This window comes from Spiroplasma endosymbiont of Lasioglossum villosulum (assembly GCF_964020195.1).
Classification (GTDB): Bacteria; Bacillota_I; Bacilli_A; order Mycoplasmatales; family VBWQ01; genus Spiroplasma_E; species Spiroplasma_E ixodetis_A.
This window is the reverse complement of record NZ_OZ026539.1, coordinates 1,211,099-1,441,784: the sequence shown is the minus strand read 5'-3', so window position 1 is coordinate 1,441,784 and position 230,686 is coordinate 1,211,099. Positions and strand designations below refer to the sequence as shown.

293 protein-coding genes, 13 tRNA genes, 1 other RNA gene, 3 pseudogenes and 1 riboswitch (2 of these 311 cut by a window edge) are annotated in these 230,686 nt (G+C 23.9%); of the genes and pseudogenes, 220 read left to right on the top strand and 90 right to left on the bottom strand.

The genetic code is table 4. The features are described 5' to 3' along the window. The 7 genes from AACK81_RS08415 to AACK81_RS08385 all read left to right on the top strand — a co-directional run. Window positions 1-1,957: the 3' portion of a hypothetical protein gene (locus AACK81_RS08415; protein WP_338961384.1), read on the top strand. 14 nt of this gene lie to the left of the window's left edge; the window shows 1,957 of its 1,971 coding nt (coding positions 15-1,971); its start codon lies beyond the left edge, outside the window; its stop codon occupies window positions 1,955-1,957. 14 nt (window positions 1,958-1,971) lie between these two features. Then, on the top strand, window positions 1,972-2,997 hold the full coding sequence (locus AACK81_RS08410) for a bifunctional oligoribonuclease/PAP phosphatase NrnA (RefSeq protein WP_338961382.1): 1,026 nt from the start codon (window positions 1,972-1,974) through the stop codon (window positions 2,995-2,997). A gap of 24 nt (window positions 2,998-3,021) precedes the next feature. Continuing rightward, on the top strand, window positions 3,022-3,612 hold the full coding sequence (locus tag AACK81_RS08405; protein ID WP_338961380.1) for a thymidine kinase: 591 nt from the start codon (window positions 3,022-3,024) through the stop codon (window positions 3,610-3,612). Between the two features lie 15 nt (window positions 3,613-3,627). Further along, window positions 3,628-4,725, top strand: coding sequence for a peptide chain release factor 1 (prfA, locus tag AACK81_RS08400; RefSeq protein WP_338961378.1), 1,098 nt, complete (start codon window positions 3,628-3,630; stop codon window positions 4,723-4,725). Window positions 4,726-4,742: 17 nt separating this feature from the next. Further along, entirely contained in the window at window positions 4,743-5,144 is a 402-nt protein-coding gene (locus tag AACK81_RS08395; RefSeq protein ID WP_252320576.1) for a hypothetical protein, read from the top strand. 26 nt (window positions 5,145-5,170) lie between these two features. Then, the gene (gene prmC, locus AACK81_RS08390) at window positions 5,171-6,010 is read left to right on the top strand and encodes a peptide chain release factor N(5)-glutamine methyltransferase (RefSeq protein ID WP_281749192.1); all 840 of its coding nucleotides are present in this window, start codon (window positions 5,171-5,173) and stop codon (window positions 6,008-6,010) included. Between the two features lie 178 nt (window positions 6,011-6,188). Beyond that, a complete protein-coding gene (locus AACK81_RS08385; protein ID WP_338961376.1) occupies window positions 6,189-7,886 on the top strand; it encodes a hypothetical protein in 1,698 nt (565 codons plus the stop codon). A 303-nt stretch (window positions 7,887-8,189) separates the two neighbouring features. Here AACK81_RS08385 and AACK81_RS08380 read toward each other — a convergent pair whose 3' ends face one another. Next, the gene (locus AACK81_RS08380; RefSeq protein ID WP_338961374.1) at window positions 8,190-8,480 is read right to left on the bottom strand and encodes a hypothetical protein; all 291 of its coding nucleotides are present in this window, start codon (window positions 8,478-8,480) and stop codon (window positions 8,190-8,192) included. A 240-nt stretch (window positions 8,481-8,720) separates the two neighbouring features. On the opposite strand from AACK81_RS08380, the gene AACK81_RS08375 reads away from it, so the two are divergent. From AACK81_RS08375 to AACK81_RS08355, 5 genes are all read left to right on the top strand, one after another. Next, a complete protein-coding gene (locus AACK81_RS08375; RefSeq protein ID WP_338961373.1) occupies window positions 8,721-9,266 on the top strand; it encodes an L-threonylcarbamoyladenylate synthase in 546 nt (181 codons plus the stop codon). Between the two features lie 263 nt (window positions 9,267-9,529). Continuing rightward, entirely contained in the window at window positions 9,530-9,910 is a 381-nt protein-coding gene (locus AACK81_RS08370; RefSeq protein ID WP_338961371.1) for a hypothetical protein, read from the top strand. 83 nt (window positions 9,911-9,993) lie between these two features. Further along, on the top strand, window positions 9,994-10,242 hold the full coding sequence (locus tag AACK81_RS08365) for a hypothetical protein (RefSeq protein ID WP_338961369.1): 249 nt from the start codon (window positions 9,994-9,996) through the stop codon (window positions 10,240-10,242). Window positions 10,243-10,302: 60 nt separating this feature from the next. After that, complete coding sequence (locus AACK81_RS08360; protein ID WP_338961367.1) at window positions 10,303-11,001, top strand: hypothetical protein; 699 nt, start codon at window positions 10,303-10,305, stop codon at window positions 10,999-11,001. Window positions 11,002-11,083: 82 nt separating this feature from the next. Further along, window positions 11,084-11,680, top strand: coding sequence for a hypothetical protein (locus tag AACK81_RS08355; RefSeq protein WP_338961365.1), 597 nt, complete (start codon window positions 11,084-11,086; stop codon window positions 11,678-11,680). 69 nt (window positions 11,681-11,749) lie between these two features. Here the strand turns inward: AACK81_RS08355 and AACK81_RS08350 are convergent, their stop codons facing one another. Continuing rightward, window positions 11,750-12,157, bottom strand: coding sequence for a hypothetical protein (locus AACK81_RS08350; RefSeq protein WP_338961363.1), 408 nt, complete (start codon window positions 12,155-12,157; stop codon window positions 11,750-11,752). A gap of 945 nt (window positions 12,158-13,102) precedes the next feature. Between AACK81_RS08350 and AACK81_RS08345 the strand changes: the two genes are divergently transcribed. The 22 genes from AACK81_RS08345 (at window position 13,103) to AACK81_RS08240 (ending at window position 26,384) form a co-directional block, all read left to right on the top strand. Beyond that, entirely contained in the window at window positions 13,103-13,525 is a 423-nt protein-coding gene (locus AACK81_RS08345) for a hypothetical protein (protein WP_338961362.1), read from the top strand. Next, window positions 13,497-13,667, top strand: coding sequence for a hypothetical protein (locus tag AACK81_RS08340; protein WP_338961360.1), 171 nt, complete (start codon window positions 13,497-13,499; stop codon window positions 13,665-13,667). Before AACK81_RS08345 ends, AACK81_RS08340 begins: the two co-directional genes overlap by 29 nt. Continuing rightward, complete coding sequence (locus AACK81_RS08335; RefSeq protein WP_338961358.1) at window positions 13,660-13,863, top strand: hypothetical protein; 204 nt, start codon at window positions 13,660-13,662, stop codon at window positions 13,861-13,863. Before AACK81_RS08340 ends, AACK81_RS08335 begins: the two co-directional genes overlap by 8 nt. 8 nt (window positions 13,864-13,871) lie before the next feature. Continuing rightward, the gene (locus tag AACK81_RS08330; RefSeq protein ID WP_338961355.1) at window positions 13,872-14,300 is read left to right on the top strand and encodes a hypothetical protein; all 429 of its coding nucleotides are present in this window, start codon (window positions 13,872-13,874) and stop codon (window positions 14,298-14,300) included. A 70-nt stretch (window positions 14,301-14,370) separates the two neighbouring features. Then, a complete protein-coding gene (locus AACK81_RS08325) occupies window positions 14,371-14,565 on the top strand; it encodes a hypothetical protein (RefSeq protein ID WP_338961352.1) in 195 nt (64 codons plus the stop codon). Between the two features lie 114 nt (window positions 14,566-14,679). Beyond that, a complete protein-coding gene (locus tag AACK81_RS08320) occupies window positions 14,680-14,973 on the top strand; it encodes a hypothetical protein (RefSeq protein ID WP_338961351.1) in 294 nt (97 codons plus the stop codon). Between the two features lie 3 nt (window positions 14,974-14,976). Next, window positions 14,977-15,108: a hypothetical protein gene (locus AACK81_RS08315; RefSeq protein WP_338961348.1), complete on the top strand. Its 132-nt coding sequence runs from the start codon at window positions 14,977-14,979 to the stop codon at window positions 15,106-15,108. A gap of 126 nt (window positions 15,109-15,234) precedes the next feature. After that, window positions 15,235-15,390 carry a hypothetical protein gene (locus tag AACK81_RS08310; protein ID WP_338961346.1) on the top strand — a complete coding sequence of 52 codons (156 nt, stop codon included), beginning with the start codon at window positions 15,235-15,237 and terminating at the stop codon, window positions 15,388-15,390. A gap of 102 nt (window positions 15,391-15,492) precedes the next feature. Further along, the gene (locus AACK81_RS08305) at window positions 15,493-15,738 is read left to right on the top strand and encodes a hypothetical protein (RefSeq protein WP_338961344.1); all 246 of its coding nucleotides are present in this window, start codon (window positions 15,493-15,495) and stop codon (window positions 15,736-15,738) included. 2 nt (window positions 15,739-15,740) lie between these two features. Further along, a complete protein-coding gene (locus tag AACK81_RS08300; RefSeq protein ID WP_338961342.1) occupies window positions 15,741-15,938 on the top strand; it encodes a hypothetical protein in 198 nt (65 codons plus the stop codon). 306 nt (window positions 15,939-16,244) lie between these two features. Next, complete coding sequence (locus tag AACK81_RS08295) at window positions 16,245-17,069, top strand: hypothetical protein (protein WP_338961340.1); 825 nt, start codon at window positions 16,245-16,247, stop codon at window positions 17,067-17,069. A 16-nt stretch (window positions 17,070-17,085) separates the two neighbouring features. Continuing rightward, window positions 17,086-17,244, top strand: a complete 159-nt coding sequence (locus AACK81_RS08290) for a hypothetical protein (RefSeq protein ID WP_338961337.1) — start codon at window positions 17,086-17,088, stop codon at window positions 17,242-17,244. Then, window positions 17,237-17,458 carry a hypothetical protein gene (locus AACK81_RS08285; RefSeq protein WP_338961334.1) on the top strand — a complete coding sequence of 74 codons (222 nt, stop codon included), beginning with the start codon at window positions 17,237-17,239 and terminating at the stop codon, window positions 17,456-17,458. The genes AACK81_RS08290 and AACK81_RS08285 overlap by 8 nt, the downstream gene beginning before the upstream one ends. A gap of 23 nt (window positions 17,459-17,481) precedes the next feature. Continuing rightward, window positions 17,482-17,670: a hypothetical protein gene (locus AACK81_RS08280; RefSeq protein WP_338961331.1), complete on the top strand. Its 189-nt coding sequence runs from the start codon at window positions 17,482-17,484 to the stop codon at window positions 17,668-17,670. Between the two features lie 16 nt (window positions 17,671-17,686). After that, window positions 17,687-18,064, top strand: a complete 378-nt coding sequence (locus AACK81_RS08275; protein WP_338961328.1) for a hypothetical protein — start codon at window positions 17,687-17,689, stop codon at window positions 18,062-18,064. An 18-nt stretch (window positions 18,065-18,082) separates the two neighbouring features. Further along, a complete protein-coding gene (locus tag AACK81_RS08270; protein ID WP_338961325.1) occupies window positions 18,083-19,255 on the top strand; it encodes a hypothetical protein in 1,173 nt (390 codons plus the stop codon). A 14-nt stretch (window positions 19,256-19,269) separates the two neighbouring features. After that, the gene (locus AACK81_RS08265) at window positions 19,270-20,613 is read left to right on the top strand and encodes a hypothetical protein (RefSeq protein ID WP_338961321.1); all 1,344 of its coding nucleotides are present in this window, start codon (window positions 19,270-19,272) and stop codon (window positions 20,611-20,613) included. A 36-nt stretch (window positions 20,614-20,649) separates the two neighbouring features. After that, complete coding sequence (locus AACK81_RS08260; protein ID WP_338961319.1) at window positions 20,650-20,886, top strand: hypothetical protein; 237 nt, start codon at window positions 20,650-20,652, stop codon at window positions 20,884-20,886. Between the two features lie 84 nt (window positions 20,887-20,970). After that, entirely contained in the window at window positions 20,971-23,013 is a 2,043-nt protein-coding gene (locus tag AACK81_RS08255) for a hypothetical protein (protein WP_338961316.1), read from the top strand. Between the two features lie 4 nt (window positions 23,014-23,017). Beyond that, window positions 23,018-23,140 (top strand): hypothetical protein, encoded by a 123-nt coding sequence (locus AACK81_RS08250; protein ID WP_338961314.1) that lies wholly within the window; start codon window positions 23,018-23,020, stop codon window positions 23,138-23,140. 18 nt (window positions 23,141-23,158) lie between these two features. After that, complete coding sequence (locus tag AACK81_RS08245) at window positions 23,159-24,178, top strand: hypothetical protein (protein WP_338961311.1); 1,020 nt, start codon at window positions 23,159-23,161, stop codon at window positions 24,176-24,178. A 163-nt stretch (window positions 24,179-24,341) separates the two neighbouring features. Beyond that, entirely contained in the window at window positions 24,342-26,384 is a 2,043-nt protein-coding gene (locus AACK81_RS08240) for a hypothetical protein (protein WP_338961310.1), read from the top strand. Here the strand turns inward: AACK81_RS08240 and AACK81_RS08235 are convergent, their stop codons facing one another. Beyond that, a complete protein-coding gene (locus tag AACK81_RS08235; protein ID WP_338961307.1) occupies window positions 26,385-26,540 on the bottom strand; it encodes a hypothetical protein in 156 nt (51 codons plus the stop codon). Window positions 26,541-27,021: 481 nt separating this feature from the next. On the opposite strand from AACK81_RS08235, the gene AACK81_RS08230 reads away from it, so the two are divergent. Both AACK81_RS08230 and AACK81_RS08225 read left to right on the top strand, forming a co-directional pair. Then, on the top strand, window positions 27,022-27,774 hold the full coding sequence (locus tag AACK81_RS08230; protein WP_338961304.1) for a UPF0236 family transposase-like protein: 753 nt from the start codon (window positions 27,022-27,024) through the stop codon (window positions 27,772-27,774). A gap of 56 nt (window positions 27,775-27,830) precedes the next feature. Next, window positions 27,831-28,142, top strand: coding sequence for a hypothetical protein (locus AACK81_RS08225; RefSeq protein WP_338961302.1), 312 nt, complete (start codon window positions 27,831-27,833; stop codon window positions 28,140-28,142). Between the two features lies 1 nt (window position 28,143). Here the strand turns inward: AACK81_RS08225 and AACK81_RS08220 are convergent, their stop codons facing one another. After that, on the bottom strand, window positions 28,144-28,605 hold the full coding sequence (locus AACK81_RS08220) for a hypothetical protein (RefSeq protein ID WP_338961300.1): 462 nt from the start codon (window positions 28,603-28,605) through the stop codon (window positions 28,144-28,146). A 456-nt stretch (window positions 28,606-29,061) separates the two neighbouring features. On the opposite strand from AACK81_RS08220, the gene upp reads away from it, so the two are divergent. The 16 genes from upp to AACK81_RS08140 all read left to right on the top strand — a co-directional run bounded on the left by upp (window position 29,062) and on the right by AACK81_RS08140 (window position 43,712). Beyond that, on the top strand, window positions 29,062-29,706 hold the full coding sequence (gene upp, locus AACK81_RS08215) for a uracil phosphoribosyltransferase (protein WP_308699596.1): 645 nt from the start codon (window positions 29,062-29,064) through the stop codon (window positions 29,704-29,706). 53 nt (window positions 29,707-29,759) lie between these two features. Further along, complete coding sequence (locus AACK81_RS08210) at window positions 29,760-30,116, top strand: hypothetical protein (protein WP_338961298.1); 357 nt, start codon at window positions 29,760-29,762, stop codon at window positions 30,114-30,116. Beyond that, window positions 30,117-30,923 (top strand): F0F1 ATP synthase subunit A, encoded by an 807-nt coding sequence (locus tag AACK81_RS08205; RefSeq protein WP_338961297.1) that lies wholly within the window; start codon window positions 30,117-30,119, stop codon window positions 30,921-30,923. It abuts the gene before it with no gap. Window positions 30,924-30,949: 26 nt separating this feature from the next. Beyond that, window positions 30,950-31,249 (top strand): ATP synthase F0 subunit C, encoded by a 300-nt coding sequence (gene atpE, locus AACK81_RS08200; protein WP_338961295.1) that lies wholly within the window; start codon window positions 30,950-30,952, stop codon window positions 31,247-31,249. A gap of 15 nt (window positions 31,250-31,264) precedes the next feature. Next, window positions 31,265-31,792, top strand: a complete 528-nt coding sequence (gene atpF, locus AACK81_RS08195; protein ID WP_281749184.1) for a F0F1 ATP synthase subunit B — start codon at window positions 31,265-31,267, stop codon at window positions 31,790-31,792. Window positions 31,793-31,804: 12 nt separating this feature from the next. After that, window positions 31,805-32,347: a F0F1 ATP synthase subunit delta gene (locus AACK81_RS08190; protein WP_281749183.1), complete on the top strand. Its 543-nt coding sequence runs from the start codon at window positions 31,805-31,807 to the stop codon at window positions 32,345-32,347. 11 nt (window positions 32,348-32,358) lie between these two features. Beyond that, on the top strand, window positions 32,359-33,942 hold the full coding sequence (atpA, locus tag AACK81_RS08185) for a F0F1 ATP synthase subunit alpha (protein WP_338961293.1): 1,584 nt from the start codon (window positions 32,359-32,361) through the stop codon (window positions 33,940-33,942). Between the two features lie 28 nt (window positions 33,943-33,970). Then, the gene (atpG, locus tag AACK81_RS08180; protein ID WP_338961291.1) at window positions 33,971-34,822 is read left to right on the top strand and encodes an ATP synthase F1 subunit gamma; all 852 of its coding nucleotides are present in this window, start codon (window positions 33,971-33,973) and stop codon (window positions 34,820-34,822) included. 17 nt (window positions 34,823-34,839) lie between these two features. Beyond that, window positions 34,840-36,402 carry a F0F1 ATP synthase subunit beta gene (gene atpD / locus AACK81_RS08175; protein ID WP_338961290.1) on the top strand — a complete coding sequence of 521 codons (1,563 nt, stop codon included), beginning with the start codon at window positions 34,840-34,842 and terminating at the stop codon, window positions 36,400-36,402. A gap of 14 nt (window positions 36,403-36,416) precedes the next feature. Continuing rightward, window positions 36,417-36,734, top strand: coding sequence for a F0F1 ATP synthase subunit epsilon (locus AACK81_RS08170; protein WP_174480958.1), 318 nt, complete (start codon window positions 36,417-36,419; stop codon window positions 36,732-36,734). 5 nt (window positions 36,735-36,739) lie between these two features. Beyond that, entirely contained in the window at window positions 36,740-36,970 is a 231-nt protein-coding gene (locus AACK81_RS08165; protein ID WP_338961288.1) for a hypothetical protein, read from the top strand. Window positions 36,971-37,235: 265 nt separating this feature from the next. After that, the gene (locus tag AACK81_RS08160) at window positions 37,236-39,296 is read left to right on the top strand and encodes a PTS transporter subunit EIIC (protein ID WP_338961286.1); all 2,061 of its coding nucleotides are present in this window, start codon (window positions 37,236-37,238) and stop codon (window positions 39,294-39,296) included. Between the two features lie 103 nt (window positions 39,297-39,399). Then, window positions 39,400-40,116 (top strand): hypothetical protein, encoded by a 717-nt coding sequence (locus tag AACK81_RS08155; protein ID WP_338961284.1) that lies wholly within the window; start codon window positions 39,400-39,402, stop codon window positions 40,114-40,116. 28 nt (window positions 40,117-40,144) lie between these two features. Next, complete coding sequence (locus AACK81_RS08150) at window positions 40,145-40,825, top strand: DNA alkylation repair protein (RefSeq protein WP_338961282.1); 681 nt, start codon at window positions 40,145-40,147, stop codon at window positions 40,823-40,825. Window positions 40,826-41,013: 188 nt separating this feature from the next. Then, window positions 41,014-43,134 (top strand): hypothetical protein, encoded by a 2,121-nt coding sequence (locus AACK81_RS08145; RefSeq protein WP_338961280.1) that lies wholly within the window; start codon window positions 41,014-41,016, stop codon window positions 43,132-43,134. Window positions 43,135-43,292: 158 nt separating this feature from the next. Next, entirely contained in the window at window positions 43,293-43,712 is a 420-nt protein-coding gene (locus AACK81_RS08140; protein ID WP_338960498.1) for a hypothetical protein, read from the top strand. A gap of 152 nt (window positions 43,713-43,864) precedes the next feature. On the opposite strand, the pseudogene AACK81_RS08135 reads toward AACK81_RS08140, so the two are convergent. Next, a pseudogene (locus AACK81_RS08135) lies at window positions 43,865-45,110 on the bottom strand (ISNCY family transposase). Window positions 45,111-45,211: 101 nt separating this feature from the next. Between AACK81_RS08135 and AACK81_RS08130 the strand changes: the two are divergent. Both AACK81_RS08130 and secA read left to right on the top strand, forming a co-directional pair. Further along, on the top strand, window positions 45,212-46,471 hold the full coding sequence (locus tag AACK81_RS08130) for a hypothetical protein (RefSeq protein ID WP_338961278.1): 1,260 nt from the start codon (window positions 45,212-45,214) through the stop codon (window positions 46,469-46,471). Between the two features lie 445 nt (window positions 46,472-46,916). Continuing rightward, window positions 46,917-49,301 (top strand): preprotein translocase subunit SecA, encoded by a 2,385-nt coding sequence (secA, locus tag AACK81_RS08125; protein WP_338961276.1) that lies wholly within the window; start codon window positions 46,917-46,919, stop codon window positions 49,299-49,301. A gap of 200 nt (window positions 49,302-49,501) precedes the next feature. Here the strand turns inward: secA and AACK81_RS08120 are convergent, their stop codons facing one another. The 4 genes from AACK81_RS08120 to AACK81_RS08105 form a co-directional block, all read right to left on the bottom strand. Continuing rightward, window positions 49,502-50,017 carry a hypothetical protein gene (locus AACK81_RS08120; protein ID WP_338961275.1) on the bottom strand — a complete coding sequence of 172 codons (516 nt, stop codon included), beginning with the start codon at window positions 50,015-50,017 and terminating at the stop codon, window positions 49,502-49,504. 31 nt (window positions 50,018-50,048) lie between these two features. Continuing rightward, the gene (locus AACK81_RS08115; protein ID WP_338961274.1) at window positions 50,049-50,354 is read right to left on the bottom strand and encodes a hypothetical protein; all 306 of its coding nucleotides are present in this window, start codon (window positions 50,352-50,354) and stop codon (window positions 50,049-50,051) included. Window positions 50,355-50,436: 82 nt separating this feature from the next. After that, window positions 50,437-50,586: a hypothetical protein gene (locus AACK81_RS08110; protein ID WP_281748502.1), complete on the bottom strand. Its 150-nt coding sequence runs from the start codon at window positions 50,584-50,586 to the stop codon at window positions 50,437-50,439. 355 nt (window positions 50,587-50,941) lie between these two features. Continuing rightward, the gene (locus AACK81_RS08105; protein ID WP_338960236.1) at window positions 50,942-51,892 is read right to left on the bottom strand and encodes an IS30 family transposase; all 951 of its coding nucleotides are present in this window, start codon (window positions 51,890-51,892) and stop codon (window positions 50,942-50,944) included. Between the two features lie 325 nt (window positions 51,893-52,217). Here AACK81_RS08105 and AACK81_RS08100 point away from each other — a divergent pair, with 325 nt between their 5' ends. The 3 genes from AACK81_RS08100 (at window position 52,218) to AACK81_RS08090 (ending at window position 54,377) form a co-directional block, all read left to right on the top strand. Next, window positions 52,218-53,186 (top strand): BspA family leucine-rich repeat surface protein, encoded by a 969-nt coding sequence (locus AACK81_RS08100; protein WP_338961273.1) that lies wholly within the window; start codon window positions 52,218-52,220, stop codon window positions 53,184-53,186. Between the two features lie 159 nt (window positions 53,187-53,345). After that, window positions 53,346-53,966 carry a ribonuclease H family protein gene (locus AACK81_RS08095; protein ID WP_338961272.1) on the top strand — a complete coding sequence of 207 codons (621 nt, stop codon included), beginning with the start codon at window positions 53,346-53,348 and terminating at the stop codon, window positions 53,964-53,966. Window positions 53,967-54,050: 84 nt separating this feature from the next. Further along, window positions 54,051-54,377 (top strand): hypothetical protein, encoded by a 327-nt coding sequence (locus AACK81_RS08090; protein WP_338961270.1) that lies wholly within the window; start codon window positions 54,051-54,053, stop codon window positions 54,375-54,377. A 12-nt stretch (window positions 54,378-54,389) separates the two neighbouring features. On the opposite strand, the gene AACK81_RS08085 is transcribed toward AACK81_RS08090, so the two are convergent. After that, window positions 54,390-56,024 (bottom strand): DEAD/DEAH box helicase, encoded by a 1,635-nt coding sequence (locus tag AACK81_RS08085; protein WP_338961268.1) that lies wholly within the window; start codon window positions 56,022-56,024, stop codon window positions 54,390-54,392. Between the two features lie 290 nt (window positions 56,025-56,314). On the opposite strand from AACK81_RS08085, the gene AACK81_RS08080 reads away from it, so the two are divergent. After that, window positions 56,315-57,556: a hypothetical protein gene (locus tag AACK81_RS08080; protein ID WP_338961267.1), complete on the top strand. Its 1,242-nt coding sequence runs from the start codon at window positions 56,315-56,317 to the stop codon at window positions 57,554-57,556. 92 nt (window positions 57,557-57,648) lie between these two features. Here AACK81_RS08080 and AACK81_RS08075 read toward each other — a convergent pair whose 3' ends face one another. The 5 genes from AACK81_RS08075 to pepF all read right to left on the bottom strand — a co-directional run bounded on the left by AACK81_RS08075 (window position 57,649) and on the right by pepF (window position 64,145). Next, the gene (locus tag AACK81_RS08075) at window positions 57,649-59,043 is read right to left on the bottom strand and encodes a hypothetical protein (RefSeq protein ID WP_338961265.1); all 1,395 of its coding nucleotides are present in this window, start codon (window positions 59,041-59,043) and stop codon (window positions 57,649-57,651) included. A gap of 843 nt (window positions 59,044-59,886) precedes the next feature. Beyond that, entirely contained in the window at window positions 59,887-60,657 is a 771-nt protein-coding gene (locus tag AACK81_RS08070) for a hypothetical protein (protein WP_338961264.1), read from the bottom strand. Window positions 60,658-60,708: 51 nt separating this feature from the next. Continuing rightward, on the bottom strand, window positions 60,709-60,945 hold the full coding sequence (locus AACK81_RS08065; RefSeq protein WP_338961263.1) for a hypothetical protein: 237 nt from the start codon (window positions 60,943-60,945) through the stop codon (window positions 60,709-60,711). Window positions 60,946-61,187: 242 nt separating this feature from the next. Then, window positions 61,188-62,177, bottom strand: a complete 990-nt coding sequence (locus AACK81_RS08060) for a GMP reductase (protein WP_338961262.1) — start codon at window positions 62,175-62,177, stop codon at window positions 61,188-61,190. 129 nt (window positions 62,178-62,306) lie between these two features. After that, window positions 62,307-64,145, bottom strand: a complete 1,839-nt coding sequence (pepF, locus tag AACK81_RS08055; RefSeq protein ID WP_338961260.1) for an oligoendopeptidase F — start codon at window positions 64,143-64,145, stop codon at window positions 62,307-62,309. A 145-nt stretch (window positions 64,146-64,290) separates the two neighbouring features. Between pepF and AACK81_RS08050 the strand changes: the two genes are divergently transcribed. Further along, entirely contained in the window at window positions 64,291-65,685 is a 1,395-nt protein-coding gene (locus AACK81_RS08050) for a peptidase M17 (RefSeq protein ID WP_338961258.1), read from the top strand. Window positions 65,686-65,755: 70 nt separating this feature from the next. On the opposite strand, the gene AACK81_RS08045 is transcribed toward AACK81_RS08050, so the two are convergent. Next, window positions 65,756-66,508 (bottom strand): hypothetical protein, encoded by a 753-nt coding sequence (locus AACK81_RS08045; protein ID WP_338961256.1) that lies wholly within the window; start codon window positions 66,506-66,508, stop codon window positions 65,756-65,758. A gap of 248 nt (window positions 66,509-66,756) precedes the next feature. Here AACK81_RS08045 and AACK81_RS08040 point away from each other — a divergent pair, with 248 nt between their 5' ends. Beyond that, window positions 66,757-67,707: an IS30 family transposase gene (locus AACK81_RS08040; RefSeq protein ID WP_338960236.1), complete on the top strand. Its 951-nt coding sequence runs from the start codon at window positions 66,757-66,759 to the stop codon at window positions 67,705-67,707. A gap of 12 nt (window positions 67,708-67,719) precedes the next feature. Here AACK81_RS08040 and AACK81_RS08035 read toward each other — a convergent pair whose 3' ends face one another. The 16 genes from AACK81_RS08035 to AACK81_RS07960 all read right to left on the bottom strand — a co-directional run bounded on the left by AACK81_RS08035 (window position 67,720) and on the right by AACK81_RS07960 (window position 73,597). Next, the gene (locus AACK81_RS08035) at window positions 67,720-67,881 is read right to left on the bottom strand and encodes a hypothetical protein (RefSeq protein ID WP_338961254.1); all 162 of its coding nucleotides are present in this window, start codon (window positions 67,879-67,881) and stop codon (window positions 67,720-67,722) included. A gap of 18 nt (window positions 67,882-67,899) precedes the next feature. After that, complete coding sequence (locus AACK81_RS08030) at window positions 67,900-68,274, bottom strand: hypothetical protein (RefSeq protein WP_338961252.1); 375 nt, start codon at window positions 68,272-68,274, stop codon at window positions 67,900-67,902. 15 nt (window positions 68,275-68,289) lie between these two features. After that, window positions 68,290-68,478 (bottom strand): hypothetical protein, encoded by a 189-nt coding sequence (locus AACK81_RS08025; protein ID WP_174480113.1) that lies wholly within the window; start codon window positions 68,476-68,478, stop codon window positions 68,290-68,292. 33 nt (window positions 68,479-68,511) lie between these two features. Next, complete coding sequence (locus tag AACK81_RS08020; protein WP_338961250.1) at window positions 68,512-68,670, bottom strand: hypothetical protein; 159 nt, start codon at window positions 68,668-68,670, stop codon at window positions 68,512-68,514. Between the two features lie 16 nt (window positions 68,671-68,686). Beyond that, window positions 68,687-69,511: a hypothetical protein gene (locus AACK81_RS08015; RefSeq protein WP_338961249.1), complete on the bottom strand. Its 825-nt coding sequence runs from the start codon at window positions 69,509-69,511 to the stop codon at window positions 68,687-68,689. Then, on the bottom strand, window positions 69,511-69,696 hold the full coding sequence (locus AACK81_RS08010) for a hypothetical protein (protein ID WP_338961247.1): 186 nt from the start codon (window positions 69,694-69,696) through the stop codon (window positions 69,511-69,513). Before AACK81_RS08010 ends, AACK81_RS08015 begins: the two co-directional genes overlap by 1 nt. 131 nt (window positions 69,697-69,827) lie before the next feature. Beyond that, window positions 69,828-70,064 (bottom strand): hypothetical protein, encoded by a 237-nt coding sequence (locus AACK81_RS08005; RefSeq protein ID WP_338961245.1) that lies wholly within the window; start codon window positions 70,062-70,064, stop codon window positions 69,828-69,830. Continuing rightward, window positions 70,064-70,201, bottom strand: a complete 138-nt coding sequence (locus AACK81_RS08000; RefSeq protein ID WP_281747958.1) for a hypothetical protein — start codon at window positions 70,199-70,201, stop codon at window positions 70,064-70,066. Before AACK81_RS08000 ends, AACK81_RS08005 begins: the two co-directional genes overlap by 1 nt. After that, the gene (locus AACK81_RS07995; RefSeq protein WP_338961243.1) at window positions 70,194-70,337 is read right to left on the bottom strand and encodes a hypothetical protein; all 144 of its coding nucleotides are present in this window, start codon (window positions 70,335-70,337) and stop codon (window positions 70,194-70,196) included. The genes AACK81_RS08000 and AACK81_RS07995 overlap by 8 nt, the downstream gene beginning before the upstream one ends. Window position 70,338: 1 nt before the next feature. Next, entirely contained in the window at window positions 70,339-70,497 is a 159-nt protein-coding gene (locus AACK81_RS07990; protein WP_338961242.1) for a hypothetical protein, read from the bottom strand. Between the two features lie 3 nt (window positions 70,498-70,500). Continuing rightward, window positions 70,501-70,794: a hypothetical protein gene (locus AACK81_RS07985; RefSeq protein ID WP_338961240.1), complete on the bottom strand. Its 294-nt coding sequence runs from the start codon at window positions 70,792-70,794 to the stop codon at window positions 70,501-70,503. Further along, window positions 70,784-71,221: a hypothetical protein gene (locus AACK81_RS07980; RefSeq protein ID WP_338961238.1), complete on the bottom strand. Its 438-nt coding sequence runs from the start codon at window positions 71,219-71,221 to the stop codon at window positions 70,784-70,786. Before AACK81_RS07980 ends, AACK81_RS07985 begins: the two co-directional genes overlap by 11 nt. Window positions 71,222-71,223: 2 nt before the next feature. Further along, window positions 71,224-71,379, bottom strand: coding sequence for a hypothetical protein (locus tag AACK81_RS07975; RefSeq protein WP_338957292.1), 156 nt, complete (start codon window positions 71,377-71,379; stop codon window positions 71,224-71,226). Further along, entirely contained in the window at window positions 71,372-71,542 is a 171-nt protein-coding gene (locus AACK81_RS07970; RefSeq protein ID WP_338961236.1) for a hypothetical protein, read from the bottom strand. Before AACK81_RS07970 ends, AACK81_RS07975 begins: the two co-directional genes overlap by 8 nt. Next, window positions 71,514-72,032, bottom strand: a complete 519-nt coding sequence (locus AACK81_RS07965; RefSeq protein WP_338961234.1) for a hypothetical protein — start codon at window positions 72,030-72,032, stop codon at window positions 71,514-71,516. The genes AACK81_RS07970 and AACK81_RS07965 overlap by 29 nt, the downstream gene beginning before the upstream one ends. Before the next feature lie 671 nt (window positions 72,033-72,703). Then, on the bottom strand, window positions 72,704-73,597 hold the full coding sequence (locus tag AACK81_RS07960) for a hypothetical protein (protein WP_338961232.1): 894 nt from the start codon (window positions 73,595-73,597) through the stop codon (window positions 72,704-72,706). 349 nt (window positions 73,598-73,946) lie between these two features. On the opposite strand from AACK81_RS07960, the gene AACK81_RS07955 reads away from it, so the two are divergent. Both AACK81_RS07955 and AACK81_RS07950 read left to right on the top strand, forming a co-directional pair. Further along, window positions 73,947-74,528 (top strand): ETX/MTX2 family pore-forming toxin, encoded by a 582-nt coding sequence (locus AACK81_RS07955; RefSeq protein WP_338961230.1) that lies wholly within the window; start codon window positions 73,947-73,949, stop codon window positions 74,526-74,528. Further along, a complete protein-coding gene (locus AACK81_RS07950; RefSeq protein ID WP_338961229.1) occupies window positions 74,509-74,892 on the top strand; it encodes a hypothetical protein in 384 nt (127 codons plus the stop codon). The genes AACK81_RS07955 and AACK81_RS07950 overlap by 20 nt, the downstream gene beginning before the upstream one ends. A gap of 55 nt (window positions 74,893-74,947) precedes the next feature. Here AACK81_RS07950 and trmB read toward each other — a convergent pair whose 3' ends face one another. After that, window positions 74,948-75,616, bottom strand: a complete 669-nt coding sequence (gene trmB / locus AACK81_RS07945) for a tRNA (guanosine(46)-N7)-methyltransferase TrmB (RefSeq protein ID WP_338961228.1) — start codon at window positions 75,614-75,616, stop codon at window positions 74,948-74,950. A 472-nt stretch (window positions 75,617-76,088) separates the two neighbouring features. Here trmB and rpsJ point away from each other — a divergent pair. From rpsJ to rplQ, 29 genes and pseudogenes are all read left to right on the top strand, one after another. Beyond that, window positions 76,089-76,391 (top strand): annotated as a pseudogene (gene rpsJ, locus AACK81_RS07940) (30S ribosomal protein S10); the annotation flags it as partial. Between the two features lie 121 nt (window positions 76,392-76,512). Then, entirely contained in the window at window positions 76,513-77,205 is a 693-nt protein-coding gene (rplC, locus tag AACK81_RS07935) for a 50S ribosomal protein L3 (protein WP_174480934.1), read from the top strand. A 23-nt stretch (window positions 77,206-77,228) separates the two neighbouring features. Continuing rightward, the gene (gene rplD, locus AACK81_RS07930; RefSeq protein WP_281748516.1) at window positions 77,229-77,858 is read left to right on the top strand and encodes a 50S ribosomal protein L4; all 630 of its coding nucleotides are present in this window, start codon (window positions 77,229-77,231) and stop codon (window positions 77,856-77,858) included. A gap of 1 nt (window position 77,859) precedes the next feature. Then, window positions 77,860-78,153 (top strand): 50S ribosomal protein L23, encoded by a 294-nt coding sequence (gene rplW / locus AACK81_RS07925; RefSeq protein WP_338961227.1) that lies wholly within the window; start codon window positions 77,860-77,862, stop codon window positions 78,151-78,153. A 24-nt stretch (window positions 78,154-78,177) separates the two neighbouring features. Further along, on the top strand, window positions 78,178-79,041 hold the full coding sequence (gene rplB, locus AACK81_RS07920) for a 50S ribosomal protein L2 (RefSeq protein ID WP_252319248.1): 864 nt from the start codon (window positions 78,178-78,180) through the stop codon (window positions 79,039-79,041). A 14-nt stretch (window positions 79,042-79,055) separates the two neighbouring features. Further along, window positions 79,056-79,328, top strand: a complete 273-nt coding sequence (gene rpsS / locus AACK81_RS07915; protein WP_174480930.1) for a 30S ribosomal protein S19 — start codon at window positions 79,056-79,058, stop codon at window positions 79,326-79,328. A 12-nt stretch (window positions 79,329-79,340) separates the two neighbouring features. Further along, window positions 79,341-79,673: a 50S ribosomal protein L22 gene (gene rplV / locus AACK81_RS07910; protein WP_281748518.1), complete on the top strand. Its 333-nt coding sequence runs from the start codon at window positions 79,341-79,343 to the stop codon at window positions 79,671-79,673. 16 nt (window positions 79,674-79,689) lie between these two features. Further along, on the top strand, window positions 79,690-80,433 hold the full coding sequence (gene rpsC / locus AACK81_RS07905; RefSeq protein WP_338961225.1) for a 30S ribosomal protein S3: 744 nt from the start codon (window positions 79,690-79,692) through the stop codon (window positions 80,431-80,433). Between the two features lies 1 nt (window position 80,434). Beyond that, window positions 80,435-80,920 (top strand): 50S ribosomal protein L16, encoded by a 486-nt coding sequence (rplP, locus tag AACK81_RS07900; RefSeq protein ID WP_338961223.1) that lies wholly within the window; start codon window positions 80,435-80,437, stop codon window positions 80,918-80,920. Beyond that, window positions 80,901-81,395, top strand: coding sequence for a 50S ribosomal protein L29 (rpmC, locus tag AACK81_RS07895; protein WP_281748521.1), 495 nt, complete (start codon window positions 80,901-80,903; stop codon window positions 81,393-81,395). The genes rplP and rpmC overlap by 20 nt, the downstream gene beginning before the upstream one ends. Further along, complete coding sequence (gene rpsQ, locus AACK81_RS07890) at window positions 81,395-81,673, top strand: 30S ribosomal protein S17 (protein WP_252319243.1); 279 nt, start codon at window positions 81,395-81,397, stop codon at window positions 81,671-81,673. Before rpmC ends, rpsQ begins: the two co-directional genes overlap by 1 nt. Window positions 81,674-81,694: 21 nt before the next feature. Then, complete coding sequence (gene rplN / locus AACK81_RS07885; RefSeq protein ID WP_338961221.1) at window positions 81,695-82,063, top strand: 50S ribosomal protein L14; 369 nt, start codon at window positions 81,695-81,697, stop codon at window positions 82,061-82,063. Between the two features lie 13 nt (window positions 82,064-82,076). Beyond that, a complete protein-coding gene (gene rplX, locus AACK81_RS07880; protein ID WP_338961220.1) occupies window positions 82,077-82,424 on the top strand; it encodes a 50S ribosomal protein L24 in 348 nt (115 codons plus the stop codon). A gap of 21 nt (window positions 82,425-82,445) precedes the next feature. After that, on the top strand, window positions 82,446-83,003 hold the full coding sequence (rplE, locus tag AACK81_RS07875) for a 50S ribosomal protein L5 (RefSeq protein WP_338961218.1): 558 nt from the start codon (window positions 82,446-82,448) through the stop codon (window positions 83,001-83,003). 1 nt (window position 83,004) lies between these two features. Next, window positions 83,005-83,190 carry a type Z 30S ribosomal protein S14 gene (locus AACK81_RS07870; protein WP_174480921.1) on the top strand — a complete coding sequence of 62 codons (186 nt, stop codon included), beginning with the start codon at window positions 83,005-83,007 and terminating at the stop codon, window positions 83,188-83,190. 13 nt (window positions 83,191-83,203) lie between these two features. Beyond that, complete coding sequence (gene rpsH, locus AACK81_RS07865) at window positions 83,204-83,608, top strand: 30S ribosomal protein S8 (protein ID WP_422397351.1); 405 nt, start codon at window positions 83,204-83,206, stop codon at window positions 83,606-83,608. Between the two features lie 14 nt (window positions 83,609-83,622). After that, window positions 83,623-84,177, top strand: a complete 555-nt coding sequence (gene rplF / locus AACK81_RS07860; RefSeq protein WP_252319239.1) for a 50S ribosomal protein L6 — start codon at window positions 83,623-83,625, stop codon at window positions 84,175-84,177. A gap of 30 nt (window positions 84,178-84,207) precedes the next feature. Continuing rightward, the gene (gene rplR / locus AACK81_RS07855; protein WP_174480918.1) at window positions 84,208-84,558 is read left to right on the top strand and encodes a 50S ribosomal protein L18; all 351 of its coding nucleotides are present in this window, start codon (window positions 84,208-84,210) and stop codon (window positions 84,556-84,558) included. A gap of 18 nt (window positions 84,559-84,576) precedes the next feature. Further along, on the top strand, window positions 84,577-85,281 hold the full coding sequence (gene rpsE, locus AACK81_RS07850) for a 30S ribosomal protein S5 (protein ID WP_338961216.1): 705 nt from the start codon (window positions 84,577-84,579) through the stop codon (window positions 85,279-85,281). Between the two features lie 9 nt (window positions 85,282-85,290). Then, on the top strand, window positions 85,291-85,734 hold the full coding sequence (gene rplO / locus AACK81_RS07845; protein WP_338961212.1) for a 50S ribosomal protein L15: 444 nt from the start codon (window positions 85,291-85,293) through the stop codon (window positions 85,732-85,734). After that, window positions 85,735-87,093, top strand: coding sequence for a preprotein translocase subunit SecY (secY, locus tag AACK81_RS07840; RefSeq protein ID WP_338961210.1), 1,359 nt, complete (start codon window positions 85,735-85,737; stop codon window positions 87,091-87,093). It abuts the gene before it with no gap. A gap of 9 nt (window positions 87,094-87,102) precedes the next feature. Next, window positions 87,103-87,768 carry an adenylate kinase gene (locus AACK81_RS07835; protein ID WP_281748525.1) on the top strand — a complete coding sequence of 222 codons (666 nt, stop codon included), beginning with the start codon at window positions 87,103-87,105 and terminating at the stop codon, window positions 87,766-87,768. Further along, complete coding sequence (gene map / locus AACK81_RS07830; protein ID WP_338961208.1) at window positions 87,761-88,543, top strand: type I methionyl aminopeptidase; 783 nt, start codon at window positions 87,761-87,763, stop codon at window positions 88,541-88,543. The genes AACK81_RS07835 and map overlap by 8 nt, the downstream gene beginning before the upstream one ends. Beyond that, window positions 88,543-88,863, top strand: coding sequence for a translation initiation factor IF-1 (infA, locus tag AACK81_RS08885; RefSeq protein ID WP_422397550.1), 321 nt, complete (start codon window positions 88,543-88,545; stop codon window positions 88,861-88,863). Before map ends, infA begins: the two co-directional genes overlap by 1 nt. Window positions 88,864-88,884: 21 nt before the next feature. Further along, window positions 88,885-88,998 (top strand): 50S ribosomal protein L36, encoded by a 114-nt coding sequence (gene rpmJ, locus AACK81_RS07820; protein WP_174480911.1) that lies wholly within the window; start codon window positions 88,885-88,887, stop codon window positions 88,996-88,998. A gap of 24 nt (window positions 88,999-89,022) precedes the next feature. Beyond that, window positions 89,023-89,421, top strand: a complete 399-nt coding sequence (gene rpsM / locus AACK81_RS07815; protein WP_174480910.1) for a 30S ribosomal protein S13 — start codon at window positions 89,023-89,025, stop codon at window positions 89,419-89,421. 17 nt (window positions 89,422-89,438) lie between these two features. Then, on the top strand, window positions 89,439-89,831 hold the full coding sequence (rpsK, locus tag AACK81_RS07810) for a 30S ribosomal protein S11 (protein WP_338961206.1): 393 nt from the start codon (window positions 89,439-89,441) through the stop codon (window positions 89,829-89,831). 18 nt (window positions 89,832-89,849) lie between these two features. After that, window positions 89,850-90,818: a DNA-directed RNA polymerase subunit alpha gene (locus AACK81_RS07805; RefSeq protein ID WP_338961205.1), complete on the top strand. Its 969-nt coding sequence runs from the start codon at window positions 89,850-89,852 to the stop codon at window positions 90,816-90,818. An 18-nt stretch (window positions 90,819-90,836) separates the two neighbouring features. Then, complete coding sequence (gene rplQ, locus AACK81_RS07800) at window positions 90,837-91,202, top strand: 50S ribosomal protein L17 (protein WP_252319218.1); 366 nt, start codon at window positions 90,837-90,839, stop codon at window positions 91,200-91,202. 412 nt (window positions 91,203-91,614) lie between these two features. Here the strand turns inward: rplQ and AACK81_RS07795 are convergent, their stop codons facing one another. Then, window positions 91,615-91,761, bottom strand: coding sequence for a hypothetical protein (locus tag AACK81_RS07795; RefSeq protein ID WP_338961204.1), 147 nt, complete (start codon window positions 91,759-91,761; stop codon window positions 91,615-91,617). Between AACK81_RS07795 and AACK81_RS08880 the strand changes: the two are divergent. From AACK81_RS08880 to AACK81_RS07750, 10 genes and pseudogenes are all read left to right on the top strand, one after another. After that, window positions 91,694-91,855: pseudogene (locus AACK81_RS08880) on the top strand (hypothetical protein); the annotation flags it as partial. The gene AACK81_RS07795 and the pseudogene AACK81_RS08880 sit on opposite strands and share 68 nt — an antisense overlap. 18 nt (window positions 91,856-91,873) lie before the next feature. Continuing rightward, window positions 91,874-92,209, top strand: a complete 336-nt coding sequence (locus AACK81_RS07790; protein WP_338961202.1) for a hypothetical protein — start codon at window positions 91,874-91,876, stop codon at window positions 92,207-92,209. Then, window positions 92,199-92,459, top strand: a complete 261-nt coding sequence (locus AACK81_RS07785; RefSeq protein ID WP_338961201.1) for a hypothetical protein — start codon at window positions 92,199-92,201, stop codon at window positions 92,457-92,459. Before AACK81_RS07790 ends, AACK81_RS07785 begins: the two co-directional genes overlap by 11 nt. A 203-nt stretch (window positions 92,460-92,662) precedes the next feature. Then, entirely contained in the window at window positions 92,663-92,938 is a 276-nt protein-coding gene (locus AACK81_RS07780; protein WP_338961199.1) for a M60 family metallopeptidase, read from the top strand. Then, the gene (locus tag AACK81_RS07775; protein ID WP_338961198.1) at window positions 92,931-93,611 is read left to right on the top strand and encodes a putative mucin/carbohydrate-binding domain-containing protein; all 681 of its coding nucleotides are present in this window, start codon (window positions 92,931-92,933) and stop codon (window positions 93,609-93,611) included. The genes AACK81_RS07780 and AACK81_RS07775 overlap by 8 nt, the downstream gene beginning before the upstream one ends. A 266-nt stretch (window positions 93,612-93,877) precedes the next feature. Further along, window positions 93,878-95,512 carry an ankyrin repeat domain-containing protein gene (locus tag AACK81_RS07770; protein ID WP_338961197.1) on the top strand — a complete coding sequence of 545 codons (1,635 nt, stop codon included), beginning with the start codon at window positions 93,878-93,880 and terminating at the stop codon, window positions 95,510-95,512. A gap of 189 nt (window positions 95,513-95,701) precedes the next feature. Next, window positions 95,702-97,126 carry a hypothetical protein gene (locus AACK81_RS07765; RefSeq protein WP_338961196.1) on the top strand — a complete coding sequence of 475 codons (1,425 nt, stop codon included), beginning with the start codon at window positions 95,702-95,704 and terminating at the stop codon, window positions 97,124-97,126. Window positions 97,127-97,326: 200 nt separating this feature from the next. Then, window positions 97,327-98,169, top strand: coding sequence for an energy-coupling factor transporter ATPase (locus tag AACK81_RS07760; protein ID WP_252320168.1), 843 nt, complete (start codon window positions 97,327-97,329; stop codon window positions 98,167-98,169). Continuing rightward, the gene (locus AACK81_RS07755) at window positions 98,145-99,023 is read left to right on the top strand and encodes an energy-coupling factor transporter ATPase (protein ID WP_281748539.1); all 879 of its coding nucleotides are present in this window, start codon (window positions 98,145-98,147) and stop codon (window positions 99,021-99,023) included. Before AACK81_RS07760 ends, AACK81_RS07755 begins: the two co-directional genes overlap by 25 nt. Window positions 99,024-99,036: 13 nt before the next feature. After that, window positions 99,037-99,885 carry an energy-coupling factor transporter transmembrane component T gene (locus tag AACK81_RS07750; RefSeq protein ID WP_338961195.1) on the top strand — a complete coding sequence of 283 codons (849 nt, stop codon included), beginning with the start codon at window positions 99,037-99,039 and terminating at the stop codon, window positions 99,883-99,885. Window positions 99,886-100,052: 167 nt separating this feature from the next. Here AACK81_RS07750 and AACK81_RS07745 read toward each other — a convergent pair whose 3' ends face one another. From AACK81_RS07745 to AACK81_RS07670, 16 genes are all read right to left on the bottom strand, one after another. Continuing rightward, a complete protein-coding gene (locus AACK81_RS07745; protein WP_338961193.1) occupies window positions 100,053-100,745 on the bottom strand; it encodes a hypothetical protein in 693 nt (230 codons plus the stop codon). Between the two features lie 258 nt (window positions 100,746-101,003). After that, a complete protein-coding gene (locus AACK81_RS07740; RefSeq protein ID WP_338961191.1) occupies window positions 101,004-101,927 on the bottom strand; it encodes a hypothetical protein in 924 nt (307 codons plus the stop codon). A gap of 11 nt (window positions 101,928-101,938) precedes the next feature. Further along, complete coding sequence (locus tag AACK81_RS07735) at window positions 101,939-102,997, bottom strand: hypothetical protein (RefSeq protein WP_338961189.1); 1,059 nt, start codon at window positions 102,995-102,997, stop codon at window positions 101,939-101,941. Between the two features lie 2 nt (window positions 102,998-102,999). Further along, window positions 103,000-103,191 carry a hypothetical protein gene (locus tag AACK81_RS07730; RefSeq protein ID WP_338961188.1) on the bottom strand — a complete coding sequence of 64 codons (192 nt, stop codon included), beginning with the start codon at window positions 103,189-103,191 and terminating at the stop codon, window positions 103,000-103,002. A 9-nt stretch (window positions 103,192-103,200) separates the two neighbouring features. Next, window positions 103,201-103,398 (bottom strand): hypothetical protein, encoded by a 198-nt coding sequence (locus tag AACK81_RS07725; protein ID WP_338960392.1) that lies wholly within the window; start codon window positions 103,396-103,398, stop codon window positions 103,201-103,203. Between the two features lie 2 nt (window positions 103,399-103,400). Next, on the bottom strand, window positions 103,401-103,775 hold the full coding sequence (locus AACK81_RS07720; protein WP_338961186.1) for a hypothetical protein: 375 nt from the start codon (window positions 103,773-103,775) through the stop codon (window positions 103,401-103,403). Window positions 103,776-103,786: 11 nt separating this feature from the next. Next, window positions 103,787-104,041 carry a hypothetical protein gene (locus AACK81_RS07715; RefSeq protein WP_174480864.1) on the bottom strand — a complete coding sequence of 85 codons (255 nt, stop codon included), beginning with the start codon at window positions 104,039-104,041 and terminating at the stop codon, window positions 103,787-103,789. 22 nt (window positions 104,042-104,063) lie between these two features. Beyond that, window positions 104,064-104,270 carry a hypothetical protein gene (locus tag AACK81_RS07710; RefSeq protein ID WP_338961185.1) on the bottom strand — a complete coding sequence of 69 codons (207 nt, stop codon included), beginning with the start codon at window positions 104,268-104,270 and terminating at the stop codon, window positions 104,064-104,066. Window position 104,271: 1 nt separating this feature from the next. Beyond that, window positions 104,272-104,505 carry a hypothetical protein gene (locus tag AACK81_RS07705; RefSeq protein ID WP_286640898.1) on the bottom strand — a complete coding sequence of 78 codons (234 nt, stop codon included), beginning with the start codon at window positions 104,503-104,505 and terminating at the stop codon, window positions 104,272-104,274. A 3-nt stretch (window positions 104,506-104,508) separates the two neighbouring features. Beyond that, window positions 104,509-104,754 (bottom strand): hypothetical protein, encoded by a 246-nt coding sequence (locus AACK81_RS07700; RefSeq protein ID WP_338961183.1) that lies wholly within the window; start codon window positions 104,752-104,754, stop codon window positions 104,509-104,511. A gap of 145 nt (window positions 104,755-104,899) precedes the next feature. Further along, the gene (locus tag AACK81_RS07695; protein WP_338961182.1) at window positions 104,900-105,286 is read right to left on the bottom strand and encodes a hypothetical protein; all 387 of its coding nucleotides are present in this window, start codon (window positions 105,284-105,286) and stop codon (window positions 104,900-104,902) included. A 34-nt stretch (window positions 105,287-105,320) separates the two neighbouring features. Next, window positions 105,321-106,184, bottom strand: a complete 864-nt coding sequence (locus AACK81_RS07690) for a hypothetical protein (protein WP_338961181.1) — start codon at window positions 106,182-106,184, stop codon at window positions 105,321-105,323. A gap of 247 nt (window positions 106,185-106,431) precedes the next feature. Beyond that, window positions 106,432-106,605 (bottom strand): hypothetical protein, encoded by a 174-nt coding sequence (locus AACK81_RS07685; RefSeq protein ID WP_338961180.1) that lies wholly within the window; start codon window positions 106,603-106,605, stop codon window positions 106,432-106,434. 60 nt (window positions 106,606-106,665) lie between these two features. Then, window positions 106,666-106,941, bottom strand: coding sequence for a hypothetical protein (locus AACK81_RS07680; RefSeq protein WP_174480871.1), 276 nt, complete (start codon window positions 106,939-106,941; stop codon window positions 106,666-106,668). A 227-nt stretch (window positions 106,942-107,168) separates the two neighbouring features. Next, window positions 107,169-107,504, bottom strand: a complete 336-nt coding sequence (locus AACK81_RS07675) for a hypothetical protein (protein WP_338961178.1) — start codon at window positions 107,502-107,504, stop codon at window positions 107,169-107,171. Then, on the bottom strand, window positions 107,480-108,115 hold the full coding sequence (locus AACK81_RS07670) for a rolling circle replication-associated protein (protein WP_338961176.1): 636 nt from the start codon (window positions 108,113-108,115) through the stop codon (window positions 107,480-107,482). The genes AACK81_RS07675 and AACK81_RS07670 overlap by 25 nt, the downstream gene beginning before the upstream one ends. Before the next feature lie 577 nt (window positions 108,116-108,692). Here AACK81_RS07670 and AACK81_RS07665 point away from each other — a divergent pair. Together AACK81_RS07665 and AACK81_RS07660 are read left to right on the top strand one after the other, a co-directional pair. Further along, window positions 108,693-108,769: transfer RNA gene (locus AACK81_RS07665), tRNA-His, on the top strand. Between the two features lie 156 nt (window positions 108,770-108,925). Beyond that, complete coding sequence (locus tag AACK81_RS07660) at window positions 108,926-109,462, top strand: DUF402 domain-containing protein (RefSeq protein WP_338961175.1); 537 nt, start codon at window positions 108,926-108,928, stop codon at window positions 109,460-109,462. A 435-nt stretch (window positions 109,463-109,897) separates the two neighbouring features. Here the strand turns inward: AACK81_RS07660 and AACK81_RS07655 are convergent, their stop codons facing one another. The 3 genes from AACK81_RS07655 to AACK81_RS07645 all read right to left on the bottom strand — a co-directional run bounded on the left by AACK81_RS07655 (window position 109,898) and on the right by AACK81_RS07645 (window position 114,047). Next, on the bottom strand, window positions 109,898-110,848 hold the full coding sequence (locus AACK81_RS07655) for an IS30 family transposase (RefSeq protein WP_338960236.1): 951 nt from the start codon (window positions 110,846-110,848) through the stop codon (window positions 109,898-109,900). 149 nt (window positions 110,849-110,997) lie between these two features. After that, the gene (locus AACK81_RS07650; RefSeq protein ID WP_338961173.1) at window positions 110,998-112,251 is read right to left on the bottom strand and encodes an HAD family acid phosphatase; all 1,254 of its coding nucleotides are present in this window, start codon (window positions 112,249-112,251) and stop codon (window positions 110,998-111,000) included. Between the two features lie 635 nt (window positions 112,252-112,886). Continuing rightward, complete coding sequence (locus AACK81_RS07645) at window positions 112,887-114,047, bottom strand: Mbov_0401 family ICE element transposase-like protein (protein WP_338961171.1); 1,161 nt, start codon at window positions 114,045-114,047, stop codon at window positions 112,887-112,889. 73 nt (window positions 114,048-114,120) lie between these two features. On the opposite strand from AACK81_RS07645, the gene AACK81_RS07640 reads away from it, so the two are divergent. The 3 genes from AACK81_RS07640 to AACK81_RS07630 all read left to right on the top strand — a co-directional run bounded on the left by AACK81_RS07640 (window position 114,121) and on the right by AACK81_RS07630 (window position 116,273). After that, on the top strand, window positions 114,121-115,827 hold the full coding sequence (locus AACK81_RS07640) for a hypothetical protein (protein ID WP_338961169.1): 1,707 nt from the start codon (window positions 114,121-114,123) through the stop codon (window positions 115,825-115,827). Between the two features lie 151 nt (window positions 115,828-115,978). Beyond that, window positions 115,979-116,146 (top strand): hypothetical protein, encoded by a 168-nt coding sequence (locus AACK81_RS07635; protein WP_338961167.1) that lies wholly within the window; start codon window positions 115,979-115,981, stop codon window positions 116,144-116,146. Beyond that, the gene (locus tag AACK81_RS07630) at window positions 116,118-116,273 is read left to right on the top strand and encodes a hypothetical protein (protein WP_338961165.1); all 156 of its coding nucleotides are present in this window, start codon (window positions 116,118-116,120) and stop codon (window positions 116,271-116,273) included. The genes AACK81_RS07635 and AACK81_RS07630 overlap by 29 nt, the downstream gene beginning before the upstream one ends. Here the strand turns inward: AACK81_RS07630 and AACK81_RS07625 are convergent. The 22 genes from AACK81_RS07625 to AACK81_RS07520 form a co-directional block, all read right to left on the bottom strand. After that, entirely contained in the window at window positions 116,270-118,306 is a 2,037-nt protein-coding gene (locus tag AACK81_RS07625; protein ID WP_338961163.1) for a hypothetical protein, read from the bottom strand. The genes AACK81_RS07630 and AACK81_RS07625 overlap by 4 nt on opposite strands. Continuing rightward, a complete protein-coding gene (locus AACK81_RS07620) occupies window positions 118,251-119,498 on the bottom strand; it encodes a hypothetical protein (protein WP_338961161.1) in 1,248 nt (415 codons plus the stop codon). Before AACK81_RS07620 ends, AACK81_RS07625 begins: the two co-directional genes overlap by 56 nt. An 18-nt stretch (window positions 119,499-119,516) precedes the next feature. Further along, the gene (locus tag AACK81_RS07615; RefSeq protein ID WP_255495889.1) at window positions 119,517-119,639 is read right to left on the bottom strand and encodes a hypothetical protein; all 123 of its coding nucleotides are present in this window, start codon (window positions 119,637-119,639) and stop codon (window positions 119,517-119,519) included. A 4-nt stretch (window positions 119,640-119,643) separates the two neighbouring features. After that, window positions 119,644-121,338 (bottom strand): hypothetical protein, encoded by a 1,695-nt coding sequence (locus AACK81_RS07610; protein ID WP_338961159.1) that lies wholly within the window; start codon window positions 121,336-121,338, stop codon window positions 119,644-119,646. Between the two features lie 3 nt (window positions 121,339-121,341). Continuing rightward, window positions 121,342-123,039 carry a hypothetical protein gene (locus AACK81_RS07605; RefSeq protein WP_338961157.1) on the bottom strand — a complete coding sequence of 566 codons (1,698 nt, stop codon included), beginning with the start codon at window positions 123,037-123,039 and terminating at the stop codon, window positions 121,342-121,344. Window positions 123,040-123,053: 14 nt separating this feature from the next. Continuing rightward, complete coding sequence (locus AACK81_RS07600) at window positions 123,054-124,235, bottom strand: hypothetical protein (protein WP_338961155.1); 1,182 nt, start codon at window positions 124,233-124,235, stop codon at window positions 123,054-123,056. 18 nt (window positions 124,236-124,253) lie between these two features. After that, window positions 124,254-124,628 (bottom strand): hypothetical protein, encoded by a 375-nt coding sequence (locus tag AACK81_RS07595; RefSeq protein ID WP_338961154.1) that lies wholly within the window; start codon window positions 124,626-124,628, stop codon window positions 124,254-124,256. A 17-nt stretch (window positions 124,629-124,645) separates the two neighbouring features. Further along, window positions 124,646-124,834 (bottom strand): hypothetical protein, encoded by a 189-nt coding sequence (locus AACK81_RS07590; protein WP_338961152.1) that lies wholly within the window; start codon window positions 124,832-124,834, stop codon window positions 124,646-124,648. A 1-nt stretch (window position 124,835) separates the two neighbouring features. Further along, window positions 124,836-125,024, bottom strand: coding sequence for a hypothetical protein (locus tag AACK81_RS07585; protein WP_174481134.1), 189 nt, complete (start codon window positions 125,022-125,024; stop codon window positions 124,836-124,838). Window positions 125,025-125,058: 34 nt separating this feature from the next. Then, window positions 125,059-125,217 carry a hypothetical protein gene (locus AACK81_RS07580; RefSeq protein WP_338961151.1) on the bottom strand — a complete coding sequence of 53 codons (159 nt, stop codon included), beginning with the start codon at window positions 125,215-125,217 and terminating at the stop codon, window positions 125,059-125,061. Window positions 125,218-125,233: 16 nt separating this feature from the next. Beyond that, window positions 125,234-125,665, bottom strand: coding sequence for a hypothetical protein (locus AACK81_RS07575; RefSeq protein WP_338961150.1), 432 nt, complete (start codon window positions 125,663-125,665; stop codon window positions 125,234-125,236). Between the two features lie 152 nt (window positions 125,666-125,817). Next, complete coding sequence (locus AACK81_RS07570) at window positions 125,818-126,057, bottom strand: hypothetical protein (RefSeq protein WP_338961149.1); 240 nt, start codon at window positions 126,055-126,057, stop codon at window positions 125,818-125,820. Window positions 126,058-126,176: 119 nt separating this feature from the next. Further along, window positions 126,177-126,374, bottom strand: a complete 198-nt coding sequence (locus tag AACK81_RS07565; protein ID WP_338961148.1) for a hypothetical protein — start codon at window positions 126,372-126,374, stop codon at window positions 126,177-126,179. A 12-nt stretch (window positions 126,375-126,386) separates the two neighbouring features. Next, window positions 126,387-126,623: a hypothetical protein gene (locus tag AACK81_RS07560; protein WP_338960588.1), complete on the bottom strand. Its 237-nt coding sequence runs from the start codon at window positions 126,621-126,623 to the stop codon at window positions 126,387-126,389. A gap of 404 nt (window positions 126,624-127,027) precedes the next feature. Beyond that, window positions 127,028-127,315 (bottom strand): hypothetical protein, encoded by a 288-nt coding sequence (locus tag AACK81_RS07555; protein WP_338961146.1) that lies wholly within the window; start codon window positions 127,313-127,315, stop codon window positions 127,028-127,030. Further along, window positions 127,308-127,478: a hypothetical protein gene (locus tag AACK81_RS07550; RefSeq protein WP_338961144.1), complete on the bottom strand. Its 171-nt coding sequence runs from the start codon at window positions 127,476-127,478 to the stop codon at window positions 127,308-127,310. Before AACK81_RS07550 ends, AACK81_RS07555 begins: the two co-directional genes overlap by 8 nt. A 3-nt stretch (window positions 127,479-127,481) precedes the next feature. After that, a complete protein-coding gene (locus AACK81_RS07545; protein WP_338961142.1) occupies window positions 127,482-127,775 on the bottom strand; it encodes a hypothetical protein in 294 nt (97 codons plus the stop codon). After that, a complete protein-coding gene (locus AACK81_RS07540; RefSeq protein ID WP_338961141.1) occupies window positions 127,765-127,944 on the bottom strand; it encodes a hypothetical protein in 180 nt (59 codons plus the stop codon). Before AACK81_RS07540 ends, AACK81_RS07545 begins: the two co-directional genes overlap by 11 nt. A 30-nt stretch (window positions 127,945-127,974) precedes the next feature. Then, the gene (locus tag AACK81_RS07535) at window positions 127,975-128,199 is read right to left on the bottom strand and encodes a hypothetical protein (protein ID WP_338961140.1); all 225 of its coding nucleotides are present in this window, start codon (window positions 128,197-128,199) and stop codon (window positions 127,975-127,977) included. A 2-nt stretch (window positions 128,200-128,201) separates the two neighbouring features. Further along, window positions 128,202-128,504 carry a hypothetical protein gene (locus tag AACK81_RS07530; protein ID WP_338961139.1) on the bottom strand — a complete coding sequence of 101 codons (303 nt, stop codon included), beginning with the start codon at window positions 128,502-128,504 and terminating at the stop codon, window positions 128,202-128,204. Then, window positions 128,497-128,667 (bottom strand): hypothetical protein, encoded by a 171-nt coding sequence (locus AACK81_RS07525; protein ID WP_338961137.1) that lies wholly within the window; start codon window positions 128,665-128,667, stop codon window positions 128,497-128,499. The genes AACK81_RS07530 and AACK81_RS07525 overlap by 8 nt, the downstream gene beginning before the upstream one ends. Then, the gene (locus tag AACK81_RS07520) at window positions 128,639-129,157 is read right to left on the bottom strand and encodes a hypothetical protein (RefSeq protein WP_338961135.1); all 519 of its coding nucleotides are present in this window, start codon (window positions 129,155-129,157) and stop codon (window positions 128,639-128,641) included. Before AACK81_RS07520 ends, AACK81_RS07525 begins: the two co-directional genes overlap by 29 nt. A gap of 762 nt (window positions 129,158-129,919) precedes the next feature. Here AACK81_RS07520 and AACK81_RS07515 point away from each other — a divergent pair. Continuing rightward, window positions 129,920-130,375, top strand: a complete 456-nt coding sequence (locus AACK81_RS07515) for a hypothetical protein (RefSeq protein ID WP_338961133.1) — start codon at window positions 129,920-129,922, stop codon at window positions 130,373-130,375. Between the two features lie 7 nt (window positions 130,376-130,382). On the opposite strand, the gene AACK81_RS07510 is transcribed toward AACK81_RS07515, so the two are convergent. Further along, entirely contained in the window at window positions 130,383-130,898 is a 516-nt protein-coding gene (locus tag AACK81_RS07510) for a hypothetical protein (protein ID WP_338961131.1), read from the bottom strand. Between the two features lie 119 nt (window positions 130,899-131,017). On the opposite strand from AACK81_RS07510, the gene AACK81_RS07505 reads away from it, so the two are divergent. The 14 genes from AACK81_RS07505 to AACK81_RS07440 all read left to right on the top strand — a co-directional run bounded on the left by AACK81_RS07505 (window position 131,018) and on the right by AACK81_RS07440 (window position 144,510). Next, a complete protein-coding gene (locus AACK81_RS07505; protein ID WP_338961129.1) occupies window positions 131,018-131,389 on the top strand; it encodes a helix-turn-helix transcriptional regulator in 372 nt (123 codons plus the stop codon). Between the two features lie 64 nt (window positions 131,390-131,453). Then, window positions 131,454-132,812, top strand: a complete 1,359-nt coding sequence (locus AACK81_RS07500; RefSeq protein WP_338961127.1) for a BMP family ABC transporter substrate-binding protein — start codon at window positions 131,454-131,456, stop codon at window positions 132,810-132,812. Window positions 132,813-133,144: 332 nt separating this feature from the next. Further along, a complete protein-coding gene (locus tag AACK81_RS07495) occupies window positions 133,145-134,452 on the top strand; it encodes a BMP family ABC transporter substrate-binding protein (protein WP_338961125.1) in 1,308 nt (435 codons plus the stop codon). A gap of 17 nt (window positions 134,453-134,469) precedes the next feature. Next, window positions 134,470-136,050 (top strand): ABC transporter ATP-binding protein, encoded by a 1,581-nt coding sequence (locus AACK81_RS07490; protein ID WP_338961123.1) that lies wholly within the window; start codon window positions 134,470-134,472, stop codon window positions 136,048-136,050. Next, the gene (locus AACK81_RS07485) at window positions 136,043-138,337 is read left to right on the top strand and encodes an ABC transporter permease subunit (protein ID WP_338961122.1); all 2,295 of its coding nucleotides are present in this window, start codon (window positions 136,043-136,045) and stop codon (window positions 138,335-138,337) included. Before AACK81_RS07490 ends, AACK81_RS07485 begins: the two co-directional genes overlap by 8 nt. Then, the gene (locus tag AACK81_RS07480) at window positions 138,337-139,257 is read left to right on the top strand and encodes an ABC transporter permease (protein ID WP_338961120.1); all 921 of its coding nucleotides are present in this window, start codon (window positions 138,337-138,339) and stop codon (window positions 139,255-139,257) included. Before AACK81_RS07485 ends, AACK81_RS07480 begins: the two co-directional genes overlap by 1 nt. Before the next feature lie 277 nt (window positions 139,258-139,534). Beyond that, entirely contained in the window at window positions 139,535-139,717 is a 183-nt protein-coding gene (locus tag AACK81_RS07475) for a hypothetical protein (protein ID WP_338961118.1), read from the top strand. After that, the gene (locus AACK81_RS07470) at window positions 139,644-140,279 is read left to right on the top strand and encodes a hypothetical protein (protein WP_338961116.1); all 636 of its coding nucleotides are present in this window, start codon (window positions 139,644-139,646) and stop codon (window positions 140,277-140,279) included. The genes AACK81_RS07475 and AACK81_RS07470 overlap by 74 nt, the downstream gene beginning before the upstream one ends. A gap of 152 nt (window positions 140,280-140,431) precedes the next feature. Further along, window positions 140,432-141,160 carry a glycerophosphodiester phosphodiesterase family protein gene (locus AACK81_RS07465; RefSeq protein WP_281748966.1) on the top strand — a complete coding sequence of 243 codons (729 nt, stop codon included), beginning with the start codon at window positions 140,432-140,434 and terminating at the stop codon, window positions 141,158-141,160. Continuing rightward, window positions 141,160-142,608, top strand: a complete 1,449-nt coding sequence (locus AACK81_RS07460; RefSeq protein WP_338961115.1) for an MFS transporter — start codon at window positions 141,160-141,162, stop codon at window positions 142,606-142,608. The genes AACK81_RS07465 and AACK81_RS07460 overlap by 1 nt, the downstream gene beginning before the upstream one ends. A gap of 150 nt (window positions 142,609-142,758) precedes the next feature. Continuing rightward, the gene (locus AACK81_RS07455) at window positions 142,759-143,058 is read left to right on the top strand and encodes an ATP-binding cassette domain-containing protein (protein ID WP_338961113.1); all 300 of its coding nucleotides are present in this window, start codon (window positions 142,759-142,761) and stop codon (window positions 143,056-143,058) included. Then, a complete protein-coding gene (locus AACK81_RS07450) occupies window positions 143,027-143,653 on the top strand; it encodes an AAA family ATPase (protein ID WP_338963056.1) in 627 nt (208 codons plus the stop codon). Before AACK81_RS07455 ends, AACK81_RS07450 begins: the two co-directional genes overlap by 32 nt. Beyond that, window positions 143,646-143,885 (top strand): hypothetical protein, encoded by a 240-nt coding sequence (locus tag AACK81_RS07445; RefSeq protein ID WP_338961111.1) that lies wholly within the window; start codon window positions 143,646-143,648, stop codon window positions 143,883-143,885. Before AACK81_RS07450 ends, AACK81_RS07445 begins: the two co-directional genes overlap by 8 nt. Further along, the gene (locus AACK81_RS07440; RefSeq protein ID WP_338961110.1) at window positions 143,818-144,510 is read left to right on the top strand and encodes an ABC transporter permease subunit; all 693 of its coding nucleotides are present in this window, start codon (window positions 143,818-143,820) and stop codon (window positions 144,508-144,510) included. The genes AACK81_RS07445 and AACK81_RS07440 overlap by 68 nt, the downstream gene beginning before the upstream one ends. 112 nt (window positions 144,511-144,622) lie before the next feature. On the opposite strand, the gene AACK81_RS07435 is transcribed toward AACK81_RS07440, so the two are convergent. Continuing rightward, complete coding sequence (locus tag AACK81_RS07435; RefSeq protein WP_338961108.1) at window positions 144,623-145,072, bottom strand: BspA family leucine-rich repeat surface protein; 450 nt, start codon at window positions 145,070-145,072, stop codon at window positions 144,623-144,625. A 729-nt stretch (window positions 145,073-145,801) separates the two neighbouring features. Between AACK81_RS07435 and AACK81_RS07430 the strand changes: the two genes are divergently transcribed. The 20 genes from AACK81_RS07430 to AACK81_RS07335 all read left to right on the top strand — a co-directional run bounded on the left by AACK81_RS07430 (window position 145,802) and on the right by AACK81_RS07335 (window position 159,001). Continuing rightward, entirely contained in the window at window positions 145,802-146,320 is a 519-nt protein-coding gene (locus tag AACK81_RS07430) for a hypothetical protein (RefSeq protein ID WP_281748867.1), read from the top strand. After that, window positions 146,292-146,462: a hypothetical protein gene (locus tag AACK81_RS07425; protein WP_338961106.1), complete on the top strand. Its 171-nt coding sequence runs from the start codon at window positions 146,292-146,294 to the stop codon at window positions 146,460-146,462. The genes AACK81_RS07430 and AACK81_RS07425 overlap by 29 nt, the downstream gene beginning before the upstream one ends. After that, the gene (locus AACK81_RS07420) at window positions 146,455-146,658 is read left to right on the top strand and encodes a hypothetical protein (protein WP_281748866.1); all 204 of its coding nucleotides are present in this window, start codon (window positions 146,455-146,457) and stop codon (window positions 146,656-146,658) included. Before AACK81_RS07425 ends, AACK81_RS07420 begins: the two co-directional genes overlap by 8 nt. Before the next feature lie 8 nt (window positions 146,659-146,666). Then, on the top strand, window positions 146,667-147,131 hold the full coding sequence (locus tag AACK81_RS07415) for a hypothetical protein (RefSeq protein ID WP_281748671.1): 465 nt from the start codon (window positions 146,667-146,669) through the stop codon (window positions 147,129-147,131). A gap of 2 nt (window positions 147,132-147,133) precedes the next feature. After that, the gene (locus AACK81_RS07410; protein WP_281748863.1) at window positions 147,134-147,427 is read left to right on the top strand and encodes a hypothetical protein; all 294 of its coding nucleotides are present in this window, start codon (window positions 147,134-147,136) and stop codon (window positions 147,425-147,427) included. A 4-nt stretch (window positions 147,428-147,431) separates the two neighbouring features. After that, complete coding sequence (locus AACK81_RS07405) at window positions 147,432-147,593, top strand: hypothetical protein (RefSeq protein ID WP_174480223.1); 162 nt, start codon at window positions 147,432-147,434, stop codon at window positions 147,591-147,593. After that, on the top strand, window positions 147,593-147,829 hold the full coding sequence (locus AACK81_RS07400) for a hypothetical protein (RefSeq protein ID WP_338961103.1): 237 nt from the start codon (window positions 147,593-147,595) through the stop codon (window positions 147,827-147,829). Before AACK81_RS07405 ends, AACK81_RS07400 begins: the two co-directional genes overlap by 1 nt. Before the next feature lie 105 nt (window positions 147,830-147,934). Then, window positions 147,935-148,165: a hypothetical protein gene (locus tag AACK81_RS07395; RefSeq protein ID WP_338961101.1), complete on the top strand. Its 231-nt coding sequence runs from the start codon at window positions 147,935-147,937 to the stop codon at window positions 148,163-148,165. A 72-nt stretch (window positions 148,166-148,237) separates the two neighbouring features. Next, the gene (locus AACK81_RS07390; RefSeq protein WP_338960236.1) at window positions 148,238-149,188 is read left to right on the top strand and encodes an IS30 family transposase; all 951 of its coding nucleotides are present in this window, start codon (window positions 148,238-148,240) and stop codon (window positions 149,186-149,188) included. Continuing rightward, a complete protein-coding gene (locus AACK81_RS07385) occupies window positions 149,189-149,476 on the top strand; it encodes a hypothetical protein (protein ID WP_338961099.1) in 288 nt (95 codons plus the stop codon). It begins immediately after the preceding gene. 31 nt (window positions 149,477-149,507) lie between these two features. Then, the gene (locus AACK81_RS07380) at window positions 149,508-149,828 is read left to right on the top strand and encodes a hypothetical protein (protein WP_338961097.1); all 321 of its coding nucleotides are present in this window, start codon (window positions 149,508-149,510) and stop codon (window positions 149,826-149,828) included. A 16-nt stretch (window positions 149,829-149,844) separates the two neighbouring features. Next, on the top strand, window positions 149,845-150,003 hold the full coding sequence (locus tag AACK81_RS07375; protein ID WP_281749444.1) for a hypothetical protein: 159 nt from the start codon (window positions 149,845-149,847) through the stop codon (window positions 150,001-150,003). Window positions 150,004-150,036: 33 nt separating this feature from the next. Beyond that, window positions 150,037-150,225, top strand: a complete 189-nt coding sequence (locus AACK81_RS07370) for a hypothetical protein (RefSeq protein ID WP_174480113.1) — start codon at window positions 150,037-150,039, stop codon at window positions 150,223-150,225. A 15-nt stretch (window positions 150,226-150,240) separates the two neighbouring features. Continuing rightward, on the top strand, window positions 150,241-150,615 hold the full coding sequence (locus AACK81_RS07365; RefSeq protein ID WP_338961095.1) for a hypothetical protein: 375 nt from the start codon (window positions 150,241-150,243) through the stop codon (window positions 150,613-150,615). Window positions 150,616-150,633: 18 nt separating this feature from the next. After that, window positions 150,634-151,815 (top strand): hypothetical protein, encoded by a 1,182-nt coding sequence (locus AACK81_RS07360; protein WP_338961093.1) that lies wholly within the window; start codon window positions 150,634-150,636, stop codon window positions 151,813-151,815. A gap of 14 nt (window positions 151,816-151,829) precedes the next feature. Continuing rightward, window positions 151,830-153,548 (top strand): hypothetical protein, encoded by a 1,719-nt coding sequence (locus AACK81_RS07355; RefSeq protein WP_338961092.1) that lies wholly within the window; start codon window positions 151,830-151,832, stop codon window positions 153,546-153,548. A 3-nt stretch (window positions 153,549-153,551) separates the two neighbouring features. Then, window positions 153,552-155,636 carry a hypothetical protein gene (locus AACK81_RS07350; RefSeq protein WP_338961090.1) on the top strand — a complete coding sequence of 695 codons (2,085 nt, stop codon included), beginning with the start codon at window positions 153,552-153,554 and terminating at the stop codon, window positions 155,634-155,636. 4 nt (window positions 155,637-155,640) lie between these two features. Beyond that, window positions 155,641-155,763 carry a hypothetical protein gene (locus AACK81_RS07345; RefSeq protein WP_255495924.1) on the top strand — a complete coding sequence of 41 codons (123 nt, stop codon included), beginning with the start codon at window positions 155,641-155,643 and terminating at the stop codon, window positions 155,761-155,763. Window positions 155,764-155,781: 18 nt separating this feature from the next. Continuing rightward, the gene (locus AACK81_RS07340) at window positions 155,782-157,023 is read left to right on the top strand and encodes a hypothetical protein (protein WP_338961089.1); all 1,242 of its coding nucleotides are present in this window, start codon (window positions 155,782-155,784) and stop codon (window positions 157,021-157,023) included. Beyond that, on the top strand, window positions 156,974-159,001 hold the full coding sequence (locus AACK81_RS07335) for a hypothetical protein (RefSeq protein ID WP_338961087.1): 2,028 nt from the start codon (window positions 156,974-156,976) through the stop codon (window positions 158,999-159,001). Before AACK81_RS07340 ends, AACK81_RS07335 begins: the two co-directional genes overlap by 50 nt. On the opposite strand, the gene AACK81_RS07330 is transcribed toward AACK81_RS07335, so the two are convergent. From AACK81_RS07330 to AACK81_RS07320, 3 genes are all read right to left on the bottom strand, one after another. Continuing rightward, window positions 158,998-159,144 carry a hypothetical protein gene (locus tag AACK81_RS07330; protein WP_338961086.1) on the bottom strand — a complete coding sequence of 49 codons (147 nt, stop codon included), beginning with the start codon at window positions 159,142-159,144 and terminating at the stop codon, window positions 158,998-159,000. The two genes, AACK81_RS07335 and AACK81_RS07330, sit on opposite strands and share 4 nt — an antisense overlap. Continuing rightward, window positions 159,104-159,292 (bottom strand): hypothetical protein, encoded by a 189-nt coding sequence (locus AACK81_RS07325; RefSeq protein WP_338961085.1) that lies wholly within the window; start codon window positions 159,290-159,292, stop codon window positions 159,104-159,106. The genes AACK81_RS07330 and AACK81_RS07325 overlap by 41 nt, the downstream gene beginning before the upstream one ends. Before the next feature lie 150 nt (window positions 159,293-159,442). Continuing rightward, window positions 159,443-161,149, bottom strand: a complete 1,707-nt coding sequence (locus AACK81_RS07320) for a hypothetical protein (protein ID WP_338961083.1) — start codon at window positions 161,147-161,149, stop codon at window positions 159,443-159,445. Window positions 161,150-161,222: 73 nt separating this feature from the next. Here AACK81_RS07320 and AACK81_RS07315 point away from each other — a divergent pair, with 73 nt between their 5' ends. From AACK81_RS07315 to AACK81_RS07215, 21 genes are all read left to right on the top strand, one after another. Next, window positions 161,223-162,383, top strand: coding sequence for an Mbov_0401 family ICE element transposase-like protein (locus AACK81_RS07315; protein WP_338961082.1), 1,161 nt, complete (start codon window positions 161,223-161,225; stop codon window positions 162,381-162,383). Window positions 162,384-163,386: 1,003 nt separating this feature from the next. Continuing rightward, window positions 163,387-163,905 (top strand): hypothetical protein, encoded by a 519-nt coding sequence (locus tag AACK81_RS07310; protein ID WP_281748867.1) that lies wholly within the window; start codon window positions 163,387-163,389, stop codon window positions 163,903-163,905. Next, window positions 163,877-164,047 carry a hypothetical protein gene (locus AACK81_RS07305; RefSeq protein WP_338961106.1) on the top strand — a complete coding sequence of 57 codons (171 nt, stop codon included), beginning with the start codon at window positions 163,877-163,879 and terminating at the stop codon, window positions 164,045-164,047. Before AACK81_RS07310 ends, AACK81_RS07305 begins: the two co-directional genes overlap by 29 nt. Beyond that, on the top strand, window positions 164,040-164,243 hold the full coding sequence (locus AACK81_RS07300; RefSeq protein ID WP_281748866.1) for a hypothetical protein: 204 nt from the start codon (window positions 164,040-164,042) through the stop codon (window positions 164,241-164,243). Before AACK81_RS07305 ends, AACK81_RS07300 begins: the two co-directional genes overlap by 8 nt. 8 nt (window positions 164,244-164,251) lie before the next feature. Then, a complete protein-coding gene (locus AACK81_RS07295) occupies window positions 164,252-164,716 on the top strand; it encodes a hypothetical protein (protein ID WP_281748671.1) in 465 nt (154 codons plus the stop codon). 2 nt (window positions 164,717-164,718) lie between these two features. Next, complete coding sequence (locus tag AACK81_RS07290) at window positions 164,719-165,012, top strand: hypothetical protein (RefSeq protein WP_281748863.1); 294 nt, start codon at window positions 164,719-164,721, stop codon at window positions 165,010-165,012. Between the two features lie 4 nt (window positions 165,013-165,016). Next, window positions 165,017-165,178: a hypothetical protein gene (locus AACK81_RS07285; protein ID WP_174480223.1), complete on the top strand. Its 162-nt coding sequence runs from the start codon at window positions 165,017-165,019 to the stop codon at window positions 165,176-165,178. Continuing rightward, a complete protein-coding gene (locus AACK81_RS07280) occupies window positions 165,178-165,414 on the top strand; it encodes a hypothetical protein (protein WP_338961103.1) in 237 nt (78 codons plus the stop codon). Before AACK81_RS07285 ends, AACK81_RS07280 begins: the two co-directional genes overlap by 1 nt. 105 nt (window positions 165,415-165,519) lie before the next feature. After that, a complete protein-coding gene (locus AACK81_RS07275; RefSeq protein ID WP_338961101.1) occupies window positions 165,520-165,750 on the top strand; it encodes a hypothetical protein in 231 nt (76 codons plus the stop codon). 72 nt (window positions 165,751-165,822) lie between these two features. Next, on the top strand, window positions 165,823-166,773 hold the full coding sequence (locus AACK81_RS07270) for an IS30 family transposase (protein WP_338960236.1): 951 nt from the start codon (window positions 165,823-165,825) through the stop codon (window positions 166,771-166,773). Continuing rightward, window positions 166,774-167,061, top strand: coding sequence for a hypothetical protein (locus AACK81_RS07265; protein ID WP_338961099.1), 288 nt, complete (start codon window positions 166,774-166,776; stop codon window positions 167,059-167,061). A 31-nt stretch (window positions 167,062-167,092) separates the two neighbouring features. Further along, window positions 167,093-167,413, top strand: a complete 321-nt coding sequence (locus tag AACK81_RS07260; RefSeq protein WP_338961097.1) for a hypothetical protein — start codon at window positions 167,093-167,095, stop codon at window positions 167,411-167,413. Window positions 167,414-167,429: 16 nt separating this feature from the next. Beyond that, the gene (locus AACK81_RS07255) at window positions 167,430-167,588 is read left to right on the top strand and encodes a hypothetical protein (protein WP_281749444.1); all 159 of its coding nucleotides are present in this window, start codon (window positions 167,430-167,432) and stop codon (window positions 167,586-167,588) included. A 33-nt stretch (window positions 167,589-167,621) separates the two neighbouring features. Continuing rightward, window positions 167,622-167,810 (top strand): hypothetical protein, encoded by a 189-nt coding sequence (locus AACK81_RS07250; RefSeq protein ID WP_174480113.1) that lies wholly within the window; start codon window positions 167,622-167,624, stop codon window positions 167,808-167,810. 15 nt (window positions 167,811-167,825) lie between these two features. Beyond that, the gene (locus AACK81_RS07245) at window positions 167,826-168,200 is read left to right on the top strand and encodes a hypothetical protein (protein WP_338961095.1); all 375 of its coding nucleotides are present in this window, start codon (window positions 167,826-167,828) and stop codon (window positions 168,198-168,200) included. Between the two features lie 18 nt (window positions 168,201-168,218). Continuing rightward, window positions 168,219-169,400: a hypothetical protein gene (locus tag AACK81_RS07240; RefSeq protein WP_338961093.1), complete on the top strand. Its 1,182-nt coding sequence runs from the start codon at window positions 168,219-168,221 to the stop codon at window positions 169,398-169,400. A gap of 14 nt (window positions 169,401-169,414) precedes the next feature. Further along, a complete protein-coding gene (locus AACK81_RS07235) occupies window positions 169,415-171,133 on the top strand; it encodes a hypothetical protein (RefSeq protein WP_338961092.1) in 1,719 nt (572 codons plus the stop codon). Window positions 171,134-171,136: 3 nt separating this feature from the next. Further along, window positions 171,137-173,221, top strand: coding sequence for a hypothetical protein (locus tag AACK81_RS07230; protein ID WP_338961090.1), 2,085 nt, complete (start codon window positions 171,137-171,139; stop codon window positions 173,219-173,221). A 4-nt stretch (window positions 173,222-173,225) separates the two neighbouring features. Then, on the top strand, window positions 173,226-173,348 hold the full coding sequence (locus AACK81_RS07225; RefSeq protein WP_255495924.1) for a hypothetical protein: 123 nt from the start codon (window positions 173,226-173,228) through the stop codon (window positions 173,346-173,348). 18 nt (window positions 173,349-173,366) lie between these two features. Continuing rightward, a complete protein-coding gene (locus AACK81_RS07220) occupies window positions 173,367-174,608 on the top strand; it encodes a hypothetical protein (protein ID WP_338961089.1) in 1,242 nt (413 codons plus the stop codon). After that, a complete protein-coding gene (locus tag AACK81_RS07215; RefSeq protein WP_338961087.1) occupies window positions 174,559-176,586 on the top strand; it encodes a hypothetical protein in 2,028 nt (675 codons plus the stop codon). Before AACK81_RS07220 ends, AACK81_RS07215 begins: the two co-directional genes overlap by 50 nt. Here AACK81_RS07215 and AACK81_RS07210 read toward each other — a convergent pair. The 3 genes from AACK81_RS07210 to AACK81_RS07200 form a co-directional block, all read right to left on the bottom strand. Then, on the bottom strand, window positions 176,583-176,729 hold the full coding sequence (locus AACK81_RS07210) for a hypothetical protein (protein ID WP_338961086.1): 147 nt from the start codon (window positions 176,727-176,729) through the stop codon (window positions 176,583-176,585). The genes AACK81_RS07215 and AACK81_RS07210 overlap by 4 nt on opposite strands. Further along, window positions 176,689-176,877: a hypothetical protein gene (locus tag AACK81_RS07205; RefSeq protein WP_338961085.1), complete on the bottom strand. Its 189-nt coding sequence runs from the start codon at window positions 176,875-176,877 to the stop codon at window positions 176,689-176,691. The genes AACK81_RS07210 and AACK81_RS07205 overlap by 41 nt, the downstream gene beginning before the upstream one ends. Window positions 176,878-177,027: 150 nt before the next feature. After that, window positions 177,028-178,734, bottom strand: a complete 1,707-nt coding sequence (locus AACK81_RS07200; protein ID WP_338961083.1) for a hypothetical protein — start codon at window positions 178,732-178,734, stop codon at window positions 177,028-177,030. 73 nt (window positions 178,735-178,807) lie between these two features. Here AACK81_RS07200 and AACK81_RS07195 point away from each other — a divergent pair, with 73 nt between their 5' ends. Further along, window positions 178,808-179,968: an Mbov_0401 family ICE element transposase-like protein gene (locus AACK81_RS07195; protein WP_338961082.1), complete on the top strand. Its 1,161-nt coding sequence runs from the start codon at window positions 178,808-178,810 to the stop codon at window positions 179,966-179,968. A 246-nt stretch (window positions 179,969-180,214) separates the two neighbouring features. Here AACK81_RS07195 and AACK81_RS07190 read toward each other — a convergent pair whose 3' ends face one another. The 3 genes from AACK81_RS07190 to AACK81_RS07180 form a co-directional block, all read right to left on the bottom strand. Beyond that, window positions 180,215-180,853, bottom strand: a complete 639-nt coding sequence (locus tag AACK81_RS07190) for a BspA family leucine-rich repeat surface protein (protein WP_338961081.1) — start codon at window positions 180,851-180,853, stop codon at window positions 180,215-180,217. A 162-nt stretch (window positions 180,854-181,015) separates the two neighbouring features. Beyond that, window positions 181,016-181,201, bottom strand: a complete 186-nt coding sequence (locus AACK81_RS07185; protein WP_338961079.1) for a hypothetical protein — start codon at window positions 181,199-181,201, stop codon at window positions 181,016-181,018. A 110-nt stretch (window positions 181,202-181,311) separates the two neighbouring features. Then, window positions 181,312-181,536: a hypothetical protein gene (locus tag AACK81_RS07180; RefSeq protein WP_338961078.1), complete on the bottom strand. Its 225-nt coding sequence runs from the start codon at window positions 181,534-181,536 to the stop codon at window positions 181,312-181,314. A gap of 284 nt (window positions 181,537-181,820) precedes the next feature. Between AACK81_RS07180 and AACK81_RS07175 the strand changes: the two genes are divergently transcribed. From AACK81_RS07175 to AACK81_RS07100, 16 genes are all read left to right on the top strand, one after another. Continuing rightward, window positions 181,821-182,648, top strand: a complete 828-nt coding sequence (locus tag AACK81_RS07175; protein ID WP_286642056.1) for a purine-nucleoside phosphorylase — start codon at window positions 181,821-181,823, stop codon at window positions 182,646-182,648. Next, a complete protein-coding gene (gene tsaD, locus AACK81_RS07170; protein WP_338961077.1) occupies window positions 182,623-183,561 on the top strand; it encodes a tRNA (adenosine(37)-N6)-threonylcarbamoyltransferase complex transferase subunit TsaD in 939 nt (312 codons plus the stop codon). Before AACK81_RS07175 ends, tsaD begins: the two co-directional genes overlap by 26 nt. Window positions 183,562-183,571: 10 nt before the next feature. Then, entirely contained in the window at window positions 183,572-184,165 is a 594-nt protein-coding gene (gene coaE, locus AACK81_RS07165; protein ID WP_338961076.1) for a dephospho-CoA kinase, read from the top strand. A 189-nt stretch (window positions 184,166-184,354) separates the two neighbouring features. After that, a riboswitch (cobalamin riboswitch) is annotated at window positions 184,355-184,520 on the top strand. 157 nt (window positions 184,521-184,677) lie between these two features. Then, entirely contained in the window at window positions 184,678-185,697 is a 1,020-nt protein-coding gene (nrdF, locus tag AACK81_RS07160; protein ID WP_252319910.1) for a class 1b ribonucleoside-diphosphate reductase subunit beta, read from the top strand. 18 nt (window positions 185,698-185,715) lie between these two features. Beyond that, window positions 185,716-188,322: a class 1b ribonucleoside-diphosphate reductase subunit alpha gene (gene nrdE, locus AACK81_RS07155; RefSeq protein ID WP_281748958.1), complete on the top strand. Its 2,607-nt coding sequence runs from the start codon at window positions 185,716-185,718 to the stop codon at window positions 188,320-188,322. A gap of 201 nt (window positions 188,323-188,523) precedes the next feature. Then, window positions 188,524-188,614: transfer RNA gene (locus AACK81_RS07150), tRNA-Ser, on the top strand. Window positions 188,615-188,714: 100 nt separating this feature from the next. Beyond that, window positions 188,715-190,238 (top strand): cardiolipin synthase, encoded by a 1,524-nt coding sequence (gene cls / locus AACK81_RS07145; RefSeq protein ID WP_338961075.1) that lies wholly within the window; start codon window positions 188,715-188,717, stop codon window positions 190,236-190,238. A gap of 50 nt (window positions 190,239-190,288) precedes the next feature. Then, complete coding sequence (locus AACK81_RS07140; RefSeq protein ID WP_338961074.1) at window positions 190,289-190,990, top strand: acetyltransferase; 702 nt, start codon at window positions 190,289-190,291, stop codon at window positions 190,988-190,990. Window positions 190,991-191,004: 14 nt separating this feature from the next. Further along, window positions 191,005-192,789 carry a hypothetical protein gene (locus tag AACK81_RS07135; RefSeq protein WP_338961072.1) on the top strand — a complete coding sequence of 595 codons (1,785 nt, stop codon included), beginning with the start codon at window positions 191,005-191,007 and terminating at the stop codon, window positions 192,787-192,789. A gap of 6 nt (window positions 192,790-192,795) precedes the next feature. Beyond that, window positions 192,796-194,247: a proline--tRNA ligase gene (gene proS, locus AACK81_RS07130; protein WP_338961071.1), complete on the top strand. Its 1,452-nt coding sequence runs from the start codon at window positions 192,796-192,798 to the stop codon at window positions 194,245-194,247. Window positions 194,248-194,322: 75 nt separating this feature from the next. Next, on the top strand, window positions 194,323-194,679 hold the full coding sequence (locus AACK81_RS07125) for an MG284/MPN403 family protein (RefSeq protein WP_338961069.1): 357 nt from the start codon (window positions 194,323-194,325) through the stop codon (window positions 194,677-194,679). A 9-nt stretch (window positions 194,680-194,688) separates the two neighbouring features. Beyond that, window positions 194,689-196,080: a hypothetical protein gene (locus tag AACK81_RS07120; protein WP_338961067.1), complete on the top strand. Its 1,392-nt coding sequence runs from the start codon at window positions 194,689-194,691 to the stop codon at window positions 196,078-196,080. A gap of 1 nt (window position 196,081) precedes the next feature. Beyond that, window positions 196,082-196,555, top strand: a complete 474-nt coding sequence (locus tag AACK81_RS07115) for a hypothetical protein (RefSeq protein ID WP_338961065.1) — start codon at window positions 196,082-196,084, stop codon at window positions 196,553-196,555. Between the two features lie 60 nt (window positions 196,556-196,615). Further along, on the top strand, window positions 196,616-196,870 hold the full coding sequence (locus AACK81_RS07110; RefSeq protein ID WP_338961063.1) for an acyl carrier protein: 255 nt from the start codon (window positions 196,616-196,618) through the stop codon (window positions 196,868-196,870). 25 nt (window positions 196,871-196,895) lie between these two features. Next, window positions 196,896-197,357, top strand: coding sequence for a Fur family transcriptional regulator (locus tag AACK81_RS07105; RefSeq protein WP_281748950.1), 462 nt, complete (start codon window positions 196,896-196,898; stop codon window positions 197,355-197,357). Window positions 197,358-197,416: 59 nt separating this feature from the next. Continuing rightward, a tRNA-Trp gene (locus AACK81_RS07100) sits at window positions 197,417-197,491 on the top strand. 49 nt (window positions 197,492-197,540) lie between these two features. On the opposite strand, the gene AACK81_RS07095 is transcribed toward AACK81_RS07100, so the two are convergent. Further along, on the bottom strand, window positions 197,541-198,422 hold the full coding sequence (locus AACK81_RS07095) for a DegV family protein (protein ID WP_338961060.1): 882 nt from the start codon (window positions 198,420-198,422) through the stop codon (window positions 197,541-197,543). 635 nt (window positions 198,423-199,057) lie between these two features. Here AACK81_RS07095 and AACK81_RS07090 point away from each other — a divergent pair. The 4 genes from AACK81_RS07090 (at window position 199,058) to AACK81_RS07075 (ending at window position 204,467) form a co-directional block, all read left to right on the top strand. Next, window positions 199,058-200,869 (top strand): hypothetical protein, encoded by a 1,812-nt coding sequence (locus AACK81_RS07090; protein WP_338961058.1) that lies wholly within the window; start codon window positions 199,058-199,060, stop codon window positions 200,867-200,869. A gap of 364 nt (window positions 200,870-201,233) precedes the next feature. Next, window positions 201,234-201,497, top strand: a complete 264-nt coding sequence (gene secG, locus AACK81_RS07085; protein WP_338961056.1) for a preprotein translocase subunit SecG — start codon at window positions 201,234-201,236, stop codon at window positions 201,495-201,497. 106 nt (window positions 201,498-201,603) lie between these two features. Beyond that, entirely contained in the window at window positions 201,604-203,880 is a 2,277-nt protein-coding gene (gene rnr / locus AACK81_RS07080; protein WP_338961053.1) for a ribonuclease R, read from the top strand. After that, window positions 203,853-204,467: a hypothetical protein gene (locus tag AACK81_RS07075; RefSeq protein WP_338961050.1), complete on the top strand. Its 615-nt coding sequence runs from the start codon at window positions 203,853-203,855 to the stop codon at window positions 204,465-204,467. The genes rnr and AACK81_RS07075 overlap by 28 nt, the downstream gene beginning before the upstream one ends. Here the strand turns inward: AACK81_RS07075 and AACK81_RS07070 are convergent, their stop codons facing one another. Then, window positions 204,468-204,860 (bottom strand): hypothetical protein, encoded by a 393-nt coding sequence (locus AACK81_RS07070; protein ID WP_338961048.1) that lies wholly within the window; start codon window positions 204,858-204,860, stop codon window positions 204,468-204,470. A gap of 276 nt (window positions 204,861-205,136) precedes the next feature. Here AACK81_RS07070 and smpB point away from each other — a divergent pair, with 276 nt between their 5' ends. The 26 genes from smpB (at window position 205,137) to AACK81_RS06940 (ending at window position 220,211) form a co-directional block, all read left to right on the top strand. Then, on the top strand, window positions 205,137-205,568 hold the full coding sequence (smpB, locus tag AACK81_RS07065; RefSeq protein ID WP_338961046.1) for an SsrA-binding protein: 432 nt from the start codon (window positions 205,137-205,139) through the stop codon (window positions 205,566-205,568). A 26-nt stretch (window positions 205,569-205,594) separates the two neighbouring features. Beyond that, window positions 205,595-206,263, top strand: a complete 669-nt coding sequence (locus AACK81_RS07060) for a hypothetical protein (protein WP_338961044.1) — start codon at window positions 205,595-205,597, stop codon at window positions 206,261-206,263. Between the two features lie 11 nt (window positions 206,264-206,274). Continuing rightward, window positions 206,275-206,844 carry a hypothetical protein gene (locus AACK81_RS07055; RefSeq protein ID WP_338961042.1) on the top strand — a complete coding sequence of 190 codons (570 nt, stop codon included), beginning with the start codon at window positions 206,275-206,277 and terminating at the stop codon, window positions 206,842-206,844. Window positions 206,845-206,992: 148 nt separating this feature from the next. Then, window positions 206,993-207,496, top strand: a complete 504-nt coding sequence (locus tag AACK81_RS07050) for a hypothetical protein (RefSeq protein ID WP_338961039.1) — start codon at window positions 206,993-206,995, stop codon at window positions 207,494-207,496. Beyond that, complete coding sequence (locus AACK81_RS07045) at window positions 207,496-208,233, top strand: WD40 repeat domain-containing protein (RefSeq protein WP_338961037.1); 738 nt, start codon at window positions 207,496-207,498, stop codon at window positions 208,231-208,233. The genes AACK81_RS07050 and AACK81_RS07045 overlap by 1 nt, the downstream gene beginning before the upstream one ends. A gap of 375 nt (window positions 208,234-208,608) precedes the next feature. Beyond that, complete coding sequence (locus AACK81_RS07040) at window positions 208,609-208,956, top strand: hypothetical protein (RefSeq protein WP_338961034.1); 348 nt, start codon at window positions 208,609-208,611, stop codon at window positions 208,954-208,956. After that, the gene (locus AACK81_RS07035; protein WP_338961032.1) at window positions 208,957-209,391 is read left to right on the top strand and encodes a BspA family leucine-rich repeat surface protein; all 435 of its coding nucleotides are present in this window, start codon (window positions 208,957-208,959) and stop codon (window positions 209,389-209,391) included. A 96-nt stretch (window positions 209,392-209,487) separates the two neighbouring features. Beyond that, window positions 209,488-209,904: a transfer-messenger RNA gene (ssrA, locus tag AACK81_RS07030) on the top strand. A gap of 195 nt (window positions 209,905-210,099) precedes the next feature. After that, window positions 210,100-210,175: transfer RNA gene (locus tag AACK81_RS07025), tRNA-Cys, on the top strand. A 107-nt stretch (window positions 210,176-210,282) separates the two neighbouring features. Beyond that, window positions 210,283-210,359 (top strand) — tRNA-Arg (locus tag AACK81_RS07020). A 1-nt stretch (window position 210,360) separates the two neighbouring features. Further along, a tRNA-Pro gene (locus AACK81_RS07015) sits at window positions 210,361-210,437 on the top strand. A gap of 13 nt (window positions 210,438-210,450) precedes the next feature. Beyond that, window positions 210,451-210,526: transfer RNA gene (locus AACK81_RS07010), tRNA-Ala, on the top strand. 34 nt (window positions 210,527-210,560) lie between these two features. Next, window positions 210,561-210,637, top strand: a tRNA-Met gene (locus AACK81_RS07005). Window positions 210,638-210,644: 7 nt separating this feature from the next. Beyond that, window positions 210,645-210,721 (top strand) — tRNA-Ile (locus AACK81_RS07000). 13 nt (window positions 210,722-210,734) lie between these two features. After that, window positions 210,735-210,824 (top strand) — tRNA-Ser (locus AACK81_RS06995). 21 nt (window positions 210,825-210,845) lie between these two features. Further along, window positions 210,846-210,920, top strand: a tRNA-Met gene (locus tag AACK81_RS06990). A gap of 1 nt (window position 210,921) precedes the next feature. Further along, window positions 210,922-210,997: transfer RNA gene (locus AACK81_RS06985), tRNA-Asp, on the top strand. 231 nt (window positions 210,998-211,228) lie between these two features. Beyond that, entirely contained in the window at window positions 211,229-211,387 is a 159-nt protein-coding gene (locus tag AACK81_RS06980) for a hypothetical protein (RefSeq protein WP_338961030.1), read from the top strand. A 7-nt stretch (window positions 211,388-211,394) separates the two neighbouring features. After that, window positions 211,395-212,249: a hypothetical protein gene (locus AACK81_RS06975; RefSeq protein WP_338961028.1), complete on the top strand. Its 855-nt coding sequence runs from the start codon at window positions 211,395-211,397 to the stop codon at window positions 212,247-212,249. A gap of 229 nt (window positions 212,250-212,478) precedes the next feature. Continuing rightward, window positions 212,479-213,090, top strand: coding sequence for a hypothetical protein (locus AACK81_RS06970; protein ID WP_338961026.1), 612 nt, complete (start codon window positions 212,479-212,481; stop codon window positions 213,088-213,090). 22 nt (window positions 213,091-213,112) lie between these two features. Further along, the gene (locus AACK81_RS06965; RefSeq protein WP_338961024.1) at window positions 213,113-214,738 is read left to right on the top strand and encodes a hypothetical protein; all 1,626 of its coding nucleotides are present in this window, start codon (window positions 213,113-213,115) and stop codon (window positions 214,736-214,738) included. Between the two features lie 234 nt (window positions 214,739-214,972). Then, window positions 214,973-215,434, top strand: coding sequence for a hypothetical protein (locus tag AACK81_RS06960; RefSeq protein ID WP_338961022.1), 462 nt, complete (start codon window positions 214,973-214,975; stop codon window positions 215,432-215,434). Window positions 215,435-215,764: 330 nt separating this feature from the next. Then, window positions 215,765-216,385 (top strand): hypothetical protein, encoded by a 621-nt coding sequence (locus AACK81_RS06955; protein WP_338961021.1) that lies wholly within the window; start codon window positions 215,765-215,767, stop codon window positions 216,383-216,385. Between the two features lie 22 nt (window positions 216,386-216,407). Next, window positions 216,408-217,985, top strand: a complete 1,578-nt coding sequence (locus AACK81_RS06950) for an AAA family ATPase (protein ID WP_338961019.1) — start codon at window positions 216,408-216,410, stop codon at window positions 217,983-217,985. Window positions 217,986-217,999: 14 nt separating this feature from the next. After that, window positions 218,000-219,487, top strand: coding sequence for a VWA domain-containing protein (locus AACK81_RS06945; protein ID WP_338961017.1), 1,488 nt, complete (start codon window positions 218,000-218,002; stop codon window positions 219,485-219,487). 88 nt (window positions 219,488-219,575) lie between these two features. Next, the gene (locus AACK81_RS06940) at window positions 219,576-220,211 is read left to right on the top strand and encodes a hypothetical protein (protein ID WP_281749123.1); all 636 of its coding nucleotides are present in this window, start codon (window positions 219,576-219,578) and stop codon (window positions 220,209-220,211) included. 6 nt (window positions 220,212-220,217) lie between these two features. On the opposite strand, the gene AACK81_RS06935 is transcribed toward AACK81_RS06940, so the two are convergent. Continuing rightward, window positions 220,218-220,352 carry a hypothetical protein gene (locus AACK81_RS06935; protein ID WP_338961014.1) on the bottom strand — a complete coding sequence of 45 codons (135 nt, stop codon included), beginning with the start codon at window positions 220,350-220,352 and terminating at the stop codon, window positions 220,218-220,220. A 67-nt stretch (window positions 220,353-220,419) separates the two neighbouring features. Next, window positions 220,420-220,671, bottom strand: a complete 252-nt coding sequence (locus AACK81_RS06930) for an ankyrin repeat domain-containing protein (protein WP_338961012.1) — start codon at window positions 220,669-220,671, stop codon at window positions 220,420-220,422. A 422-nt stretch (window positions 220,672-221,093) separates the two neighbouring features. Here AACK81_RS06930 and AACK81_RS06925 point away from each other — a divergent pair, with 422 nt between their 5' ends. The 11 genes from AACK81_RS06925 to gpmI all read left to right on the top strand — a co-directional run. Continuing rightward, a complete protein-coding gene (locus AACK81_RS06925) occupies window positions 221,094-222,461 on the top strand; it encodes a hypothetical protein (RefSeq protein WP_338961010.1) in 1,368 nt (455 codons plus the stop codon). Window positions 222,462-222,702: 241 nt separating this feature from the next. Further along, complete coding sequence (locus AACK81_RS06920) at window positions 222,703-223,038, top strand: hypothetical protein (RefSeq protein ID WP_338961008.1); 336 nt, start codon at window positions 222,703-222,705, stop codon at window positions 223,036-223,038. Between the two features lie 71 nt (window positions 223,039-223,109). Further along, window positions 223,110-223,496: a hypothetical protein gene (locus tag AACK81_RS06915; protein WP_338961005.1), complete on the top strand. Its 387-nt coding sequence runs from the start codon at window positions 223,110-223,112 to the stop codon at window positions 223,494-223,496. Between the two features lie 114 nt (window positions 223,497-223,610). Then, entirely contained in the window at window positions 223,611-224,000 is a 390-nt protein-coding gene (locus AACK81_RS06910; RefSeq protein ID WP_338961002.1) for a hypothetical protein, read from the top strand. Window positions 224,001-224,116: 116 nt separating this feature from the next. Then, a complete protein-coding gene (locus AACK81_RS06905; protein WP_338960999.1) occupies window positions 224,117-224,851 on the top strand; it encodes a hypothetical protein in 735 nt (244 codons plus the stop codon). A 96-nt stretch (window positions 224,852-224,947) separates the two neighbouring features. Continuing rightward, window positions 224,948-225,023, top strand: a tRNA-Phe gene (locus AACK81_RS06900). A 131-nt stretch (window positions 225,024-225,154) separates the two neighbouring features. Next, window positions 225,155-226,348 (top strand): N-acetylglucosamine-6-phosphate deacetylase, encoded by a 1,194-nt coding sequence (gene nagA / locus AACK81_RS06895; protein ID WP_338960997.1) that lies wholly within the window; start codon window positions 225,155-225,157, stop codon window positions 226,346-226,348. A gap of 27 nt (window positions 226,349-226,375) precedes the next feature. Beyond that, window positions 226,376-227,125 (top strand): glucosamine-6-phosphate deaminase, encoded by a 750-nt coding sequence (gene nagB / locus AACK81_RS06890; protein WP_338960994.1) that lies wholly within the window; start codon window positions 226,376-226,378, stop codon window positions 227,123-227,125. Window positions 227,126-227,141: 16 nt separating this feature from the next. After that, window positions 227,142-227,891, top strand: a complete 750-nt coding sequence (tpiA, locus tag AACK81_RS06885; RefSeq protein ID WP_338960991.1) for a triose-phosphate isomerase — start codon at window positions 227,142-227,144, stop codon at window positions 227,889-227,891. A gap of 41 nt (window positions 227,892-227,932) precedes the next feature. Then, window positions 227,933-229,309, top strand: a complete 1,377-nt coding sequence (locus AACK81_RS06880) for a hypothetical protein (RefSeq protein WP_338960988.1) — start codon at window positions 227,933-227,935, stop codon at window positions 229,307-229,309. A 17-nt stretch (window positions 229,310-229,326) separates the two neighbouring features. Then, window positions 229,327-230,686 carry the 5' portion of a 2,3-bisphosphoglycerate-independent phosphoglycerate mutase gene (gpmI, locus tag AACK81_RS06875; RefSeq protein ID WP_338960985.1) on the top strand. It continues 176 nt past the right edge of the window, so only the first 1,360 of its 1,536 coding nucleotides appear in the window; the start codon lies at window positions 229,327-229,329; its stop codon lies off the right edge, out of view.

Here is a 230,686-nt window from a genome sequence, read left to right as displayed (position 1 = left end):
TGATTTTAATAAATTGGTAATAAGTAAAGGTATTAGATATAATACTGAGCAAACTAGTAACTTTAATTTTAGTATTATTAATTTATCCGTTGAAAAAGCCGTAAAAGATTGAAGTTTTGAAGGAAAATATCCTAGTTGCTTGGCAATTTTTAGTAATGATGAAGATAATATTGAAAAATTAATTAATGCTCTAGCAGGTTCTTCTGCTATTATGGAGGGTAAAATTTTAATTGATGATATTGATGTTACTTATAATAGTATTGCTTTTGAACGAAAAATGGCTTATGTTAGTATGCATTTACAGAGTTGAAATAAATTATTTAGTATTCAACGTAACTTAGCAAGAACAGCAGTTACTAATAAACCTTTTTTACAAGAAATAAGTAATATTAATCAAAAAATTAAGACTGATATTGAAAACTTAAAAAATACAGGTTTAAATTTAGACAGTGGTTATTTTAAAGAAAAATTAATTAATATTATTAAAAATTTTATTAATGAGACACAAAGCACTCGTAATAATTTTATTAAAGAATATCAATATCAAATTAATCATTTTCATAAAAACTTTGCTCAAGAGAAATTTAATTTTGCTGGAAGTGAAAAATTAACAGATATTCTAATTAAAAAATTCACTGCCGAAGAAAAAAATATTATTGCAAATAATAACTTATTATTTTTACAATCTTTGCAAGATCGTATTTCTAGTTTGGAAAGTTTAGTGGGACCATGTTTTTGTGGATGTAATCCACCAAAAGAAAGAAAATGAGAGTTTCAACTACGAGAAATTAGTTTTGTTATTAAAGAAATAAATAATTATTTAAATAGAGAGATTAGTACTACTAGAAGTGAAATTAGAACTACATTAAAAACTTGTAACAATCATAATCAAAATTTTAATAGTGAACTTAATCATTTAGTTTCATATCAACAAATTAAATGTACTCGTAGTCAAATTGATCAAATTTTAGACCAGTGAATTGACTTAGCAGAAGTACAAAGAATTAAATTTAATATGAAACAAGATTTTGTGGCAATGCAACTTTTACCAGATGAAATGCATTTACTTTTAAAAAATATTAAAGATGAAATTAAAATCTATCATGATAAAATTTTAAAAAATCCACAGTTACAAGATAAAGAAACATATCAACAACAATTACAAACTTTATATTCACAGTTAATTGATGTCCGTGATTTAATTAGTGAAAATATTGTTATGATATTTAAACATTTAGATCTAAGTCATTTATTGTCACTACGTTTAACACAATTAACAATAGTAGAGCGACAAATAATAAAAATCATTCAACAATTAATTGTGCCTACTAAAATTTTAATTTTACATAACCCATTTGAACTTTTAAATGTTGATAATAAAGAACAATTAGCAAATTGAATTAAAAAATTACAAAAATTTTTGAAAATAATTATTATTTTTACAACTAATAATCAAGTTGATATTAATTTATTAGCAACTAATGTTACTGTTATTGAAAATGAAATAATTATTCAACAAGGAAATGTTAGTGAAATTACTGATAAACCATTATCTTTAAATTTATTAAAAGAAATAAATGAACAGCATATTAATATCGCAAAGGGAGAATGAAATGCTCATAATTTATATTTTTATAATGTAAATTTAGGTAAGTTTGGTGCTAAAACCGCTTCTACTATTGCTTTTAAATCAAATGCCATTTTGTTTAGTGCAAAGAAACCACGATTTACTTTTTTAAAAAATTCAATTATTATTAATGGTGTTATTAAAAATATTACTAAAGTTGATGATAAAAAAGCATATTTATTGGTTGAAACTACTAAATCAGAACAATTTGAAGTTTTAACTAATAATAATGATAATTTAGAAGTGGGAACCGTTGGTTGAATTAGTATTACTAAAAATTCAATTTTTGTTTTTGATGATGAAACAAAGCAATTAATTGGTACATGATAGAAAGGATATATAATATGAATAAGTTTAAAAAAGAAGCACAAGCAATTTATGAATTAATAAAAATCAGTAATCCAATTATTATTCATCGTCATATTAATCCTGATGGAGATGCTTTGGGTTCACAATGAGGATTAAAAAAAATTATTGAAGATAATTTTGAAAATAAAAAAGTACTTGTTCCAGGTGAAACAAATGAACATATGGCATTATTATTTCCACAACCAACTTTTGTTAAAAAAGAAGATTATGAAAATGCACTAGTAATAGTCACTGATACAGCCAATCGCGAACGAATTAGTGGCGAATTTTGAGAAGAAGGAAAAAAAATAATTAAAATTGATCATCATCCAATTGTTGATAAATATGCTGATATTGATTTAATTGAAGAAAAGGCTTCTGCTGCTTGCCAAGTAGTGGCAAAATGAGCACAAGTATTGAATTTAAAAGTTTCTGCTTTAGCAGCTAGAAATTTATTTCTTGGTTTAGTTACTGATTCTGGTAGATTTTTGTATCGCTCTGTTAATGAAGAAACTTTTCAGATTGCTAGTTTTTTAGTTAAACAAAATTTTAATTTATTAGACTTATATCAAAATTTATATATTCAAAATTTAAAAATCGCAAGATTGAAAGGATATATATTATCAAATTTTAAAATTACTGATAATGGTGTTGCTTATATAATATTTAACGATAAAATAATTACTGACTTACAAACAAAAATTATTAGTCAAAATAAAATATTAAATATTAAAGGTGAAGTTGTTTTAACTAGAGAAGATTTAACTAGCCAAGTTAATGTAATGTCAAATATTGATGGTATTAAAATTTGATTAATTGCTGCTTATGATCAAATGAATAGTAAAATCAAAGTTAGTGTTCGTAGTGCAAGATGAATAATTAATGATACTATTGCCAAGTTTGGTGGTGGTGGTCATCAGACAGCAGCTGGTGCATATTTACAAAATATTAATGAAGTTGAAAAATTGATTGATAGTTTAGATAAAGTTGCTAGTAAATCACCAGAATTAACAAACAATTAAAATTAGAGATGGAGTTGGATATAAATGTATAGTCGTTATAATGAGGGATGAATTGAAGTAATTACTGGTTGTATGTTTGCTGGAAAAACAGAAGAGTTTATGCGACGTATAAATCGTTTACAGTATGCTAAACGCAAAGTGCTAGTTTTTAAACCCAAGGTTGATATTCGTTATGATGCTAAAAAAGTAGTAAGTCATAAAGGAGTATCTATCACAGCGATAGTAATTGATGATCCAATGCAAATATTAAAACATGTAGATAAAGAAATAGAAGCAGTTGCAATTGATGAAGTACAATTTTTTAAACTATCAATTATTGAAGTGATTAAAACATTAGCAAATCAAAATAAGCAAGTTATTGTTGCGGGTTTAGATCAAGATTTTCGTGGTGAACCATTTCCTGTTACTAAAGAATTATTAGCCTTAGCAGAATTTGTAACTAAATTAGATGCTGTTTGTGTAAAATGTGGTAAAGCAGCAACAAGGACACAACGTATTATTAATGGCCGAGAAGCTAGATATGATGATGAAATTATTTTAATTGGTGCGCAAGAACAATATGAAGCTCGATGTCGTAGTCATCATCGTGTCTTAACAAATAATCAGAATAGATAAATCAGGTGTGATATTATGAATGAAAAAACATTAGAACAGTTAATGCAACTTACTAAAAAATATAGTGAAATTGAAAAGCAGTTAGAAAATCCCGAATTAATTCCTCGTGATAAATACACTGAATTAACAAAAGAACATAGTAGATTAGAACCAATTATTGAACAATATTGAAAATATGAAAAAATTAACAAAGAAATTATTGAAGCAAAAAAGGCATTAGCAACCGAACAGGATCAAGAACTTTGTGAAATGCTTAAAATAGATATTAAAGCAAATGAAATAGAATTAGAAAAAGCAGAAAATGAATTAAAACTAACACTAATTCCTAAAGATATAAATGATGATAAAAATGTTATTATTGAAATCAGAGGAGCTGTTGGTGGTGATGAAGCAAATATTTTTGCTGGTGATTTATATCGTATGTATAGTAAGTATTGTGAAATTCAACGATGAAAAATTGAAACTATTGAGGCAAAGGAAGCAATAAATGGTGGATTTAGTTATATTGCTTTTATGGTTAAAGGTAAACATGTATTTGCTAAATTAAAGTTTGAAGCTGGTGGACATCGTGTTCAGAGAGTTCCAAAAACCGAATCACAAGGACGAGTTCATACTTCAATTGCAACAGTTGCTGTATTGCCAGAAGTTAATGAAGTTGAAATTAAAATAAATAATTCTGATTTAAGAATTGATACTTATCGTTCTAGTGGTGCTGGTGGTCAACATGTTAATACTACCGATTCAGCAATTAGAATTACTCATATTCCAACGGGTGTTGTTGTAACTTCACAGGACGGACGAAGTCAACATGATAATAAAGATAAAGCAATGCGGGTATTAAGAGCTAAACTTTATGAAAAAAAAGTTGAAGAAGAACAGGGAAGAATTGGTAATTTAAGAAAAACAGCTGTTGGTAGCGGTGATCGTTCAGAAAAAATTAGAACATACAATTATCCACAAAATAGAGTAACCGATCATCGAATTGGATTATCTTTATTAAAGTTAGATCGTATTATGGAAGGTAATATTGATGAAATTATTATTGCTTTAATTAGTAGTGAACAAAAAGAAAAATTAGAAAATATTGATGAAAATATTACAGTATTAAAGTAAAAAAGGAAGAAATTATTATGGATTTTAAGATTTTAGACTCTAGAACAAAAATTTTGTTTTTAATATCAGTTATTTTTTTATATGCGACATTAGGAACATTTATTACATTAACTTTTAGTAGTGGTATTATTCACATTTTATTTTTAGTTTTAACATTATGATTTGCTAGTGCATCTAGTTTAATTTTTCATTATTTATTATGAAAAAATTTAGAATTTTTACGAAATATTAATGGTAATAATATTAATAATTTTGGTTTTATTATTAGTATTTGTAGTTACATTATTCTTTTTCCAATTATTTGTTTATTAACAATTAGTTTTTTATTTATTTTTAGTATTATTGTTTTAATTCTCGTTGTTAATAATTTAATAAAAAAAACTTCAAGAAATAATAATTCATCTGTTAATTTTCAATAAAATATTTATTTTTGGAGTATAAATTAATGACTTATAGAGATTATCTTTTATTAGCAAAAAAAATTAATAAAAAAAATGAACAAATTAATAAGATAATTTTATTAAAGTTTATTAATAAAGATTTATCTTGATTATATGCAAATCTTAGTCAAACAATAGCAATAGATTTTTTAGAATCATATTTACAATTAGTTAAAAAATTTGTTGCTGGCTATCCTTTACAATATATTATTGGTTATCAATGATTTCTTGATCATAAGTTTGTTGTTGATAATAGAGTATTAATTCCTCGTAATGAAACTGAAGAACTAGTTAAAAATGTTTTTGTCTATGCACAAAACATTTTTAATAATGATAATTTAAAAGTATTAGATTTAGGAACAGGTAGTGGTGCTATTGCTATTAGTTTAGCGTTAAAGAAACCTAATTGAAATATAGTAGCAAGTGATATTAGCAAAGATGCATTAACTATTGCTAAGATTAATAATGATAATTTTAACCTAAAAAATATTAATTTTGTTGAAAGCGATATATTTACAAATCTTAAAAATCATAAATTTAATATTATTATTTCAAATCCGCCATATATTGATGAGACAGCGAATACTTTTTCAAAACATAATTTACAATATGAACCAAAATTAGCTTTATTTGCTGATCATAAAGGATTATATTTTTATGAAGTAATTTTTCAACAATGTCATGCAGTTTTAGAAAAATCTTTTTTATTAGCATTTGAATTTGGTTTTGATCAAAAAGAAGCACTAACTATTCTTATTAAAAAGTATTTACCACAATATAATTACAAATTTATTAAAGATATTAATAATAAATGAAGAATGCTATTTATTTGGCAAACATTATAACATATAAAAACAATTTAAGAACAATAATTTTGTCACTCAAAAGGTGACTATTTTATTTTTTGAAAAGGAAAATCTCATTTAATCTTTCAATTAGGATAACGGGGGCAGTTTTAATGTGGCGTATCATTGAAATATTAAAATATTTTCAGTATTCTTGTTCGGTTAATATAGCATTTTAATGGAAAAATTTAATGTTACATTTCGAACTTTACAAAGAAATATTACTTTTATTAATACAATGTTAATAAAAATTAGTAATTGCAATATTTCCAGAAAGCAAGATTATTTTGTAATTAATGGTGACAATGAAATAGTAGCAATAAATACTTTGCTTACACAGTTTATCCACATATCCAATGAATATCCTTTTGTTAGAATGAGTAATTTGTTCTTAATATGTGTATGACAAAAAAAATATTTAAGTAGTGAGTGACTTATCAATATAAGTAACACAAATAAGTATAATTTAAAAAAAGACATTATTTACTTGAATAACTTTTTCTTTGAACAAAATTTAAGATTAAAATTAAAATTTGAACATAATAAAGGGTTTCAATTAGATGGTTATGAATGACATTTAAGATTTATAACCGCTATTATTATTATAAAACTTATTAGTAAAGATAAAAAAAATCTCTTAACTAATGATAAAGTCCTAACCTATATATACAAAAAAATAGAAATTATAATGATCAATATCGGTTATAAAAAATATTATGATGATCAACTAATATGATTTTTAACAATTCATGTACGAAAAATTAAGTTTAATTTTTTTCTTGAAAAAGATGAACAAATTGAATTTAATTTAAACTTAAGTATAAAAAGAGAAGTCGAACATTTTAGATTAATAATTGCTAAAGAGTTTGCTATTGAGTTTGATAAGTTTGAAACCAATTATTTTAATTTCATTTGTTTACTTAATATTAAAGTTGACAGTCAATTATTTCCAAATATAACTTCAGAAATTAGTAACATTACTCAAAAAATATTTTCTTTTATTACTTATGAATATCAGGTGTCTTTATATTCAAATACTTTTAAAAGTAATTTGAATAGTTTTCTTAGTGATAATTGATTTAAATTACAATTTAATTATTATAGTGATATTGGTTTTGCCTTGGATGATACTTTTAAAATAGAAAGTGACTACCAATGAGGGCAACAACTCCTTTTTATTATAAATTCGCAATTAAAAAATAATTATTTTTCCAATCTTAATCTTTTACAAAATAAATTTTTAATAATTACTTTTCATAAAAGTTTTATAGCAAACGAGAACTGAAACATTCCCTTATATATATTCTTAATTGATGACTCCTATGCTAATAAAATTCAAATAACTTTATTTATAAAAGTAAATTTCCCTAATATTTTAATTATTTCCCTAAAAAATAACTTAAGTAATAATTTTAAACTTCATTTACTAAATCAAAAACCTTGTATATTAATTGAAAAGGTAAATATCTATAGTAATTATAATTTAGATAAATATAAGAATATTTCTGTTATTAATATTAATGAAAATTCATGAAATTATGAATTAGAAAAAAATATTAATGAAAAAATAAAACGAGTAATGTTAAAAAGAATTCAATATTCAATTGTGGTATTTAATTTTTATATCCAAGAAAAATTTTATAGTATTAAATCTATTTTGTGAGCATTTCAAAAAACATTTATCAAAAAATATAATTTAAATTTAGAATTTTTAGATATTGATGAATGTTCTATAATTAAAAATCATATTTATGAAAAAATATTATTAATAAATCAATTACTACCTATTCCTAATTACGAGTTCCCTATTATCCTTTTATATATAAAAAACCCTTTGATATTTCAAAACAAATTTAAAATTCATTTTATTTACTAATAAAAACAATACTCAAAATTATAATTGAATCAATTTGTGAATTTCTTTATTTAAGAAAATGATTAATACTAATATTAAAAGTATTAGTCATATATATAAAATAATACAATCAATCATGACAATTTAATGTTAATTTCCCTTACATTTTTATATAAAAAACATCTTTGAGGATAAGTTTAAAGATGTTTTTTATATAAAATTAATAGTATAAATAAAAAACAAATATGAAATCATTTATTTTTAATAAATTTAATAATGATCATTTAGTTAAATAATCATCAGAAAGATAAATCTTAACTTTCATTATATTTTTGGTAAATAAGAATTAAATTTAATATAATCTATTTCTGCATCTTTAAATTGAGTTTCTAATTTTATAATTTCTTTTTTTATAGTACTATCTAATTCTTTATTGGGAAAAATCATTTTTGTAAAATCATTATTATTAAATTTTTTATCAATTGTTTTTTCAATGATATTTTGAATACAAATTGTTTTTATTATAAATGGTTTATTATCATTATCTTCAATTTCTTTTCTTATTTTTTCAATTTCTTCATTAGTATGTTGTATTCCTATTTTTCTTTTGGGCATATTTTTTGATTCTCCTTCTATATTTAATTTAATAAAAATCTAATATAAATATTAATCTATATTAAATTAAGATGTTTATTAAACCATTAATTAATGATTTTCCAATCCTTAATTAGTAATTTTAAGGTTTATTTTAAATTACAAATATTATTTATAAGTTTTTTATTCATTATTTTGAAACAACTATTATATTTAAAATAATAGGTGTATAATTTAGTTAAAATTTATAGTGGTGTTTTCATGATAACTTTACAGCAAAATCAAATTAAAGAAATTAGCCAAATCATTGCTAATGGCGAAGTGGTTGCTTTACCAACAGATACAATTTATGGTCTTGTTTGTAAATTTGATGATGACAAAGCTATTAATAAAATTTATCAAATTAAAAAACGTGATTATAGTAAAGAACTGCCAATTTTAGTTGCTAGTTGAGAGCAAGCTAAAAGCATTGGTATAATTAGCGATCAATTACAGTCATTTTTAATAAATAATTTTAGTGCTGGTAAAGTTACTGTTATAGTTTTAAAACAACCTAGTTTAAACACATCATATTGAATAAATAAAAAGACAATAGCAATTAGAGTTAGTGCTTCACATTTTATTCAAAAATTAATTAAATTAACAGGACCTTTAGTAGCTACAAGTTGTAATTTAAGTAATGAACAACCAATTAACGATTATCATAATATAAACTTGCCTAATTTAAGGTATAGAGTAGCAGGTGAGATTTTAACAAATAAACCATCAACTATTTTTAATAGTTTTAATGATAAAATTATTAGATAATAATTAGATAACAGTATTAAAAAAGGAGATAATACTATGAATTGATGAATAATTTTAATTATTATTGCGTGCACAACAATATTGATTTTATTAATTGCACTAATTTTATTAATTAAAAAAATAAACAAAAGAAAATATTAAAAATTACTAAAGATATAAATACTTTATATAAATGCTTAAAATTAAAAAAAATAAATACTAAAGAATTACCAGTCTCAATAGAAAAAATTAAAGAAGATATTTATTATAGTGACAAAGTCATTTTGGGAAAGTATGAAGAACTTAATAAGATTTCTGGCCAAAATATTTTGCTAAAAACTGAATATAGTGCTGCCAAAAAATTATTTTTACGTTATAAAATTAAAGACGTTAATCTTATCAAATCATCAGATTTTATACCTTTAAATCAAATAGACTTGTTAATTTCACAAAATAATCTTTATTTTATTGATTCTTTTGAACTACAAATAATACCATTAGTTGATGTTAAAAGTATTACATTTTTTTGAGAAAAAAATAATTATATAAAAAATAAACAAAAATATATTGGTATTGAAATTAATTTTCAAAATAAACGTTTATTTTTTCTTTTTAATAAATATGAAGAAGCAATTAGTTTTGTTGTTCATGTTATTAGTTTATAACAATTATTATTTAATAATTAAAAATTTTGCTTTTTTTGTGAAAATGATATAATTATACAAAATATATTATTAGGAGCAAAATTATGTCAAAAAAACACTTTAAATTTAATATTTGAAAATTTATTCAATTTACTGGCTTTTTTTTAATTACTTTAGGAATTATTTTTTCTTTTTCTTCTTTTAAAGTTAGCCTATTGTTATATTTTGGTTTAGTATCAGTATTAATAGGTTCTATTAATATTTTAATTTACTATATTTTTATTGGAACAAATAGTTATAAAAAATATTCAAGAAAACAAAATAATAATAAGTTAATAATCAAAAATAATTAAGAAATATAAAGTTAAAACTAAGAAGATTAGTTTTTTCGAGAGAATAATAGGTGAAAAACTATGAGAAAAATATTAAAAGTATTTAAAGCGATGTTTTTAACGAGCATTATTTCTTTACTACTTATTGCATGTGATAAGGTAAATGATGCAAATCAAAAATATGTTGATATTAGTAATATTAATATGGAAGTTACTAATGCTCCTGTTGAATTAAATAAAGATATTTATAATATAGCTTTAATTAAATTTAAAACTAAAGTACAAACTGAAATTAGTAAATTAGTTCCAGAAGGAAAAAAGCCAGAAAATGGTACTGATTATAAAATAACAATTCTTAATCATAATGATATGTATGCTAAAATTAATAAATTTGAATCACTTACTGTTAATGTATCTGCTTCAAATAATAGTAATATTTTAAAAGGTAGTTTTAATGCTTGTGTAAAATTAGTACCAAAGGCTAAAGACATTAGTAATATTAATATTGATAAGCAAGAAGAAAAAATTAAAATTAATACCACTACTTTTGGTGAAGCAATTGCTTTACGTTGTTTATCATTAATTGAAAGTAAAATTAACGCTATTGTTCCAACAGCAAAACAAGATAGTGACTATGTTGTTAATGTAGAAGGTCATACTTTATCAGAATCTATTAAAACATTTGATGATGTTCATATTAATGTTAATGCTATTGAAGATGATTATCATTTTTTATTACATGGTAGTTTTAGTTTTTTCTTAGCCTTTGCTAAAGATTAATTTATATTATTTTGGGTAATAAAAAAGATAACTTAATTTTCATTATTATCATAAAAATAAAGTAGTATAGTATGGGGTAAGCATGTCAGAAGTAGAAAAGTTATTAACAATGAATTATGAAAATGTTTGTAATTTTTTAAAAAATAAATATGGATGTATTTCAAAAAATTATTTTTCAGATGCAACAATGTCTAAGAAATCACAAGGAATAACAAGGGGAAAAGAAGGTTTATATATTCATCATATTGATGAAGATAAAGCAATTTTATTATCTACTCCCAAATGAGCTCAAAAGTCACCATTTGCCTATCAATATGCTGATCGATTAGTTTATTGTAATTTATTAGAACATTTGGTTTTACATATTAAAATTTTTGAATATCCTCATCCAAATAAACATAATTTTATGGAAGTTGGTGTTGGTGGAATTTATGTTTTTATTGTTCCTGAATTAAATGATATTTATAGTGGTATTCAATATAAACAACCATGAAAACAGAAAGTTGCTGAAGTTGTTTTACCATTAAAAGAAGATTATTTTAAATGTATTAAAAAATTAGTAGAACTTGGGTTTTCTTATCCTTTGCTTACTTCTTTTAATCATCAATTTGGTACATGAAATAATAGAAATAATAATAAGTTATATGAAGAAATGAAAAAAATGGGTGTTAAACAGTAACTTTTTTTATTGTTATTTAATCATAAATAAAAAATGTTAGTAAGTTACCAACATTTATTTTTATTAAGTTTATGAAAAAGTTAATTGACAATGATTTTCATTAATTATTGGTAATTGTTCACTATTAATACTTGTTATATCGTTGTTTCTTAATAATGGAGTTCTTTCAGATATTTGTTGTTCGTTATTACTTTCAACATTAATATCAGAAATATTTGTTGGAAAACATTTATCATAAATATTTGAAATGGAAGTGCTAATTCCATACCCTAGTTTAGAGCCTAAAAATGCTCCAATAAAAGTTGAACCTGTTATACCAACCATTAGTCAAAAGAGTGCCATTCCTGCTTCTGGATCATGGAAAGCTTCCTTATTTTTTGAAATTAAATCATAATAAAAATAACTTATGTCACTTAGTGCTGTACTACCACCTAATATTCCGCCTGTATATGTAAAGTATTTTTGAATTTTTTTCATTTTTTCTCCTTTCAAAATAAAAAACTATTTATTTTAAAATTAAAATAATAGTTTAAAAACTTGTATGAAGTTTTATATTTTAATTTTAACATAAGATTTTTTTGATAAAAATAAGACAAAAATTACTATTAATAGTTTATTGTAAATATATAATTTTCTATATTAATAAAAGAAATTTATTAAATTTATAAGGGCGGTTGTCAAAGTTACGAAATAATTAATTATTATATTAGTAACTTATTTCCAAAAATGAATTATTTGAAAAATAATGAAAATTAGACAAAATTACTCTCTTTAACCCTTAAATTTAAATTTATATTCGACGTATTTTAAAAAATATACATTTAAAAAAATAAAAATTATTCTCAAAGTTATTAAGGAAAAAGACAAGAAATAATCTTGTCTTTTTTTTGTAATTGTAAAATTTTAAAATTTTTAATAAATCTCTTTAATACTATTATCAACACGTGTTAAGGAACTAAAAAAGTGAACTACAACACAGTTGTTAAAAATAGTAGCTAGCATGTGGACTTGCATGGATAAATAAAAAGTGGAGTGATACCTAATAAAATATACTAACCAGTAATGGTAATTCTTGGGGTGGGAGCGAATTGGAAACTAGTATATATAGACCCGTGGGGGAACATACTATTATTCTTTATTTAACCAACCTTGCCACTACCAAGTGAGCAAGTGTTGGTTTTATTTTTTATTTTTTTTGAAAAATTTATTTTTGAGCCCAGAATTTCTGGAATAAATAAAACTAATAGTAGTATTATTAATAATCTAAAAATCAAAATATATGTTCTTTATGCTAGAAGCAACAGAACATATTAGGAAGGGATTATTATGCAAATAGAATTTAAAAAAGAACAAATTGTTAAAGATAGACTACAATCTATTCTTATTGATTATGGTGAATAAAAATTACAATGTCCAAAATGAATGGTTAAAAATAATAGTTTTATTGCTGATGATAAATATACATATTGAGTTTTTAATTTAGAAAATATTAAAAGAGAATTAAGTGGTAATGAATTAATAAAATTATTAGAACCATATATTAAAGACCAAAAAATAACTGTTAATAAACCAATCGCTCCAAAAGAATATTATCTTAATGATATAAAACTTGAACCATTAATATTTTATGAACAGCATAATAGTTGATTTATGTGTGAAATAACAGATAACAAAACAAACATTACTAATCCTTGTTTTAAATATAACATTACGTGAGAAGAAAACAGAAAAGGTTTTAAAATAAATAATCCATATAAACATGATGATTTACCAATTAATTATATAATTACTTCTTATAAGGAAACTTCAACTCATAATGAAAAAGTATTTTTGTTGAACATGTAAACAAAATAAATTAGATTATTTATTCTTTAATACTAATGATATAAAAATAAGAAAATATTTTTTAAGAGATAAAAATAGTAAAGCAATTTGTTATGACTGTATTTTAAATATTAGGTTAAGTAGGAGGTATAAATATGGATAAAGAATACTTAAGTAAAAGAGGAACAATTTGCATAACGGACAGTGATAATATTGAATTTAAAATAGGACTAATTCAACTGATTGATGATTTAAAAAAAGATAATTTAGTTTGTGGTCATAAAGAATTTATTGAAGAATGTAAATATTGTTGATGTAATTGTGATTTAGAAATTATTAAAACAGTTATTAGAGGTTAACTTAATTAATGCAATATGAGTTAATTATCGGTATTGACCCTGCTGGTATTGGTAATAACGGAATTGTTATATATTCAAATGAAACTAATAATATTGTTTTTAATGAAACATTTAAAACTAAAACAGTTTTAGAAAGTAAAAATTTGTATAAAGAATACTTTTTAACAATTAAACATCATTTTGATAATAAAAAAATATTAGTTATTGTAGAAAATTTCTTTTTAAGTTCAAAGCAATTATTAACTAATCCATTAGCAACTCCTAAAATTATTGGTGCATTAATGGTATTAGTACAAGATGTTTTTAACTGAGATTATTTCGAAAATCATCCAAAAAATAAAAGTAAAATAGAAGATTATAAAGGAAATATAAAATTTACAAAACATGAACAAGATGCTTATAAACATATTCAATATTATTTGGGCGCATCACTTTAACCCTTAGATTCATAATTGGATAACAAAGAACAAAGATTAAATTTATAAAAACTTTAGGAGGAAATAAAAAATGTCTAGATTATATATTATTGAAGAATTAATGGAAAGAACACAAGCTGATAGAATGGCACCTGGTTTTTATTGTGTATTTGATGGTAAGAATGCATTATATAATATTTCACATTTACACGATAAATTTGGTGGAGATGTAGATTTATGTGGTTCTTGCTTAAGAAAATATGATAAAGGTCAAATAAAAATTTAATTCTAAAGTTAAAACTTAATAAAACTCTCGTAGATAGTCTAATTATGCGTACTATTATTTAAAAAATCATAAAAAAATATTAATTTTTGATAATTATTTAAGGAAATTATAAACATGAAAGATAAAACAAATTATGTCAAATTAACAGTAAAACTAAGTAATACTATTGAAGCAAAATATTACGAAAAAGGTAATAAAGAATTATATTATAGTGTTCGAGGTCAGTGAAATGGATTAAACTATGTTACTTTAATTTTTAATAACCCAAAATTTTATAAACGATGTATTTTATTAAACAAAAACGATGAAATTATTGTAACTGGTCAAATTTTTAATACTTTAAACATCCCTAAAAATCGTGCATTTTGTTCAATTAATGTTAAATGATTTAAAAAATGAAAGGAATAAATAATGAATAGTAATGAATACATGAAAAAAATAAAAAAAGCATTAAAAATAATTGAAAGTGATAGTTATAAAGAAGAACTAAAAAAACATAATGAAATCATTGAAAAACATAAAATTAATGAAAGTAATAAATAATGACTAGATGTGATTATGTAGATAATATAGGAAAAGGATGTAAAACTTTAACTAATAAAAAACCAAACCCAAATAATAACATGCGTTTATATTGTTATTTTTGTCAAGATATAGTAGATGCTATTAATGAAAAAAAGAAAAGAAAATTATATTAATGAATATAAAGAAAAAATAATTAATTATATTAAAAAACAACAAAAATTCTATAATGGTACAGAAATAGATTTAGTACTTGATATTTTATTACAAAAAATAATTAATGGTGAATTTAATAATGAATAAATATAAAAATGTAATAAAAGAATCTGATTAAGTAAAAATTGATGTATGAAATGTTTAGAAATAATAGTTAATAATTTAACTAAAAATAAGGAGAAATAAATAATGATTATATTGCCTACTTTGTTTGAAAATAAAGATGAAATTGAAATATTATCACCATTTCCCAAAGCAATTCATACAAGTAATGATATTCGAGCAATTATTTTAAGATTATACCCAAATGTTAAATCAAAACACATAATTGTTTCTGATCCCGAAAGTAATGTTGCATTAATAGTTGGTGATAATGATGTTTATCAAGGTTGAATTAAAGTAACAATTAAAAAATTAGAAATAGAAAGAGAATAACCATGACTAAACGCGAATTTTTAATTAAATGAAATGTAGATGAAAAATTATTTTTTATTGATAATGTTGAATTTTGTACAAGTGACACATGTGTAATGTTTAATTGAAATGATAATTATTTAATGATTGATTATTATTCAGAATACATGAATAAATTTATAGAACTATTAAATGATTTAAAACAAATTAAAGGAGAATAAATAAATGCAGAAGGAAAAAATTAAAATTAGAAATTATGAATTTGAATTAAATTCTTATGTAGTAGATTCCTTATTGGAAGTTATAAGAGAACTGATAAAAACAAACAAAGGAGAATAAATTATGTTAGATGAAATTTTAAAAGTAATTTTTGATAGAACAGATAAACAAGAATTAATTTATATGATATAAAGATTAATTCTTGTTACTAAAAATCCATCAGAAACAAAAAAATGACTTATTAAAGAATTTGATAAAAATCATTATGTTTTAGAAAAATTATTGAATATGAACGGAGAAGTTAAATAATGCCAAATGAAAATACACAATCAAATTATACTTTAACTAAATTAATTAGAACTGGAATAAGTCTAATTTGTGCAATGATAGGTACAAGCGCTTATTATGGTCAAGTAATAAGTAATCCATTATTAGGTTCAATTAATAGTTTATTATTTGGTAAAAAATTAGGTTTAGATATATGAAATTTAAATCAAAGACCAAATACTAAAACTAAATTAATTAATAGTAGTAAAAAAATATTACTAGGTTTAGGAACAGTTGGTTTAGCAAATTATAGTAAATGAACAGAAAATAATATTAATCCTATTATTCCAACAACACCAACTCCAATAACTACTACAACTACAACAGAAGGTCCTCCATGATTACTATTAAATAAACAAGAAAATCAGTCATTAATGGATTGAGATACATATATTAGTTTAAATGCTTATGGTATTTCAAATCTTATTAGTGGATTAACTGAATTAATACCTAATAAATTTGAAACAATAAGAAAGATTTGTAATATGGCTACTGGTGGATGCTTAATATCAAGTGGTGTAGCAATGGGTATTAATAATGATTTTAATAATGCTTATGCAATACCTACAATTGTTGCTGGTGCTACTGAAATTATTCATAATTTATTACCTATGGAAACTACACATCATAATGAAGAAATGCAAGAAACATCATTTAATGATGAAACTGCAAGATTAGTAAATGATAATAGATTCACAATTAATAGTGAAACAACTAGTCAATATGGTAGTGATAATATGAGCGAAGTACCATTAAATCATGATAATGCTTCATTAAATTGAGATTATAATCACATGAATTTATAAAGGAGGTGAATAATTTATGAATAAAGAAAAATTACTTGAATATTATAATAATGAAATAAAAACATATAACGAGCAAATAGAAGAATTAGAAAAAAAACTATCTGTATTAGTAGAAGTTATAAGTAATTCACAATCAATGATTGAAAGAATTAATAAAGGTGAATTTAATGAATAAAGATATGGAAAAAGATTTAAAAATTATAAAAGGAAAAGAAAAAACGCTTAAATTTGGTTATGAAAGATTAAATGAAGCATTAGATTTAAGAAATAAATTAGTTAATAGATATGAAGATATTGCAACTCCAAAACAACATGAATTAAGTAATAAATTAAATAAAAAAATTGATAATATTATTGAATTTATTTTAAAAAATGAAATCGGAAAATAAACAATTGAAAGGAAAATATTCAAATGAAAGAATTTTTACATGAATTAATAATTATTGGAACAAGTGTTGGAACATTAATTTGCAGAGAAATTATTGTTTTATTAAAAAGATTTATCACAACTCCAAAACATGTTAGAGCAAATAACAAAATTATAAAAAATCAAAAAAAATTAGCAAAGTTAAATGAAAAGATTAATAAAGAAAATAAATAAAAAAGTGGTGATGTAAATGTTAGAAAATGAAAATAATGTTCAACAAACAACTGAACCTTTAAATGAAAATAATGCTTCTTCACAAGAAATAGAAAATAAAGTTAATGAAGCAGAAAATAAGTTAAATAAACTTAATCAAGAAATTAAAGAAAAAGAAATGATTAATATATTTAAAAAATATCAAGTTAAAACTGAATTTTATGATTTTTTAAAATTTAAAACAAGTAATATAGAAAATTCAAAAATTGAAGAAACTATTAAAAAAATGATTAAAGAACAACCAGTATTTAAACAAACAATTAATACAGGTGGTAATAAACAAATAATTATTAATAATAAACCAAATGATAAAGAAAATTTTTTAATTAATTATAAAAAGAAAAATTATTTATAAACGAAAGGAAGAAATAAAATGTTAGTACCATTTAATCAAAATTTAGACAATATAGAGAGATTAGTAGAAGCACCAGAATTTATAGAGTTTTTTAAAATTTCAAATAGTCCATGGGCAAACTTTTTTCCTACTGAAATTGTTGACTCAGTAAATATTGAGTTTATTGTTAAAAAACCAAAAAAACTGGAAGTAAAAATTATTGCTTGGGATGATAAAAGTAAAAGATATGAATTACCATATGTTGATACAGATAAAATTAGTAAAAAAATAACTAAAAAATATCTTGCAGGAGAAATTATTGCAGATGTAGATTTAAAAGCAAATAATGGACAAAATTTATTAGATAGTATGCAATATGAAGTTGCAAATGATTTAGCAGATAAATTGGCAATTGATGATACACAAGCAATTGCAAAATTTGCTACTAAAATCGATATTGAAGATACAACACCAGTAGGCTATTTAAAATCAATGTTATCTGCTTGAAATACTTTGTTTCAATTTAGAAACATTGTAAATAGTAAATTTTTTATTACTAATGGTCTTTATGATAGTTTAGTTTATTTAGCAGATAATAAAGGTTTAATTACCGATAATCAGTTGGCACAACAATTACGTTTAAATGGAAATAATTTATATGTAAAAGGTGTATTATGTGAAATCGTTCTTGATGACTATATGATTTTTACTAATGATAAAAATGAACAACAATTAATGACCTTTATTTTAGCAACACCAAGAGCAATGAAAAGATACATGATAGAAAATACAGTTATTTATGTAGATTTTATTAAAGACGATAAAGCAGGAAGAGCATATAAAGTTGCTGGTGAAGCAATACCATATATTTCTAATAATGAAACAACATCACGTTGAATGTTATGTGGAATTATTAAAACAGAAAAAACTGATTTAAAAACTAAAATTACAAGTTTAACAACTGATATTACTGCAAATGTTAATAACAATAATAGTGAATTAAATACACAAATAAAAAGTACTAATGAACTTAAATCATTAAATCCAAATTTAACAAATCCAACTATTAAATATTTTAGTGATGCACAAGGAAAAACTAATGTAAGTAATCAAAAACAAAAAGCAGGTGACTTATATATAACTATTACTGCAAATGTTAATGACTTAAATTATAAAGGAACAACAAATCCAATTAAAATAACTCTTAAATAAAGGAAATTAATATCATGCCAATTGGTACAACTAGTACAGCAATACTTTTAAACATAAATAAACCAAAACATACTAGAACAAGTAACCAACAAGAAAATAAAAGTTTTTGATGAGAAATTTTAGAAATGATTGGTGTACAAGTTATAGCAGTAGCACTTGCTCCTTTTACTGGTGGATTAAGTGAAAGTTTTGCACTTGGATTAGGTGCAAGTGATTTAATTGCTAGTATTAGTGCTGTTGGTGTAGAGTTTTTAACTGATTTTACTATTAATCAAGTTTATGATTATTTAAAAGGAAATGTAACACCATTAAATACTTTTTTTAATATATTACCAGCATTTGCTGGACTTAATAAAATTAGTCGTGGTTATCGTACAACTAAATTTATTAAGTTAGTACAAAAAACTAAAACATTAGAACAAGTTGGTATTAAAGAAGCAAAAAATTTACAAGAAATTATTAGTCAAGTAAGTGGAAAAGAAATTTTAACAGATAAAATTATTGGTAATAAACGTTATTTATTTAATTATAGTTTTGCTCCTAATCGTGAAACAATAATCCAAAATTTGGGTTATGTTGCTGAAAGACAATATAAAAATAATTTTCAAAAATTAGAAGCACAAGAATTAAAAGATTATTTATTATTACAAAATACATTAATAAAATTAAGTCCACAATTAACTCCTAAATTTAAAATCAAAGATATTGAAAAAGCAAATAACTTTTTAAAAAAATATAATACTGATTTAAAAAAAGTACTATCTATGAACCAACATGATTGATTAAATTTAGTTCATACAATACATACAGAAAATAGATATGGAAAAACTTTAATTTTAGATTTACAAAAAATTCGTGCTAATGCTATTAAATTTAATTTTAAAAATAGTTTAATTCATAAGATTGTTTTAAATGCAAATAAAATTTTTAAGTATTTTGATATTAGATTTTATTTAAAAAAAGGTTTAAATAAATTTTGAAAAGATACTCCATATTTTGAAAAATTACGAGAAAGTATATATAAATTACAAGAAAAATTTGAAAAGTTAGAAAAACAAGCATTTGAAAAAATTAATAAATTAAAAGAAAAAGCAACTGATTTATTTACTAGTGCAGAGAAAAAAGCAATTAAACATGCACAATTAATTCCATTAAATTCCCCAGTATTTATGGGTTGTAAAATTCAACCTTTATCATTAGATAAATGTGCAATTACTATTTATCATCGCAATCTTAAATATAAACCAATTACAGTTGTTGATAGTATTCTTAAAGCAGAAACTTTTGTTACTCAAATACATCCATTCCATTGATATCGTTGATATAGTGGTTGATACATTGGTTATGGAGTTAATTAAAATAAATGATTAAAAGCAATAGCATTTACTCCACCAGTGGTGCAACAAGTAATTAGAGATAGTTTTAAAGTATATAGAGAAATATTTAGAACTATTAGAACTTATCATAAAGTAGTAAATGTTATTAATAATCCTATTGAAAATATTAATAAATCATTTAAAACTGTTGGTTTAAAATTTTCAGTTAATACTTTATTTGGAACAGGATTATTACATCATTTAGAAAAATTTGCATATAGTCAAGTTGTAGAAAAAGGTAAAAAAAAGTTATAAAAAGAAATTATCCATATATCACATAGAAAAACTAAAACAAAAACTAAGCATTATAAAAAAGCATTTTTTAAGGAATGATAAATTATGATTAATAAACTTTGAACTGATGTCAGTCTTGAAAATTATAATAACTGATATCCATTAACTGGAAAAATTACAGAAACTCCACAACAATATATAAATACATGACCTAATGTTAATGATTGATTTATAACTTTTGCTATTCGCGCTCAAAATGATATTAATGCTTATTTTGATTTTATTTTATCTAAATTTCCTTTCGATAGTTTTAAAGATGAATTAATTAAAGCAACATTAAGAGATATAGTTTATGTTATGGTTGAACATTGAGTATTTAATCGTACACCAATTGAATTTAATGTTGATGCTACTATTCAATTTAATAATGGTAATCAATTTAGTGCAAATAGTACTCCTACAATTAATGTTTGAGATTTAGCACCTAGTAGAATGAAAATATGAGCAAGATTAACAGAATTAAAACAAATATTTTCAAGTTATAATGATAATGAAATAGATATTGAAAAAATTGACTTAAAAGCATTTTATACTAGAAATCAAGTTGATGAATTAATTAAAGAACAAAAAGAATTTACATTATTAAAACAAATTAAATTATATGATGATTTAGTTGATGATAATGAAAATGAAATATATAGAGGTCCTGTTAGTAAATTTATTAATAAAGGTTATGTTGCAACAGATTATGATAAAGAAACTGAAACAATGATTTTAGATTGACCTGATGAAATTGGTACATTACCACCCGAAGCATTACAAAATAATCCACAAATTGGTGATTATACACATGCACCGACTTGTGATTTTTCTGCTAAACAGCAAAAACGAATTACTACAAATGAAAATGAAATTACCAAATTAAATAGTGAATTAATTAAAGCAAACGAAAATATTAATGATGTTAAAAATAATTGATTTAATATTGAAACTAGTCCTTTATGAAAGAAAGTTGAAAATAATAATATAGAAACATTTAAATGATATTTTATTAAAATCAGTTATCAATATTCAACAGAAAATGACTTTATGAAATTTTATAAAGTAATTAAAATTTATTTAAATAATGTTTTTAATGAATTTGAATTGTTAAATGTTGATTCCATGACTTATAAAGAACAAATCTCAAATAAAAATATTTTAAATATTGGAACTATTTACTATGACAATAGAAATAAAAAATTTAGTGGTGGAGGTAATTCTTATCCTGAACGTGGAAAAATTAATTTAATTGGTAATATAGAAGAAATATATCAATATCAAGGAATAGATACACCAATTGAATTTATAGCAGAAGAACATACTGAAAGTGATTATTACACAAAACTAGAAACTAATAATTTATTAGATAAAAAACAAGATAAATTAACTGTTGGTTCAAATATTAATATTGATGAAACTAATACCATTAGTGCAAATTTAACTAATTATTATAATAAATCAGAAATTGATAAAAAATTAGAAGATACAAAAGAATTATTTCCAATTGCTTTTTATATGAATGCTATTGGTAAAGAAATTCCTACTTTAGAAACTAATGATAAAACTATTGTTGGTGGTATTAATGAGTTAAAAGAAAAAATAAAAGATAAAAAATTTTCAAATGATTATTTTAAATATAATACTGAAACAAATCAAATTGCATTACATGATGAAGAAAATTCATTACTTTGTAAAGATTTATTAGAAAATAATGAATATAAATTATTAAAAACTCAAAATAAAAAATTATTACAAGCCATTAATGAAATATTAGAAAAACAACCAACTCCAACTCCAAGTATAAATAATTGAAAAGAAGTAGGAACAAGAGAAAAAAATAAATGAGATAATTGACAAATTACTTATGATTTTCAAGAGAATAAACATTATAGAGTTTATTATTCTTGAAGTATATATAATCCAGTTTATACTATTCAAGAATTTATTATAACGGATAACAAAATTGCTGGTGTACAAATACAAACCTTTAATGATAGTGCTAATATAGTAATTTTATCAGTTCAACATGCAAAATGGATTACTATTTATACTGGAAAAGGTAATTTAAAAGGTAATGTATGAAAATTAGAAGAATTACAGGAATAAGATTATGTTTTTTAAAATTATAAAAATTATTTTAGGTTTAATAGGAGTTATATTATCATCAGCTATTGCTGGTTTAATTATATTTATTATTATAAAAATTGTATTTAAAATTAATCAAATATTTTAAAAAAAGGTGGTGAATATTATGTTAGGTAGATTTTTAAGAAAAGATAAAAGCACTAATAATGAAGAAAAAACTAAATTAACTTTTTTAAAAGGTAAAAGTACACATGCTTCTATTTTAAGTTATTTTGGTTTTAATGATTTTAATCATGAAACTTATTTCACTGATTTTGTAGCAGAAAATAACGCTAATTTATATAATGCTCCATTAGATATTAATAATGAAGTTATTACGAAATATTTAATTCAACAAGAATTTTATAGAAAAAATTGAAATTCTATTTTTAAATTAAGTAAATTAGGAATTAGTGGTTATTTAATTTTTATTGCTAATGATGATTTATATTTTCAAGTCGTTGATATACAACAAAGAGTTTATGATATTACTAGTAAATTAATTCAATGCACTATTTTTTATGATAGTTATGAGCAAAATGCACAAATGGTAAGATTATTTGAAATTTATACATTAAATAATGAACAAGTAACTATTAATCGTGCAATTTATAGTATTAGTGATAATAAAAAACAATTTCCATTAGATTTTAAATCATTCATTAATAATCCCAATTTAGAACAAGAACAAATATTAAATATTAATTATATTCCAATAGCAATTATGAGAAATAAAGCAAATGAACTAGCAGATTGTAATAAAGTAATGGATAAAATTAAAGCATTAGATGTTATTTATGAACAAATTGTTTTAGATACAATTTTAAATTCACCCAAATTTATATTTAGTCAAACTTATGGAAATGTACAATCAACATTAGAAGAAGCAGTAAGAACTTTGGTTACTAAAAACTACATATTTAAAAGTGGTGGAGATAATAATGAACAAAACGAAAATATCAATATGACAAATAGTAATTTTAAAGGTAAAAATTTAACTGATATATACGATTGAAATGTTAATGAAATATTTAAACGTTGTGGTATTCATATACCAAGTCAAAAGAAATCTGCACAACAATCAATTTCAGAAAGTACAGCAGTAAATATTTCAACTATTAATTATATTGAACAAAAATTATGATAATTTAATATTGATATTCTTAAATTTATTCAAATATTAGTACGTGTAGATAAAGATTTATTAAATAGTAAAACCTTTAATATTAATGATGAACAAGAAATTAATAACTTAACTGTTAAATTAAAATTATTTAATCCAGAAAATAACCAATTAATAGGAGATAACAATGGACAACAGCAAACCACAAACGAAGTTTCCACAAAAACAGAAGCAAACTAAACTTAATCAAGCAGAAGTAGAAAATGATTATTTAATTGATAATATTCCTTATGATTTTACTAATATGATGCGTGCTACTAGTGACCCAGATATTAATAGAGCATACGATGAATTTAAAAAAAGAACAATTTATATTTATGAAATTGAACGTTTATTTAAAAATAATGAAAATAATACTTTAAGATTTTCAGAAAATACTATTAAAATTGGTTTTATTGATATTGATAAAGTATTAAAAACTATTGCTGTTGAAACATCAGACTTTACTATGCAATTAAATCAAAGAGCAAGTACTAATATTAATGATAATACTATTGAATATAGTATGACTGATATTAAAAATTTAATATTCCAAGAAATAAATTTATTAAATCAATTTAAGTTATATGCAGTTAGTATAAATGAACCATTAACTGAAAATAATATTGATAACTTATATATTATTAATAATTATTCACAACCTTATCAAAATCCAAAAACAAGAAGTACTAAAAGTATAACTATTATTAAAATTAAAGACTTTAAAACAAGAGATGGTTATCCAATCATTATTAAATTACAAAAACCATTAGATAAGGATACAAAAGTTACTTGTTTAAAAATTAAAGCCCCTAGAAGCATGATTTTCGGCAATATAAAAGTACTTGGTGAAGTTGATAATATGGAAGTATACCCAAAATTATTTGTTAAAGATAAGATAGCATTTCCACTGTTATCAATGCCTATTGAAACTCAACCAAAAGTTAGAATATTACAACAATGATTTAGTGAACAAATATTACCATGAAATTTAGCAAAACAATTTATTGGACAAGAAAAATCAGTTTTAGATTTAATTGCTATTGGTGGTGGAAGTGAAACAAGAAAAGAAATTATTAATAATGCAAGAGTAACTAATGCTAAAATTGGTAAATATGATGGACCATCACCAATACCGAAAAAATTAGCTGATTTTGAAATGAAAAAGAATGAACAATATTTATTATATAGTCATCAAGAACCAAACCCACCATATCCAAGCAGAAATATTGTTATTGAATTATCACAGAATTTTGATGATGTTGAACTAGAAATAAATGATAAACCACCAATTGATAGTTTGCAAAAAGTATTATTAGATATGTTAACTTATACATATACCTATAATCGTAATTTTGATGGAATATCTTTTAAACAAGGTGATGAAAATTTTGATATTACAAAACTTCGTGCTAAATTTGAAAATCAAAAGCCCGATGATGTTATTACTAATTTATTTAAACAATGAGAATTAGATTATCCAAATTATATAAGTTTGCCACAAGTTAAGATATTTAAACAAATAGTAATTATGTTATCTAAATATATTTATTCAATACTATCTATTAATAAAGGTTTAAATGATGATTTTAAACTATTATTACCTTATTATTTTGAAATAAAATCAAATCCTATACATTCTACACCAGATAAAGTTTGAGAATTTAAAGATGCAAAAGTTGTATTAAAATCTGAATATTTTGATTTTTCAGATATCAATAATATTAAATTGAAAAATAATGATATTAGTCAAAATGAATTATTTAAACTAGATGATAATCAATTTAACTGATTATCTATTACAAATGAAATTGAAAGTAATAATATTCCATCATTAATTCCTGCTGATTGAACATTAGGTAATGGAGAATATGGTAAATATTTTACAAGAGCAATTATTAATAAGAATAAAATTAAAAATGCTTTAAACTTATATGGTTCAAATAAATCTCAATTATTTTCTAAATTAGAATTTTATAAAGAAATTTTACAAATTGATAATAATAATGAATTTGAATTACAAATTGAAAATCCAATTAATAACTTAAATCGGATTGAAATTAGTGGTATATTTGGTGCCGGAAATTATGATTTAATTTTAATAACCGATAAACAAGAAATAAGTTTAACTAATATTAATTTATTTGATAAATATAACGATAATATTTCATACATTAATTTGGAAATTTAATTATCAATTAAAATATCCTTTTGGATATTGACCATCTCATTTTAAATCTGTATTAATACGTTTATCTTTATCAAAATACAAATCTATTATGTGTTTATCATTAGTTTTTCTTTCTCATATTGTTGTTCCAGCCCCCCCAGTAGACTGTATAGTCATGTCCTAAATATGATTTATAACCATTAGTTTGATTATGTGCTAGTGAACCAATTATTAAACCAGTTATTCCACTTATTGCACCAGTTAGTGCTAATGCTAATGTTATTTTATTTAAATTTGTTTTTATTCATATTTTTATATTAAATTACTCCTTTTTTCCTTGATGTTACTTTTAAATTGTACTATTTTTCACTATTTTTACAAGTATACTTTTAAACGCAAAATAACGCCTAAATTAAAGGTGTTTATTTTGTGATACCTATACTATTAATTATATATAACTTGTTTATTATATTGTAAATATGAAAGTACTTTTTTTCGCAGTACCATTATTTTATTCATAATTACATTATTATGTGGATTATTGTGGATAAAATCAAGTAAAATAGATTATTAATATAATTTGTCATATTTTAACACTTTAAATTTATGCAATTTAAAATTAATAATTGGTACAGAAACAGATTAGGAGAATTTAAATATGAATTTTAATTATAAATGAAATTTTAGAGAACAATATGCTAAATTTGATAAATTAGTTTTAGAACATATAACAAAAAAATGAGAAAAATGAGATTGAAGAATAAAAAATACAAGAGATAAAAAGAAATATAAAATTGTTGATTATCAATATCGAACAAGAAAAACATTATATGGAATGGTGACTTATAAAAGAAGAATTTATGAATATTTTGATGAAAAATTACAAAAATGAGTTCGTATTTGTTTACTAGATGAAGAATTAGAATTACCTAAATATAAAAGAATTGGTGAAGATATTGAAGACACTATTATTGAAAATTTTGCAGATGGGAAAAGATATCGTGATATTTGTGCTATTTGTAAAAAAGCAGGTATTAGTGTTAGTACTGTTCATAGAGTTTTTAAAAATTTCGAAATAGTTGAAGCAAATCCAGAAAAAGTAAAACTAGAAAAAAATCAACCTATTTTTGTAGCAATTGATGATGGTCATCGAAAATTTTGAAATTTTAAACGTAAAGGTATAAAACACTCTATGCGATTAATAGTAACATATACAGATAATATTAATCACAAAATACAAAATAAAAGAGTAAAAGCAATTATTAGACCAACAAAAACAAAATTGGAGTTAAAAAAACTGCTGAATTTGTTAAAGAACATTGTCAAAAATTTTACGAAAATATTGAAGAAGCCAAAATTATTATTTGTGGAGATAGTGCAGGATGAATTAAAGAAGTTGCTGATTATTTAGGTGCACAATTTGTTTTAGATAAATTTCATTTAATTAGAACATTATATCTTGGAATAATGGCTGGAAATAAAGAAAAATATTTAAACGAATATAATCACTGTAAAAATTTAATTAATAATGGTCAATATGAACAATTAATTAAATATTTATATAAAGAATTAGATAATCATAAAAAATTAAAGAAACAGTATTTTAAAAATAATAAACAAGGCATTGAAAATCAAGGTGCAAAGTGAAATATAGGTTGTTTTACTGAAACTAATATTTGACATGTTTTAAAAGAAATGCTTGGTAATAGAACATATAATATTTTGATTTATATAAAAATGGTTATTTTTAAATGTAATAAGATAAATTTAGAAACATAATTTAATGAATGTAATAATTACTTATTATTTCACAATTTGCAATAGCATCTCAAAAATTATTATTTTTTATTTTTCTTTTTAAACCAATAATAAAGAATGTTAATGACAAAATTATAGACACAAAAATTGGAACTACAATTGTAGAAAAGATAACTGCAATTTTTAACCATAATAAAGAATAACTATAAGAATTATGAATAATATAACAACTTCCAAAATTTTTAAGGCAAATATTATTATTGGTTAATATGTAATATCAACTATATTTATTTCATAAAGTAAAACCGTTATATTCATATATTAAAGGTTTTGTATTTTTAAATAAATTATTGTTTTTAACAGTTACTACTTCTTTTCCATGAAATAAACCTAGTAATAATAGTAAAGTAATCACAATTAAAATAGTTAAAACAAATAATAATACAGTTACTAACTGTAATTTTTTAAGTGCTTTAATTTTCATTTTTAAATTCTCCTTAATTTTACTTTATAAGTTTAGCACTTACTAAATTTAATTATAAGTATTTTAGTTGAAATATATTTTAAAAAATAGTAATATAAAGTTACAATTTCATAAAAATCCAAATTATTTCTTGTCTAAAATATAATAAGACTATATAGATTTAATTTATTTCGGATTTTTGACAATATCCCAATTTATATTTTAGATTATAATTTTTTAAAATAAAAACAAAGTTTTTAAAATAAAATTTATAAATTATATTTTTATTTAGTTAATTTTGAACTATAAGAATGTTATTAACAATTAAAAAAATAATTTTTGAATAAATCTTTTATCTTTTTTCGTTATTTTTATTGTTATTTTATTGATTTATAAATTAAAAGGCGTAAAATTTCATATTAGTATATATTTTAAATTATTGAAAATATACGCATTAAAGATAAAGGAGTGTTTTTAGTGGAAAGTAGTAAAAATCTGTTTATTGTTAATCATCCTTTAATACAAGATAAATTAACAAGAATTAGAAATCACTTAACCCAAAAAAAAGATTTCAAAGAGAATTTAAGCGAAATTGCAACGTTAATGGCTTATGAAGTATTTAAAGATATTCCTCTTGATGAAATTGAAGTTGAAACACCCATTACTAAAGTTATTGGTAAAACATTAACCAAGACAATCATTCTTTCTCCGATTTTAAGAGCAGGATTAGGGATGACAAATGGATTTGAGTATGTAGTACCTAATGCAATTATTAGTCATGTTGGTCTTTATCGTGATGAAGAAACTTTAAAACCACAAAAATATTTTTTTAAATATCCTAAAAATATTAAAAATATAAGTGATGCATTAGTATTTATCTTAGATCCAATGCTTGCTACTGGTGGTACTGCTGATGCTGCTATTAAAGAATTAAAAAAAGTAGGTTTTAAAAACATTACTTTAGTTTCCATTGTAGGAGCACCAGTAGCTATTAAGAAAATTAATCATAATCATCCTGATGTTAAGATTTTTTTAGCAGCGTTGGATAAAGAATTAAATGATGATGGTTATATTGTACCTGGATTGGGTGATGCTGGTGATCGAATTTTTGGAACTAAATAAATATTTTAATGGAAAAAATTAGAAATAACCTTTTTCTTTCAATACTTTTTACAATGTTATGCTATTGATTATTAATTAATGTAGGATTAATTATAACTGTTATAATTAATACAAACGATTGGTTATTAATTACTGGATTTAATATTGGTTTTATAGGAAGTATGATTGGGTTATGTTTTTTATATTTATCGTCAAAATGATTAACCAGCGGAATACATTTAAAACAAACCTTAGCATATTTTGGATTCTTATTAAGAATGTTAATTTATGGTTCAATTATAGTTTTGAATATTTTCTTTAATTTTGCTAATATTTTTACTATAATTGCCGGAATGTCAATATTGATGGTTGCTACTATTACTGCAACGTTATGTGTATATCAAAAAAATAACTTAAAAGAAGGAATTTAAATGGAAACTTTAGCTGGATTGGAAAGTTGGAACTATTTACAAATTATGCCACAATTGGTAACAATTTTGATAACAACAGTCTTTATCAGTGTTATTAGTTATATTTATTATTATAAAGTAAAACGAATGAAGCCTGATGAAGATCCAAGAGGTATTGTTTTAGTTGTTGAATTAATAATTAAATCATTTGAAAAAATTGTTGTTGATGTTCTTGGTGTAAAGTATAAAAACCTGACAGTTTATTTGTTATATGTAATGGGTTATATTTTAATTGGTAATTGATTATCGATTATTGGTCTTGAACCACAGTCATCAATGTATACGGTTACTTTATCAATGGCATTAGTTACTTTTATTGGAATATATTATATTGCTATTAAATTTCAGAAACTTTTATTTTTTAAAAAATTTATTATTAACCCTCTAGAATTAATTACTCAATTTGCACCTTTGATTTCTTTATCTTTTCGTTTATTTGGTAATATTTTAGGTGGAAGTATTATTTTGGCAATGCTTTATGGGGTAACTGCTAATATTTGAAGTAATATCCCAATTATTGGTCAGATGAATTTATTAATTGGTGTAATTGGACCATTCTTACATATTTATTTTGATTTATTTGCTGGAAGCATTCAAGCCTTAATTTTTGGCACCTTAACTCTTGTTTATTGGAAGTTACAAATGGAAGAAGGAAGTTCTCATAAGGGAGAACTTACTATTAAATTACCAAAAAAACTTCGTAAACAACAAGCAATAAATCATGAAGAAGAAATTTATACCGAACGTTCAATTATGGAAAAAAAATAAAATACAAAAAGGAGAATTTATTTATTATGGAATTATTAACAACAGTAATGACACATGTCTTTCATTTTTTTAATCATTTAGCAGCTGATCCTAATGGATTGATGAATTTAAAGTTTGTTGGAGCTGGAATTTCAACTATTTCTTGTGCAGGAAGTGGAATTGGTCAAGGTTTTGCTGCTGGTAAAGCTGTTGAAGCGGTTGCTCGTAATCCTGAAGTAGAATCTAAAATTAGAACACAATTTGTTATTGGTGCAGCTATTGCCGAATCAGGTGCTATTTATGGTTTAGTTGTTTCTCTAATTTTAATATTTGTAGCAAAATATTAAAAAGTAGGTGATTTTATGAATTTTAATTTCAATGATTTAGTATCAGGTGATGATATTGTTAATCAATTATTTCCCAATCTTCCTGTTTTTATTGCTCATATTTTTGCAACATTAATTTTATTAATGGTACTTTGAAGATGAGTTTATGCTCCGTTTCGTAAGGCTTTACATTCGCGACATTTAGTAATTAAAGAAAAACTTGATGATGCTGCTTGCAAGCAATCATTAGCTAATCAAGATCGTGGTGAAGCTAGTCAAATATTAAAAGCTGCTAAAATTGAAGCTCAGGAAATTATTGCTAATGCACAAAATGATGGTTACAATAAGCGTAAACAAATTATTGATAAAGCGCAAGAAGAGAGTATGCGTATTACTAATCAATCAAATCGTGATTTAGTTCGTGCTCGTAAAGAGGCAGAAGCAAAGATTAACGAAGAAATCAAAGTAGTAGCATTAGAAGCAGCTAAAAAAATTATTGGTGCTGAAATGAATGCTAAAAAACATGAACAATTAATTACTGATTTTATTAAGAATTTGGAATAGTGGTGAAGTTAAATGATAGATGAAGGATTAGCTAATCAATGAAGTAATGGTCTTTTTCAATTAGCAAGAGAAATAAAAAAAATTACTCAATTTGCTGAAGAAAGTAATAAATTAATTGATATTTTTACTACTTATCCAGAATTTATTGATATTACTAGTAGTAGTAATTTAACTATTGAAACACGTAAACAAATTATTAGTGAAACTTTTAAAAATCATATTGAACCATATATGTTAAATTTTTTCTTTTTGTTGATTGATGAACATCATTTCCAGTGTGTTCGTTTCATTTTAAAAGAATTTCGCAAATTATGTAATGAATATCAAGATGTAAACTATGGCATTATTTATTCAGTAATAGAACTTTCAAACCAACAAATAAATCAAATAAAATTGAAAATTGAGAAAGTCATTAAACATAAGATTAAAGTCGTTAACAAGATTGATAAATCATTAATTGGCGGTATTAAAGTTAAAGTACGGAATCAAGTTTTTGATGGTTCCGTTAAAGGTCAAATTGATCAATTAAAACAAGAATTATTAAGTCATGAATAGAGGTAAAACAAATGTCCTTAAACGTTAATCAAATTTCAGAAATTATAAAAAGCCAAATTAAAAATTATGGTAAAAAAATTAGTGCTAATGAGGAAGGCATTGTTGTTACTGTCGGTGATGGAATTGCGCTAATTCATGGTTTAGATAAGGCTGTTAATGGTGAATTAGTATTTTTTTCTAAAAGTAATATTTATGGTATGGTTTTGAGTTTAGAAGAAACTGCTGTTGGTGTTACTTTAATGGGGGATGACACGGGTATCAAAGAAGGAGATATTGTTAGTAGAACAGGTAATGTTGTTGAAACACCAGTTGGTAATATGCTTTTAGGAAGAGTTGTTAATGCACTAGGGCAAAAGATTGATGGTAAAGGTCCAATTAAAACTACGAAAACTAGACCGATTGAAAGAATAGCGCTGGGTGTGATGACTAGAAAATCTGTATCAGAACCTTTAGCAACAGGATTATTATCAATTGATGCAATGATTCCGATTGGCAAAGGTCAAAGAGAGTTAATAATTGGTGATCGTCAAACTGGAAAAACAACGATTGCTATTGATACTATTATTAATCAAAAGGGTAAAAATGTTTTTTGTGTTTATGTTGCTATTGGTCAAAAGGCCTCAACTGTTGCTCAAATTGTTGATAAATTAACACAATTAGGGGCAATGGAGTATACAACTATTGTTGCTGCTACTGCTAGTGAAGTTGCTCCTTTGCAATATATTGCTCCTTATACAGGAGTAACTATTGCCGAAGAATGAATGGAAGAAGGTAAAGATGTCTTAATTGTTTATGATGATTTGAGTAAACATGCAGTGGCCTATCGTGCTATTTCTTTATTATTAAGACGACCACCAGGAAGAGAAGCTTATCCAGGAGATGTCTTTTATCTTCATTCACGTTTATTAGAACGTGCAGCTAAATTAAATGAAAAACATGGTGGTGGGAGTATTACTGCCTTACCTATTATTGAAACACAAGCCGGTGATATTTCTGCATATATTCCTACTAATGTTATTTCAATTACTGATGGTCAAATTTTTTTAATGTCAGAATTATTTAATGCCGGAATTCGTCCAGCAGTTGATGTGGGTTTATCAGTTTCACGGGTAGGTTCATCAGCACAAATTAAAGCAATAAAACAAGCAGGTGGAACATTAAAATTAGAATTAGCACAATTTCGTGAATTACAAGCTTTTTCACAATTTGGTTCTGATTTAGATGAAAATACTAGAGCTGTTATTGAACATGGTAAACGTGCCATTGAAATTTTAAAACAAAAACAAAATGAACCATTAAATCAAATTGATCAAGCAATTATTTTATTAGCAATTAAAAATAAGGCAATTAAATGATTACCAGTAGAAATGATGGATTCTTTTAAAAAGGAAGTAATAACTTATTTTCAAAAACAACAACGAAAAAGTTATTTAAAATTACAGCAAGATCAAGCGTTTAGTGAAGAGTTACAAGTGAGCATTAGTCAAGGCATTATGCAGGTTGTTTATAATTTGACCAATAAGCTAAATGACTATAATCCTAAAATATATGGTAGTCTTGAAGAATGGGAAACATTAATTAAAACATTCAAATAATGTATTTAGGAAGGTAAGGTGAAATATCATGGCTCAAAGCATGGAACAAATTAGACAAAAAATTAAATCTGTTAATACTAGTTATAAAATTACTAAAGCAATGCAACTAGTATCAACAGCTAAATTAAAAAAAGTAGGTAAAAGAATTGAGATGATTAAACCTTATTATTCTGAAGTTTATGATACATTCAATCAACTAATACCTAAATTAAGTAATTCAATTTATTTAAAAACAAAAGATCAAGTTATTAATAAAACAATATGAGTCGTTTTTAATTCTAATTTAGGATTATGTGGTGGTTTTAATAATAATTTAAATAAATTAGTATTAGAACAATATAAACCACAAGATGAAATAGTTGTTATTGGTAGTAAAGGAGTTTCATACTTTACTAATCATCATTGTAAAATTATGCAATCTTATACTGAAATTAACATTCAATCATCATATAATGATTCGCAAGAGATATCTTTGTTGTTACTTTCTAAGTTTAATAATAAAGAAACTGATGCTATTAAAATTGCATATACAAAATATGTAAATACGGTAACAACAATTCCAACAATTATTGATTTATTGCCAATTGTTTCTATTAAAACTAATCAAGAAAGTAATTTAATTCAAACCGATTTTGAACCAGACGCTAATACTGTTATTAATAGTGCTATTCCTTTATATGTTGGTGCCATTGTTTATGGTGCATTAGTAGAATCACAAGTGTCAGAGCAAGCATTACGAAGATTAGCAATGGAAAATGCTTCAAATAATGCCAAAGAAATGAAAGATAAATTATTAGTAAGTTATAATCGTGCCCGTCAAGGTACTATTACCCAAGAAATTTCAGAAATTATTGGTGGCGCTGATGCCCAATCATCATAATAAAGGAGCAAACTAAAATGAAAAATGCAACTAGTAAAAAACCTATAACAATTAAAGAAAAAAAAGTTAGTGATAAAAATTCTTTAAAAAAGGATAATACTAAAGTTATTGCTAAAGTAAAAGCAAAAGTCACTAAAAAAGTAGTTAATAGCAAAGAAAGTGTTAAAACTAGTAAACAATTACCAACTAAACGAAATATTGGAAAAATTGTTCAAATTTCAGGTCCAGTTATTGATATTTGTTTTAATGATAATAGTTTACCTAATTTAAATAATGCTATTAGTATTGATAATAATGGTCAAAAATTAATTGTTGAAGTTGCAAAACATATTGGTGATGATAGTGTTCGTTGTATTTCAATGGGTCCAACTGAAGGATTACTACGTGGTCTTGAAGCAGTTGATTTAGGAATACCAATTAGTGTTCCTGTTGGTGAAGAAGTTTTGGGTAGACTTTTTAATGTATTGGGTGAAGTCATTGATGATGGTAAAGAACTTAAAACTAAATTAAAATATCCTATTCATCGTACACCTCCTAGTTTTGATGAATTACAATCAAAATCAGAAGTTTTAGAAACAGGAATTAAAGTTATTGATTTATTAGCACCTTATGCTAAAGGTGGAAAAATTGGTTTATTCGGTGGAGCTGGAGTTGGTAAAACAGTTTTAATTCAAGAATTAATTAATAACATAGCTAAAGAACATGGTGGTATTTCTGTCTTTTCAGGAGTTGGCGAAAGAACACGTGAGGGTAATGATTTATATTATGAAATGCAAGAGTCAGGTGTTATTAGTAAAACTGCTTTAGTGTTTGGTCAAATGTCAGAACCACCAGGTGCTAGAATGCGTGTTGCATTAACTGGTTTAACAATTGCTGAATACTTCCGTGATGAAAAACAGCAAGATGTATTATTATTTATTGATAATATATTTCGTTTTACACAAGCTGGTAGTGAAGTATCGGCTTTATTAGGAAGAATGCCTTCAGCAGTAGGATACCAACCAACATTATCGACAGAAATGGGTGCTTTACAGGAACGTATTGTATCAACAACACGTGGTTCTATTACATCTGTACAAGCAGTATATGTACCAGCCGATGATCTAACTGATCCAGCTCCTGCGACAACATTTACTCACTTGGATGCTAAAATTGTTTTAGATCGTAATATTGCTGCTTTAGGGCTTTATCCTGCTGTTCATCCTTTACAATCTTCATCGAGAATGTTAGATCCTGCTATTGTTGGTCAGGAACATTATGATGTTGCACAAAGAGTTATTGAAACAATTCAACGTTTTTCTGAATTAGAACCAATCATTGGTATTTTAGGAATGGATGAGTTGAGTGAAGAAGATAAAAAAATAGTAGCTAGAGCAAGAAGAATTCGTAATTTTTGTTCACAACCATTTCATGTTGCTGAAAAATTTTCGGGTTTAAATGGTATTTATATTCCTATTAGTCAAACTGTTAATAGTTTTAAACAAATTTTAGATGGTGAATGTGATGATTTACCAGAGCAAGCATTTTTATATGTAGGAACTATTGAACAAGCAATTGAAAAGGCAAAGAAATTGAGATAATTGAAGGTGATAGTATGGCATTAAATCTTAAAATTATTACTCCTGATGGTATTTTTTTCGATGGAGAAGTACAGTGAGTTAATGTTAAAACAACTGAAGGCTATGTTGGTATTCTTGAATGGCATACACCTTTGATTGCTAATATTCAAATATCAAAAATGTCATTTAAAATTAAAGAAAAAATTCGTAATTTAACGATTTCTGGTGGACTTTTGGTAACTGATTTACATATGGTTCGTATTATTAGTGATAAAGTTGAATATACATCAATTTTAAAAGAGCAAGAAACAAAGGTATTTGATGAACGTATTAAAAGGGTTAGTGGAGGTTAATAAATATGCATGATTCACATTTAATAAAATGAATAATTGAAATAAGTATTTATCTTTTTAGTTTTATTGCTAGCGGATTTGCTGTAAAAGCAATTCCTTTTAATAAATTTCTTGATCATAAAAGAGTAAAAGAATCATGAATTTTATATATGTTAACAACTTTAGTTTTTACTTATTGTATTGGTACGTTAATTATTAAATTTATTGGTTTAGATATTTGATTTAATTTAAATTAATACTTAAAATTAAAAAAATAAAAATAGTAAGTGTTTTAAAATATTTACTATTTTTTTAATTACAATATACTATTAAAATTTATAGTAGTTATTAATAATATCTATATAGATTATAAAATTTCTCCGAAATTACTATTATAGTAGTAAAAAAATCGTTTTTATTTATTTTATTGTTGTTTTTACTATTATATATATATATAATATTTTTATCTGTATAGAATAAAATTCTCATCTGTATAGAACAATATAGAATGGAGGTGAGAAAATGAGTAAATTTTTTCATAGTAAACAAACATCTCCTGAGGATAAGAAAAATCCTAGTTTTACTTTTAAAGGAACTTTCAATAAATTAGGTGGCAAAATGTTTGGTAAAATGCAAAACTTATCAAGAGCCATTGTTTTACCAATAGCTACATTACCAATAGCTGGTTTATTGTTAGGAATTGGTGGTGGAGTTGCTAGTGCTTTAAAGCAATTGCCTAATCATGATAGTCTTGTTGCTATTATTAATATTTTTTCAATTATGCAATCAGCCGGAAACGTTGTTTTTGCTAATTTAGGATTGATTTTTGCTATTTCTATTGCTTTTGGTTTTGCAAAAGCTAGTAAAGGTGTAGCTGCTCTTTCTGGATTTATTACTTTTATTGTTATGACTTCAGTTATTAGTGGCATGTTTTTTTGAAATCCTAAAACAGGAATGTTGGGGTTTGATCCATGAGGTTTAGGTGAAGGTGCAAAGATTACTCCAGAAAGTGGTAAATCTTCTGGTTTATTTTCTTCTGTCTTAGGATTATTTCCTACGTTTGATACTTCAGTTTTAGGTGGCATTCTTGTTGGTTGATTAGTATCAATTGTTCATAATCATTCATACAATATTCGTATGCCAAGAGTATTAACTTTTTTTGGTGGTGAACGTTTTGTGCCAATTTTAGCTGTTTTTGTTGGAATAGGAATGGGATTAGCTTTTTTCTTTATTTGACCAATGTTATTAATTGCTTTTAGAGAAATTGGTAATGGCTTAGCAGCTGGTATGAATACAGGTCAACTTACTGATGGACAGTTAACTGGTGATAATTTTCATCCGACAGTTGGTGGAGCATTTATTGCAATGTTTTTTGGAATTACTGAGCGTTTATTAATACCAACAGGATTGCATCACGTTCAATATGCGCCTTTCTGATATACTGGAATTGGTGGAAATTGAATTAATGAATCTGGTGATCATTTTGTTGGAGCGTACAATATTTTCTTTGGACAATTTGCTTCTAATGCAGTAGGACACATGAATCAAACATCGGGAACAATGTTTATGAGTGGGCGATTTGCATATATGCAATATGGCTATCCCTTTGCAGCACTTGCTATGTGAATGTTAGCACGACCAGAAAATAAAAAAATGGTTGGTGGTATTTTAGGATCTGCTGCTCTAACTTCTTTCTTAACAGGAGTTACAGAACCATTATTGTTTTCATTCTTATTTGTAGCACCATTATGTTTTGTTTTCCATGCATTTATGGCAGGAATTAGTTTTATGATGGCGTATTTATTAAATATAGTTGTTGGTCAAGGTTTTGCTGCTGGATTTATTGATTTTTCTTTCTTTGGAATATTACCAAGTATTCTTGGTAAAGAAACAGGATTCTATTGAGTATTTGTTACTGGATTAATTATGGCACCTGCTTATTTCTTTGGGTTCTATTACATTATTAAGTGAAGAAATTACAAAACTTTAGGTCGTGAAGAAGGAGAATTAGCAACCAACTTAGCCTTACAAAGTGTTGAAATTTCTTTAGATAAGTCTTCAAAAAAAGGTAGAACAAAAGTAGAAAATTTATTACTTGGACTTGGTGGAGCATTAAATATCATTGATGTTAACGCTAAAGATAAAGTATTAGTTGCAACTTTAAAAGATGCAAATATTTATTCAAAAGCTTTATTAAGATTAAGTGGAACTAAAAATATTAAAGTAATTGCCAATAAAGTTGAAATTACCTATCTTGATGGTGCAGAGTCTATTCATAAAACTTTACAAGCAGAAATGACAAAGAAACAAACATTAACACCTGATACTAATAAAGATAAAAATAATGATATGTTAGAAAATATTTTTAAAGGTCTTGGTGGACGAAGTAATGTTAAATTATTAGACAATTGTGCTACAAGATTGCGTGTTACAGTTTTTGATGAAACTAAAGTTGATGATAATATTTTAAAATCAACTGGTGCGGTTGGTATTTTTAAAAAAGGTACAGCTATTCAGGTAATTTATGGGCCACAAGTAGGTAATATTAAAAATGATTTATTAAAAACTTGAACTCCAAAATAAACTATTACTAAAATATAAAAATGAGCAACTTTTTGAGTTGTTCATTTTTTTAGTTTTAGTTACGGATAATGTTAAAATTATAATATAGGATGGGGGGAAAACTATGTTTTTTGATGATGAAGAAGAAAAGTTAGAAGAAGCTAGGTATGAAGAAATACAAACAAATATACAAAATTTAACATTAACAATTGATGTTAATATTGTTGTTAAAGATTTATTTAAATATATTAAATTAAAATGTACACAAAAAATTAGAATTATGGATATATTAGCATTGTTTTTATCAATATTTTCAATAATTCTTTCAATATTATTAACTGTTATTGATAAAACTGATCAAAAAATTAGTTTTGAACTTCGAAAATTATTGTATGCGGTAAATATATTTAAAGATTTAACAGTGGTAATGGTATTAGTAATTGCATTATTTATGATTATTTATGAGGTTAAATATTGAATTAAACAAAATAAGCAATTCAAATCTTTTTATGCAGCAAATGCTGATTTTACACCAGAAGAAATTGTTTCGGAACTAATGGATCTTAATAATATTTTTAGTTTCAAGCATTGAAATGAAATTTCATTCCATATTAAATATTATAAAAAATGTAAATCATTTAAACGACATGCAATTTTAATCGCTATTTTGGATTATTATCAATTGCCAATTAATAAATGAAATTTAATGTATTTAAATCAAACAATTAGTTATTTAAATAAAAAACATTTTCATCATATTCTTAGATTATGCATATTTAGTTGTTTAGCAATAATAACGATTATTTTAATGAGTACTTTCCCTTCAATATTTTTAAGATAAAATATTTTATATAGATAGAAAGGTATATATGGAAAAATTTAATGAAGAAATAAAAATATTAACGACAATTTTTATTAATAATGCTAATATCAATACTAAAATTAAACAAGAAAAATTTTTAATTAATAATTTCAAATTTTATGGAATTTTAACTAGTAAACGAAAACCATTAGTAAGATTATTTTTAAATAAATGAAATAAAAATTTATCTTTAATAAGTAAAAAACAGTTATTTGAAACATTATATTTACAAAAAAATCGTGAATTTCAATATACAGCAATGGAATTTTTAAATCTTTGATGAAAGAAAAACTTAAGTTTTAATGACTTAGATTGGCTTTTATCGATAATTAAGCATAATATTTGATGAGATACTACTGATTATTTTGATAATATTATTGGTGTTCTTATATTTAGTAACAATAATATTAGTGTTAGAGATCAATATTTATTTAAGTTAATAAATGATAGTAATTTTTGAATTCAAAGAATAGCAATTCAATCACAATTAATGTTTAAAGAAGATACTGATTTTAATTTATTATTTGCATTAATTAAGCCATTGTTATTAACAACAAATTTTTATCTAATACGTTCTATTGGTTGAGCATTGCGTAATGCTAAACGAGTTAATTCACAAAAAATTAATGATTTTATTAAAATTAACAATGTTAGTAAAAAAATAATTGTTGTTATTAATGAACATTAAAAATAAATGAAGGTTTTATATTAATATTAAAAATAAAATTGCTTATAAATAATATTTATAATAATATTCTTAAAATAGTGTAAGATTCACTTAATAGATAGAGAAAAATATTAAAATATAAATATAAGTTTTTGACCTATTTACTTTATTTTAAAGTAAATGGGTTTTTATTTGGAAAGAAAAAGCACATGCCTAATAATTATTCATTGATTGTTAAACCTCTTTTACAAGAAGAACCTATCATTAATAGTAATATTTCAATTTTTAAGACTTTACAAGTAGAATCTAATACAACAATGATTTCAATAATACCTTCAATAAAAATATGAATTTTAACAGATCATGAAATAAAAGCTTTATCTAAATATCAAATTCAATCATTGCTACCAGAGCAAATACCACTTTTTACAACAGAACAAATTAAATCGTTTAGACCCAAACAAATTCAATGATTTTGATTATGACAAATTCAGTCATTTACATCTATTCAAATTGCAACATTTACATTAGAACAAATTCCGTATTTAACATATGAACAAATCCCAATTTTTACACCAGAACAAATCCTTACGTTTACACCGTTGCAAATTTCTGTATTTACGCCAGAACAAATTCCATTATTTACAACCGAACAAATCCCTGCGTTTACACCGTTACAAATTTCTGCTTTTACAAAAGAACAAATCCCAGAATTTATAGAAAAACAGATTGCAGCATTTACATTAGAACAAATTCAAATTTTTACATTAGAGCAGCGTAAATTTTTTGGAAGAAAAATAATTTCAACTTTTAATAAACAAAAAAATAATTCATCAATAATTGAACAAGTTGTATCATTTACAGCAGAACAAATTCAATCTTTTACGTTATCACAAATTCAGTCATTGATAAGAGAACAAGTTGTATCATTTACAGAAAATCAAATCAAGGCGTTTACTCCTATTCAGATTCAATCATTGACGCCTATACAAATTAGGTCATTTAATGTTACACAAATTCCATATTTTACATTTTTTCAAATTCAATCATTTATGCCTTGACAAATTCAATCCTTAACAAAAGATCAAATTTCAGTTTTTACAGAAGTTCAGATTCAATCATTGACAATGGAACAGATTCAGTCTTTTTGGTCATGACAAATTCAAGCATTGACGCCTATACAAATTAGGTCATTTTTGCCTATTCAAATTAAATCATTTACATTATTACGAATTTCAAAATTTACAAAAGTACAAATTCAGTCATTTACGTCATTACAAATTCCTCTTTTTACAGCAGAACAAATTCCTCTTTTTACATCAGAACAAATTTCAGTTTTTACAGCAGAACAAATTCGTTCATTTACATCATCACAAATTTTACATTTTACAGAAACACAAATTTCTTCATTTTGGTCATGACAAATTCAATCATTTACACCGATTCAGATTCAGTCATTTACAACAGAGCAGATTAAATTTTTTACGTTATCACAAATTCAGTCATTGATAAGAGAACAGATTCAATCGTTGACAAAAGTACAAATTGTTTCATTGACAATTGAGCAAGTTTCACATTTAACAAAATTTCAAATTCCATTATTTACAACCGAACAAATTAAATTATTTACTTCTTGACAAATTTTACATTTTACAACGGATCAAATTAAATCTTTTACATTATTACAAATTCAATTCTTAACAGAAGAACAAGTTCCATTTTTTACAGAAAATCAGATTCAAGCATTGGCATCAATTCAAATTGAGTCATTTTTGCCGTTGCAAATTCCATATTTTACAGCAGAACAAATACCATTTTTTACAGCAGCACAAATTCAAGAATTAACAGTTGAGCAAGTTCCGACATTAACAAGAGAACAAATTGTGTCATTAACAAAACCACAAATTCAAGCATTGACACTATTACAAATTCCAATAATTACACCAGCACAAATTCAAATATTTGTATCTACACAAATTATTTTGTTTAGGCCATTACAAGTTTCAGTATTTACATCTACACAAATTTGTTCATTGATAATTGAGCAAGTAGCAGCATTTACAAGAGAACAAATTGCATCATTTTTGCCGTTGCAAATTTCATATTTTACAGCAGAACAAATTCCATTTTTTACAAAAGAACAAATTTCATTTTTTGCAATCGAACAGGTTTTGGAATTTACAACCGAACAAATTCCATCTTTCACAAATCAACAAATTCCATTATTTACAACTGAACAAATTCAATCATTTATGCCTGTCAATATCGAGTGAAAATTTCCCAAAAATATTTATAAAAAAATAAATTATTTTGGAAAGTTACAGTGTTAAATAAATATAAACACGAATTCCAAATAAACGTTAAAAATTTAGCTTTAAATTTTGATTTGCGAACTTTTTTTGTATAATTTAATTAAGTTTAATATAAGTTTTTAACTCATTGCTTTAATTTCAAAGTAAATGAGTTTTTATTTTGAAAGGATGAAAAAATGAATAAAAATTTACAAGAAGAATATGAATGAATTAATAGAGAATTGAAAAAAATAATTATTAATAAAAATCAATTTACTCCAGAAATTATTAGTAATAGAGTTAATTTAGCTCAAACTACTATTGTTGATATTAATGAAAATTTAAAAAAACAAAAGATTAGCAAATTTAAAAAAATTAGTTATTCAATATTGAAAATATTTACTTTTGGAAAAATTGATAAAAATAAAATAATTAAAGAAAAAAATGATTTTTTTATAAAAATATCAAAAGAACTTTTTGGAAATATTAAAAAAGTAAAAGAATTATATATAAGAAAATCAAATAGTGAAATAAATATAGATGTTAATAAAATTAATAATGTAACTTTAAATAATTTATTAATAAATCCGACTAAATCAAACTTACCACAAATGTAAAAACGAGAGATTGCAATTACAATTTCTTTTATATTTAAAATCAATTTTAGAACACCAAATTTGCTCATACGCAAACGTTTTAAAATTTTATATGGTTTAGTATTTATAAAATTAAATATCTTATAAAATAGATTTTTAATTTTAATTAAGAATTATTGATATCCATATCTTCAAGGATGATTTTTATTGGGTATATAAACTTTTTTAGTTTTTATTAAATTTTCTTTTATAATTGGTTTTTGTGCTATTTCTTTTAGTTCATACATTTGATTATTGTAACTAAGATATAATTCATTAATAAATGATTTAAGTACAATTACATCAGTTCTAGGTTGTATGTATTGAACTTTGTTATTTTTATAAGGAAAATACTTTTTACCATAATATGTTATGGTTGAAGCACTATCTGTTTTTTTTAGAAAATCTTGAAAGATAAATATTGATTTCTTCCTGTGTAGGAGCTTTAACCATAGCAGATTTAGTATCATCAATAGGAAAGGCAAATTGTTTATTAAAAGTACTTATGTATGTTTTAAGAAATTTGTTAGCTTCTTCTAAATTTCTAATTTTATTAAGTCGTAATTCACTAATTAAACGACTTTGAAGTGTTCCAAATAAGCGTTCAACGCGACCTTTAGCTTGCGGAATTGAAGTTTTGATTATTTCAACACCTAAATCATTACAGGACTTTTGAAATTGAGTATAAGTGTCATTTTCTGTATTTATTTTTCCTGCATCAACTTTTTTCTTATATCCAAAAACTGTTCTATTATCGGTATAAAATGTTTTTGGTATTCCATAATTAGTTAAAATTTGATAAAAAATATTATAATAACCATCTAATGTTTCTTGATGATCAAATCATAGTCCAACAATATTTCCTGTAGCATCATCAATTGCAGCATGTAAAAATGATTTTGGTTTATCGTTACCAAATCAATGATGATTACTGGCGTCCATTTGAATTAATTCACCAAAATTTGTTCTTCGATTTCTTGTTGGATGTAAGTTATTTTTTTTATTTTTATGTCTTTTTGGTGAAGTAATTTTTTCTTTAATTAATATAGTATAAAGTGTGCTATATGAAATCTTAATTTTTTCTTCATTAATTAATTTCTCATGAAAATGTTGAAAATTAAAATTATAATATTTTGTTTTATACAAGTTTATAATCTTAATTTTAATTTCAAAATTTGTTGCCTTATTAGAAATTTTATTACGAGATTTATGAATAAAATCAACTTTACCTTCTCTATTAAAAATTTGAATTAATTGGTTAATTCTTCTAATAGTTAGATTAAGTTTATTCTTGGCTTGATGTTTAGATAATTTATTAATAATAATATCATTTATAATTTTGTATTTATATTTTTCTTTCATAGTCATACTTCTTTTCATATTTATCACCAAGTATATTTAACTTCACTTTTGGGAAATTTTTACTCGATAACTAATAGGAAATTATTACTAAATAATGAGAGATTAAATCATTTTTGCTGTTGCAAGTAGCAGCATTTACAAGAGAACAAATTGCATCATTTTTGCCGTTGCAAGTTCAGTCTTTTTGATTATGACAAATTCAGTCATTGACAGAAGACCAAATTCCAGCATTTACAAAAATACAAATTTTACATTTAACGGAAGACCAAATTCAGTCATTTTTACCAATTCAAATTGTAGCTTTTACGCCCATTCAAATTGAGTCATTTTGATTATGGCAAATTCCATTTTTTACAAAAGAGCAAATTCCAAATTTTGCAAAAGAACAGATTGCTTCATTTACATTAGATCAAATTCGTTGATTTACACTATTACAAATTCAAGTCTTTACACCAGAACAAATTCCATTTTTTACACCAGAACAAATTCCAGAATTTACATTAGATCAAATTAAATCATTGACAGAAAATCAAATTCAAGCATTGATATCATCACAAATTGAAGTTTTTGCAAAAGATCAAATTCAATCTTTTACGATTGAACAAATTAGCTGATTTTGGTCATGACAAATTCAAGTATTGACATCTATTCAAATTGCTTCATTTATAGAAAATCAAATTAAATCGTTTACGCCTATACAAATTAAATCATTGACAGAAAATCAAATTCAAGCATTGATATCATCACAAATTGAAGTTTTTGCAAAAGATCAAATTCAATCTTTTACGATTGAACAAATTAGCTGATTTTGGTCATGACAAATTCAAGTATTGACATCTATTCAAATTCCATTTTTTACAGCAGAGCAGATTCAGTTTTTTACGTTATCACAAATTCAGTCATTTTTACCAATTCAAATTGTAGCTTTTACAAAAGAGCAAATTCAATCTTTTACATTATTACAAATTAAATCATTGATAGAAAATCAAATTTCATTTTTTACGCCTTTGCAAATCCAAATCTTTACGCCAGAACAAATTCTATTTTTTACAAAAGAACAAATTTCTTGATTTACAACCGACCAAATTCAAGTTTTTACACCAGAACAAATTCCATATTTTACAAAAGAGCAGATTCAATCATTGACAATGGAACAGATTCAGTCTTTAATAGCCCAACAAATTCAAGCGTTTACAAAGGACCAAATTCCATTTTTTACAGATATGCAAATTCAATGGTTTAGAACTGACCAACGTAAATTTTTTAAAGTAATAAGAATTCCAATTATTAATAAACTAAAAACTAGTTCATTAATAATTAAAGAAAATCAAATTTTTGTAGAAGAGAAAATTGGAAAAAAAGTAGTCAATGAAGTTTAAAAAAATTTTGATTTTTAGTTATTAGTTTCTTTTTCACAACAACTTCAATATTTAGTTTATTTTATATTTTTAAAAAAAATAAAAATCAACTTACAAAAAAAGTAAATTAAAAAAAGAAGAAGACAACTTTAATGAAAATAGTTTAAATAAAATGTTAGAATCTAAAATTAATTTTATTGAACTTACAAAATCAGAAATTAACCAGGAATCTTTTAATAAAAGTAATATTAAATCATATAATAATCAAGTTTTTTATAGTAATTAAAATAATTATAGTAAATTATTTTTTCTAACTTCGAAGAGAAAGAAAAAATATAATATAAATACAATTTTTTTTGGGTACTAAGTTTTCTAAGTTTTTTTATGTTAAAATAATAAAGATTTTATTACTTTACAAGTAATAATAAGTATAAGTAATAATAAAGAAAAAATGGTGATTTACTTTATGTGAGATCGTAAAATTTTACGAAAAATTAATAAACAAGTTAAGGAAATAATTAGCCTTGATGAAACAATGAGAAAAATTAAAGATGAAGAATTAGCAAATAAAACAGTTGAATTCAGAACCAGATTGGCAGAAGGTGAGACTTTAGATGATATTTTAGTTGAAGCTTTTGCGACAATTAGAGAAGCAGCACGAAGAATTAGTGGATTACATCCATATCCTGTTCAATTAATTGGTGGTATTGTTCTTCATAATGGCGATGTTGCTGAAATGCGAACTGGTGAAGGAAAAACTTTAACTGCTGTGATGCCAATTTATTTAAATGCTTTAAGTAGTAAAGGTGTTCATGTTATTACTGTTAATGAATATTTAGCAGCAAGAGATGCCGAATTAAATCGACCAATTTTAGAATTTTTGGGAATTACTATTGGCGTTAGTCTTCGTGATCATTCTACTAATCAAAAACGTGAAGCGTATTTAAAAGATGTTACATATACAACTAATTCAGAATTAGGCTTTGATTATTTGCGTGATAATATGGTTAAGGTTTATCCAGAAAAAGTTCAACGTCAGCTTAATTATGCTATCATTGATGAGGCGGACTCTGTTTTAATTGATGAATCAAGAACACCTTTAATTATTTCTGGTGGTTCAAAAAATCGTACTCCTTTATATCAAGCATCAGATGTTTTTGCAAAAACTTTAATACCTGAAGATTATAAAATTGATTGAGAATCACGTCAAATTGCATTAACAGTAACGGGTGTTAATAAAGTTCAAAAACAGTTTAATTTAAAAAATTTATTTGATATTGATAACTCGGAATTATTTCATCATATTCAAAATGCACTTCTTGCTAATCATGTTTTCAAATTAGATGTAGAGTATGTTGTTAAAGATGGTGAAATTGTGCTAGTTGATCAGTTTACTGGTAGATTAATGCCTGGTAGAGTATATAGTGATGGACTTCATCAAGCTTTACAAGCTAAAGAAAATGTTACAATTCAACAAGAAACAACAACAGTAGCTACTATTACTTATCAAAACTTTTTCCGTTTATATAATAAACTAAGTGGTATGACAGGAACTGCTAAAACCGAAGAAGAAGAGTTTGTAAAAATTTATAATATGAGAGTAATTAAGATTCCTACTAATAAACCAATTATTCGAGAAGATAAACCCGATCATGTTTTTGCTTCATTAAATGCTAAATTTAAATCTTTAATTGCAGAAGTTAAAGAACGACATACTAAAGGACAACCAATTTTGATTGGTACTGCTAATGTTGATGTATCAGAACGAATTGCTAATATGTTAACTTTGGAAGGAATTAAGCATGAGATTTTAAATGCTAAAAATCATGCTCGTGAAGCTGATATTATTGCTAGAGCTGGTGAAAAAGGATCAATTACTTTAGCAACCAATATGGCAGGACGTGGAACAGATATTAAACTTGGTAAGGGTGTTATTGAACTTGGTGGCCTTGCTGTATTAGGTACTCAAAGAAACGAAGCACGAAGAATTGATAATCAATTACGTGGAAGAGCCGGAAGACAAGGTGATCCTGGATTTTCACGATTTTATGTTTCAATTGAAGATGATTTGATGTTACGTTTTGGTGGTGAAAAATTAAAAAAAGCTTTTGCAAGTTTAGGTGAAGACTATATTAGATCAAAAATGTTAACTAGATCAATTACTAGAGCACAACAAAAAATTGAAGGTATGAATTTTGATGCACGAAAAAACTTATTAGATTATGATAATGTTATTGCTCAGCATCGTGAAGCTACATATCATCAACGTGATAATATTTTACTTGCTGATGATTTATTAGATTTAATCAAAAATATGCACAGAACAGTAGCACGTGATTTACTAAATATTTTTAATAAAGTTGTTGGTAGAGAACAGTTTATTGATTATGATGAATTAGTTAAAGGTATTGAAAATAAATTAATTAAACCTAATGATTTAATTGCAGAAAAGTTAAATCGATTAAGTATTGAGGAAAATATTGATTTAATTGTTGAAAAATCTTATAATTTTTATCTTGAAAAAAGAGAAAAATTAAATGATGTTATTATAAAACAAATTGAAAATAGTGTTATTTTACAAACTTTTGATCAATATTGAACTAATCACATTGATGCTTTAAGCAAACTGCGTGCAGGAATCCATTTGCGTGGTTATGCGCAGTTAAATCCCTTACAAGCTTATATTGAGGAAGCTTCAAAATTATTTAATCGTATGAAAATCAATGTTGCTCATCAAGTTATTATTATGTTACATAGCATTGATCCAGAACAACATCAGGTTCGTGGTGGTCAAGATGTATTGGATACAGTATTAGCAAGTAATGTTGAAACTAAAACTAAAATTGGATAATTAATCTTTATTTAAAAAACTAAGTATTAAAATACTTAGTTTTTTAAATATGTTTTTTTTATTCTATTTGATTTTTTTCTTTATGTTTTCATGACTTCTTTTTAAATATGTTTTTATTTTTTTTACTGTCATAAGTGACTGAAGTTGTTCAATGGGGAAATTATTACCTTTAGTAACAGCATTATTATTATTCATGGGTACTAAATTTTAATATAATTAGTTCCATCTGCTGTGGTGGGACGTTCATAAATAATAGTTCAATTTAAACTTTCAATTGGATCATTAAGCTTCGGTTGTGCAATAAAATTATGTCAAAACATTAAGGCACCCGCATAATCTCGACGGTATAATTGTGGATTAAAATTATTGATAATTTCTCCTTTATTTCATACTTCTTCAATTTGTTGTGGCGTTCATATTGCTTGTTCATTATTATTATTATTTGTTGAAGAAGTTATGTTTTGATTAATTTCATTTTGTGAATATAGTGCTTTTGCTTCTAGTGACATATATTTCTTTTTTCTACTTTTTTTAATAAAGCATATACAAGAAATTATTAAAACTATAAAATAAAAAAATTCTAATCCTCATGGAATAATGAAAAATAGTTTTTTACGAATAGTTATCACAGAAGCAAATTTATAAAAAGCAGCATATCCACCAAAGGAAAAAAATAAAATTAATCCAATAATAAAAAATAATGATATTCATAACATAATTCTAGTTAATATTAGAGAAATAAAGTCATTATTTTAAAAAGATAAAAGGAAAAGCAACAATACCTAAAATTATGAAGCCAAAGCCCAATACTGCAATTGTCAGAGTTAGAAAAGTTAAATTGAATTTAAAAAATTTCTTAGTGATTAAATTATCAATAAGGATTAATAAATCAGTAGTTTTTCTTTTAAAGAAAATAATTCATAAAACTCAACTAATTATTAAAGTTATACTTGTTAATCATGAAAAAATTATAATAAGTCAATTATTATAATAGTTAATACTTTTCTTTGTTGAATAATTATCATCAACAGTTTCTTTAAATATTTTTTTCATTTTTAAAAACCTTATAATATTTTATTGTTAATCAGTTCTATTAATTTTTCTTTTTTCATAATATCTCTCCAAAACTAACTTATTATTTTTGTGTATATTTTGTTACTGTATTATTGAATGCTTGTTGATAACATTTACCACTGCAATATATAAATTTATCACGATATAAAGAGTCAAATGTATATTCTTTCTCACATGATGAAATATAGCATTTAGTTGTAATAATTGGCATAATCTAAATTAACCCCCTTTAAATTTATATTATATATTTTACATGATTTCTGTTTTATCATTTTATTAATTATTTTTTTTATATTTTAAGTGTTTTATATATTAAAATTTATATTATTTTAAATAGTGCAATAGATTTAGTTAATAAGTTATTAGTATACAATTTTATGAAAAAAGTGTTAAAAAATAATTAAAAGTATGTAAAATATATTTATCTTCTTAAACTTAAGAAGTTATTGGTAAAAATTGAGGAGGATTAATTTATGAAAAAATATTTATCATTATTAATTGCAATATCATTAATGCCGGTATTTTATTTTATTTATTAATTTGCTAAATTGTAAAGGTAAGTGCAACTAAATTATTTTTCTATCCAAATATTCGATTGGTGAAAGATAATTTAGTATTTTTCTTGGTCTTTGGTTTAAAGACAATATAAATTTATGAACTTCATTTTTATTAGTTTTTGAAAAAATAAATTTTTTAGGAAATTTTTCTCTAATTAAACCATTAGTATTTTCATTAGTACCTCTTTGTCAAGGTGAATATGGATTGGCAAAATAAATTTTTATATCTAAATTTTTTTCAAGTTGTTGTCAATTTGAAAATTCTTTGCCACGATCAAAAGTAATAGTTTTAACAATGTTTTTAGGAAGAATTGATAAATAATAACTAACATTTTTATTAATAACTTTAGTAGTTCTGTTTTTAACTAATATTGCTAAAGTAAATCGTGATACTCTTTCAACTAAAGTTATTAAACATGATTTGCTTTTACCTCGTGATGATACTATAGTATCTCCTTCTCAATGACCAAGTGTTATACGATCATTAACATTTATATCTCGTTCTTTAATTGATTTACCATTAAACTTGCCACGATTTTCTTTAGATTTTCGTTTTTTACCTTTTCTTCTTAAATTTTTACTAGTAACTTTATCAAGCATTCCAAAATAAATTCAAGTATAAATTGTTTTAAAACTAATAACTCACTCTTTATGAAAATTTTTAATTCTGCCATAAATTTGTTCAGGTGATCAACCTAATAGTAATTTTTGTTGTACATATTTTACTAAATTCTTATTTTTAAACTTATGAAAACTAATATGTGATTGTTTTCGATTTTCAGCTTTATTTTGTGCAATTAATGAAAAATAATGATTATTATCTTTATTTCTATTAATTTCTCGAATAATAGTACTAATACTTCGATTAAGATTTTTAGCTATTTCACTAATTTTAAATTTAAATTTCAATTGATTCTCAATATAAATCCTTTCATCTATGCCAAGATGTTTATAACTCATATAAAAACTCCTTACTTTTTTCTAAACTAAATTTAGCATTATGAAATTTTTATATGAGAATTTTTTGCAATTTTATTTACTTGCACTTACAAGTATAACTCAGCATTTAATAATAAAAAATAGTTTCAATTTAAAAATAGTTTAGTTATCGGTGAACATTTTGCAAGTACATTGATAACTTTTTATTTAATTTAAATTTAAAGATAATTGTAATGCTTTGTTTTTTATAACTTATTGTTTATTTATTTTTTTAAAAAATACTAAAATATATTTATCTTCTTAAACTTTAAGAAGTTATTGGAGAAAACTTGGAGGGTGATTAATTATGAAATCATTATTAACAACATTAAGTATTTTAACAATTACAGGTAATTTAACTAATGTTATCTTAAATACAAGTTCACAAAAAATTCAACTTTTAGATAATAAAATTCAGCAAGATACAATTTACATTGACAAAGATGGAAAACAAGTGAAAACGAGTGAAGTAGATTTATCAAATATAAATAGCAAAGAGGTTATTCAAATTGGATTTTTTCAAAATCGAGAAGGAATAATTCAAGTTGTTAAAATGCCAGTAACAATAGAAAAAGTATCTGATCAATTACCATCAGAAATTAGATCTTTGAAAAATATGTTTATGGATGTAAGAGAATTTAATCAAGATATTTCAAAATGAAATACATCAAATGTGGTAGATATGAGTTATATGTTTAGTAATGCTTCATCATTTAATCAAAATCTATCAAGTTGAAATATTGCACACGTAACAAATATGAGTTCGATGTTTGCTGGAGCAAAAAAATTTAATCAAGATATTTCAAACTGAGATGTAGTTAATGTAACAACTATGCATGCAATATTTTATGGTGCTTTATCATTTAATCAAAATTTATCTTGAAATATAATTAATGTGAGAGATATGAGTTCAATGTTTTATGGTGCTTCGTTATTTAATGGTAATATTACAAATTTACTCTATGATAATAATGTAACAAATATGAATAATATGTTTCGAAATTGTTTATCATTTAATCAAGATATTTCAAAATGAATTGTAAATGATGTTACAAGCATGCGTTGTATGTTTGCTGGAGCAGTAGCATTTAATCAAGATATTTCAAAGTGAGATACTTCAAAAGTGGTGGATATGGGTTATATGTTTTATAAAGCTTCGTTATTTAATCAAGACTTATCAAAATGAAATGTAAATGAAGTATTATGACATGGATGATTTGCTAAAAATTCAGGATTTGAAAACGATCCTAACAAATGACCCAAATTTAAAAATTAAAATTTTAAAATAATAAATATTTTTTTGTGTCATTTTATTTAATTAGTAAAGTCACTTGCTAATTAGCATCAGCAATATTTTTGCTTTAATTTGTCATTTTAATTAGATAAAATTTAATATTATTGTAAAATTAAAATAAACAATAGAGGAGTCATAATTATGGCAAGTAAATTTTATGCAGTAAAAAAAGGTAGAGTCATTGGAATATTTGAAAACTGGAATGAATGTGAAATACAAATTAGAGGTTTTGCTGGTGCTCAGTATAAAAAATTTGCAACTAAAAAAGAAGCTCAAGATTATTTAGATGATAAAATTCAAATAAAATCTGAAAATCACTATAAATATGAAGTAATAGCATATACTGATGGTAGTTTTAAAGAAGAAATTAATCAATTTTCTTATGGACTTGTTTTCTTAAATAATGACAAAAAAGATATATTTTATGAAAAATTTGATGATAAAAATTGAGCAAAATTAAGAAATGTTGCTGGAGAAATAATGGGTGCACAAAAGGCAATGCAGTTAGCTTTGGAAAATAATATAAAATCAATTTTAATTTGTCATGATTATGTTGGAATTAGTAAATGATGTACTGGTGAATGAAAAACTACTAAAGTAGAAACAAAGGCATATAAAGCATTTTATGATAAAATAGCAAAAGATGTTAATATTTATTTTAAATGAGTTAAAGGTCATAGTGGTGATATATATAATGATGAAGCAGATGCTCTTGCTTGAAAAGCATTTAATTTAAAAAAAATATCTAAACCAATAATTTAAATATTAAAAAGGTGGTAAATAACATGATTAATAAAAAAATAATATTAGCAAGTTGTTTAGGGAATATTATTGGAGGTAGTTTGTTTGCTCTTTCTGATTTATATCAAAAAAAGAGAACAAAATATTTTTGAATTTGATATTACTTCAGCTGTAACAGTGTTTTCAGGGTGTTTTGCTGGTGCTCTTTTTGGTTTTATTTCAGGTCTTTTTTGTTGTTTAAATGATGGAGAAGATAATGGTGATTATAGAGAATTTTTTGAAAGTCAACAAATCATTGATAACACTCATTCTTTTCAATCTTCAAACGAATTTGCGCCTTTATTGCAAGAATATATTTTTAAAATTAATGATGAACAATTCATTCCTAATAATAATGCAGATCTTGTTTTTAATCCTCGTTTAGTTTATTAAATATAATAAAAATTATTCAAAAAATTTAATACCTTGATCATTAATAACTTTATTAATATCAATTTTATTATTAAGGATGTCTCTAATTTTTAAATCAATAGTATTAGCACAATATAAATTAATAATTTCTCTAGTTTTATTATCGTTTAATTGAGTTGGAAAAAAGCGACTTTCAGCTTGCTCATTTTCGGTTGGGTTTAATTCACGATCTAGAAAAATCATAACATCACCTTGATCTAATGTGATACCAACATTAGTAGATTTAATGTTACATAAAATAATTTTAACTTTTTTACTTTGAAAATCACTAATAGCTTTAAGTCTTTGTTCATGATTTACTTTACCAGTAATTAATTGATGATTTAATTTATGTTTATCTAAAATGTTACTTAAAATGTTAATTCCTTTATCACTAAAACTACTATAAATAATAATTGAATCATTTTCATTATCATGTAAGTAGTCTAGTAATCAATTAAATTTTGCTCCTAATTCTTTCATTCCCTCATTAATAGGTGTTGAACAAATAGTTCTTAATTTGGTAAATATTTGTAAAAAAGTTATTTTAGATTTTTTATTATAAAATAATTCTTGTTTCATAGTTTCAAGAGTATCATAATAAATTGCAGTTTGTGCTTTGGGCATAGTTAAAATTAAATCATTTTTAATAATTTTTGGCATTTCATTACGTACATCAATTTGTTTACGCATAATTGATATTTTTTTAACTAAATAATCAAATTCTGCTGCTAGTTGTGGTTTAACATTTGGTTTTGGTATATTAATAGTTACAAAATTAGTAATACGTTTTCTAATTATTCCAAAGTAACGAGCAACAAAATCTCAATAATCAATATTTTTATATAGTTTATTATCAATAATTTTTAATATACCAAAAATATCACTAGGATGATTGTTGGCGGGAGTACCAGTTAAACAATAAACTGATGATACTTTATTTGCAACTTCCAAAATTGTTGAACTTTGTGCAGTTTTGTAGTTTCTTAAAAAATGTGCTTCATCAATAACTAATGTAAAATCAAATTTAGTTAATAATTTATTTTTTATATCATTTTTAAAAGTGTTTTTAGAAACTACTAAAATACAATTATTACTATTTTTAAATTGATTATATTTTTCTGTTCGCACTTTAGTAATATCATCTTTAATAGTAATACAATTATAGGTAGTTCATTTTTTAATTTCGGGAACCCATGTTAATAAAATAGTTGACTTAGGAACAACAAATAATATTTTATTAGTTTTCATTTCTGATAATGCTGTTAAAATGGTGGGTGTTTTACCAGTTCGCATTTCATTAAATAAGCCAAATCTTTTATTTGCTTTTAAAATTGCAACATCAACACGTTGATAATGTCTTAGTTTAGGATTACCTGGATAATCATTTAAGTTTTTTTCTTGTTGGATTTTTTTTCATGATATTAGTGAGTGCTCATATATTTGTTTTAATTTATCATTATTATTTGTATATTTAAGTAGTATTTCAAGAGCAAACGGAGTATTAAATATTTTAAATTCATTAGTATTATTGATATCAATAATACCTAGTGCATTTAAAATTTCTTTTTTATTTTTTTTCACTTTAATTGTAATATGTTTATTATTAAGACTTATGATTTCTAACATTATTAACCTACTTTAGTGTTTGTATATGATATTAAATATTATAATAAAATTAATATAAATTAAAAAATAATTTATTTTTGTTAGTAAATATTAGATTATTAATAATTTATTTTAAAAGAATTATAAGTTATTGAATTGTATATAGAAAATAGTATTAATGTATATATCATGTAAATTTATTGTATTTATATACAATGTAAAAGAAAAACTAAATATAGTTTTCAATCTATTATTTTTTTAAGAAAGTAATAATTTTTTTTATATTAAATAAAAAAGAAAGGAAGAAGTTAGTGATAGAAACAATTAGAAAGGAATCAAAAATTTTTAAAGAAGAAATCAAAAAAATAGATACTGTAATAAAAACAAAACAAAACAAAATAATAGTTTTAAGGATTGAAAAACAAAAATTAGAAAAAGAAAGAAAAAAACATTTTGAACAAATTAAAAAAATAGACAAGATTATAAATATTAATGAACTTTATGAAATCCAAAAACAAATAGAAAAAAATAGAGAAGAAATATTAAAATTAAAAAATCAATTACCAAATAAACAATTACAAACAACATATATGATAAAAAAATGAAAAGAAAACATAGTAGCATTAGATGAAGAAATATCCAAAGAAATGATACGAGAAGAGAAATTAGATAGTGAAATAAGAGTATTGGAAGTTGAAGGAACAAATATAGAACAGCAAATTGAAAATTTTAATGCTCATGATTTAAATAAAAAATTAATTTTATCAAAGTTAAAATTAAAAACAGCAAGATTAGCTGTTAAGTTAGAAAGAAGAACATACAAAACAAAAAGAATATTTTGTAAAATTGCTAGAAATGAACTTGAAATAGCAAATAAATTTTTTTCAATAAAACAAGAAAATTGATGATTATGTCCAAATCTAAAATTAGAAAAAGAAGTTTTAGATGCAAGATTAAAAATAAGATTAAAATTGAAGATGGAAAATATTTGCGATTTAAATCGTAGTATGAGTAGAAGAAATTTAGATATTGCAAAAATAGATAAAAAAATTGCAAAATTAAATGTTAGTATAAATAAAAAAAATATTGAAATTAATGGTTGTCTTGCAACAGTAAGACAAATTTATAATTCACAAAGTATAAAAACACAAATAAAAATATTATTAAAATCTCCTTTTATTTGATTGAATAAACAATTTCAAAAATATAAATATGAAGTAACGTTAAATCAATATCAAGCTCAATTAGAAAAATTAGAAAAAGAAATCCAAAAATTAGAAACAGATAAAGGAGGGCGAAATTTTTCTAATAAATTTTGAGTTATTATTAGTTGTGGTCGTTTTAATAATAGTAGAAGTAATGAAATTAAACAACAAAAAATTGCAAAATTATATGAAATTAAACAAAAGATTTCTGGATTAAGAAGTCAAGCAACTATGCAATCTCAACCTTCAACATCTAGACATGCTGTATCTTGAAATGAAATGGATCCCAATCGTTGTTTCAATGAAATTGGATATAACGATAATAGGGGGTTTACTTCTTCGTTTTAATATATTATATAATGTATTTTTTCAGTTAATATTTTAAACTAAAATGTGTTATTTTTTATATTTCATCAAAAGATGAATTAATGACTTTACTTTTACATAACTTGGATAGATGGTTGATTTGAATCTGGATGATCTATCGATTCGCTTTCATTTATTAAGTTTGCATTAAATGGTTGAAAAATAAATTGTTTTATTAATTTTTTAAAACTATAATTTTGTGCTTGTTGATTAGCAAATCTTTCTATTCCTTTTATACTATTGGTTGCTATTTCTTTTGCAATTGAAATTTTTGTTCAAAATCAATCAAAATAAGAAAAAGAAAAAGAAGTAAGAGTATTTTCAAGAATTACTGTCAATAGTGTTAGTGGAAGTGCTTTTTTAATATTTTCTAAATTTATTTCTTTTTCTTCGCCATAAAGACCAGTTAATATATTTTTAAAAATTGATACAAAAAGAAGCATACTAACAGTACTACCATATTTAATAATTTTTGAAAAGTTTTGATTTTTTAAATTTTGTCATAATTTTTTAATGCAAGGTTGAGCAATTTTATCAAAAATTAATTCTTCAATTAAAATACTAATAAAAAAAATACTTATTCTTTCTATAAAAGAGATGAAGTTGAAATTTTCTTCGCTAACATATAAATATAAAAATTGATCTCAAATACTAATACCACCAATTGCTAAAGAAAAAGATAAGTATTTTCATTTATTTTTTAAAGAAATAAGTTTGTAATTTAAATACGATAAATTCATTACTGTAATACCACTAATACCACTCATTAATACATCTCAAAAATTATGATAAAGATTTTCAGGTAACTTTTCTTTATGAAAATAATTTTTAGTTTCAAATAATAATACTGATCCGAAAGCAAAATTTAAAAAAAATGTATTAGGTAAAAACATATATTTTGAATTGAAAAATTTTTTTAAAAAATTAGTTTTTTCTTTATTTATTGGTAAAAAAGTAGTTAAATCCAAGTCATTTAAATTATTATTGTATTCTCTTTCTTCTTCATTATTGTATATTTTATATTTTGTTTCAATTTTTTTATTTTCATTTAAATTTGATAATTCTAAAATAACTCTGCCATCATTTAATATAATTTCTTTCATTAAATATAATTGATTATCAATATTTGCTATTTTTTCATTTAAAATATCACCTATTATAAATTTTGTATTATATTCTCAATTACCATTAATATCTAATCTTTTCTGTGTTTTTCCACCATAACGATCATCAGTATCCCTTCAATCATTGCTAAAATTAACAATAGTATTTACTGAATCACCATCAAATAATAAACTGTTTAAATTATTATTTTCTCTTCCATTTGTTATTTGATCATCATCTAAAGTTATAATACTTTCAGTACTAGATGAATCATTATGATTTATTGACATATTTGAATTATTAATTCCATTATAATTAATATGTGCACTTGTTTCTAATAAAGGTAATTTTTCTGTATTAATCATCTTTTCATCCCCTTCAAAATAAAAAACCATTTACTTTGAAATGAAAGTAAATGGATTAAAAAACTTATATTAATTTTTATATTTATTATAAAGAAATAAAACGTATTTTACAATATATTTTTATCTGGTATTTTAAATAAAGTTTATTTAATTCATTATATTTTATTAAAATAAAATTGAATATAAACTAAAAAGCAAAAAAATATGGAAAAAAATAAAAAAGTAAAACTCTTAAAGAAGATATCATAAAGAAATGTAATCAAAAATAAATATAAAATAATGATAAAAAATCAGAAAAAAATTTCAGGCAAAGTAGTTCAAATATTAAAAATAATTTAATCATTAGATTCTTTAATATCATTAAACAATTATGTCGGTGAATTCAATCAGCATATTTTGAAATGAAATGAATTCCAATCTTTATTTTAATGAAATTGGATATAATAATGATAAAGGGTTTACTTTTTCTTTTTAATTATAAAATTATATTATCCATATTTATAATATAAAATTATGCTATATAATATAAGTTTTTAACTTATTATTTTTATTTTAGAACAAATGAGTTTTTTATGCCAAAATATGAAAAGAAAAAATATTTGAAAGTTATTTAAAATCTCATTTATGTTTAAAATTTGGTGTTTTTTTAGTTTTTGCATTCATGTACAAATAACTCATATAGACGAATTCAATATTTATTTTATAACTTTTTTTGTGTAAGATAAATAAACATTTGTTTAATCTTTTTTAAACCTACAAAATATTTTATAATTAATTCTTTATTAATTTTAAGTTTAATATAACCATCAATGTTAAATCCAAGATTTTATACAATAATTATATTTATAAAGTTGGTGATTTTTGATTTTGTGGTTTTGACAAAAAATTATCAGCAAATGAATCATACTGTTGAGCTTCAGCTAATACTTCATTTATTTTATTTTCTTCAGACTCTAATTTTCAAATTATTTTTTCTAATTCATTAATTTCTTTTTCTAATGCTGCAACTGGTTCATTTGCTTTTACTATTTCTGTTTTTTGTTTTGCTATTTTTGAAGATATTAAACTAATTTCTTTTTTTAATATCTCTTGTTCAGCTAATAGTTGTTTGTTTACTTCTTCTTGCTCGGCTAATTTTTGCGATAAGTCTTGTTTAATTTCAATCAGTGTTTTTGCTAATTTCTCTTTTGTTTTATGTTTACTCTTATCATTTAAACTTTGCAAATGATGAATTGTACTCAAAACTGATTGTAATGATAAATTTGATTGTGATTTTAAAGATCATTTTTTTAACTTTTTTTTAACACTACGAGTACCTTCGACAATACTACCAGTAGCAATAGTAATACCACTGCTAGCAATAGCAACAGGGACCGTTACTGGTATAGTTGTAGAACATAAAATAGCGATACTAGTCACCACACCCGCAATACAGCCGCCATCAATACCGATACCAACACTAGTAGGAATACTACAACTTCCACCATCTCCTCCTGAAGAACTTCCTCCTCCTAATATACAACAAGTAACAACACCAGCAGTACCCACTAAACCAGCAGCAGCACCTAAACCACCTTTGATTCCTCCTTTAAAAGCAACACCGGTTAGTTTCATCCCTTTAATAAAATTATCTCAGGTCTTAGTATTAAAATTATCTTTTATTATTTAATTTAAAATAATATTTTTTTCTAAAAATAATTGTGTTTCTATCGCTTTTAATTGATGATATTTTTTATTATTATCAACTTTCTTATTATTTAATTTTTTTAATTGTTCTACTAAAACTTTTTGTTCTTGTTCAATTTTCAGATTTTTCTCTTGTCTGATAACGATTTGTTTAGTTAATTCTTTTTCCTTTTCTTGTTTGAAACTTTGTAAATCTTTAATTTTTTGTCTTAGCATTGATTAACCTCTTTTTTTATTATTTTTAAAAATAAAAAAACTCATTTACTGTAAAAATTCAGTAAGGACTTAAAAACTATATTTAGTTTATATATATTATATAAACCAAAATTAAAAATATCAATAAATGATAGGTGGAATGGCAACACTTTTTAGGACTATTTTTTGACATTTGTTTTTGGGATTTAATTGGTGATAAATATTTAAAAACTACTCAATTTGAGCAGTTTTATTTTAATTTATTAACGATCGTCACCATTATTAATAGTACCTTTAACAATAACATAATCACATTTTGTTAATGCAGATAAATCTTTACCGCCAGCATAAGAAATAGCAGATTGTAAATCTTCTTCCATTTCTTTATAAGTATCAGCAATTGAACCTTTATATGGAACAAGTATTTTTTTACCTTCAATATTTTTCGCTTCCGCTTTGTTAAAAATACTTGCTGATCCAAAATATTCTTTGTAAGATTGACCATTTATTGTAACAATTTTGCCAGGTGATTCATCATAACCCGCTAAAATACTTCCTGCCATAATCATAGTGGCACCAAAAGCTATTGCTTTAGCAATATCACCATTACATCTAATACCACCATCTGCAATTAATGGTTTAGTGGTGCTATTGGCAACATCTTGTAAAGCATTTAATTGTCAACCACCTGTACCAAATCCAGTTTTTAGTTTAGTAATACAAGCTTTTCCTGGACCAACACCAAATTTAATTGCATCAGCGCCTCATTTTTCTAAATCTTTAACAGCGGTTTTTGTCATAACGTTACCAGCAATAATAAAAGGTTTAGTATTTGTTTTAGTAAAAGTAGTTTTTATAAATTTAATCATTTCTTCCATAGCATTACTATGACCATGAGCAATATCAATAGTAATAAATTCAGGAATTAGATTCAGTTTGATTAATTGTTCAAGTAACTCTTTATCCTCTTTTTTAACACCAATGCTAATTGAAGCATATAATTTTTGTTCATGCATATTTTTAATAAATTTAATTTGATCGATATTAAAACGGTGCATTACATAAAAGTAATTATTTTTAGCCAATAAAATACATAATTCTTGGTTAATGACAGCACTCATATTTGCCGGAATAATTGGAATTTTAAAAGTAAAACCATTTAGTTTAACACTGGTATCACATTCTTTTCGCGATTTAACTATTCCTTTATTTGCAATTAGATTTATATCTTCAAAATCAAATTTCACATTCATTTTTTATTTATTCTCCTTAGTCTTTACTAATTGTAATAGTCAAAATATGTACATATTATTTTATAACGTTTTAAATAAAATGCTAAAGGACTAAAACACCATTAGTATTATATATTATTTTTTTGCAATTTAATTATCTTTATTATTAATTAAGTCTGATAATTGGTTAATCATTTTCTTTAAATTAGTAATTAATGGGTTATAAACATCAATTTGTGTTAAATCAACACCCGCATCTTTTAAAATATCTAATGGATATTTGCTGCCACCAGCTTTTAAAAAGTTAAGTAAATTTTCTTTTTTACCATTTTTAACATCTTCATAAAGTTTATAAGAAACGGTAATTGAAGTAGCATATTTATAAACATAATAAGGTGAGTGGAAAAAATGAAGAATTCGTGGTCATGAGTATCCTTTTCCTTTTTCTTCGTATTTATCTAATGCTTTTTGTCCATATTTATTAGCTGTATTTTCAAATAAATCAGCCAAAATATCGGCGTTTAATGGCACTTCTTTTTCTACTAATTTATGTGCTTCTCATTCAAATTCAGCAAATTGAATTTGACGAAAAAAAGTACCAATTACAGTTTCAATATGAGTTTGTAGTAAGTAAATGCGTTCTTGATTATTTGACGCTTTATTATATAAATAATCAAATGCTAGATGTTCATTAACTGTTGAAGCAACTTCAGCTAAAATAATTGGATAGTCAGCATTTGGATATTTTTGATATTTTTCTGAAAATAGGCTGTGAACAGAATGACCTAATTCATGAGCTAGTGTATTAAGTGAATTAATAGTATCATCTCAATTCATTAAAATAATGGGTTCTACGCCATTACCACCTGTTGAATAAGCACCAGTTCGTTTATTTGTGTCTTCATAATAGTCAATTCTACCTGGTAATAATGCTAAGTTTAATTGTTCTAAATATTCATCACCTAAGATACTTAAAATTTCTTTGATTGAATTAATACCTTCTTCAACACTGAATTTTTTGGTTGGTATTGTTGTCATTTTTAAACTAGTATCGGTACTATAAAATTTTTTAAATTTAAAAAATTTACGTTTTAAATTATAAAATTCTTCTACTAAAATAGCGTGTTTCTGTCCCGTTTTTATTAAATTTTCATATAGTATTAATGGTACATCATCACTTAATAAACTATATTCTAAAGTAGTTAAATGTTTTTTATTATCTTTTTCTTTATGGTTGTTACGAATTTTTATTTCTTCAACAGCTACTTCTAAAATACTTTCATAAACTTGTGCTAATGAATGTTTTTTATTTTTAATATCTTCATAAAATTTTTTTGAAATATCAATTCTTAATTGTTGATCTTTTACTGGATTACTATTTTCTAAAATGTCTAAATATAAAGTTTGTGTTAATTCTTGTTCTTTATTTTGATAATTAAACATTGTTTTTTGTTTATCAGCATAAACCAAACTATCATATAAACCACCAGCAGCACTTCTTGATTTACTAACTTTACTTAGTAAAGTTTCATCGTGCTCACTTAAAATAAATTTTTCAAATTTAAAGAAAACTTCCATATCATGTTTATATATCATTAATGAGGGATCATTATTAATCCAGTTTTTAATAGTTTGTAAACCAATAGTTTTAATTTCTGGTTCAATCCATGCTAATTTTTCCGATAACTTACTTTGTTGAGTCGCAAATAAACTAGATAATTGTTGCAATTCTAAGTTAGTTTGATCTAAATCTCCATAATGTAAATATTGTACAACTTTAGATCCTAACATTGATATTTCTTTGCTAATTGCTAAATATTTTTTAAAGTTATCAATATTATTTAATTTTCCTTTAAAAGTTAAAAGTTGATTGGCAAATTTATCAAACTCAGGTAAAGCTTTTTTTCAAGATTCATTATTAATAAATAAATGCTTAAAATCTCAGCAGTACTTTTTTTTATCTTTTTCATTTAATTCAGAACGCTTCATAGTTTTTGCTCCATTCTATGGTAATATTACAATACAATAATAATACAATAATATTGTTTAACTTATCTATTTTTGTTGTAATTTTCGAAAATATTAATTCAGATATATTGTAATTATTTTAATATTACCATTTAGGAGTGAAAATATGGATAAAAATATTCTACTTAATGTTAGTAGTAAACTTGAATTAAAATTAAAATTAACAGCGGTATTTGCTGATAAAGTTCCTCATGAATTGATTGCTAAAGAAAAAAATAAATTAACATTAATTTCTGAAGATAAAACTTATTACCTATATTTAGGTGATAGTAAAGGTTTAACTCGTAATGATGTTTATAATTTTTTTGTAAATTTTAGTAGTAATAATAGTCAAGATTTGGATATTGATGTCAAATCTTTTGTTACGAGTAATTTAGATGAAAGTATACTTTTACAAACTATATATGAAGCATTATGATTTGGTACTTTTAAAGAATATACTTTAAAAAGTAAAAAGAATGAAGAAAAAAAAGTTAAATATAATGTTGTTTCAACAGCAAAATTCCCTAGCTATACTTCACAACAACAGATCGAAATTCAAGGAGAAAGTATTAATTTAGCACGTAATTTGCAAGATATGCCACCTAATTTATTATATCCCGAAGTTTTTGCAAAAAAAATTCAAGATACAGCAAAAGGTATTAAAAATTTATCAGTAAAGGTTTTAGGGCAAAAAGAAATAACAGAGCTAAATATGAATTTATTATTAGCAGTTAATGCTGGAAGTAATTTTGATGCTCGTGTTGTTGTTTTGGAATATAAAGGTGATCCACAGCATGCCGATGATATTTTGGGATTAGTTGGTAAAGGAATTACTTTTGATAGTGGTGGTTATTCACTAAAACCTTCTTCAGCAATGAAAGGTATGAAATTTGATATGTCGGGTGCAGCTAGTGTATGTAATGCTGCCATTGCTGCTGCTAAATTACAATTAAAAATAAACTTTGTCGCTGTTGCTTGTTTAACAGAAAATAAGATTGGTGGTCATGCTACTTTAGTAGAAACAGTTTTTACTTCAATGAATGGTAAAACTGTAGAAATTAATAATACCGATGCAGAAGGAAGATTGGTATTAGCAGATGGTATGACATATGCTTTACGTAAAGGAAAAGCAAATCGTATTATTGAATTATCAACTTTAACTGGTGCAATGCTAGTGGCATTAGGTAGCTATATGACTGGTGCTTTTGCTACTGATGATAAATTATTTAATGATTTTGATTTATCATCACAACAAACTAATGAGGAAATTTGAAGAATGCCAATTCATCAACAAAATATTTTAAATATGCGTTCATCTAAAATAGCTGATTTAAGTAATCTTTCTAAAGATCCATATGGTGGTTCATCAAATGCTGCTGCATTTTTAAAAGAATTTAGTGAAGATAAACCATTTTTACATTTAGATATTGCAGGAACTGCTTATAAAAATGATCGTGGTATGGGTGTATTAATTAAAACATTAGTTCAATATATGAAAAATTATAGTACAAGTAAATAAAGTTATAAAAAGGAATAATCATAACAATTATTCCTTTTTTATTTTATAAAAAAGTTATTTGACAATATTTTTAGTTAATTGGTATTGAAATAATATTTGATTCTATTTTTTGTAGTGTTTTTAATAATGGTGGTAGTTGAGAATTATTAATTTTATTAATATTTAATCGATTACTTGTATTAATAGTATCATTTAATTTAATATTTATTTTTTCTAAGATTTTAATATTTTTATCAAATTTTTCATAATAATTTTTGACTAATTTTTCTAAATTTTCTTCAGTAATATTTGAACTTAATTGGAAAAATGAATTATTTGAGTAAACAGACTGATAACATTTTTTAGGAAAATTACATATATAACTTAATGCTTGACAAGTATATGTATTTTTAAATCTTTCTCAACAAAAATCAGTAATATTAAGTTTAAATGAAAAACCAATTTGGGCTATTATTGCAACTATTATATTTTCTTTAGTTATTAGTAGCTTTAAATCTTTTATAAAATCTATTTTTTTGTTAGCACTTATTTGAGCAGTAATAATATCAAAATAACTATCAAGTGTCATCGAAGATACTATTGATATTAATCAAGTAAATAAATATTTAATATTTTTACAAATATTGTTATTGTAGTCATTATTAGGATTTAAAGTTTGTATTTCTAAAATTTTTTGTATTTCATTTAAATTAAATTCTAGTTTAATAAAATTTAAATCATATCATCTTTTTAAAGCAGTTATTTTTTCATATTCTAATTCAATATCTGCTTCACTAACAGTAGGTTTATTAATAATTTTTTGGGAGCGTACCGATGTTGTCAATAAGATTCAAATTTGTCTTAAAATTATAAAGTTAGACGAGAATAATTTTGACTTCAATATGCAATTGTATGTTAATCTTAACACTTGAAAAATATTAGTCAATAATAATACTTACTTTTATAACACAAAAACTCTTATTAAAGTGCTGAGTTATACTTGTAAGTGCAAGTAAATAAAATTGCAAAAAATTCTCATATAAAAATTTCATAATGCTAAATTTAGTTTAGAAAAAAGTAAGGAGTTTTTATATGAGTTATAAACATCTTGGCATAGATGAAAGGATTTATATTGAGAATCAATTGAAATTTAAATTTAAAATTAGTGAAATAGCTAAAAATCTTAATCGAAGTATTAGTACTATTATTCGAGAAATTAATAGAAATAAAGATAATAATCATTATTTTTCATTAATTGCACAAAATAAAGCTGAAAATCGAAAACAATCACATATTAGTTTTCATAAGTTTAAAAATAAGAATTTAGTAAAATATGTACAACAAAAATTACTATTAGGTTGATCACCTGAACAAATTTATGGCAGAATTAAAAATTTTCATAAAGAGTGAGTTATTAGTTTTAAAACAATTTATACTTGAATTTATTTTGGAATGCTTGATAAAGTTACTAGTAAAAATTTAAGAAGAAAAGGTAAAAAACGAAAATCTAAAGAAAATCGTGGCAAGTTTAATGGTAAATCAATTAAAGAACGAGATATAAATGTTAATGATCGTATAACACTTGGTCATTGAGAAGGAGATACTATAGTATCATCACGAGGTAAAAGCAAATCATGTTTAATAACTTTAGTTGAAAGAGTATCACGATTTACTTTAGCAATATTAGTTAAAAACAGAACTACTAAAGTTATTAATAAAAATGTTAGTTATTATTTATCAATTCTTCCTAAAAACATTGTTAAAACTATTACTTTTGATCGTGGCAAAGAATTTTCAAATTGACAACAACTTGAAAAAAATTTAGATATAAAAATTTATTTTGCCAATCCATATTCACCTTGACAAAGAGGTACTAATGAAAATACTAATGGTTTAATTAGAGAAAAATTTCCTAAAAAATTTATTTTTTCAAAAACTAATAAAAATGAAGTTCATAAATTTATATTGTCTTTAAACCAAAGACCAAGAAAAATACTAAATTATCTTTCACCAATCGAATATTTGGATAGAAAAATAATTTAGTTGCACTTACCTTTACAATTTAGCAACTATAAATTCAATTTTTGTTGAATTAACCATTTCGATAGGAAAAAAACTTGCTCATGGTGAATTTGATTGTTTATAAAATTCTATAAACTCTGGTGCTTCTACTAATTTTTCGGTATTATCTAAATTTTTATTGAATTGTATTGCCATTTTTTGATTTCCTTTCTGTTATAAATTATTATTTTTTTTATAATCCAATAATGTACTTTTTATTGAATTTTGTTGATTTGTTATTATTGTTTGTTGTTTACCACCTGTATTAATTATTTCTTTAAATACTGGTTGTTCTTTAATAATTTTTTTAATAGTTTCTTCAATTTTTGAATTTTCTAAATTATTAGTTTTAAATTTTAAAAAATCATAAAATTCAGTTTTAACTTGATATTTTTTAAATATATTAATTATTTCTTTTTCTTTAATTTCTTGATTAAGTTTATTTAACTTATTTTTTGCTTCATTAACTTTATTTTCTATTTCTTGTTGAGCATTATTTTCAGTTAAAGGTTCAGTTGTTTGTTGAACATTATCTTCATTTTCTAACATTTACATCACCCTTTATTATTTATTTTCTTTATTAATTTTTTCATTTAATTTTGCTAATTTTTTTTGATGTTTTATAATTTTGTTATTTGCTCTAACATGTTTTGGAGTTGTGATAAATCTTTTTAATAAAACAATAATTTCTCTGCAAATTAATGTTCCAACACTTGTTCCAATAATTATTAATTCATGTAAAAATTCTTTCATCTGAATATTTTCCTTTCAATTGTTTATTTTTAATTATTCATCAAATTGACCAGCATTAATTCTTTCAATCATTGATTGTGAATTACTTATAATTTCTACTAATACAGATATTTCTTTATTGAATTCTTCTATTCTTTCTTTATATGTTTTTATTTCCTGATTATAATATTCAATTATTTTTTCTTTATTCATAAATTATTCACCTCCTTTATAAACTCATGTGATTATAATCTCAATTTAATGAAGCATTATCATTATTTAATGGTACTTCGCTTATATTATCACTACCATATTGACTAGTTGTTTCACTATTAATAGTAAATCTATTGTCATTAATTAATCTTGCAGTTTCATCATGAAATGATGTTTCTTGCATTTCTTCATTATGATGTGTAATTTCCATAGGTAATAAATTATGAATAATTTCAGAAGCACCAGCAACAATAGTTGGAACTGCATAAGCATTATTAAAATCATTATTAATACCCATAGCAACACCACTTGATATTAAACAACCACCAGTAGCCATATTACAAATCTTTCTTATTGTTTCAAATTTATTAGGTATTAATTCAGTTAATCCACTAATAAGATTTGAAATACCATAAGCATTTAAACTAATATATGTATCTCAATCCATTAATGACTGATTTTCTTGTTTATTTAATAGTAATCATGGAGGACCTTCTGTTGTAGTTGTAGTAGTTATTGGAGTTGGTGTTGTTGGAATAATAGGATTAATATTATTTTCTGTTCATTTACTATAATTTGCTAAACCAATTGTTCCTAAACCTAGTAATATTTTTTTACTACTATTAATTAATTTAGTTTTAGTATTTGGTCTTTGATTTAAATTTCATATATCTAAACCTAATTTTTTACCAAATAATAAACTATTAATTGAACCTAATACTGGATTTGCAATTACTTGACCATAATAAGCACTTGTACCAATCATTGCACAAATTGGACTTATTCCAGTTCTAATTAATTTAGTTAAAATATAATTTGATTGTGTATTTTCATTTGGCATTATTTAACTTCTCCGTTCATATTCAATAATTTTTCTAAAATATAATGATTTTTATCAAATTCTTTAATAAGTCATTTTTTTGTTTCTGACGGATTTTTAGTAACAAGAATTAATCTTTCTATCATATAAATTAATTCTTGTTTATCTGTTCTATCAAAAATTACTTTTAAAATTTCATCTAACATAATTTATTCTCCTTTGTTTGTTTTTATCAGTTCTCTTATAACATCCAATAAGGAATCTACTACATAAGAATTTAATTCAAATTCATAATTTCTAATTTTAATTTTTTCCTTATGCATTTGTTTATGCTCCTTTAATTTTCTAATTTTTTAATTGTTACTTTAATTCAACCTTGATAAACATCATTATCACCAACTATTAATGCAACATTACTTTCTGGGTCCGAAACAATTATGTGTTTGGATTTAACATTTGGGTATTGTCTTAAAATAATTGCTCTAATATCATTACTTGTATGAATTACTTTTGGAAATGGTGATAATATTTCAATTTCATCTTTATTTTCAAACAAAGTAGGTAATATTATCATTAGTCAAATTCACCTTTTTCTATTTTTTCAATTAATAAATTTAAAATATTTTTGTCAAAATCAGAGTTTGTATAATTAATTTTTTTAGTTCATTTAATTATATCTTTCATATATTTAAGTAATTTTTCTTTATTCATTATCAAAGTCTCCTAAATTTCCTCAACTTCTTCTATTTCATTTATTAACTGCTTCTAATCAACAACTATTACAGGTATTGGATAAAAAGTTTTCTTTTACTTTATTGCACATAGAACATTTATCTTCATATTTCATATTATTTCTCCTTATTTTCAATTTGATTAGCAATTTCATTTAATATTTTTAATACTTTATATTCATTTTTTAATTCTTTAATAATAAATATTAAAAATATTATTAGTGTTATACTTGTTATTAATATTGGTACTATTAATAAAAATTTTCATAATATCATTTTTTACTCTTTTCATTTTTTAAATCATTTAACATTTATTGAACAAAATGCACGATTTTTAGGAATGTTTAAAGTGTTAAAGATTTGACCAGTTACAATAATTTCATCATTTTTGTTTAATAAAATACAGCGTCTATAAAGTTTTGGGTTATTAAAAATTAAAGTAACGTAGTTTAATCCATTTCATTGACCACGAACACTATAATATAATTCTTTATTACCTTTTTCGTAATATTTTGCTTCAATAGTGTTACTCAGTTTTACTGTTAATTTGACATAATTTGCTTTATCTTTCATTTTTATAATTCCTTAAATAATATTGAATATGTTTATATGCATCTTGTTCATGTTTTGTAAATTTTATATTTCCTTTATAATTTTCTATTTTAGTTTTATTTTTTGGTTCACTTTCTTGAAAATCTCAATTCATAACGTCTTCTACTAATACCATTAATGCACCAATAATTTTAGGTGTTGCTAATGGATTAGTTAATAATTGTTTTGAAGTTAAAAAGAAATTTTCTACAATAACTAATATTTTTTTATCAATAAATTTGTTTTTAGTTATTTGAAAATATATTTTATAAAAATCTTTACTTTCTAAAATAGTTATTGTTTTAAATGTTTTATTTAAAACAATACTATTAGTTTCATTTGAATATATAACAATTCCATTATTACCAATACCAGCGGGGTCAATTCCAATAATTAAGTCATATTGCATAATTAATCAAATTCACCATTTTGAATTTTTTCTTGTAATTTCATTATTAATTTAAGTTTTCAATTACTAATATTAATTTTAATTTCATCACTAATATCATCTTTAAGTAATTCCATAAATTCATTATCAAGATAATAAATTAATTTTTCTTTATCCATATTTATACCTCCTACTTAACCTAATATTTAAAATACAGTCATAACAAATCGCTTTACTATTTTTATCTCTTAAAAAATATTTTCTTGTTTTTATATCATTAGTATTAAAGAATAAATAATCTAATTTATTTTGTTTACATGTTCAACAAAAATACTTTTTCATTATGAGTTGAAATTTCCTTATAAGAAGTAACTAAATAATTAATTGGTAAATCATCATGTTTATATGGATTATTTATTTTAAAACCTTTTCTGTTTTCTTCTCACGTAATGTTATATTTAAAACAAGGATTAGTAATTTTAGTTTTGTTATCAGTTATTTCACCCATAAATCAACTATTATGCTGTTCATAAAATGTTAATGGTTCAAGTTTTATATCATTAAGATAATATTCTTTTGGAGTAATTGGTTTATTAACAGTTATTTTTTGGTCTTTAATATATGGTTCTAATAATTTTATTAATTCATTACCACTTAATTCTCTTTTAATATTTTCTAAATTAAAAACTCAATATGTGTAACTGTTATCAACAATAAAAGAATTATTTTTAATCATTCATTTTGGAAGTGATAATTTATATTCAACATAATCAATAAGAATAGATTGTGGTTTATCTTTAACAATTTGTTCTTTTTTAAATTCTATTTGCATAATAATCCTTTCCTAATATGTTCTGTTGCTTCTAGCATAAAGAACATATATTTTGATGTTTAGATTATTAATACTACTACTATTCGTTTTATTCATTCCATGAAAACTGGGCTCAAAAATAAATTGTGAAATTTTAAAAAACATTGAGGCATTCGATTCAATATTTATTTAATTTGTGTTAAACAAATTAATATTTTAATTGAACCGGCCCCGCTCAATTTTTTTTACAAGTTTGAAATTTATTTTCTCGCCCAAAAAAATTTTTCAAAAAAAATAAAAAATAAAACCAACACTTGCTCACTGGGGAGTGGCAAGGTTGGTTAAATAAAGAATAGAATTAATACAATAGGTCCCTACAACAGGTCTATATATACTAGTTTCCAATTCGCTCCCACCCCAAGAATTACCATTTCTGGTTAGTATATTTTATTAGGTATCACTCCACTTTTTATTTATCCATGCAAGTCCACATGCTAGCTACTATTTTTAACAACTGTGTTGTAGTTCACTTTTTTAGTTCCCTAACACGTGTTGATAATAGTGTTAAAGAGGTTTATTAAAAATTTTAAAATTTTACAATTACAAAAAAAGACAAGATTTTTATTCTCGTCTTTTGTCATTTATTTTTAATTTAAGGGTTTAAAAAAGAAAGGAGCTATTTTTAAAACTTTTTAGTTATCGACATCTTCGACACGCTCCCAATTTATGCATTGTCATAATAATGAGTGTTTAATATTTTTTAATCCATTTTCAAATAGATTAAATTTTAATTTAAAAATTATTAATGCTAAAAAGGATACAATAATAGTTTCAAGAGCAGTAAAAGTTTTAACAAAGGATGTTGGAGTTAAAGGTAAATCATTGGCTATATCGTTTTTTATAATACTTATAGAACTAGCAAAAGATACTCCGCTAGTGAAAACTGCGAAAGTAGCAATAATTTTTATTAATTCATTAGTAATTATTGAATATGCTTTAAGATTGTTATTAATGTTTTCTTCAATGGTTAATATAATATTATTTTCAGTATTATTATTTAAAAGAGTTTTAAACTTTGTAACTAATTGTTGACATAAGTTTGAAAACTCTTTCATTTGTGTTTCTAATGTATTTTTATTTGTTTCAAGAATATTAATTTTAGTTTTTATTTCCTCAAAATTAAGGTTAGTTATTTCAGTAGTATTAGTAAATACTTTATCTTTTATTTTATTTCATACTTTATAAAATAAAGTTTTTTCTAATTGACTATTACCGAAATTTGTTAAACATTTCTTTAGAAATGAAACAAAGAGTGAAATAGTAGTATTGCCAAGTACTTCTCATTTAATTAAAGTAGTAAATGCCTTTTTAAAATCTATATCCTCATTACTATTTACTTGAGTACTAATAATGTTTAAACTAGCAATTGTAATAATAGCTGATGATATTCATAGCGATCCCGAAACTAAATGTTTAATTTCTTGGTAAAATCCATTAGTTCAATTTTTAATAGTTTGTTTTCATGTGCTAGTATTATTTGATAGTGGTAATAAAGGTGTGGTTTCAGTTATTAATGATAATGGCATTAGTATTCTCCTTAATTACTTAAAATATTTGTTTTTCTTTTTAATCTTTATAATAAATTCTAATAAAATATTTTATACAATATTTACTTTTAATGTTATTTATAAGATTACTATTATCAATATTATAAGTTTTCGTATAAATTAAATAATTAATTATTACTTATTTATATAAGAATAAAAAGATAAAATTTGTTAAAAATAATGTTAATTTTAAATAATTTCATTAATTTTTTTGACTTTAACTATTTTATTGTATATCATTCATTTATCTTTAAATCATTATTTGTTCTGCTAATTAAGATGGTCACACAAAACATGTGTGTATAAATATTTAGGAGGAAAATAATATATGATCAAAAATATGAGGAAATTATTATCATTAATGTCTATTTTAGGATTTTCAACAGTAACAGTAACGAATGTAGTTGCTTGTACTTCTGCTGATACTTCTATAAAACATGAAACAAAAAAGAATGGACTTACTTGATATCCACCAGATAATATGGAAAATATTATTAAAGATATCAATAATACAATTATTCCAAAAAATGGATGAGTAGCAGATGGTAATTATGAAATACCAATTTCCATGAAGGATTTGATTCAAAAAGAATATGATAAATATTTTACTGGCAAAGAAGGTACTTTAAAACCAATAAAGACTGTTGCTAAAGATGAAAATATAGTAGATTCTTTTCAAGACATTTATACTAATAGTTCTAATACCAAACAAATTTATCAAACGCAATCACAATCTAAAACTATTACTAATACTAATACTTTTTCTTGAAAAACATTAGAAAAAATTGGAGTTAAAGTTAAAGCTGAATTTAAAATTCCTTGAGTTGGTAAAAGTGATGTTGAAACTAGTGCTGAATTTGCTTCAGAGCAACAAGGAACTAAAACTACTAGTGATAGAAACATTAACTAATCCAAGTCAATCATTTAAATTAAAATCACATTCAATAGGAACAGTTTTATATACTATTAAGCAAGGAACGTATCATAATGAAGGGAAAATTAGTTATCCAGTAAATTTAACTGATACTATTAGTTCTTCATATTATTGATCACAAACGGGTCAATGAAGTAAAAGTGATTATACTATTAAAGATTTGATTAAACTTTTAGTTGATAACGGTTATAAAGAACAACTTAAAATTGGTTCTAACACTTATTCAATTATTTCAACAGATAATCCCGATAACCCAAAAACTGTTTTTTTAAATTTACCTATTTCTTGAGATTCACAGGGTGGAAAATTAAATGTAACATTTGATGAAAAGTCTTTATAGTTTAATATGAATATAATCTTAGTTAATCATTAACTTTTTTTAATAAAATTGAAGTTTAAACTTCAATTTTATTTTTTTGTATTAATAAATAATTAATGTTTTTATTTTGTTTAATGAATTTTTCTTCATATTCAGTTTTAATAAATGCTTCATCATTTTTTATTATATTATTATCTTGATGTAGATTAATTGTATATTCTAATAAATTTCATTTATTTTTTTCAAATTCTAAAAGTGAATAATTAAATAAATTGTTATTATCTGTTTTAAAGTGAAGTTGACCATTTTTTATTAAAATTTTTTTGTATATTTCTAAAAATTTTTGGTATGTTAATCTTCTTTTAAAATGTCTTTTTTTAGGTCATGGATCAGAAAAATTTAAATAAATTTTATTAATTTCATTATTGGCAAAAAAATCTTTTAAATTTATGGCATCTTCTATAATTATTTTTAAATTACATAATTTATTTTCAATTAATTTTTTTAATAATATAGTTACAATAGAAATATTTTTTTCAATAGCAATATAATTTTGATTTGAATTTTGTTTAGCAAGATTTATAATGAAATTTCCTTTGCCACTTCCAATTTCAATATTGATTGGATTTTTATTTTGAAATATTTTTTTATTTCATTTCCCTTTGTAATTATAGGGATCATTAATACATAAATTATTATGTGTTAAAATAAATTCTTTTGCTCATGGCTTATTTCTTACTCTCATTGTAATTCCTTTTCTAATTTAATCAACATAGTTGTTATAAAAGTGTAACTTACTAATTTTAGAATTATATCAAAATTGAAGTTTAAATATCTTTTGCTAAAAGAATTTCATTATTATATTTATATCATGTAATATTTTTATTTAAATAAATTTTGTGAAATATTATAATTATATATTACCTTTTACTTTTTTAAAGTAAGAAAATAATAAAAAAATAATGGTATTTTATTATTTTTTTAATAAAAATCTTTATTTTTTACAACTAAATTAATAGTTAAAAGATTATGAGCAAAAAACCCATTATTTTTTTTGTTTTTTTTGTATTTTGCTATTCCCTTTTACCATTACACTATGTTATACTTACAAGGCGTGATTGTTATGTATAAATGCTGATACACTGATATCAGTTGTCATTATATCACATGTTTTGTTCTTTATTTTATTAAAAATCGTTCTAAGGAGGATATAGCCAATGGCAATCATAGGAGACAAAGTAAAAATTCGTTTAGAAAGTTATGATCACTCAGCTATTGACCAAATAGCACAGAAAATTAAAGATGTGTTAAAAAAAGAAGGTGCTAAAGTGGTAGGTCCAATTCCATTACCAACTCATAAAGAAATTTTCACTATTCTTCGTTCACCGCATAAACATAAAGATTCACGTGAACAATTTGAAAAGAGAACTCACAAAAGAATTATTGGTGCTCAATTATCACCAAAATCTTTAAATGCTCTAAGTGGACTTACTATCCCTAATAGTGTTAGTATCTCTTTGATAATCGAATCTAAAGATGAAAAAAAATCAACTTTAAATCAAGTATCAAAAAAGATTAATAAAAAAAATTATTAAAATCGATAAATATTAATTATTTACAACATATTCCAAGGAGGAAATTATGAAAGGAATCTTAGGTAAGAAACTAGGAATGTCACAAGTTTTCTTAAACAACGGACAACTAGTTCCAGTAACAATTATCGAAGTACAACCAAATGTAGTAAGTCAAGTTAAAACAAATGTAAAAGACAAATATAGTAGTTTACAACTTGCAACGTTCGATCTTCGTGTTACTTTATCAAACAAACCAACAATCGGACACTTTAAAAAAGCCGACAGTCAACCTAAGCGCTTCGTGAAAGAAATTCGTAACATGAACGGATTTAATCATAAAGATCTTATTAATGTTGCTGACGTATTCACAGCAGGTGAATTCGTTGATGTTCAAGGAACTTCTAAAGGTAAAGGATTTACAGGACGCATTAAACGTCATAATCAATCACGTGGTCCAATGGGTCATGGATCAGGTTTACATCGTCAAATGGGTTCAACAGGTTCTATTAATGCTAACCGTGTGTTTAAATCACAACCAATGCCAGGGCAAATGGGAAATGTTAAACGTAGTGTTGCTAACTTAGAAGTTATTAAAGTAGATAAAGAAAATAATTATCTTTTAGTAAAAGGTTCAGTTCCAGGACCAAAACAAGGCTTTCTTGTTATTAAACAAGCAGTTAAAAAACCAATTCTCAAAACCCCAGTATCATTAGTTGTTAGAAATCAAAATACTACAACCGAAGTTACTGATGGTCAATAAAGTTAATTATGGAGGATAGCAAAATGAAAATTAATGTTGTTAACAACGCTGGAACAAAAGTTAGCGAATTAACTTTAAACGAAAAAATTTGAGGAATTGAACCCCACAAGCAAGCGCAGTTTGATAGTTTATTAAGTTATAATGCTACAAAACGTCAAGGAACACACGCTGTTAAAAGTCGTGCTGAAGTTGCTGGCGGTGGTAGAAAACCATGAAAACAAAAAGGAACAGGTAATGCGCGTCAAGGCTCAATTCGTTCACCACAATGAAAAGGTGGGGGGATTGTTTTTGGACCAAATACTGATCGTAATTATTTAATTGGATTACCAAAAAAAGTAAGAAGATTGGCAATAAAATCAGCATTGGCTGCCAAATTCCAAAATAAAAACATAGTTGTAATTGATGAATTAAACTTTGAAAAACCTTCAACTAAAATTATGTTAGAAACTTTAAAAGTTTTAGAATTAGCAAACAATAAAACACTAATTGTTTCAGGAATAAGCAATAAAGAAACAGTTATTAAATCAGGTCGCAATTTACCTAGAACAACAACAATCGCTGCTAATAGTATTAATATTTACGATTTATTAAATGCTAAAAAAGTATTGTTTACTACTGAGGCAATTAAAATCGTTGAGGAGGCTTTAATTTAATATGCATTTAAGTGAAGTTATAGTAAAACCAGTATTAACTGAGAAAACTTATAAACAAATGGCTGAAGGTATTTATACATTTACTGTTAACCGTAAAGCTAATAAAAGTTACGTTAAAAAAGCCTTTGAACAGATTTTTGAAGTTAAAGTAGCAGACGTTAATATTATTAATAGTAAACCAAAAACTAAAACTGTTGGTAGATTTGTTGGAAAAACATCGGCAGTAAAAAAAGCTCTTATTAAATTAGCTCCTGGTGAACAATTAAGTTTGTTTAGTTCTGAAGAACAAAGCTAATGAGATTGGAAGGAGAAAAAAACAATGGCAATTAGAAAAATTAATCCCACTACTGCAGGAAGACGTAATATGACCGTTCTGGATTACAAACAGAACTTAACTATTGGTAATAGCCCTGAAAAATCTTTATTAGTAAATTTAGTTAAACAAGCTGGTAGAAATAATCAAGGTAAAATTACAGTAAGGCATCAAGGTAATGGTCATAAGGTTAAATACCGTATTATTGATTTTAAACGTAACAAAGACAATGTAGTTGGAACAGTTAAAACAATTGAATATGATCCAAATCGTAATGCTAACATTTGTCTTATTTCTTATCTTGATGGTGAAAAGCGTTATATCTTAGCACCAAAAGGAATCAAAGTAGGAGATAAGTTATTAAGTGGTGAAAACAGTGATACTGTTAAAATTGATATTACTGTTGGTAACTGTTTACCATTATCACAGATTCCACAAGGAACAGTTGTTCATAATGTTGAATTAAAACCAGGTAAAGGTGGACAAATGGCACGAAGTGCTGGTGGTAGTGTTCAAATTCTTGGTCGTGATGAAACAGCTAAGTATACATTATTAAAATTAACATCAGGTGAAGTTAGAAAAGTATTAAGTAATTGTCGAGCTACAATTGGTACAGTTGGAAATGATGATCATAACTTAGTAAATATTGGTAAAGCAGGAAGAAATCGTTGAAAAGGAATTAGACCTACTGTTCGTGGTAGTGTTATGAACCCAAATGATCACCCACATGGTGGAGGAGAAGGTAAAGCCCCAATCGGAAGAAAAGCTCCAGTAACACCATGAGGTAAAAAAGCATTAGGTTTAAAAACTCGTGATAGTAAAAAAGCATCAAATAAATTAATTGTACGAAGAAGAAATGCAACAAAGTAGGAGGAAAGTAATATATGTCAAGATCTTTAAAAAAAGGACCCTTTGCTGATAGTCATTTATTAAACAAAGTGGAAACTCAAAATAAAAATAAATCAAAAAAAATTATTCAAACTTGATCTCGTCGTTCAACAATTTTCCCACAATTTGTTGGACATACATTCGGTGTACATAATGGCAAAACACATTTACCTGTATATGTAACAGAAGATATGGTTGGTCATAAATTAGGAGAATTCGCACCCACACGTAAGTTTGGTGGTCACGGTTCTGACAAGAAAAAGCGTTAGGAGATAGAAATTATGGAAGCAAAAGCTCATTTAGATAAATTACGCATTAGTCCAAGAAAAGTGCGTTTAGTAGCCGATTTAGTTCGTGATAATGCTGTTGCCAAAGCTCTAGTAATTCTAGCTCATGAAAAAAAACGCGCAGCACAGCCAATTATAAAATTAATTAATTCAGCAGTTGCTAATGCTGCTAATAACTATGGAATGGAAGCCAACAAATTACGTATTAAGGAAATATTTGTAAATGAAGGTTCAACTATGAAAAGATTTATGCCCCGTGCTCATGGTAGAGCATATCAAATCTTAAAAAGAACAAGCAAAATCACTATCGTGGTTAGCGATAATTAGGAGGTAAATAAGTAATATGGGTCACAAAGTTAGTCCAAATGGATTAAGATATGGTATTAATAAAGATTGACAATCACGTTGATATGCAACTAGTAATGAAGATTTAGTAAAATGAATTTTAGAAGACCACAAAATTAGAAAAGCACTATTTGCGCATTTAAAAACTTCTGGTGTTTCTAAAATTGAAATCGAAAGAACTAAATCACAAATTACCTTATTTATCCACTGTGTTCGTGTTGGTTCAGTTTTAGGGCAAGGCGGTTCAAACATTGAAGTATTAACAACATTAATTCGTAAAACAATTAAAAATCGTAAAATAGGTATTAGAATTAATGTTGTTGAAATTAAAAATCCTGATATTGATGCGCAAACAATTGCTAATACATTAGCACAACAAATAAGCAATCGTATGTCACATCGTACAACACAAAAATTAGCAATTCGTAAAGCACTTCGTGCTGGAGCAAAGGGAATTAAAACTCGTGTTTCAGGAAGACTTGGTGAAGCGGATATGGCACGTGTTGAAGGTTATTCAGAAAGTAGTGTTCCTCTAGCAACATTACGTAGTAATATTGATTATGCTACTGCTGAGGCAAAAACAACTTTTGGTCAAATTGGTATTAAAGTTTGAGTATATAAAGGTGAAATTTTATCAGGAACTGACTCAACTCAACCTGAAATTATTTCAAAATATAATCAAAGAAATAATAACAATCGCCGAAATAATTACCCACAACAACCACGTAAGGAGGTAAAGTAAGATGGCTATACCTAAGAGATATAAACACTCTTGCGTCCACCGTTTAAGTTATGAAGGAACTGCAAAAGGTTGTAAAACAGTTGCTTTTGGAACTTACGGACTTCGTGCTGAAGAAGGTTCTTACATTACTGAAAGACAAATTGAAGCAGCCAGAGTAGCAATGACACGTTACATGAAACGTGGTGGAAAAGTTTGAATTAGAATCTTTCCACATTTACCAATTACTAGAAAACCAGCGGAAGTACGTATGGGTTCAGGAAAAGGTTCAATTGATCATTGAGTCTCAGTAGTAAAAGAAAAAACAGTTATGTTTGAAGTATCATATCCTAATGAAGCAACAGCACGTGAAGCATTGCGTCTTGCAATGCACAAGTTGCCAATCAAATGTAAAATTGTTACTAGAGAAATAAAACCAACAGAAGAAGTAAAGGTTGCTAAAAATTTAACAACAGAATTGGGTGAAGCAAATGGAAATGCAAGTAATTAAAAATAAATCAACTTTAGAATTACAACAAGACGAAGAAACTCTTCGTGCACAATTGTTTGCTTTACGAATTCAAAGTTCGTTAGGTAAACTAGAAACTCCGCATATGATAAATAATCTTCGTAAGGATATTGCTCGTATTAAAACTGAATTAACTATCAGAATTAATAATGGTGAAAAAATCAAACCATTACATATTAATAAAATGGTATTACCAGAAGAAAATAAAGAAAGCAAAAAAACTAAAAAAGTTGCTAAAGTTGATGATAAAAAAGATATTAAAGTTAAAACAATAACTAAATCAGAAGTTATTAAAGAATCAGATAAAATTGCTAAAAAAGAAGTTACTGAAAAAACAACTAAAGCAAAATCATCAAACAAAGAAGTTAAAAAAGTTACTGCTACTAAAGTAGAAAAACCATCTAAAAAACCTACAGTTAAGAAAACTGTAACACCAGCTAAGGAGGACAAAGAATAATGACAAATATTATTCCAAACAAACAACGTAAAACTTTTGTTGGAATTGTAAGTTCTGACAAAAATGATAAAACAATTACTGTTGTTGTTGAAACTTCAAAACGACATCCAATGTACCATAAAAGTTTTAAGTCAACTAAAAAGTATCATGCCCATGATGAAACTAACCAAGCTAAAATTGGTGACAAGGTTGAAATCATTTCAACTCGTCCACTTTCAGCTCTAAAACGCTTCCGTTTGTTAAAGATTATTGAATCTAAAACAAATAAAAAAGCTTAATTAACCAGGAGGATAAGAAAGATGTTACAAAATCTATCGTGAGCCAATGTGGCTGACAATACTGGTATTAAAGAAGTTATGGTTATTAGAGTTTTGGGTGGTAGTACTAAAAAATTTGTTAAAATTGGTGATATTGTTGTTTGTTCAGCAAAATCAGTAACACCTAATAGTGCAATGAAAAAAGGACAAGTTGTTAAAGCAGTTGTCGTACGTAGTAAATTTGGTGTAAAACGTAATGATGGTTCTTGTGTAAAATTTGATGATAATGCAGTAGTAATTATTAAAGAAGATAAAACGCCACGTGGTACTAGAGTATTTGGTGTCTTGGCTCGTGAAGTTAAAGAGCGTGGTTATAATAAAATTGCTTCTTTAGCAGAAGAAATTGTTTAGGAGGATGAAATAAATGGCAAGCAAAAAGAAACCAGTTATTAGTCTTGATACTAAATTAAAAAGAGGCGACCAAATTAAAATCATTGCAGGAAAGCATAAAGGTCATACCGGACCAATTATCCAAGTACTTCGTGAAAAAAATCGTGTTATTATTGAAGGTATTACTGCTAATAAAAATAAAAAACCTACTCAAAATGATCAAGAAGGTGGAATTGTGGAAGTAAAAACTAGTGTTCACATTTCTAATGTAATGATCCTTGATGGTAAAAAAGATAAAAAAGTAACAAAAATTGGGTACAAAATTGATAAAGATGGCAAAAAAGTTCGTATTGCACGAAGATCTGAAACAGAATTACGATAATAAAGGAGTAACAGCATAAAAATGAATCGTTTACAAGAAAAATATAATAAAACTATTATTCCCCAATTGCAAAAAGAATTAAATTTTACATCAATAATGCAAGTACCCAAAATTGAAAAAGTTGTTATTAATATTGGTGTTGGAGATGCAAGTAGTAATCCAAAAGCCATTGATAAATCAGTATCTGAATTATCAAAAATTACTGGTCAAAAACCAATTATCACTAAAGCGAAAAAATCAATTGCCGGCTTTAAATTAAGAGCGGGAATGCCAATTGGTTGTAAAGTTACATTACGTGGCGAAAAAATGTATGGTTTCCTTGATAAATTTATCTCAATTTCTTTACCAAGAATTCGTGATTTTCAAGGTTTATCAGTTAAAGCATTTGATCAAAATGGTAATTACACTGTTGGTATTAAAGAACAAATTATTTTTCCTGAAATTAATTATGAAGAAGTAGATAAAGTTCGTGGTATGGAAATCTCAATTATTACCACAACATCAAATAATGCAACAGCATTATTGTTATTAAAAAAAATAGGATTACCGTTTAAAAAACAAGGAAAGCAGGTGGCATAAGATGGCAAAAACTTCATTAAAAGTAAGACAAGCCCGTAAATCAAAGTTTAGTACGCAAGCATATACACGCTGTCAAAAGTGTGGCCGTCCTCATGCGGTTATTCGTAAATTTATGTTATGCCGTATTTGTTTTCGCGGTTTAGTATACCAAGGACAAATTCCTGGTATTAGAAAAGCATCATGATAGGAGGTATATAATTATGATGACAGATCCAATAAGTAATATTTTAACAGTTATTCGTAATGCTATTAGCGCTGCGGATAGCAGTAAAAATCGAGTAGTTAGTGTACCTTCTTCAAAACAACTAGTTAAGATAGCCGATATCTTGCAAAAAAATGGTTATATTGAAAAATATCGTGTTACTAAAGAAAATCCTAGCAAACCTAAATTAGAACTTTTATTAGTTCATACTGGTAAAAGTCCAATTCTTGGTTTAAAAAGAATATCTAAACCAGGATTAAGAATGTATGCAAAATGTGAAGACTTACCAAGTGTGTTAAATGGTTATGGAATTGCAATCATTTCTACATCAAAAGGTATTATGACAAATAAACAAGCAAAAAAACTTGGTCTTGGTGGCGAAGTTCTTGCTTATGTATGATAAGGGGGAAACTCTATATGTCACGTATTGGTAACCGTATCCTTACCATTCCAGTAAATACTTCAATAACGCTAGATGCAAGTAACTTGTTAACTGTTACAGGAGCAAAAGGTTCTTTAAAAAAACTATTACCAAATGTTATTAAAATTAACGTTGATGAAGAGAAAAAAACAATTACTACAACAAGACCTGATGATAACAAAAAAAATAAACAACTTCACGGAACAACTAATTCATTAATTAATGGAATGTTAGTTGGTGTATCAACAGGTTTCATGAAAGAATTAGAAATAAATGGTGTTGGATATCGTGCTGCTGTCCAAGCTAATATCTTAAATTTAACATTAGGATATTCTCATCCTATTAAGTTTGAAATTCCGCAAGGAATTACCATTGTTGCTCCTAAACCAACAGTATTACAAATTAGTGGTATTGATAAACAATTAATTGGAGAAGTTGCAGCCAAAATTCGTAAATTCCGTAAACCAGAACCATATAAAGGTAAAGGAATCAAATATAAAAATGAACACATTCGTCGTAAGGAAGGAAAAGCTGCTGGTAAAGGTAAATAATCTTATACTGGCACTTAAGGAGAATAGAAAATGATTAATAAACAACAAGCTCGTAAAGTTCGTCATTATCGTATTCGTAGTAAAATTATGGGTACTAGTGAAAGACCACGCTTAAATATCTTTAAATCTAATAATAGTTTTTATGCTCAAATTATTGACGATACTGCTTCAAATACAATTATTGGTGTATCAACATTAACATTTAAAGATTTAGCATCAAAAAGCAATATAGATGCTGCTACTAAACTTGGAGAAACAATTGCTAATTTAGCTATTAAGAAAAAAATTAAAAAAGTGGTTTTTGATCGTGGTGGATATTTATATCATGGTAAAGTGAAAGCATTCGCAGAAGCAGCGCGTAGTGCTGGATTAGAATTCTAAAAAAGGAGAATTAAAAGTATGAGTTTAGAAAATAAAAAAACAATTATTGATGATAAAGAAAATACTGAAGTTCAAAAATCAGTAGCAAAATCTTCTGTTAAAGCAGAAGTAAAAAATCCTACTGGTAATGAAAATAAAATTAGACATACTAATTCATCACAACCAAGAAATAGCCATGATAAAAAAGAAAATAAAGTTCGTGAACCACGTAAAAATTTTGAACGTAAACCAAAAACTCCAAGTGAATTTATTGAAAAAGTGATTTGAATCAGAAAAATTAACAAAGTAACAACCGGGGGAAGAAGATTGCGTTTCTCTGCTGCTGTTGCTATTGGTAATGGTAAAGGAGTAGTTGGTTTTGGTATATCTAAAGCCAATGAAGTTCCTGATGCAATTAAAAAGGCAATTGAAGCTGCTCACAAAAATTTAACAACAATTACGATAACTAAAAACAATAATTCTATTGTTCATGAAGTTAAAGGTAAATATTGTGGAAGTGAAATTTTATTAAAACCAGCTAAAGAAGGAATCGGAATTAAAGCTGGTGGATCTGCTCGTGATATTTTAGAATTAGTTGGTATTCATAATATTTATTCAAAAGCATTTAGATCTAGAAATAAAATTAATTTAGCTAGAGCAACAATTGCAGGTCTTGGCAATGTTAAACCAGCACAATATTTTATAAAAAATAAAAATCTTACTACTAAGCGTAGTAATGGTTAGAGGTGGATTATGGAAACAACATTACATAACTTAAAACCAACACCAGGTTCTCGTAAAGACATTAAACGTTTAGGTAGAGGAACTTCATCTGGAAAAGGTAAAACGGCTGGTAAAGGGACAAAAGGACAAAATGCCCGTACCGGTGGTGGAACAAGACCCGGATTTGAAGGAGGACAAACACCACTATATCGTCGTATTTCAAAACGAGGGTTTACTAACTTTACTACAACCAATTATAGTATTATTAACTTAGAACAAATTGATTTAATTAAAGAGCATGAAATAACACCTGAACTTTTATTTCAATTAAAATTGATTAGAAGTAAAAAAGATGGTATTAAAGTTCTTGGTAAAGGTAAATTAACAACACCAAAAACAATTAAAGCTCATAAATTTTCAAAATCAGCAATTACTGCTATTGAACAAGTCGGAGGAAAAGCGCAGGTGATCTAAGTGTTCACAACAACCCGTGAATTAATAAAAAAGTATAAAGAAGTTATAATTAGAATTTTATTTACCATTTTTATTTTATTTATCTTTCGTGTTGGAGCATTTATTACAGTTCCAGGAGTAACTTTGAATGAAGATTTAAGTAGCAGTAATAGTAGTGGTATTGAATTCTTTAATTTAATTTCAATGTTAGGTGGTGGTGCTATTAGCAGATTTTCTGTTTTTGCACTTGGAGTGTCACCTTACATTACTGCATCAATTATTGTGCAGTTATTATCAACTGATGTTGTTCCTACCTTAACAAGATGAGCTAAATCAGGAGAAAAAGGTAAGAAAAAATTAGAGTTAATGAATCGAGTATTAACTGTCCCCTTTGCTATTATGCAAGGTTTTGCCACAATCTTTGGTTTACAATCTCAACATATTATTAGTGTTGATTGAAGTTCGGGATCGGGAGCAGCTGGACCAGAAGTTTTCTATTATGTATTGATTCCAGCTATTTTACTAGCAGGGACAATGTTATCATTATGAATGGCTGATCAGATTACTAATCGTGGTATTGGTAATGGAATTTCACTAATTATTTTTGGTGGAATTGCTGCTAATTTACCATTTAACTTAGCTTCAACTTTTAAGTATTGAGTAGGACCAGATACTAATAATGGTGTTATTTTTCAAGGGACTTTAAAATTTGCTCTTTATTTTGCAGCCTTCCTACTGATTATTCTTGTTGTTGTATTCTTTAGTGAATCAGAGCGACACTTACCAATTCAACAAACTGGTAGTGGTTTAACTTTAAAGGGTGATAAAAGTTCTTATTTACCTTTAAAAGTTAACTCAGCTGGAGTAATTCCTGTTATTTTTTCTTCGGCACTAATTACTGGTCCAATGACAGTGGCGCAAATTGTTGATCAAAATAGTGGTTTTGCTAATTTTGCTAGAAATTATTTATCTTTACAGTCGTGGCCGGGAATTAGTATTTTTGCTATAATGACGATTATGTTTACCTTTTTATATGCACAAGTGCAAATTAATCCCGAACAAATGGCTAAGAATTTTCAAAAATCAGGAACTTATATTCCTGGTATTCAGCCAGGGAAGGAAACAGAAATTTATATTAAAAGAATGTTAAATCGTTTAAGTACAATTGGTTCCTTTTTCTTAACTGCTGTTGCAGTAACCCCATTTTTAATTTCTAAATTTACTAATCTACCTTCTTCATTAGCAGTTGGTGGAACTGGATTAATAATTATGGTTGGAGTAGCACTAGATACAACAAAACAAATTAAGGGACGAATTACTCAACATTCATTCTTAAATTATAAGGAAAACAAAGATGTTAAAGAACACTTATGGTCTTAGGGGGTAACGATGAATTTAATTATTTTAGGTCCACCAGGATCAGGGAAAGGGACACAGTCACAGTTTCTGAAAGAACAATATAATTTAATGCATTTATCAACTGGTGATTTGTTTCGTGATGAAATCACAAAACAATCACCAGTAGGTAAAAAAGCTCAAACTTATGTTAATAAGGGTCAATATGTTCCTGATGAGATTACAAACGAGATTATTAGTAATACTTTAAAAGATATTAAACATAATTTTATTCTTGATGGTTATCCAAGAACAATTTCACAAGTAGCATCATTAGATAAAGTATTAACAAGTTTGAATGAAACGCTTTCAATGGTATTGTATCTAGATATTAATGAAGAAACAGTTATTAAACGTTTGTCTTCAAGAGTTACTTGTCCTCAATGTAAAGCAATTTATAATCTTAATTTCCTACCACCAAAGATTACTGGTATTTGTGATAATGATGGGGTAAAATTAATTAAACGAATTGATGATAGTGATGAAAAGACAATTATCAATCGTTTAAAAACTTACAAAGTAGCAACGGCACCATTGGTAGATTCTTATCAAGAACGTGGACTGTTAAGAACGGTGGATGCCAACCAAGATAATAGTGATATTAAAAAACAAATTAAATCATATTTATCATCATTAAAAGGAAATAAAAATAATGGTTAGCATTAAAAGTCAAAGTGAAATTCAAAATATCAAAGCCGCTAGTCAAGTTGTAGCACTTATTCATAAAGAGTTAGCAAAGATAATAAAAGTTGGAATAACTGGTAAAATGCTTGATAAAGTGGTAGCACAAATTATTAAAGAAAATAATGCTATACCTTCTTTTTTAAATTATCATGGTTTTCCTGCCACGATTTGTGTTTCAGTTAATGAACAATTAATTCACGGCATTCCTAATGATAAACCTTTTAAAATGAATGATATTGTGAAAATTGATGTTGGTGCTGCTGTTAATGGTTATCATGCAGATGCTGCCTTTACAATGTGTGTTGGTGGTAAACCAACACCAGAACAAGCAAAACTTATTAATGTGACTAAAGAGTCATTAAATAAAGCAATAGCAATTATTGCACCAGGAGTTAGAATTGGTGATATTAGTAACACCATTCAAACTTATGTAGAAAGCGAAGGCTTTTATTTACCAACATCATATACTGGGCATGGTATTGGTAAAAAACTCCACGAAGACCCAGCTATTTCTAATGTTGGTAAGCCCAACACCGGAATAAAATTGCAGTCAGGAATGACAATTTGTATTGAACCAATGGTTCAAACAACAACTGATAAAATTCTGGTTTTAAGTGATAAGTGAACAGTAGTTGCTGCTGATAAACAACAAACTGCTCACTTTGAACACACTATCCTAGTAACTAATGATGGATGTGAAGTACTAACAATATTTAATGAAAATCAAAAAAATAATGAGGAATGTAATTAATGGCTAAACCAAAACAAGTAGTTAAACCCAAAGTTCAAAAAGTAAAAAAAACTAATGATAGTACTATTGAATGTGAAGGTATAGTAATAGAAGTTTTACCTAATGCTAGATTTAAAGTAAAGTTGAATGAATATGACTTTACTTCTATTGTAAGACCATCGGGTCGTATGCAAACACATAAAATTAAAATTATCAAAGGTGATCATGTAAAAGTTGAATTATCAACTTATAATTTAACTGAAGGACGAATTACTTTTCGTAACAGAATGGCTACTACACATTTATCGATAAATAAAGATGATGAAAACAAAGAAAACTAATAGTTTAACAGGAGGAAAATGATGAAAGTACAAGCATCAGTTAAAAAAATTTGTGACAAATGTCAACCAATCAAACGTAAAAAACGTAATGTAATCATTTGTGAAAATCCTAAACATAAGCAACGTCAAGGATAGAAATATTAAGGAGGAAAAATAAATATGACATCAAATACTAACAATGCAAGTCGAAGAATTGCGCAAGTAAATATTCCTGGAAATCAACATACAGTAATTGGTTTAACAAGAATTTATGGAATTGGTCGCAGCAAATCTTCAGAAATATTAAAAGAACTAAAAATTGAAGAAACTAAAAAAATTAATGAATTAACAGAAAAAGAATTAAGTTCAATTAGTCAATTAATTGAAAAGAAATATAAAACTGAAGGTGAACTAAGACGTGAAGTGTCTTTAAACATTAAAAGATTAATGGAAATTGGATGTTATCGTGGTATTCGTCATCGTAAAGGATTACCAGCCAGAGGACAATCAACAAAAACTAATGCAAGAACTTGCAAGGGACCACGTAAAACGGTTGCTAACAAGAAAAAAGCAAGTTAATTAGGAGGAAAAAAATAATGAATATAAAAACAACAGTAAAGAAAAAAATTAAAGTTAATCCTAATTTTATTAAAGCAAAAGCATTTATTAAAGCAAGTTTTAATAATACTATTGTTACTATTACTGATCTTAATGGTAATGTTATTTCTTGATCAAGTGCTGGAGCAGTAGGTTTCAAAGGAACTCGTAAATCAACTCCTCACTCAGCACAGTTAGCAGCTGAAGCTGCAGGTAAAACTGCTATGGAACACGGAGTTAAAATTTTAAGTGTTTTTGTTAATGGAACAGGACCAGGAAGAGAACCATCAATTCGTAGTTTACAAGCAGTAGGTTTTGAAATCAAAGATTTAAATGATGTGACACCAATCCCTCATAATGGTTGTCGTCCACCAAAAAAACCAAGAAAATAAAGTAGGTGAAAATAAAACATGGAACAACAATTTTTAAAACCAAAATTTAGTTTAAACAGTGAAAATAGTGCTATTAATTACAGTGAATTTATTGTGAGTCAATTAGAACGTGGTTATGGAACAACTTTAGCTAATGCCTTAAGAAGAACATTATTATCTTCAGTACCAGGTATTTCTGTATATGCAATTAGAATAAGTGGTGTATCTCATGAATTTACTGCAGTTAAAGGTGTAATTGAAAATGTTTCTGAAATAATTTTAAATGTTAAGGACTTAGTTTTAGCCTTTGATGGTGATATTCAAAAGGACAAAAAAATTGCTAATTTAAAAATTAGTATTACTGGTGAACAAGATATTACTGCTGGAGATATTATTTGTCCAACTGATGTTAGAGTAGTTAATCCAGAATTAATTATTGCTCGAACAACTTCAAGAAATGTTCTTTTTGAAATGGAATTAATGGTAAAGAAATCTCGTGGTTATTCTTCATTTGAGGAAAATAAAAAAGAAATTGCTAATAGTTCAGGCATTATTGCTATTGATTCAAACTTTTCACCCGTTGAAAAAGTTGATTATAAAATTGAACCTGTAACTAAAACATTAAAAGGTATTGAATATGAAAAATTAATTCTTGGTGTACAAACTAATGGTTCAGTTAAAGCAGCATCAGCTATTGCAATGGCAGCTAAAATTTTAATGAGTCATATTGAATTTTTTGTTAATTTAGATGATAATGTTAAAAACTTTGAAGTTATTTCAATTACTAATGAGCAAGAAAATAATGATTTAAACAAAGCCTTAGAAGAATTGAATTTAACTGTTCGTTCATACAATTGTTTAAAACGTGATGGTTATAAAACTTTGGGTGATATTGTAAGTAAAAGTTTAGATGAAATTAAACAAATTAAACATTTAGGTTCAAAATCAATTAAAGAAATTGAAGATTGTGTATCAAAACATAATTTAGAGTTTTCTATTAAAAACTAAGAAGGAGGATAAGAAAAAATGTCATATATTAACGATATCGGAAGAAATAGTGCTAAAGTAGATGCTGAAATCCGTAATTTAGCAAGTGAATTAATTGTTCATGGAAAATTAGTTTTGTTAGAAAAAAGAGCAAAAAGATTACAAACATTTATTGAACCTTTAGTAACATTAGCTAAACGTGGTGATTTGCATTCAAGAAGAATGGCAATTGCTAAATTACGTAAAATTACAACTAAAGAGCATCCAAAGGATGGTGTTATTCCAACATTATTTGGCAATATTGCTGAAAGATATAAAGACCGTAAAGGTGGATATACAAAGTTAATTAAAGTAGATAATAGAACTGGTGATAATGCACCAATGGTATTAATTACTTTTGTTTAGTTAAAAATATTAAAGCAAGAAAATTTTGGAAAGAGTAAAGCATTTTTATGTTTTCTCTTTTTTATATGTTGACAATTTTAAATAAAATTGTATTTTTTAATACAATTATTGATAAATATTTTTTATGGTATTTTTATTATTTCAATGTTATATTATATATAAGTTTTATTTTATAACAATTTATAGATTATTACTCCTTATTTTTATAAGGAGTTTTTAGTTTCTTTAATAAAAAGTAAAACTTATATATTTGATTGGGATAGTATTTGGATTATTTGTATATAAAACAATAATTATCAAAAAAATATCAGTCAATAATTAAAATTATTTTTGTAAAGAAATTTAATAGATATAGTAATTTTTAAATATTTATCTCAAATAAACAAGAAAAAAATGAAAAAAATGATTGTTGCTAATGCACAAGGTATTGTTGAAGAAATCTTACTAAGGAACAAAGAGTACTTAATCATTCTAAATTTACTCCAACAGGAATTTTTGTAGTTAAAGGATCAAAAATAACAATAAAATTATTAGAAAATGATGAATCTTTACTTAACATTTTTATTGGACAATGAGGAAGTTATAAAAATTTAAATGATGGTCAAAGTTTAAAACCAAAAGAGTATGTTATTAATGAAGAAAATCAAACTATTATTTCTGAAATAGAAGGTATGTTATATCTATATAATAAAAGTGAAAATACTGATTATATAGTATTAATTACTGCTGAATCAGAAGTAGAAGATCCAACATTTGTTGCTAGTAAAATAATAAATAAAAAATATAATGAAATATTAAATAATAATATTAATTCACGATTTGCTAAAATTATTGTTGAAGATCCAATAGAAGATCCAACATTTGTTGTTGATACAACAACAAATGAAGAATTTCAACAAATGTTATATGATAATATAGAATCACCATTTGTTGAAATTATTGGAGAACATGTTTTTGGAACATTCCAAATGGAACTTGCAAAAGAATTATGAATAGATGAAGTATAATATTAATGAAACATTTACTCGTTTAGATAGAGTTTATGAATTAACAAGTATGGTTAGTGGATTAAATTTAGAATATAATGGTATTGCTCGAAAAGTTAATAATAAAATCCATATTACAAATCCTGATACTGGTGCAGGATATGCTAGTGCAACACACTATCATATTATTATTCAACAAGTTACTGGTGCTGGAAAAGCATTATTTAAGAAGAAGCCTAATGAGGGTTGATATATATGACATGAGATATAGGACACACATTTTAAAATCCGCGTTATAAATGAAATGATCTAACTGAAGTTACAGTAAATATTAGTGCACTTTGAGTTGAAAGAGAATTTGGATTTCAAAATAACTTAATTAAATAACATGCTGATAAAGATATTAAAGAATTTATTTTAAATTCAAATGCTGATAAAAATTTTGATAAACAATCACTTTTTGTTAAATTAGGTATGTTTTGACAATTAGATCAAGCTTTTGGAAAATGATTTTATTCAACTTTAAATCAATCTTGTCGATTATTAGATGATAAGTTATTACCAACTGATAATGAATTAAAAAAACAATTTTTTATTCAAATGACTTCAAAAATAGCTAATCGAAATCTAATTCCATTCTTTGCTAAATGAGGAATTAAAACTGATGAAGATACTGAAAAAATTGTAAGTAAATATCCAAAGTTAACAAAAGAGATTTGAAATAATATCTTTGATGGTCATTATGGATAATGCTATTGTTGAACATGAATTGCGAAGTTATCAACCAGTGCAAGAAGTAAAAGTTATTAGTTTTTTAGAAAAAAGTATTGGTGATGAAATTTTAAAAAATGAAGTTAAAGAAAATATTATGATGGAAGATAATTTAGAAGTTGAAAGTGTTAAAGATATTTCTTATCAAAAACCTGATTTTCTTGATAAAAAAAGTATTGATACTAATTTTGTAATTATAGATAGAAATGAAGATTTTGTTGGTAATAAATATCAAATTCCAGTGAAATTAAATTTTGTAAATAGTATATTATTAGAAGGAATGGGACAGGGCTTAACACAATATCGAGCAATTATTAATTTAAATAAAACTAAGAAAACATTTTTCATCAGTGGTAATAATGAAAAATTTAATATTGGTTATGGAGGCAGTGATTATATAAAAATTACTATTAAAGATGCTAATGGTAATTCAATTTATAAAAAAGTGGCAGTAGGAAAGGATCCAACATCGGTTTTTGATGATCTTAATGAGATTAATTATAAAAATAATTATATGATTATATTTTGATTTATGGAACCAAAAAGAGGACTTTATTTTGATCCAAGTGTTGGTGAATGAGTTTCTTCAACAACAAAGAATGTAGAGTTTGTTGTTAGTGATGATAAACTAATTAAAAAAAATATAAGTTAAAAGAATAAAAATAGAATTTATTATTAATAGTAAATTCTATTTTTATGACATAGTAATTTTGATTTTTTTGGTTTTATCTTTTATATAGTAAAATTTAGTTTTTTTATATATTTTTTAAAATTATATAAAGTTAGAAAATCTTTATGATATTATTAATTCATAATTTAATAAATGTTTAGTACTAATATGGATATTTTATCTATATTAGTTTCTTTTATGTTTATTAAATTTTACTTTTAATTTGAATAAAAAGGAGAAAATGAAAGATGATATCTATAGAAAATATTAGTAATTTAGATATAGAGATATTTATTAAGAATGTAAAAAAAATATTTCAAGAAAAAATTAATACTTATCAACTTATTGATAAATCTTTTAAAGAACTAGAAAATTTTAAAATTATAGAAGAGATAAAATTAAAATTACAAGATAATCTTAAAATAATAAAAGAAAGATTAATTAACTATGAATATGCTAAAGATGGAGATAGTTTAAAAGATTCTGCAGAATTAAAAAAGCTAGAATTGTTTTTAGAAGAATTAGAAAATATAATAGTAAATAATTATCATATTAATATTAGTTATAGATGTGCTAATTTTCTTATTATGAATGATGAAAAGGAACAATTAGTAAAATTATTTAAAGTTAATGATTCAATTTTATTTAAAAGTAAATTAAGTTTTGTATTAGCAAAAAAATTAATTGAAGAAGGAAATATTAAAGGTATAAAATTATTAACTAATATTATTAATTTAGAAGAAATAATTGATAATGAGAGTAATCTTTTTCATATTGCTGCAAATAATGGTCAAATTGATATTTTAAAATATTTATTATCAATTAATAAAGAATTAATTAATAATAAAAATAAAAATGGAGAAACACCTATTGAATGTGCTTTCGAATATGCTGCCAAACGTTTTATCAAATATGGTGAATTTGATAATGAAGTTATTGAATTTTTAATTAATAATTCTAATGTTAATTTATTGTTTACTAATAATGAATTATGAAAATCATTAGATCCTAACTGAAATATTAATTCAATTAAAGGATGAAATATATTCCATATAGCAACACTTTTTGGAAATGTAGATATTGTAAAATTATTAATACAAAAATTAAATGATCAATCATTAATAAATTATGTAGCAGAAAAAATTGGTACTCCTTTACAATGTGCAATTGTAGGTGCTAGTGTTGACACAACGGGCTTACCTAAAGAGGGAATGCCTTGAGTTAATCCATTAGGTTACTTTAGATTTATATCAAATAATGATATGGGTATAAAGGACAGTAGAACTAAAATTTTAGTTGAAAATTATAAAGAAATTGTAAAAACATTGCTTTCTATTTTATCTTATGATCAAATTAATTCTAAGGACACTGAAGGAGATAGTCCAATTCATGATTGTGTACTAAGATCTAATGTTGAATTATTAAAATTAGTATTAAACGCAGGTGGTGAAATAAATATACAAAATAATTTAGGATATACTCCCTTGCATCAAGCAGTTCTTTATTCTAGATTTGAAGTAATAGAAGAACTGTTACAAATACCTAATATTGATTTAACAATAAAAGATAAAACTGGATTAACTGCATATGATTTAATTGTGAAAAAAAGTAATAGAAAAGATAAAATTAAAGTAATGAATTTAATAGAAAATTATCTCTTAAGTAAAAATATTAAATTTGAACGTTTTGTTGAAGTTATTATTGATAATAATATATCTGATACTAATATATCTGATACTAATAGTTATTATGATGAGGTTGATACTGTTTCCTTATTAAGTAATGATGATACAAGTGATGTAGACAGTATAATTTGAGAATCTAATAATAATTTTCCAGATAGTTTAATTACTGATACTTTTTCTTATACAACAAGATTTTAGTGTTTAAAAATAAACTTTTTTAATAATTCTTAAATATTTTATAAAAATTTAAAAGTGTTATCTAGCAAGTATAATATATATTCAATAAAGTTTATATATAATATAGATGAAAAACTAAATATAGTTTTCAATCCATTATTTTTTTTTAAAAAAATAATCGATTTTTTTTATTTTGAAAGGAAGATTTTGATGCCAGTTACTGAACAAGAAAACCGTAAAAAAGAAAGTTCAGAAATAAAAAAAGTAATTAAAGCCTTTGAAAAAGAAATCAAAGAAAATGATAATCAAATTAAAAATGAAAAAAAAGAAATAAAAAAATGAGAAAAACTAAAATTAAATATTAATGATGAAAAAGAAGGTTTAAGTAAAGAAATTAAAAAACTTAAGATAGTTTTAAATGAAATTAAAAATAAATTAAAGGAAAAAAAAGAAAAAAATATTAAATATGAAGAAAAAGAGGTAAAGTTTAAAGAAAAAGATTTAATAAAATTAGAAAACTTAAGAAAAGAAATTGAAAATAAAGTTGAAGTAGAAGAAAAGCAACAACAACAAATACAAGAAAATATAACAAAATTAAAAGAAAATGAACAAGAAATAATAAATGAATTAGAAAAATTCAAAAAAAATGAGAAAGAAATGGAAGAAGAAATAGGTAAATTAAAAGAAACCATAGTTGATGATGATACTAATGTGAATCTTTTGATTAAAGAAAAAGAAAATGAAATATTAGAAGTAAGATTAAAAATTGCTAATTTATCTGCTAGTTTAAAAAGAAAAGAGAAAGAAATAACATTATTAGAATTTGAAGAATTTAAACATAAACAAATTATTTTAGAAAATAAAGAACAATTAATAAAAGCAAATCATAAATTATATTCAAATAAAAAAACAGAAAATGAAGTTAAAATAGCAGAATCGGAGATCAAAAAAAACAAGAGAATTTGTGAAATATATGAATTACAGCATAAACTAAATATAGTGGTTATAGATGAAGCAAATATTAATTCAAAAATTTTAAGTTTACTTTTGACAATATGTAGGCTTGAAAAATCTTCTATAAAAATTGTCAAAGAAATTACAGAAAAAAAAGATGTCTTAAAACGAATAAAAAATAATTCATTAGAAGAATCAATAATAATTTCACCAGAAGAAAATGTTACTTCTACTCAGCAAAATGCAAAACCATGATTTAAACGTATATATAAACCATTTACTAAACTTTATAGAGTTAGTAAACAAAAACTTACATTAGGATATTATCAAAGAAAAGAAAAATCTTTAGAAGCGGAAATTAGGAAATTAGAAGCTGAAAAATTAAAAGATTTTTGAAATAAATTTTGATTACTTATGAGCTGTGGTTGTTATAATAATCATGGTAAAACAACAAGAAAAATAGAAGAAAAAAAACGAGAATTAAAAGATATTAAAAAAGAACTAGAAAAATTATCAAAAAATAATATTTCAAATAATGATCCGCAACCTTCAACTTCATCAGCAGTACCCAGCTCATCTAAAAGTTGAAGTGACAAATTATTGAAATCAACAGAAGAAGTAACAAAAAATGATTCTTTATTAAAAGAAAATTCTAAAAATCCGGATATTTCTTTACATTAATTTTATAGAATAGAAATTTATATAACTTTAATTTATAAACTAAATTTTATTAGAAAATGAACAATAATTTTACTTCAATTTTGAACAGATATTGTTCATTTTTTTCTTTTTTTATAATTTTTATAAATTATAAATTGATATATATAAAATTACTGTTATAATTTTACTAGCATAATATTTAAAATGGAGTTAGAAGTAATATGAGTAAATCTAAAATTTCATTAAGTTTAAAAAATGTTGAATTTCGTTATAAACCAGAATACAATAACGCTGTTGATAATGTTAGTTTTGATATTAATCATGGTGAATATATTACTATAATTGGTCATAATGGTAGTGGTAAGTCAACACTTTCAAAAATTATTATTGGTGTTTTACACAAACAAAAAGGTACAATTCAATTATTTGGTGAAACAATTACTAATAAAAACATTAAACAATTACGTCGTCACTTAGGTATTGTTTTTCAAAATCCTGATAATCAATTTATAGGTTCAACTGTTCGTGATGATATTGCTTTTGGCTTGGAAAATCATTTAGTTGAACCCAGTGATATGCCAGCAATTATTGACAGAGTTTCTAGGGCAGTGGGTATGGAAAAATATTTAGATCATGAACCGCTATGATTATCTGGTGGTCAAAAACAACGTGTAGCTATTGCTTCAGTTTTAGCTTTAGAACCTGATATTATTATTTTTGATGAGGCAACTAGTATGCTTGATCCAAAAGGTAAACGAGAAGTTAAAGAAATTATGTTAAAATTACAAGAACAACGCAATAAAACTATTATTTCTATTACTCATGATATGGATGAAATTATTAATGCCGATAAAATTATTGTTATGAATAAAGGTAAGTTAGTTCGTTATGGAACTCCATCTGAAATATTAAAAGAATGAGAGTTTTTACAAAGTATTCATTTAGATATTCCTTTTGTTTTAAAAGTATCGTTAGGTTTAAAAAATAAGGGGATTAATATTAATGAAACATTAAGTGAAGAGGAGTTGATTTCTAGCTTATGTCAATTAAATTCAAAGAAGTAAGTTATACTTATTCTCCAAAAACCCCTTATCAATATCAAGCATTAAAAGATATTACTATTGAAATTGTTGAACAAAAAATAGTTGCTATTATTGGTGAAACTGGTAGTGGTAAATCAACTATGATTCAACATATTAATGGTTTATTAGTTCCAATGGCAGGTTCAGTTGCCATTAATGATTTTATTATTAAGGCTAATCAAAAAAAAATTCGTGATATTAAAAAAATACGTAAACAAATTGGCTTAGTCTTTCAATTTCCCGAATATCAGTTATTTGAAGAAACTATTGAACGAGATATTATGTTTGGACCAGTTAATTTTGGTGAGAAAAAAGATAAAGCACGAGAGTTAGCAAAAAAATATATTAATTTGGTTGGATTAGACGAAACATACTTATCAAGAAGTCCGTTTGATTTGTCTGGTGGTCAAAAACGAAGAGTTGCTATTGCTGGTATTTTGGCATTACAAGGTCATACTTTAATTTTAGATGAACCAACAGCAGGACTTGATCCCGATGGTGAAAAAGAATTAATTAATTTATTTTATGATTTAAATCATAAAGAAAACAAAACTATTATTTTAGTAACTCATAATATGAATCATGTACTAATGGTTGCTGATGAAGTTATTGTATTACATAATACACAGATTTATAAAAAAGCAGATCCAATTACTATTTTTAGAGATAAAAAATTAATTACCGAAACCGGAATTGAACCACCAAAAATTTATAGTTTTTTATATAAATTAGAAGCAGCAGGATTTGATACATCAAAAATTACTGCTAGAAGTGATTCAGAATTAATTGACCAGCTATCAAAAATATTATCCAAAAAAAATAGCAATAAAAAGTAAGGAGTAATAAATAATGAAAGTTAGTTTTGGTCGTTATTTACCTTTAAATTCAATCATTCATCGTGTAGATCCAAGAATTAAATTATTAGTTTTAATTTGTTTAATTGCTTCACTTTTTTTTCATACTGGTTTTGAAGGTTATGCTCTTATTGGTTTTACTGTCATAACAATTTTCTTTTGTGCAAAATTATCTTTTATGATGTTATTAAAATTAATGCGCCCCATTTTATTTATGGCATTTATTTTATTTATAATTAACTGTTTTTTAACTGATGGCCCTAATGTTGGAATGATTTGACGTTGGCATGGTATTAAGGTATCATATAAAGCTATATTTGTTAGTATTTATATTGTTCTTAGAATTTATTTAATGATTTTAATTACAACAATTTTAACAACCACAACACAACCATTAGATTTAACATTAGCATTAGAAGATTTAATGTTACCACTAAAATTAATTAAATTTCCAGTACATATTATTTCAATGATTATTTCTATTGCTCTTCGTTCAATTCCTACATTATTAGATGAAGCCGGTAGAATTTTAAAAGCGCAAGCATCACGTGGTGTAGATTTAAAAAATGGTCATTTTAAAGAAAAAGTTAAATCGTTAGTTTCATTAATTATTCCCTTATTAGTTTCTTCATTTCAAAAAGCAGAAGATTTAGCGTACGCTATGGATTCAAGGGGTTATGATCCACAAGGTAAAAGAACACGTTTTCGTCAATACCATATTGATTTTAAAGATATATTTTTCTTTATTATTGGTGTAGGATTGTTAGCATTTCTTATATCTTATACTTATCATCCAGAAATTTTTTGAAGAATTCCATTTATTGATGATTATTATTCACAATAATAAACGTATATGAATTAGTTTAAATGTTATTAATATTAAATTTAATTAAAAATTTTGCAACAAGAGTCATAATATTTATCATTTTTATTTTTTCTTATACTCACTATTATTTTTTTTAATTAAAAATTCTTAATTTAAATTTAAAATATATTAATAATTAAAATTAATTAAGGAGTAAGTCCGGTTGATAAATTATAATCATAAATATCACTATCAAAGTTACTTGTAACTACAATACTGTTATTTCATTCAACATTTTGTTTTGCTATTTTTTCACTAACTAACAATTGTTCAATAGCTTTATCTAATAAATTTAATTGATCTAATTCTAAATTATTTAATACATTTTTTATAACTTGTTCATCATACATATTATCACTATTAAAATTACTTAAATCAAAAATTTGTTTTGAACTAGAAACATGATCGGATTGCAATTCTCTTTCTCTTTCTTTAATAAGTTGATATCTTTTTTGGTCATATTTTTTCTTTCTTACTTTTATTTCGGATCTTTGATAATATTTTTTCTTTTTTGCTTTTACTTCGGGTTTTTGATCATATTTTTTCTTTCTTTGTTTATTTTTTTGGTATCACATTTGATCATATTTTTTCTTTTTTGCTTTTACTTCAGGTTTTTGTCTATATTCTTTCTTTTTTGCTTTCACTTCAGGTTTTTGATCATATTCTTTTATTCTTATTTTTACTTCGGGTCTTTGTCTATATTCTTTCTTTTTTGCTTTCACTTCAGGTTTTTGTTCATATTTTTGTCATTTTCTTTTTTTAGATTGTTTATTAACTATTTCTTCATTGGTTTGAAATGAAGAAATAGTTTTAGTAACTATACTTAAACTATTATTCATGTTTTTTCCCCTAAATATAATTAAAGTTAATTTTATTTAAACTTTTATTATATATATTTTGCTATTTATTAAAAATAATATTTTTTGATACATAAAAATGTATATTATAACTTTTTCAAAGTTTTAATAATAAGATTAATAAGATATATCAAGTATATAGGGGCTTTGCCCCTAGTTGCTTCGCAACTCACCCCAGTGGCGTAAACGCCACGGCCAACCAACCAAGGTTCTGGTTGGCTTCGACCAATAAATATAGGTTTATTCTATTTTAACATCTTTCTTATTTTTCTTAGAATATTTATTTCTATAATAACAAGTACGGCATACAGTATTTTCAGTTTCTTTCTTTTCAGTTTGTAATATATTATCTAACTTATCTAATCCTACTGCTCTAATATCATCAACAGTAAAATCTAATGCTTGTGATTGTTCATACTCTTTAACAGTACTTAATTCACTCTTTAACGAATGAATATAATTTAAAGCACGACTATTATATCTTTGTAAATAAGACCTAGGAAATCATAAACTAAAAGTCATAGTTTCACCACTATAACTAGGTGGTAATCCACCACGTTTAATTATTCGCTTTGTTTGTCTTTTAGATAATACAACTTTATTATAATCATCAACATTAGTATAAATATTTAGTTTAAACTTAACTAAAAATAACAAAATACGCATTCTTTTAACTTGCACAATATATTCCACTTTTTCACGTGTTTGTTTTGGTATTCTATCGGGGTGTTGTTCAATCATATACATAATTCCATTAAAATTATGACCTATTAATTTACAAAACATTCCTAAACTTTCTTGTGTTTCTTTAAATTCGGCTGATAAATCATTACTATTAATTTTTAAACCTAGTTCATCAAAAACAAGCATATCATTCTCTTTAAAAGCATAATTACTATTTAATTGATTAAATTTAAAAACATCATCATAAGAACAACGATAACTATATTCATTACGTACTTTAATAGGAATAGGACTTACTACCCTACCTTTATGTTTTTGTGCTAAACAACAAGCAAGGGCAGATTTACCAGTACGTGGTGGTGCTGAAATAATATAACTACCTACACGTTGTAATATCTTTATATTTTTTCTAGTTATTAAAAATGGATAAAGTATTATTAATAATATAACTCCTAAAAGTAAATAACCATATCAAGACATTATTTCAACTCCTAACCAACTAAAAATCCAACTGCTTTTAAAAATACTCATAAAGTTAAAACTTGTTCTAAACCACTAGTAAAATCAACATTTAAAACAGAACTAATAGTATCATCAAAAATACGTCTCAATAATCCGTCAAGTTTAGTAAAAAATTCTCTTAATGGTTCCACTGGTAAAACTTTACCAACAACACCATATAGTACTCACCTAAAAGCATTACGCAAATGACCAAAAACATCATATCAACTAACACGTTCATACTCAGGGTTAAAAGGACTATTTGGTGGTACTGGCGTAACTTTCTCACTTGAAGAAATATTAATTTGACCAAAATTTAATTGTGGTGAAAAAGTTGGTCTAGTTGATTCACCATGAACATCAAAAAATACTGTTAAATGTCTTAAATTTGGAACACGAATAGGCATAGTAACAAAATTATATAAATCTTGCTGATAAATATCATTATCAACTTTACCTTTAAAAACATATTTTGTATTACCAACATTATCTAAAAAACTAAAAACAAAATTAGCAGTAAAAGTTTTAAAATATTCATATTCAAAATAAAACATAAAACCTTGAATATAAAAACTTAAAGGTTTATCAATTTCAAAATTTAACTGTGTTTGAAAATTTATAATACTTTTACCAGTATTAACAAAATTTAAATTATTAGTATTATTCTTTGCAACATAATTATGATTAAACATAATACGTGAAAATTCATCTAATTGTTTTCTATTAAAAGTATAAACACCAGTTCCCATATCTATCATTTGTGACGGAACACCAACTGTATCACTATAATAATAACACGTATATAAACCTTCATTATTACCTATAAATTCACCACTAACTAATTTTAAATCCGGTTGGTCAACATCAAAATAAGCAGAATTTCATGGAATTGTTGCTCAATCATCAAAATCATGATATTTAACATGTTTAACCATTTCTTTTGTAATATCATAATTAACAACATTAGGGTCATTTGAAACAATTAAACTAGTCGGTGCTTGAACAGAAGTATTTACAACAAAAAATAATTTAGCAAACTTAAATCACATAATTATTTACCAAATAAACATTTTAAAATTCACCATGAACCATAAAATAAAACAAATCCAATAAAAAACTGTGTTCCATAAACTACTAAATTTCATAAAATAGTAGTAAAATCATCAACTGGATTACCTATAAACATAGTTCAATAATCAACAATACATTGATGTATTTTATTGTAAATTTCTAAAATACTCATAACTAACACCTACCCAAATAATGACCTAAAAATAAATTTAATACTACGATAAATAAAATTAAAAAATACACCTAATACTAACCAAAAAGTCAAATTAAACAAAATATAAACTTCATCAGTAATATTAGTTTGATTTAAAAATATACTAATATCATTACTAGAAAATATAAAAATAAAATGCAATATACTAAGAACAAAATTAGACATAATTAATCACCAATACCAAAGTCACGAGTTGAACTACCAGTAAACTTATTACCACCAGCACCACCTTTAAACTTACCTTGTTGTTTATTTCTTGTTTTTACTTTTTCAACGCGTCTTTGATAACTCTTAGCAATTTGTTGACCAGTACCAACACCCAAAGAAACAGAACTTTTATCAATAAACTTAACAGCATATCCTAAACCTAATGTTGGTAACATTAATTCGGGTAAAATAACCCTAAATGCAAATCTAAGCAAAATTAAAAATATTATTAACGTACCCAAATTAAAACCTAAATCACCAAGTGGAAAACTAAAAAACTTCATAAAAATTGAAGCAAATAATTGCATAACTGTTGTAATAAAAGGTATAAACATAATTTCACATCCTAATGTCTTGTAAATCTAAATAATCCCAAAATTAAATAAAATACAAAACTAACATTTATTAAAGCAAGAATAGGCAAAGGTAAAGTGTATAAACTATCATAAAAAAACGACTTAATAAAAAGTGTCACAGTATGTAACCCAGCAAAAGAACTTAAATACTGCATATAAATAGTTTGTACCAATGTATTAACAACTGGTAAAAGTCTACCTAATAAAGGTAAAACAAAAACCAAACTAAAAAATAACTTTACCATTTGCTTACTTCCTTTCTAATTACTAATGTGTTCCATGAATAATATGTCCCACAAATTGTTTGATAAACACTAATACCATAAATACAATTGAAATTAACATTGGTCAATTTGTAAGTGTTCCACCATCGCCAGTAGTAAATACTCAACCAAAAATATAAGTAAAAGCATTTAATAATTGTTGGCCAACACCACCAATCATATTTAATAATGCTGATAATCCAGCAGGCATATTAATCACCTCCTTTCTCTAATTCTTTTTGTTGTTTTTCCATTTCTAATTTACGTTTCTTCTTTTCAAAATCTTTACGACAAAATATACAATCGGGTTCACTATCATTATCTTTTATATGTTTTTTATGTTTAAATCTTTGTATACCTTCACGTATTCAATTTCTACAAAACCAAAGAATTAAACAAAACCCACCAATATATAACGCATATTTTATAATTTCTTTAAAATCCATTATTTATCACTTCCTTTTTTTCTTTTTTTTTAAAAAATCAATTAAACTAAATAATTCATAAACAATTACTAAAACAAAAAGTAAAATATTAATTCCCAAATCTAAACCAATAAAAAAGTCAAAATTATCATTTATAATATTATGTATTTCAGCAACAGTTCAAACCATAGAAAAGAAACCAACAATAAAATAAAAAACATGAAATTTAGAAGTGTCATACCACTTTTTTTTAATTTCTTTATTTTCCATTATTTTTTACCCCCTAATAAAAAATCATCATAATTCATATTTTCACTTAATCTTTGGTCAAAATTTCTTTTTGCTTTTTTCTTATGCAACTTTTGTCTTGGCATATTTTTTTCATTTATCTTTTTTCATAAAATTAATTCACTCCTTATAAAATAAATGTTCTTATAGTTTTATTTTGTTCATTATTTCTTAAATTTTCATTATTAATTTCTAATAATTTACTTTGAAATTCTAATGTTTGTTTTAATTCTTTTACTTGATTATTTAAATTTTGAAATTTTCTTTCTAATTTTTGTTTTTCATATCTTTTTCTTTCAACTTTTAAATCATTCTTTTTAATAAATTTATTTTCTTTTCTCTTAAAAACTCAATTTGTTATTTTATTTTTAATATTATTTCATGGAATACCAATATAACCTATAACAATACCAATTAAGATAGATACTGGTTTAATTGCAACAATTCCTAAAACTATAATGCTAGGAATTAATCCTAAAAATATACTAAATGTAATACATCCAGTTAATGCCATAAATTTTAAAATTTATCACATATATATTTTCACTTTAAACACCACCTAGTGTATAAGCATAAGAATAATCCCAATTTAAACTTGCTCTATCTAAATTAATCTCTGACATACTATCATCATTTAAATCAACATCAACCATACCGTCATCTGTACTTTGATAATCATTAACACTACCATTAATTAATCTTGCTCTTTCATCTGTAAATACTTCTTGTAATTCACTATTATTATGTGTACTTCCCAATGGCAATAGTAAAGTATTAATAATCTCACTTGCACCGGCAATAATCGTAGGAATAGCAAAATAATTATTAAAATTATTATTAATACCCATAGCAACACCACTACTAATCAAACATCCACTAGTACCCAAATTTGCTATCTTTCTTATATTTTGAAATCTATTAGGAATTAACTCAGTTAATCCACTAATAAGATTTGAAATACCAAAACTATTTAAAGATATATAAGTATCTCAATCTACAAAAGGAACATCAATTATCGGTTTAACAGTTGTAAATGGTGGATACGTTGGTTTAGGTGGTTCAGTAGGACATGGTGGTCAAAAACAAGGTTCATCTCTTAATAAAGAAACTGATTTATCTACATAGTGAACAAACTTAGCATAATTTATTAAACCAATTGTTCCTAAACCTAAAAATATCTTTTTATAACTATTAATAACTTTATTTCTAGTAGTTGGTCTTTGATTAATATTCCATATATCAATTCCTAACTTTTTACTAAATAACAAAGAATTAATAGAACCTAAAATTGGGTCTTTTAAATATTGACCATAATAAGCACTAACTCCAACCATAGCACTTAATGGACTTAATCCAGTTCTTAAAATTTTAGTTAAAGTATAATTACTAGTTTGTTCTAACACATTAGGCATAAATAAAACTCCTTATTTTATATACTAATAAGGAGCTTATTTATGAATTATAATCTAATCCATTGGGGCTTAATGAAAAATATATAATCCATATATAAGCCCCTTATTTAATTTTTATTTATTTCTTTTATTCTCTTTTCTTATTCGTTCCATTTCATTAGCAACTCTATAACACATTTCACAACCATATACTCTTTCATAAGTCCAATCGCTACATTTATGTCTCATAATTTAACTTACTTTCTTGCTATCTCATTGCCTTATTTAAAGCAATATCTAATATACAATTTGGACAATAATATTTTTTAGTATATAAGTTTTGTAAAACTCTTTTAGGACAAATAACTTGGTCACAAAGTTTACATATATAAATTGCTAAATGAAATGCTTGTTCACATGAACAATTATCATTTTTAGCCATAATTTAAAATTAACTCCTAACATATTAATAATTATTTAAAATTACCCTTTTAATAAATAACTATTTTCAATTAGAAAGTTTTTTAATATTACCGCTTAAATCAAGTTCAAGTGAATAAAAATTACCAACTTTTAAATCAACAGCAGATAAACAATTATTAAAATCGCTAGCAAATTCCGGATTATATCATTTATCACGTGTTTGACCAGTTGGCACGCTTGTTTGTTTATTTATTTCTACAAATTTCAAAACATCAAACTTTAATGTTTGACCTTTATTATTTTTATCGGGAATAATACGCCCTTTTTCAATATTAACTAATTGAACTTTAAACATAAAAAAACTTAACCTCCACTGAAACGACTAATAAAGTCAGATTAAGATGTGGGTAAACCATCTTATATATAAATATATAGATATTTATATATATTTCAAGTAAAAAACAAAAAATGTCAAAACAAAATAAAGTCTTCAGTGGTGACCTTAAATTATTTTGACAATAAATATTATATATATATATATATATATATACAAGTAAAATTATAGAAAAATTAAGTTTTTTTCTAATGTAAAACTCTTTTCTTAAAATCTATTTTTTCGACTTTATTACCAAAAACTTTCTCTGCCCAAATCAAAACATCTTTATCTCTTTGAATTAGATAACCAATTTCACTAGTCCGTAAATAGTCTTTATACGATAAAGCACTTAAATATACATATCGTTCATAATCTTCATACTCTTTAAAATAATCATTTACAACAGTACTTTCAATAATACCACCAATCATAACAGTATTACCATTATTATCTCTTTGAGTTTTAAAATAAAATACATTTGTAGCATTAAAACTTGCTTTAATTATATCTCCAATTGTTAATTTCTTAATACCACGAACCACAATAGGATTTTTACAATTACGACAAAAGCATAGGCTTTTACACCTACATCAGTTTGATTTAAAGACTTAACATCATCTATTGCTTTTGTAACATACTTTCCTAAATATTTAATAACAAATTCATTAGTACCTTTTTTAACTACTCTTAAATCATTAAAACCATGATTTCATCACTCTGCTAACATACTTTTATGTATCTTTCTATTGAAAATTATATGAAAATGAATAGCGCCACGAGATTGATACTCATAAACATAAAAATATTTTAATTCTCCCAAATATGAAAAACGTTTAGGGTCATTTCATCACTTTTGTAATTTAATAAAAAATAAACCAATATCTTTTTTTGCTTTTTTAACATCTTGCATATTATCTTTATAAGTTAAAGTAACAAAACTTAACATCTTACTATTATAAAAATTATGTAATGCTTTTTGAATTAAATTAGTTTTAGTACGAATAGTACTATTTCTTAATTTTTGCTTATTACCAACATAACATTTACCTTTTTTATTTCCAATATTAGTCAAAAATGAAATAGGTAATACTATATTTTTTACATAACAAGCATAAAAAACTTTTTTAATATAAAAATCTTGCTGAATATCCATATAAAACTCCACTGAACACTATTTTAAAGTAGTAAATTTTATATTTTAATAACAAACAAATCTTATCATAAAAAATTATAAAAACAAATAATAAAAGAAAAACGTTACTTAATTAATAAATTAAAATTATATAAATTATACCAATTTTAAATGTTTTTTCAATCTGTAAATCAGGGTATTTGTTTTGTTTTTGGTGTTCTTAATTAAAATTAATTGAGAAAGGAATCAGTATATTGCTAAATTTTAATCATAAGTATTAGTATCTAAATTATTTGTAAGTTAGTATTGTTAATAAAATTTGATTAATAAATTGATTTAATAAGATATTATTTATTACATTTTATGCTTTTTATTAAGGGCATAAAACTTTATTTTAAGAGTATTTAAATTAATAATTAACCATAATTATTAATTTAAAATTGTGTTCTGATTGTTAATAGTAACATTGTTTTTTATTATTGTTACTGTTATATACGAAAATTAGATGATTATTTTTGTAGTTTTATGAAAAAAAATATTAAAAAATGATAAATTTATTGTATAATATTTAACGGTTTTACTTATAGAAACTAATATGGCGACTGTGGCGTAGCGGTCTAGCGCATCAGTTTGTGGAACTGACATTCGCGGGTTCGAATCCCGTCAGTCGCCCCATTTAATAAAATTATGTTTTTTACTATTCCTTTTTGGAGTTTTTTCTTTTTTAAATAAATATTATTATAAATTTATTTTTCGCTTTTTATTTACTAAATAAATAATGGTATAATTATTATGTTTTATGATTTGCAGAAAGTTGAGGTTTAAATGTATATGTACCTTAAAGAAGGGCAAATACTTTCAATTCATGCATATAAGCATAATGGCGATTTATATCGTAGTTGAAATAATTCAATTGTTTTAGAAGATACTGAAAAATATTTAGTTTTAGTAAATGAGAATGTAACAATTACTGAAATTAATGGTCGTAAATGAACAACCGTTGATCCAGCAATTTGGTTATTTTTTAAAAATGATTGATACAATATTATTTGTATGATTCGTAATGATGGTGTTCATTATTATTGTAATATTGCCAGTCCCTTTATTTTAGATTCGCAAACAGTTAAATACATTGATTATGATTTAGATATTAAAGTATTTCCTAATCGTTCTTATAAACTGTTAGATTTGAAAGAATTTAAAACTAATCGTCGAATATGAAAGTATCCAATACCTTTACAAAATATATTATGACAAAATATAAATAAATTAAAAAAAGGAGTTAAAAAAAATGAAATTAATTTATTTAATGATGATGTAATTTTAAATTATTGAAAAAATTACCAAAACCAAAGTTTACAAAAATAGTAAGAACATATGTTCTTACTATTTTTTATATTAAAACTTTTTATAATTAAATTAAATTTTTTTATAAAATAGATAATTTTTTTGCATAATTATGTTCTCTCATAATACTGTTTATATTACTTTTTTTACTTTTATTTTCAATACTATTATTTATATTTTGAATATCTATATCATTAAATTGTATGTTTTTTTGTAATTATGATAATTAATAGCATATGTTCTTAATTTTTTTATTTCTTTAAACATTAAGTTTTTTATTTCTTGTTCAATTTCTTTATTCATTTTTTTACTTCTTTTAAAAATAAAAACCTATTTACTTTGTTTCTCAAAGTAAATAGGTTAAAAACAATATTTAGTTTATAGTTATTTTTAACATCTTTTTGAAAATTTACAATTAATATATATATATATGCTAAATTGTAAAGGTAAGTGCAACTAAATTATTTTTCTATCCAAATATTCGATTGGTGAAAGATAATTTAGTATTTTTCTTGGTCTTTGGTTTAAAGACAATATAAATTTATGAACTTCATTTTTATTAGTTTTTGAAAAAATAAATTTTTTAGGAAATTTTTCTCTAATTAAACCATTAGTATTTTCATTAGTACCTCTTTGTCAAGGTGAATATGGATTGGCAAAATAAATTTTTATATCTAAATTTTTTTCAAGTTGTTGTCAATTTGAAAATTCTTTGCCACGATCAAAAGTAATAGTTTTAACAATGTTTTTAGGAAGAATTGATAAATAATAACTAACATTTTTATTAATAACTTTAGTAGTTCTGTTTTTAACTAATATTGCTAAAGTAAATCGTGATACTCTTTCAACTAAAGTTATTAAACATGATTTGCTTTTACCTCGTGATGATACTATAGTATCTCCTTCTCAATGACCAAGTGTTATACGATCATTAACATTTATATCTCGTTCTTTAATTGATTTACCATTAAACTTGCCACGATTTTCTTTAGATTTTCGTTTTTTACCTTTTCTTCTTAAATTTTTACTAGTAACTTTATCAAGCATTCCAAAATAAATTCAAGTATAAATTGTTTTAAAACTAATAACTCACTCTTTATGAAAATTTTTAATTCTGCCATAAATTTGTTCAGGTGATCAACCTAATAGTAATTTTTGTTGTACATATTTTACTAAATTCTTATTTTTAAACTTATGAAAACTAATATGTGATTGTTTTCGATTTTCAGCTTTATTTTGTGCAATTAATGAAAAATAATGATTATTATCTTTATTTCTATTAATTTCTCGAATAATAGTACTAATACTTCGATTAAGATTTTTAGCTATTTCACTAATTTTAAATTTAAATTTCAATTGATTCTCAATATAAATCCTTTCATCTATGCCAAGATGTTTATAACTCATATAAAAACTCCTTACTTTTTTCTAAACTAAATTTAGCATTATGAAATTTTTATATGAGAATTTTTTGCAATTTTATTTACTTGCACTTACAAGTATAACTCAGCATATATATTAATTTTATTTAGAGATTGAATATTAATTTTTGTAAATTATTTTCATATATTTTCATATTTTTTGAAATAATGTTTTAGTAAATTTAATCAATTATCTAAATTAGAACCATATTTTTTTTCTAAATCTCATAAAAAATTACCATATACATCATTACCACCAACCAGTACATAAGTTTCTTTTCAATTAATTTTTCCTTCTTCTAGTTTAATTTCTTTTACAAAACCAAGGTTTTTTAGATCACTATCAATTAAACTATTTTTTTCATTTTCTTTTCAATAATGTTCTATTATTTCTCCATTTTCATTTTTTGTAAATCAAAATTCATCTCCCACTTTACCAATTAAGTTATTAAAATTTTTATTATTTATTAATTCATTTTTTAATGATATTTTATCAATTAATTTTGAATTAGTTAAATTAGAATGAAAATCATTAATGTTATCACCCAATCTCATTATAATATGTGATGGTACATTTTTTATTGGTACTAAATCATTTTCTCAATTTTTTATTTGCATACTATTTTTATCTTTTGATGATAATTTAAAATTGTTATTATTAATATAATTAAAACGATTTTCTTTTGATATTAAATCTTTATAATTATTTGAATCATATTTAGTTACTCCTTGCATTCATCAAACATAACTATCAAGAAATGCCTTTGGATAATAATTATTTTCTAGTAGTTTTTTAGTTGGTATTGCTTCATCTCCATACTTGATATTTTCGCCTTGAAAACGATTTGAATCAAATAAAACAATACCACCACTTTTTCATACATGTTTAACAAATTCTAAAACTCCATTATAAAGTTGTTCTTCAAAATTGACTTGATGATCAACTCATTTTTTAAATTCATAATCCATATCTTTCATTTTTGGATTAAAAAATTTATAAATTGAAAAACCAATATTATTTATGAATGTTTCATCCAAATCAGTAATAACAATAGGTACATATTTATTAGCTTCAATTTTTGATTGATTATAATGCACAGTATAATTTTTATCTTCTTCATCATTTTTGGCATTAGGTTTATTTGCGGTTGCGTAAATAACATCTAATGATAAATGTTTTTTATTTGCTTCTATAACATCATCATACTGTTTTATTGCTGCACGAAAAGTATTTAATAATGATATTTTTCTTTCTGCTGATTCTTGTCAAATTATTGATTGTAACACTTTTAAATCATAAATATTGTTATTTTTATAACATCCAATAGCGCTTAAACTTGTACTTGTAATAATTATTAAACCACTTATTATTTTTAATATTTTTTTCATGTTTTTTCTCCTTTTAAAAATAAAAACCTATTTACTTTGAGAAACAAAGTAAATAGGTTAAAAACTATATTTAGTTTGTAGTTTTTTTAACATTTTTTTTGAAATTTTACAATCAATAAAGATAATATATTTATTTTTAAAATTTAAAAGACAAGATATAATTATTTTTAACTATTTAAATTACGTATTATTGTTGATTTATATTGGCTAAATGTTAAGATAAATGTAAAATTAGATACTTAATTATTAATTACATTTAGTTTTTAATAATTTTAAAAATGATTGATAAATAAAATTATTGTTTATAGATTTTAATTTTTTTTTGCATAAGATGTTAAAAATAAAGTACGAATAGTTTACTAGAAATATTGCGAAATAATAATTATAAAGAGGTAAAAAGGATGTTAAAATTTGGGAGCATACCGATGTTGTCAATAATATTCAAATTTGTCTGAAAATTATAAAGTTAGACGAGAATAATTTTGACTTAAATATGCAATTGTAAGTTAATCTTAACACTTCAAAAATATTAGTCAACAATAATACTTACTTTTATAACTCAAAAATTCTTATTAATGCAAAATTTAATAAGTTTTATTTTATTTTTGGTTTTTTTAAAAATCTTTAATCTTAATTTATAATAACTGGATGGCAGTATTTATTTGATAGCATTTAAAATTAACCATTTTTGTATACATATCAATGTTATAAGTTCTATCACCAATCATATGCTTTAAAATTTGTTTAATATTAGTTTCAGTAAAGCAACCAATATTTTCAACTAGTGCTTGGTTTAGTACACCATCTTTTGCATTAATGAAATAACCAACTTTTAATTTTTTATATTGTAAGGTTAATGATTGTAAAAAATCAATTAATTCATAATATTGACCTTTTTTAAATAAAGTTATTGCATTTTGATAGTGTAATTTAGCAATTTGATTTTTTCTTCTTCCAGCCATGATACCAAGAAATAAAACATGAAAAGCATGAAATTTATCTAAAATAAATTTGGCATTTAAAATGGTAGAAGTTTTTTTAATTCATTTTGCACTGTCTCCACAAACTATTAAATTTGCTTGGTCAAAGTTTTCAAAAAATAAATTACCATATTTTTCTATTAATTTTGCGGTTTTTTCAGCACCAATTTCTGTTTTTGAAACTCTTATTTTACATACAGCTCTTTTATTAATTAATTTTCCATTTTTCTTTTTACCAGTACACATTACTATTAATCTCATCGAACATTTTTTACAATTTTTAGTATTGTGTTTTTCATTAAACTTAAATTTTCGATGACCATCATCAATATTTACATATAAATTTTGATTTGGTTGTAATGGTATTTTGGGAATATTTGCTTTTGGTAATTCAAATTTTTGATATGTTCTACAAACTGTACTATTACTTATTAAATCTTCAATAAAAGTATCACAAACATCACGATACTTTTTACTATCAGCAAAATATTTTAAAATTTGTTTAATAACGTTAGGTGCAAGTTTACTATATTTTTTAACACCAAGATAGTTATCTAATAATGATACGTACTCCATTTTTTGTGTTTTTGTGTTATAATTTGTACAAATACGTCGTTTATAAGTTAATAAACCTTTTTTTGTTTTTAATTTTCGTTGTCTAAATCTATATGATTTATATTCAGATTTATCACATATACTTCATAAATAATCATCTATTTTTGAAAATAGTTCTTCTGTTTGTTTTAAACTTAATTCATCTTGATTAAAATCATGTTTGTCTCAATCAAAATGATTAGGGAATGGTAATTTTAACATTTTTAATGTTCCTTTCTAAATTTTTGTTTGTTAATAATTTAAGTTTAATTTTTTTTAAAAATAAGGAGTAAATATGGCTTTTATTAGTAGTTATACACAATTAAATAAAAAATATGACCTTAATTTTAGTGATAATAATTATGGTTTTAGTTGAGATATTTTTAAACAATTTGTTGGTGATGAATGAGCAGAATTTTTCACTACCAATTGTTTTTATCGTTTTGTACCAACTGCACGTGGCACAAGAAAAACTTGAAATTGTTTAGCATTTGATTTATTTATATGTTGTAATTTTAGTGATAGTAGTGTTCAAGAAGTAAGGCGCTATGAAAATACTCATAGTGAAACGACAATTGGTGCTTTAATGAATGTTTGTCAAGTTTTATTAGATACATATAATATTAATTTATTACCTAATAATCCACACGGTATTAAATGAAAAATAACTAAGGATGGTGGTTGTATTATTTTTCCTAATAATCAACAAATTGACTTTATTGGTTATGCTAATGGTAATAAGATTTTTGGAAAAGAAGCAGGTGGTTCAAGTTTTTTAGGTTCAAGAACAGATGAAATTATTATGGCAGAAGAAAAAGAAACTTTAACAGAAAAGCAATTAACATATCGATATGAAAGATTACAAAACTCTATGTTTAGAAGTAATCGTATTAAAGTATCAAATGAACCTATTAAAGAGTGAAGTTGAACATTTATTGATAAAAATATATATAGTTCTACCTTTGGACAAAAGATTACTCGTTATTTTTATAAAAGTTTTTTCATTACTTTTACATGTAATCCTTATGATAAATACCATCCATTTTATTTAAAATACTGTACGCCATTTTTACCATTAAATGATAAAGTGATGGAAAATCTTAAAAAAGTTGGCAAAATTTATTATGAAAATCAAGATATGTTTAGTGGTTTAGGTTTATTTGTTTTAAGATTTACTATTCAACCATTTTGAAATAAATTACCAGATATTCAAAAAAGAACATTATTAGAAATGAAAAAAAGTAATCCTGATGAATTTAATACTGTTTTTTATGGTTTTGAATTTTTAGATAGTGATGCAACAATTTTTCCATTTCAGAAAACAGTAAAATATTGACAATCATATGATTTAAAACAATTTTATAATCAAGAAAAAGATATGTATAAATTTGATTTTTATAGTGTTGGAATCGATTGAGCTACGGGACCAAAAGACCATACTGTATTTATGGTAGTTGGTTTTAAAGAATATAATAATACTGGTTATTATGATGCTTATATTATTTGTGAATTAGTAGTTACTCCAAATGATTTTATTAATGAAAATGAAAAAATTAATGCTTATGTTAATGAAATTTTAGGATTAATAGATAATTTTGAAAACTTTGACCAAGCAATTTATTTTTATGATGACAAGGCAAGAACAGCAATTGATTGATTAAGTCAAAAATTAATAGATGAGCATAATACTATTCTAATAACACAAACTGCTATTAAACATGCTTCAAATTTAAATCAAGAAGCAGGATTAACTAATAGAGTAGTTTGAATGAGAAATATTATGAGTTATGGAAACTTTTATGCTAATAAAGATGATTTACCAAAAACTACTCAATGTTTAGAAGAATTACGTTATGATGAAACAAAAACTAACATTCCTGACAAAAATATGTATCAAGACCCATATGATGCTTTGTTTTATGCATTATATCCATATAAAAATGTAATTAGGGGTAAAAATAATGCTACTGTGAAAAAAAGTATCTTCACATTTGCTATATAATAAATAAGCACAATACAATTAATAGTATAGGTATCACAAAATAAACGTCTTTAATTTAGGCGTTTATTTTGCATTTAAAAGCATACTTGTAAAAATAATCAAAAATAGTACAATTTATAAGTAAAATCAAGGAAAAAAAGGAGAATTTAATATGAAAACATGAATAAAAACAAATTTAAGTAAAATAACATTAGCATTAGCACTAACTGGTGCAGTAAGTGGAGTAACTGGTTTAATAATTGGTTCACTAGCACATAATCAAACTAATGGTTATAAATCATATTTAGGACATGACTATACAGTCTACTGGGGGGGCTAAATCAACAATATGGTCATATAAAACAAAAGACAAATATAAGATAAGTTTATATTTTGGAATTAAATCGCTTGATAGTACTGATATAAAATGAGATGGTATTTATCCTGATGGATATTTTGATAATTAAATTTCTAAATTTATATAAGAAACATTTTCATTATATTTATCAAATAAATTAATATTTTGTAAGTTTATTTCTTGTTTATTAGTTATTAAAAGTAAATCATAATTACCAGCACCAAAAATACCACTAATCTCAACTCGATTTAAGTTAGTAATTGGATTTTCAATTTGTAATTCAAATTCATTATTATTATCAATTTTTGAAATTTCTTTATAAAATTCTAATTTAGAAAATAATTGGGATTTATTTGAGCCATATAAATTTAATAAATTTTCAAGTTTAATTTTTTCAATAATTGCTCTTGTAAAATATTTTCCATATTCACCATTACCTAATGTTCAATCAGCAGGAATTAATGAAGGTATGTTATTTGTTTCTAATTCATTTGTAATAGATAATCAATTAAATTGATTATCATCTAATTTAAATAATTCATTTTGACTAATATCATTATTTTTTAACTTAATATTATTGATATCTGTAAAATCAAAATATGCAGATTTTAATATCACTTTTACATCTTTAAATTGCCAAATATCATCAGGTGTAGGATGTATTGGACTTGATTTTAATTCGAAATAATAAGGTAATAAAATTTTATTATCATCATTCAAACCTTTATTTATTGATAATATTGAATAAATATATTCTGATAACATGATAAATATTTGCTTAAAAATTTTTATTTGTTTTAAATTAATATAATTTGGATAATCTAATTTTCATTGTTTAAATAAATTAGTAATAACATCTTCGGGCTTTTGTCCTTCAAATTTTGCTCGTAATTTTGCTATTTCATTTTTTGGTTTACCATTTTTGTCTTCATATTTAGCACCTTCGAAGTTTCTATTATAGTTATATGTATAACTTAGCATATCTAATAATAATTGTTGTAAACTATCATTAGTTGGTGCGTCTTTAATTTCTATTTCAATATCATCAAATTTATTATTAGTTGCAATATATTGATAAAATTGACTTTCATCTACAAAATCTCAAACTTCTTTATCTTTTAATTCTTTTTGACTTTTTAGTGGTCATTTGCCACCTAAAACATTACTAAATTCATATCCTAATCAAGCATGTGTAACTCTTGCATTTTTAATAACTTCTCTTCTTGTTATATTACCACTACTAATTTTAATTAAATCTAAAACTGATTTTTCTTGTCCAATAAATTGTTTTGCTAAATTTCAAGGTAATATTTGTTCACTAAATCATTGTTGTAATATTCTAACTTTTGGTTGAGTTTCAATAGGCATTGATAATAGCGGAAATGCTATCTTATCCTTGATAAATAACTTTGGGTATACTTCCATATTATCAACTTCACCAAGTACCTTTATATTGCCGAAAATCATGCTTCTAGGGGCTTTAATTTTTAAACCAATTACTTTTGTATCTTTATCTAATGGTTTTTGCAATTTAATAATGATTGGATAACCATCTCTTGTTTTAAAATCTTTAATTTTAATAATAGTTATACTTTTAGTACTTCTTGTTTTTGGATTTTGATAAGGTTGAGAATAATTATTAATGATATATAAATTATCAATATTACTTTCAGTTAATAATTCATTAATAGATACAGCATATAACTTAAATTGATTTAATAAATTTATTTCTTGAAAAATTAAATTTTTAATATCAGTCATACTATATTCAATTGTATTATCATTAATATTTGTACTTGCTCTTTGATTTAATTGCATAGTAAAGTCTGATGTTTCAACAGCAGTAGCTTTTAATACTTTATCAATATCAATAAAACCTATTTTAATAGTATTTGCTGAAAATCTTAAACTATTATTTTCATTATTTTTAAATAAACGTTCAATTTCATAAATATATATAGTTCTTTTTTTAAATTCATCGTATGCTCTATTAATATCTGGGTCACTAGTAGTACTCATCATATTAGTAAAATCATAAGGAATATTATCAATTAAATAATCATTTTCTACTTCTGCTTGATTAAGTTTAGTTTGCTTCTGTTTCTGTGGAAACTTCGTTTGTGGTTTGTTGTTGTTTTCCATTGTTTTCTCCTATTAATTGGTTATTTTCGGGATTAAATAATTTTAATTTAACTGTTAAATTATTAATTTCTTGTTCATCATTAATATTAAATGTTTTACTATTTAATAAATCTTTATCTAAACGTACTAATATTTGAATAAATTTAAGAATATCAATATTAAATTGTCATAATTTTTGTTCAATATAATTAATAGTTGAAATATTTACAGCTGTACTTTCGGGAACTGATTGTTGTGCAGATTTCTTTTGACTTGGTATATGAATACCACAACGTTTAAATATTTCATTAACATTTCAATCGTATATATCAGTTAAATTTTTACCTTTAAAATTACTATTTGTCATATTGATATTTTCGTTTTGTTCATTATTATCTCCACCGCTTTTAAATATGTAATTTTTAGTAACTAATGTTCTTACTGCTTCTTCTAATGTTGATTGAACATTCCCATAAGTTTGATTAAAAATAAATTTAGGTGAGTTTAAAATAGTATCTAAAACAATTTGTTCATAAATAACATCTAATGCTTTAATTTTATCCATTACTTTATCACAATCTGCTAATTCATTTGCTTTATTTCGCATAATTGCTATTGGTATATAGTTAATATTTAGTGTTTGTTCTTGTTCTAAATTTGAATTATTAATGAATGATTTAAAATCTAATGGAAATTGTTTTTTATTATCACTAATACTATAAATTGCACGATTAATAGTTACTTGTTCATTATTTAATGTATAAATTTCAAATAATCTTACAGTTTGTGCATTTTGTTGATAACTATCATAAAAAATAGTACATTGAATTAATTTACCAGTAATATCATAAACTCTTTGTTGGATATCTACTACTTGAAAATATAAATCATCATTAGCAATATAAATTAAATAACCACTAATTCCTAATTTACTTAACTTAAAAATAGAATTTCAATTTTTTCTATAAAATTCTTGTTGCATTAAATATTGTTTAATAGTTTCATTATTTATTTCTAATGGAGCATTATATAAATTAGCATTATTTTCTGCTACAAAATCAGTGAAATAAGTTTCATGATTAAAATCATTAAAACCAAAATAATTTAAAATTGAAGCATGAGTACTTTTATTTTTATTATTTAAAAATTTTACTTTTTCATTTTGATTATCATTAATATTGCTTTTATCTTTTCTAAAAAATCTACCTAACATAATATTCACCACCTTTTTTTAAAATATTTGATTAATTTTTAATACAATTTTTACAATAATAAATATAATTAAACCAGCAACAGCAGAAGATAATAAAACTCCAATTAAACCTAAAATAATTTTTATAATTTTAAAAAACATAATATTATTCCTGTAATTCTTCTAATTTTCATACATTACCTTTTAAATTACCTTTTACAGTATAAATAGTAATCAATTTAGCATGTTGAACTGATAAAATTACTATATTAGCACTATCATTAAAGGTTTGTATTTGTACACCAGCAATTTTGTTATCAGTTATAATAAATTCTTGAATAGTATAAACTGGATTATATATACTTCAAGAATAATAAACTCTATAATGTTTATTCTCTTGAAAATCATAAGTAATTTGTCAATTATCTCATTTATTTTTTTCTCTTGTTCCTACTTCTTTTCAATTATCTTTACTTGGACTGGGTGTTGGATTATTTTTTAATTCAATATCTCAATTATTTTCTTCTATTTCATTAGTTTCTAAACTTTTTGAATTAATTTTTATAGGTTTATCTATATTAATTACACTTGGTGAAGTAATATCTAATGTATTATTTTTAATTGTATAAATTTTATTATTTATCTTAGGTTTATATATTTTAGTTCCTAATTTATTTCCATCTAGATTAGTTACTATTCAAGAATTACCATCAAAATATGATAGTATTAATTCATTATTTTCGGGTTGGACACTTAAATGCGCTTTAATTTCATTAGTAGAATTTGAGTAATAACCTGCTGAATCAATAGCTACATTATGGGCTGTTGGTACTGCACCATAAAAGAAAAATACTCCTTTAAGTCCTTGACTGATTGACATATTAGGTGACCAAAAAATTTGATAATATGTATTTCTTGTTAAAATCATTGATTTTTGCTCTTCTCATTGTGGATTATTCAAAAAATCTTGTGGTGTTACTAAATAAGAACTTACAGATATTACATTATCTTCTGTAATATTAATGCCATGGCCAGTAATTAATTTATTTTGTTTATTATTAGTTAAGGCCGTAATATTTTTCTGTTGTTTAGCAGAAAAATCACAAGTTGGTGCATGTATATAATCACCAATTTGTGGATTATTTTGTAATGCTTCGGGTGGTAATGTACCAATTTCATCAGGTCAATCTAAAATCATTGTTTCAGTTTCTTTATTATAATCAGTTGCAACATAACCTTTATTAATAAATTTACTAACAGGACCTCTATATATTTTATTTTCATTATCATCAACTAAATCATCATATAATTTAATTTGTTTTGATAATGTAAATTCTTTTTGTTGTTCAATTAATTCATCAACTTGATTTCTAGTATAAAATGCTTTTAAGTCAATTTTTTCAACATCTATTTCATCATCATTATAACTTGAAAATATTTGTTTTAATTCTGTTAATCTTGCTCATATTTTCATTCTACTAGGTGCTAAATCTCATACATTAATTGTAGGAGTACTATTTGCACTAAATTGACTACCATTATTAAATTGAATAGTAGCATCAACATTAAATTCAATTGGTGTACGATTAAATACTCAATGTTCAACCATAACATAAACCATATCTCTTAACGTTTCTTTAATTAATTTATCTTTAAAACTATCAAAAGGAAATTTAGATAAAATAAAATCAAGATAAGCATTAATATCATTTTGAGCACGAATAGCAAATGTTTTAAATCAATCATGAACATTTGGTCATGTATTTATATATTGTCGTGGTGTTTCTGTAATTTTTCCAGTTAATGGATATCAGTTATTATAATTTTCTAAACTGACATCAGTTCAAAGTTTATTAATCATATTTTATCATTCCTTAAAAAATGCTTTTTTATAACGTTTGGTTTTTGTTTTAGTTTTTCTATGTGATATATGGATAATTTCTTTTTGTAACTTTTTTTTACCTTTTTCTACAACTTGACTATATACAAATTTTTCTAAATGATGTAATAATCCTGTTCCAAATAAAGTATTAACTGAAAATTTTAAACCAACATTTTTAAATGATTTATTAATATTTTCAATAGGGTTATTAATAACATTTACTACTTTATGATAAGTTCTAATAGTTCTAAATATTTCTCTATATATTTTAAAACTATCTCTAATTACTTGTTGAATAACTGGTGGTGCAAATGCTATTGCTTTTAATCATTTATTACGATTAATACCATAACCAATGTATCAACCACTATATCAACGATATCAATGAAATGGATGTATTTGAGTAACAAAAGTTTTTGCTTTCAGAATACTATCAACAACTGTAATTGGTTTATATTTAGGATTACGATGATAAATAGTAATTGCACATTTATCTAATGACAAAGGTTGAATTTTGCAACCCATAAATACTGGTGAATTTAATGGAATTAATTGTGCATGTTTAATTGCTCTTTTTTCTGCACTAGTAAATAAATCAGTTGCTTTTTCTTTTAATTTATTAATTTTTTCAAATGCTTGTTTTTCTAACTTTTCAAATTTTTCTTGTAATTTATATATACTTTCTCGTATTTTTTCAAAATATGGTGTATCTTTTCAAAATTTATTTAAACCTTTTTTTAAATAAAATCTAATATCAAAATATTTAAAAGTTTGATTTGCTTTTAAAACAAGTTGATGAATAACATTATTTTTAAAATTAAATTTAATAGCATTTGCACGAATTTTTTGTAAATCCAAAATTAAAGATTTACCATATCTATTTTCTGTATGTATTGTATGAACTAAATTTAATCAATCATGTTGGTTCATAGATAGTACTTTTTTTAAATCAGTATTAAATTTTTTTAAAAAGTTATTTGCTTTTTCGATATCTTTAATTTTAAATTTAGGAGTTAATTGTGGACTTAATTTTATTAATGTATTTTGTAATAATAAGTGTTCCATTAATTTTTCTGTTTCTAGTTTTTGAAAATTATTCTTATATTGTCTTTCAGCAACATAACCTAAATCTCGTAATACTGTTTCACGATTAGGAGTAAAACTATAATTCATTAAATAACGTTTATTACCAATAATTTTATCTGTTAAAATTTCTTTTCCACTTACTTGACTAATAATTTCTTGTAAGTTTTTTGCTTCTTTAACACCAATTTGTTCTAATGTTTTAGTTTTTTGTGCTAATTTAATAAATTTAGTTGTACGATAACCACGACTAATTTTATTAAGTCCAGCAAATGCAGGTAATAAATTTAAGAAAGTATTTAATTTTGTTACATTTCCTTTTAAATAATCATAAACTTGATTAATAGTAAAATCAGTTGTAGCATAAATACCAAAATTAATAGTACTTGCAATAAAATCACTTGCACCTAATCCAAGGGCTACACTTTCACTTAATCCACCAGTAAAAGGAGCAAGTGCTACTGCTATAACTTGTACACCAATCATTTCTAAAATTTCTCATCAAAAACTTTTATTTTCTTGTTGGTTACTTGTTCTAGTATGTTTTGGTTTATTTATGTTTAAAAGTATTGCTGTACTAGTTGTACCAATTGGCATGATATTAATGTCCTTTATTTAAGAGTTATTTTAATTGGATTTGTTTTTCCTTTATAATTTAAGTCATTAATATTTGCAGTAATAGTTATATATAAGTCACCTGCTTTTTGTTTTTGATTACTTACATTAGTTTTTCCTTGTGCATCACTAAAATATTTAATAGTTGGATTTGTTAAATTTGGATTTAATGATTTAAGTTCATTAGTACTTTTGATTTCTGTATTTAATTCATTATTATTGTTATTAACATTTGCAGTAATATCAGTTGTTAAAGTTGTAATCTTAGTTTTTAAATCATTTTTATCATTATTAACAATTGCACATAACATTCAACGTGAAGTTGTTTCTTCATCTGTAATATAAGGTATTGATTCACCAGTTACTTCTCCACCAACTAAATATCTTCTTCCAACTTTACCATCAGCAATATCTTGAACATATACAACTGTATTTTGTAACATATATCTTTTCATTGCTCTTGGTGTTGCTAAAACAAAAGACATAATTTTAGTTTCATTATTATCAGTAAATGTCATATAATCATCCATTACAATTTGACATAGTACACCTTTAATATATAAATCATTTCCATTTAATCTTAATTGTTGAGCAATCTGATTATCAGTAATTAATCCTTTATTATTAGCTAAATAAACAATACTATCATAAAGATTATTAGTAATAAAAAAACGACAATTATTACTATTTCTTAGTTGAAATAAAGTATTTCAAGCATCTAACATTGATTTTAAATATCCTACTGGTGATTTATCAGTAATGTCTATTTTAGTTGCATATTTTGCAATTACATTTGTATCATTATTTGCTAAATAATCTGCTAAGTCATTAGCAACTTCATATTGCATTGTATTTAATAAATTTTGTCCATTTTCAGCATTTAAATCAACATTAGCAATTATTTCACCCGCAACTGCTTCTTCTTTAATTTCTTTTAAAATTTTAATAGTTTCGGCATAACTAACATCTAATCCTTTGCTTTTATCATTTCATTTTAATACTTTAATTTCTGAATTTTTTGGTTTTTTAACTATAAATTCAATTTTTGTTGAATTAACTATTTCGATAGGAAAAAAACTTGCTCATGGTGAATTTGATTGTTTATAAAATTCTATAAACTCTGGTGCTTCTACTAATTTTTCGGTATTATCTAAATTTTTATTGAATTGTATTGCCATTTTTTGATTTCCTTTCTGTTATAAATTATTATTTTTTTTATAATCCAATAATGTACTTTTTATTGAATTTGGTTGATTTGTTATTATTGTTTGTGGTTTACCACCCGTATTAATTGTTTCTTTAAATATTGGTTGTTCTTTAATCATTTTTTTAATAGTATCTTCTATTTTTGAATTTTCTATATTACTTGTTTTAAATTTTAAATAATCATAAAATTCATTTTTAATTTGATATTTTTTAAATATATTAATTATTTCTTTTTCTTTAATTTCTTGATTAAGTTTATTTAACTTACTTTCTGCTTCATTAACTTTATTTTCTATTTCTTGTTGAGCATTATTTTCAGTTAAAGGTTCAGTTGTTTGTTGAACATTATTTTCATTTTCTAACATTTAACATTCTCCTAATCTTATCCCAATAATCAATCTTTAACTAATTGTGGCATCTCACTTATTAATTTTTTATAATCATTAACTGCATTTTCTAATGTATCAATATCAGAAAATTTAAAACAATTATCAATATGTAAATCAAAATCTCTATCATTATAGATATCATGTTTAAAATTATACTTTTCATTAAATTCAATTTTTGTCATATTATTTTTCTCCTTTATTAATTTTTTCGTTTAATTTTGCTAATTTTTTTTGATGTTTTATAATTTTGTTATTTGCTCTAACATGTTTTGGAGTTGTGATAAATCTTTTTAATAAAACAATAATTTCTCTGCAAATTAATGTTCCAACACTTGTTCCAATAATAATTAATTCATGTAAAAATTCTTTCATTACAATATTTTCCTTTCAATTGTTTATTTTTTAATTATTCATCAAATTGACCACCATTAATTCTTTCAATCATTGATTGTGAATTACTTATAACTTCTACTAATACAGATATTTCTTTATTGAATTCTTCTATTCTTTCTTTATATTTTTTTATTTCCTGATTATAATATTCAAGTAATTTTTCTTTATTCATAAATTATTCACCTCCTTTATAAACTCATGTGATTATAATCTCAATTTAATGAAGCATTATCATTATTTAATGGTACTTCGCTCATATTATCACTACCATATTGACTGGTTGTTTCACTATTAATTGAAAATCTATTATCATTAATTAATCTTGCAGTTTCATCATTAAATGCTGTTTCTTGCATTTCTTCAATATGATTAGTAGTTTCCATAGGTAGTAAATTATGAATAATTTCAGAAGCACCAGCAACTATTGTTGGCACTGCATAAGCATTATTAAAATCATTATTTATACCCATTGCTACACCACTTGAAATTAAACATCCACCAGTAGCCATATTACAAATCTTTCTTATTGCTTCAAATTTATTAGGTATTAATTCAGTTAATCCACTAATAAGATTTGAAATACCATAAGCATTTAAACTAATATATGTATCTCAATCCATTAGTGATTGATTTTCTTGTTTATTTAATAATAATCATGGTGGACCTTCTGTTGTAGTTGTAGTAGTTATTGGAGTTGGTGTTGTTGGAATAATAGGATTAATATTATTTTCTGTTCATTTACTATAATTTGCTAAACCGATTGTTCCTAAACCTAATAATATTTTTTAGAACTATTAATTAATTTAGTTTTAGTATTTGGTCTTTGATTTAAATTTCAAATATCTAAACCTAATTTTTTACCAAATAATAAACTATTAATACTACCTAATAGTGAACTGTTCATTACTTGACCATAATAAGCACTTGTACCAATCATTGCACAAATTGGGCTTATACCAGTTCTTATTAATTTAGTTAAAGTATAATTTGATTGATTTTCTATATTTGGCATTTTAATCTCCTTTATTCGTTTTTATTAGTTCTCTTATAACATCTAGTAAAGAATCTACTACATAAGAATTTAATTCAAATTCATAATTTCTAATTTTAATTTTTTCCTTCTGCATTTATTTATTCTCCTTTAATTTGTTTTAAATCATTTAATAGTTCTATAAATTTTTTCATCTCTTTTGAATGATAATCAATGCTTCAATAATCATCATTTCAATTAAAAATTATATGTGTATCTGAATGTAAAAATTCAACATTATCAATAAAAAATAATGTTTCATCTACATTTCATTTAATTAAAAATTCGCGTTTAGTCATATTTAATTTCCTTTAATTTTCTAATTTTTTAATTGTTACTTTAATTCAACCTTGATAAACATCATTATCACCAACTATTAATGCAACATTACTTTCTGGGTCAGAAACAATTATGTGTTTTGATTTAACATTTGGGTATTGTCTTAAAATAATTGCTCTAATATCATTATTTGTATGAATTGCTTTGGGAAATGGTGATAATATTTCAATTTCATCTTTATTTTCAAACAAAGTAGGTAATATTATCATTAGTCAAATTCTCCATTTTCTATTAGTTTATTTAAGATAAATAATGTTACATCCGTTCTCCGTGCTGGCTCTAATTCAATTAAATCATTAATATATTTAATTAATTTTTCTTTATTCATAATTTAACCTTTCTTTCCTAACTCTTTTATTTTGTTTTTGTTTACATAAGTTATTACATTTATGAGCAAAAACTCTACCATAACCACATTTATTATTCTTTTTTATTTTTATTATCATTATTTTTAAAACAATTTTGACAATTTGGTCAATTATAATTTTCTTTACAATCAGTACACATTTTCATTAGTTATTTCTCCTTATTATTTTTTGGATGTTGAAATTGAACAGCTTTACAATTATCACATCTAAATACTAATTCAATACTCACATCTTCATGTTCACATTTATTTATTATCAAAGTAACCTTTTTCTAAATATTCAATTATTAATTCCATATCTAATGTGTTATGTTCAATTAAATATTCAATTATTTTTTCTTTATTAATACAATTTTTATGTCTTGAATTATTAATTTCATCAACTTTAATTCTATGTTCTTTACAATATGCTCTACCATATTCATCAAATTGCTCATCTGTCATATTTTCACATTGTATTTGTTCAAAATTTTCATCATGTGGTGGTATTAAACTAGTAAATTTAGTAGTTTGAGTAAATGTACATTTATTCATTAGACATATTCTCCTTATGTTTAATTTCTTTTGATATTTCATTTAATATTTTTAATACTTTATATTCATTTTTTAATTCTTTAATAATAAATATTAAAAATATTATTAGTGTTATGCTTGTTATTAATATTGGTACTATTAATAAAATTTTTCATAATATCATTTTTTACTCTTTTCATTTTTTAAATCATTTAACATTAATTGAACAAAATGCACGATTTTTAGGAATGTTTAAAGTATTAAAGATTTCACCAGTTACTAAAATTTCATCATTTTTGTTTAATAAAATACATCGTTTATAAAATTTTGGGTTATTAAAAATTAAAGTAACATAGTTTAATCCATTTCATTGACCACGAACACTATAATATAATTCCTTATTACCTTTTTCGTAATATTTTGCTTCAATAGTGTTACTCAGTTTTACTGTTAATTTGACATAATTTGCTTTATCTTTCATTTTTATAATTCCTTAAATAATATTGAATGTGCTTATATGCATCATGTTCATGTTTTGTAAATTTTATATTTCCTTTATAATTTTCTATTTTAGTTTTATTTTTTGGTTCGCTTTCTTGAAAATCTCAATTCATAACGTCTTCTACTAATACCATTAATGCACCAATCATTTTAGGTGTTGCTAATGGATTAGTTAATAATTATTTTGAACTTAAAAAGAAATTTTCTACAATAACTAATATTTTTTTATTCTCATTTTTTTTAATTAATTCAAAATATTCTTTATAAAAATTTTTACTTTCTAAAACAGTTTTTGTTTTAAATGTTTCATTAAAGATAATATTATTAGTTTCATTTGAATATATAACAATTCCATTATTACCAATACCAGCAGGGTCAATGCCAACAATTAAGTCATATTGCATTATTAATCAAATTCTTTGGATTTTATTTTATTAATTAATAATTCAATAGTATCAACTGAACCTTTTAATTTATTTAAATAATATATTTCTTTTTCTTTTTTGTATTGTTCTATATAATGACCCAAAAATATATTTAATGAACAAATTAAATTTTTCTTATATTGATTAATTACTTCTTTTTTAAAATCTTCTCTTAATTTTTCTATATTATTTAAATGTTCTTTTGTTATTTCTTGATTACGTTTTTTATTATATTCATTAATAATTTTTTGGTCTTTACAAGAAAATGGTTTTTCTTTATCCATATTTATACCTCTCACTTAACCTAATATTTAAAATATAGTCATAACAAATTGCTTTACTATTTTTATCTCTTAAAAAATATTTTCTTGTTTTTATATCATTAGTATTAAAGAATAAATAATCTAATTTATTTTGTTTACATGTTCAACAAAAATACTTTTTCATTATAAGTTGAAATTTCCTTATAAGAAGTAACTATATAATTAATTGGTAAATCATCGTGTTTATATGGATTATTTATTTTAAAACTTTTTCTATTTTCTTCTCACGTAATGTTATATTTAAAACAAGCATTAGTAATTTTAGTTTTGTTATCAGTTATTTCACCCATAAATCAACTATTATGCTGTTCATAAAATGTTAATGATTCAAGTTTTATATCATTAAGATAATATTCTTTTGGAGCAGTTGGTTTATTAACAGTTATTTTTTGGTCTTTAATATATGGTTCTAATAATTTTATTAATTCATTACCACTTAATTCTCTTTTAATATTTTCTAAATTAAAAACTCAATATGTGTAACTGTTATCAACAATAAAAGAATTATTTTTAATCATTCATTTTGGTAATGATAATTTATATTCAACATAATCAATAAGAATAGATTGTGGTTTATCTTTTACAATTTGTTCTTTTTTAAATTCTATTTGCATAATAATCCTTTCCTAATATGTTCTGTTGCTTCTAGCATAAAGAACATATATTTTGATTTTTAGATTATTAATAATACTATTATTCGTTTTATTCATTCCAGCAAAACTGGGCTCAAAAATAAATTGTGAAATTTTAAAAAACATTGAGGCATTCGATTCAATATTTATTTAATTTGTGTTTAACAAATTAATATTTTAATTGAACCGGCACCGCTCAATTTTTTTTACAAGTTTGAAATTTATTTTCTCGCCCAAAAATTTTTCAAAAAAAATAAAAAATAAAACCAACACTTGCTCACTAGGGAGTGGCAAGGTTGGTTAAATAAAGAATAGAATTAATATAGTAGGTTCCCTAAGCAGGTCTATATATACTAGTTTCCAATTCGCTCCCACCCCAAGAATTACCATTTAATTAATGGTTAGTATAATTTATTAGGTATCACTCCACTTTTTATTTATTCATGCAAGTCCACATGTTTTAGCTACTATTTTTAACAACTGTGTTGTAGTTCACTTTTTTAGTTCCCTAACACGTGTTGATAATAGCGTTAAAGATGGTTATTAAAAATTTTAAAATTTTACAATTACAAAAAAAAGACAAGATTTTTATTCTCGTCTTTTGTCATTTATTTTTAATTTAAGGGTTTAAAAAAGAAAGGAGCTATTTTTAAAACTTTTTAGTTATCGACATCTTCGACACGCTCCCTAAAATTTTCAAAAACATTATCTAACATTGGTATTTATCTACTTTTGACAACATTAATGCCGGTAATGGTTATTTCTATAATTATGATTTCTTTAAAAGGATTAATGGAAAGTTCTTATGAATTATTATGGAAGTTTGGAGAATGATTACAAGAAGTTTTTGATTCTGGATTAAGTACTATTCAATGATTAGGATGAATTATATTGATAGCTTGTCTAACAACTTATGGTATTCTTATATTTATTTTAGTTATGATAAATTCAAGAAAAGCATTTGAACAAAGAATTGGTTATATTCTTGGTTTAGTAATTGGAGTTGCTTCAATTGTTGTTACATTATTACCATTAATTATTGTTAGTATTGCTAGTCTTGGCAATGGAGTAATAACTTTAGTATTAGGATTATCATTTGTTTTTATTGGATTGAATGGTGGTTTAGTTGCTTGTGGATCATTATTTGGTTTAATTAGTGCAAAAAACATTATAAATTTATGAGATGCAAAGAAAAAGTAGATTATATCTACTTTTTATTATTTATATATTTACTTCATGGTAATTGTAAATTTGTTAATGTATAATGCATTAATTGTCGATGTATGCTAATAATTAAAACGTTAAATATTGTTACAATAAGTAAAATTCATCAATGATCGTTTAAAGTATTAAAATAATCAAGTTTGCTTTTAAAAACGGCAGTTTCAACTAACATAAATAATGCATTTAAAATAAAAAAAATTAATCAACCAAAACTAAATAGAATAATTAGATAACGATAAAATTTAGTTTGAAAAGTACTACCTTTGACTTTAATTTGATAAACCGTTTCATAAGTATAATGATTAATAGAAAAAGTAAACAAAATTAATAGAATTAAACTATTTATGCCAACTATTAATAAAATATTAATTATTTTTTCGCTAGTAGTATTTATTAAAATTGAACCTATTATTATAAATATAATTTGAACAATTAATCACAAAATGTTAACATAAAAAAAACTTTTTTTTGTTCAGTATTTAATTAATTCATTTTCCATTTTGTATCACCATATTAATTTTAGTATATTTTATGCAAATATAGAATAAAATTTATCTTTTTATAATTTTTCATAACATAATAAGTTTGGGAATAACTAAAATTAGAGAGGGAAATAAAATGGCAATTGAAGTAGAAATTAGGCGTATACGTCTAAGACTTGGTTGAACGCAAGCATATTTGGGGAAATTAGTAGGTGTTCGTCAAGCAACAATTAGTAGAATTGAGAATAATGCTAAAAATTCTTCATGAGGAATAATTCATAAAATTCTTTTAGCATTATTAGTAGATATGAATGATATAAAAGGTTTTACGCATGATTTTGTATTAAAAGAAAATGATTTTGAACTATTTATTAAACTGTTAATGGCTAATTCACAATTAAAAACTAATATTTTATATAATCCTGTTCATTGCGCACGAATTATTATTGATGCATATAATAGAGGAATTATTAATTTTGATGAAAAATATGGTAAAAATAAAGTATAAAAAAATTGTAAATAAATATTAATATTTTTACTGTAGTACATTTTTTTATTTATAGGAGAAATTTATGAAATATTTTTTAAAATTATTAATTATTACTTTGTTAATAAATAGTTCGTCAGTAGGATTAATTGGATGTAGTATTCCTAGTGTTGGTGATATTTGAATAATTACTGATGGTGGTGATTTATTTGATAAAGCTTTTAATCAGCAAGTATTAGAAGGTTCAAAAGAGTTTACTAAAACATTTAATGATAATCGTATTATGATTAGTAATTTACCCGGTAATGAAGTTTGAAAAAATAAAAAAATGAAAACACGTTGAATTATTTCACGAGATAGTACTGTTTCAACTTTACAAAATAATTATAATTTAGCAACATTTGCTGGTGCTAAAACAATTATTGTTGTTGGGTTTAATCATCTTGGTGCATTAACACCAGCTATTCAAAATCAATATAAAAAGTTAGGTGTTCGTTTTATTTTAGTTGATGCTAAATTAGAAAAACCAGTTGATGTAGCGTGTTTAAGTTATTCAGCAGAACAATCAGGGTTTTTATCAGGATTAGCAGGAGCAATATGATTAGCAGCTAATCATGAAACATATGATGATAATGGTTTAAAAATGTCAACTTTTGGTGGTTTACCAGTTGATACTATTGTTAGTTATATGATGGGTTATTATTGAGGTGTATATTATTTTAATAAATATCGTAATAGCAATGATAATTTATTGGAAATGACTAATGCCATTAGAATTAAAGAGGGTAAGGAAAAAATTGAAAAATGAACTAATAAATTTGATATTCATTTTGATAAAATTGCTAAACAATTTACAGGTAGTTTTGAATCTGGTACAAAATCATCAAAAGCAATAACTTCACAATTAATTGATGGATATAAAGATGATATTGTAATGCCTGTTGCAGGAGCACAAACAATTGATTTAGTATCAGCTGTTAAAAACTCTACTACTAATAGCAAAGCAAAAATTATTGGTGTCGATGTTGATCAAAGTGTTCAATATAGTTATGCTAAAGATATTTTTATTACATCAGCTTTAAAAGGAATTCATAAGTCAGTTAATACTTGATTATGACATTCTTTTAATTTAGATTATAATAAGGATGATCAACATTCAGTTATTAAACCTATTAATGGTGAACAATACTTTGATGGCAGCATACCACAACCAGCATTAGGTGGTCAGCAATATCTTGGAATTGCTAATAATGATTCTATTAGTGCTATTTATAATAACTTAATTATTGATAGTAATGATTATTGACGTTTAGCACAAAAAGTAACTGACGCTTATAATAAATTAGTTGCTGATTTAGTTAATGATTCTACTCGTGATAAGTGAGAAAATGCTTGAAAAAATTATGTTGATGAAAGTGTTGAAAAGTATAAACCACAGTTTTAATAAAACTTTACTATATATTTTAAAAAAATTATAATTATTCTTGAATTTTTAAAGAATAAGTTTTATTATCTTATATAATGGTAGTTATGCCATTAAAGGAGAAACTAGTGTTTAGAGTTAATTGTGAAAATAAGAAAATAATTAATATTAAATACATATATACTGTATTTTTTAATAGTAAGTTATTCTCACCTATTTATTTTCAAAATTTATTTATACACAGTTTTATTTTATTTTGAATAATTGAATTAAGAAAGCAATGTTTTTGCTTTCTTTTTTTATATTTTTTTTATATAAATATTTATATATATTTGTAGGAGGAATATAATAGTATGCGTAAAATTTTTACTGTATTTAGTGCAATATCATTGTCAGTAATAATGATATTACCAATCATTGCTTGCAATAGTCAGTTTAATGATCCAAATATTTATCGAATAACTGTTGTAACTGATGGACATACTATTAATGATGCTTCTTTTAATGAATCATCATATAATGCTGCTCTCAAGTTTAAACAAGAGTTTAATGATTGAACACATAGTGATTATGTTGATCCTCAATATAAAAATAAAAGAGTTGAGGTTTCTTGAGATAATCCCCAATTAACTAATACTGATGATTTAATGACATCATATAATAAAGCCGTTTTCATAAATAGTAAAGTAATTATTGCTTCAGGATTTTTACATCATAATGCTTTGGTTAAAGCACAAAATACTATTTTAAAACATAAAGTGAAATTTATTTTTATTGATGGTGATACTCCAAATAAAGAAGTACCAAAATCTAATAAGCAATTGGCTGGTTTACTTTACAAAGCAGAACAATCAGGCTTTTTAGCCGGATTGGCAGGGGCAATATGGTTAACTGCTCATGCTAATCAATATGGTGGACTTGATAATTTAAAAATGTCAACCTATGGTGGACTTGATATTCCAGCAGTTACTAATTATATGTATGGTTATTATTGAGCCATACAGTTCTTTAATAATAAATTTAAAAATAAAGAAGATGAAGAAAAATTAATATCATGAGTTAAAATTTTAAATTCAGATTTTAAAGAACCATTACCAAATATTAAATTTATAAATTCAGGTACTCAATTTAGTGGTGATTTTACTCAAGGTTCAAAAGGTTCACAAGCAATTAATGATGATCTTGCTCGACAAAAAACTAATATTATTTTTCCAGTAGCAGGACCACAAACCGAAGATACTTTATCATCATTAAAAAAATCTGGTCAAGGTAAAATTATTGGTGTTGATACAGATCAACAACTTCAATATCCACAATCTGCAGATAGATTTATTACTTCTGCAGAAAAAGATTTAATTAGTTCAATTAAACTTATGCTCTGAAAATCAGTTGGTAAAACTAATCAGAATCCAGAGCATTCAACTGATCCAACTGCCGATCAAACATTTATTGATGATGCACCATACAGAGGTGGACCTAATTTTACTGGAATAGCACCAAATAAAGCAATTAAAGACGGTGATAAAGATATTTACACACCATTAATGACAGAAACTACTAATTGATTAGATAAAATTTCTGCTGGATGACAAAAAGTACTCAATTTAAAAGATCATTATTGAATTAATGGTATTAAAAAAGAATATGATCCATTTAAATAATTAAGAGGGGTGATAAAATGCAAGTAAATATTGAAAAACAGAACTTACAATATGCTGTTGAAATGGAAGGTATTACTAAAGTTTTTTTAGATACTATTATTGCTAACAATAATATTTCTATTAAAATTAAAAAAGGAGAAATTCATGCTTTGGTTGGTGAGAATGGTGCAGGTAAATCGACACTAATGTCAATCTTATTTGGACTATATCAACCAACAAAAGGTATTATTAAAATTAATGGTAAAGAAGTAGTAATATCAGGACCAATTAGAGCAGGTGAATTAGGTATTGGAATGGTACATCAACATTTTAAATTAGTTGATAACTTCACTATTTTACAAAATATTATTTTAGGTAGTGAACCAGTTCATAAATGACAGTGAATTAATTATAAAAAAGCTAAGTCTAAAATTTTAGAAATTTCAAAAAAATATAAATTAGACATTAAACTTAATTTAAAAATTGAGAATGCTAGTGTTGGTATGCAACAACGTGTTGAAATTTTAAAAGTTCTTTATCGTGGTGCTAGTATTATTGTGCTTGATGAACCAACCGCGGTTTTAACACCACAAGAAATTACTAGTTTATTAATAATTATTGAAGAACTTAGACGTGATGGTAAAACTATTATTTTTATTAGTCATAAATTAGAAGAGGTTAAACAAGTTGCTGATAATGTTACAGTAATTCGTTTAGGTAAAGTTATTGAAACTTTTGAATCTAAGAGTAAAACTAAAGAAGAAATTGCTACTTTGATGGTTGGTAGAGATTTAGTTGATATTAGAAATCAAGGTAATGTTGTATTAGGGCCAGTATTATTAAAAATTGATAATTTATTTGTTCATAAAATTGGTAATAAGAAATCAATAATGGGTCTTTCTGATTTTAGTTTAGAAGTTAAGTCACGAGAAATTGTGGCTATTGCTGGTATTGAAGGTAATGGTCAAACCGAATTAATTTCAGCAATTACTGGTTTAATTAAGCCAGAAAAAGGTGATATTTTTTTTGGTAATAAGAATATGAAACACAGTTCAATTCAAAGTTTATATAAAAGTGGTTTAAGTCATATTCCTGAAGATCGTCATAAATATGGACTTGTTTTAGATTATAATGTTATTGATAATATGGTTTTACAAAATATTAGCGAATATCCTTTTTCTAAGCATGGTTTGATTCGCAGTAAAGCTATTCAATCTTATGCACAAAATATTATTAATAATTATGATGTTCGTGGTAGTAAAAGTGGTTTTGCTTTAGTTAGAGGTTTGTCGGGTGGTAATCAACAAAAAGCGGTTGTTGGTAGAGAATTAACAAGAAAACATAAAATTTTAGTTGTTGCTCAGCCAACACGTGGCTTGGATATTGGTGCTATTGAATATATTCATAGTCGTATTCTTGATGAAAAAAATGAAGGTAATGCAGTATTATTAATTTCTTATGAATTATCAGAAGTTATGTCATTAGCAGATCGAATTGTTGTTTTACATGCTGGTAAAATTACTGGTAATGTTAGTACTAAAAATGTTACTCGTGAACAGTTAGGATTAATGATGGCGGGACAAAAAATGTTAATGGAAGGAAATGAAGATAATGTTTAAACAAAAAACATGATTTTTAAAACGACGAAGTCGTTTATATCTTGGTTCAAAAGAAATGAATAGTAGTCTTACTAAATTTAAGGGTTCAATTTTTGCCATTATTTTTGGATTAATTATTGCTTGTTTTGTTATAATTGGTTCAGGTCAAAATGCTTTTACTTATTTTCAGTTGTTATTAACATATGCTTTTACAAGTTGGCCAGCTAATAATTGAGATAATACTTTAGTTTGATGAGCAATTTATATTGTAGCAGGATTAGCACTAGTTATTTCTTTCCGCTCAGGAATGTTTAATATTGGAGTTGCTGGTCAAATGTTAGCAGCAGGAGCTGTTGTTATCGCAATTGGTGTTCGTTATGACTTATCACAACCATTAGCTATAATTAGCGCGTTTTTTGCTGGAGTATTAGCAGCAATATTGGTGGCGTTGGTAACAGTGTTATTAAAAGTTTTTTTTAATGTTCATGAGGTTGTTACTTCTATTTTATTAAATTGAACAATTTGATATTTAGTAAAATGACTATTTAAAATCAATAAAGATTTATATGATGCTGATCACGGAACATCAGCAACTATTCATGATAGTATGAGTATTAATGGTTATAATTGTATACTACCATTATTAATTTCTATTATTTTAATAATAACAGTTTGATTCTTATTGAAAAAAACAACTTTAGGTTATAAAATTCGAACAGTAGGTTTAAATCCATTTGCTGCGGTTTATAGTGGTATTAATCATAAACATTATTGCATAACATCATTTGTTATTTCAGGAGCATTAGCAGGAGTAATGGCTGTTATTTATTACATTGCCAAAAATCCTTCAATTAGTTTTTTAACTGATGATTTGCCGACTATTGGTTTTGATAGTATAGCTGTTGCTTTAGTTGGTCAAATTAATCCAATAGGTGTTGTGGGTTCTGCTTTTCTTTGAGGTTTAATTAAGAGCGGTGGTTCAATTGGTTCAGTATTAACATTACCAACAGCAACTGGTGATATTATTTTTGGTGTTATTATTTATTCAGCTGCCTGTGCAGTTTTATTATCTCGTTTACAGCCAATTAAATTTTTAATTCGTTATTTAAATATAGCCTTTGATGGAGAAAAACGAAAAGTTACAAATAGTTTTATTACCAAGATGTACTATCATTTTATTGAAAATTTTAAAATAAAGAGACAATATAATAAGTTAAAATCAGATTTAATTAAAGAAAAAAATAATAAAATTAATCACTTAAAGATAGAATATAATAAATCATTATCAGATTATGAGTCAAAAGTTAAAAATTTAAAACAAAATCTTTCACAAGAAATTAATAAATTGAAACAAGAATTAAGTGATCAATTAAAGTCATTAAAAAATCAATTAGTTAAAACTAATGATAAAAAATTAAAAGAACAATTAATTTTAAAAAAATGTCAACTTCAAATTACTTATAAAATTGAAACTAAGGAATTAATTAAAAAATATAAAATTGATAAAGAACAATTAAAGGTAGAATATAATAAATCATTATCAGATTATGAGTCAAAAGTTAAAAATTTAAAACAAAATCTTTCGCAAGAAATTAATAAAGTTAATAGTGATATCAACTTACAGTTACAAGCAGTTATTAATAATAAAAATGATAAAGTTGGTGTTAATTGAGCACAATTTTTCCAAGAAAATAAAGCTTTAAATCATTATATATATAAACAATATAATGCAATTTGAAAAAAAGGTAAAATTGGTAATTGAAATAATTTTCAACAAGAAATAAAAACGATTTATGGTGAAAGTTTAAATATGTATATTAATGAAAAAATGAAATATGAAAATAATGTTTATAACTATAAGCAAGATTTAATTCGAGAAATAACATTATTAAAAAAACAAAAAGCAATATTAGATAAGTCAAGAGTAAAAGACTTAAAATTAAATCTTTATCGAGAAATTAATAAATTGAAACAAGAATTAAGTGATGAATTAAAGTCATTAAAAAATCAAAAAGTTAAAACTGATGATAAAAAAATAAAAAAACAATTAATTTTAGCAAAACATCAACTTCAAACTAATTATAAAAATAATGTTAAAGAGTTAATTAAAAATTATAAAATTAACAAACAGCAATTAAAAAGTCAAATTATCCCAATTAATAGTAATATTAATATATTAACCAAACAATTTACTAAAAAAGCGGAAATTGAAAAGACAACTTTTATTAATAAATTTACTGATATATTTAAAAATGAACAACAAGCAATTATGAAAATAAAAACCGAAAGAACAGGAGGAAAAAGTTAATGGAAGCACTCAAAATAATTCTTGAACATTCTAGTTTAATTTTTGTTGTTTTAGTACTTGGTGCATTATCTGGATTAATTTCAGAACGTGCTGGTGTTGTTAATATTGGTATTGAAGGAATGATGACAATTGGTGCTCTTGCTTTTTCTTCATTTGGAAAAAATATAGGTGTTAATTGAGGTAATTGATCACAAATTATTGCTTTATTAGTAGGTGGATTAGCGGGAATGGGATTTGCTTGTTTCCATGCTTTTGCATCAGTTACTTTAAAATCTGATCAAATTATTTCTGGCGTTGCAATTAATATTTTAGCAGCAGCAATTGCAGTTTTTGTTGTTCAGTTACCAGGGAATAATGGTTTTATTTCATTAACAAATATTTATCAATTACCAAAAATTGGTAATAATGAATTTTTTAATTTATATTTATTTTTAGCAATTATAGTTTTAGTCAGTATTGCTATTATTTTGAAATATACTAAATGAGGATTACATCATGTTGCGACTGGTGAAAATCCCAATGCAGTTGATGCTGCGGGAATTAATGTTATTAAACAACGATATGTTGCTGTATTATTATCTGGTTTTTTAGCAGGAATTGCTGGTGGTATTTTTCCAATGTATGCTAGTCAAACTTTTCGTGGAACAGTTAGTGGAAATGGTTTTATTGCTTTAGCTATTTTAATTTTTGGACAATGAAGGGTACCATTGATTACAATTGGTGCTGCCTTATTTGCTATTGTTGAAACAACAGGTGCCAGAATTACGTTTTTACCAAATATTCCTCAATGAATATCAAGTAATTCTGATATATGGAATATATTGCCTTTTGTAACATCTTTATTAGTTTTAGTGTTTACATCAAAATGAAGTAAAATACCAAAAGCATTGGGTATTGCTTTCAATAAATCTAAACGATAAAATTAGTTATTAATAATTTTAATGATGAATTAATTTTGAAATTAAATTTTACTTTTTTAGTAATATTTTCCAAGACTTAATTAAAAATATAATAAAAAATAAAAAATTTTATGGTTATTTTATACTATAAAATTTTTTATTTTATTAAGAATTTGAAAAAAAATTCACAATAATACAGTTTTATTTATCAAAAAAAATAAATATAATTTTTGATAGATAGAAAAATGTGGTAAAAGTTTAAATTAAATTAATTATGTTTATAGGGGGAGCAAAGCATATGGATAATGAAAGTATAGTTATTAATGTACCTTATTTATTTCAAAAAAATAAAGAAAAAAAACAAGAATATGCTCAAAGACCTGAAGTGAAAGCAAAAAAACAAGAATATGATAAAAAAAGATATCAGCTTATTAAAGAAAAACAGCGACAATATAGAAAAAAAATGATATCAACGCAATAAAGAAAGGCAAAAAGAATATAAACAAAGACCTGAAGTGAAAGCAAGGAGAAGAGAATATGATAAAAAAAGATATCAAGTTAATAAGCAAAAAAAGCAAAAACAAAGAGAATTACAATCTGATTATGTTTTTAGTTCAAAACAAAATTTTGATTTAAGCAGTTTTAATTGTGATGATATGTGTAGTGAACAAATAAAAAATATTGCATGAGATGTTTTAGAATTACAACTTTATTCAGAAACACAAGAAACAGAATTAGATAAGTTGTTAGATGAAGCAGAATTTGAATATATGGTTAATGAAGAACAAAGTTCAGTAATGAGTAGTGAAAATTTGTCATCTAATTTAATTTTTGATGATGTGTATAGTGAAGAAATTGTAAAAGATATATCAAATAATTTAGAATTAGAACAATTAAATTTATTAGATAAAACTATTGAACAATTGTTAGTTAATGAAAAAATAGCAAAACAAAATGTTGAATGAAATAATAGTATTGTAGTTACAAGTAATTTAGATAATGATATTTATGATTATAATTTATCAACTAGACTTATTCCTTAATTAAATATTAATTTTAATTGTTAATTTTTACTTAAACTTAAAAAAATAAAATTTTATAGTTGAATTTTTGGGAAACACAAAGTACTTTTTTAATTACAAAACAAGTCTAGTGTAAAATAATTAGGTATAGGAATATTGGGGGTGTTTATTTTATGGCATTATTAGTGGCACATCGTGGATTTCGTTCTACAGAAGGTGAAAATCGAATCATTGATTTCCAAAATGCTTTGAAAATTTGCCAAGCAGTAGAGTTTGATATTCGATTAACAAAAGATAATAAAGTAATTATTTTTCATGATGATACATTTGAAAGAATTGCCAATAATAAAAGTGAGGTTAGTAGTTTATTATATGAAGAAATTATTAATTTGGAATTTTTTAAAAATAATAAAGAATGAATTCCACCATTATTTAATGATTTTATTGAAAAATTAAGTAAAAATTATCAAATGATTAATGTTGAAATTAAAGAAGAAATTAATCGTAAATATACTTCAAATCAATTAATGGTTATTTTTTCAGAAATTAAAAAATTAGAAAAAAAAAGTAAAGCCGAAATTATTGTTTCTTCATTTAATCACCAGTTATTAAACGAAATTGTTAAAAGAATTAAATATCCTATGAAAAAAGGTTATTTATTTGAAAATAAAAATGATTTTAGTGAGAGGTATATTAAAAACTTTGATTATTTGCATCCTTCAATTTCCGTAGTTTTAGATTTTGAAATGATTAGTAAGTTAAAAAAATTAAAAAAACCGTTAAATATATGAACATTTAAGAGTGATGAAGAAGCCGTGAAGATAAATGAAATATATGGTAATCAAGTAACTGGCTATATTAGTGATAATCCTAAATTATTATGAAAGCAGAAAAATAAATAATGAAGATATTTTTAAGTAAATGTTGAAAAAGTTTTACGCACGACTTGGATAGTAAAACTATTTTGATTATTAGCATTTTAGCTTTATCTGATTTATTTGTTTTTAGTGGAGTGCTTTATTTACGATATATTATTCCCAACTTTAATCAGTATATTAATTTAAATCAAGATGAGTTTGATTTTGTTGTTGCTATTTATGGTTTTGTTGCTCTTATTTCTAGAATTCCAGGTGGTTGACTTACTGATCGTTTTAGTGCAAAAAAAATAATGATAGTATCACTTATAATAACTGGATTATGTGGTTTATGATGAACGTTAATAATTCAACTTAATATGGATAAAAATATACGAATGATTCAATTGTATATTATTTATACAATATGGGGTATTTCGATTGCGGGACTTTTTTGAGCACCACTTTGAAAATTAGTATCACAGAATGTAACAAAAGAACAACAAGGTGTTGCTTATGGTCTTGAAGGCACAGTTTTGGGATTATTTGGTTTAATTTTTATTGCTGGAATTGCAACAGGAATAACAATTTTAACTAAAAATTTACAAAATCAATATGGTCAAAATGATTTTATTACAAAAATACCATTTTTAGTTTTTGCTTATTTTATTTGTGGTATGGTATTTATAATGGCATTATTAGTTTGAATATTTATTCCTAATAAAAAACGTGAAGAAACAGAAATTATTTGAAAAGAAAAAATAATTTCACTATTTCAACCAATGAAATTTTTGCGAGTTTGACTTTGTGGTATTTTTGTTTTTGGGATGTACATGTTCCAGTCTACTTTTGCATATTATATGAAAGACGCTTTAACAGAAGTTGGTGTTACTGTTGGTGTAGTCACTATTCTTGGTGGAATTCGGTCATATGGTTTAAGATTTTTAGTTGCTAGTCCAATTGGTCGTTGAGCTGATAAGTGAAAGTCTTACGTTTTGGGTTTAATATTTTTATTATTAGTTGGAATGATTGCATGTTCTTTATATGTAGTTATCCCTGGTTGAGGTAATGCTTGATTTTTACAGTCATCAAAAGCAGTTCAAGTTTTATTTCAAGTTATAATGTGTTTACTTTTTATGTTTATTGGCTGTGTAGGTTGAGCATTATTGACGTTAAGATTTGTTCAAGTTGGAGAATTACCAATGGAAAAGAACAGTTATGCTAGTACAATATCATTAATTTCTTGAATTGCTTTTACTCCAGATGCTTGATTTAATTATGTTGCTTCAGCCATTGGAAAATTGCCAAATAATTCTTATGTGGTTGATGGTCATCAAAATTATTCATTACAGGGAATTCAAATTTTATTAATTATTGCTATCGTTTGTGTTTTAGTTGGTTTAATTGCCGGAATAATTATTTATATTTTAAATAAACGAGAGTTAAAGAAATTAAATAAAACTTCATTTCGTTTTCGTGAGTTAGGAAACGTTTAATTATTTAATTTAATTAAATGATAATGTTTTATAAAACTTGAAAATAAGTATATTAAAGATTCTTTTTATAAAAGAAAAACATATCATTATTTATATTTTCCCCTTTTTCGTTTATAATAATTTCATGAATTAATTTAGTTTGGAGGAAATATGAATATAATTCAATTAAAAAATTTAACTAAAGAATATTCTCCAAATATTGGTTGTTTTGATATTAATCTTTCAATCAACAAAGGTGAAGTTTATGGTTTTATTGGTCCTAATGGTGCTGGAAAAACTACTGTTATTAGACAAATGATAGGTTTTATTAAATCTGATAATGGCTTTGCAAAGATTTTAGATTATGATTGTTGAAAAGAATCGGCAAAAATTATGGAATCTCTTGGCTATTTAGCTGGTGAAGTAACATTGCCTAGGAATTGCTTATTTAAAGACAGTAGCTACTATTAGAAAAAATATTTCTTGGGCATATGTTGAAAAATTAATTAATTATTTTGAACTTGATGCAAAAAGAAAAATTAAAAAAATGTCTAAGGGTATGAAACAAAAAGTAGCGATTATTTCAGTTTTTATGCATAAACTAAAAGTTTTAGTTTTAGATGAACCAACTTCAGGTTTAGATCCTTTAATGCAAGAAAGGTTTAATACTTTAATTAGAAATTCTAAAAATGAAGGTGCAACAATATTTATGAGTTCCCATATTTTTGGCGAAATTGAAAATATATGTGATAAAGTTGCTATTATTAAAAAAGGGAAAATAATTTCTGAAATATCAATTAAGGAAATACAAAATTCTGCTAAGAAAAATTATGAAATTAAATTTTCAACAGTGAAAGATTATAATGATTTCTTAAATAAAAAATGAGATATTATTGAAAAAAATAATATAACAAAAGTTATTAAAGTGAATGTTTTAAGTACTAATGTTGATAAGTTTTTAAAAGAATTATCACTTTATAAAGTTGATAATTTTAAAGAATTACCATTTAGTTTAGAAGAATATTTTATTAAATTTTATAAGGATGAGGTAAATTTTAATGATTAATTTTAGATTTGTTAAATCACAATTTAAAAATGTTAAAATTCCATTAATATTATTTTTTATAATTTTATGTATTTTAATAGTTCCCATTTTAACACAAGATTATCTTGCTCCAACTATGACATTCATTGGCGAAGAACATGGAGTATCAGGTTTAGGTGGATTAGGTGGCATGACTTATCTTAATTTTGTTTTTTTTTGGTATTCCGGGGTTAATATTAATTTTTTCTTTTAGTTTAATTTTAAATCATATTTTAGTTTCTAAAGAAATTGATAAAGGTTATTTAGCTTCATGATTAACAATGCCAATGTCTAGAAAAACTATTTTAAATTCAAAACTTTTTGTTTTGCTTTCTTCAATATTAATATTATATGGTTCGGCTTTTGTTTTTCAATTAATTATTTTTCCAATTAGATTTCAAGATTTTAAACTTCAAGAATTTGGATATCTTGTTTTATATAATTTGGGTTTAATATTATTGGCTTTACTTTGAGCATCAATTAATTGAACTTTTATTAGTTACTTTAATAAGTCAGTTATTTCTCTTTCAGTAGCAACAGGTATTTCAACGGTATTTATTTTATTTCAAACAATGACATTATTCTCTTTTATTCCTGAAGTTGAGTACCTTAAATATTTTAAATATATGACAATTGCTTCTTTATTAAATTGTCCATTTAAGTTTGGTGATATTCCAAATATAACACCTGCTCCCGGTGTTACAGAAGTAACAAAAGCACCACTTTTTTCTATTAGAGCATTAGATTTTGCTTGACAATATCCAATAATGTTAATAGTACCTCTTGGTTTATTTCCATTAGGAAATTATTTTCTTATTAAAAAAGATTTATCTTTGTAAATTGATAATATTGTTTAATAAATGAGTTTAATAAAAATGTCTTTAAAAATTTAAAGACATTTTTATTTATTTAATGTCAATAAGATATTACTTTTTATTAAAATTTTTGATTTTAGTTTTTAAACTTTGGTAATTTATTAGAATTATCAATTTGTGAACCAATAGCAAATTCTTCATGACTTGTTACTTTATTTACATTTCATTTTGAAAGATCTTGGTTAAATGATGAAGCACCATAAAACATTGAATTCATGTTTGTTACATTTTTTGTATTTCATTTTGAAATATTTTCGTTAAATGTAGTGGCATTATAAAACATAAAATCCATACTTGTTACATTAGAAGTATTTCAATTTAGAATTTTTTGGTTAAATGATGAAGCACCATAAAACATTGAATTCATGTTTGTTACATTTTTTGTATTTCATTTTGAAAGGTCTTTATTAAATGCAGTGGCATTACAAAATATAGCATGCATATTTTTTACATTTAATGTATTTCATTTTGATAAATCATTATTGAATGCTGAAGCACCATAAAACATATATCCTATATTTGTCACATTTGAAACATTTCAGTTTGTAAACTTTGGGAGCGTGTCGAAGATGTCGATAACAACTCATTTCCCTTAAATAGCTCCTTTCTTTTTTAAACCCTTGAATTAAAAATAAATGACAAAAGACGAGAATAAAATTCTTGTCTTTTTTTTGTAATTGTAAAATTTTAAAATTTTTAATAACCATCTTTAACGCTATTATCAACACGTGTTAGGGAACTAAAAAAGTGAACTACAACACAGTTGTTAAAAATAGTAGCTAGCATGTGGACTTGCATGGATAAATAAAAAGTGGAGTGATACCTAATAAAATATACTAACCAGAAATGGTAATTCTTGGGGTGGGAGCGAATTGGAAACTAGTATATATAGACCTGTTGTAGGGACCTATTGTATTAATTCTATTCTTTATTTAACCAACCTTGCCACCCCCCAGTGAGCAAGTGTTGGTTTTATTTTTTATTTTTTTTGAAAATTTTTTTGGGCGAGAAAATAAATTTCAAACTTGTAAAAAAAATTGAGCGGTGCCGGTTCAATTAAAATATTAATTTATTAAACATAAATTAAATAAATATTGAATCGAATGCCTCAATGTTTTTTAAAATTTCACAATTTATTTTTGAGCCCAGTTTTCATGGAATGAATAAAACGAATAGTAGTAGTATTAATAATCTAAACATCAAAATATATGTTCTTTATGCTAGAAGCAACAGAACATATTAGGAAAGGATTATTATGCAAATAGAATTTAAAAAAGAACAAATTGTTAAAGATAAACCACAATCTATTCTTATTGATTATGGTGAATATAAATTACAATGTCCAAAATGAATGGTTAAAAATAATAGTTTTATTGCTGATGATAAATATACATATTGAGTTTTTAATTTAGAAAATATTAAAAGAGAATTAAGTGGTAATGAATTAATAAAATTATTAGAACCATATATTAAAGACCAAAAAATAACTGTTAATAAACCAACTGCTCCAAAAGAATATTATCTTAATGATATAAAACTTGAACCATTAACATTTTATGAACAGCATAATAGTTGATTTATGGGTGAAATAACAGATAACAAAACAAACATTACTAATCCTTGTTTTAAATATAACATTACGTGAGAAGAAAATAGAAAAGGCTTTAAAATAAATAATCCATATAAACATGATGATTTACCAATTAATTATATAGTTACTTCTTATAAGGAAATTTCAATTCATAATGAAAAAGTATTTTTGTTGAACATGTAAACAAAATAAATTAGATTATTTATTCTTTAATACTAATGATATAAAAACAAGAAAATATTTTTTAAGAGATAAAAATAGTAAAGCGATTTATTATGACTGTATTTTAAATATTAGGTTAAGTAGGAGGTATAAATATGGATAAAGAATATTTAACTAAAAGAGGAACGATTTGCATACCAGACAGTGATGATATTGAATTTAAAATAGTACTAATTAAACTGATTGATGATTTAAAAAAAGATAATTTAGTTTGTGGTCATAAAGAATTTATTGAAGAATGTAAATATTGTTGATGTAATTGTGATTTAGAAATTATTAAAACAGTTATTAGAGGTTAACTTAATTAATGCAATATGATTTAATTATTGGAATTGACCCCGCTGGAATTGGTAATAATGGAATTGTTATATATTCAAATGAAACTAATAATATTGTTTTTAATGAAACATTCAATACATTAACTGTTTTATGAACTAAAAATATGTATAAAGAAAAATTTCAATTAATTAAAGAAAAATTTATTGATAAAAAAATATTAGTTATTGTAGAAAATTTCTTTTTAAATTCAAAACAATTACTAACTAATCCATTATCAACGCCTAAAATCATTGGTGCATTAATGGTATTAGTTCAAGATGTTTTCAACTGAGATTATCTAGAAAACCAACCAAAAAATAAAAATAAAATAACAAATTATAAAGGAAATATAAAATTAACAAAACATGAACAAGATGCTTATAAGCATATTCAATATTATTTAAAAAATCATAAAAAAATATTAATTTTTGATAATTATTTAAGGAAATTATAAACATGAAAGATAAAGCAAATTATGTCAAATTAACAGTAAAACTAAGTAATACTATTGAAGCAAAATATTACGAAAAAGGTAATAAAGAATTATATTATAGTGTTAGAGGTCAATGAAATGGATTAAACTATGTTACTTTAATTTTTAACAACCCAAAATTTTATAGACGCTGTATTTTATTAAACAAAAACGATGAAATTATAGTAACTGGTCAAATTTTTAATACTTTAAATATTCCTAAAAATCGTGCATTTTGTTCAATAAATGTTAAATGATTTAAAAAATGAAAAGAGTAAAAAAATGATATTATGAAAAATTTTATTAATAGTACCAATATTAATAACAAGCATAACACTAATAATATTTTTAATATTTATTATTAAAGAATTAAAAAATGAATATAAAGTATTAAAAATATTAAGTGAAATTGCTAATCAAATTAAAAATAAGGAGAATAATTAATGATAATATTACCTACTTTGTTTGAAAATAAAGATGAAATTGAAATATTATCACCATTTCCAAAAGCAATTCATACAAGTAATGATATTAGAACAATTATTTTAAGACAATACCCAAATGTTAAATCAAAACACATAATTGTTTCTGACCCAGAAAGTAATGTTGCATTAATAGTTGGTGATAATGATGTTTATCAAGGTTGAATTAAAGTAACAGTTAAAAAATTAGAAAATTAAAAAAATTAAAATTAGAATTCATGAATTTGAATTATATGATTATCAAGTAAATACTTTATTAGATATTGTAAGAGAAATGTTAAAAGCAAATAAAGGAGAATAGAAATGGAAACAAATAATTATACATTAACAAAAATAATACGCTCTTCAATAAGTCCTTTAAGTGCAATGATTGGTACAAGTGCTTATTATGGTCAAGTAATAAGTAATCCAGTATTAGGTTCAATTAATAGTTTATTATTTTGTAAAAAATTAGGTTTAGATATATGAAATTTAAATCAAAGACCAAATACTAAAACTAAATGCTGAGTTATACTTGTAAGTGCAAGTAAATAAAATTGCAAAAAATTCTCATATAAAAATTTCATAATGCTAAATTTAGTTTAGAAAAAAGTAAGGAGTTTTTATATGAGTTATAAACATCTTGGCATAGATGAAAGGATTTATATTGAGAATCAATTGAAATTTAAATTTAAAATTAGTGAAATAGCTAAAAATCTTAATCGAAGTATTAGTACTATTATTCGAGAAATTAATAGAAATAAAGATAATAATCATTATTTTTCATTAATTGCACAAAATAAAGCTGAAAATCGAAAACAATCACATATTAGTTTTCATAAGTTTAAAAATAAGAATTTAGTAAAATATGTACAACAAAAATTACTATTAGGTTGATCACCTGAACAAATTTATGGCAGAATTAAAAATTTTCATAAAGAGTGAGTTATTAGTTTTAAAACAATTTATACTTGAATTTATTTTGGAATGCTTGATAAAGTTACTAGTAAAAATTTAAGAAGAAAAGGTAAAAAACGAAAATCTAAAGAAAATCGTGGCAAGTTTAATGGTAAATCAATTAAAGAACGAGATATAAATGTTAATGATCGTATAACACTTGGTCATTGAGAAGGAGATACTATAGTATCATCACGAGGTAAAAGCAAATCATGTTTAATAACTTTAGTTGAAAGAGTATCACGATTTACTTTAGCAATATTAGTTAAAAACAGAACTACTAAAGTTATTAATAAAAATGTTAGTTATTATTTATCAATTCTTCCTAAAAACATTGTTAAAACTATTACTTTTGATCGTGGCAAAGAATTTTCAAATTGACAACAACTTGAAAAAAATTTAGATATAAAAATTTATTTTGCCAATCCATATTCACCTTGACAAAGAGGTACTAATGAAAATACTAATGGTTTAATTAGAGAAAAATTTCCTAAAAAATTTATTTTTTCAAAAACTAATAAAAATGAAGTTCATAAATTTATATTGTCTTTAAACCAAAGACCAAGAAAAATACTAAATTATCTTTCACCAATCGAATATTTGGATAGAAAAATAATTTAGTTGCACTTACCTTTACAATTTAGCAAATTAATTAATAGTTCTAAAAAAATTTTATTAGGTTTAGGAACAATTGGTTTAGCAAATTATAGTAAATGAACAGAAAATAATATTAATCCTATTATTCCAACAACACCAATGCCAATAACTACTACAACTACAACTGAGGGTCCTCCATGATTATTATTAAATAAACAAGAACATCAGTCATTAATGGATTGAGATACTTATATTTCATTAAATGCTTATGGTATTTCAAATTTATTAGGTATTAACTGAGTTAATACCTAATAAATTTGAAGCGATAAGAAAGATTTGTAATATGGCTACTGGTGGATGTTTAATATCAAGTGGTGTTGCAATGGGAATTAATAATGATTTTAATAATGCTTATGCAGTACCTACTATTATTGCTGGTGCAAGTGAAATAATCAATAATTTACTACCTATGGAAACAACACATCATAATCAAGAAATGCAAGAAACATCATTTAATGATGAAACTACAAGATTAATTAATGATAATAGATTTACTATTAATAGTGAAACAACTAGTCAATACGGTAGTGATAATATGAGCGAAGTACCATTAAATAATGATAATGCTTCATTAAATTGAGATTATAATCACATGAGTTTATAAAGGAGGTGAATAATTTATGAATAAAGAAAAAATAATTGAATATTATAATCAGGAAATAAAAACATATAAAGAAAGAATAGAAGAATTCAATAAAGAAATATCTGTATTAGTAGAAATTATAAGTAATTCACAATCAATGATTGAAAGAATTAATGGTGGTCAATTTGATGAATAATTAAAAATAAACAATTGAAAGGAAAATATTCAGATGAAAGAATTTTTACATGAATTAATAATTATTGGAACAAGTGTTGGAACATTAATTTGCAGAGAAATTATTGTTTTATTAAAAAGATTTATCACAACTCCAAAACATGTTAGAGCAAATAACAAAATTATAAAACATCAAAAAAAATTAGCAAAATTAAATGAAAAAATTAATAAAGAAAATAAATAATAAAGGGTGATGTAAATGTTAGAAAATGAAGATAATGTTCAACAAACAACTGAACCTTTAACTGAAAATAATGCTCAACAAGAAATAGAAAATAAAGTTAATGAAGCAGAAAATAAGTTAAATAAACTTAATCAAGAAATTAAAGAAAAAGAAATAATTAATATATTTAAAAAATATCAAGTTAAAACTGAATTTTATGATTTTTTAAAATTTAAAACTAATAATTTAGAAAATTCAAAAATTGAAGAAACTATTAAAAAAATTATTAAAGAACAACCAGTATTTAAAGAAATAATTAATACAGGTGGTAAACAACAAACAATAATAACAAATCAACAAAATTCAATAAAAAGTACATTATTGGATTATAAAAAAAATAATAATTTATAACAGAAAGGAAATCAAAAAATGGCAATACAATTCAATAAAAATTTAGATAATACCGAAAAATTAGTAGAAGCACCAGAGTTTATAGAATTTTATAAACAATCAAATTCACCATGAGCAAGTTTTTTTCCTATCGAAATGGTTAATTCAACAAAAATTGAATTTATAGTTAAAAAACCAAAAAATTTAGAAATTAAAGTATTAAAATGAAATGATAAAAGCAAAGGATTAGATGTTAGTTATGCTGAAACTGTTAAAATTTTAAAAGAAATTAAAGAAGAAGCGGTTGCGGGTGAAATAATTGCTAATGTTGATTTAAATGCTGAAAATGGACAAAATTTATTAAATACAATGCAATATGAAGTTGCTAATGACTTAGCAGATTATTTAGCAAATAATGATACAAATGTAATTGCAAAATATGCAACTAAAATAGATATTACTGATAAAACACCATTAGGATATTTAAAATCAATGTTAGATGCTTGAAATACTTTATTTCAACTAAGAAATAGTAATAATTGTCGTTTTTTTATTACTAATAATCTTTATGATACTATTGTTTATTTAGCCAATAATAAAGGTCTAATTACTGATAATCAAATTGCTCAACAATTAAGATTAAATGGAAATGATTTATACATCAAAGGTGTACTATGTCAAATTGTAATGGATGATTATATGACATTTACTGATAATAATGAAACTAAAATTATGTCTTTTGTTTTAGCAACACCAAGAGCAATGAAAAGATATATGTTACAAAATACAGTTGTATATGTTCAAGATATTGCTGATGGTAAAGTTGGAAGAAGATATTTAGTTGGTGGAGAAGTAACTGGTGAATCAATACCCTATATAACAGATGAAGAAACAACTTCACGCTGAATGTTATGTGCAATTGTTAATAATGATAAAAATGATTTAAAAACTAAAATTACAAGTTTAACAACTGATATTACTGCAAATGTTAATAACAATAATAGTGAATTAAATACACAAATAAAAAGTACTAATGAACTTAAATCATTAAATCCTAATTTAACAAATCCAACTATTAAATATTTTAGTGATGCACAAGGAAAAACTAATGTAAGTAATCAAAAACAAAAAGCAGGTGACTTATATATAACCATTACTGCTAATGTTAATGACTTAAATTATAAAGGAACAACAAATCCAATTAAAATAACTCTTAAATAAAGGAAATTAATATTATGCCAATCGGTACAACTAGTACAGCAATACTTTTAAACATAAATAAACCAAAACATACTAGAACAAGTAACCAACAAGAAAACAAAAGTTTTTGATGAGAAATTTTAGAAATGATTGGTGTACAAGTTATAGCAGTAGCACTTGCTCCTTTTACTGGTGGATTAAGTGAAAGTGTAGCCCTTGGATTAGGTGCAAGTGATTTAATTGCTAGTATTAGTGCTGTTGGTGTAGAATTTTTAACTGATTTTACTATTAATCAAGTTTATGATTATTTAAAAGGAAATGTAACACCATTAAATACTTTTTTTAATATATTACCAGCATTTGCTGGACTTAATAAAATTAGTCGTGGTTATCGTACAACTAAATTTATTAAGTTAGCACAAAAAACTAAAACATTAGAACAAGTTGGTATTAAAGAAGCAAAAAACTTACAAGAAATTATTAGTCAAGTAAGTGGAAAAGAAATTTTAACAGATAAAATTATTGGTAATAAACGTTATTTAATGAAGTATAGTTTTACTCCTAATCGTGAAACAGTATTACGAGATTTAGGATATGTTGCTGAAAGACAATATAAGAATAATTTTCAAAAACTAGAAACAGAAAAATTAATGGAACACTTATTATTACAAAATACATTAATAAAACTAAGTCCACAATTAACTCCTAAATTTAAAATTAAAGATATTGAAAAAGCAAATAACTTTTTTAAAAAATTTAATACTGATTTAAAAGAAGTATTAAAAATGAATCAACATGATTGATTAAATTTAGTTCATACAATACATACAGAAAATAGATATGGAAAAACTTTAATTTTAGATTTACAAAAAATTCGTGCTAATGCTATTAAATTTAATTTTAAAAATAATGTTATTCATCAACTTGTTTTAAAAGCAAATCAAACTTTTAAATATTTTGATATTAAATTTTATTTAAAAAAAGGTTTAAATAAATTTTGAAAAGATACACCATATTTTGAAAAAATACGAGAAAGTATATATAAATTACAAGAAAAATTTGAAAAGTTAGAAAAACAAGTATTTGAAAAAATTCAGAAATTAAAAGAAAAAGCAACTGATTTATTTACTAGTGCAGAAAAAAGAGCAATTAAACACGCACAATTAATTCCATTAAATTCACCAGTATTTATGGGTTGTAAAATTCAACCTTTGTCATTAGATAAATGTGCAATTACTATTTATCATTGTAATCCTAAGTATAAACCAATTACAGTTGTTGATAGTATTCTTAAAGCAAAAACTTTTGTTACTCAAATACATCCATTTCATTGATATCGTTGATATAGTGGTTGATACATTGGTTATGGAGTTAATCATAATAAATGATTAAAAGCAATAGCATTTGCTCCACCAGTGGTACAACAAGTAATTAGAGATAGTTTTAAAGTATATAGAGAAATATTTAGAACTATTAGAACTTATCATAAAGTAGTAAATATTATTAATAATCCTATTGAAAATATTAACAAATCATTTAAAAATGTTGGTTTAAAATTTAGTGTTAATACTTTATTTGGTACTGGATTATTACATCATTTAGAAAAATTTGCATATAGTCAAGTTGTAACAAAAAGTAAGAAAAATTTAAAAAAAGGTAAAAATAAAATACAAAAAGAAATTGAACATATAACACATAAAAAAACAAAAAAACATACTCATCATTATAAACAAGCATTTTTTAAGGAATGATAAATTATGATTAATAAACTTTGAACTGATGTCAGTCTTGAAAATTATAATAACTGATATCCATTAACTGGAAAAATTACAGAAACGCCACAGCAATATATACAAACATGACCAAATGCTAATGATTGATTTAAAACATTTGCTATTCGTGCTCAAAATGATATTAATGCTTATCTTAATTTTATTTTATCTAAATTTCCTTTTGATAGTTTTAAAGATGAATTAATTAAAGAAACATTAAGAGATATGGTTTATGTAATGGTAGAACATTGAGTATTTAATCGTACACCAATTGAATTTAATGTTGATGCTACTATTCAATTTAATAATGGTAATCAATTTAGTGCAAGTAGTATTCCTACAATTAATGTTTGAGATTTAGCACCTAGTAGAATGAAAATATGGGCAAGACTAACAGAATTAAAACAAATATTTTCAAGTTATAATGATGATGAAATAGATGTTGAAAAAATTGACTTAAAAGCATTTTATACTAGAAATCAAGTTGATGAATTAATTGAACAACAAAAAGAATTTACATTATTAAAACAAATTAAATTATATGATGATTTAGTTGATGATAATGAAAATGAAATATATAGAGGTCCTGTTAGTAAATTTATTAATAAAGGTTATGTTGCAACTGATTATGATAAAGAAACTGAAACAATGATTTTAGATTGACCTGATGAAATTGGTACATTACCCCCCGAAGCATTACAAAATAATCCACAAATTGGTGATTATACACATGCACCAACTTGTGATTTTTCTGCTAAACAACAAAAACGAATTACTACTAATGAAAATGAAATTACCAAATTAAATACTGAATTAATTAAAGCAAATGAAAATATTAATGATGTTAAAAATAATTGATTTAATATTGAAACTAGTCCTTTATGAAAAAAAGTTGAAAATAATAATATAGAAATATTTAAATGATATTTTATTAAAATCAGTTATCAATATTTAACAGAAAATAACTTTATGAAATTTTATAAAGTAATTAAAATTTATTTAAATAATGTTTTTAATGAATTTGAATTGCTAAATGTTGATTCCATGACGTATAGTGAACAAATCCAAAATAAAAGAATTTTAAATACCGGAACGATTTACTATGACAATAGAAATAAAAAATTTAGGGGTGATGGTAATTCCTATCCTGAACATGGAAAAATTAATTTAATTGGTGATATAGAAGAAATATATCAATATCAAGGAATAGATACACCAACTGAATTTATAACAGAAGAAAGTACTGAACATGATTATTACACAAAACTAGAAACTAATAATTTATTAGATAAAAAGCAAAATATCAATGATGATGCTTTACAAACAGTTTCTAAACAAATCGTTCCTGCAATTAATGAAATCAATAATAAAATTCCTAATTTATCTGATTATTATAAAAAAGAAGAAGTAGATAAAAAATTAGACAATAAAATGGATAAAGACCAATTCAAATATGCTTTTTCTATAAATACTATTGGTACTGAAATTCCTAATTTAGAAACTACTGATAAAACTGTTGCTGGTGCTATTAATGAATTAAAAGAAAAAATAAAAGATAAAAAATTTTCAAATGATTATTTTAAATATAATACTGAAACAAATGAAATTGCATTAAATGATGAAGAAAATTCATTACTTTGTAAAGATTTATTAGAAAATAATGAATATAAATTATTAAAAACTCAAAATAAAAAATTATTACAAGCCATTAATGAAATATTAGAAAAACAACCACAACCCAGTCCAAGTGGTTCAAATTGAAAAGAAGTAGGTAAAGTCGTAGTAGATAAAAATAATATTACACATATAGAATATATATTTAAAGATAAAACACATTATAGAATATATTATAGTTTTGGTGATTATACTAGTAAAGAAAATAATAAAAATTATAGTTGACAAATAATTAATTTTTATTATCAATTAGATACAAATGTTTTAAAAAGTAGTTTATGAATATCAAATAATAATGTTAATGCGGATACTGAAATTAATATTTATAATAATAGAATAATGTGGGGTATGGGTAGAGATTATATTTTTAAAAAATTAGAAGAATTACAGGAATAATATTATGTTTTTTAAAATTATAAAAATTATTTTAGGTTTAATTGGAGTAATTCTATCATCTGCAACTGCTGGCTTAATTATATTTATTATTGTCAAAATTATATTAAAAATTAATCAAATATTTTAAAGAAAGGTGGTAAATATTATGTTAGGTAGATTTTTTAGAAGAGATAAAACAAATACTAGTGATAATCAAAATGAAAAAGTAAAATTTTTAACTAATAAACACAAAAGTACGCATGCTTCAATTTTAAATTATTTTGGTTTTAATGATTTTAATCATGAGACATATTTTACTGATTTTGTGGCAGAAAATAATGCTAATTTATATAATGCTCCATTAGAAATAAATAATGAAACTATTAAACAATACTTAATTCAACAAGAATTTTACAGAAAAAATTGAAATTCTATTTTTAAATTAAGTAAATTAGGAATTAGTGGTTATTTAATTTATATTGCTAATGATGACTTATATTTTCAAGTAGTAGATATTCAACAAAGAGTTTATGATATTACTGGTAAATTAATTCAATGTACTATTTTTTATGATAGTTATAAACAAAATGCGCAAACTGTAAGATTATTTGAAGTTTATACGTTAAACAATGAACAAGTAACAATTAATCGTGCAATTTATAGTATTAATGATAATAAAAAACAATTTCCATTAGATTTTAAATCATTCATTAATAACCCTAATTTAGCACAAGAACAAACACTAAATATTAAGTATATACCAATAGCAATTATGCGAAATAAAGCAAATGAATTAGCAGATTGTGATAAAGTAATGGATAAAATTAAAGCATTAGATGTTATTTATGAACAAATTGTTTTAGATACTATTTTAAACTCACCAAAGTTTATTTTTAGTCAAACTTATGGTAATGTTCAATCAAGATTAGAAGAAGCAGTAAGAACATTAGTTACTAAAAACTACATATTTAAAAGTGGTGGAGATAATAATGAACAAAACGAAAATATCAATATGACAAATAGTAATTTTAAAGGTAAAAATTTAACTGATATATATGATTGAAATGTTAATGAAATATTTAAACGTTGTGGTATTCATATACCAAGTCAAAAGAAATCAGCACAACAATCAGTTCCCGAAAGTACAGCAGTAAATATTTCAACTATTAATTATATTGAACAAAAATTATGACAATTTAATATTGATATTCTTAAATTTATTCAAATATTAGTACGTTTAGATAAAGACTTATTAAATAGTAAAACATTTAATATTAATGATGAACAAGAAATTAATAATTTAACAGTTAAGTTAAAATTATTTAATCCAGAAAATAACCAATTAATAGGAGAGAACAATGGAAAACAACAACAAACCACAAACGAAGTTTCCACAGAAACAAACTAAACTTAATCAAGCAGAAGTAGAAAATGATTATTTAATTGATAATATTCCTTATGACTTTACTAATATGATGCGCGCTACTAGTGACCCAGATATTAATAGAGCATATGATGAATTTAAACTAAGAACTTTATATATTTATGAAATTGAACGTTTATTTAAAAATAATGAAAATAATAGTTTAAGATTTTCAGCAAATACTATTAAAATAGGTTTTATTGATATTGAAAAAGTATTAAAAACTACTGCTGTTGAAACATCAGACTTTACTATGCAATTAAATCAAAGAGCAAGTACTAATATTAATGATAATACTATTGAATATAGTATGACTGATATTAAAAATTTAATATTTCAAGAAATAAATTTATTAAATCAATTTAAATTGTATGCTGTGTCTATTAATGAACCATTAACTGAAAATAATATTGATAATTTATATATTATTAATAATTATTCACAACCTTATCAAAACCCAAAAACAAGAAGTACTAAAAGTATTACTATTATTAAAATTAAAGATTTTAAAACAAGAGATGGTTATCCAATCATTATTAAATTACAAAAACCATTAGATAAAGATACAAAAGTTATTGGTTTAAAAATTAAAGCCCCTAGAAGCATGATTTTTGGCAATATAAAGGTACTTGGTGAAGTTGATAATATGGAAGTATACCCAAAGTTATTTGTTAAAGATAAGATAGCATTTCCGCTATTATCAATGCCTATTGAAACTCAACCAAAAGTTAGAATATTACAACAATGATTTAGTGAACAAATCTTACCTTGAAATTTAGCAAAACAATTTATTGGACAAGAAAAATCAGTTTTAGATTTAATTAAAATTAGTAGTGGTTCTGTAACAAGAAGAGAAGTTATTAAAAATGCAAGAGTAACTCATGCTTGATTAGGATATGAGTTTAGTAATGTTTTAGGTGGTAAATGACCATTAAAAAGTCAAAAAGAATTAAAGGATAAAGAAGTTTGAGATTTTGTGGGTGAAAGTCAATTTTATCAATATGTTGTAACTAATAATAGATTTGATGACATTGAAATTGAAATTAAAGATGCACCAACTAATGATAGTTTACAACAATTATTATTAGATATGCTAAGTTACACATATAACTACAATAGAAATTTTGATGGTGCTACCTATAAAGATAATGGTAAACCGGATAATAAAATTGCAAAGTTAAAAGAAAAATTTGAAGGACAAAAACCTGATGATGTTATTACTAATTTATTTAAACAATGAAAATTAGATTATCCAGATTATATTAATTTAGAACAAGTTAACATTTTTAAACAAATATTTATTATGTTATCAAATAATATTTATTCTAGTATGTCTATTAATAAAGGTTTAAATGATGATAATAAAATTTTGTTACCATACTATTTTGAATTAAAATCAAGTCCAATACATCCTAGTGAAAATGATACTTGACAATTTAAAGACGTAAAAGTTATATTAAAATCTGCATATTTTGATTTTATAGATATAAATAATATTAAATTAAAAAATAATGATATTAGTCAAAATGAATTATTTAAACTTGATGATAATCAATTTAATTGATTATCTATTACAAACGAATTAGAAAGTAATAATATACCTTCATTAATTCCTGCTGACTGAACATTAGGTAATGGTGAATATGGAAAATACTTTACAAGAGCAATTATTGATAAAAGTAAAATTAAAAATGCTTTAAATTTATACGGTTCAAATAAATCTCAATTATTTTCTAAATTAGAATTTTATAAAGAAATTGCACAAATTGATAATACTAGTGAATTTGAATTACAAATAGAAAATCCGATTAATAATTTAAATCGGATTGAAATTAGCGGTATATTTGGTGCTGGTAATTATGATTTTATTTTAATTACTGATAAACAAGAAATAAACTTACAAAATATTAATTTATTTGATAAATATAATGAAAATATTTCTTATATAAATTTAGAAATTTAATTATCAAAATATCCTTCAGGATAAACACCATCCCATTTTATGTCATCACTATTTTCTGGTCTAATGTCAAAATGTAATTCTATTTTATGTTTATCATTTGTTTTATGTGACCATATAGTTGTTCCAGCCCCCCCAGTAAACATTATACTGATGTCCTAAATAATATTGTAAATCATTAGTTTTATGATGTGATATTGAACCAATTATTAAACCAGTTACTCCACTTACTGCACCAGTTAGTGCTAATGCTAATGTTATTTTACTTAAATTTGTTTTTATTCATGTTTTCATATTAAATTACTCCTTTTTTCCTTGATTTTATTTATAAATTGTACTATTTTTGATTATTTTTACAAGTATGCTTTTAAATGCAAAATAACGCCTAAATTAAAGTCGTTTATTTTGTGATACCTATACTATTAACTATATTTAAATTGTTTATTATATGGCAAATGTGAAGATGCTTTTTTTCACAGTAGCATTATTTTTACCCCTAATTACATTTTTATATGGATACAGTACATAAAATAAAGCATCATATGGGTCTTGGTACATATTTTTGTCTGGAATGTTAGTTTTGGTTTGGTCATAACGTAATTCTTCTAAACATTGAGTAGTCTTTGGTAAATCATTTTTATTTGCATAAAAGTTTCCATAACTCATAATGTTTCTCATTCAAACTACTCTATTAGTTAATCCTGCTTCTTGATTTAAATTTGAAGCATGTTTAATAGCAGTTTGTGTGATTAAAATAGTATTATGTTCATCTATTAATTTTTGATTTAATCAATCAATGGCAGTTCGTGCTTTATCATCATAAAAATAAATTGCTTGTTCAAAATTTTCAAAATTATCAATTAATCCTAAAATTTCATTAACATAAGCATTAATTTTTTCATTTTCATTTATAAAATGATTTGGAGTAACTACTAATTCACAAATAATATAAGCATCATAATAACCAGTATTATTATATTCTTTAAAACCCACTACTATAAATACAGTATGGTCTTTATGACCAGTTGCTCAATCCACACCAACTGAATAAAAATCAAATTTATACATATCTTTTTTTGAATTATAAAATTCTTTTAAATCATATGGTTGTCAGCACTTTACAGTTTTTTGAAATGGGAAAATTGTTGCATCACTATCTAAAAATTCAAAACCATAAAAAACAGTATTAAATTCATCAGGATTACTTTTTTTCATTTCTAATAATGTTCTTTTTTGAATATCTGGTAATTTATTTCAAAATGGTTGAATAGTAAATCTTAAAACAAATAAACCTAAACCACTAAACATATCTTGATTTTCATAATAAATTTTGCCATTTTTTTTAAGATTTTCCATCACTTTATCATTTAATGGTAAAAATGGCGTACAGTATTTTAAATAAAATGGATGATATTTATCATAAGGATTACATGTAAAAGTAATAAAGAAACTTTTATAAAAAAAGCGAGTAATCTTTTTTCCAAAATTAGGACTATATATATTTTTATCAATAAACGTTCAACTTCATTCTTTAATAGGTTCTTTTGATACTTTAATACGATTACTTCTAAACATAGAGTTTTGTAAACGTTCATATCGATATGTTAATTGCTTTTCAGTTAATGTTTCTTTTTCTTCTGCCATAATAATTTCATCTGTTCTTGAACCTAAAAAACTTGAACCACCTGCTTCTTTTCCAAAAATCTTATTACCATTAGTATAACCAATAAAGTCAATTTGTTGATTATTAGGAAAAATAATACAACCACCATCCTTAGTTATTTTTCATTTAATACCATGTGGATTATTAGGTAATAAATTAATATTATATTCATCTAATAAAACTTGACAAACATTCATTAAAGCGCCAATTGTAGTTTCATTATGAGTATTTTCATAGCGTCTTACTTCTTGAACACTACTATCACTAAAATTACAACATATAAATAAATCAAATGCTAAGCAGTTTCATGTTTTTCTTGTTCCACGTGCTGTTGGTATAAAACGATAAAAACAATTAGTAGTAAAATATTCTGCTCATTCATCACCAACAAATGCTTTAAAAATATCTCAACTAAAACCATAATTATTATCACTAAAATTAAGATTATATTTTTTATTCAGTTGTGCATAACTACTAATAAAAGCCATATTTTACTCCCTAATTTTTATAAACAATACAATTAAATTATTAACAAACAAAATTTTGAAAGGAACATTAAAAATGTTAAAACTACCATTCGTAAATCATTTTGATTGAGACAAACACTATTTTAATCAAGATGAATTAAATTTACAACAAACAGAAGAATTATTTAAAGAAATAGATGATTATTTATGAAGTACATGTAATAAATCTGAATATAAATCATATAGATTTAGAAAAAGAAAATTAAAAACAAAAAAAGGTTTATTAAATTATAAACGACGTATTTGTATACATTATAACCCAAAAACACAAAAAAAGGAATTTGTTTCATTGCTAGATAACTATCTTGGTGTTAAAAAGTATAGTAAATTAGCACCAGATGTTATTAAACAAATTTTAAAATATTTTGCTGATGATAAAAAGTATCGTGATGTTTGTGATACTTTTATTGAAGATTTAATAAGTAATAGTACAGTTTGCAGAACATATCAAAAATTTGAATTACCAAAAGTTAATATTCCTAAAATAGTATTACAACCAAATCAAACTTTATATATAAATATTGATGATGGTCATAGAAAATTTAAGTTTAATGAAAAACACAATACTAAAAATTGTAAAAAATGTTCTATGAGATTAATAGTATTTTGTACTGGTAAAAAGAAAAATGGAAAATTAATTAATAAAAGAGCGGCATGTAAAATAAGAGTATCAAAAACAGAAATTGGTGCTGAAAAAACTGCAAAATTAATTGAAAAATATGGTAATTTATTTTTTGAAAATTTTGAACAAGCAAATTTAGTAGTTTGTGGAGATAGCGCAAAATGAATTAGAAAAACTGCTACAATTTTAAATGCTAAATTTATTTTAGATAAATTCCATGCTTTTCATGTTTTATTTCTTGGTATAATGGCTGGAAGAAGAAAAAATAAAATTGCTAAATTACACTATCAAAATGCAATAAATTTATTTGAAAAAGGTCAATATTATGAATTAATTGATTTTTTACAATCATTAACTTTGCAATATAAAAAATTAAAAGTTGGTTATTTTATTAATGCAAAAGATGGTGTATTAAACCAAGCACTAGTTGAAAATATTGGTTGCTTTACTGAAACAAATATTAAACAAATTTTAAAGCATATGATTGGTGATAGAACCTATAACATTGATATGTATACAAAAATGGTTAATTTTAAATGCTATCAAATAAATACAGTAATACAATTATTATAATTAAAAATCCCTAAATTAGGGATTTGCCTAAGAGACCACGTACTTTACATACGCTTAGTAATCATAACGGTATACGGTTTATCTTAAAGGACTTTATTACATTATAACATATTAAAAACTTATTAAAATTAATTTTAATAAGAATTTTTGAGTTATAAAATTAAGTATTATTATTGACTAATATTTTTCAAGTGTTAAGATTAACATACAATTGCATATTGAAGTCAAAATTATTCTCGTCTAAACCTATAATTTAAAGACAAATTTGAATATTATTGACAACATCGGTACGCTCCCACTTTGGGAGCGTGTCGAAGATGTCGATAACAACTCATTTCCCTTAAATAGCTCCTTTCTTTTTTAAACCCTTGAATTAAAAATAAATGACAAAAGACGAGAATAAAATTCTTGTCTTTTTTTTGTAATTGTAAAATTTTAAAATTTTTAATAACCATCTTTAACGCTATTATCAACACGTGTTAGGGAACTAAAAAAGTGAACTACAACACAGTTGTTAAAAATAGTAGCTAGCATGTGGACTTGCATGGATAAATAAAAAGTGGAGTGATACCTAATAAAATATACTAACCAGAAATGGTAATTCTTGGGGTGGGAGCGAATTGGAAACTAGTATATATAGACCTGTTGTAGGGACCTATTGTATTAATTCTATTCTTTATTTAACCAACCTTGCCACCCCCCAGTGAGCAAGTGTTGGTTTTATTTTTTATTTTTTTTGAAAATTTTTTTGGGCGAGAAAATAAATTTCAAACTTGTAAAAAAAATTGAGCGGTGCCGGTTCAATTAAAATATTAATTTATTAAACATAAATTAAATAAATATTGAATCGAATGCCTCAATGTTTTTTAAAATTTCACAATTTATTTTTGAGCCCAGTTTTCATGGAATGAATAAAACGAATAGTAGTAGTATTAATAATCTAAACATCAAAATATATGTTCTTTATGCTAGAAGCAACAGAACATATTAGGAAAGGATTATTATGCAAATAGAATTTAAAAAAGAACAAATTGTTAAAGATAAACCACAATCTATTCTTATTGATTATGGTGAATATAAATTACAATGTCCAAAATGAATGGTTAAAAATAATAGTTTTATTGCTGATGATAAATATACATATTGAGTTTTTAATTTAGAAAATATTAAAAGAGAATTAAGTGGTAATGAATTAATAAAATTATTAGAACCATATATTAAAGACCAAAAAATAACTGTTAATAAACCAACTGCTCCAAAAGAATATTATCTTAATGATATAAAACTTGAACCATTAACATTTTATGAACAGCATAATAGTTGATTTATGGGTGAAATAACAGATAACAAAACAAACATTACTAATCCTTGTTTTAAATATAACATTACGTGAGAAGAAAATAGAAAAGGCTTTAAAATAAATAATCCATATAAACATGATGATTTACCAATTAATTATATAGTTACTTCTTATAAGGAAATTTCAATTCATAATGAAAAAGTATTTTTGTTGAACATGTAAACAAAATAAATTAGATTATTTATTCTTTAATACTAATGATATAAAAACAAGAAAATATTTTTTAAGAGATAAAAATAGTAAAGCGATTTATTATGACTGTATTTTAAATATTAGGTTAAGTAGGAGGTATAAATATGGATAAAGAATATTTAACTAAAAGAGGAACGATTTGCATACCAGACAGTGATGATATTGAATTTAAAATAGTACTAATTAAACTGATTGATGATTTAAAAAAAGATAATTTAGTTTGTGGTCATAAAGAATTTATTGAAGAATGTAAATATTGTTGATGTAATTGTGATTTAGAAATTATTAAAACAGTTATTAGAGGTTAACTTAATTAATGCAATATGATTTAATTATTGGAATTGACCCCGCTGGAATTGGTAATAATGGAATTGTTATATATTCAAATGAAACTAATAATATTGTTTTTAATGAAACATTCAATACATTAACTGTTTTATGAACTAAAAATATGTATAAAGAAAAATTTCAATTAATTAAAGAAAAATTTATTGATAAAAAAATATTAGTTATTGTAGAAAATTTCTTTTTAAATTCAAAACAATTACTAACTAATCCATTATCAACGCCTAAAATCATTGGTGCATTAATGGTATTAGTTCAAGATGTTTTCAACTGAGATTATCTAGAAAACCAACCAAAAAATAAAAATAAAATAACAAATTATAAAGGAAATATAAAATTAACAAAACATGAACAAGATGCTTATAAGCATATTCAATATTATTTAAAAAATCATAAAAAAATATTAATTTTTGATAATTATTTAAGGAAATTATAAACATGAAAGATAAAGCAAATTATGTCAAATTAACAGTAAAACTAAGTAATACTATTGAAGCAAAATATTACGAAAAAGGTAATAAAGAATTATATTATAGTGTTAGAGGTCAATGAAATGGATTAAACTATGTTACTTTAATTTTTAACAACCCAAAATTTTATAGACGCTGTATTTTATTAAACAAAAACGATGAAATTATAGTAACTGGTCAAATTTTTAATACTTTAAATATTCCTAAAAATCGTGCATTTTGTTCAATAAATGTTAAATGATTTAAAAAATGAAAAGAGTAAAAAAATGATATTATGAAAAATTTTATTAATAGTACCAATATTAATAACAAGCATAACACTAATAATATTTTTAATATTTATTATTAAAGAATTAAAAAATGAATATAAAGTATTAAAAATATTAAGTGAAATTGCTAATCAAATTAAAAATAAGGAGAATAATTAATGATAATATTACCTACTTTGTTTGAAAATAAAGATGAAATTGAAATATTATCACCATTTCCAAAAGCAATTCATACAAGTAATGATATTAGAACAATTATTTTAAGACAATACCCAAATGTTAAATCAAAACACATAATTGTTTCTGACCCAGAAAGTAATGTTGCATTAATAGTTGGTGATAATGATGTTTATCAAGGTTGAATTAAAGTAACAGTTAAAAAATTAGAAAATTAAAAAAATTAAAATTAGAATTCATGAATTTGAATTATATGATTATCAAGTAAATACTTTATTAGATATTGTAAGAGAAATGTTAAAAGCAAATAAAGGAGAATAGAAATGGAAACAAATAATTATACATTAACAAAAATAATACGCTCTTCAATAAGTCCTTTAAGTGCAATGATTGGTACAAGTGCTTATTATGGTCAAGTAATAAGTAATCCAGTATTAGGTTCAATTAATAGTTTATTATTTTGTAAAAAATTAGGTTTAGATATATGAAATTTAAATCAAAGACCAAATACTAAAACTAAATGCTGAGTTATACTTGTAAGTGCAAGTAAATAAAATTGCAAAAAATTCTCATATAAAAATTTCATAATGCTAAATTTAGTTTAGAAAAAAGTAAGGAGTTTTTATATGAGTTATAAACATCTTGGCATAGATGAAAGGATTTATATTGAGAATCAATTGAAATTTAAATTTAAAATTAGTGAAATAGCTAAAAATCTTAATCGAAGTATTAGTACTATTATTCGAGAAATTAATAGAAATAAAGATAATAATCATTATTTTTCATTAATTGCACAAAATAAAGCTGAAAATCGAAAACAATCACATATTAGTTTTCATAAGTTTAAAAATAAGAATTTAGTAAAATATGTACAACAAAAATTACTATTAGGTTGATCACCTGAACAAATTTATGGCAGAATTAAAAATTTTCATAAAGAGTGAGTTATTAGTTTTAAAACAATTTATACTTGAATTTATTTTGGAATGCTTGATAAAGTTACTAGTAAAAATTTAAGAAGAAAAGGTAAAAAACGAAAATCTAAAGAAAATCGTGGCAAGTTTAATGGTAAATCAATTAAAGAACGAGATATAAATGTTAATGATCGTATAACACTTGGTCATTGAGAAGGAGATACTATAGTATCATCACGAGGTAAAAGCAAATCATGTTTAATAACTTTAGTTGAAAGAGTATCACGATTTACTTTAGCAATATTAGTTAAAAACAGAACTACTAAAGTTATTAATAAAAATGTTAGTTATTATTTATCAATTCTTCCTAAAAACATTGTTAAAACTATTACTTTTGATCGTGGCAAAGAATTTTCAAATTGACAACAACTTGAAAAAAATTTAGATATAAAAATTTATTTTGCCAATCCATATTCACCTTGACAAAGAGGTACTAATGAAAATACTAATGGTTTAATTAGAGAAAAATTTCCTAAAAAATTTATTTTTTCAAAAACTAATAAAAATGAAGTTCATAAATTTATATTGTCTTTAAACCAAAGACCAAGAAAAATACTAAATTATCTTTCACCAATCGAATATTTGGATAGAAAAATAATTTAGTTGCACTTACCTTTACAATTTAGCAAATTAATTAATAGTTCTAAAAAAATTTTATTAGGTTTAGGAACAATTGGTTTAGCAAATTATAGTAAATGAACAGAAAATAATATTAATCCTATTATTCCAACAACACCAATGCCAATAACTACTACAACTACAACTGAGGGTCCTCCATGATTATTATTAAATAAACAAGAACATCAGTCATTAATGGATTGAGATACTTATATTTCATTAAATGCTTATGGTATTTCAAATTTATTAGGTATTAACTGAGTTAATACCTAATAAATTTGAAGCGATAAGAAAGATTTGTAATATGGCTACTGGTGGATGTTTAATATCAAGTGGTGTTGCAATGGGAATTAATAATGATTTTAATAATGCTTATGCAGTACCTACTATTATTGCTGGTGCAAGTGAAATAATCAATAATTTACTACCTATGGAAACAACACATCATAATCAAGAAATGCAAGAAACATCATTTAATGATGAAACTACAAGATTAATTAATGATAATAGATTTACTATTAATAGTGAAACAACTAGTCAATACGGTAGTGATAATATGAGCGAAGTACCATTAAATAATGATAATGCTTCATTAAATTGAGATTATAATCACATGAGTTTATAAAGGAGGTGAATAATTTATGAATAAAGAAAAAATAATTGAATATTATAATCAGGAAATAAAAACATATAAAGAAAGAATAGAAGAATTCAATAAAGAAATATCTGTATTAGTAGAAATTATAAGTAATTCACAATCAATGATTGAAAGAATTAATGGTGGTCAATTTGATGAATAATTAAAAATAAACAATTGAAAGGAAAATATTCAGATGAAAGAATTTTTACATGAATTAATAATTATTGGAACAAGTGTTGGAACATTAATTTGCAGAGAAATTATTGTTTTATTAAAAAGATTTATCACAACTCCAAAACATGTTAGAGCAAATAACAAAATTATAAAACATCAAAAAAAATTAGCAAAATTAAATGAAAAAATTAATAAAGAAAATAAATAATAAAGGGTGATGTAAATGTTAGAAAATGAAGATAATGTTCAACAAACAACTGAACCTTTAACTGAAAATAATGCTCAACAAGAAATAGAAAATAAAGTTAATGAAGCAGAAAATAAGTTAAATAAACTTAATCAAGAAATTAAAGAAAAAGAAATAATTAATATATTTAAAAAATATCAAGTTAAAACTGAATTTTATGATTTTTTAAAATTTAAAACTAATAATTTAGAAAATTCAAAAATTGAAGAAACTATTAAAAAAATTATTAAAGAACAACCAGTATTTAAAGAAATAATTAATACAGGTGGTAAACAACAAACAATAATAACAAATCAACAAAATTCAATAAAAAGTACATTATTGGATTATAAAAAAAATAATAATTTATAACAGAAAGGAAATCAAAAAATGGCAATACAATTCAATAAAAATTTAGATAATACCGAAAAATTAGTAGAAGCACCAGAGTTTATAGAATTTTATAAACAATCAAATTCACCATGAGCAAGTTTTTTTCCTATCGAAATGGTTAATTCAACAAAAATTGAATTTATAGTTAAAAAACCAAAAAATTTAGAAATTAAAGTATTAAAATGAAATGATAAAAGCAAAGGATTAGATGTTAGTTATGCTGAAACTGTTAAAATTTTAAAAGAAATTAAAGAAGAAGCGGTTGCGGGTGAAATAATTGCTAATGTTGATTTAAATGCTGAAAATGGACAAAATTTATTAAATACAATGCAATATGAAGTTGCTAATGACTTAGCAGATTATTTAGCAAATAATGATACAAATGTAATTGCAAAATATGCAACTAAAATAGATATTACTGATAAAACACCATTAGGATATTTAAAATCAATGTTAGATGCTTGAAATACTTTATTTCAACTAAGAAATAGTAATAATTGTCGTTTTTTTATTACTAATAATCTTTATGATACTATTGTTTATTTAGCCAATAATAAAGGTCTAATTACTGATAATCAAATTGCTCAACAATTAAGATTAAATGGAAATGATTTATACATCAAAGGTGTACTATGTCAAATTGTAATGGATGATTATATGACATTTACTGATAATAATGAAACTAAAATTATGTCTTTTGTTTTAGCAACACCAAGAGCAATGAAAAGATATATGTTACAAAATACAGTTGTATATGTTCAAGATATTGCTGATGGTAAAGTTGGAAGAAGATATTTAGTTGGTGGAGAAGTAACTGGTGAATCAATACCCTATATAACAGATGAAGAAACAACTTCACGCTGAATGTTATGTGCAATTGTTAATAATGATAAAAATGATTTAAAAACTAAAATTACAAGTTTAACAACTGATATTACTGCAAATGTTAATAACAATAATAGTGAATTAAATACACAAATAAAAAGTACTAATGAACTTAAATCATTAAATCCTAATTTAACAAATCCAACTATTAAATATTTTAGTGATGCACAAGGAAAAACTAATGTAAGTAATCAAAAACAAAAAGCAGGTGACTTATATATAACCATTACTGCTAATGTTAATGACTTAAATTATAAAGGAACAACAAATCCAATTAAAATAACTCTTAAATAAAGGAAATTAATATTATGCCAATCGGTACAACTAGTACAGCAATACTTTTAAACATAAATAAACCAAAACATACTAGAACAAGTAACCAACAAGAAAACAAAAGTTTTTGATGAGAAATTTTAGAAATGATTGGTGTACAAGTTATAGCAGTAGCACTTGCTCCTTTTACTGGTGGATTAAGTGAAAGTGTAGCCCTTGGATTAGGTGCAAGTGATTTAATTGCTAGTATTAGTGCTGTTGGTGTAGAATTTTTAACTGATTTTACTATTAATCAAGTTTATGATTATTTAAAAGGAAATGTAACACCATTAAATACTTTTTTTAATATATTACCAGCATTTGCTGGACTTAATAAAATTAGTCGTGGTTATCGTACAACTAAATTTATTAAGTTAGCACAAAAAACTAAAACATTAGAACAAGTTGGTATTAAAGAAGCAAAAAACTTACAAGAAATTATTAGTCAAGTAAGTGGAAAAGAAATTTTAACAGATAAAATTATTGGTAATAAACGTTATTTAATGAAGTATAGTTTTACTCCTAATCGTGAAACAGTATTACGAGATTTAGGATATGTTGCTGAAAGACAATATAAGAATAATTTTCAAAAACTAGAAACAGAAAAATTAATGGAACACTTATTATTACAAAATACATTAATAAAACTAAGTCCACAATTAACTCCTAAATTTAAAATTAAAGATATTGAAAAAGCAAATAACTTTTTTAAAAAATTTAATACTGATTTAAAAGAAGTATTAAAAATGAATCAACATGATTGATTAAATTTAGTTCATACAATACATACAGAAAATAGATATGGAAAAACTTTAATTTTAGATTTACAAAAAATTCGTGCTAATGCTATTAAATTTAATTTTAAAAATAATGTTATTCATCAACTTGTTTTAAAAGCAAATCAAACTTTTAAATATTTTGATATTAAATTTTATTTAAAAAAAGGTTTAAATAAATTTTGAAAAGATACACCATATTTTGAAAAAATACGAGAAAGTATATATAAATTACAAGAAAAATTTGAAAAGTTAGAAAAACAAGTATTTGAAAAAATTCAGAAATTAAAAGAAAAAGCAACTGATTTATTTACTAGTGCAGAAAAAAGAGCAATTAAACACGCACAATTAATTCCATTAAATTCACCAGTATTTATGGGTTGTAAAATTCAACCTTTGTCATTAGATAAATGTGCAATTACTATTTATCATTGTAATCCTAAGTATAAACCAATTACAGTTGTTGATAGTATTCTTAAAGCAAAAACTTTTGTTACTCAAATACATCCATTTCATTGATATCGTTGATATAGTGGTTGATACATTGGTTATGGAGTTAATCATAATAAATGATTAAAAGCAATAGCATTTGCTCCACCAGTGGTACAACAAGTAATTAGAGATAGTTTTAAAGTATATAGAGAAATATTTAGAACTATTAGAACTTATCATAAAGTAGTAAATATTATTAATAATCCTATTGAAAATATTAACAAATCATTTAAAAATGTTGGTTTAAAATTTAGTGTTAATACTTTATTTGGTACTGGATTATTACATCATTTAGAAAAATTTGCATATAGTCAAGTTGTAACAAAAAGTAAGAAAAATTTAAAAAAAGGTAAAAATAAAATACAAAAAGAAATTGAACATATAACACATAAAAAAACAAAAAAACATACTCATCATTATAAACAAGCATTTTTTAAGGAATGATAAATTATGATTAATAAACTTTGAACTGATGTCAGTCTTGAAAATTATAATAACTGATATCCATTAACTGGAAAAATTACAGAAACGCCACAGCAATATATACAAACATGACCAAATGCTAATGATTGATTTAAAACATTTGCTATTCGTGCTCAAAATGATATTAATGCTTATCTTAATTTTATTTTATCTAAATTTCCTTTTGATAGTTTTAAAGATGAATTAATTAAAGAAACATTAAGAGATATGGTTTATGTAATGGTAGAACATTGAGTATTTAATCGTACACCAATTGAATTTAATGTTGATGCTACTATTCAATTTAATAATGGTAATCAATTTAGTGCAAGTAGTATTCCTACAATTAATGTTTGAGATTTAGCACCTAGTAGAATGAAAATATGGGCAAGACTAACAGAATTAAAACAAATATTTTCAAGTTATAATGATGATGAAATAGATGTTGAAAAAATTGACTTAAAAGCATTTTATACTAGAAATCAAGTTGATGAATTAATTGAACAACAAAAAGAATTTACATTATTAAAACAAATTAAATTATATGATGATTTAGTTGATGATAATGAAAATGAAATATATAGAGGTCCTGTTAGTAAATTTATTAATAAAGGTTATGTTGCAACTGATTATGATAAAGAAACTGAAACAATGATTTTAGATTGACCTGATGAAATTGGTACATTACCCCCCGAAGCATTACAAAATAATCCACAAATTGGTGATTATACACATGCACCAACTTGTGATTTTTCTGCTAAACAACAAAAACGAATTACTACTAATGAAAATGAAATTACCAAATTAAATACTGAATTAATTAAAGCAAATGAAAATATTAATGATGTTAAAAATAATTGATTTAATATTGAAACTAGTCCTTTATGAAAAAAAGTTGAAAATAATAATATAGAAATATTTAAATGATATTTTATTAAAATCAGTTATCAATATTTAACAGAAAATAACTTTATGAAATTTTATAAAGTAATTAAAATTTATTTAAATAATGTTTTTAATGAATTTGAATTGCTAAATGTTGATTCCATGACGTATAGTGAACAAATCCAAAATAAAAGAATTTTAAATACCGGAACGATTTACTATGACAATAGAAATAAAAAATTTAGGGGTGATGGTAATTCCTATCCTGAACATGGAAAAATTAATTTAATTGGTGATATAGAAGAAATATATCAATATCAAGGAATAGATACACCAACTGAATTTATAACAGAAGAAAGTACTGAACATGATTATTACACAAAACTAGAAACTAATAATTTATTAGATAAAAAGCAAAATATCAATGATGATGCTTTACAAACAGTTTCTAAACAAATCGTTCCTGCAATTAATGAAATCAATAATAAAATTCCTAATTTATCTGATTATTATAAAAAAGAAGAAGTAGATAAAAAATTAGACAATAAAATGGATAAAGACCAATTCAAATATGCTTTTTCTATAAATACTATTGGTACTGAAATTCCTAATTTAGAAACTACTGATAAAACTGTTGCTGGTGCTATTAATGAATTAAAAGAAAAAATAAAAGATAAAAAATTTTCAAATGATTATTTTAAATATAATACTGAAACAAATGAAATTGCATTAAATGATGAAGAAAATTCATTACTTTGTAAAGATTTATTAGAAAATAATGAATATAAATTATTAAAAACTCAAAATAAAAAATTATTACAAGCCATTAATGAAATATTAGAAAAACAACCACAACCCAGTCCAAGTGGTTCAAATTGAAAAGAAGTAGGTAAAGTCGTAGTAGATAAAAATAATATTACACATATAGAATATATATTTAAAGATAAAACACATTATAGAATATATTATAGTTTTGGTGATTATACTAGTAAAGAAAATAATAAAAATTATAGTTGACAAATAATTAATTTTTATTATCAATTAGATACAAATGTTTTAAAAAGTAGTTTATGAATATCAAATAATAATGTTAATGCGGATACTGAAATTAATATTTATAATAATAGAATAATGTGGGGTATGGGTAGAGATTATATTTTTAAAAAATTAGAAGAATTACAGGAATAATATTATGTTTTTTAAAATTATAAAAATTATTTTAGGTTTAATTGGAGTAATTCTATCATCTGCAACTGCTGGCTTAATTATATTTATTATTGTCAAAATTATATTAAAAATTAATCAAATATTTTAAAGAAAGGTGGTAAATATTATGTTAGGTAGATTTTTTAGAAGAGATAAAACAAATACTAGTGATAATCAAAATGAAAAAGTAAAATTTTTAACTAATAAACACAAAAGTACGCATGCTTCAATTTTAAATTATTTTGGTTTTAATGATTTTAATCATGAGACATATTTTACTGATTTTGTGGCAGAAAATAATGCTAATTTATATAATGCTCCATTAGAAATAAATAATGAAACTATTAAACAATACTTAATTCAACAAGAATTTTACAGAAAAAATTGAAATTCTATTTTTAAATTAAGTAAATTAGGAATTAGTGGTTATTTAATTTATATTGCTAATGATGACTTATATTTTCAAGTAGTAGATATTCAACAAAGAGTTTATGATATTACTGGTAAATTAATTCAATGTACTATTTTTTATGATAGTTATAAACAAAATGCGCAAACTGTAAGATTATTTGAAGTTTATACGTTAAACAATGAACAAGTAACAATTAATCGTGCAATTTATAGTATTAATGATAATAAAAAACAATTTCCATTAGATTTTAAATCATTCATTAATAACCCTAATTTAGCACAAGAACAAACACTAAATATTAAGTATATACCAATAGCAATTATGCGAAATAAAGCAAATGAATTAGCAGATTGTGATAAAGTAATGGATAAAATTAAAGCATTAGATGTTATTTATGAACAAATTGTTTTAGATACTATTTTAAACTCACCAAAGTTTATTTTTAGTCAAACTTATGGTAATGTTCAATCAAGATTAGAAGAAGCAGTAAGAACATTAGTTACTAAAAACTACATATTTAAAAGTGGTGGAGATAATAATGAACAAAACGAAAATATCAATATGACAAATAGTAATTTTAAAGGTAAAAATTTAACTGATATATATGATTGAAATGTTAATGAAATATTTAAACGTTGTGGTATTCATATACCAAGTCAAAAGAAATCAGCACAACAATCAGTTCCCGAAAGTACAGCAGTAAATATTTCAACTATTAATTATATTGAACAAAAATTATGACAATTTAATATTGATATTCTTAAATTTATTCAAATATTAGTACGTTTAGATAAAGACTTATTAAATAGTAAAACATTTAATATTAATGATGAACAAGAAATTAATAATTTAACAGTTAAGTTAAAATTATTTAATCCAGAAAATAACCAATTAATAGGAGAGAACAATGGAAAACAACAACAAACCACAAACGAAGTTTCCACAGAAACAAACTAAACTTAATCAAGCAGAAGTAGAAAATGATTATTTAATTGATAATATTCCTTATGACTTTACTAATATGATGCGCGCTACTAGTGACCCAGATATTAATAGAGCATATGATGAATTTAAACTAAGAACTTTATATATTTATGAAATTGAACGTTTATTTAAAAATAATGAAAATAATAGTTTAAGATTTTCAGCAAATACTATTAAAATAGGTTTTATTGATATTGAAAAAGTATTAAAAACTACTGCTGTTGAAACATCAGACTTTACTATGCAATTAAATCAAAGAGCAAGTACTAATATTAATGATAATACTATTGAATATAGTATGACTGATATTAAAAATTTAATATTTCAAGAAATAAATTTATTAAATCAATTTAAATTGTATGCTGTGTCTATTAATGAACCATTAACTGAAAATAATATTGATAATTTATATATTATTAATAATTATTCACAACCTTATCAAAACCCAAAAACAAGAAGTACTAAAAGTATTACTATTATTAAAATTAAAGATTTTAAAACAAGAGATGGTTATCCAATCATTATTAAATTACAAAAACCATTAGATAAAGATACAAAAGTTATTGGTTTAAAAATTAAAGCCCCTAGAAGCATGATTTTTGGCAATATAAAGGTACTTGGTGAAGTTGATAATATGGAAGTATACCCAAAGTTATTTGTTAAAGATAAGATAGCATTTCCGCTATTATCAATGCCTATTGAAACTCAACCAAAAGTTAGAATATTACAACAATGATTTAGTGAACAAATCTTACCTTGAAATTTAGCAAAACAATTTATTGGACAAGAAAAATCAGTTTTAGATTTAATTAAAATTAGTAGTGGTTCTGTAACAAGAAGAGAAGTTATTAAAAATGCAAGAGTAACTCATGCTTGATTAGGATATGAGTTTAGTAATGTTTTAGGTGGTAAATGACCATTAAAAAGTCAAAAAGAATTAAAGGATAAAGAAGTTTGAGATTTTGTGGGTGAAAGTCAATTTTATCAATATGTTGTAACTAATAATAGATTTGATGACATTGAAATTGAAATTAAAGATGCACCAACTAATGATAGTTTACAACAATTATTATTAGATATGCTAAGTTACACATATAACTACAATAGAAATTTTGATGGTGCTACCTATAAAGATAATGGTAAACCGGATAATAAAATTGCAAAGTTAAAAGAAAAATTTGAAGGACAAAAACCTGATGATGTTATTACTAATTTATTTAAACAATGAAAATTAGATTATCCAGATTATATTAATTTAGAACAAGTTAACATTTTTAAACAAATATTTATTATGTTATCAAATAATATTTATTCTAGTATGTCTATTAATAAAGGTTTAAATGATGATAATAAAATTTTGTTACCATACTATTTTGAATTAAAATCAAGTCCAATACATCCTAGTGAAAATGATACTTGACAATTTAAAGACGTAAAAGTTATATTAAAATCTGCATATTTTGATTTTATAGATATAAATAATATTAAATTAAAAAATAATGATATTAGTCAAAATGAATTATTTAAACTTGATGATAATCAATTTAATTGATTATCTATTACAAACGAATTAGAAAGTAATAATATACCTTCATTAATTCCTGCTGACTGAACATTAGGTAATGGTGAATATGGAAAATACTTTACAAGAGCAATTATTGATAAAAGTAAAATTAAAAATGCTTTAAATTTATACGGTTCAAATAAATCTCAATTATTTTCTAAATTAGAATTTTATAAAGAAATTGCACAAATTGATAATACTAGTGAATTTGAATTACAAATAGAAAATCCGATTAATAATTTAAATCGGATTGAAATTAGCGGTATATTTGGTGCTGGTAATTATGATTTTATTTTAATTACTGATAAACAAGAAATAAACTTACAAAATATTAATTTATTTGATAAATATAATGAAAATATTTCTTATATAAATTTAGAAATTTAATTATCAAAATATCCTTCAGGATAAACACCATCCCATTTTATGTCATCACTATTTTCTGGTCTAATGTCAAAATGTAATTCTATTTTATGTTTATCATTTGTTTTATGTGACCATATAGTTGTTCCAGCCCCCCCAGTAAACATTATACTGATGTCCTAAATAATATTGTAAATCATTAGTTTTATGATGTGATATTGAACCAATTATTAAACCAGTTACTCCACTTACTGCACCAGTTAGTGCTAATGCTAATGTTATTTTACTTAAATTTGTTTTTATTCATGTTTTCATATTAAATTACTCCTTTTTTCCTTGATTTTATTTATAAATTGTACTATTTTTGATTATTTTTACAAGTATGCTTTTAAATGCAAAATAACGCCTAAATTAAAGTCGTTTATTTTGTGATACCTATACTATTAACTATATTTAAATTGTTTATTATATGGCAAATGTGAAGATGCTTTTTTTCACAGTAGCATTATTTTTACCCCTAATTACATTTTTATATGGATACAGTACATAAAATAAAGCATCATATGGGTCTTGGTACATATTTTTGTCTGGAATGTTAGTTTTGGTTTGGTCATAACGTAATTCTTCTAAACATTGAGTAGTCTTTGGTAAATCATTTTTATTTGCATAAAAGTTTCCATAACTCATAATGTTTCTCATTCAAACTACTCTATTAGTTAATCCTGCTTCTTGATTTAAATTTGAAGCATGTTTAATAGCAGTTTGTGTGATTAAAATAGTATTATGTTCATCTATTAATTTTTGATTTAATCAATCAATGGCAGTTCGTGCTTTATCATCATAAAAATAAATTGCTTGTTCAAAATTTTCAAAATTATCAATTAATCCTAAAATTTCATTAACATAAGCATTAATTTTTTCATTTTCATTTATAAAATGATTTGGAGTAACTACTAATTCACAAATAATATAAGCATCATAATAACCAGTATTATTATATTCTTTAAAACCCACTACTATAAATACAGTATGGTCTTTATGACCAGTTGCTCAATCCACACCAACTGAATAAAAATCAAATTTATACATATCTTTTTTTGAATTATAAAATTCTTTTAAATCATATGGTTGTCAGCACTTTACAGTTTTTTGAAATGGGAAAATTGTTGCATCACTATCTAAAAATTCAAAACCATAAAAAACAGTATTAAATTCATCAGGATTACTTTTTTTCATTTCTAATAATGTTCTTTTTTGAATATCTGGTAATTTATTTCAAAATGGTTGAATAGTAAATCTTAAAACAAATAAACCTAAACCACTAAACATATCTTGATTTTCATAATAAATTTTGCCATTTTTTTTAAGATTTTCCATCACTTTATCATTTAATGGTAAAAATGGCGTACAGTATTTTAAATAAAATGGATGATATTTATCATAAGGATTACATGTAAAAGTAATAAAGAAACTTTTATAAAAAAAGCGAGTAATCTTTTTTCCAAAATTAGGACTATATATATTTTTATCAATAAACGTTCAACTTCATTCTTTAATAGGTTCTTTTGATACTTTAATACGATTACTTCTAAACATAGAGTTTTGTAAACGTTCATATCGATATGTTAATTGCTTTTCAGTTAATGTTTCTTTTTCTTCTGCCATAATAATTTCATCTGTTCTTGAACCTAAAAAACTTGAACCACCTGCTTCTTTTCCAAAAATCTTATTACCATTAGTATAACCAATAAAGTCAATTTGTTGATTATTAGGAAAAATAATACAACCACCATCCTTAGTTATTTTTCATTTAATACCATGTGGATTATTAGGTAATAAATTAATATTATATTCATCTAATAAAACTTGACAAACATTCATTAAAGCGCCAATTGTAGTTTCATTATGAGTATTTTCATAGCGTCTTACTTCTTGAACACTACTATCACTAAAATTACAACATATAAATAAATCAAATGCTAAGCAGTTTCATGTTTTTCTTGTTCCACGTGCTGTTGGTATAAAACGATAAAAACAATTAGTAGTAAAATATTCTGCTCATTCATCACCAACAAATGCTTTAAAAATATCTCAACTAAAACCATAATTATTATCACTAAAATTAAGATTATATTTTTTATTCAGTTGTGCATAACTACTAATAAAAGCCATATTTTACTCCCTAATTTTTATAAACAATACAATTAAATTATTAACAAACAAAATTTTGAAAGGAACATTAAAAATGTTAAAACTACCATTCGTAAATCATTTTGATTGAGACAAACACTATTTTAATCAAGATGAATTAAATTTACAACAAACAGAAGAATTATTTAAAGAAATAGATGATTATTTATGAAGTACATGTAATAAATCTGAATATAAATCATATAGATTTAGAAAAAGAAAATTAAAAACAAAAAAAGGTTTATTAAATTATAAACGACGTATTTGTATACATTATAACCCAAAAACACAAAAAAAGGAATTTGTTTCATTGCTAGATAACTATCTTGGTGTTAAAAAGTATAGTAAATTAGCACCAGATGTTATTAAACAAATTTTAAAATATTTTGCTGATGATAAAAAGTATCGTGATGTTTGTGATACTTTTATTGAAGATTTAATAAGTAATAGTACAGTTTGCAGAACATATCAAAAATTTGAATTACCAAAAGTTAATATTCCTAAAATAGTATTACAACCAAATCAAACTTTATATATAAATATTGATGATGGTCATAGAAAATTTAAGTTTAATGAAAAACACAATACTAAAAATTGTAAAAAATGTTCTATGAGATTAATAGTATTTTGTACTGGTAAAAAGAAAAATGGAAAATTAATTAATAAAAGAGCGGCATGTAAAATAAGAGTATCAAAAACAGAAATTGGTGCTGAAAAAACTGCAAAATTAATTGAAAAATATGGTAATTTATTTTTTGAAAATTTTGAACAAGCAAATTTAGTAGTTTGTGGAGATAGCGCAAAATGAATTAGAAAAACTGCTACAATTTTAAATGCTAAATTTATTTTAGATAAATTCCATGCTTTTCATGTTTTATTTCTTGGTATAATGGCTGGAAGAAGAAAAAATAAAATTGCTAAATTACACTATCAAAATGCAATAAATTTATTTGAAAAAGGTCAATATTATGAATTAATTGATTTTTTACAATCATTAACTTTGCAATATAAAAAATTAAAAGTTGGTTATTTTATTAATGCAAAAGATGGTGTATTAAACCAAGCACTAGTTGAAAATATTGGTTGCTTTACTGAAACAAATATTAAACAAATTTTAAAGCATATGATTGGTGATAGAACCTATAACATTGATATGTATACAAAAATGGTTAATTTTAAATGCTATCAAATAAATACAGTAATACAATTATTATAATTAAAAATCCCTAAATTAGGGATTTGCCTAAGAGACCACGTACTTTACATACGCTTAGTAATCATAACGGTATACGGTTTATCTTAAAGGACTTTATTACATTATAACATATTAAAAACTTATTAAAATTAATTTTAATAAGAATTTTTGAGTTATAAAATTAAGTATTATTATTGACTAATATTTTTCAAGTGTTAAGATTAACATACAATTGCATATTGAAGTCAAAATTATTCTCGTCTAAACCTATAATTTAAAGACAAATTTGAATATTATTGACAACATCGGTACGCTCCCAATACTTTTATTAAATGAGTGAGCATTAAAAAACATAACACCCATATTTGTTACTTTTGAAGTATTTCATTTTCAAATACTTTTATTAAATGATGCAGCACCATAAAACATAGCTCACATAGTTGTTACTTTAGAAGTATTTCAATTTAGAATTTCTTGGTTAAATGCTGAAGCACCATAAAACATGCCATCCATATTTGTTATATTAGAAGTGTCTCACTTTGACATATTTTGGTTAAATTTTGATGCATTAAAAAACATATCGCATAGAGATGTTATTTCTTGTGGTAATTGTTCTGGCACTTTTTCGATTGTTTTTGGCATTCTGACAACTTGAATTTCTTCTTTCTCATTTTTATAAAATCCAATTTGAATGATTTCTTTACTATCTATGTCTGTTAAAAAATGTTGATTAGTTGTTACTTGCTTTCCATCTTTATCAATGTAAATTGTATCTTGCTGTGTTTTATTTTGAATATAGTTAGTTGTAATATTATTTTTTTGTATAGTTGAGTTTAAGAAACTCGTTAAATTTCCTGTGGTTGTTGCAAGCGTTAAAACACTTAATGTTTTGATTAATATTTTCATTAAGTTCTCCTTTATTTGTTTTTCCCCAATAACTTCTTAAGTTTAAGAAGTTAATTATATTTTAAGTCATTTAAAAATAAATGCAATAAGTGTTTAGTTTATGATAGAAATAAAAAATAACTAATCTCATTAATGAGATTAGTTATTTTTAAATATAAAAACTTATTTAAATGGAGAACTATATGGATTGCTATTTGCCCTTCTTTCTCATTGAGAACAACTAGGTGTTTCATTAATTTTGATTTTATTAGTTTCATTCCATGAACCTTTTAACTTTTCACCAGTTTTTAAAACTGTATCAAAAACTATACCAAAAGTTCCATCATGATAAATAGATGGTTCATTCATACGTACATGTTTTAATTTTGCAAATTCTTGACTTTTTAATGCTTCTCGTTGTTTTCTTTCTTCTTGACAATATGGTCTATTTTTTATTACTTCTATTTGTTTATAATTATTTATTCATTTTTTTCTTCTTTTCGTAATTTTTGTTCTAATGGTTTTATAATATTATTTGTTTCAACTACTCGTTCTGCTTCTGTTATCCAATTTATTTTATCTAATTTTTCTCATTCAAAATATATTTTTTGTTGTAAATATTTTTGATTTTCAGAAGAATTTTTCATTTTTCTTTGGCATTCTTCTATTTCTTTTTTATTTCCTTTAGTTAAATTTTTAAACATTTATGTTTCCCACCTTTTTAAAATAAAAACTCATTACTTTAAAATAAAGTAATGAGTTTTTTATAAACTAAACATTATTTAGTTTTAATAAATTATACTAAAAAAACTAAAAAGGTGTTGATTAAACTTTTTTAGATTATTTTTTATTTTCTTTAATTAGTATGAAAAGTTATAAAATTAAATTTAATTTTTAAAATAAAAAACCAGTCATTAAAAATATTAATGTTGTTACTAAATTAACAATATATTATAATAACTATTATTATTTAAAAAAAGGAGAATATATGGAAAATAAAGAAAAAATTCCAACAGCTCATATTAAAGCTGCTCGTGATCAAATTGCAAAAGTAGTAATTATGCCAGGCGATCCATTACGTGCTCAATTCATTGCTTCTAATTTTTTACAAGATTGAAAACAAGTAAATAATGTTCGTAATATGCTAATGTTTACTGGAAAATATAAAGGATATAATATTACTATTGCTGCTAGTGGTATGGGTATGCCTTCAATTGGTATATATTCATATGAGTTATTTAAATTTTATGATGTTGACTGTATTATTCGTGTTGGTAGTGCTGGTTCATATCAAAAAGATGTTAAAGTTTATGATATTATTAATACTACTAAAGTATATAGTGAATCTACTTTCGCTAAATATGCTGCTAATATTGATGAAAATCAAATTGAATCTGTTGGTAATATTAGCAAAATTATTAATAAAGTGGCACAAAAAATTGATAATGAATTTGATCAGCAAAAAAATGAAAATTCTTCGTATATAGTAAGTGAAAAAATAAATTTAAGATCAGGTTTAATTCATTCAAGTGATGTATTTTATCGTATTAATGATAATGATTATAAAACTAATCCTTTAATTAGCAAATGCTTAGCAGTAGAAATGGAATCTTTTGCTTTATTTGCTAATGCAAAACATTTAGAAAAAAATGCTGCTTGTTTATTAACAATTTCTGATTCTTTTATTACCGGTGAATCAATTTCAGCAACATTACGCGAAACTAGTTTTAAAAAAATGATGATTTTAGCTTTAGAATCAGCAGTTGCTTATTATAAAGAAGAGGATATTGATGATAATCTTAGCAATAGAAACTAGTTGTGATGAAACTAGTGTTGCTGTTATTAAAGATAAAAATGTTTTAAGTAATATTATTGCTTCACAAATTAAGCTTCATCAACAATATGGTGGTGTTGTTCCAGAATTAGCAGCACGAGCTCATAGTGAAAATATTGCTACTGTCTTACAAACAGCAATTGAAAAATCTAACATTTCAATTATGGATATTGATTTTATTGCTTATACTAATACTCCTGGTCTTGCTAGTTGTTTACATGTAGGTAAAATTATAGCAGAAACTATTGCTGCTTATTTAGAAAAGCCATTGCTTCCATGTAATCATTTGTATGGACATTTGTATGCTTCTTTAATTAATAATGAATGAGAATTTCCAGTACTTGGTTTATTAGTTAGTGGTGGTCATACACAGTTGATGTTGGCAAATGAACATTTAAATTTCACTATACTTGGTCAAACATTAGATGATGCTGTTGGTGAATGTTATGATAAAGTTGCAAGAATGTTAGGTTTAAAATATCCCGGTGGTCCTGAAATTGAACGAAGTGCTAAATTGGGAAAGCCAACTTATAAATTACCATTACCTAAAAATGATAATAGTTTAGATTTTAGTTTTAGTGGTTTAAAATCAGCATGTGCTAATTTGATAAATAAAGAAAAAGGTAAGTTACAATTTAATAATTTTGCAGCTTCTTTTCAAACAACAGTTATTCAAGTGTTAATTAATAAAATTGAATTAGCATTAAAAAAACATAATCCAAAAACTTTAGTTTTATCAGGAGGAGTTAGTGCTAATCAGCAATTAAGATTAGCAGTATTAGATTTAAAAAATAAATATCCAAATTTAAAAATAATTGTTCCAAAATTAGAATACTGTACTGATAATGCAGCAATGATTGGTATTCTTGCAAGTTATCAAATTGAACATAAGTAAGGGTGAACTCATGATTATTGGTATTATTGGTGAAGCGGGAGTAGGTAAGACAACCGCTACAAATTTTTTTCAAAATAAAGGTGCGTATGTTATTTTTGTTGATAAAGTTGTTAAACATATTTATACACTAAAAGAAACAAAAAAAGCATTAATTAATGAATTCGGTAATACTTTTATTAATAGTGATAAAACAATTAATAAAATAAAATTACGGTATGAAGCGTTTCAACACCCTCATATTTTACGTAAATTAGAAAATATTATTTGACCAAAAATGGTAAAAATTGTTGAAGAAGATATTATTCGTAATAAAATACACCAAGAATTAATTGTTATTGATTGTGCAGTATTATTTAATGCAAATTTAAATTTATTAGTTGATAAAATTCTTTTAATTGAGGCTGAGGAAGATAAAAAAATCCAACGAATAAAAGAACGTGATAATGTTAATGATTTACAAGTTATTTCACTATTAAATCAACAAAAAAAATATTTAATTTTAAATAAAGATATTGATTTTATTGTTAAAAATAACGGCACTATTAATGATTTTATTAAACAATTACAAAAAGTTGAAAAAAAATTATTAACAAATAAAGTATAAAGATTAATGTTTTTTTACTTTAAAAAACAATAGTAAAATATATTAAATTATTTTTGTATATTAAAATGAAAATTTTCATAATAAAAAAATTAATAATAATTTTAAAATAGTTGAGGTTAAAAAAATACATAGTAATGTATTTATAAATTACCAAAATTGTTTTTCTTGTAGTAGAATATTTATACAACTAAATAACAAGGAACTTTAGATGTTCGGGAAAAAGATGAGAATTCTTTGCTGCCCCAGCAACTGTGATGTTGATGAACGTTACAAAACCATTGAAGATAAAACTTTGAGAAGGGTAACAAGTAAAATGAAGCTAAGCCAGTAGACCGGTCTAATTTTTTAAGTGATATTATATTCCTGGGTGTGAATTAATGATTATTTTTAATAATTACTTTTATTTTTTAATATTTGTAATTTTAATAAAGTAATTTTTAATAATGACAACATCCTTTATATAATATAGGGGATGTTTTTAGTTGTGTAATTAAGTAGAGGGGTAATAATAAATGGCAAAAGATAACAAATATTTTCAACAATCACAGTCACCATTAGAGTATATTATGAAAAATTTTAATGGAAAAATGCGATCTGTAAATTGAAATGTAATCAATGATGAAAAAGATTTAGAAGTTTGAAATCGTATTACTCAAAATTTTTGGTTACCAGAAAAAATTCCTGTTTCTAATGACTTGACTTCTTGAAAAACATTAAATCCAAAATGACAAGAGTTAATAACAAGAACATTTACAGGTTTAACTTTATTAGATACAATTCAGGCAACGGTTGGTGATATTGCACAAATACCTAATTCTTTAACTGATCATGAACAAGTTATTTATACAAATTTTGCTTTTATGGTAGCAGTTCATGCTCGATCATACGGAACAATTTTTTCAACTTTATGTTCTAGTGAGCAGATTGAATCTGCTCATGAGTGAGTAATTAATAATGAAAGTTTACAAGCCAGAGCACGTGCACTAATTCCTTATTATACAAGTGATGATCCTTTAAAATCGAAAGTAGCTGCCGCTTTAATGCCAGGTTTTTTATTATATGGTGGTTTTTATTTACCATTTTATTTATCTGCTCGTAGTAAATTACCTAATACTTCAGATATTATTAGATTAATTTTACGTGATAAAGTTATTCATAATTATTATAGTGGCTATAAATATCAAAGAAAAGTTGAAAAATTACCAAAAGAAAAACAAGAAGAAATGAAAAAATTTGTATTTGATTTATTGTTTAAATTAATTGATTTAGAAAAGCAATATTTGACAGAATTATATCAAGAATTTAATTTAGCTGAAGACGCTATTAAGTTTAGTTTATATAATGCTGGTAAGTTTTTACAAAATTTAGGATATGATTCACCTTTTAGTGAAGAACAAACAAGAATTAAACCGGAAATTTTTAATCAATTATCAGCTCGAGCTGATGAAAATCACGATTTCTTTTCAGGTAATGGTTCATCTTATGTAATGGGCATTACTGTAGAAACGCAAGATGAAGATTGAGAATTTTAATTTTAAAGGAGTAAAAAAATGCATAATGATGTTGTAAAAGTTTCAAACCAAAAAATATTAAAGCCAGAAGGAAAAATTCATGTTGTTTATTTTTCTTCTTTGTCAAATAATACTCATCGTTTTATTCAAAAATTAGAGGTTTTAAATTCAAGAATTCCTCACGATTTACAAGAGGAAATTTTAGTTGATAAAGATTATGTGTTAATAACACCAACATATAGTGGGGGTGGTGATATTAAAGAAGGGGCAGTTCCTAAACAGGTAATTAAATTTTTAAATAATAAGCAAAATCGTAATTTTTGTCGTGGTGTTATTGCGTCGGGGAATACTAATTTTGGTGATACTTTTGCAATTGCTGGGCCAATTCTTTCAAAAAAATTAAATGTCCCACTATTATTTCAATTTGAATTATTAGGAACTCAAAATGATGTATCAACAATAAAAAATATATTAGTAGATTTTTGAGATAAAGATAAAAAAAATACTAATGAAATAAATACTTTATCTGGAACTTTAGAAAGTGATGAATATGTTACTTTAAATGCTAGAGCAAAAACTACTAATAATGCACAATTTGATTTGCAAGCAGCACAATCTTATATGAAAAATCATATTAAACCAAATTTATTGCTTTTTAAAACCGTTAAAGAAAGAATAGAATATTTAGTAAAAAATCAATATTATGATGAAACAATAATTAATAAATATTCAATTACGGAAATTGAACGATTAACAAATGAAGCATACAGTTTTAATTATCAGTTTACAAGTTTTATGGGTATTTTAAAATTTTATAATTCTTATGCTTTAAAAAGTTTTAATGGTAAACAATATTTAGAAAATTATGAAGATAGAGTTGTTATGAATAGTTTATTTTTTGCAGATGGTAATATTGAACATGCTAGTAAAATTTTAAGACAAATTATGTCTGGTAGATTTCAACCAGCTACTCCCACATTTTTAAATGCAGGGAAAAAACAAAGAGGTGAATACACTTCATGTTATCTTTTACGAATTGAAGATAACATGGAATCAATTGCTCGAGCTATTACTACTTCATTACAGTTATCAAAACGTGGTGGTGGAGTTGCTTTGTGTTTAACAAATTTAAGAGAATTTGGAGCGCCAATTAAAAATATTAAAAATCAAGCAACAGGGGTTATCCCGGTTATGAAAATTCTTGAAGATTCATTTTCATATGCTAATCAACTAGGTCAAAGACAAGGTGCTGGGGCAGTTTATTTAAATGTTCATCATCCAGATATTATGTTATTTTTAGATTCAAAGCGTGAAAATGCAGATGAAAAAATTCGTATTAAATCAATGTCTTTAGGAGTAGTTATTCCTGATATTACTTTTGAATTAGCAAAAAATAATGAACAGATGGCACTTTTTAGTCCTTATGATATTGCAAAAGTTTATGGTAAAGCAATGACAGATATTTCTATTACTAAAGAGTATTATAATATGTTAAAAAACCCTGATATTAGTAAAAATTTTATTAGTGCTCGCAAATTATTTCAAATGATTGCTGAATTACATTTTGAAAGTGGATATCCTTATTTATTATTTGATGATACAGTAAATAAAAATAATGCTCATCCTGGTAGAATTGTTATGAGTAATTTGTGCAGTGAAATTATTCAAGTAAGTACAGCTAGTGAATTTAATAGTGATTTAAGTTTTAAAGAAATTGGTGAAGATATTAGTTGTAATTTAGGAAGTATTAATATTGCAAAAGTAATGGAAAGTGGAAGTGAATTTGGTGAGGTTATTTTTCAAGCAATTCATTCATTAGACCATGTATCAAGAAGTAGTGATTTTTCTAGTGCTCCATCAGTTGCATATGGAAATAAAAAAAATCATGCTTTGGGTTTAGGCGCTATGAATTTACATGGATTTTTAGCAACAAATCATATTTTTTATGATTCAAAAGAAGCAATTGATTTTACTAATATTTTCTTTTATGTTATGGCTTATCATGCTTTTAGTGCTTCAAATAAATTAGCATTAAAATTTGGAAGTTTTAGTGGATTTAAAAATTCAAAATTTGCTGATGGTTCATATTTTGATAAATATATAAAATGTCAGTCAGATAAATGAACTCCTGAAACAAAAAAAATACAAGAATTATTTGCAAAATATAACATTATGATTCCAACTCAGAAGCAATGAAAAGAATTAGTAATAAAAATTAAAGAAACAGGATTGGCTAATTCACATTTAATGGCAGTAGCACCCACTGGTTCAATTAGTTATTTATCTTCATGTACACCAAGTCTACAACCGGTAGTTGCTCCTGTTGAGGTACGAAAAGAAGGGAAATTAGGTCGTGTTTATGTTCCTGCTTATAAGATTGATGATAATAATTTAGCATATTACACTGCAGGTGGATATGAATTAGGCCCTAATCCAATTATTGATATTGTAGCAGCAGCACAACAACACGTTGATCAAGCAATTTCTTTAACTTTATTTATTACTGATAAAGCGACAACTCGTGATTTAAATAAAGCTTATATTAGAGCCTTTAAAAAAGGTTGTTCATCAATTTATTATGTTCGTATTCGTCAAGAGGTTTTAGAGGATAGTGAAAATTATCAATGCAATGTTTGTGTTGTATAAATTAATTAAATTATTGAATAGTGGTTTCAAGTAATAAATAAATTTGTAACAAATTTAGTAATATATTATTTATTTAATTTAAAAAATAGTGAAATTTTATTTTGGAATATAGGATTTTTAAAAAAAAATTAAAAAATACATAGTAAATTTTAAAATTAAAGTTATAATAATAATTGTAAAAAAAATAATTATTATAACTTTGGAGTGGTACTCAAGAGGCTGAAGAGGACTGATTGCTAATCAGTTAGGACGGGAAACTGTCGCGAGAGTTCGAATCTCTCCCATTCCGCCATTATTTAAAAAGCATTAATTGCTTTTTTTACTTTTAAATAATAAATTTATTAATAATTAGATATAATTTAATAAAGAACTCTTTATATTAAGGAGAAATCATGCGTAAACGAGTAAACTTACTTTTATCATTAATCTTATATATTGCTTTGATTGCAACAATAGTTTTCGTTATATTTAATTATATTAAATATTCATGAATTATTTTGATGATAATTATTACTTTAACTATTTTAACTGGTATTATTATTTTTATTACCAATCGTATGCAAGATGCAAAACTATCATGAATTATGGTTACCTTATGTTTGCCAATCATCGGTATTTTTTTATATTGAACTTTTGGTCGTCCTTATCGTTATCGACGAAAACAAAAAGCTTATTTAAAAACAAATAGTTATTTTTATACCCAAGAAGATTGAACTTTTGCTAATTCAATTTTAGAATCAAAAAAAATAACTTTGAGTGATGATACTTTATCTTTATTTAACTATACAACAAGAATTTCTCATCGACCATTTTATAATAATACTGATGTTCAAATTTTAAATAATGGTCCTAATAAATTTGTTAAATTAATTGAAGATTTAAAACAAGCAAAAAGTTATATTTTTATTAATTATTTTATTCTTGGTGAAGGGGAACTATTAGAAGTAATTATTAATGTTTTAAAAGCAAGGATTGAAGCAGGAGTTAAAGTTTATATGATTTATGATGCTGTTGGTTCATATTTTAGTTTATCTAAATATAAAATATGAAAAATGAAAAAAATGGGAATTATTATTCATAAATTTTCACCAGTTAGATTACCATTTATGACAGGAAATTATAATTTTCGTAATCATCGTAAAGATATCATTATTGATGGGAATATTGGCTATGCTGGTGGAGTTAACTTAGCAGATAACTATATTTATCTTTCTGCAAAGTATGGCTTTTGAAGAGATACCCAAATTAGAATTGTCGGTGAAGCTGTTAAATCAATTGATTTAATATTTAGACAAGATTGGCATTTTATTACTGGTAATATTCTTGATATTAGTGCTGAAAAATCTGAAATAAAAATTAAAAATAATATTATTGTCCAAGTAATTGATGATGGACCGATTACTAAAGAAACAATTCAAAAAGATTTATTTATTAAATTTATTAGTAATGCTAAAAAGCGAGTTTGAATTAGTACTCCTTATTTAATTCCAACTAGCGATTTAATTACTGCATTGCGTAATAGTGCTTATTCTGGTGTTGATGTTAGATTATCATTACCCGGAATTACTGATAAATTTTTATCATTAGATATGTCAAGAACTTATTATGATTCATTGATTGAGTCAGGTGTTAAAATTTATGAATATAATAATGTTTTTAACCATTCTAAGTCTGGTATTTTTGATGATGATATTACTATTATTGGTTCAACTAATCTTGATTATCGTAGTCTTTATTCAGACCATCAAACTTTAGTAATTGTTTATGATAGTAAAACAAATAGTGATTTATCTGCTTCATTTGAAAAAGATTTTATTCATTCTAGTTTAATTATTAGTAATCCACTACTACATCGTAGTTTTGCCTATCGGGGTGTATTTTTATTATTGCTTAGAATTTTAGCACCATTATTTTAAAAAAATTTAGTATAATTAGGTAAATATTAATAATAAGGTGGTCATAATTTATGGGTTGAAGTCGACGAATTAAAAAAATTAAAGAATATTTTAGTGATGAAAATCAACCTAATTTGGATATTTCTAAATTATCAGAAGACAATGAAAAAAAAACTCCTTTTTTTAATAGGTTTAAAAAACAAAAAAAAACTAATAAATCTTCTACTTTAACGAATAATAAAAAGCGCAATAATATTTTTTTAAATTTTAGAAGAAGATCAACTATTCAAATTATTAAACATTTAGAAAATAAAAATATTTTTAATTTATTTTTTTATACTGATGTTAGTAACATTACATTAATATTAGAACAAGGAATTAAACCTTCTTCACAAATTAAATTATTGCCAAAGCAAGAATATATTGTTTGAACTTATTTAGAACATGCTACTTATTTAGAATTAGAGTTAGGTAATTCAACACGTCATTTTTTTTGAAAGTGATGTGCAGAGCAAAATGTTGATGTTAATAAAATAGCTATTATTTCTGTTGATATTCATAAATTATTTCAAAACACTGTTAAAGATTGAGGTTTAAATGTTGATACTAATCGTGTTCAAATATATGAAACAATTCCTGTTGAAGCTATTGATTGAATTTTGGTTAAAGATCGCAAAATGTTTCGTTTAGCTAAATTATATATTGATAATCAAAGACTAAAGTTAAAACTTTTCCAAGGAAATAATGGTAATATTACTTTAGGCTTTGATTAAATGGAGGTAAAATTATGCGTTGATCTGCAATTGTAATTATTGCTTTAATTCCTTTTATGACAATAATAATTATTTTATTTATGCGTTTAAATCATCGTAATAATCAATATTATAATGTTATCCATGGTGATTTGTTAAGTTTAGTTCCATTGAAAATTGATTTAAAAAATGAAATTATTACTTTTTCTGAACGCTTAGAAGTTTTAAATCGTAAAAAAAGAATTTCATTGTTTGTATTTAAATCAATGATGAATCGTAAAACTAAAGTAAAAATTGAAATTTTTATTCAAGATTTATTAGTGAATAAAGTTCCATTTGAGTCGTGTCATTTTTCGGTTTCCTTTCAATTAGGAAGTAAAGTTATTGTTTATGATTTATCAATTGATTATTTTGATAATAATAATAAAGTTTTGTATGGTCAAATGCAAAGTAATATTCGTTATAATCGTTTTGCTATTTCACAAGCAATTATTTTACAACAAAATGAGTTAACAGTGGTAAAGTCAGTTTTTGTGCAAACTATTTTAGATAATTTTAGTCAAAAAAAATATAATAAAAAAATAAATAGTCAATTTGAATATATGATTTTAATAAAAATAAAAAATTATTTAGCATTAGAAAATATTTTAACTGTTAATAATATTGAACGAATGGAGTTATTAATTTCATATTATAGTAAAATAACTTTAGGATTAGATAATACTATTATTTGTAAATATTATGATGGTCAGTTTTTAATTTATTCTAGAAATAAGAAAATAAATTTATATCGATTCCAAAAAAAAATAAATAGTTATATTAAACGTAATTTAGTAGAAAAAAGTAGTTATTTGCAGATTCAAAGTCAAATATTATGTGTTTATGCTTCAGTAAAAACTGATGCTTCAAATGTCTATATATTATATAATAAAATTATTGATAAGAATCAATTAGAAGTAGTACAAAGTAGAGACTTAATTGAAATTAAATTGAAGACAAATGATATTTTAAATTATCCTGATTATAATCATTATTCGCTTCTACAATCAGAGCAAATGGAAAAATTATTAAGTGTTAGTATTAGACCAGTGTATAAAAGTGATAATTCAAATGAGCCAAATTGTTACTATGCTTGATGAAATTTTGTTAAAAACTCTTATTATGTTTCGTTTATTGTTTTGATGCGTAATATTCAAGATTCAGGATTGTGATGAAAAGTAAATGAACCTTTATTTATTCAAACATTTGAAAAATTTGCGAAATTAAAACAAGAAAAAAACCTTATTCTTCCTGTTAGTTTAATTGAGTTACAAGATAAAACTATTTTAACAAAGTTGATTGCTCTTGTTAATAAGAGAAAAAATCTTTTTGAAAATTGTGATTTAATTTTTGATTTTCAAGATATTGGTGAAATTAATAGTTGGAATAAGTATGATTCAATTATTAAAACTATTCGTAGTAATAAAATAAAAATTTCTTTTACTCATGATTTACGTCATATTGATAATTTTAAATTAATTAATCATTTTAAGCCTGATTATGTAGTTTTAACTTCTAATTTATTAGAACAAGTTACTTTTAGTTTTAGTAAATATATTGATGTTATTATTTGTTTGCATTATTTAAGAATTTTAGGTATTAAAAATATTTTAGCTCGTGGTATTATTAATGTTCCTGAAATTATTGTTTTAAAAGGATTAAAGGTTGACTATTTACTAGGAAAAGTATTAGAATCAGAACAAGCAAATAAAGTGCTAGATGCTTTAAATTATCCAAATTATTGGAAATGACATAAAAGTCAATCAACGAAAGGTGAATAGATTATTATGAATAATGCAAAGAATAAAAATATTACAGCAAGAGAGATTGATTTTGCCAAATGATATACTGATGTTATTAAGCAAGCAGAACTTTGTGATTATGGTGCAGAAAATGGTTCGGCAGCCGGTACCATTATTTTTCGTCCTCGCGGATATGCAATTTGAGAAAATATTCAACATTTATTAAATCAAAAATTTAAAATTTTAAATATTGAAAATGTAATGTTACCACTTTTAATTAGTCAAAAAGCATTTCAAGTTGAAAAAGATCATATTGAGGGTTTTGCACCAGAATGTGCAACTGTAACTAAAGTTGGAAATAATCAATTATCAGAGGAACTAATTATTCGTCCTACTTCAGAAGTTTTATTTTGTCGTCATTTTTCAAAAATAATTAGTTCATATAAACAATTACCATTATTATATAATCAATGATGCAATGTTGTTAGATGAGAAAAAAATACAAAACCATTCTTAAGAACTAGTGAATTTTTATGACAAGAAGGACATACAATGCATAATAACGATGAAGAAGCAAAAAACTTTACATTAAAAATGATTAAGTTGTATGCTGATTTTGTTGAACAACAATTAGCAATTAAAGTTATTGTTGGTGCAAAAACAATTCACGAACGTTTTGCTGGGGCAAAAATGACATATACAATTGAAACTATGATGCAAGATGGACAAGCATTACAAGCCGGTACTAGTCATTATTTTGGCCAAGAGTTCACAAAGGTATTTAATATTAAATTTAGCAATAAAGACAATAAACAAGAATTAGGATATCAAACATCATGAGGTGTATCGACAAGATTAATTGGTGCTTTAATTATGGCACATAGCGATGATCTAGGTTTAGTATTGCCATCTACAATTGCACCGCATCAGATTATGCTTTTAAATTTATCACCTAAAAGTGATAAAGTTAAAATAACTGTTGAAAGAATATTTAAAATTTTAAGTTCTCATTTCCGAGTATTAATAAATGAAGATAATAAAAGTTTTTCTTATAAGAAAAGTGAAAGTCAAATTAAAGGTATTCCAATTACTATTGCAATTGGTGAGCAAGAAATTGAAAACCAAGTAATTAAATTAATTTTACGTCATAATTTAGATACTATTGATGTTGAAATTAATAATGAAAAATTATTAGTAACAACTATTATTAATCAATTAAATAAATTAAATAAAGATTTATTTAATAGTTCACAAAAAAAATTAAATACAAGTTTAAAAGAATTAACAGATTTTAATGAATATCATAAATTAGTTAAAATTCATAAAGGTTTCTTTATTGTACCTTTTTGTGATCAAATAAAGTGTGAAGAAGAAATTAAAAGTTTAACTGGTACAACATCACGTTGTATTCCTTTAGAACCGTATAAAAAACCAAGTAATTGTTTTAAGTGTCAAACTCTTAATAGTGTCTGAACTTATTTTGCAAGATCATATTAAAATTAGTAAGTTAAATAGAAATAAAATAGAGGAAAAATAATTATTTGTTTTTAAATTATTATTGAGGTGATAATAATGAAAGAACAAATAAGTGCTGATAAGCAACTAATTGCTGCTATTTTTGTTAAATATGAACAAGCAAAATTAACATTAGCAAATAATAATTTTAAAGAAAATTATGTTTTGAAAGAGGATAGTGTTCACTATGCTAATAAGATAGTGATAAATAAGGATTTAAAAAATTATGAAAAACATGTGCAAATTGTTGATACAGTTTTAGCATTATTACCAAAAAATGAATATAGTTATATTATTAGAACGTTCTTAGTTAAATCAAATAAAAATTGATGAAAAAAATATTATCATATCAAAGAATATGAAAAATTAGAAAAAACGGCTATTAAGCGTTTTTTATACTTATATTTAATTTAAGGATATAAAATGAATATTAATAGCATTGATTTATTGAATTCGCGTAGTTTTTTAGAACAAAAGATGAATTTAACAAGTGATGTAAAAAACAGCCCCATTTATGAAAAAGAATTATTTTTAATTCCAAGATTTACAGTGGTTGGCTTTCCGATCCAAACTTTGCAAAAAAGCAGTTATTATTATATTGAACTTCAAATTGTAGAAGCATATAGTTATGATTTTGATATTAACAAAGAACCAAGTGAAGGATTACTTGACGATGTAACGTTTCAATATGATTTGAATTATAGTAGTATTAAGCAAGCAAGTGGACAACTTGTGATATCTAAATCAATTAAGTGAGTATTTCTTACTTTTTCATATTTAGAATTACTTGAAAATAATAAACTTGGTCCATATGCTGATATTTCTTTTTTGCATATGGTTATGAAAACTTATAAGATAATTTTACCAGCAATAGCAATTAAAAAAGATAATGTAAATATTTTAAATTATAGTTTTAATTGTAAAAAACCTAGTAATTTAAAGGAAATTCGTCATATTAATAATAAACATAATTATGGATCACTTAGTTTTTATTTTAATAGTAATCCACAGTATCAATTACAAATTAAACCAAAAATGTTTATTACAACAAATTTTAATTTAGAAATTAAAAATCCCATTATTTTAACGACAAATTTCTCTGATAAAGGATTTTATCATATTTTTTCTAAAACGATTATGAAGAACATGATAGTTGGTGGAAAATCAAGATTAGATGAGGTTTTTAAGTTTTCTGGTAATAATATTAATACTGCAAATATAGTGCCAATAAAAATAAAACGTTATCTAGTATCGCATTTTCCAAAAGTAAAAGATTGATATAATGATAAAGAAACAATATTACGTAAAATATTAATATTTAATAATAATTTTGATTTACAACAAAATACATCATTAAATATTAATGAAAATCTATCAAAATTTTATCAAAATAATAAAATACCAGCTTTTTTATTACGTAATAAAAAAAATATTGATGAATATTATTTAGAATTTTATAGCACTATTTATAATAGCATTGTAAATAAAATAGTATTGAATGATGAAATAGGAAAAAATCAATTTGACTTACCAAGATTTGAAGATTTTCACTTTAATATAAATATTCCATTTTATTTTCAAACCTTTTTTAAATATGATATTAATTTAAAATTTATTGAAGAAAGTAGTGAACCAATTATTGGTGGTCCATATCATTCTATTTTTATTAAAAAATTAATAAGAAATAATAGTGAAAATTGAGTGGCAGCTACTAATTTTAGTTTAACTTACAATGAAATATTAAAATTTTATAGTAGTGATAACTTTAGTTTTATTGATTATAAGTATTTAATACATAGTCAAATAAAGGTATAAAATGTTTATACGTAAGTTACAAATTAGCATTTTAATTATTACTATCACTATTACATTAAGTATTATATTATTTTTTATTATCAAAAATTTTTCAACTAATAAAAATTTAAATGAAATGGTAAAAGAATATGATGTAGAATTAGAGACCGTAGATGATAAAAAAGAAAATTTAAATCCAGAGATAGTTGTAGAAGCTATTGATATTAAAAAATTAAATGAAAGTATTACAATTATTTTAGATAAAAATAGTACTATCTTAGCAAATCAGTCACAGATTATATATAAAATACAATTTAATCAAGATTTATTTCAATACATATTTTTAAAGTTAATTATTAAAACATTTCCACAATGAAAAATTAATAATTTTATTTTTCATTTTAATATTTTAAATAATGCTGTATGAGTTGAATATAATACTAATTTAAAACTAGATTATTTAGAATGATATTTTAAAATAACAAATAAAATTTAATGCTCTATGTTATACTAAGTATAACTATTAATAAAAATGATTTAAATTAGGAGTGAATTTATGAATATTTTAAGTGAAATTCATAAAATTGTTAAAGAGGATTATCCAGAGATTAAAGAAAAAATTACACCGAAAACTAAATTTAAAGATATAAAAATTGACTCTCTTGGATTAGTAATGATTGTTCTTAAATTAGAAGAAGAGCATCATGTAAAAATTGATGATAATAAATTACTAGATTTACAAACAAAAACAGTTCAAGATTTAATAAATGAAATTGAGAGATTAGAATCAGCAGAAAATAAAAAAAAGTAATATTATATTTTATCAGGAGATTAGTATGAATAAAAATTTTGAAAATATTATCCAAAAGTTGAAAGATAAAGACTATCGTTTAACTGATGTTCGTAAAGCAGTTATTAAAGTATTAACGCTTAAGCAACATGTTAGTATTAATGATATTATTAGTTTTTTAACAAAAGAAGGTAATGATAATATTAATATTATGAGTATTTATAATACTATTGATTTATTAATGACAGAACATATTATTCATGCTAATGTTTTTGAAGGAAAACAAATAATTTATGAACTATCAGAAAATACCGTTCATATTATTTGTAATTTTTGTAATAAAATTATTCATGCCTCTTTCGAAGATAAACAACAAATTTCACCATTACAAGAAGAAAAACTTGAAAAATTAGCGATTAAAAATAATTTTTATTTTTCACATTATAAGTTAGAAATTCATGGAATTTGTGATAAATGTGAATTAAAAATAAAAAAAATGAAATTTTAATTGAACTTAAAACTTCTTTCGCGTAAAATTGAACATGTATTATTTAAATTAAATATTTTAGGGGTGTAGTTCAATGGTAGAACATCGGCCTTCAGATCCGAGTGTTGTGGGTTCGAGTCCTGCCACCCCTGCCATTATTAAAAATCACTTTTAAATGTTTCTCATAAAAGTGATTTTTAATTATTATAATTTTGGTAATTTATCTTTATCTAAATTAAAAGCAACAAAACTGAAGGTTCCAATTCCTGTATGAGCACAAATTACATTTGCTAAATTAATAGTTTTGACGTTTTTAATGCCATAATCTTTAACAAATTTTGTAACTTTTTCTATTTCTTTTGCCTCAGCAAAAGCATGAATAATGTAAAAAAGAGTAATACTTTCTATTTTTTTATTTTTATTAATTTCTTTAAGAGTATTTTTAATAGCTTTATCTCATGTTCTTGTTTTATCAAATTTATCAATGGTTCCGTCAAAAGATAAAATTGGAGTTATTTTTAACATAGTAGCTAAGGCTGCTGCTGATTTTGAAATTCTACCACCACGAACTAAATAATTTAAATCATAAGGTAAAATAAATGCTATATAGTTATCTCTTATTAATTTTAGTGCGTCTATAATATCATTAACATTATTTTTTTCGTTAAGTGACATTTGATATGCTTTTTTAACTAATAGTCAGTTAATAACTGAAACACCATTACTATCAAAAACAAAAACTTTATCTTTAAAATTAGATTCTTTTGATAACATAGTAGCAGTGTTATATTGACCTGATAACCCTTTTGATAAAGGAATAAAAATAATCTTTTCAAATTTAGTTAAAGCATCTTCTCAAATTATACTCATTTGACCAAGTGGTGTTTGCGAAGTTTTGGCAGATTGTTTTTCATGAACTATTCTATTATAGAATTCTTCATCCTTTAGAATGTTAGGGTCATCAGTAATAGTTGTATCATCACTAAAAGTGATTAATAATGGACAAAATCCAATATTCATTTCTTTTAAATCTTTAATTGAAAATCCTGAAGAGGAATCAGCAACAATACCAATTTTTTTTTTCAATTTTCTCACCCTAACTATAATATTTTTTACTTATTTATTAAATTATAACATATATTTTTTACTTAAAAATGGACTTTCATCGTTGAAAGATATATAAAATAGTTAATATGTTGTTTTTGGAATGATTTATTCTTGTTTCTTAGATTTTTTACCAGAACATTAATTTTAAAAAAACTGAATGTATTCTAAAAACAATTGGTTATATAATTAACACCAGTTTTGACATGAAAGGATTTTATTAATAAATTAAATATTTTTTCAAAATTAAAAATTATTAATGACGGAAAAAAATAATTAAATATCTAACAAAATATATTAAACCAAAACTATCAGCATATTACTTTTTAAAAATCAAGAAAAATTTATTAAAAAAGTTAAAAAATAAAACTCATTAAGTAATAAAAATAAAAAAATCCAAATAAATGAATGACTACTTAAAAACTCAAATCAATATTGAAATGTTGATGAAAATATTAATGATATAAATCAATATGTTGTGTTTTTTCTAATTATCAAAGAATATATTTTAAATTTCTAAAACCCCGATATTTTTATATCAAATCTGTTTTATTTCATAAATCATATAAAATGATTACACTATGAAAAATTTAAAGATTTAAAGAGAGGGTTATATTATGAAAAAGAAAATTATTAAAACAATCATTGCATCAACTGCATTAACTAGTGGTATTCCTGCTGAAAGTGGTACTTTAACTAAAATAGAAATTGAAATAGAAAATGAATTAGAAGAAAAAGATGAAAGAGTAAATTCTACAAAAAAAAAAGTTAAAAGGCAAACTCCACCAAGTTTACAAAAAACAATGACAACAATTAATATTGGTCAAATTGAATCGAATGATAAACAACATATTATTCAAAGATTAAGAGAAATTAATCATCCAATTTTATCTAGAGAAGATTTTTTAGAAAATATTGAATTTAAAAACATTACAAATATTAATGCAACAGTGCATGCTGGTATTAACATTTACGATCAAAATCCCGTAAGAAATATTCCAAAAAATTTAAATTTTACTATTAACTTTACACCTCAAAGATTAACATTATCAAGTATTCTTATTAGAACTGAGTTAGGAGAATTGTTAGATAATGCACCATTAACAATAATAGAGAGACTAAATTTTTTAAATCCCGATTTGCATTTACGTTATCCTAGTTTTACAAATAGACATCCTATAGGCATAAATAATTTTCAAATTTTATCAGAAAATGTTTATGATTTTCAACAGAATAATCCTCATATTGTTTTTGATAGTGATTTAAATGTAACTTTTACTATTAATGAACAAAGCGTAAGATTATCAACTTTACTTAGAAATACTAATTTAGGACAAATTAGACGTAATGATCCGAGTACTATTATGGAGAGATTATGAGAATTAAATCCTGATTTAGTTTTTCATTTCGATTTTGCGGCTGGTATAGACTTCTCTCCATTTTTAACTTCAACTACATTAATAATTCCATTATCACATATGTTTCGTCCAAACAGTATAATATTTACACAAAATTTGAATATTATTTATGATTGTGATTTTAGTGTTACTTTTACTACCCTTGAAGATATATCAAATTATAGACCAAGTAATTCGCACACCACTACAACAACAACCCCTTCACCTTCAGCAGGTGGAAGCGCTGTTTTGCCATCAACATCTGAACAATCTTTTAACATTGGAACTAGTTCTAGAAATAGAAATCAACACAGTAATCAAAGTACAGACTCTAGAACAAATCAGAAACCAAAGTGTGATATTTTAAAAACACAAATTATTGATCAAAAATTATTAGATATTTATCACACCACATCTACAGAAAGTAAAAATAATGCAAGAAAAAAACTAATAGAAATTTATGGACAACATTTTACTGATGCTAGTTGAGCACAATTTGAAAAAATTGTTGAATTGCATAAATACGGAATCGTTTTTATAACACCTAATAAAAATGAATATTTATTAAAAGGTCTAGCCACTACCACAACTATGAGTATTCCACCTGCATATAAAGTTGTTAAATGAATAAGTTCGCCACAAACTACAACAGTAGTTGAAACAGAAGAAGCGGTGCCTTTATTAGAAATTAGTGAGGAAGGAGCCATTGCTATTGGCGAAGAGGTTGTTGAAGGTGGTGCATCTGTTATGATTGAAGGAGGACCTATTGGATGAGTTGTGGGTGGAGTAATTATAGTTGGTGGAATAGCATATTTAGCGTATAATTGATCCCATGCTCATAATGCTGATATCAATTCCCATAATCAATATAATAAAATAGAAAAATATTACGTACCTTTAGACAATAAAACTCCACAATATATAGAATCAAGCAAAATTAAATTAGGTATTAGTAATGATATGTGAATAAGATTAGCAGAAATTTATCAAGATAATAAAGATGAGTATCAACTTTTTGAAAAAAAATTTTAAGTGAAATTACTAAATTTCCGCAATTTATAGGAACCTTAGCAAATAGTTTAAGTGATAGTAATTTAAAAAATTTAGTTAAAGTTATGTATAATAATTTTTTAGAAATAAACATTTTTTATATGATGACAAATCAACATGGATGAAAGATTGTAACAAATGCTGTTGGAAATTACTTAGAAATTGAACCAGAATAAAGTTAATAAATTTTTCCTATAAAAGAATTATAAAACATAACATATTAGGCTTATTTCATAATTAAAATTTTAATTTTGGAATAAGTCATAATAATAATTATGAAATTTTTTTATTTTTAGTAAAATTAAGTGTAAAATTAATAATATTATAAAGAAGTGGAAGTGACAAAATGAGTCAAAACATTATTTTTGCTTTTGAAATTATTGCCTTAATTATCGCTATATTATTAGTAATTTTAGGTTTATTACAAGGTAAAAAAAATCATAATGGACTTGGTGCTTTAAGTGGGGGTAATCAAGAATTATTTGCTAGTACTAAAGAACGTGGTTGAAGTAAGTTATTTTCTATTGCCACTTTAGTATTAGGTATATCGTTATTTACTATGGCAATAATAGTAAGAATTATTATTAATACTATTGGAGTTATAAATTAATGATAATTATTTTATAAAAAGGCACATTTTAGTGTGCCTTTTTATAAATTTTAAAAGATAGATTATAATTAATTATATAATTAGGATAAAGTTGGGATTGATTGAAATGAAGCAAGAGATTATTAATGAGTTACAAAATAGTATTACACCTTTATCAACGGTTGATTTAACAGTGAAACTTAATATTACTAATCATCATCAACAGCAAGAACTTATTGCTGATTTAGAAGAATTGAAAAATAGTGAAATTATTTTGGAAAATAAAGAACAACAATTTTATATGCTAAAAAATAATAATTTATTTATTGGCAAAATTCAAATTACTAAAAAAGGATTTGGATTTGTTAAATTATTAAATAGTGAAGAAGAATATTACGTTAATATAAAAAACATAAATAATGCGTTAAATAATGATGAAGTATTATGTAAGTTAGTAAAAATTAATAATCAGAATGATGAGGCTGTAGTATTAAAAATTATTAAACGTGATACTAATCTTCTTGTTGGTACTGTTATTGTTAATGCAGATACGAAAGTAAAAACATTATTAATTCAAAATGCAAAGTTACAACAGTATGAAGTTAATATTTTAAACCCCGATAAAGCGTTAGAAAATAATATTGTTGTTGCAAAAATTAAAAATTTTGAACAAAATATTTTTAATGTTACTATTACTAAAATCTTGGGTAATATTAATGATCCTGGTGTTGATATTTTAGTTGTTATTTATGAAATTGGTATTAAAGCACAATTTGATGTTGAAACATTAACAGCAACAGATAAGGTGCCATTAACAGTTTTAGAATTAGATAAAATTGGTCGTATTGATTTGACTAAAGAGTTATTAGTTACAATTGATGGTAAAGATGCTAAAGATTTTGATGATGCTATTTGTGTTACTAAACTAGTTAATGGTAATTATCGTTTAATTGTAGCTATTGCTGATGTTAGTCATTATGTAACAGAAAATAGTCCTTTAGATGAAGAGGCATTTACTCGTGGTACATCTGTTTACTTAGCAGATCGTGTTATTCCTATGTTACCAACGCAGTTATCAAATGGTATTTGTTCTTTAAATGAACAAGTAGAACGTTTATGTATGGTTTGTGATATGGAAATTGATAAGAATGGTTTAACAGTAAAACATAAAATTTATCAGGCATTTATGAAATCAGCAAGAAGAATGAATTATGACGAAGTAAATGATGGATATAATGGTAAAAATCCAAATTTTATTAAAACACATCCACAAATTTGAGAAATGTTACTAAAAGCAAAAGAATTGCACCAAATTTTATGAAAGTTTAAACAAGATGCTGGAGTAATTGATTTTGAAATTAATGAAGCAAAAACAATTATTAACGATAATGGAGAAGTAACTGATATTATTTTAAGAACTCGTGATATCGCTGAAAAATTAATTGAAAGTTTTATGATTAGAGCTAATGAAGTAGTTACTAAAACTGTATTTGATATGAAATTACCTTTTATTTATCGTGTTCATGAACATCCTCGTTCTAAAAAAATGCATCAAATGGTTACAATTCTGAAATTAATGGGTATTAAATTAAATCCAAAAATCACAAATATTAGTTCAAAAGATTTACAATTATTATTAAATTCTTTAAAACAATTACCAACATTTCAAGTTTTATCAACTTTATTATTAAGAAGTATGGAAAAAGCACAGTATACTAATAAATGTATTGGCCATTTTGGACTTGCTAGTGATTATTATACACATTTTACTTCGCCAATTAGACGTTATCCCGATTTAATAGTTCATCGTTTATTGCGTCAATATATAGTTAAAAGAGAAATAAATGCTAAAATAATTGAGAAATATCAAAGTTTTACTAATTGAGCTGCTGAGCAATCTAGTAATATGGAATTAAAAGCATTAGAGTGTGAACGAGCTGTAGATCAAATGAAAAAAGCAGAATACATGATGCAATTTATTGGTCATAAATTTGAAGGTATAATTTCTAGTGTAACTGGTTTTGGATTATTTGTTGAGTTAGATAATACAATTGAGGGTTTAATTAGAATTGCAGATATGACTGATGATTATTATATTTTTAATGAAAAAGCAATGATTTTGTTTGGTGAAAGAAAACGAAAACAGTATGCTCTTGGTCAAAAGGTCAGTGTTCTTGTAAAAAGTGCAAATAAAGTTGCTAGAACTATTGATTTTATTTTAGAAGAAAATGGTCAGCAAAATAAAAACCGTGATAAAAATAATAATAATCAATCATCAAAAATGTATAAAGCAAATAATTTTAAATATAGAAAAAAGATAAAACTAAATGGTAAAGTTAAAAAAAATAAAAGTGAAAAGAAAAATGGAGTAAAAAAATGAAAATACAAGGGCAAAAAAGATTAATTCAACAAAGCAATCTTAACATTGAATGCTATTATTATAATTATTTTAAATCGCCAGGTTTAAAACAATATCCGGATTTATTATGAGTTAATGAAGATTATAACTTAATTAAGCAAGTAAATATTGAACAAAATATTGTAATAAGATTAGCAACTAATTTATTTGAAGTTGGTCAAAAATTTAATTTGTTTGAAAATTTAGATTATTTTATTATGATGCCAAAAAAACCTACTTCAGTTAGTAGTTTAGAATTAGTAATAATTGAATTAGTTAAAATTATTAAAAAAAAATTAAATTATAAAATATTATTTATTAATAATATTTTCCAAGTTGATAACTACCGTAAATTTTGAGAAAATAAATTAAAAGTTAGCGAAAGACAAACGGAAATTACTAATAAGATTCATTTATTACCTAAATATATTAATTTTTTTAATAAAAAAAACATTATTATTATTGATGATATAGTTGCCTCAGGGATTTCTATTGCCCAAACTATTTTAGAAATTATCAATAATAACAATGATTTTAAAATTAAAGCTTTGTGTTATGGTTCAGTTTATAATTGAGAAGAAATTTATAAATAGTTAAAAAAGTTTCCTAATTTTTCTCTTTTTTTCTTCTAATGAGTCTAATTCAGATATATTATAAGAATCTTCAATATTATTTATAAATGCATAATTAATTTCAACATTAATTTGATTTTTAGCAATAAGTTTTAAGATAAAATCAGCAGTATCTGCTTCTAAAGCAAATGTGTAAATTTCAAATTCATCTTCATTAATAATTTCCGTTTTAGTAGAAATTTTTAAAATATGATTTTGTTCATCAATAATAATTTTACAAACCTCAAGTTTTTTACCAGTTAAAATTTTATAAATAATTACTTTATCATTATTATTTTTATCAAAACCCAAATCGCCTTGATAAAATTGACTATTTTTTACTGTTGTTACTTTAGTATTTAACTCTCCTGCCATGTCCTTAGACTCCTTTCAGTTGTTTATTAATATATAAAATTAACAAAAACCCGTAAAACAAATATAAAATCTATTTCTTGGGTCGCTATACAACAAATATTAATTTTATGTTTAATTTTACATTAATCATTGCTAGAAAAACTATTGATTAATCTAACCTTCATTAGATTATAGCATGTTCTTAATAAAAAACAAATTTAAGTAAGTATTTCGATATTTATGAAATTATTATTATATAATCTAATTATAAAGTTTATGAAAATAATGGTGGAAACAATGAAAATAATTGCAAAAAATAAAAAAGCGTACTTTAATTATGAATTATTAGAAAAATTAGAAGTGGGAATTGTTTTGACTGGTTCTGAAATTAAATCAATTCGTTTAGGTAATGTATCTTTACAGGATAGTTATGTAACTTTTAGTAATAATGAAGCTTATATTATTAATATGAACATTAATACTTATAAATTTACTACTAGTTATATACTTGATCCATTAAGAAAAAGAAAATTACTTTTAAATGCTCGTGAAATTAAAAAAATTCAACAAGAACAAAAGCAAAAAAATTTAACTGTTGTTCCAACAATGATATATTTAAATAGTAAAAGTAGAGCAAAGTTAGAAATAGCATTGGCTCGTGGTAAAAAAAATTATGATAAAAGAGAGACCATTAAAAATCGTGATGCAGTAAGACAAATCAAAAAATAATAATTTAATTAAGAAAGGAAAAAACTATGATAATATGATTACCTTTCTTAATAATCTTTTGTTTATTTACAAGTTTTTATTTATTTTTTCTTTTTAAGCAAAAGATAAATAAGTGGCAATGATTATTTATTAGTTATTATTTTTTTCTTTATCTTGGTATTAATAGTTTAAAAGCTATTAATAATTTTTTAGTTTTATCATTAACTAATTTAGTAACTGAAGCAATTAGTATTACAGTGATTATTTCGCTTACTGTAATTATTTTTGCTATACCAGCTACTTTTTTTACTGCAAAATTTAAAAAAAGAAAGTTGTATATTTGATGAATGCATAGTTGACTTTTGGTTACTTGCTGTTTAGTTTTAATTGTACCAAATTTATGATCTTTGATTTTGTTAAATATTTCGTTAGGAATGAGTACTGCATCATTGGGAGTTCATGAATTAATGTTCAATGAACAATATTTTGTAAAATCACATGCTTTTTTAACTTTTACTATACTTATTGTTCCGGGATTATTGGCAAGTTTAATTATTATACCAATTAATATGCTTACGTTTAATATTTCAACTATTACAATTTCAAAAATCAGTTATTTCATTATTGCTGCTTTGTGTTTTTTCATTTTGACTTTTTTCATGTCTTTTCTTTTACGAGAAGATCCAAAAAATATGGGTATGCACGATGAAAAATAATAATTTTAATTATGTTTGGATTAACTATTTATTTAATTTATTATTTAATGAATTCTCAATTTTTTAATTATAGAATAAGTAATATTGATCAAAGATGGCATGTTTATAAAACTTTATTTACTACTTTGCCACAAGTAATTGGTGTTTTTTTACTGGGATGATGATTATATTATTTTTTCAGTGCTAATATTGCTTTATATTTTGGTTTTGGGATTTATATAGTAAGTATTATGGTTAGTTTAGTAACTAATAATATTTACGCAGTTTTGATTTCACAAATTTTATCCAATATTGCTTTTGGTATTTGTAGTTTTGTTGTATATAGTTTGGTTTTAGATTGAAATTATCGACAATTAATGCCTATCACAGGAATTTATGCATCATGTATAGCTATTTTAACTTGTAGTGTTGATTTACTCGATAGTTTTATTAATTATAATTTAATTACTTTAAATAACGAAATAATGTTTTATATTGGTAATAGTATTGCGTTATTAACTGTTATTAGTTTAATATTTATTACGTTATTTTCTTCAAATTATTGAGTGACAGAAAAGCATCATGTTTTAATTACAAAATAAGTTTATTTTTAGATATTATATTTAAAGTGTTAATTATTAAAATACTTGTAGTTTCTTTTTAAAATTTAATTTATAATTATTTTTTATTTTTATAATTAATTTAATGTTTCTATAAATTAATTATAAAAATAAAAAGGAGGTTTTTAATATGAAAACATTATTAGCAGCAGTAGGTGCTTTAACATTATCAACAACCATAGGAAATTTAACTGAGGATGTTTTAAAAACAACTTCACAAAAAACTAAATTTGAAAATAATAATATTAAAAATAAAACAATTTTAGAAAAACAATATAGTGCAATTGACTTAGCTGGTATCATTACTGAATATAATTTGGGAAAAGTTAATAGTGGAAAAGATCTAATGCCATCTAAAATGAGTTTATTAATAGGAATTAAAGAAGTAAATAAAAAAGCTGCATTACTAACTATTGAAAATTTTGATATTAAAAAATATAGTGTAAGTTCTGTTACGATCATTGGTAAGAATAACTATGTAGGTGAAGTAACTTTACAATATAATATTATTAATTTTGTTCCTCAAAAATTAGCATATGAAAATATTTATGATTTGGGTGTTGATTCACAAGGTAATATTTTAGGACACAAGAAGATAAAGTTTATAAGCTTACACCAACGGGATTGGAGTTAATGTTAGAAATAGAAAGAGGTTCAATTCTTAGAAATTTAGTGGTTGATGCCGAAGATAATGTTTATGTTGGTAGTGATAATGGTGCAGTTTATAAAAGTGATGGTATCCATAATTTTTCAAAAATTATATTATCAGAAAATTCACCACGTTGAATTTCATGCTTAACAATTAATAAAACAACTGGTATTGTTTATGCTGGTAATGACATTGGTGTATATAGTATTGGTCAAACTGGTAATGTTAGTTTGATTTCTGGGACAAATGGAGATTATATTAGAAGTTTAGCAATTGGTCCAGATGGTTCAATTTATGCTGGTGTTAATTATGGTGGTAAGATTTATAAAACCGATGGAATTAGTGGTCAATTTAGGATTTTTGAGCAAAGATCAGATGCTAATCAGATAAGTAGTTTAGTAGTTGATAATGATAATATTGTTTATGCTGGTTCTTGAATTGGCAATGTATATAAAATTAAAAATAGAACGTATAATGCAATTTTAGAAACGAATCCAAATCATGAGATTAAACGTTTACTCTTAGATAAAAATAATGATTTATATGCTAGTATTGATTCAAATAAAGTATATAAAAAATTAGCACAGCAAGATTCATTTTCTGAATTATCTGGAATAAAAAATACTAATGATCATATTTTTGCCTTAACTGTTGGTCCAGATGGTTCAATTTATGCTGGTGGTTCTCAAGGAATTTTATATAAAGCCTGAAATTTTAATTAAAATATTAATATATAAAAATATTTCTTAGTTTTATAGAAAACTATTTATATATGATTTAATATTGAATTTAATATAATAAATAATAAAATAACCTATTTCATGATTATTTTTTAGACCATAAATAAAATGTAATTATGAAGTGGGATTTTTATTTTTTTTAATATTTTTAAAATGTTTTAACAAATCACTATTGAAATAAAATTTAAGCATATTAAATACTTTATTACATAAAATTATATAAAATATGGTCATGCCATTATAAAAAAATTAAGAATTTAAGAGAGGTTTTTTTATGTCTGAAAAAAGTAAAAAAAAGAAAATTATTACTGCATTGTTGGTGGTACTACTTTAGTTGGTGGAGCCACTGCTGGTATTTTGTATACTTCTGATATAGAAGCAAAAAACGAGGAAGAAAATGAAAAAGAAAAGAAAATAAAATTACAATCTAATCCAAAAATTTTATTACCTAAATCACCAAATTCAAATAGACAATCAAATCGTTATAAATATACAATAATACAACAACAAGATACAATTTACGTTAATAGTAATGGAAAAGAGCAAACAACTAGTAAAATAGACTTATCAGATATAAAAACTACTGAAATTGTTCAAATTGGATTTTATGAAAATAAAATTGGAGAAATTCAAGCTGTTAAAATGCCAAAAACAATTCAAAAAGTACCAGATCAGTTACCATCAGAAATAACAAGTACAAAATAGATGTTTCAAAGTGCTTCATCATTTAATCAAGATATTTCGGGTTGAGATGTTTCAAATGTTACAGATATGAGTGATATGTTTGCATATGCAACTTCATTTAATCAGAATATTTCAGTTTGAAGAGTAGAAAAAGTAAAAATTATGAGAGGTATGTTTTTTAATGCACATGCTTTTGATCAAAATATTTCAAGTTGAAATGTAAATAAAGTGACAGATATGTATGGTTTGTTTGCTGGTGCAAGAAAATTTAATCAAGATATTTCGGGTTGAGATGTTTCAAATGTAATAACTATGCATTCTATGTTTGCTGGTGCAATAACGTTTGATCAAAATTTATCACAATGAAATGTTTCAAAAGTAATAATTCATGATAATTTTGCTATTAATTCTCGAATTAGTAATAGCATTGATAAATTGCCAAATTTTAATTTTTAGATTTTATAATTTATGATGAAAATTTGAAAGAATTGTTAGTAATTTTTAAGAAAACCAAAAATTGCTTTATATTAGAAAGTAATGTATAATATTAACGGGGATGTTCTGGTTTCGACAGGAGTGAACAACTAATTGTGGCAGTGGTTTGGTAGACCATAATACTACGAGGTTTCATAACCGGAAAACAAACTAAAATCGTAGTACCTAACTGATTCACAACAAAGTTAAACAACTTTGGATTTGGTTTAGGAAATCAAGCAGTTTTACCTGCTTAATTACTTAAGAAGTAAATACTACCGTTGCTAATAGCTAGTTTATCAATATTAGTAACGTATCATAAGGATAAACTAGAAAAAATGATGTTAATAAATTTTTTCGAATTTCCATTAACTAGCTATTCATAATTTCGTATAATTTATTATTAAATAGTGATTTTTCTAAATTATACTAAACTGTAGATACAGTTAGTCAGTTAACTTTTGGACGCGGGTTCGATCCCCGCCATCTCCACCATAAATTAAATGCACAATTGTGCTTTTTTATTATTTAATTTAATAATTAATTATAAATAACTTTATAAGATTTTAATTAGTGAAATAAATAATAAAAAAATATTTAATATTTTATGAATAATATTGTAAAACAAGTTGCAAATAGTAACTAGTCTTGGTAATATTGAAAAGTCTTTAAATTTTTTTAATTATATTTGGAGCCGTGGCCAAGTGGTTTAAGGCATAAGTCTGCAAAACTTTGATCGTCGGTTCGAATCCGATCGGCTCCTCCAAAATATTAATAATATTTGCAAATATACTTGTAAATATTACTTTTAATAAGTTATAATTGATTAGGTTTAATGATTTAATGAGTTACTATAAATTTTAGTAATTAAATGCGCCTGTAGATCAATTGGATAGATCGTTTGACTACGGATCAAAAGGTTGTGGGTTCAAGTCCTGCCAGGCGCACCATCGGGATGTGGCTCAGCTTGGTAGAGCGCTCGGTTTGGGACCGAGAGGTCGCAGGTTCGAATCCTGTCTTCCCGACCATTATTAAAAACAAGGGCCCTTAGCTCATTTGGTAGAGCGCCTGCCTTGCACGCAGGAGGTGGTCGGTTCGATCCCGATAGGGTCCACCATTTATATATCGGTTTAAATATTTAAACTAAAACTGGCGAGGTAGCTCAGTTGATTAGAGCGTTCGGTTCATACCCGAGAGGCCATGGGTTTGAGTCCCATCCCCGCTACCATAGTCTAGGACCCTTAGCTTAGTTGGTTAAAGCTCCCGGCTCATAACCGGGCGAGCATTGGTTCGAATCCGATAGGGTCCACCATACTTAAATACTCGGAGGCTTACCCAAGTCCGGTTGAAGGGAACAGTCTTGAAAACTGTCAGTGCGCAAGTGCTCGAGGGTTCGAATCCCTCAGCCTCCTCCATTATTATTAAATTTTATACATCGCGGAGTGGGGAAGTGGTATCCCGTCGGGCTCATAATCCGAAGATCATTGGTTCAAATCCAGTCTCCGCAACCACGGTCTTGTGGTAAAGTGGTTAATACGCCTCCCTGTCACGGAGGAGATCGCGGGTTCGATCCCCGTCAAGACCGCCATTTAGAAAATAAAACATAAGCAGTATTAATTTAGAGAGTAAGTAAAAGGTCTTACTCTTTTTTTATTGTTGTAATTAATAATTATTTTATTCATTATGGAAGAAAGTTTTTGATTGATTAAGTAAATTAAAAATATTAAAATACACGTATAATTTAAATAATCAATATAATTTTATTTAAATTTAACTATTACTTTATAATAGTTTTTAATTTTTAAAAAGGAGCAAAAATATGCCAAACAATTTATTAAACTTTAATAACTCATCTTCAAGTATTATAAGTAGCAATAATGTTGAGACATTGATACCAGTGAATAATGCATTAACATTAGAAAATGGTATCAATGAACCAATTTTAAAAAATATATTTATCATTAAATTTTTTATATAATATTGAAATGAGTTCTAAAGAACAACTGCAGTTACTAACGGCAGAACAAATACAAGAATTTACCCAAAAACATATTAAAGTGTTTAATAAAAAACAAATTCAAGCATTTACAGCCAAACAAATACCACATTTCACAAAAGCACAATTTCAAACATTTACATTAAAACCAATAAAAGTAACTTCATTAAGTTTAAATAGAAAAAAACGTTCAACTCGTTTGAATTTAGAAATGTATACTAGTCACCAAATTCAATTATTAACAAAAAAACAAATTTCAGAATTTACACCAGAACAAATTCAAGCATTTAGTCCAAAACAAATTCAGTCATTGACAAGAGAACAAATTCAAGCATTTAGTCCAAAACAAATTCAAGCATTTCGTCCAAAACAAATTCAATCATTATCATTAGAACAAATTTTGTTATTAACTCCAATACAAAAAGCAGAATTGTCAGAAGAACAAATTTCATGATTTAATCAAGAACAATTGGCAACATTTAAATTAGAGTCAGATCAAGTTGAAAACAATAAATTAGTTTCAATGTCTTTTTGAATTTTACCTATTTTACCTCTTTGTTTAGTTGGAGGCTTAATAGGTTTTATTTTTAAAAAAATTAGAACTAATTTTAAATCAAATAATAACTTAGAAAGAAATAATGCAAATAAATCACAAGAATTAATAAATATAAATAATGAAGAAGAAATATTAATTATGGATAATATTGAATTACAATCTGTATGTGATGAAAATATAGAAAGTCTAAATAATCAAGTTGATAAGTGAAAACAAATAAATTCAATAGATTTATCAGATTCTCAGTCACACTTAGCAAGTGTAAGTATTTCTGGACACTCCATATAATCAAAAAAATATTTAAACAATACTATATTATTAAAATAAACAATAACTATTGAAAATTATTGTTTATTTTTCATATTACTTGTAGTTAAAATAGATATTATTAATTATGTTTGTATTTATTTTAAAATAATAATTTAATTATTTTATAGATTTAAAATTTGGATATAAGTTAACTATATAGTTTTTAAATAAAATGCATTATAATTATTTTATAGGATGGGTGAAAGATATGGATAAATCATTAGATAAACAATTTTTAATTACAAGTAATCTTATTGGTCAAAAAGAGTTAAAGAAATTAAAGGAAACTCCTTTACCTTCATTATTAGATTTAAATTTAACAAGAGTTTATTTTACTAGTCTTGGTGATGGTTTTTCGCGAATATTTATTTTAATTATTCAAATTTTTTGAATTGGTTTGATTTTTTTTAATGGCATTGGTTTTGGTCAATTGGTTGCTAATCTTCCTGGTATACCATCAGCACCAGTTTTTCAAAGTGCAATATTAAAAGTAGTAGCAATGTTAGTTACTGTTTTATTTGCTTTTATAATTTTAATTATGATTTTACCCGTTTTTTTATCTAAAACTATTAGAGGTATTGGTTTAAGTTGTTTATTTTTTTTAATATTTGGTTCTATTGTTAATTTAATAATTATTGGTATTAGTTTTTTTATATTTTCTTATAGTGACAGTCCTTATCGAATCACAGTATTGATTTTCGCGGTTATAGCACTCTTATTATGATGAATTGCTATTTTGCATTGATGATTAAATACTATTGAAAATAAAAAATATTTAATTAAAAGTATTATTAAAATGTATGAATTAAGTTTTAGATAATGGAAATTTAGGTGAATAATATATGGCTAAAAAGAAAGATAATGATGATTGAAGAAAACTAAATAATATTACTAAATACGTTACTGGTAAAGTAGAACCAGTAAAAGTAAAAAAAACTTTTCTGACAATAACTATTTCTTTAATTATGATAATTGGTTTAGCAATTAGTACTTTTTTTATTGCTCTTGCTATGCAGAGTGCTTTTAATATTGGTTATTTTAAACAAAATATTCCAGAAGAATCAATTGTTGTTGATATGAATGATGTTCCAATTGATAGTAGTAATAAAAATTTACGTTTGCCATTTTTTGAAGAAGAATCAAAAAAACAAGTTTTTGATTTATTAATAAAAGAATCTTGATGAGATAGTTTTTTTCCAACTAATATTACTAATTATGATTTCACTTTTTATAAACCTAATAGTAATGATGAATTAGATAAGAGTTTAATTCAAACTGATGGTGTTACTAAATTTGATTTAAAATTAAAGTTACAATCTTCATTTATTGAATTTAAAATACCAGTAATTGCATTAATTAAAAATACTGCTAAATTTTATGAAAAATTTATGATGTTTAATCAATTTGAAGGAAAATTTAGTAAACATATTTCAGGAAAATTTCCAAATGGTAGTGATTATTTGCAAGAACAATGAACACATGGTTATTTACCAACTAATTTTTATTATGCGGATAAAATTGATAATACTGTTGTTTATAAAACAATCGAAGATGAAATTAATAAATTTATTAATGATTATGAAGAAGAATTTGCTAGTACTACTCATCTTTATCCAATAATATCAACAATTCCTTTACCAGATATTGACTTTAATGATGTAGATACTATTAAACCATATTTTGAATTAGTTCATCATCCCGAATTAAATTATGTTGGTAATGCTGTGAGTAGTTCCAAAGAATATGTTAACCTTTATTCATATTCTTCAAATTTTCCATTAAAGCCTTTTTATATAACATATGTTTCTAATCCAAATGTTGTTTATGATTTCATTGAGTTAAAACCAACAAGTATTGAAGGGGTTATTGATTATTTTAAAGTTAAGCCTATTGATTTTGTTCCTTTTAGTATGGTACAAGAAGAAGTAGATAGTGATGAATCATTAATAAAATATAGTCCTCCACATGTATTATTGACTAGTGATAATAGTGGTAATCATTTTAAATATAAGGAATTGAGTTATTATTTTGGTTTTTCAAATTCAATAAATAATAGTATTGAAAATATTAATGTTAATGATTATGTTAATATTGGTGATCTAGAAACTTTTTTAGAAAATAAATATTGACAAGAAATGTATCAATTTGCAAAAAATAATTCTACTTTTTTCTTATTAGATTATCCTGATTCGACGGTTGATCCAAATATTAATTGAAATCTTGTTATTAAATCACTTGCTACTTTTAAAGGATATTTTGTTAAAGCTTTAAATGTGCAAATTGATGAGTTAACTGCTTTTACTTTTTTAGATATTGATGGTAATAATTTATCATTAAAGGCAACTGATATTATTAAGACTGATGATATTAAAAAAATTAGATTTCATATTGGAAAAGATTTGACAAGCAGTGGCTATGTTCCCAAACCTCATAGTTTTAATTTTACTTTTAAAGTAAAGTGAATTTAAATACTTAAAAATAAGTGTTGATTTTATGAAAATGGGTTAAATTTTGATAACTATAATTTAATATTCATACTACTTATATAAAATAGTTTTAATTATATAGGTTATTAATTGTAAAATTAATATAAATTTGTTATTATTCTTATGTATAAAAAATATAAATAATATAGTAGTTTCTAACCCATTGTTTGTTGAGATAAAAGCAAATGGGTTTTTATTTTGAAAGGAAAATTATAAATGATATTGCAAAAATATAAAAAATTAAAATTAGCAACCTTATTTTTATTTATTTTAACTATTTTAATTATGGTAATTGGTTTAATGTTAATTGGTTTTTCAAGTTTTGATAAAAGTTTTTTTGAAAATCTTAAATTATATAAAGAAAAAAGACTTATTATAGAAATAACACTAGAAATAACAAATGGATTTAGTTTATTAAATTATATGAGTGTAAATTATATTTTAAATCATTCTGAAGAAAATATATGTTTATCAGTAATTCATAATTATGATGGTTATTATGATTGAGTTCAGTTACAAATTGGAGTTATTTTTTGTATAATTTTAACTCCAATTTTTGGATTTTTTACTATTGCATTAACTTTTTTAATTATTGGTTTAAAAGTAAAAATAAAAAATAATAATTTTTGAGATGCAATCCAAAAATGTGAAATAATTAACAGTTATTATGTTCATTAGGTATTTTGTTTTTAAAATATATTAAGTATTATCTTTAGTGAATCAACAAAATATTTTATTTTATATATTGATTTATAATTTCTTATTTATTTAAAAAATATTTTTAATAATTATTTAATTTTGGATGGTCAAAGTTAAATAATTATTTTTTTGTTTTTTAATTTTGTCATATTATATCTTAAAAAAATAAATTTAAATTTGATAATATGTTTATTTAATAATTTTGTAAAATTAAACGCTTATAATTTTGATTTATATCAGATACTATTATTAAGTTTTAATACCTAAAATAAGTTATAATATAAATAAAAAATAAGGGGTGTTAGATATATGGAAGAAAAAAAAGATGACTTAAAAAATACTCCATTGTCAAATGTTGATAATAGTATTATCAAATCAAATAATGATAATCAATCATTTAAAGATATTGAAGAACAACGTTTTACTACTTATAATCCGTTATTAAGTGATAGTATTAAATTTAAAAGAATGTATTGAAGTTCAAAAATGGAAAATATTGCTCGTATTTTGTTACTTACAGTTTCATGTTTTCATTTAATTTTTTCTTATTTTTTAACTAACAATTTGGTTAATCAAATTTTGAGTAATAAAGGTAGTAACATGAACCCAACTTATATAATTTATATATTTTTAATTATAACTCTGGGATTTAATTTTATATTTTATTTACCAGTAGCGATTGGTCGCACTGCTAGTGCTATGTTTGGATGATCAATTGTTTATATTATTTTAGCAATTGCTTATTTTATAGTTTTAGAAGTATTTTGTACAATTTTGTTAGTGGTTAATGGATTAGTAAATGAAACTGTTTCTGCAGAAGTTCCAATATTTATGATTATTGTTTTATTAATAACTGTTTTATGATTAATTGCTGCTTGTTTATTAATTGTTAAAAGTGATGATGTAAGAAGAGAATTAAGTGTCGAATAAATAATAAGTAAAGGAGAATATAATGAATACAGATAGTTTACTTTCTAAGCGAATTGAACAATTAATTAAAGTAATTAGCGCTGATGTTTATGAAAAAGAAACTGTTTTTAAACTTGCTATTTTGGCGTTATTATCAGGAGAATCAATATTTTTATTAGGATTACCAGGAATTGCTAAATCATTAATTTCACGACGAATTAAATATGCGTTTCATGATGGGCGAAATTTTGAATATTTAATGAATCGTTTTTCTACTCCAGAAGAAATTTTTGGACCAATCTCAATCAAAGATTTATTAAAAGGTAACTATGTAAGAATTATTGATCAATATTTACCTGCTGTTGATATTGCTTTTTTGGATGAAATTTGAAAAGCAGGCCCTTCAATTCAAAATACTTTACTAACTATTATTAATGAAAAAATCTTTCGTAATGGTGGTGTTGATATCAAAGTACCATTAAAACTATTAATTTCAGCTTCCAATGAGTTACCAGAAAGCGGTAAAGGTTTAGAACCTTTATTTGATCGTTTTATTATTAGAATGATAGTTTATGGTTTAACTAATGAAGAAAATTTTAATGATATGCTAGAAAGTATTACTAGTTTAGAAGTAAAAGTTCCGCTTGAATTACAAATTAAAACATCTGAATATGAAAAGTGATTAAAAGAATTGGAAACTACTGTTACTTTAAGCAAAGAAACATTAAGTTTTATTTCTCGTTTTCGTAAAATTTTAACAGAAGCAACTAATGGTAAAGCTTACATTTCTGATCGAAGATGAAAAAAAATTGCAAAATTAATAAAAGCTTCAGCTTATTATAATGGCAGAACAACTACTGATAAGCCTGATTTATTGATTATTCCTTACTGTATTTGAGATAATGAAGATCAAGAAAAAGAATATACAAAACTTTTCAATGAAGCATATTGTGAAGATTTAACTTACACATTAAAACAAAATCAGATTGAACTGGAAAGTGAATTGGAAACATTAAGTAATAATGCCGAAAACATTAAAGATAGTCAAAATCAACCATCTATTTACTCCAATCCATTTTCTGAAGAAATTAAAGGTATATATTATCGTTTATTATGACATAGTGATGAATTTCCAATTTGTTTTATTAGTAGAAAGGATTTTCAGTTATTATTACGACGTAATAAAAAAAGTCATAATATTCAATTATTTTATGGTAAAAGTTTAAGTAAAATGGAAGGTAATCAGAAGTTTGAACTACAATTAAAGAATTCTAGTGAATTAATAAATATTACAAATAATTCTATAATTCAAGTTGAATTAACTAATACTGATAGTAAATCACAATTTGGAAATATTAATAGTCAAATTAAAGATTTAAAGCAACAAATTAATGAATTAAAAGTACATTTTGAACAAGAATATCATCGTTTAAGTAAAACTAATTCTATATTTTTTGATGAACAATTTAAATCACTATTAGAAATGGCATTTTTTGATAAAATTTCACAAATACCTGAAGCAGAAACCGAAAAGAGTCTTTCATCAGAATCACTAACTGAAGATTCACCAATAACTATCCCAAATGTTAATGACACTAATAATAATTCTGATGTTAATTAAAATAGGTGATTAGTATGGAAGAATTAATTGAATCCCATGTTTCACAAATTTTAGAAACCAAATTAAAAAAAATGTCTTTATCAGAAACAAATTTAAGTAGTTTTGCTTGATTTAAAAGAAATTTTGCTTGATTAGCTCCGGAATTTGTTCAACAAATTAGTCATTTTTATTTAAATGAAGTTTTAGAAAAAAGTAAAAATATTGTTATTAGTCCCATCATTAAAAGAGAATTACGATTATATTTCTGAGTTATGATTAATGGTATTGATAGATTAAAAAATAATTGACAAGAAATTTACACTAGGGCAAAAACTCTTGATTCACTAATGATTAATTATTTTCATTATTTTCAAGAAAAATTTAAGGATCGTAAACTTAATAGTAAATTAACTTTTGATAATTTTACAAGACATTGAGAAAGTTTAATTGTTCAAAGAATTGTAAATTATAAGTTATTTGAAACTATGCAAATGCGTCAAAAGTATTTAACAATGTGAAGTAATAATATTAAAATTATTAATGAAGTAAGGCATATTATTGGTTTTGCTTGAAATTTTTTTGGACGATTTTGAGAAGGAGATTTAAATGATTTTAAAAAAATTAATTTAAATACTATTATACAATATGGTGAAATTTTAAATAAGAATCCAGCTATTATTGAAATTGCTAGACTACTTGGTCGTTGAAAAGGAATTTCAGGTTTAACAGAAAAGCAGATTCATCAAAAAGTACAAATTGAATATGAATTAAAGCCATTAGGAAAATGGCCTGAAGAAATAGTAGGAATTACCGAGGGTAAAGATTTAGAACATTTATTACCATTAGAATTAGTTAATTTTGCTATTCCAGAGTTAAATGCCATTTTTTATAAAAAATTTGTTGAAGAAAAGTTAGCAATTACAGAGTTTGAATCAATGGATTTAGTTGCCACTGAACATCTTGTTGAAGAAGTTGTAGAAGTACCAATTCCCGAAAGTGAAGGCCCTTTTATCTTATGCATTGATACATCTAAATCAATGAGTCATAGTCCAGAAATTATTGCAAAATCAATTGCGCTGGCTATTAGTAAAATTGCTTTACAAGAAAAAAGACCGTGCTATATGATTAATTTTTCTGGTAAATTTGAAACTTATGACTTATCTAATTTAGTTTCATCAATTCCCAATCTAATTCATTTTTTAGGTCATAGTTTTAAAGGACATACTAATATTAATCCAGCTATTAGTCATGCTTTAACAATTATGCAATCTAAGACATATCATAATGCAGACTTATTGGTAGTTTCTGATTTTTTATCTGCTAATATTACTAAAAATAATATTAATTTAATGTTACAACTAAAAGCAAAAGCTAATCGTTTTCATGCTATTAATATTGATTCTTCAACATTACCTAATAATTTTAAAAAATATTTTACTAATTATTGACATTATGATCCTCGTGATCCATTTGCTGCGCGAAAAATTGCATTAAATTTAGCTAAAACTAAAAATAAATCTTAATTTTAATTTTTGATAGTTATTTTTTGCTTTAATAATGATAAAATATTATTAGAGTGAAAAAATAAACTGATAATGAGAGATGGATAATATGAAAAAAAATAATTTAATTTTAAGTAAAACATTAGTTATTATTAGTGTTTTAACAGTAACAATTAGTTTATCAATTTTTCCATTATTTAATTGGGGTGTTCCATTAAAAAATAATATTGCTATTATTATTACTTTAATCGTTAATAAAGAACCAATCACTAGTAGTTTTTATAAACAATTAATGACTAGTGATAGTATAGTTTCTTTATATACTTTTGGAACATTATTGATTTTTAATTTAACTTATTTAATACCATTAATTTTTATTAAAAAACCTTTTTCAAGATCAGTTTTTGCTATACACATGTTATTAATAACCTTAGTATTGATACTTTTTGTATTAGTACTTTTTAATTACTTTAATATTAGAAATTTTCAAACTATTCCTTTTAAAGATTTATGAACAATTCCTTGAGCAGGTATTGGTTTAAGTTTACTTACTATTTTTTGATATGGCTTAAAAAATTTATGAGTTAATCCTCCACAATTATCAAAAAAAACTAATGATTATAGTAAAAACAAAAAAGAAGAAATTAAAAGTGATGATTTACCATCATATGAAGATTTACAATTGCAATTAAAAACGTTAAAAAAACAATTAAAAGAAGTTAGAAATATTAAAACTAAGAAATAATAAAAGTTATTTTAGATTTTTAATTAGATCATTAGCAAACTTTGTTTTTTTGATATTTGTTGTTGGTTGATTACTAGAGTTAGGTGAATTTATTTCATTTTTACTTGAGTTTAAAATTCATGATTGTAAATATTCTTTCACTTCTAGATTCTCAAAAATTATCTATACATTCAATTTTAGCACCATTTTCTATTAGAAACTTAACTCCCTATATATTATTATTATCAGCAATTAGGATTAGGGCAGTTTTACCATTTTGATTTGTATGATTAATATCAGCGTTATTTTCTAGTAAAAATTTAACTATATTTAAATATCCTTTTTTGGCGGCTTTCATTAATGGAGTATTACCACTAGTATTTTTATCTGGATAAGAAGTCACTTTACCGGTAAGTTTTTTACAAATGGAATATTTAAAGTTTCTATAATTGACATTGGCGCCATTTTTTATTAATTTCATAGTTTTTTTAAATTACCTTCTTCAATAGCAATCATTAATTTCTCATTTTTAGTCATATCTTTTAATGCTCCTTTTTTTAGTAATTTAATAAAAATCCTATTATAGAAATATCTATAATAGGAATAAACAATTATTAAATTAATAAAATTATAATTTATTTTTTTAATCTATCAATTAATATGCTTTTTTGTATTTTTAAGGTTTTGAATATTTAATTAAAAATAATTTAAAGAATATAAATAAATGATTATAAAATAAGTATTTTGTATAGTTTGATTTTAATTATTATTTTATAGTAGTGTATTATCAATAGTAATTATAATATTTGCAAAATTAGCCTTTTAATAGATTTATTTATTAATAAGGTTTTTTAATATTATAATTTATATTTTAAATTAACATTATTATGAGGAGAAATTTTAATGCCAAGATTAGAACATTTACAAAAAGAAAGAATAAACAAATTTCTTATTTTACTAAAAAATAGTGATGAAATAAAGATTTTTTTTAATGATTATAAAGAAATCATATTAAATGGTGAATGTCAATATATGAATTTTTTTTATGATTTAGATGAATTTTTAAAAAATAAAGAAAAAATTAGAGAACAATTAAGAACAGAAACAGTTCCTGATAATAAAAAAATTAAATTCTATTTTTTAAAAAAGGAAAATAATAAAAAAATGTTTTTAATAAAAAACTTAGAAAAGAAAGCAAATATGTTGGAAGAAATACATAATATTTTATTAGAACTACGTGATAATGCACCAAAACGGGAAATGGAACATATTATTTATTTAAAAATATTGTTATTATATTTTAATGATACTACTATAGAAGGCAAAACGTTAGATTTTTCTGAATATGAACAATGAGCAAAGATATTTATTGAATTTGCTAATATAAGAATGAATGAACTTGAAGGAATTGATTTAGAAAATATTAAAATAATAACTGATGCAGTACAAACTTTATTTTTAGATGTATTTCGTGATGAAACTTTTCAAAGAAAATATAATTTAAATATTGAAAAAGAAAAGTCTAAATTAGAAATAGAAGATGTAATATCTTTTAATCTTTTTAATGATGCACTTGAAATTATAAATACTAAAATATTTAAAACGTATATGGAACAATTACCTATTTTTACCAAAAAAATACCAAAATATATTAGAGAAATATCAATTATTAAAAAATACGATATACTGGTTGATTATAAATTGTTTCTTCTTAAAAGAAATGAAATAAGAGAGACTATTGATACAGTCACAAAGATATCAAAAGAATTACTTGAAAGAAATGAACAATATAAAAATAAAATTAAAAAGAAAGAAAATAAAAATAATACTTTTTCTTTATCAAAAATGGAAGTTGAATTAGTAGCAATAGAAGAAATAATTAATACACTTAAATTAATTGAAGAATATAAACATTCTAAATTTATTTTTGCAATTCGTGGTATATGAAATCTTATTTTAATTTTATATTTAAAAGAAACAAATCATAATAAAGAAATAAAAAATGAAGAATTTCAAAAATGAATAGATAACTTTATTAAAGTATGTAAAAACCAGAGATTTTATATTACAGAACGCGAGAAATTTAAAAATTTAAGTAATTTTATTGAAATTCTTCAAAATTTTAAAAAAAATATTGTTACAAATAAAGAATTTCAAGAAGAAGTGGCAATCATAGTTATTAATGAAAAAGATTTTCCTGAAAATATAAGTTTGATTAATAATACCTCTAGTGTAGTAACAAATTTAGAAAATAGACCATTTAATATGTAAAGTTTATTTTTTTATTTTAACAAAATATATTGTATAAAATAGAAATAAATTATGATTTTAATAATAATTTTCCCTTTACAAATGATTATAATAGGTGTATTATTTTTAGGAATTATATATTTGTAAAATTAAGCCCGTTAATAAATTAAATTTATTAGTGTGGCTTTTTATTATTTTTATATAATTCATTAGCAAACAATATTAATTAAAAACAAATTAAATATGTTAAGGAGAGATTTAAGTGTCAGAGTTAGATTTCTTATTTAATGAAGAAAAAGCAGAACAATTTATTAAAGAAGCAAAAAAAGATGAACAAATGAAAAAATATAATAAATCTTTTAATGATTTAAATGAAATTTTAAAACAATATTATAGTTGTTTAAATAGATATAATGCTTTTATAAATTCAAACAATAATAGAGAATTAAATTTAAAAAATAAAATCAGAAAATGATTTTTGTCAAAAAATATTCAATTTTTAAAAACAAAAAGAAGTTTAGCAGAAAAAAATTACGATTTGCTGAACATAATATTTATTGGAAAATATTATCCTTATATTTTGATGATAATTCTTTAAATGGTAAAAGATTATATTTTTATGAATATAAACAATGAGCAAATATATTTATTGAATTTGCTAATATAAAAATGAATGAATTACAAGGATTTGATTTAGAAAATATTAAAATAATAACTAATAAAGTACAAACTTTATTTTTAGATGTATTTCGTGATGAAACTTTTCAAAACAAACATGAATTGGAAGTTATAAAAGTAAAAAATTTAATGGAAAAATTTATTTATGAAACAATTAATAGTAAAGAAATATTAAGTTTTCAAGTAGCATTTGCCAGTTATAAATTAGTTAATGAACAATATAATAATCTAAAAGATAATCAAGAATTGGTTTTAAAAGAAATTGATTTAAAAATAAAAGTTATTACAGATAAAATAGAAAAAAATAATATGAAATTACGAAAAATAAAAAACATATGATTTTATAAGATTTGAAAATGTAGACAGTTAAAAAAGTAACAAAAATTGAGAAATTAAATTAGGTGAAAAGATTGCAGAAAAAGAATTTTTTTTAAAAAATTTAAAGATCTTTATACTAAATCACTAGATAAGTCAGCGCTTAAAAAAGCAGAATTGGATTTATCTTCTAAACTATTAGCATTTTATTTAGAACAAAAAAAATCTAAAAATTTAAAGTTTTCTGAATATGAAGTGTGAAAAGTCGAATTTGTTGCTACATGTGAAAAAGTAATTAAAAATCTTGGATTTAATAGTTTAAAAGTAGAGTTAATTAGTAATTTTGCAGTAACTTTATTTAAAGATGTTTTAAAAAATATTGAATTTCAAAAAAAATACAAAATTAAAGTTATTAATGATGATAAATCATTATCATCTCAATTAGATTCTGATACATGTCTTGTTTCTGAAAGCGGCATTAGTGAGTCAAGTGATAGTTTCGGTGAAAGTATTAATATTGATATGGATATTGACTTTCATTCTCCTAAACAAACAGTTGTAGCATAAGTTATTAATAAAATAAATTATTAAAATTATATATATATATATATATTGAATTTATTTATAAAACATAAATAAATTATCGGATTAAATAGTGGGTTATAAGAGATATATTTGAACTAATGGAAAGAATGATTAAAATGGATATTAAACTTATAAACAAATGAGAAGTAATAATTAAATTAATAATATATTCACAAGCAATAAAAGAATATCAAGAGTATTTTAATATTTTACAAGAATTAGAAAAAGAACGTATAACTAGATTAGAAGATCTTGAAAATAAAAAACAAGAAATAATAGAAAAAATAAATAATAAACAATTAGTAATTCCGATTATTACTGCATTATTAAATTGTTGAAGAAGAAATAAAATTCAAGATTTTGATTTTTTGATTAAAAAATTGAAAGTTAAAACTCCTCATAATAATATGAGAAAAGTATGACGTAATGTTTGAAAAGAAATATTAACTTATTATTGTGATGGTGATTTAACTAAGACAATTAATTCCGAAGAGTTTAAAGAATGACAGGATAAATTTATTGAAAATTGTGAATCATTAATTGAAAAATGAAAAGGTAAAGAAAAATATAAATTGATATTAGATACTTGTAAAAAATTATGTGAGATTGTCAAAAGTTTAGTAAATGATGTATGTAGTGATCATGAATTTCAAAGAAGTGAATCATTAAATATTATTGGTAATAATATATTTTTACAAACAAATATTGCTAAAGAAAATGAGTCTACTGATTTATCAAATAATAATTGAAAAGAAGAAATTAGAAGAGACTCAAATTACTTAATGCCAAAAACTGAAAAACCTTGTTGAAGAAGATATGTAATTAGAAGATAATTAGTAAAAAAATAAATATATATTTAAATAAATTAAAAAATAAGTTTTAACCCCTTGTTATTTTTTACTTTTATATGCTATTATTGTATAGGTAACGGCTCGGTAGCTCAGTTGGTAGAGCATTCGCCTGAAGAGCGAAGTGTCAGTGGTTCGAATCCGCTTCGAGCCACCATTATTTAAAATATAGGCAATTAAGCCTTTTTTTAATTATTTTTCTTAGATTTAGGTTTAAGTTAAAATTTTAGGTATAATAGTGTCATTAGCAATTTTAAACAATTAATAATTCTAGAAAGAAGGGTATTAGTGTCTAAAATTTTAGTTTTAAATAATGCGAAAATAATTAGCATTAAGAAAATAATAAATAATGGTTTTTTAGTAATTAAAGATAATTTAATTTTCCAAATTAATGAAGGAAAGTATAATTATGAATTTCAAGATGCTCAGGTTATTGATTGTCATAATCAAACAATAATACCTGGTTTTATTGATTTACATGTACATGGAGGTTATGGCTATAGTTTAATGGATGGTACCATTGAATCAATTAATAATTTTGCAAAATTAGTTCCAAAAGAGGGAGTAACAAAGTTTTGTTATGCAACAGTTACTGCCAGCAAAAAAGAAATTGATAATGTTCTTTCAGTATTTGCTAAGTATATGAAAACAGAAAATAAAGGTAACAAGGCACGAATTATTGGTGCATATTTAGAAGGACCTTTTATCTCAGAATTACAAAAAGGAGCACATACTCCGTCATTACTTCATGTTCCTGATCTTAATTTAGTAAAATCTTGAAATATAATTAGTAACAAAAATTTAAAATTTATTGGTTATGCTCCTGAGATAGATCCTAATTTAAATAATAAAAATTCAAATTTTATTTCTTCATTAATTAAAAATAACATTATTCCTAGTGTTGGTCATAGTAATGCTACTTTTAAAGAAATAACTAAAACTGTTGAATGTGGTTTAACGCATATTACCCATCTTTATAATGCAATGAGCCCCTATAATCATCGTGATCCTGGTGTTGTTCCGGCATCATTATATTATGATCAATTAGTTACTGAGTTAATTTGTGATGGAATTCATGTTGATATTGATATTTTAGCAATAACATATAAAATTAAAGGTGCCGATGGAATTTGTATGATTACTGATGCCATGAGTGCGAAAGGACAGCCTGATGGTAAGTATTTATTGGGACCATTACCTGTCATTAAAAGTAATAGTAAGGTTACTGTTGAAGCAACCGGAAAATTAGCAGGCAGCATTGCAACAATGATTGCTGGTTTTAAAAATTTATTAAAAATTACTAATAATAATTGACAAGATTGCATCAAAATGGCTTCTTATAATAGTGCTAAACAAGTAGGAATTGCAAATAAAACGGGTGATATTGTTATTGGTAAATTAGCAGATATTATTGTATTAACTAAGAATAATGATATTTTTTTAACAATATGTGAAGGAAAAATTGCATATCAGCAAGAATAAGTAAGTAATGTAAGGGGTTTTTAAATTATGAAATTAATTATTTTAAAAGATAAAACTGAGGTTGCTCAATTATTAAGTAAAATTATTATTGATATTATTAAAGTTAAACCAAATGCTATTTTAGGATTGGTAACGGGAAGTAGTCCAATTGAAACATATGATTTATTAATAGCAGATGCAAAAAATAACAAAAGAGATTGATCAAAAGTCGTAACATTTAATTTAGATGAATATGTTGGTTTAACTCCAGATCATGTAAAAAGTTATCGTTATTTTATGAATCATCAATTATTTAATCATATTAAAAGTCTTAATTTAAAAAATACGTATGTTCCTAAAGGTATTGGTGATTTAGACCAAAATGTGGAAGAGTATGAAAAATTATTAAAAGAAAAAGGACCAATTGATTTACAAATATTGGGGTTAGGTACTAATGGTCATATTGCTTTTAATGAACCAGGTACTCTTGCAAGTAGTAAAACACATGTTGTTAATTTAACTAAAGAAACAATTGAAGCTAATAAAAGATTTTTTTCTAAAGTTGAAGATGTACCAACCAAAGCTGTTACGATGGGTATTCATACTATTTTACAAGCTAAATTGATTGTTTTAATTGCTACAGGAACTAATAAAGCACAAGCTATTCGAGAGTTAGTTGAAGGTAAAGTTTCTCCAAATTATCCATGTACTTTTTTACAAAATCATGATGATGTTACAATTATTATTGATGAAGAAGCAGCAACATTATTAAAGCCAACTATATCAAAAAAAAATTAACTTAAAGGAGAAACAAATGGAACGTAAAAAGATTATTATTGGAAATTGAAAAATGTATAAAAATATAGAAGAAACTCAATTTTTTTTAAATGAATTTAATAAATTATTAAAAACTAAAACTATTAAATATGATTATGGAATAGCAGCTAGTTTTACTAATTTACCTTTATTAAAAATGAATAAAACTTCTGCTTTAATTATTGCAGCTCAAAATTGTCATTATGAAACCGAAGGTGCATATACTGGTGAAATTTCAATTAAGATGCTAAAAGATATGATGGTTAGTCATGTTATTATTGGTCATTCTGAACGCAGAATGTATTTTAATGAAGTAGATGAACCAATAAATAAAAAATTACATTCACTATTTAATGCTAATATTATACCAATTTTATGTTGTGGTGAAACTTTAAACCAATATGAAAATAAAAAGACTAATGAAGTAATTAAAAATCAAATTAAGTTAGCATTAAAAAATATTAAAGTAGAAAATATTGCTAAGTTAGTAATTGCCTATGAGCCAATATGAGCAATTGGTACTGGTAAAACAGCAACAGCTCAACAAGCTCAAACGGTTTGTAAAATGATTCGTGAATTTATTAGTGAATTATATAATAAAAATGTTGCAGAACAAGTACGTATTCAGTATGGTGGTTCAGTAAAACCCGATAATATTAAATTAATACTTTCTGAACCTGACATTGATGGTGCATTAGTTGGAGGTGCTTCATTAGTACCACAATCTTTTTTTGATTTACTAATTTAACTCTATTTAAATTACTAATAAAAATAAGGAGTTAACTAAACATGGAATTATCAAAGATACAAATTAAAAGTATGTGAACAAAACTAACAAAAAAAATTAAACATCGTGCCTTTCCGGCAACCACTTTTGTCAATGCTTTTAGGAATAAGTCAGAAATTTTAGCATTGTTTAGTAAAAATGGTGAAGACACTAATCAATTAGAACAAATTGGCTTTATTATTTGTACTAAAACTATTTTTGCTTCTAGTAGTGATAGTATTGTTAGTGACAAAGGTATTATTACTAATGAATATTTTACTGGTGAAGTAATTGATGTTAATAATACTCTTATTCCTAATACTTATATTCATTTAGTTAAAGTTAATAGTGGACCAATCGTTATTAACGATATTCCATTATATTTAACCATCAATGAAAGTCATCATCAATCATTAGTTAATAATAAAATTGGTGCTAAATTATTTACAAATAGTTTGATGAAACAATTAAATTATAAAACTTCTAATTTTAGTTCTATTTCTATTACTGAACAAAATTTTATTGTTGTTCTTAATAATTTAAAGATAAATAGAAAACAAATATTGCAAAGTGAATGTATCATTAATTCTTTATTAGAACAAAAATTATCATTAGAACAGTTAATTTTATTGCAAAATAAAAAAGAATATAGTTATTTAAAAAAATTTAATGAAGTTGAATTACAAGAAATTATTAATTTGCAAAAAATAGCAGTTGTTGCTATTAAAACTAATAAAGATCAGCGAAAAATAACATTAATAGCAGGTAATAAACAACGAATTGAAAACTTTTTTATTAATGCTAAAAAACCAATCATTATTGCTATTAATGCTATTAATAAAAAAATTAGAGCAATTAATCAGCCTGAAAATATTCAACCAATAGCACCGATAACTAATATTACTAATTATCAAGATTTATGACAATTACAAAAAATTCATAAAGAACTATTGAAGTCATTTTCAAAATGGCGGATAGTATCTCAAGATATATTAGAAAATTTATCGCAGACTTTTGCTTATGGTTATTATTCAGAAGTCATTGATAATTTGAAAATTACTCATTATTCTTTTAATAATGATTTATTAGATTATAATTTAATGGAAATTAAAGGACACAATTTATTAGCTAATAGTAGTAATACTATTTTATTTCTTTCTAATAATATTAGTGATAATCCTAGTATGGTTATTTTATTAAGTGAAGATTTAAAATCAATTTGTGATTTAAAAACAATAATTACTAAAATTACTAAAAAGCAATCTATTAAAATAGTCTTTAAAAAAGATATTGTTATTTTGAGTACTGTTCATTATCAATGTATTACTGATTTTATTACTAAAATGATTACTATTTTTAAATCTGATAATTTTAAACATCAGTTGCAAGTTATTAAATAAAATATGAGGTGAAATTTATGAAAACAAAACAACCAATATTACTATGTATTTTAGATGGTTTTGGTATTGCAAAATCTAGTGCAACTAATGCCATTAGTTCTGCAACAAAACCTAATTTGGATTATTTATTAAAAACTTATCCGCATACTGAAGTTTCAGCTTCTGGCCTTGTAGTTGGTTTACCAGAAGGACAAATGGGCAACTCTGAAGTTGGACATTTACAAATTGGTGCCGGTAGAGTAATTTATCAGTCATTAACATTAATTAATAAGTCAATAAATGATAAAACATTTTTTAAAAATGAAACAATATTGTCAGCAATTAATCATGCCAAAAAAAATAATAGTAATGTTCATATTATTGGTTTACTAAGTGATGGTGGAGTACATGCTCATATTAATCATATTTTGGCATTATTAGAAATTGCTAAACAACAAAATTTTAAGAATGTTTATGTTCATGCTATTTTAGATGGTCGTGATACAAAAGCTGATATTTCTAAAATTTATATTGAACAGTTATTAAAAACTATGAAACAATTAGGTGTTGGTATGCTTGCTACTATTTCAGGAAGATATTATGCTATGGATCGCGATAAACGTTGAGATCGTTTAAAAATAGCATATGATGTAATAGTTAATCATGAAGGCGCTTCATTTATTGATCCTATTGCTTATGTTAATGCAGAATATAGTGCTGGTCGTAATGATGAATTTATTATGCCTGCTTATAATTCTGAAATTAATAATGGCAATATTACTAATAACGATAGCATTATTTTTGCTAATTTTCGTCCTGATCGTGCAATTCAATTAGCATCAGCATTAACAAATAATAAATATGATTTTAATATTAGTATGAAAATACCAACATTAAAAAATACTTTTTTTATTTCAATGATGGAATATGCTAAAAGTGTTAAACCACAAGGTGTTATTTTTCCACCTATATCAATGCTTGATGCTTTAGGGGAATGATTAAGTAAAAATCAATATCATCAATTACGAATTGCTGAAACTGAAAAATATGCACACGTAACTTATTTTTTTGATGGTGGTGTTGATGTTGAATATCCACTATCAACAAGAATTTTAATTCCTTCACCAAAAGTAGCAACTTATGACTTAAAACCAGAAATGAGTGCTCGCGAAATTACTACTCGTTTAGAAAGTGAAATTTCTAAAAACATATATGATGTTATGGTTTTAAATTTTGCTAATCCAGATATGGTTGGTCATACTGGTGTTTTAAATGCTACCATTGCTGCCATTGATGTTATTGATGAATGTCTTGGAAAATTGTATCAAGCAATAAAAAAAGTGAATGGTATTTTAATGATTACTGCTGATCATGGTAATGCTGAAATCATGATTGATA